The sequence below is a fragment of the Pseudomonas sp. GW456-L13 genome, assembly GCF_017350115.1.
Classification (GTDB): domain Bacteria; phylum Pseudomonadota; class Gammaproteobacteria; order Pseudomonadales; family Pseudomonadaceae; genus Aquipseudomonas; species Aquipseudomonas jessenii.
Genome location: NZ_JACNAS010000001.1, coordinates 1810001 through 2037493 on the forward strand (window position 1 = coordinate 1810001; position 227493 = coordinate 2037493).

The following is a 227493-nucleotide window of genomic DNA, read 5'->3' on the forward strand; positions in this document are numbered from 1 at the left end:
TCAAATGCCCCAGTTCACCGCCTACCCGCTGCTTGAGAAAGTACGGGTAATGACCGCGAGCCAGCATGTCACGACAGTGATTGGACTCGATCATCAACGCATCGAGATCCCGATAGCCGTCCAGCACCTTGTCACAATACGAGCCCAGGTCGGTCAACAGGCCGAAGCGCCGTAAACCGTCACTGAAAACATATTGCGTCGGTTCTTGTGCATCGTGGGCCACGGCAATGACACCGATGCTCAAGTCGCCGATTTGCAGTTGATCGCCGCCGGCCAGAAAGCCTGCGGGCTCAATAGGTTTGCGCATCCCGCGCAAGGTCCCGCGACTGAGGTAGACAGGCAGATTGTAGCGCCGAGACAGCAAACCCACGCCATGCACGTGGTCGGCATGTTCGTGGGTCACGAGTATCGCGCTCAGCTGCGCAGGGTTCACACCCAGGCGCAGCAGGCGTTTTTCGGTTTCCCGCAGGGAAAAACCACAATCCACCAATACGTACGTATCAGCGCTGGCTATCAGCGTGCCGTTCCCTTGACTACCGCTGCCGAGAACGGCAAAACGCATAGGATCAGCCCAGGTTGTCCTGAATCTTGCTCAACACTTTACGCGCCACATCGGCCGGCGCCACGGTGTTGATGTTTTTCTCTACGGTGACCTGGACGTTCTCGCCAACCTTGCTCAGGCGAACCTGATAACGCTCGGCGCGGGCCTCAAGCTCTTCCTTGCTCGGCGCGCTGCCGAACAGGCTGCTGAAGAAGCCTGGCTTGTCGTCTTTGCTCTCGGCTTTTTCGGCCAGGTTGATGTAGTACAGGCCCAGGCTGCGGTTGATGTCTTCAACACGCCATTCGCCTTGTTCCAGCGCACGACCGACGCTCGACCAGGCACGATCCAGGTCGGTACCGACGTTCAGCACAGGGTTACCGCTGCCGTCTTCACTCAGGCTGACACGACTTGGCGCGTCGAAATCACGCGAAGCCAGCATGGAAACCGAACCGCCCTTCTCGGAGATACGGCTCATGCTCGCGAGCATGTCGTCGACCAGTGCCGCGTCCAGGCCAGTATTGACCGAACGGTTGGTGAAGGCCACGTCGGCGGTGCTGCCGGCGGGACGCTCGGCGCTGACCACATAGACTTCACTGGTATTGCGCTGCACGCCCGGCTCGATGCGCACCCGCACGCGGGTTTCGCTGTCCGTGCTGACGCCGGCCGCGCTCAGGCGCTTGGCCATGGCCGCAGACAGTTCATCGGAATGCTGCCAGGTCGTGGTGAATTCACCGGTTTGCGGACGCTGTTCATCCAGACGGAAACCGTTGTCCTGGAAGAACTGAACGGCCACGGGCCAGACTTCAGCCGGCGGATTCTGCGCCAGGATGGAGCTGGAGCCGCCGCTCTTCTGCAGGGAGTAGGCACCGGCGTCAGCACCCGCGGTCAGCGGCTGCGGCCGAGGAACGATGTATTCGCCCTTGGCGGTGTCATCGGCCACGTTGCGGGGGATCGGCAACAGCGGATCCAGACGCTTGGCGGTACGGACATCCGGTGGCATTTGCATCGGTGCAGTCTGTTGCGCTTCCAGGTAATCGCTACCACGGTCACGGAAATAACCTTCCGGGCCCCAGATCCATCCACAGCCACTGGTGCTGGAGATAATCAAGGCAAGTGCGGAAAGTCCGGCCATTCGCTTCATGCGTTGTACTTCCTCAATTAAACCAGGACGCCGCACTGGCGCAGGGCCGTGCGCAGCGTTTCGTGACAAGGTGCGCTCAGCCAGGTCAACGGCAGGCGAATGCCTTCGTGCATCAGGCCCATTTCAACCAAAGCCCACTTCACCGGAATCGGGTTGGCTTCGATGAACAGGTCCTTGTGCAGCGGCATCAGTTTTTCGTTGATTGCCCGTGCAGTCTCGGCATCCCCCTTGAGGGCGGCCTCGCACAGATCGGCCATTTCACGCGGTGCGACGTTGGCGGTAACGGAGATGTTGCCCTTGCCGCCCATCAGGATCAGCTCGACCGCGGTCGGATCATCGCCGGAAAGGACGATGAAGTCCTTGCTTACGCCGTCGAGAATGGCCTTGGCGCGCTTGAGGTCGCCGGTCGCTTCCTTGATACCGATGATGTTCGGCACGGTGGACAGGCGGATCACGGTTTCGGCCTGCATGTCGCAGGAGGTGCGGCCGGGAACGTTATAGAGAATCTGCGGGATGTCGACCGATTCGGCGATGTGCTTGAAGTGCAGGTACAGGCCTTCCTGGGTCGGCTTGTTGTAGTACGGCACTACCAGCAGGCAGGCATCGGCGCCGGCTTCCTTGGCATTACGGGTCAATTCGACGGCTTCGCGGGTCGAATTGGCGCCGGTACCGGCAATCACCGGAATACGGCCGTTGACCTGCTTGACCACGGCACGGATGACTTCGATGTGCTCGTTGACGTCGAGGGTTGCCGACTCGCCGGTGGTGCCGACGGCGACAATGGCATGGGTGCCGTTTTCAAGGTGGAAGTCCACGAGTTTGCTGAGGCTGTCCCAGTCAAGACGCCCCTGTGCATCCATGGGTGTGACCAGTGCCACCATACTGCCCGCAATCATGAAACCGCTCCTGCCGGAAAAAGAGAGCCGTAATGGTACTGGCGCCAAGATGCTTGCACAAGCGAAGTACTGTGCTGCCGCCATTCCCCTTGGCGCCGGTTTTCGCTACCCTTCAGACTTTGATCGGTACAGACAAGCTCGCGCGCCGGGTTTCAGCCTCCATTTACGGCATCACAAGCCCTGATCCAGCGTTGCCGCCTCTCGCTCCCGCCCTGCCGGAGCACGTCGCGACCTGCCGCTTGGGGGTTTCTGAATTCGCATCCGCAGGCTCGCCCCGGCAAAACGCCCTCTGGACGTACCGACCGCTCATCGCTTTAGGAATGCTGCATGTCCACCCCCACAGTTCGCGAACAATTCCTTGTTATCAGTGCCCTCGGCGCCAACCCCATGGAGCTGACCAACGTCCTGTGCCGCGCCAGCCATGAAAACCGCTGCGCCGTTGTCACCTCTCGCCTGACCCGCCATGGCGAATGCAGTGCCCTGGTGCTGGAAATCTCCGGTAGCTGGGATGCCCTGGCACGCCTGGAAGGCAGCCTGCCAGTATTGGCCAAGCGGCATGCGTTCACGGTCAACGTGGTGCGCAGCGCGGCCTTGGAAAACCGCCCTCAGGCCCTGCCGTACGTCGCTTATGTCAGCTCGGCCTACCGCTCGGACATCATCAACGAGCTGTGCCAGTTCTTCATGGACCACAATGTCGAGCTGGAAAACCTGACCTGCGACACTTATCAGGCTCCGCAGACCGGCGGCACCATGCTCAACGCCACGTTTACCGTGACCTTGCCGGCCGGCGTGCAAATCAGCTGGCTGCGCGATCAGTTCCTGGATTTTGCCGACGCGCTGAACCTCGATGCCCTGATCGAACCCTGGCGCCCACAGAACCCAATGTAAGGAAGCTTTCATGGCCGTTGCCATCGACCAACCGGTTGCCGATTTCCAAGCCCCCGCCACCAGCGGGCAAACCGTCAGCCTCGCCGGCCTGAAAGGCAAGCAGGTAGTGATCTACTTCTACCCCAAGGACAGCACACCGGGCTGCACGACCGAGGGGCAGGGCTTTCGTGATCAATACGCTGCGTTCAAGGCCGCCAATACCGAAGTGTTCGGCGTGTCTCGCGACAGCCTCAAATCCCACGAGAACTTCAAGTGCAAACAGGAATTCCCCTTTGAGCTGATCAGCGACAAGGACGAAGCCATCTGCCAACTGTTCGACGTGATCAAGCTGAAAAAGCTCTACGGCAAGGAATACATGGGCGTGGATCGCAGCACGTTCCTGATCGACGCCAACGGCGTGCTGCGCCAGGAATGGCGCGGCGTGAAGGTGCCGGGGCATGTTGATGCGGTATTGGCCGCGGCTCAGGCTCTGAACAAGGCCTGATTCTATCGACGCCTGTGAAGGCGCTTTCGCGAGCAAGCCCGCTCCCACATTAGACGGTGTTTTTCTAAACAACTCGGTCAACAGTGGGAGCGGCGGTGCGACTTGCCCGCGAAGAGGCCATGAGCCTCACTGAAAAAATCAAACCTGCCCCTTAAAGCAGCGGCGCCACCTCCGGCTCCTTGCGCGGCCAGGCATCCAGCACGGCCTTGAACAGCGTCGCCAGGGGAATCGCGAAGAACACCCCCCAGAACCCCCACAACCCGCCAAACAACAGCACTGCGCAGATGATTGCCACCGGGTGCAGGTTGACCGCCTCCGAGAACAACAATGGCACCAGCACGTTGCCATCCAGCGTCTGAATGATCCCGTAGACCGCCATCAAGTATATGAACTGATCGCTCCAGCCCCACTGGAACAGCGCAATCAGAAACACGGGCACGGTCACAACCACGGCGCCGACATAAGGCACCACCACCGAAATCCCCACCAGCAGTGCCAGCAGCGCCGCGTAATTGAGTTCCAGGACAACAAAGGCGATGTAGGTCACGCCACCGCAAATGAAGATTTCGATGACCTTGCCGCGAATGTAATTGGCGATCTGCCGGTTCATTTCATGGGCGACCCGGGTGATCAATGCCCGCTCACGGGGCAGGTAACCGCGCACCCACTGGCCGATCATGGCCCGATCCTTGAGGAAGAAAAACACCAGGATCGGCACCAGCACCAGGTAGATCATGATGTTCACCAGCAATGGCAGGCTCGACAGCGAGAACGTCAGTGCCCACTGACCAAACTTGCCGATTTCGCCCCGTGCCGCTTCGATGGCCTGCAGTACTTGCTCATCGGACACCAGATGCGGATAGCGTTCGGGCAGCAGCAGCAACAGCGACTGCCACTTGGCGAGCATGCCGGGCAACTCGTTGAACAACGTGATCAGTTGATGCCACAGCAACGGCACGACCACCACGATAAACACCAGCAACAGCCCCATGAACAATGCAAAGACCAACCCCACCGCAACCCCGCCCGGCACCCGCAGGCGCTCGAGGGTCACCACCAGCCCCTGCATCAGGTACGCCAGCACCATCCCGGCGAGCACCGGCGCCAGCATACCGCCCAGGGTCAGTACGGCGGTGAACGCCAGAAACAGCAGGACAGCCAGCACCACCGCTTCTTCATCGGAGAAATAGCGCTGAATCCAGTCGCGCAACACTTTGAACATCAATAATCCTTAGGAGTAAACGCAGCCGATTTCAGGCTTTTTTCAACCAGTAGCGGTAAACACCCGCCTCGTCTTCTTCACGAAGCAGGGTATGACCGGCCAATCGGGCAAAGGTGCGAAAGTCGCGTTGCGAACCCGCATCGGTGGCGATGACCTTGAGCACCGCGCCACTGGCCAGCCGGTTGAGCTCCATCTTGGCCTTGAGCAACGGCAACGGGCAATTCAGGCCGCTGGCGTCCAGTTCAACGTCATGCTCTACAGCGTCGGTCATTGCATCACTCCGGGTCAGGTGGTTGTGTTGCCTAGAATATCTGGTCGCAACGCCGGTGTCCGGCTACAGTAAGGTCTTTGTCGACTAAGGCTTTGTGCATGACTTTTTTGCGCCCCACCCTGCTGACGCTCGCTTGCCTGCTCGCCTCACCGGGCTTTGCCGACGACCTGCCGTCACTCGGCGACGCCAGTTCTGCCATTGTCTCGCCGCAACAGGAATACCAGCTCGGCCGCGCCTGGCTGGCAATGTTGCGCAGTCAGGTTTCACAGCTCAACGATCCGCAGCTCAAGAATTACGTGGAATCCAGCGTTTACCGACTGGTCGAGACCAGCCAGGTCACTGACCGACGCCTGGAATTCATCCTGATCAACAGCCCGCAGCTCAACGCCTTTGCAGCGCCGGGCGGGATCGTCGGGGTGAACGGAGGTTTGTTCCTCAACGCCCAGACCGAGGGCGAATACGCTTCGGTACTGGCGCACGAATTGGCTCACTTGTCGCAGCGCCACTTTGCCCGGGGCGTCGAAGCGCAGCAACGCATGCAAGTACCGATGATGGCTGCATTGCTGGCGGGTATCGTGCTGGCAGCCGCCGGTGGCGGTGACGCCGGGATCGCGGCCATTGCCGGCACACAGGCCGCAGCCATCCAGGAACAGCGGCGATTCTCCCGCCAGAACGAGCAGGAAGCCGACCGTATCGGCATCCTCAATCTGGAAAAGGCCGGTTACGATCCCCGCTCGATGCCAACCATGTTCGAACGACTGGGGCGTCAGTACCGCTACGATGCCAAGCCACCGGAATTTCTGCTGACCCACCCGGTCACCGAATCGCGTATCGCCGACACCCGCAACCGCGCCGAACAGTTTCCAAAGGGCGGTATCGAAGACAGCATGCGCTACCAACTGATCCGCGCACGCGTACAGCTGATCTATGAAGAAACCCCGGGGCTTGGCGCCAAGCGCTTCCGCGCCCAGCTCGACGAGAACCCGAAAAACGACGTGGCACGCTACGGCCTGGCGATCGCCCAGATCAAGGGCGGCCAATTGAACGAAGCACGGGAAAACCTCAAGCAGTTGCTGGCCAAGTCACCCAACGAAATCATCTACAACCTGGCTCAGGTCGATCTGGATATCACCAATAATCGCCTGGCGGATGCCCAGTCCCGGGTTGACCGCTTGATGGGCCAATACTCTGGCAACTACCCGCTGAACCAGATTCGCGTCGACCTGCTGCTCAAGCAAAACCGTACTGCGGATGCGGAGAAAGCCCTCGAAAGCCTGCTCAAGTCCCGCCCGGATGATCCGGACGTGTGGTATCAGGTTGCCGAGACGCGCGGCCTGTCGGGCAATATCATCGGCCTGCATCAGGCTCGCGCCGAATACTTTGCGCTGGTCGGGGACTACAAACAGGCCATTCAGCAACTGGACTTCGCCAAACGCAGGGCTGGCAGCAACTTCCCGCTGTCTTCGCGGATCGACGCGCGGCAACGCGAGCTGATGGAACAAGAGCGCATGATCAAGGACATGATGGGCTGACGCCCCGGCGACAAAAGGCCCGGACACAAAAAAACCGCCTCTTTCGAGGCGGTTTTTTATGCAACCAACAACCGGGTTATTCAGCCAGCTTGAAGGTGATGAAGCTCGCACGCCCCTGACGCAGTACCCGCATCGACACCGAACGGTTCTTTGGCAGCGCCTTGGCGATGTCCGCGAACTCCTTGGTGGAACCGATGGCCTGGTTGTTCAGATGGGTGATCACATCACCCGGCTGCAAGCCGATCATGGCAGCAGGGCCGTCCTGTACTTCCTTGATCAGCACACCACCCTTGAGGTCGTAGGTTTTCTTCTGCTCGTCAGTCAGCTCGACCACGGAAACACCCAGGCGATTGCTGCTGCGCTCGATGCTGGATTTTGGCAGCGAGTCCAGTTCCTTGCCTTCTTCCGGAATCGCGCCGACCGTCAACTCGACATTCTTGCGCTTGCCGTCACGAATCACTTCCAGATCGGCCTTGTTGCCAGCCTTCAACGCGCCAACCAGATGCGGCAGATCGGCCGACATGACGATTGGCTGACCGTTCATGCTCAGGATCACGTCGCCAACTTGCAGGCCGCCCTTGGCAGCCGGACCATCGTCCTGGATCTGGGCAACCAGCGCACCGGCCGGCTTCTCCAGGCCGAACGACTCGGCCAGGTCCTTGCTCACTTCCTGAATCACGACGCCCAGCCAGCCACGGCTGACCTTGCCACCGGATTTCAGCTGATTGGAAACATCCATGGCCACGTCGATCGGGATTGCAAACGACACGCCCATGAAGCCACCGGAGCGGGTATAGATCTGCGAGTTGATCCCGACCACCTCACCGTTGAGGTTGAACAGCGGACCACCGGAGTTACCCGGGTTGATCGGCACGTCAGTCTGGATGAACGGCACATAGTTTTCGTTCGGCAGGCTGCGACCGACGGCGCTGACGATGCCTTGGGTCACCGTGTGGTCAAAGCCGAATGGCGAACCAATCGCGACAACCCATTGGCCAGCCTTCAGGTCCTGGGATTTACCAAGCTTGAGCACTGGCAGATCCTTGCCTTCGATTTTCAGCAGCGCCACGTCGGAACGTGGATCGGTACCGATCAGCTTGGCTTTCATTTCGCTGCGATCGGCCAGGCGGACGAGGATTTCGTCAGCATCGGCGATCACGTGATTATTGGTCAGGATATAGCCATCGGAAGAGATGATGAAACCCGAACCCAGGGAGGTTGCCTCGCGTTGACGGTCACGAGGTGAGCGCGATTGTGGCGGCATGCCCCGTTCGAAGAATTCGCGCAGCATCGGTGGCAAGCCTTCGAGGTCGGGCATCTGCTGGTTGACTTTGCGATCCGGCAGCTTTTGCGTGGTACTGATGTTTACGACCGCAGGCGAGGCCTGTTCGACCAGTTGCGTAAAATCAGGCAATTCGACCGCTTGGGCGGTGACCGCCTGACCGAGCACCAGCACGGTGGCAATAATGGAAAGGTAGGACTTCAAGCGTGGTATCGACATACGGCTCCCGTTACGACGAGCATGGTTAAGCGATATGGAGCAAGGAACACCGGGAACAATACGCCGGTATTTTTGTTCCGGGAACAACAAACAAGGCCAGAGCCGAGGGGCTCTGACCTATAAAAAATTTACGGGATTTTTGCAAACTGAAATGCTCACGAAACATTTCAAATTCAGCTCACTGCTTGGTTGCAGCGGCGTCGGTGCGCATTGAAAGCGCTATCCGTTCAGCAGTACCGACCGGTATCTCGCCAACGACAGTCACCATCATGTCGCCCTGTGCCGTGGCCAGGCGCCGGGAAACCGCAACGGTCGGCCCCAACTGAGTACGGGTGTCGGTGACTGTTGCGCCATTCAACGGCTCAAGGAATACCGAAAAACGCGTCAGGCCATCGTCATACATCAGGCTATTGACCTGGGTCTTGGTCTGCGGATCCTTGCGAGCGGTGCTGCTGGTCAGCTCGAAGCCGGGCGGCAACCAGTCGGAACGCCAGACTTGGGCAGCCTTGACGGCAGAGGCCTTGTCACTTTCGAGATTGACTGGCTTGCAATCATTACTGGCCTGCAGGTCTTGTTCGGAAGGGACGTCAGCGGTATCCATTTGCGTGAACTGGAAGCGCTCCAACAACCGCCCCTTGTCGTCCAGTAGCAAGGACTTCAGAGGCAGGCCGGTTTCCTTGTCCAGATGCAGTTCAAAACCATAGCGGTGCTGATCACGGGGTGTCAGCGATACGATCACCGCCGAACGCCCGGCGACACGCGACTTGCCGATGACGGCCAGGTCATACCAATTCTTGAGCTTTTGAGGATCGAGTGCACGGGCGGCGGAGTTCGGGGAGTCCCCAAGCCCTGCTATCAGTGTGCCGCTGACGCATTGGGTTTGCCCATCAATGCGAACGACTTCCTGAGCGGAACCGTCGAGCTGGATCAAACGCTCGCGGACCTTTCCATCCTGGACGCGGTGCCAGATGTTATGGGTAGAAAAACTACCGTTACGCTCGTAGACGAAAGTACCCTGAAAGCTTTGCTGTTGCTCTGCCTGGCCCAGGCGGGTCAACCAGTCCTGGGCTTCACCGGCTTGGGCTGGAACGATGAACCAGCCGCTGAGCAGAAGCGAAAGTAGAGGTATGGCGCGCATGATCCTCCTTAACGGTTTTCCAGACTTGCGGCACGAGCGTAAGGCAGAGCGCTCTCAGTGCCTTTCAATGCAGCCTGTTGTGCGTGTTGGCGCAAGTAACCTGGCAGACGCTGATCGTGCCAGCCTGGCTGACCTTGCAGTACGCCGTTGGCCATTGGGCCAGTAGCATCCGAACTCTCATTGTAGCCTGCCAAAACGGCTGGGCCTTTTACTTGAGGAGCAGCCAGTCCGGGTTGAGCGGATTGCTGGGCCAGTTCGACACCGGCGATCTCATCCTGGTTGTACAGACGCACACCGGCCAGCACCGCCAGGGTCACCGAGGCAGCGACCGCCAGACGACCCAGGCTGCGCCATGGACCACGGGAAGCTTTTGCCGGTACGGCTTCGTCAGCCAGGGCAGCAGAAACAGCCGCGGCGATGTCCAGGCGTGGAAGCAGCAGATCCTTGTGCATCACTGCCCGAGCGATCTGATAACGAGCCCAGGTTTCACGGGTTTCAACATCGTCACAGGCATTCAATACCCGACGCAATTCCAATTCGTCCGCTTCGTTATCCATCACTGCGGACAGCGATTCCTGCAGGGCTTCACGACTCATGGCGTTCCTCTCTTGGCTGTCGCCGCTGTCTTTAGTTTTCCTGCAACAACGGCTGCAGGGCTTTGTCGATGGCCTCCCGGGCGCGGAAAATCCGGGAGCGCACGGTGCCTACCGGACATTGCATGACACTCGCAATGTCCTCGTAACTCAGACCATCAAACTCACGTAAAGTTAAAGCCGTACGCAAATCTTCCGGCAGTTGCTGAATGGTTCGATGGACGGTGCCTTCGATCTCATCCCGCAGCAAAGCCCGTTCTGGCGACTCGAGATCCTTGAGGCCATGATCGCCATCGTAGAACTCTGCATCCTCGGAACTGACATCGCTATCCGGCGGCCGACGGCCGCGTGAAACCAGATAGTTTTTCGCCGTGTTGATGGCGATGCGGTAAAGCCACGTATAAAACGCGCTGTCTCCGCGAAAATTTCCAAGTGCACGGTATGCCTTGATAAAGGCTTCTTGTGCCACATCCTGGGCTTCATGGGTGTCGTGCACGAAACGCACGATCAACCCGAGAATTTTGTGCTGGTATTTCAGCACTAGCAGATCGAAAGCACGCTTGTCGCCGCGCTGAACGCGTTCGACCAGTTGCTGATCCTCTTCCTGGGTTAGCATGAACACTCCTCGATGAGCTCGGAGGAGGCTTGCAGAAGTAAACCACCAGACTTGCAAACATAGACTCGGGCTTTTCGCAAAAGTTCTCCCCCTCCAGGCAAGTTTCCTGCGGGCTCTGATTTGGCACGCACGAAAAGCGCAGCACGAGTTGACCCGGCTGCGCGGATAATCTTGTCATCGGATTCTTCAGCAAGGATCGAACTGCAATCCGGCACTGAAGCCGACACTGTCCCTTGTTTCAGGCAACCGTCTATTGATCTTGGCCCTTTGGCAAAAGTTCCAATTATTTATAGCCGTACCAACCCGACATTGTGCAACCGTGAAGGGAAAAAGACTGTTAAATCGGCGATACAGTCATTCTCGCGCCCAACGGGCAGAAAAACATCCGACGAAGCGACCGATGTTTTGCGTCACGGTAGTTTCACAATGCCATGCTAGCTCGGGTATTGTGCCGCTCCCCCCCTCTATATACTAGTGGGCAGTGCGGCTGCATTGACTCGAAAGTCCAGCTGCACCACCCCCGACCCGGGTCGCTTTGAGCGGAATCCTGAAATGAGCCAACAGTTTCAACACGATGTTCTGGTAATTGGCAGCGGTGCTGCCGGCTTGAGCCTTGCGCTGACCTTGCCCGGTCATTTGCGCATTGCCGTTCTGAGCAAGGGCAACCTCGCCAATGGCTCGACTTTCTGGGCCCAGGGCGGCGTTGCGGCCGTTCTCGATGACACCGACACCGTTGAGTCCCATGTCGATGACACCCTCAATGCCGGCGGCGGCTTGTGTCATGAGGACGCCGTGCGCTTTACCGTCGAGCACAGCAGGGAAGCGATTCAATGGCTGATCGACCAGGGCGTGCCCTTTACCCGCGATGAACAATCGAGTAACGAAGACGGCGGGTTCGAGTTCCACCTCACCCGCGAGGGCGGTCACAGCCATCGGCGCATCATCCACGCCGCCGATGCCACCGGCGCTGCCATTTTCACCACCCTGCTCGACCAGGCCCGGAAACGACCGAACATCGAACTGCTGGAGCAGCGGGTTGCGGTTGACCTTATTACCGAGAAACGCCTGGGACTCGAAGGTGATCGCTGCCTCGGCGCCTATGTGCTCAATCGCGGCACCGGCGAAGTCGACACCTACGGCGCCCGCTTTGTGATCCTCGCCTCCGGTGGTGCGGCCAAGGTTTACCTCTACACCAGTAACCCTGACGGCGCCTGCGGCGATGGCATCGCCATGGCCTGGCGCTCGGGCTGCCGGGTGGCGAATCTGGAATTCAACCAGTTCCACCCTACTTGCCTGTATCACCCGCAAGCCAAGAGCTTCCTGGTCACCGAAGCCCTGCGAGGCGAAGGTGCCCACCTGAAGCTGCCCAACGGCGAGCGCTTCATGCAGCGCTTCGATCCACGGGCCGAGTTGGCCCCACGAGACATCGTCGCCCGGGCCATCGACCATGAAATGAAGCGCCTGGGCATCGACTGCGTCTATCTGGACATCAGCCACAAACCCGAAGCCTTCATCAAGACGCACTTCCCGACGGTGTACGAACGCTGCCTGGAATTTTCCATCGACATCACCAAACAACCGATCCCGGTGGTCCCGGCGGCGCACTACACCTGCGGCGGCGTGATGGTCGATCAACAGGGTCGCACCGATGTGCCGGGGCTGTATGCCATCGGCGAAACCAGTTTCACCGGCCTGCACGGCGCCAACCGCATGGCCAGCAACTCGCTGCTGGAATGTTTCGTCTATGCCCGCTCGGCGGCCGCGGACATTCTCGAACAGTTGCCCCGGGTTCCGATGCCAACGCCCCTTCCCGCCTGGGATGCGAGCCAGGTCACCGATTCCGATGAAGACGTGATCATTGCGCACAACTGGGATGAGCTGCGGCGATTCATGTGGGACTACGTTGGCATCGTGCGCACCAACAAGCGTCTGCAACGGGCGCAACATCGCGTGCAGCTGTTGCTGGATGAAATCGACGAGTTCTACAGCAACTACAAGGTCAGCCGGGACTTGATCGAGCTGCGCAACCTGGCCCAGGTTGCCGAGCTGATGATTCTGTCAGCCATGGAACGCAAGGAAAGCCGTGGCCTGCATTACACTCTCGACTACCCGGACATGTTGCCGGTCGCGCTGGACACTATTCTGGTGCCGCCCACCTACGTCGGCTGAACTTGAGCCGCACCCGCAGGCGTCGGTGCACATCCGCCGTCTGCGCATCCCGGGGCACGCAAATGGCCCTGACCCGGCGCTCGCCCCGTAGTCGAAAACGCAGTACCACCACCAACGGCAGCGCCAGGCTGTCCGGCCTCAGTTGCACGGGCTGCCAGCCCTTGGCACGACTCCACAACTGCCAGCCATCGGCATCGCGCCGCAAGCCGCAAAAGGCCTGCGGGTGGGTCAGCAGGATTTGGCGGGGCAACAGCCAGACTCCGTGAACCACGCACAGCACGGCGCCGAGCGAGCTGGCCCAGACCGGAATCGACAGTAAAAACAACGAACCCAACGCGAACAGCTGGGCCAGAAGATATGCCGCCAGCAACTGCCGTGAGGCATGCCAGCGGCATTCGAACCCATTACTTGGGCTGGACACGATCCAGGATCATGCGAACCATGCGTTGCAGCTCAGGATCTTCCGATTCGCTGCGTTCCATGAACCAGCCGAACATGTCCTGATCTTCGCATTCGAGCAACCTGACATAGCAGGCGCGATCAACCTCGTTGAGGTGCCGATAAACCTCTTTCACAAACGGCACCAGCAACACATCAAGCTCAAGCATGCCGCGGCGGCTGTGCCAATAGAGGCGGTTCAGTTCAACATCTTCGACCATGGAGCGCTCCTCAAATAGGCCGCAAGTATACAGGCCCGCGCCCCGTCGAACAGTCGGCTTTGGTCGGCCACCGTCGAGCCTTTGTTAACTACCCATTTCGAAGGCGGCCCCTTATGATGTCCATCAGACTTTTTACCCTGCGATGACCCATGGCCGATTCTGCTTTTTTCTGCACCCTTTCTCATGAAGGTGTTCTCGCGGTCCGCGGCGCGGACGCCAGCAAATTCCTGCAAGGCCAACTGACCTGCAACCTCAACTACCTGAGCGATTCCCGGGCCAGCCTCGGTGCCCGTTGCACGCAAAAAGGCCGGATGCAATCGAGTTTCCGCATCCTGCTCGAGGGTGACGGCGTGGTCCTGGCCATGGCCACCGAATTGCTCGAACCGCAACTGGCGGACTTGAAAAAATACGCGGTATTTTCCAAGTCGAAACTGACCGACGAAAGTGCCGCCTGGGTCCGCTTCGGTATCGACCATGGCGACGCCGCACTGGTCAGCCTCGGCCTGGACCTGCCGGCAGAAACCGACAGCGTCGTGCGCAACGATGGACTGATCGCCATCCGCGTCTCGCCTGAACGTGCCGAACTGTGGGTTGCCGCCGGTCAAGCCGATGCGGTCAAAGGCAAGCTTTCGGCTGTGCTGAGCGAAGGCGATCTGAATCAATGGCTGCTGGGCCAGGTCCGCGCCGGGATCGGCCAGGTCATGCCCGGCACCCGCGAGTTGTTCATCCCCCAGATGCTCAACCTGCAAGCGGTCGGTGGCGTGAGTTTCAAGAAAGGTTGCTACACCGGGCAGGAAATCGTCGCGCGGATGCAGTACCTGGGCAAACTCAAGCGCCGCCTGTATCGCCTGCAACTGGCTGCCGGCGAACTGCCTGAACCGGGTACCCCGCTGTTTTCCCCGACCCACGGCAGCGCCATCGGCGAAGTGGTGCTGGCGGCCCGCGCCGGACAGAACATTGAACTCCTGGCTGTGTTGCAAGCCGAAGCAGCAGAAAGTGGAGACATCCACCTGGGCGCGCTCGAAGGGCCGTCCTTGCAGCTGCTCGACCTGCCTTATGAACTGGACCGCGACCGCGAAATCCAGCAATAACGGCAGCACTTGGCGCGACACCTAGAGAGACTAAATGAGCAAGCTGGCGGAAAAGGTCCAACAGGATTTGGTTGAGGCCATCAATAACGATGACCTGGTTCTGCCAACGTTACCGGAAGTGGCCCTGCAGATTCGCAAGGCCGCGGAAAACCCGGAAGTCAGCGTCAGTACCCTGAGCAAAGTGATCGGCCGTGATACCGCGCTGTCGGCACGCCTGATCAAAGTGGTCAACAGCCCACTGTTGCGCGCGACCCAGGAAGTGACCGATCTGCATACCGCGATCACCCGCCTGGGCATCAACTACAGCTGTAACCTGGCGATCGGCCTGGTCATGGAGCAGATTTTCCATGCCCGCTCCGACGTGGTGGAACAGAAGATGCGCGATGTCTGGCGTAAAAGCCTGGAAATCGCCGGCGTCAGCTACGCCTTGTGCCGCAGTTGCACCCGACTAAAGCCCGATCAGGCGGCCCTTGGCGGCCTGGTGCACCAGATCGGCGTGCTGCCGATCCTGACCTACGCCGAAGATCACTACGAGCTGCTGTCCGACCCGGTCAGCCTCAACCATGTGATCGACCGGATTCATCCGCTAATCGGCGAAAAACTGCTCAGGGTCTGGGAATTTCCCGACATGCTGGTACAAGTGCCGCGGCTATACCTGAACTTCAAGCGCCAGTCTGCGCAGGTCGACTATGTGGATCTGGTGCAGGTGGCCAGCCTGTATTGCCTGCAGGACACCGATCACCCGCTCGCCAGTACCGATGCGTTGAACGTACCGGCCTACAAGGCACTTGGAATTGATTTTGACGACAAGGCGATGTGCGCCGACCTGGAAGAAACGCGCACGATGTTTTACTGATCCTTGTGGCGAGGGGGCTTGCCCCCGTTGGGCTGCGAAGCGGCCCCAAAACCTGCGGCCGTGTAAGCCAGGCACACCGCATAGTCAGGATTTACGACTGCTGCGCAGCCGAACGGGGTGGTGCGGCATTCCGACAAGCCCCCTCGCCACAGATGTTGTGTTACTCCCCGGAGATAAAACTCACCCGCACCTTCAACCCTGCCCGCTCGCCATCGTGCAGGCTGATCTGGGCCAGATGCGCGCGGCAGATCTCACCGACAATCGCCAACCCCAATCCGGAACCGGCCACTTGCTGATTGCGGCGATAAAAGCGCTCGAATACCCGATCGCGTTCTTCAAGAGGTATGCCGGGGCCATCATCTTCGACTTCCAGCACGGCAGGCGCCGAGACCCGCAGAATCACGTTGCCACCCGGCGGCGTGTGGGCCAGTGCGTTATCCACCAGATTGCTCAGCAGCTCGTTCAATAACGTCGGCTCGCCCCGCAGCCAGACCGGTTCATCCGCCTCCAGCGCCAGCGCGATACCACGCTTGTGGGCCAACGGCGCCATGGCCATGCCCAGCTCCCGTGCCAACTGACTCAGGTCGAGTAACTGCGCGCCGCCCTCGGCAATCGCCCGTGCGCCATTTTCGACCCGCGCCAGGGAAAGCAACTGATTGGCCAGATGAGTCAATCGATCAGTGCTCTGGGCGGCATTCTCCAGCGTGCTGCGCCAGACATCGGGCTCAGCCGAGCGCTGGCCCAGCTCCAGGCGCGCCTTGAGTGCCGCCAGCGGCGTGCGCAGTTCGTGGGCGGCGTCGGCGATGAATTGTGCCTGCTTCTCGAACTGGCCACGCAAGCGCTCGGTAAAGTGATTGAGTGCGCGCACCAGCGGCCACAATTCGCGCTGCACTTCCACCAAAGGCAAGGGGCGCAGATCGTCCGGCTGGCGCTCTTCCACCGCCGTGCGCAAGCGCTCCAGCGGGCGCAACGCAGCACTCACCGCGAACCACACCAGCATCAACGCACCGATTGCCAGCATGCCCAGGCGCAGCAAAGTATCCGCCGCCAGACTGCGGGCCATGCTGACGCGCGCCTCATCGGTTTCCGCCACGCGAATTTCCGCCATACCATTCATGTTCGGCTCGCTCACGGGCTTGAGCAGGCTCACCACGCGCACGTTCTGCCCGCGGTACTGGGCGTTGTAGAAACGTGCAAGCGCCGGATAGTCATCGGTGCGCGGCGTTCCCGGCGGTGGCGCGGGCAGGTTTTCGTAACCGGAAATCAGCTTCTGATTGATATCGTTGACCAGGTAGAAAATTCGCCCGGCACTGTCGTAGGCAAAGGTATCGAGGGCCACGTAGGGCACGTCGGCACTCAGGGTGCCGTCGCGCTGGGAGACGCCGGCAGCGATGGTTCGCGCCGACGCCAGCAGGGTCCGGTCATAGGCCGTATCGGCAGCTTCGCGTCCGTTCCAGTAGGCGCTCAAACCACTGGCCAGCATCAACACCACCAGCAGCAGCGCCAGGTTCCACAGCAACCTCCAGCGCAGGCTGCTGGGCTTATGCATCGCGGCTTTCCAGCAAGTAACCGAGGCCGCGGAAGGTCACGATGGCGACCGGCTGGCCGTCGAGTTTCTTGCGCAGCCGGTGCACGTAGATTTCGATCGCATCGGGGCTGGCCTCTTCGTCGAGACCGAACACTTGCGACGCCAGTTGCTCCTTGCTCATCACCCGACCGGGGCGCGCGATCAGGGCTTCGAGTACGGCCTGTTCGCGGGAGGTCAGGGTCAGCAATTCTTCACCGAGGGTGAAACGCCGGGTTTCCAGGTCATAGGCCAGCACACCACAACGCTGAATGCGTTCACCGCCCAGCACACTGCGGCGCAACAAGGCTTTGACCCGGGCTTCAAGCTCGGTCAGCTCGAACGGCTTGGCCAGGTAGTCGTCGGCGCCGAGGTTCAGGCCGTGGACCCTATCCTTGACGTCGCTGCGGGCGGTCAGCATCAACACCGGCAGGTTCTTGCCCCGCGCCCGCAAACGCGCCAGCACTTCGAAACCATCCATGCGCGGCAAGCCGACATCGAGGATCGCCATGGCGTATTCCTCGCTGCCCAGCGCCAGGTCGGCCGCCACGCCATCGTGCAGAACGTCCACGGTCAGCCCGGTGCTCTTGAGCGCCTGGGCGACACTTTCGGCGAGCTGCAAATGGTCTTCGACGAGCAGAACACGCATGGATCTTTACCTCATTCCGGGATGGTCGACGCCATTCTCTGGCGCGAAGTTTACAGCCGCAACCGCCGCTGTGAAGCCCGAAAACCGTGAAAGTCAGCTGAAAGGTTAGCGAAAGGTTAGCCCGTTACAGTCCAGCCACGGACAGTTTCGACTGCCGTCGCTGCAGCCACACAGCGATACGAAAAACGCCTCGAAGCGTTTTCGACAAATAAGAACAATAAACGGAGTAAGTCATCCATGCAGTCCCTGCAGACCCAGGCTATCGCGCCTGCCCGCCTCTCCCGTTTCAGCCACACTGCGCTTGCCAGCGCTGCCGCCCTTGCCGGCTTTTCGCCGTTGAGCCAGGCCGCATTCTTCGAAGACAGCTCGGCCACTTTCGAAACCCGCAACATGTACTTCAATCGCGACTTTCGCGACGGCACCAGCGCCCAACAGTCCAAGCGTGACGAGTGGGCCCAGGGGTTCATGCTCAATCTGAAATCAGGCTACACCGACGGCACCGTGGGGTTCGGTGTCGATGCGCTGGGCATGATGGGGGTCAAGCTCGATTCGAGCCCGGACCGTACCGGTACCGGCCTGCTGCCGACCGACGATGGGCGCGCCGTCGACGAATACTCCAAGCTCGGCCTGACCGGCAAAATGAAAATCTCCGCCAGCGAGCTGAAAATCGGCACCCTGATCCCGGAATTGCCGATCCTCAAGCCCAATGACGGGCGCATCCTGCCGCAGACCTTCGAGGGCGGCATGCTGACCTCCAAAGAGCTCAAGAACCTGACCTTCACCGGCGGGCGTCTGGATAAAGCCAAGGACCGCGACAGCACCGATTTCGAGGACATAGCCCTCAACAACAAGAACGGCCGTTTCGCTGGCACCGTGGCCGGCAAGCACTTTGATTTTGGCGGCCTGGACTACAAGCTCACCGACAAGATCACCGGCAGCTACCACTTCGCGCAACTCGATGAAGTCTACAACCAGCATTTCCTCGGCTTGATCGCTTCGCAGCCATTCGGCCCCGGCACCTTTGCCACCGACCTGCGGTTTGCCATCAGTGATGACCAGGGCGAGGCACGTGGCGGCAAGATCGACAACAAGTCCCTCAACGGCCTGGTGAGTTACGCCTTGAGTGGCCACAAGTTCAGCGCGGGCTACCAGCACATGTCCGGCGACAGTGCATTCCCGTATGTGGATGGCGCCGACCCGTACCTGGTGAACTTCGTGCAGATCAACGACTTTGCCGGCGCCGAAGAACGCTCCTGGCAAGCGCGTTATGACTTCGACTTCGTCACCCTCGGCGTCCCCGGTCTGACCTTCATGAGCCGTTACGTGAGCGGTGACAACATCAAGCTCAAGAACGGTGACGAAGGCAAAGAGTGGGAACGCAACTCCGAGATTAAATATGTTGTACAAAGCGGCGCGCTCAAGGATGTCGCCGTGCGCCTGCGCAATGCCACCTACCGCTCCAACTACTCTGCTCGCGATGCCGATGAAGTGCGTCTGCTGGTGAGCTATAGCGTTGCCCTTTGGTAATTCAGTGCGTCCATAACAACAACTCCCAAGGAGACTTGAATGAACCTGTCAATGCGTAAAATTGCCCTCGCGGCCAGCGTACTGCTGTTTACCGGCCATGCGCTTGCCGAACCCAAACGCCCGGAATGCATCGCCCCGGCCTCGCCCGGCGGTGGTTTCGACCTGACCTGCAAACTGGCGCAAAGCGCGCTGGTCAACGAAAAACTGCTGACCAAACCGATGCGCGTGACCTACATGCCCGGCGGCGTTGGCGCAGTGGCCTACAACGCAGTGGTCGCCCAACGTCCGGCCGATGCTGGCACCCTGGTGGCCTGGTCCAGTGGTTCGCTGCTGAACCTGGCCCAGGGCAAGTTCGGTCGTTTCGATGAAAGCCACGTGCGCTGGCTGGCCGCCGTTGGCACCAGCTATGGCGCCATCGCGGTGAAAAGCGATTCGCCCTACAAGACCCTCGACGATCTGGTCCAGGCACTGAAGAAAGATCCGAGCAAAGTGGTGATCGGCTCCGGCGGCACCGTCGGCAGCCAGGACTGGATGCAAACCGCGCTGATCGCCAAGGCCGCCGGGATCAACCCCCGTGACCTGCGTTACGTTGCCCTCGAAGGAGGCGGCGAGATTGCTACCGCCCTGCTCGGCGGTCACATCCAGGTCGGCAGCACCGACATCTCCGACTCCATGCCGCACATCCAGAGTGGCGACATGCGCCTGCTGGCGGTGTTCTCCGACAAGCGCCTGGACGAGCCGGAAATGAAGGACATTCCGACAGCCCGCGAGCAAGGCTACGACATCGTCTGGCCGGTGGTTCGCGGCTTCTACCTCGGGCCAAAAGTCAGCGATGAAGACTATGCCTGGTGGAAGGATTCCTTCGACAAGCTGCTGGCCTCCCCCGAGTTCGCCAAGCTGCGCGACCAGCGTGAACTGTTCCCGTTCGCCATGACCGGCCCGGAACTGGACACCTACGTGAAGAAGCAGGTTGCGGACTACAAAGTGCTGGCCAAAGAGTTCGGCCTGATCCAGTGATCGCCTCTGTCTAGCGGCCGCGGCTCCGTTTGGCGGAGTCGCGGCACAGGAGTTCCCCATGCTCTTACAACGCATTTTTGCTTCGGTGCTGTTGCTGGCCTGCCTCAGCCTGGTGGCGATGGCCTGGCCCTACCAGGCACCTTTTTCCTACGAACCGATCGGCCCGCGAGCCTTCCCCCTGCTGATGCTGGGACTGATGGGCCTGGCGCTGGTGTACATGGTGTATCGCCCTTCGCCCATCAAGCACACCGATGAAGAGCCACCGCTGGATCGCGAAACCCTGACCAAAATAGGTGTTTGCGTACTGTTGCTGCTGGTCTTCGCCGGGCTGTTCGAACCGCTGGGCTTCATTCTCAGCAGCATGCTGGTTGGCATACCGATGGCTCGCCTGTACGGCGGACGCTGGCTGCCGGGCGCGATAATCATCAGCCTGATGAGCGTCGGTCTGTACCTGCTGTTCGACAAAGTCATGGACGTGCCACTGCCTCTGGGCCTGCTCGACGTTCTGGAGAACTGATATGGATACGCTTGGTTATTTGAGTCACGGCTTCGGCGTCGCACTAACCCCTTACAACCTGGTGACCGCCCTCAGCGGCACGCTGATCGGCACCGTCGTCGGCCTGCTGCCGGGGCTGGGGCCGATCAACGGCGTGGCATTGCTGATCCCGATTGCGTTCGCACTGGGCCTGCCGCCGGAGTCGGCATTGATCCTGCTGGCGGCGGTGTATCTGGGTTGCGAATACGGCGGCCGGATCAGTTCGATCCTGCTGAACATTCCCGGCGAAGCCTCCACCGTGATGACGACCCTCGACGGCTACCCGATGGCCCGTCAAGGCCTGGCCGGTGTTGCCCTGTCGCTGTCGGCCTGGAGTTCGTTCATCGGCGCTTTCATTGCCACCTGCGGGATGGTGGTATTCGCGCCGATACTGGCGAAATGGGCGATTGCCTTCGGCCCGGCGGAATACTTCGTGCTGATGGTGTTTGCGATTGTCTGTCTCGGCGGCATGGCCGGCGACCGCCCGCTCAAGACCTTCATCGCCGCGCTGATCGGGCTGTTTCTGTCGACGGTCGGCATTGATGCCAACAGCGGCGTGTACCGCTTCACCGGCGATAACATCCACCTCACCGACGGCATTCAATTCGTAGTGCTGGTGCTGGGCCTGTTCTCCATCAGCGAAATCCTGTTGCTGCTGGAAAAAACCCACCGTGGCCAGGAAGCCTTCCAGGCGACCGGGCGCATGCTGTTCAACTTCAAGGAAGCCGCTTCGGTGTTCTGGGTGAACATGCGTTGTGGCGTGCTCGGTTTCATCATGGGCGTACTGCCGGGTGCCGGAGCGACGCTGGCCAGTGCGGTGGCCTACATGACCGAGAAACGCATTGCCGGCCCAAGCGGCAAATTCGGCCAGGGCGACAAACGCGGTCTTGCGGCCCCGGAAACCGCCATCGGTGCCGAAGCCTGCGGCGCGTTGGTGCCGATGCTGACCCTCGGTGTTCCCGGCTCGGGCACCACGGCGGTGATGATCGGTGCGCTGTCGCTGTACAACATCACGCCCGGCCCCCTGCTGTTCCAACAGCAACCGGACATCGTCTGGGGCCTGATTGCGTCATTGTTTATCGCCAACATCATGCTGGTGATCCTCAATATCCCGATGATCCGCATCTTCACCAAAATCCTCGCCGTGCCGAACTGGGCGCTGGTGCCGATGATTGCGATCATCACCGCTATCGGCGTGTACGCGGTGCATGCCACCACCTTCGACCTGTTCCTGATGATCGGTATCGGCATCTTCGGCTACATCCTGCGCAAGCTCGACTTCCCGCTGTCGCCGGTGCTACTGGGTTTCATCCTTGGCGGCTTGATGGAGCAGAACCTGCGTCGGGCGCTGTCGATCTCCAACGGTTCGCTGGACATCCTCTGGTCGAGCGGCATCACCGTCGGTGTCTGGGGGTTGATCGTGGTCATGTTGCTGGTGCCGATTGTGCGCATCTGGCGTAAACGTTCAGTGGCGCAACGCGTTGTCGCCGATGTCTGATCGGTCCCCCTTCAAACTCTGGTGGGGAACCCCGCTGGTCGGCCTGCTGGGCGGTTATCTCGCCAGCCAGGTCGGCTGGCCTTTGCCGTGGATGGTCGGCTCGTTGCTGGCGATCATCCTCGTGCGCTGCCTGACACCCTGGCAATTGGCCGAAATCCCTGGCGGGCGCAAGTGCGGCCAGTGGATCGTCGGTATCGGCATCGGCCTGCACTTCACCCCGGTGATGATGGAGCAGGTGCTGAGTCATTTCGGTTTGATTTTCTTTGGTGCGTTGGTCACCAGCCTGTCCGCCGTGGTCGGCGTGTGGCTGATGCGCCGTACCGGAGAAGATCGCGCCACGGCGTTCTTTTCCAGCATGCCCGGCGGTTCCGGGGAGATGGTCAACCTCGGCGCCCGCAATGGTGCGGTACTCAGCCGTGTGGCGGCGGGGCAGAGTTTGCGCGTGTTGGTCGTGGTGCTGTGCGTGCCGGCAGCCTTCAAGTATTTGTTGGGGGACGGTGCGTCGACTTTCCACGCTGGCAGCATCGATTGGCGCTGGCTGGCGGTGTTGTTTCCCGCTGGCGCGTTGGCGGCCTGGATCTGGGAGCGCCTGCGTCAACCCAACCCCTGGCTGTTCGGGCCGTTGCTGGTCAGTGCGGCCGTCAGCATCGGCTGGGACCTGCACATCGGCTTGCCCGACGGCGGTAGCCAGATTGGCCAATGGTTGATCGGCAGCGGTCTGGGCTGTCACTTCAACCGGCAGTTTTTCCGGCGTGCGCCGTCGTTCATGGGGCGCACCCTGATCGGCACGGTGTTGACCATGCTGATCGCCACGGCGGCGGCATTGGGTTTGAGTGCGCTGACCCATCTGGATCTGCGTTCACTGACCTTGGGCATGATGCCCGGCGGGATTGCCGAGATGAGCCTGACAGCGGAAACCCTGCAACTGTCGGTGCCGCTGGTGACGGCGATGCAGGTGATGCGGCTGTTGTTTGTGTTGTTTCTGGCGGAGCCGTTGTTCAAGTACTGGAACCGGGGTCCGGATTCAGTCTGATAGACCGAGTTGCCTTCATCGCGAGCAAGCTCGCTCCCACAGGGTTCGCGTGATCCTTGTGGGAGCGAGCTTGCTCGCGATGGGGCCCTCTTGCTCAGCCCATCAAACCGGCGGCAACCGCCACTCGATCGGCGTCTCGCCATTCTGTTCCAGAAATTTATTGGTCCGGCTGAAGTGCCCGCAACCGAGAAAGCCGCGATAGGCCGACAGCGGTGACGGATGCACCGAGGTCAACACCAGATGCTTAGTCGCATCGATCAGCTTCTGCTTGCTCTGGGCATGGGCGCCCCACAGCATGAACACCAGGTGCGGTTGCTGCTGGCTGACCACTTCAATGACCCGATCGGTGAAAAACTGCCAGCCCTTGTCCTTGTGCGCATTGGCGTTGGCACGCTCGACGGTCATGGTGGTGTTGAGCATCAGCACGCCCTGATCGGCCCAGCTTTGCAAGTAGCCATGGTTGGGAATGTCGATGTTCAGGTCGCGTTTGAGCTCTTTGTAAATGTTCACCAGCGACGGCGGCGCCGGCACGCCCGGTTGCACCGAGAAGCACAAGCCATGGGCCTGGCCCGGGCCGTGATAAGGGTCCTGCCCGAGGATCACTACCTTGACCTTGTCCAGCGGCGTGGAATTGAGCGCGTTGAAAATCATCGGCCCCGGCGGATAGATCTCCTTACCGGCCGCCCGCTCCTGTTGCAGGAAGTTTCGCAACTCTGCCATGTAGGGCTGGTCGAATTCGGCACGCAGTGCCTCCTTCCAGCCCGGTTCGAGTTTGATACGGTCGTCAGCAGTCATGGTTACATCCGGAAAAAACAATGGGGCGAACCCTAGGAAAGCGCATCACGCTTGTCAATTGATCTGACGCAGATCCGGCACTTTCCCACACAGCGATCATACTTAACCCTCAAATTCCCGATCGAGGTCACGATGAATCTGCACTTCGAAGAACTCACCGGCACCGACGGCGCGCGCATCGGCATCGCCAGCCTGGATGCCGAAAAGTCCCTGAACGCCCTGTCCCTGCCGATGATCAACGCCCTGCGCGACCGAATGGGGGCCTGGGCCAAGGACCCGCAGATCGTCTGCGTTCTGTTGCGCGGCAATGGTGCCAAGGCCTTTTGCGCCGGCGGCGAAGTGCGCAGCCTGGTGGAAGCCTGTCGCGTCCATCCGGGCGAAGTACCGCCACTGGCCGCGCAGTTCTTTGCTGCGGAATATCGCCTGGACTTCAAACTTCATACCTACCCGAAACCGCTGATCTGCTGGGGCCACGGCTATGTGCTCGGCGGTGGCATGGGACTGTTGCAAGGGGCAGGCATTCGCATCGTCACGCCGAGCAGCCGCTTGGCCATGCCGGAGATCAGCATCGGCCTGTACCCGGACGTTGGCGCCAGTTGGTTTCTGTCGCGCCTGCCCGGCAAGCTCGGGTTGTTCCTGGGCCTGACCGGTGCGCACATGAACGGCCGCGATGCCATTGACCTGGACCTGGCCGATCGTTTCCTGCTCGATGAGCAGCAGCCGGAATTGATCGAAGGCCTGTTGCAATTGAACTGGCAGGAACAGACACCCATGCAGCTCAACAGCCTGCTCAAGGCCTTGCAGCAGGAAGCCGTGGCGCAGATGCCCGAAGCCCAGTGGCTGCCGCGCCGACAGCAGATCGACGAACTGCTGGATGTCAGCGACGTGCGTTGCGCCTGGAAGGCCATCAGCGCCTTGCGCGATCACACCGACCTGTTGCTGAGCCGCGCCGCCAGGACCCTGAGCGAAGGCGCTCCGCTGACCGCTCGTCTGGTGTGGGAGCAGATCATTCGAGCCCGACACCTGTCATTGGCCGAAGTCTTCCAGATGGAATACACCCTGAGCCTCAACTGCTGTCGGCATCCGGAATTCAGCGAAGGCGTACGTGCCCGGCTGATCGACAAGGACCAGAAGCCGCACTGGCACTGGCCGGACATCAACAACGTGCCGGACGCGGTGGTAGAGGCGCATTTTCACAAGGCTTGGGAAGGTCGGCATCCGCTGGCGGATTTGTCCGAATACTGAAAACTGCACACAACACTGTGGGAGCGGCGGTGCGACGATTCGACTTGCTCGCGAAAGCGTCATCTCAGCAACATTGATGTTGACTGACACTCCGCCTTCGCGAGTAAGTCGAATCGTCGCACCGCCGCTCCCACATTCAGAGTTGTGTTTTGTACAAAGCTATCGGTGGCCGCCCCGCCCGCTGCGATAGCCTCGACCGTTACCGCGATAGTCGTTGTTCCAGTTCCCGCGGTTACGGCCGTCCCAGCCATGGTTCTGATGCGTGCGGTAGTCGCCACGCGACGGCTGATAGTAACGAGGGGCCGACTGGTAATGGCGCGATGGTTGATACATCCGCGGCTGCGAGTAATAGCGCGACGGTTGATAGATCCGTGGCTGTGAGTAATAGCGCGGTGTCGGCTGGTAATACCGCGCTGGCGGCACGTAGTACCGGGGCGGCGGTGTGTAGTAACCGCCACCATTGGAGTAGTAGGAACTCCCCCCGGCGTAATAGGTTGGCGATGGCGAGGTATAGACCTCGGAACTGTAGTAACTGCCTCCTTCATCGTAATAAGGCACGCACCCACCAAGGGACAATCCCAACACAGCTAACAGAAGAATTCGACAGAGCATGGCGGCCTCCTGGACCGCGGGTAAGCCACACCAGCGACGCTGGCAGGCGACAGACAAATGTTCGGTGACTGTCGAAAGATCAGACACCGAATTCGGAATCTGGTGCGCCCTTGAAACAAGTGGAAACATCTGGCCGATGAAAGGTTTTTCATCCATTCGCGCCCTGATTAACGGTGGCCACCTCGATGTCCACCGCCATGATGTCCGTGTCCGCCGCCGTGGCCACGGTAGTAACCATGCCCACCGTAGTAATAGGCGCGATAACCACCGTAATAACGCGGACCGTAGTAACCGTAGTAATAGGGCGAGTAGTAGCCGGGGTAGTAATAAGGTCCCCCGTAGACGTCGGCAGGACCGGCGTAGTAGTAGCAGCCAGACAATCCAAGACCCAGTACTGCACCTAACAATAATCGACGCAACATGGCGGCCTCCGTAAAGACCTGTAACAGCAGTCGGCACGCTCCGACTTACACCTGTTTTGACTGGCAATCCCCTGCCAAGTGCGACGTTGCACCCACCGTCTGATCAGCGGCGGACAGGTTCCAATGCGGTGCACACGAGCACCATCAAAGTGCCGCCTCATTCACGCTGGCGGCGGGCGTAACCCTTCGTGGAATGTGGGGACGACCATTCGCGGCACACATGGAGCAGTATTTCCCCGCAGTGCCATTAGAATGCAACCATCGGATGACTGCCAATGGAACTGCCATGCCGCTTCGCTCGCCGCTGTACTCTCAACGTTCGTTGGTGCTCACGCTGGTCGCGTTGCTGGGCGCAGGTTTCCTCGCCACCTCCTTCCTCAGTTACTACGCCTCCCGGGCCTCGATCCGCGACAACATCGTCAACACCGAACTGCCGCTGACGTCGGACACGGTCTACTCGGAAATCCAGAAAGACCTCGTCAGGCCGATCCTGATTTCCTCGATGATGGCCCGCGACACCTTCATGCGCGACTGGGTGGTCAATGGTGAAAAGGATTCCGACCAGATGACCCGTTACCTCAACGAGGTCATGACCCACTACGGCGCCTACACCGCGTTTTTCGTCTCCAACACCAGCCTGACCTACTACCACGCCAAGGGTGTGCTCAAGCAGGTCAAGGCCACCGAGCCCCGCGACGCCTGGTACTTTCGCGTGCGGGACATGAAGGATCCGTACGAGATCAACGTCGACCCGGATCTCGCCAACAAAGACAACCTGACCTTCTTCATCAACTACAAGGTCTACGACTACAACAGCCGATTCATCGGCGCGGCCGGGGTTGGCCTGACCGTCGATGCCGTGATCAAGCTGATCGACAAGTACCAGCAGCGCTATCAACGCAGTGTGTATTTCGTCGACAACTTCGGGCGCCTGGTGCTCACCGGCGCCGAAGGGGGTCCGCAGGGTGCGCACATCGGGCAGAAACTCAGCGAACTCGACAGCATGAAAGACCTGGTCAGCCGGCTGCCCAAACCCCACAGCGGCAGCTATGAATACTCCGTGCAGGGCCAGGGGCATTTCCTCAACGTGCGGTTTATCCCGGAGCTGAACTGGTACCTGTTCGTCGACAAACGCGAAGACAGTGCCCTAGGTGAAATCCGCCAGTCGCTGTACCTCAACCTGCTGATCTGCCTGCTGGTCACCTTGATCGTGCTGGCCCTGCTCAGCCGGGTGATCAAACGCTATCAGGACAAGATCCAGGCCCAGGCCATCCTCGACAGCCTGACCGAACTGCCCAACCGTCGCGGCTTCGACCTGCTGGCCGCGCAGGCCATGCACGAAGCCCGGCGCGAGCCCAAGCCGCTGACCGCTTTGCTGCTGGACCTGGACCACTTCAAGGCGCTGAACGACACCTACGGCCACCTGGCCGGCGACCAGGTACTGATCGGTTTCGCCCGGGATCTGGAAAGTTGCCTGCGGCACTCCGACATCGTCTGCCGCTGGGGTGGTGAAGAGTTCATCGTGCTGCTCAAGGACACCGACGGTAAGACCGGCCTGATGATTGCCGAGAAAATTCGCCAGCACGTGGAACAACAGCGCTATGCCTACAACAGTCAGGCCTTGCATGTGACCGTCAGCATCGGCATCACCACCCAGCAGCCCGATGATACCTTGCACAGCCTGCTGTCACGGGCGGATCATGCGATGTATCGGGCCAAGCAAACTGGCCGTAACCGAACCTGCGTGGAAAAACCTCACTTCAGCTATGAACCAGCCTGACCTCTGCCCGGCCTGCGGTGCATCCAACGACTGCGCCCTGGCCGACCCGCGAACCGCCGACCGCGCCTGCTGGTGCTACGGCGTCAGCATCGACCCGGCGGTGCTCCAGGCGCTGCCGGCGGAACTGCGCGACGCCTCGTGCCTGTGCCCGCGCTGCGCTGAGGTCGAGGCGCAGTTGCAAGCAGCGTCCGGGTCGATCAAGTAAGATGCGCGCCCCTGTCCTTTCCGATCCTTAAGTCATGCGTGTCGACCGTTTCCTCAGCAACCTGCCGTGCTTCAACCGTAAGCAGGTGCGCCTGTTGCTGGTGGAAAAACGCGTCAGGGTTGACGGAAAAGTCGTCAGCGACCCGCACAGCGAAGTCCGCGAATTCAGCCGCGTCGAAGTCGACAACGAGGTGCTGCAAGTCGGTAAACCCCTGCGCCATTTCATGTTGCACAAGCCCGCCGGATGCGTCAGCGCCACCCGGGATCAGCAGCACCCGACCGTGCTCGATCTGATCCATGAACCGGACAAGGACGAACTGCACATCGCCGGACGCCTGGACTTCAACACCACCGGCCTGATGCTGATCACCAACGATGGCAGTTGGTCGCGGCGCCTGACCCAACCGCAGACCAAACTGCCCAAGGTCTATTACGTCGAAACCGAGCAGGACATCGGCCCCGAATACGCGATCAAATTCAACGAAGGGCTGTACTTCGCCTTCGAAGACCTCACCACGCAACCCGCCGGGCTAGAGCTGCTCGGGCCAAAATGCGCACGCCTGAGCATCGTCGAGGGCCGCTATCACCAGGTCAAGCGCATGTTCGGCCACTTCGACAACAAGGTGATGCGCCTGCATCGCGAACGCATGGGGTCGCTGGTGCTCGACGACGCCTTGAAACCGGGCGAATACCGCCCGCTGACCGACGAAGAGATCGGATCGATCTAAGCGCGCGACCGCTCAGCAGAAAGTTGTCGAACAATTTACCAACGGCACTTGCGCAATGATGTGACCCCTGCTTGAATCAGGACGTCGGCCGAAATGTGACCGACGAGTCACCCCATACTTCTAAGAAACTTTTTGCCGGTAGGAACCCTAGGGTTCCGGCCTCATCCGGCAGACTGCCCGCCAATAACAATACCCGTCGACCGGACTGCAATGGATCGACATGGGCCTCTCAAATTCCAGGCGTATGCCTACCTGTCACAAAGCTCGTGCAATCTCATTTGCGCGCATACCCGCTTGCCAGGAGTCTTATGACATGAGGCCAGAAATCGCTGTGCTGGATATACAGGGTCAGTATCGGGTTTACACGGAGTTCTATCGCGCAGACGCCGCAGAGAAGACCATTATCTTGGTCAACGGCTCGATGGCTACGACTGCGTCGTTTGCACAAACCGTGAAAAACCTCCATCCGCAGTTCAACGTCGTCTGCTACGACCAGCCCTACGCGGGCCGGTCAAAAGCCCACAACCTACATGAAAAAATGCTCACCAAGGAAATCGAAGGACAGATCCTGCTTGAGCTGATCGACCACTTCGCCGCCGAGCACGTGCTGTCGTTTTCCTGGGGCGGTGCCGCGACCATGATGGCATTGTCGCAACGGCCACGGCGCATCGAAAAAGCCGTGATCAGCTCGTTCTCCCCGGTGATCAACGCGCACATGCTCGACTACCTCGAGCGCGGCGTCGAACACCTCGGCAACCTGGACCGCGACCGGGTCGGGCACCTGGTGAACGACACCATCGGCAAACACCTGCCGTCGTTGTTCAAGCGCTTCAACTATCGCCACGTCAGCTCTCTGGCCGAACATGAGTACGGGCAGATGCACTTCCACATCAGCGACGTGCTGCACAGCGACCGCCAGTGCTACCTGCACGCGGCGAAGAAAATCGACGTGCCGGTGCTGTTCCTCAACGGCGAATGGGACGAATACACCGCCGCCGACGATGCCCGGTTGTTCGCCGGCCACGTGCAACACAGCACGTTCAGCACCATTCAGGCCACCGGTCACTTTCTCGACATGGAGCACAAAGCCGCCTGCCGAGACAGCCGCAACGCACTGATGGGCTTCCTGAAACCAGCGCAACTCGAAAGCCGACCGCGTTACCACAACGCCCAGGAACACCATGCATTGGCAGGCTGAAGTAGCGTCATCGCGAGCAAGCCCCGCCCTGCTGCGTTAAACGTATTCTGCAGGCGCGAGGCTTGCCCGCGATCGACCGTCATGCGGTCCGGGCTTTTTTGTCACATCTGCGTTAAACCCGCTCCACGTAAAGAAAAACTTCAAATCCGCAGCCGTATCTGGTACAAAGTCAGCGCTCTGAGCGGGTGTCGTATAATGGCATTACTCCAGCTTCCCAAGCTGATAACGAGGGTTCGATTCCCTTCACCCGCTCCAATTGAATTTTGATCTCACGTCAGGGTTGTTTTGACGGGGGATGCAGAGACAGAAAAAACCGGCCTTGATGGCCGGTTTTTTTATGGGCGTAATTTGATGGCGTCGGATTTATGGATAGCTTGGTCGGTCACTTTTCTGTGATCAATCGGTGAGTACATTCTTTCTTTCGCGGCTGTGTCGGCTACTCTGAAAGCTATTAGCGTTTTTCTCCAAAAATACGAATTCAGTATCAAATTTCATCCAGCATTAGTATTTTTCCACCCACGAAATTATCGTTTCGCCATAATACGGAAGTTTCGTTAGCGTTTTTCCTGTCTCCGTAAAGGATTTCGTCAATGCAAGTCGGTTTCCAGACCCTCGCGAACCGTTACAACATCGCATTGGCGCAGCCTCTGCGCGTACAGTCGATGATTGGCACCGTACGTGTCAGCCGTGAAAGCGCTGGAAGCGTGGAGAACAGGTATCCGCCACGCTACCGCCCTGCAGACGATTTCGCAGGGCATTTCGAGTTCGGTCTCAAATACGAAGAGATTCATCTCGAGTTCTTTGCTCGCCTGTTTGCGGCCATAGGCCCGCAGCCTGTTGAAGACTGGTGTCGACGGGAGCCTTTTGGCCAGTATGCCCGTCGCACAGGATTCCTCTACGAATGGCTGACAGGGGAACGTCTGGAGGTGCCTGATGTGACCAATGGCGCCTATGTTGATGTACTTTCACCACAAAATTACCTGACTCGTCGTGAGTCGTTGCGAACGCGGCGCTGGCGAATCAATAACAATCTGCCAGGGACACCCGACTTCTGCCCCTTGGTTCGTCGTACCGAGCCAGTGCGGGAGGCCTTGCAATTCGATCTGCGTGCGGCTTTGGATGAGTTGGATCAAGCCTTTGGTTCCGACATCCTGATGCGAACGGCCAGCTGGCTGACGTTCAAGGAATCGCGCGCGAGTTTCCTCATCGAAAAGGAAGCCGACCAGGCCGATCGCATCCAGCGGTTTGCGCATGTCATTGCCCAGCACTGCGGCCATATAGATGCCCCATTGAGCAACGACACCCTTCGATCCCTGCAAGCCGGCATTCTGGGCCACGATGCCATCGGACTAGGCTTGCGGCGCTCCCCTGTCTTCGTGGGACAAGCGACAATGCGCGAAGACATCGTGCATTACATTGCCCCGCACTTTGAAGATCTTGCCCCCCTCCTGGAAGGCCTCAACGAGTTCGAGGTCGCAACGCGTGGTGCCGAGTCAGTGGCGCGCGCCGCGGTGCTTGCATTCGGATTCGTGTACATCCATCCAATGCGTGACGGCAACGGCCGGATCCATCGCTTTCTAATCAATGACACCTTGATCCGGGATAAGGCAGTGCCCGACGGAGTGATTCTGCCCGTGTCAGCCACGATCACCAGCTCTATCGATTTCAGGGCCGGCTACGATCGTACGCTTGAAGTATTCTCACGACAGTTCATGCGCCGTTACGCGGCAGCCTATCGGTTTGGCGAACTCGTGACCTACGAGGACGAAACGCTTAGCAATTTCAACTTCGATGAATACGTAGACGCAAGCTTTGCCTGGCGGTACCCAGACCTGACCGAGCACGTTCTCTACACCGCACGCGTTGTCGAACATACGATTCGTACGGAGATGGCAGATGAGGCCAGAGTACTGGTGATCTTTCAGCGAGCGCAGGAACAACTCAAAGAAGTGATCGAAATGCCGGATCAGGATGCCAATCGCATCATCCGCTCGATCAAGGAAAATGCTTGGAAGGTCTCCGGTAAGCTGAAAAAAGGGTACCCAATACTTGAAGATGAGCGCATGGCGCAACGTGTTGTGGATGCAGTGCGTTCGGCGTTTGAGGATCGATTGATGGGGGCCAGTGAAGAGTGATCTCCGGTAGAACTGGATAGCGTACATCTGCAGCTCAGGAGAAAGCCGGTCCGGGTGACCGGTTTTTTTGTGCGCGGGATCTGGTGATGCGCCTGCCAACGCTAGCGTTAATGCCCTACTTTTAAGGGCCCAGCAGGGGTCAACGTTAGAAAAAGCAACGTCCTACACGACACTGGGAAATGTCCGTAGACTTGCGCATTGCTGTGCCTTTGTCATGAGACCTATAGTTCGACCGCGTCCAAATGGCGTATCGGGTTTGGCGACTCGATGGCAAAGCATAGGAACCTCCGAGCAATCTCGGAGCGTTTCTGAACGCACTTGGCTACCTGTTTATGGTGGCTGTGCGTGGGAGACCTTTGGGTCTACCGGTTTGCCTTGTCCCGGTTCGCCAACCTGCGTACAGCTACCACCTTTTGTTTGGCGACACTGAGTGGTAGTTCACTTCAATTCAAGGAATCACTCATGAATGAATATATGGCTTTAACCAGCAACGCCGACGACCTCCCCTCCCTCTACGTCAACACCACCCAACCCCTGCATTCCCTGCTCAGCACCGCCAGCTACAGAATTCGCGCCGTGACGCAGCTTCTTGAAAACCTCGCAATGCGCGGCGACCTGACCTCCGACACAGTTGTACTCAGCGACTTCGCATTGCTCTGCTGCGTGCCATTGCGCGATGGATGCGATGTGCTGGATGTAATCGCTCGACGCATGGATGCAGAACCGTCCTGACAGTCCACCCGGCGCCTTTCGGGGGCGCCCTTTGGGGTTCATAACCTCACCCGCTGTGTTCACGGAGGACCATGAACATGTTTTACCCGATTGCGATTTTCATGGACGACGACGAACATGCGTGGGGTGTTGAAGTCCCGGATGTGCCAGGTTGTTTTAGCGCCGGTGAAGATCTGGAAGATGCAATAGCCATGGTTCAACAAGCCATTGAGGGGTATTTCGAGATGCTCGCCGAGAACGGTGCCCCCTTCCCCTCAGCCAGCAGCGTTACCCTGCACACATCTAATCCAAAGTACGCTGGCTGTACGTGGGCACTGGTGGAAATCGACGTGATCGAGTAACTGATTGGAGCCCCTGATATGACTCAAAACAGTGGGTTGGTGTTCAGCGCTGAATGTGACCCTGCCACCTAGACGCTCATATCTTTTGCGTATAGATCACCGCAAGCGAGTAAAGAAGCCGTAGAGCTGCGTTGAGCCCAGCAACAGTTCCCTTATTCTCCCGGCTCATCCTTCGCCTCGAGATCAACATGCACAATTCAGAGTTGGGAATCATGATCATTTCATTGATCGGGTTGTTCGGCTTTGCCTCCTTTGCTTTTGAGTACTTGAGTGCCCGGCGCTCAAAAAAGAACAAGCCACAGTGATTTTTCAAAATCGAAAAAAGGGGCAGATGACGCTCATCAACTGTCCCTGTTTTGCTTCAGCGGGTCGCGACGATAAACAGTCGCGGAAATGGTAACAGCACCGAACCATCGGCCAGGGCCGGATACGCCCGCTCGATAGCAGTCTGATATTGCTTCAGATACTGCGCCCGTTCCGCCTCGTCCAGCGGATCGAGAAACGGCCGCAAGCCACTCCCCTTGAACCACTCCACCACGCCAGACGCACCGCCCGCGAGCGGATGATGGTAAGTGGTGCGCCATACATCGACACGGGTGCAACAGGCTTTGAGTATCGAGTAATAACCGCTGGCATCGGCCATTTCGGTCCTCTGCCCGGCGGCACCTGCCAGTTTGCCGACCCATGGGCCATCAGCGGCGACTTCACGCATCAAACGGTGCGAGTGTTCATTCAGGTTGTCAGGCATCTGGACGGCCAGGCTGCCACCCGGCGCCAGTTTGCTCACCAGCGACGGTAGCAACGTGGCGTGATCAGGCACCCACTGCAACACCGCGTTGGCGAAAATCACATCGAACGGGCCACTGTCATTCCAGGTGTCGATGTCGGCGATGTCGAATTGCACCTGCGGCAAGCGCTTACGCGCGGCGTCGATCATGTCGCTGGAACTGTCCAGCCCACGCACCGTGGCATCGGCAAAGCGCTCCACCAGCAACTCGGTGGAGTTGCCGGGCCCGCAACCGATATCGATGGCCAAGCGCACGTCCCCGGCGGGGACGGCCGCCAGCAGGTCACGGGCGGGACGGGTGCGTTCATCTTCAAAAGCGACGTACTGTTTGGCGGACCAACTCATTGCGTTCTCCTGTCGGTGCGTTGTCCTCGGGACGCTACGATACCGCGGCGAGCACCGCTAAAGGTTTCAGAAAATAACCTTTTCGATCACGTCGAGTGTTTGACCTCAATGGCCTGAACCCAACGCATAATCCCAAGCCGAATCTGGACCAGTGCTGAACAGAAAAACGGCGCGTGACTGAAGCCCCGCGCCGTTTGTGTTCAAACCTTCAGGTCAACGACTGGCTTGCAACGCCTTGGCCATTTCCAGGTGATTTTGCAGTTTAGGCAGGGTTTCTTCGGCGAACGCCTTGATTTGCGGCACGTCGGTGGTCTGCGCCTCCTGCTGCAGCTGTTCGATGGCTTCCTGGGTGGTCTTCACCTGACTGGCGGTATAGGCCTCATCGTAGGTCGCCCCATCCATGACTTGTGGCATCAGGGCTTTGGCCTTTTCGACAATTTCTTCCCGGGGGGCGACCGGTATATCCAGTTGTTTGGCGATTTTAGCCAGGTGCTGGTTCGCCGTGGTGCGGTCGTTGATGACGATAATGGTGTAGTCCTTGACCTCTTTGGACTCGGCTTTCTGGTGCGCCAGGCGACTAGCTTCAATATCGGCAATACCTTTTGCCGAGGCCTCGTCGATGAACTCGGCAGTCGACTGGGCAAAGACGCCACTGGCAAACAGGCCCAGTAACGCGGCAAGACTGGTATTACATAATCGGGTGGCCATCCGGTTCATGGTCGCGCCCTCCTCTTCAAATTCAAACGGGAGCTTTCGCCCCCGCTTCTCAATCAAAACCACCATCATCCATTACTTGGATTTCTGTCCGGGCTTGCGGCCCATGTCGGGTTTCGCAGGCTCTTTGTCGACAGTCGTCGTGGTGGTTTTCCCACCCTTGCGACCGGCTTCAGAGGCCTTCGTTCGATCATTGGCGAAGTTCCCCGAGTTCGAGTTTCTTGAATTAGGCATGATTCTCTTCCTCTTGGTGGTAGTCGCGGCGAGCTGTAGCCCGCATAGAATCTGAATTTGCGCGCCCCAAAAGGTTTAGAAAATTACGTGGATGCCACGACGAACGGTGCGCGGTTTTTCAGACCAGTCGCAGGTGATGCTCGCGTTTGGCGCAGTACATCGCCTCGTCGGCATGCCGGAACAATTGCTTCTCTTCGGTGCCGTGATCGGGGTATCGGGCGACGCCGATGCTGGGCTGGATATTCAGGCTGTGCCCGTCCAGGCGCAGGGGCTGACCCAGGACCTGACGGACTTTCTCGACCACAAGGTCGGTATCGTCCGCCGCGTGAATGCTGTGCAGCAACACCACGAACTCATCGCCGCCGATGCGGGCCACGGTGTCGATTTCCCGCACGCAGCCCTTGAGCCTGTTGGCCACCGCTTGCAACAGCATGTCGCCGACCGCGTGCCCATGGGTGTCGTTGACTTGCTTGAAGCGGTCAAGGTCGACGTACAGCAGCGCCATGCGCCCGCCGCCCTCCCGGGCCACTTGCAGTGACGCCTTGAGCCGTTCGCGCAGCAGCTCGCGGTTGGGTAACTGGGTCAGTTGGTCGTACTGGGCCATGTGTTGCAGGCGGGCGTGCAATTGCTTGCGCTCGATGGCAGTGGCCACCTGGGCGCAGACGTATTGCAGCAGCTCCTTGTCTTGCTCGGTGTAGCGTTCGCCGCCCGGAATGCTTTTGACGACCAGCGCGCCGATGGTGCCGTTTTGCGAACTCAGCGGCACACCCAGCCAACAGGGTGCGTTCTGTTCGGTCTGCAGCATTTCGAAGCCGGCAAGAGGTGGGCACTGGCCCGGAGTCAACAGGATCGGCTGCCCCGTGCAGATCACCTCGACACACAGGCGCCCGGTCATGGTTCCAGGCTGTTCGGGCTGTGGCTCGTGGTCATCGACGTGATAGGGAAAGTTCAGCTGTGCGCAGTGCTGGTCGTACAGCGCCACGGAAAAACTCAATGCCGGCAGCCATTCGCCGATGATCATGTGGATGCGTTTGAACAACGCCAGCAGATCCTCTGCCGCATGGGCCGCTTCGGAAATCGCATACAACGCTGCCTGCCGGGACTCGGCCTGCTTACGCTCGGTGATGTCACGAGCAACGGCGATGCGCAGTTGATCGTCCTCGGACCAGCGTGCCGACCAGAGGATGTGCACCACACTGCCATCCTTGCGCAGGTAGCGGTTTTCGAAGTTGAGCTTGGGCTCACCGCCCATGATCTCCCGGGCGGCGTCGAGGGTGCGCTGGCGATCGCCCGGGTGCACCATGTCGATCATCGCCTCGCCGATCATCTCATCGGCGCTGTAGCCAAAAATGCGCTCGCATGCCGCGCTGACAAAGACGAAGCGGCCCTGCTTATCCACCGCACAGACGGCGTCCAGCAACAGATCGATATAACTCGCCAGCGGCGCGGAATTCCGGTTTTCCATGGTTCAGCGTGGGTGCCCCGATAATGCAGCGCTCTTCAATCATCCCTGCCCCGTCAGCCTTGCATCCCTGTGATTACATTCAAGCCTTTTCCGGCATCAGCCCCGGCAACGCATGGACCAGCGCATTAATGGCGAAACCGATGAACATTACCCCGCACAACCGGGTGATTGCCAGTTCATGACGCTGGTACAAGGTGCGCACACGCCGTGCACCGACGATGCCGATGAGAATAGCGTAGGCGAGCAACCCGCCGACGAAACTCAGGGCGATCAGCGCCGGCAGCATTGACCAGTTGAGCAGTTCCGCGCGACTCGACAGCAATGCCGTGAACGTCGCCACCGCCACTGGATAGGCCTTGGGATTGGTCAGGCCAAACAGGATGCCGTGCCAGAACGGCTGCCGCGCCGGGCCCTGCGGCGCATCACCGCTGCTACGCCGGGCGCGCACAGCACGCCAGCCGAGCCAGAACAGGTACAGGCCGCTGAGCACACCGAGCACGTCAAACGCCGTACTGCCGATCTCCCGCGCACCGACAATCGCGATCAGCGCCGTGCTGCACCAGACCACATCACCGAGCAAATGCCCGCACAGAAACCCCGCCCCGGCCCGTCGCCCATGGGCCGCGCCAATGCCGAACACCGCCAGCACACCCGGCCCCGGGGTGATGCCGTAGATAAAACCCGAGGCAAGCACGGCCATTAGCAACGATGGGGTCATGGGGAGTCCTTTTGAACGGCTTGGTGAATGATGGCCAGTCTATATCAGGACCTCAACTGCCGACTGCCTGATCGCGACAGAAATCAGTCAACGGTGGGTCCCTTGGACGATCCGCTCATTCAACCAGTTCAACGCCTGATCCCCACCCCGCCGTTTATGCCACGCCAACACAAAGGTGAACGACGGAATGTGAAACGGCGGTGGCACGACAACCAATGAAGACTGATCAATATCGCGCAAGCCGCGCGACGCGACGGTGAGGATCAGGTCGGTGCCACTGATGAGCTGCGGGGCGACGCTCCAGTGTGGCAGGCTGACAGCCACACGCCGGCGTTCGCGCAATGCAGTCAATGCACGTTCGATTTCCGGGGTGCCGCTGCCGCGCATTTCCAACAGGACGTGAGGCCGAACCAGGTAAGTGGGCAGGTCGAGGCCACCATCGGCGGGCAGGCTGTTGCGGTCCACCAGGCAGGCATAGTGCTCTTCGAACAGGGGCGCGCTGCGCAACTCATGGGGCATTTCCGGGAATACACCGGCGGCGACATCAATGTCACCGTTGAGCACCCCTTCGAGCATGCTTTCGCGGCTTCCATGGCTGATTTGCAGGTCGATGCCCGGCGCTTCGCGGCGCAACGTTCGGATCAGTCCCGGCAAGACAATGGCGGCGCCGTAGTCGGACATCGCCAGACGGAAGGTGCGCTGGGTGGTCGCGGGATCGAAGGCGTTCGGCGCCAGCAGCGCTTGCACCTGGGCCAGGGCTGCGGCCAGCGGTACCACGAGTTCCAGCGCTCGCGGAGTCGGCACAAGACCGGCACCGGCGCGCACCAGCAGCGGATCGCCGAGCAGGTCACGCAAGCGCGCCAGCGCATGGCTGACCGCTGGCTGGCTCAAGTGCAGACGCTCGGCCGCCCGGGTCACGTGTTGCTCGCTGAGCAAGGCGTCGAGGATCACCAGCAAGTTGAGGTCGATACGGCGAAGATTATTCATCTGCTGCATGTTCTGGATAACAAAACGGAATTTAAATCTGCGCGACGAATACCCTAGAGTCCAGCAAAACCTGTTGGAGATCGATCATGAGTACGTTGCATTGGGCCGGTCTGATTGGACTGGCGATGATCGCCGGGGCGGTGGTGCCGTTTCAGAGCGCGATCAACGTCAATCTCGGGCGCGGGTTGGGCCATCCGCTGTGGGCGACACTCGCCTCGTTGCTGGTGAGCGTTGTGGTGCTGTTGCCGATCATCGTTGCGATGCGCTTGCCGTTGCCATCACTGGCATTCATCAGCAAGGCGCCGCTCTGGATGTGGGCCGGTGGCGCTTTTGGGGTGATATTCATTTCCCTGGCATTGGTGCTGCTGCCCAAGCTGGGTGCCGCGGGGTTCATGGCATTGGCGCTGGCGGGGCAGGTGGTGGGGTCGTTGTTGCTGGATCACTTCGGCTGGTTTGGGTTGGTGGAGCGGCCACTCAGCTTGCCCAAGGTGTTTGGGGTGGTGCTGTTGATGGCCGGGGTGGTGCTGATTCAGTTTAGTGACGCTGCGGAAAAAGCGATGACAGCGACTTCTTGAAGATCAAAAGATCGCAGCCTCCGGCAGCGCCTACCGGGATGCGTGGTCCGAGCAGGCGCTGCCGAAGGCTGCGATCTTTTAAAACTTATCGAGTGTGCGCAACTTCTGCGGCAACCCCCACAACAACAGCGCCACGGCGATCAGCGCACACACACCAATGACATACAGCGCCGGCGTGGTGCTGCCGGTCAGGTCCTTGATTCGGCCGACCATCACCGGGCTGACGATGCCGCCGAACTGGCCCAGGGTGTTGATCACCGCAATCCCGCCGGCCGCGCCCGCGCCGGCACCGGCCAGCAGTTTCGGCGGCAGGGTCCAGAAGCTCGGGATGGAGGCGATGATCCCGGCACCGAGCAGGCCCAACGCGACAATCAGGAAGGTCGTGTGACTGGCGAAGATCCCCGCACAGAAGAACCCGACCGCACCGACCGCCACCAGACCGGCGACAAACTTGCGCCGCTCGCCAGAAGCATCGGACAGCCGTCCGATCACCACCATGCTGATGGCGCCGCAGATATAAGGGATAGCGGTCAGCAAGCCGATCATCACCGGACTCTCGGTACCTGCGCTGCGGATCAGTTGCGGCGCCCAGAAATTCAAGCCGTAGGACGCCACCTGAATCAGGAAATAGATCAGCCCCAAAGTCAGGAAGCCCGGAATCCGCAGCGCGGCGAGCAGCGAACCACCGCTCTTGTGCGGCTCATGCTGAGCGATACGGCTGGCCAGCAAAGTCTTCTCCGAAGGCGTCAGCCAATGGGCGTCTTCGATGCGGTCCTTGAGCAGGGTCAGCACCAGCAAACCGAGGCCGATACACGGAACGCCACCGAGCAGGAACAGCCAGTGCCAGCCACGCATTTGCAGCACACCGTCAAGGTGTTGCAGCACCAGGCCGGAGAACGGCGCGCCCACCAGACCAGCGAACGCCGACGCCAGGAACAGCATCGAGGTGATGCGCCCGCGATAGTGCTGCGGGAACCACAGGGTCAGGTAATACAGCACGCCCGGAGCGAAACCCGCCTCCATCGCGCCGATCACGAAGCGCAGCACGTAGAACTGCCATTCGCTGTTGACGAACACCATGGCCGCCGTGGCCAGGCCCCAGGACATCATGATCCGGGCGATCCAGCGCCGGGCGCCGACCTTGTACAGCATCATGTTGCTGGGCACTTCGAAAATCACATAACCGACCACGAACAACCCGGCGCCGAGGCCGTAAGCGGTGTCGCTCAGACTCAGGTCGGCCTGCAGCTGAAACTTGGCGAAGCTGATGTTGATGCGGTCGAAAAAGGCGAACAGGTAGCAGACCATGATCAGCGGCATCAGGCGCCAGGCGACTTTGCTGACCAGGGCTTTTTCTTCGTCGTGGCTAACGGCCGGGCTCGCGCCGGCCTCCAGTGCATTAAGGCTCATTGCGTTTCTCCAGGCGGACTTCCCGTGGGTGTCCGATTGTTTTTGTTGTCTGGTTGAGGTGCTTTTTTATTGTGGGAGCGAGCTTGCTCGCGATTGCGTCGGGTCAGCCAACATTGAGGTTGACTGTGACTCAGTCATCGCGAGCAAGCTCGCTCCCACAGGTGTTCTGCGGTGTCAGGCAGGGATCGGGTGCAGGTCGCAATTGCGCCCGGCCTTGGCCAGTTGACCGGGCACTTCATGGCCGAGCAGCGCCGGCAGTCCCCGGGACAGTTTCAGCAGCAGCGGCAAATCGATGCCGGTGTGAATGCCGACTTCATCGCACAGGTTCACCAGATCCTCGGTGCAGATGTTTCCCGATGCCCCCGGTGCGAACGGGCAGCCGCCGAGGCCGCCGAGGGCTGCGTCGAAACGCCGGGCACCAGCTTCGTAAGCGGCCAACACGTTGCACAGGCCAAGACCGCGAGTGTTGTGAAAATGCAGGGTCAGGTCTGATGGGGAGACCCGTTGCAGCACCCGACGCACCAGCCGGTCGACCTGACGCGGGTTGGCCATGCCCGTGGTATCGGCCAGGGTGATGCCCTGGATGCCGAGCTCCTGATAGGCGTCGACGATTTGCAGTACCCGGTCCTCATCGATCTTGCCTTCAAACGGGCAGCCGAAGGTGGTGGCGATGCTGGCGTTGAGTCGCACCGGGCTGTCGCCGACGAACTGCACAATCTCGCCGAACGCGGCCAACGAATCTTCACAGCGCATGCGCATGTTCGCCAGGTTGTGGGTCTGGCTCGCGGACATCACCAGGTTCAGCTCATCGACACTGCACGCCAATGCCCGTTGCGCGCCTTTGAGGTTGGGGATCAGCGCGACATAGATCACCCCCGGTTGCCGGGTAATGCCCTTGAACACCAGTTCACCATCGCGCAGCGCAGGAATGGCCTTGGGCGACACGAACGAACCGGCTTCGATGCGGCTGAACCCGGCCAGCGACAGTTGATCGATCAGAGCGATCTTGTCGTGGGTTTCAACCCAGGTCGGCTCGATTTGCAAACCGTCGCGCGGGGACACTTCCTGCACGATCAGGCTGTTGGAATAATCGGTGATCATTGCACCACTCCTTCGACTTTCAGGCGTTCAATGTCCATCGCGGTCAGACCCAGTTGCGCGAGGATGCCGTCGGTGTGCTGACCCAGCCCGGGGCCGGACCAGTTCACGCCGCCGGGCGTCTCGGAGAGTTTCGGTACGATGCCTGGCATCTTCACCGTGGCGCCACCGGGCAACTCGGCATTGAGCAGCATGTCCCGCGCCTGATAGTGCGGATCGGCGACGATGTCGGCCACCGAGTAGATGCGTCCGGCCGGGACTTCGGCGGCTTCCAGCGCGGCCAGCACCTCGTCGATGGGCAAACTGCTGGTCCAGTGGGTGATGGCGGCGTCGAGCAGGTTGCTCTTGGCTGCACGCCCGTCGTTGTGGGCGAACTCCGGGGCCTCGGCCAGATCGGCGCGGCCGATGGTTTGCATCAGGCGTTTGTAGATCGGATCGCTGTTGCCGGCAATCACCACGTAGGCGCCGTCGGCCGTCAGGTAGGTGTTGGACGGCGCGATACCCGGTAAGGCACCGCCGCTGCGTTCGCGCACATGGCCAAGCATGTCGTATTCCGGCACCAGGCTTTCCATGACGTTGAACACGCTTTCGGCCAGGGACACATCAACGATTTGCCCGCCGCCCTGCCCGGTCTTGACCCTTAGCAGCGACATCAGCGCACCGATCACCGCATGCAGCGAAGCCAGGGAATCGCCAAGGCTCACGCCGACCCGCGCCGGCGGCGAACCGGGTGTGCCGGTGGTGTAGCGAATCCCGCCCATGGCTTCGCCTATGGCACCGAAACCCGGACGATCACGGTACGGGCCGGTCTGGCCGTAACCGGAAATCCGCACCAGCGTCAGGTTGGGGTTGAGTGCATGCAACACGTCCCAACCCAGGCCGAGTTTCTCCAGGGCGCCGGGACGCAGGTTTTCGATCAGTACATCGGCGCTGGTCGCCAGTTGCTTGACCAGTTCGATGCCTTCAGGGGATTTGAGGTTCAGCGCCAGGGACTTCTTGTTGCGTGATTGCAGGTACCACCACAACGAGGTGCCTTCGTGCAGCTTGCGCCATTTGCGCAGGGGATCGCCCTGGCCCATGGCTTCGATCTTGATCACCTCGGCGCCGAACTCGGCCAGCATGCGCGCCGCAAACGGCGCGGCGATCAGCGTGCCGATCTCGATCACTTTGATCGCACTCAAAGGGGCAGTCATCGCGGGGTACCTCTTGTTCTTGGAATATGTGCCAAGGCTAGAGGACAGGTAGCTCGGGAATCCAACCTTCAGTTGGCAACGGGCGTTCGCGAAATGCGAACGCTTTGGGAAATTGTCGTGGCCTCAGGTCAGTCATCGCGAGCAAGCTCGCTCCCACAGGGATCCTCAGTGCGGCGCCGACCCAGTGTGGGAGCGAGCTTGCTCGCGATGAGGCCCGCCCATTCAGCCGAGAACTATTAGGCTGTACCCCGCAAATGCTCAAACAACATCCGGCTCACCGGCGACAACAAAGCTTCATCGCGCACCACCAGAATCAACGCCCGGTCCGACCATTCGTCCGTCAGCGGCACCGCGTGCAAACCCAGGGCCCGGCCAAACAATTCATAAGCCTTGTGCGGCAAAATGCCGATGCCCATATTGGCCTGGATCATCCGACACATCGCATCAAACCCCGGCACATGAATACGAACCCGCAGTACCTTGCCGGCCTGGCGCGCCGCCGCGTGGGTACGCATGTTGATCGAACTGGCGGCATGCAACCCAACGTAATCACTGTCCAGCGTATCGGCGAACGCCACGCTGGACCGACTCGCCAATGGATGGTGCGGCGGCATCAACACCACCAGTTTGTCCTGACGATACAGCACGCTGTGCAGGCCCTTGATGTCACTGTCGATGGAACAGATCCCGAGGTCGGCCACGCCGTCGAGCACGCCCTGAATCACCCCGGCGCTGGGGCGTTCTTCGAGGTCGGTCTTGACCTGTGGGTGACGCTCGGAAAAATCCCGCAGGTCCTCAGGCAAAAACTGAATGATCGCCGACAGGTTGGCGAGCATCCGCACGTAGCCGCGCACACCGTGGCTGTGCTCGCCCAGTTCAAGTCCCATTTTCTCGACGTTGAACAACATCTGCCGGGCATGGTGCAGCAGGGTTTCACCGGCCGGCGTCAGGGACATGCCCTTGGCCTGGCGCACGAACAGGCTGATGCCCAACGCCTCCTCCAGCTCCATCAAACGCTTGCTCGCCGCCGAGACGGCAATCGCTTCGCGCGCCGCTGCACGGGTCAGCGTGCCCTCTTCGTGCACGGCGACGAACAGTTGCAGGGTGATCAGGTCGAGACGGCGGATCAGGCTTTTTTGCAGCATCGGGTACTCGGCGAAGTCGGCTCAGGCGAAGTCGCAGCATAGCGTTCTTCGCCCACGTCGTGCCGTGGTCCAGGCACCGGTCGTGATAAAGTCGCGGCCCACAGACCTTTTGCCGTGAGACGAAGACCGCAATGACCGATTTCCAGGATGTCGATGCTCAACTTGAAGACTGGAACGCCTTGCGCAGCACCACTTCGTTCAGTGGCTTGCTGGTGGGCAACGGTGCCAGTCGCGCGGTGTGGGACGATTTCGGCTACGAGTCGCTGTTCGAAAACGCCCGCACCGTTAAAGAAAAACCCCTGAGCCCGTCCGAGTTGAGCGTGTTCGATGCGATGCAGACCCGCAGTTTCGAGCAGGTACTGAGCGCCTTGAAAACCACCAGCCGGGTCAACAAGGCCCTGGCTGTCAGCTCCGCCGCCCCGCGCAATCGCTACTACGCGATCAAGGAAGCGCTGATCAACACCGTGCACGCGGTGCATATCCCGTGGCGGCTGGTAGTGCCTTCGACGCTGGCGACGATCAATCAGGAGCTGGCCAGCTACCGCACGGTGTTCACCACCAATTACGACCTGCTCAACTACTGGGCAATGCAACACCAGCCTGAGGCGATCAGCGATCTGTTCCAGGGTGCCGAACCCGGTTTCGACCTGAGCGACACGGCCACCGATAAAACCCGTTTGCTGTACCTGCACGGCGGTCTGCATCTGGTGCGCAACCAGGACGGTACGGCGCGCAAGCTGATGTCGACAGAGGGCACGTTGCTGGGCAATTTCGCCATCAACAACACGATCAAGACCCTCGACGACGTGCCGCTGTTCGTCAATGAAAGCCCGAGTGCGGACAAGCTCAAGACCATTCGCAGTTCGGATTACCTGTCGTTCTGCTACGAGCAATTACTCGGTCACGGCCAGGCACTGTGCATCTTCGGCCATGCGTTGGGGGAGCAGGACAGCCACATCATCCATGCCTTGCGCCTGGCGAAACCGCAGGTGGTGGCAATCTCGATTTACCCGCGCAGCAAAGCGTTCATCCAGCACCAGAAGCGGCATTACGCGAAGGTGTTTGAGGGGACTGGGGTTGAGTTGCGGTTCTTTGATTCCAAGAGCCATGCGTTGGGTGGCACGAAGTTATCGGTTCCAGTCGAAGTTTAGTACTGGCCGACCTGACGCTTTCGCGAGCAAGCCCGCTCCCACAGGTGACCGGGTTTCTACAGGAGAAATGCAGTCAAATGTGGGAGCGGGCTTGCTCGCGAAGCTTTTGCAGTCAACTCATTCTTCAGTGCTGTGCACCACCACCAGCAACTGCGCCTGCACCTCGCCCACCGAACGAATCCGGTGCGGCTTTTGCGCATTGAAGTGCAACGCATCGCCACGATCGAGCAGCACGCGCTCGTTCATGAAGTCCACCTCCACCCGCCCTTCGTGGACGAACAAAAACTCCTCGCCCAAATGCTCCTTGAAGGTCTTGTCGGTGAACTCGGCCGGCGGGTAGATGATGAACGGCAACAAGCTGCGTTCGCTGACCTGATGGGCCAGCACCGCGTAGCCCGAATTGTTGTCACTGACGCCCAAGGGTTGCCGTTCGTGGCTGCGCACCAGGCTGTAGCTGTCGAGGCTGACGTTGTCTTCAGAGAACAGTTCCTCGACCTTCACATTCAGCGCCCTGGCCAGTTTCAGGGCCGCAGCAATCGACGGCGTGTTCAACCCGCGCTCGACTTTCGACAGGTAACTCTTGGTCATGCCGGATTGTTCGGCCAGGGTTTCCAACGTCACGCCAAGTTTTTTTCTGAGTAATTTCAAACGGATAGACATGTAGAGCGATTTATCCATCAAGGAGGCAACGATTTGTCCTTGCCAATGACACAATGTGTCATATAGGCTCTTTAGTGTCATTTGCACTCACCGACGACTTTGCGAGGAACCGGTGAATGGCAAACCCGACGTCCATTGAATCACCCAAAGGACACCGATATGGCCAAGACATTAGCGCTGCCCAAAGAGCAGCTGGTCAAGCACGCGCTGAGCCAAATGCAAAATACCCTGGCGGATAATACGTGGACCGCCCGGCAAAAGCTGGCCCTGACCTGCCGCATCCTGTTCGAGCATGGTCACGATTCCGGCCTTGCCGGACAAATCACCGCCCGTGGTCCGCAACCCGGCACTTACTACACTCAACAACTGGGCCTGGGTTTCGACGAAATCACTGCGGGCAACCTGCTGCTGGTCAACGAGGACCTGGAGGTGCTCGAAGGCCACGGCATGCCCAACCCGGCCAATCGTTTTCACAGTTGGGTGTACCGCGCCCGAGCGGATGTGAACTGCATCATTCACACCCATCCGACCCACGTTGCAGCCTTGTCGATGCTGGAAGTGCCGTTGCAGATTTCCCACATGGACCTCTGCCCGCTCTATGACGACTGCGCGTTTCTCGAAGGCTGGCCGGGCGTGCCGGTGGGCAACGAGGAAGGCGAGCTGATTGCCGGGGCACTGGGCGACAAACGGGCGATCCTGCTTTCGCACCATGGCCAATTGTCCACCGGCGGTACCATCGAGGAAGCCTGTGTCATCGCGCAACTGATCGAACGCGCCGCGAAACTGCAACTGCTGGCGATGAGCGCCGGGACCATCAAGCCGATCATTCCCGAACTGGGCCGTGAAGCCCACGACTGGATTGCCCGGCCCAAGCGGCATGCCGCCGCTTTCAACTACTACGCCCGGCAGATCCTGCGCCAACACGCCGATTGCCTGAACTGAACCCATCGATCGAACGGAGAGACACCATGTCCACCGCAAACATTCACGGCATCATCGGCTACACCATCACCCCTTTCACCCCCCACGGCGAAGGCGTTGACCTGGATGCCCTCGGGCGCTCCATCGACCGACTGATCGAGGGCGGCGTACACGCCATCGCACCGCTGGGCAGCACCGGTGAAGGTGCCTACTTGAGCGACGCAGAGTGGGATCAGGTCAGCGAGTTCAGCATCAGGCACGTGGCCAGGCGCGTGCCGACCGTCGTCAGCGTGTCCGACCTGACCACCGCTAAAGCGGTGCGCCGCGCGCGTTTCGCCGAAGCTCACGGCGCCGATGTGGTGATGGTGCTGCCCACGTCCTACTGGAAGCTCAGCGAAGCGGAGATCCTCGCCCATTACCGCGCCATCGGCGACAGCATCGGCGTGCCGATCATGCTCTACAACAACCCGGCCACCAGCGGCACCGACATGTCGGTGGACCTGATCCTGCGCATCGTCAACGCCGTGGAAAACGTGACCATGGTCAAGGAGAGCACCGGCGACATCCAGCGCATGCATCAACTGCAACGTCTCGGCGAAGGCCAGGTGCCGTTCTACAACGGCTGCAATCCGTTGGCCCTGGAGGCCTTCGCCGCCGGCGCAAAAGGCTGGTGCACCGCTGCGCCGAACCTGATCCCGCAGCTCAACCTGGATTTGTACGAAGCAGTGCTGGCCAACGATTTGCGCAAGGCTCGCGAGCTGTTCTATCGCCAGTTGCCGCTGCTGGATTTCATCCTCAAGGGTGGCTTGCCGGCGACGATCAAGGCGGGTTTGCGGGCGACGGGCCTGGAGGTGGGGGATCCGCGGCTGCCGGTATTCCCGTTGAGTGAGGCAGGTTGTGATCAGCAGGAAGATCTGTTGAAGGCCCTGCGCTGATCTCCAGCTGTACATAAAGCCACTGTGGGAGCGAGCTTGCTCGCGATGAGGCCATTACATTCAACACGGATGTTGACTGTCAGACCGCCATCGCGAGCAAGCTCGCTCCCACAGGGATTTTTGCTGGATTTGAAAGCTGTACTCAAAGCACCGGTAAGGTTTTGTCCTTGACCACCGTGGACGAACCGTTGGCCTTCACGCTGGCGATGCCTTTCTCCATGGCGGCATCGGAGGAATAGGCCTCGCTGCTGCCGATGATCTCGTGGTTGCCCGCCTTCAGGTTGAAATACGGGTGGCCATCCTTGGTGATTTTCTTCTCGTAACGCTCATCCAACGGGCTGTTGGCCTGGACCGAGGCAATGCCTTTGTCGGCGGCGGCGTGGGTGGTGTACAGCTCGCTGGTCAGAATGGTCTCGGCGTTGGCCGCCTTGAGGACAAACCTGAACTGGCCATTGCTGCTTTTGCTCACTTCATACCATCCGGACATGCTCTTTCTCCTTGGCGATTGAAAGGTTGCGCGCTTCACAGTAAAGACCAGCCTCGGGTTTCTGTCGCCTGTTCTGGCCCCTTCGCGAGCAAGCTCGCTCCCACAGTAGATTTGTGTACACCAAACCATTGTGGGAGCGAGCTTGCTCGCGATGGCGTCGACACGATCTTCCTTACTTCGCCGCTGCCCGCACCACCGACAACTCCGGTGCTGACGTCCGCCGCTGGCTCAGATACCGCGTACAACTCACCCGCAGGAACGAAGCGAAATTGACCACCTCGCCGCGGTAGTCCATCACCTCTTCATACAGCTTGGCGATCAACTGATTGGTGGTCATGCCGTCGACGTCGGCGATTTCGCTGAGGATGTCCCAGAACTGATTCTCCAGCCGCAAGGTGGTGACCACCCCGCAGATGCGCAGCGAGCGGGAGCGCGATTCGTAGAGTATCGGGTCGGCTTTGACGTACAGCTCGCACATGGGCATGCCCCTCGTTACAGCGTGATTTTGGTACCCAGCAACCCCAGGAAACCGGCCAGCCAGTTCGGATGCGCAGGCCAGGCCGGAGCCGTGGCCAGATTGCCCTGGACATGGCCGTCCGTCACCGGAATATCGATATACGTACCGCCCGCCAGTCGCACTTCCGGAGCGCAGGCCGGATAAGCGCTGCATTCGCGACCTTCGAGAACACCCGCTGCCGCCAGCAACTGCGCGCCATGGCACACGGCAGCGATCGGCTTGCCAGCCTTGTCGAACGCGCGCACCAGTTCCAGGACTTTTTCGTTCAGGCGCAGGTACTCCGGCGCACGGCCGCCCGGAATCAGCACCGCGTCATAATCGGCGGCGTTGACCTTGGCGAAATCGAAGTTCAGGGCAAACAGGTGACCGGGTTTTTCACTGTAGGTCTGGTCGCCTTCAAAGTCATGGATCGCCGTGCGCACGGTCTGGCCGGCAGCCTTGTCCGGGCAAACGGCGTGCACCGTGTGGCCGACCATCAGCAACGCCTGGAACGGCACCATCACTTCATAGTCTTCGACGTAATCACCGACCAGCATCAGAATTTTTTTCGCAGCCATGGGGAGGACTCCTCTGGAAGTGGGCGTGCAGGAGTATTCAAGGTAGTCCTTATCCGGCGGGTCGGGTAACAACCGGCTACTACCTTGTGGCGAGGGGGCTTACCCCCGTTCGCCTGCGAAGCAGGCGCAAAATAGGACAGTGCGGTTCGTTTGATGAAACCGGATAGGGGCTGCTGCGCAGCCCAACGGGGGCAAGCCCCCTCGCCACATAGGTGTGTTCGCAACTGTACGGATAAGTCTGTGCCTAGCTGTAACAGCGGAAAACCCAAGGTTTATGGCTATATGGAGCCTTACCCCATCACCCCATATTCTGGTTGCCATCATGTCCTCGCGCGAAAACACCGGCATGGCCCTGGGCCTGCTCGGCGTTGTGATCTTCAGCCTCACCCTGCCCTTCACGCGGATCGTCGTGCAGGAGCTCCACCCGCTGCTCAATGGCCTGGGCCGGGCACTGTTTGCAGCGGTTCCGGCGGCGTTGCTGTTGCTGTGGCACCGGGAAAAATGGCCGACCTGGAAGCAGGTCAAAGGCCTGACGCTGGTGATGGCCGGGGTGATCCTCGGTTTCCCGGTATTGTCGGCCTGGGCCATGCAAACCTTGCCGGCGTCCCACGGCGCGCTGGTCAACGGATTACAGCCGCTGTGCGTGGCGCTGTACGCCGCGTGGTTGTCCCATGAGCGACCTTCGAAAGCCTTCTGGGCCTGCGCCGCATTGGGCAGTGCGCTGGTGCTCGGTTATGCACTGATCAGCGGTGCCGGCAGCATTCAGGCCGGTGACTTGCTGATGCTTGGTGCCATTGCAGTGGGTGGGCTGGGGTACGCCGAGGGAGGCCGACTGGCCAGGGAGATGGGCGGCTGGCAGGTGATCTGCTGGGCGCTGGTGCTGTCGACGCCGCTGCTGATCGGCCCGGTGGTGTATCTGGCACTGCAACATCAGGGCGAGATTTCCGCCAAGACCTGGTGGGCCTTCGGATATGTCTCGCTGTTTTCGCAGTTCATCGGTTTCTTTGCCTGGTACGCCGGACTGGCCATGGGTGGCATTGCCCGGGTCAGTCAGATCCAGTTGCTGCAGATCTTCTTCACCATCGCCTTCTCGGCGCTGTTCTTCGGTGAACATGTGGAGCCGATTACCTGGCTGTTTGCTGGCGGGGTGATCGTGACGGTGATGCTCGGGCGCAAGACAGCGATCAAACCCAATCCTGTGGGAGCGAGCTTGCTCGCGAAGGACTTGAAACCGACGCGTTGATTCAGAAAGCACGCGTTATCGTTGACGTCCATCGCGAGCTAGCTCGCTCCTACAACAGGATCAGAGGTAACCGTCGGAGCGCAGCAGGGTTTCCAGGCAATGCTCGCTGATGCGATAGAAATCCTTCAGCTCCTGAATCTTCGCCAGCAACTGAGCCGGGTCCACTGGTTCTGCGCGTTTGACCGCCAGGATCATCTTGTTCTTGTTGGTGTGGTCCAGTGAGATGAACTCGAACACCTTGGTCTCGTAGCCGCAGGCCTCAAGGAACAACGCGCGCAAACTGTCGGTGACCATCTCGGCCTGCTGGCCCAGATGCAAGCCGTATTGCAGCATCGGCTTGAGCAGCGCCGGGCTCTGGATTTGCAGGCGGATCTGTTTGTGGCAGCACGGCGAGCACATGATGATCGCCGCGCCGGAACGGATGCCGGTGTGGATCGCATAGTCGGTGGCGATATCGCAGGCATGCAGGGCGATCATCACGTCCAGCTCGCTCGGCGCCACGCTGCGCACGTCACCGCACTTGAACACCAGGCCGGGGTGTTCAAGCCTGGCGGCGGCGGTGTTGCACAGGGTGACCATGTCTTCACGCAGTTCGACGCCGGTCACCTCGCCTTCGGCCTTCAAGGTGTTGCGCAGGTAATCGTGGATGGCGAAGGTCAAGTAGCCCTTGCCCGATCCGAAGTCCGCCACACGCACCGGCTTGTCCAGAGCCAGGGGGGACGACGTCAGCGCATGGCTGAACACTTCGATGAACTTGTTGATCTGCTTCCACTTGCGCGACATCGCCGGGATCAGCTCGTGCTTGCTGTTGGTCACACCGAGGTCGGCGAGAAACGGCCGGCTCAGGTCAAGAAAACGGTTTTTCTCACGGTTGTGCTCGGCCGATGGCACTTCGCGCAATTGCTGAGGTTGGCTCTTGAACAGCGATGACTTGCCTTTTTTGCTGTATTCGAGCTGGGCTTCGTCGGTCAACGACAACAAATGCGCATTTTTGAACGACGCCGGTAGCAGCCCGGCAATGCTCGCCACACCTTCGACCAGCGGCAGGTTCTTGGTGATATCGCGGGTCTTGTAGCGGTAGACAAAAGACAGGCAAGGCTGCGCCTTGACCGTCACCGGTTTGATGATGATCCGCTGCAGGTCCGTTTCATCACCCACGTATTTGGCCAGCACCAGTTTGATGAATGCGTTGTGCTCGAGGCTCGATTGCAGCAGGTCGATGAACTGGGCGTGATGATCCGGCGCGAGGCTGGCGGGAGTGGCGGTGACGGACATGGAAAAACGGCCTCGGCAATACGAATCTGGGGATGCCGGGTATTTTAGGGGGGACGAGGGTTTTGGGCACGGGGTAATTTTGCGCCAGGTCCCGTTCCCGCCGATCGGGACCTGAAATCAACCGTCGCTACCTCATGGCTCCACCAGTCGAAGTTTGCGATTGGTCGGCGAGTTGATGACGAACTTGACGATCAACCCTACCGGCACCGCCCACGTCAGACCGTTGACCGGATCAGTGACCACGGCGACAGTTTCGGAACTTGCAGCCAGATCCAGACGTCGGCGATCGTTGCTGGATTTGAGTAATCCGTACGCGTGGCTGACCAGCCGCTCCGCCTGGTGCATCGGCATATCCAGACTCTGCAAATGCCTCACCGCACGGCAGAACAGCACTTGATCATCAATCACACCCTCGCCTTCATGACGGGTCAGAAACGCCTGCGCTATGGCCAATAGCTCCTCATTCAAATGGGCCTGTTCATCAACCTCCTTCATGCTCAAGACTCCTGTTGCGCTTGCGCCGCCGGAGCACTCTCGGCGACAGGCCGTGCGGCGCGGCGCAAGTCAGGTCCGGCGCACGGCAGGTGCACGGCCGGATTGGGCATGCCACTGGGGGAAAGCTCATGGGTCATTTCGAACTCGGCCCGTACCGACCAGCCGCAGGCCTCCGACGTACATTGCAGGTATGCCACCCGCAGGAAGATATGCCGCCCTTCGCTGGTACGTATGCGCATCCGGTTCAGGCAGTGCGGGCACACCATCTTGTAAGTACTCATACACGCTTCCCTTGGGCCATCCAGTGGTAATCGAATTGATCAAACGCAATACTGTTTGAAACACAATTGGTGAAAGACAGGTGCTGCAAATAACGTCCGCCAGACAAAAGGAAGTGCAACGGGTGGACACGTAATAGATACGAGCCAAGCTCGTAGGAAATCACCCTGATACCATTAGGAAGTTTCGACATCGTATTCTTCAGATTCATAGTTGACGATTGATTACTTACAAGAAAAAACGTACTCATTACGCATACGTTAAGCACTCAAAAAGCATATGTCAAAAGGAAGAGGCTCAAATTGCGTAGCAAAAAATCACAAGCTGTTTTGGCCCGCCTGAAGCAAATCACGGGTACAAAAACTGACGCTTCCCTGTCTACTGCGCTACAGATCAGCCCCCAGACACTCAGCAGCTGGAAAGGCCGCGACAGCACGCCATACTCATTATGCGTAGATATTGCACAGACTCGCGGCATCTCCCTTGACTGGTTGCTGCTGGGCGAGGGGCCAATGCTGCGGCAGCCCCATGTCAACGCTCCTGCAAATGCTGCGGAAACTGCAACAACGCAGGAAAGCACCATCCTTTCGCTGTGGCGATTACTTGATGAGGATGACCGCTGCGCAATACAAAACGCATTGGAGGAAAAGCGACGCCTGCGGGATCTGGAAACACAACTTTCCGAAATGGCCGCTACCCTGGCCTCACTTGGACACTCAAACAAAACCTGACTTGAAGTCCGACGTTTCAATGCTTGAAGGCATGCCACAAAACAATAATGTTGCCACTACTGCGAACAATCATTACGCATGAAAAAACACTCACCACTGCATGCCATGGGCTCACCGGCAGGAATGTCAGCAATACATCGATGCCGGCAAGGCAGAACACTGCGCCAAGCAAGCTGATCAATATCCTGTCGCACCAGTGGTAACGTTGTTCGTCGCGCTGGTAACACGCCAGCCTCAACGCACTGACCAGGTGAGCCACGCCCGCCACCCACACCAGAGCCGCCATCTCAAAGGTCATTGCCCTCGCCCTCTGAGATGACGAAGGATGTCACCGAGGCCCGCGCCATCGATCCACTGCATGAGCTTGATGCTGATGGGAATGACCAGCAACGCGCACAGAAAGGCCGTCACACCGGCTGTCAGAAAAGGCGCCAGTGGCTGGGCGACCGGGACAAACAGGTAACCGACACCCGCCGACAACAGCCAGGAACCGATGCGTTGCCAAGCCTTGAAGTTGCCGCGAGTGGTCGTGACCAACCACGCGCCAAGCGTCGCGCCGAACAGGGCTTCTCCATCGATAGCCGGCAACGTCGCAATACCCAACCCCACCATGAGCCCGCTGATACTGTTATAGGTCGAATCAGTCAGGCTCATGGGTATCTCGCGACTGCAATGGCTCAACAGTGATGGCTCCCGACTTCAGCGCCTTGAACACGGCAGCGTTGCGAGATCTGACGGCGAACTTGCGGCGGATATTGGAAAAGTGGAAGTTGATGGTGGATTCCGAGCAACTCTGAATCCTGGCGATCTCCCAGGACGTCTTGCCTTTAAGGCACCACTCCAGGGCTTGTGTCTCTTTCGTTGTCAGTTGCACCAGCGGAGTAAGCATTGCGCTACCGGGTGCATCCTCCACCAAGGTCTCCAGCGTTTGTTGCGTTTTCATAAGAACTCCCTCTACACAGAACGCCCATCGCAGGGCGTGCACCATGAGAGAGATGTTGAAGACAAGCTCCCCGCCGGACAACGTTCGGGAACTGTGTCGCGGCGCATTACAAAAGCAGATGAAGCCCTGGCTTAACCCAGCACCACCAGACGATTCGGCAGCTCGTTGCGCACATGGGTCACCGGCACATGTACCTTGAGCAACTCGCCACAGGCCTCGACGCAACTGACAAAGCCCTGCAGCGTCTGCCCCTGTTTCACCTGCTGGGTGAACGTCGCGACGATCGCATCCCAGTTCTTGTTGTCCAGGCGACTGGAAATCCCTTCATCCACCAGGATCTCCACGTAACGCTCGGCCTCGGAAACGAAAATCAGCATGCCGGTGCTGCCCTCGGTGTGGTGCAGGTTCTGCTCCAGGAACTGCCGGCGCGCCAGGTTCGAGGCACGCCAGTGGCGCACCGAGCGCGGGATCAGATGGGTGGTGACTTTCGGCAGGCGGAACACCAGGCACAGCACGATGAAGATGGCCCACTGCACCATCAGCAGGCTGTGCATGGTCAGCCAGCCGGTGAGGTAATGCACGATGCCCGGCACCAGCAGCGCCAGCAGGCTGGCCCACAGTAACGGGATGTACGCATAGTCGTCGGCGCGGGCTGCGAGTACTGTCACCAGTTCTGCGTCTGTCTCGCGCTCGACCCGGGCAATGGCCTCGGCCACCTTGCGTTGTTCGTGTTCCGTCAGTAATGCCATGTCGTGAAGTGCCTGCTCGTTTTTATTATCACCAGCCGCCGGACGAACCGCCCCCGCCGAAACTGCCCCCGCCGCCGCTGAAGCCTCCCCCTCCACCGCCGCCGCCAAATCCACCACCGCCAAAGCCGCCCCCGGATCCACCGGAGCCGCCCCGGCCAGCGGGAAGAATACCGAGCATCTGGCACACAAAAACAGTCAGGATGAATAACATCACAAAAAACACGAACAATCCGGGATGCCGCGCGATGAAATCGTCCCCCGGATCGCCTCTGGATTCATACGCCGTGGAGGGTTCGTCCAGGGGGTTGCCGCCCAGCACCACCAGCATCGCCGCCACGCCGTCACTGATGCCTTTACTGAAATTGCCGGTCTTGAATGACGGGGTGATGACCTGGTTGATGATCACCGAACTCTGGGCATCGGTCAGGCGATCCTCCAGGCCGTATCCGACTTCGATACGCAGCCGGCGCTCGTCCCGGGCGATGATCAGCAAGGCGCCGTTGTTCTTGTCCTTCTGCCCGATGCCCCAGTGGCGGCCGAGTTGGTAACCGAAGTCGGCGATGTCGGTACCTTGCAAGTCCGGCAACGTCACTACCACAAGCTGCTCGCCGGTGGCTTGCTCATGGGCCTGAAGCTGTTGGCTGAGCTGCTGGCGCACCGATGGCTCGATCATCTGCGCAGTGTCGACCACCCGCCCGGTCAGCGCCGGAAAGCTCAGCTCGGCGCGGGCAGCGATCGCCACCACCCACAACAACAGCAACAGGCCTGTTTTCAGGACGCGCATTGGCAACCTCTTGCGTGGTGACGCCGATTAGCGCAGTTCAGAATTTGACCTCGGGGGTCTTTTCCGAACCCGGTGTGGCTTCGAAGGTCTCGCGCACCGGCAGGTCGCTGTACATCACGGTGTGCCACAGGCGACCGGGGAACGTGCGGATCTCGGTGTTGTATTTCTGCACTGCGAGGATGAAATCGCGCCGGGCCACGCTGATGCGGTTCTCGGTGCCTTCAAGCTGCGATTGCAGGGCGAGGAAGTTCTGGTTGGCCTTGAGGTCCGGATAACGTTCGGAGACCACCATCAAGCGACTCAAGGCGCCGCTGAGCTGGTCCTGGGCCTGTTGGTACTGCTTGAGCTTTTCCGGGTTGTCGAGGGTCGAGGCATCCACCTGGATCGACGTGGCCTTGGCCCGGGCTTCGATGACGGCGGTCAGGGTTTCCTTCTCGTGGGCCGCATAGCCCTTGACGGTTTCCACCAGGTTGGGAATGAGGTCGGCGCGCCGCTGATACTGGTTCTGCACCTGGCCCCAGGCGGCCTTGGCCTGTTCATCGAGAGTCGGGATGTTGTTGATGCCGCAGGCGGTCAGCAACGTAGCCAGCATCAGAAGCGTGACGACCTGCAAACGCGAGCGGTAGGTTGGACTTACATTCATCAGGATGATGCTCCCTTGTGCATTTCATGAAAAAACCGACCGTGAAACCTTCTGGGCCGGCTCTTGGGGCATAATCGCCCGCGCCTCTGGATTGCAACGGGCCGATGGGCTAAAAAGAGGCCCTGCGCGAAAACGCATCCGCCATCTGGCTGTGGTTTTTTGGCTCTGGTCTTTTGAGCCGGTACCCGAACAACAATAGACGCTCCCTAAATTTTGGCTGGCCGGCGTGTACATCGCCGTTTGGGCCCTTGAGAAAACTATTCATGAAGAAGCTGTGTTTGCTGGGCCTGTTCGTCAGCCTGGCCAGTCATAACGTATTGGCCGCCACGACGCCCGCACCCCTGGAGAACAAGGAAGCCTTCGTCAGCAACCTGATGAAGCAAATGACCCTCGATGAAAAAATCGGTCAGCTGCGCCTGATCAGCATCGGCCCGGAAATGCCGCGCGAAATGATCCGCAAGGAAATCGCGGCAGGCAACATCGGCGGTACGTTCAACTCGATCACCCGCCCGGAAAACCGGCCGATGCAGGACGCAGCCATGCGCAGCCGCCTGAAGATCCCGATGTTCTTCGCCTACGACGTGATCCACGGCCACCGCACCATTTTCCCGATCCCGCTGGCCCTGGCCTCGAGCTGGGACATGGACGCCATCGGCCTGTCCGGGCGCATTGCCGCCAAGGAAGCCGCGGCTGACAGCCTCGACATCACCTTCGCACCGATGGTCGACATTTCCCGCGACCCACGCTGGGGCCGTACTTCCGAAGGCTTCGGTGAAGACACTTACCTGGTGTCGCGCATTGCCGGCGTGATGGTCAAGGCGTTCCAGGGTACTGGCGCGAATGCAGCCGACAGCATCATGGCCAGCGTCAAGCACTTTGCCTTGTACGGCGCGGTCGAGGGTGGCCGCGACTACAACGTGGTCGATATGAGCCCGGTCAAGATGTACCAGGACTACCTGCCACCGTACCGCGCCGCCATCGATGCCGGCGCCGGCGGGGTCATGGTCGCGCTGAACTCGATCAACGGCGTGCCGGCCACCGCCAACACCTGGCTGATGAACGACCTGCTGCGCAAGGAGTGGGGCTTCAAGGGCCTGGCCGTCAGCGACCACGGGGCGATTTTCGAGCTGATCAAGCACGGTGTTGCCGCCGACGGTCGCGAAGCGGCGAAGCTGGCAATCAAGGCTGGCATCCACATGAGCATGAACGACACCCTGTACGGCAAAGAGCTGCCAGGGCTGCTGAAGTCCGGCGAGATCCAGCAGAGCGACATCGACAACGCCGTGCGTGCGGTACTGGGCGCCAAGTACGACATGGGCCTGTTCAAGGACCCGTACCTGCGCATCGGCAAGGCCGAGGATGATCCGGTCGACACCTACGCCGACAGCCGCCTGCACCGCGCCGAGGCCCGTGATGTGGCACGCCGCAGCCAGGTGCTGCTGAAAAACCGGAATGACACCCTGCCACTGAAGAAGACCGCGAAAATCGCCCTGGTCGGTCCGCTGGCCAAGGCGCCCATCGACATGATGGGCAGCTGGGCCGCCGCCGGTCGCCCTGCTCAATCGGTGACCCTGTTCGATGGCATGACCAACGCCCTGGGAGACAAATCGACACTGATCTACGCCCGTGGTGCCAACATCACCAGCGACCCGAAAATCCTCGGTTACCTGAACTTCCTCAACTTCGATGCCCCGGAAGTGGTGGACGACCCGCGCCCGGCGAACGTGCTGATCGACGAAGCGGTGAAAGCGGCCAAGGATGCTGATGTGGTGGTTGCCGCCGTCGGTGAATCCCGTGGCATGTCCCACGAATCATCGAGCCGCACCGACCTGAACATCCCGGAAAACCAGCGCGAACTGATCCGGGCCCTGAAAGCCACCGGCAAACCGCTGGTACTGGTGTTGATGAATGGCCGTCCACTGACGATCCTCGAAGAGAAGGAACAGGCCGACGCGATCCTGGAAACCTGGTTCAGCGGCACCGAGGGCGGCAACGCCATCGCCGACGTGCTGTTCGGCGACTACAACCCGTCGGGCAAACTGCCGATCAGCATCCCGCGTTCGGTAGGCCAGATTCCGACCTACTACAACCACCTGACCATTGGCCGGCCGTTCACTCCGGGCAAACCGGGCAACTACACCTCGCAGTACTTCGATGACACCACGGGCCCCCTGTACCCGTTCGGCTATGGCCTGAGCTACACCGAGTTCAGCCTGAGCGACATGGCGCTGTCGTCGACCACGCTGAACAAGACCGGCAAGCTCGACGCCAGTGTCACGGTGAAAAACACCGGCAAGCGCGACGGCGAAACCGTGGTGCAGCTGTACATCCAGGACGAGACCGGCTCGATGATCCGCCCGATCAAGGAACTGAAGAACTTCCAGAAAGTGATGATCAAGGCCGGCGAACAGAAAGTCGTGCACTTCACCATCACTGAGGACGACCTGAAGTTCTACAACACCCAGCTCAAGTACGCGGCGGAACCGGGCAAGTTCAACGTGCAGATCGGCCTGGATTCAGAGGACGTGACGCAGCAGAGTTTTGAGTTGCTGTAATTAATCAAACACCGCAAAACCCTGTGGGAGCGAGCTTGCTCGCGATAGCGGACTGACAGTCGACAGAGATGTTGAATGTTAAGCCCTCATCGCGAGCAAGCTCGCTCCCACAGTGGTTTCAGTGTTCAGAAAACTGGGGTCAACCCCGCCGATTCAGCAGGTTCACCACCACCCGATCCACCCATCCCCACACCCGTTGCTTGACCCGCCGCCACAGTGGCCGGCGCTTCCATTCCTCCAGGCTGACTTGCTCACTCAACCCGAAATCCCGTTCGAAACTCGCCGCCACCGACCGGGTCAGTCCGGGGTCCAGGGCTTCCAGGTTGGCTTCCAGGTTGAAGCGCAGATTCCAGTGATCGAAGTTGCACGAACCGATGCTCACCCAGTCGTCGACCAGGACCATTTTCAGGTGCAGGAAACACGGCTGGTACTCGTAGATTTTCACCCCGGCCCTGAGCAGTCGCGGGTAGTAGCGATGCCCGGCATAACGCACGGATGGGTGATCGGTACGGGGGCCGGTCAGCAGCAAGCGCACATCGACGCCCCGGGCAGCCGCCCGGCGCAGGGAGCGGCGGACTTTCCAGGTCGGCAAAAAGTACGGCGTGGCCAGCCAGATCCGTCGCTGACCACTGTTCAGGGCACGCACCAGCGATTGCAGAATGTCCCGGTGTTGACGGGCGTCGGCATAGGCCACCCGGCCCATGCCCTCGCCTATGGACGGCACCCTTGGCAGGCGCGGCAGACCGAAATGCGAAGCCGGTCGCCAGGCACGTCGATGGCGGTTGGCAATCCACTGACGATCGAATAGCAGCTGCCAATCGAGTACCAGCGGGCCGGTGATTTCCACCATCACTTCGTGCCATTCGCTGGCGTCTTCCCCCGGAGTCCAGAATTCATCGGTGACACCGGTGCCGCCGACCACGGCCAGGCTCTGGTCCACCAATAACAGCTTGCGGTGATCGCGGTAGAAGTTGCCGACCCAACGTCGCCAGCTCAGACGATTGTAAAAACGCAGCTCCACGCCAGCGGACATCAGCCGCTGACGCAAGGCCAGGGTGAAAGCGAGGCTGCCGTAATCATCGAACAGACAGCGCACCCGTACACCGCGCTCGGCGGCCTGCACCAATGCCTGGACCATGGCTTCGGCGCAGGCACCCGCCTCCACCAGATACAGTTCCAGCTCAACCTGCTCTTCAGCCCGGGCAATCGCCACCAGCATGCGCGGAAAAAACTGCGGACCGTCGATCAGCAGTTCGAAGTGGTTGCCTTCACGCCACGGAAAAATCGCTCCGGCCATGTCAGCGCGCCGTGAAAATCAGTACCGCACCCACCGGTACGGAAAGACTGATAGCTGATAAACCGGCCAGTTTGCGCAACGTTTCCAGGCCGGGAGCCAAATCGAAATCCTCAGCGTTGATCACCAGCGGTTCGAGGGTCACCACCTGGAAGCGCCGGTCATCGAGTCGGGTCGCCAACAGTTCGGCCTGGTATTCGTGTTGTTTGCCGTGCAGGTCGACCATCAGCGGCAGGCGCAACTCCAACTGCGCGCCGGGAGCGAGGTCGTTGATCGGGCGCAGATCTATTTTCGTGGTGATCAGGGCGTCGGGGAACCGGTCGATCTGGAACAGTTCCTTGCGCATGCGCTCATCGCGCAACGGGATGCCGCTGTTGATCGACTCCAGCTCGACTTCCACCTGCGCCAGCCCCTCGGGGTCGACCTTGCCGTGCAGCACCAGGAAGCGCTGCACTTCGGAAACATTGGCATTCTTGGTGCTGACAAATGACAGGCGCGAAGACTCGCCATCGAGGTACCAGTCGGCGCGGGCCGACAACGCGGCACCGGCCAGCAGCAGGAAAGTGAGGGTTTGGAAGGTGGAGCGCTTGAACATAGAGACTCGTGGGGCAGATAAACCTGTGCTGAACCTTAACTGGCTTGTCACAGGTTGCAAACTTTCTGTTGCTCTTTGAACACATTCCCTGTGGCAAGTGAGATTTTGTGGCGAAGGGGCTTGCCCCCGTTGCGCTGCGAAGCAGTGCTGAAGTCTACAACCAAGTAAGCCTGACGGACCGGGGAGGCTGGCTTTGCGTCTGCTTCGCAGCCGAACGGGGGCAAGCCCCCTCGCCACAAAACCTCACCACCACCCAAAGCACATACCCCGCTCAAGGCTGCAAACGACAACCCTGGCGCTCGCCGATCCACACCGCGCTGTTGCTGCGGCCCATGCCACTGACCGAGACACGCTTGCCGGCCGGGTCATCGGTAAAGCCGCTGGCGGGCAGCCACTGTTTCACATAACCGTGGCAGTACTCGGCATCGTTGTTCATCACGTAGCGGCACGAACAATATTCCTTGGCGGTGTAGGCGCTGATGATGTCGGGGAACGCCCACAGCGCCACCCGCTCGTGCCAGATCCAGCCGAGCAAGGCGATCAGCAGGATCAACAACAGGGAACTGAGCGGTCGACGGCGAATGAAACCGCTCATGGCTGCACCTTCCCGGCAAAGGCCTTGAGCGCGAGCTGGAGCAATTGGTTGTGCCGGTAAGTGCCGTCGCGGTCATCGCCGTAGCGGACGATCACCAGCTGTTCACTGGGGATCACGTACATCGCCTGGCCCCAATGCCCCAGCGCGGCGAAGGTGTCGGCGGGAGCATCGGGCCAGGGTCGTGCCGCGCCCTCAACGGCTCGATTGAGCCACCACTGGCCGCCGGGGACGGCCTCGTCTTGATCGGCGTGATAGTGAGCGAACGGCTCGCGGTTGAACGCCACCCAGTCCCTGGGCAGCAGTTGCCTGTCTGCCCAGCGCCCCTCGCGGGCCATCAACAGACCGACCCGGGCCAGGTCCCGTGCAGTGAGATAGGCATAGGACGAAGCAACGAAAGTGCCCGTGGCATCGGTTTCCCACACGGCTTGGCGGATGCCCAGCGGCTCGAACAGCGCAGTCCACGGATAGTCCGGATAGCGGCCGGGGCCGACGATGGTTTTCAGCGCGGCGGACAACAGGTTGCTGTCACCGCTGGAGTAGCGAAACGCCTGACCCGGCGCCGCGTACTCGGCATGGGCCGCGGTGAACGCAGCCATGTCGTGGTGACCGCGGGTGTAGAGCATGGCCACTACCGAAGACTTCAGCGGTGCATATTCGTAGTCTTCCTGCCAGTCCAGGCCCGAGGCCCAGTGCAGCAGGTCGGCCATGGTCAGGTCGGGGTATTTTTTCAGGGGCGGATAAAACTTCGCCACAGGGTCGCCGAGTTTGAACAAGCCTTCGCCGTAAGCCACACCGAGGACCGCGGCCATCAGGCTCTTGCTGATCGACCAGGTCAGGTGCGGCGTCTCGGCCGTCGTCGGGCCGGCGTAGCGTTCGTAGATCAACTGGCCGTCGCGGATCACCAGCAAGGCATCGGTGCGAATGCCCTGGCGAGTGGTGTCATCGCGGGATGGGAAGGCATAGGCCTCCAGGGCTTGAAGCGCCGGGCCAGCGGGCGTCGGCGCGGTCGGCCATTGCTCGGCGGGCCAGCTTTCAGCCTGGGTCGTGAGGCTGAGCAACAGCAGGAAAATCAGGGACAGGCCTTTGGGCATGACGGGGGCTCGAAGATTGAACCTGCTGAGCCTAGTCGAGGTTGATGACAGTTCAGGAATTCATGCTGCCAATCAGGCCGCCATCGCGAGCAAGCTCGCTCCCACAGGGGAATGCATTCCAAATGTAGGAGCGAGCCTGCTCGCGATGAGGCCCATCAATACGCCGCCAATGCCTTCGCCAACCGCTTGCCCCGCGCCCCTGCCGCCAAATCCATCACCGCCTGATCCCGCTGCCACATCGCCGCCCACTCTTGAGGCCCTCCGGCCAGCGCCTCATTCACCTCGGCCTTGAGCCCTTCGAACTGCGCAAACAACCCGCCAAGCAACACATGCCCGGCCGGATGGGTGGGTGGCTGGCGGCTGGTTTCCGCGCACCCCGCCAGCAACCCCAGCAATCGCAATTGCAAGCCTTGCGGCCAATCGCATTCCTGGCCGACGCCATACAACCACGCTGTCATGGCGCTCAGCACATAGATGTCTTCCAACGTTCGGAACGGTTTGACGTAAGCGTCCCAACCATCCCCTGCGAGCAACTCGCACAGCGCGTTATCCAGAAACAACCGGCCATGGCTGATGTCCGGCATCAACGGGAGCGGCGCCAGCTTTTCCACCCGCACACCCGGCTCATCGCGATAGATCACCGCCAGGCTCAAGCGTGGATCGGCGCCGGGCTCCTCGCTGCGCGCCGCCACCAGCAGCCAGTCGGCGGCATTGCCGGCGGTGACGAAATCCTTGCGTCCGCTCAGGCGCAAATCGCTCAGTCGGGTTTGCATATCGGCCGGGCGCAGGCTGCGCTGCTCGGTGGCGCACAACGCGCCCAGGCTCAGTGGCGCGCTCGGCCAGAGCATGCGCAAGGCCGCCTGATACCCCACCAGAAACGCTTGCCCCGGTGTCGCCATCAACCGCCCGCCAAGCACCGCCAATTCAAATGGAGTGACCGTTCCCAACTGCTGCAACAAGGTCGCGAAACCTTCCGCCAGATCCGGGTTGGCGGGCAAGCGATCACGGCGGTTCAACAGGGTTTGCCAGGGCATAAGAGTCTCCTCGAAGGCTGTCATATAAGCATCACCAAAGCTTAATGGCGATGACACCGGGGCTACATAGCCTGACTTTGCACAACACGGCTAGACAAAGAAAGTCGATTCGCTGTAGCCCAAAGACGGGTGAGCAGCCCGCACGGAGATTCGCCATGACTCAGATCGCCCGCATCAGCGACACCGGCAACGAACGCCGCCTGCAAGCCGAACGCCTGCTGGGCGCCGAGGCGTTGCAGGAAGCCCAGGCCTTGCGCTTCAATGTGTTCAGCGGCGAATTCAACGCCAAACTCAAGGGCGCTGAACTGGGTCTGGACATGGATGACTACGACGTTCACTGCGCCCACATCGGCGTGCGTGACTTGAATACCGGTCGCCTGGTGGCAACCACCCGTTTACTCGACCACACGGCTGCCAGCAGCCTGGGCAAATTCTACAGCGAAGAAGAATTCAGCCTCCACGGTCTGGTGCACCTGCAAGGCCCGATCCTGGAAATCGGTCGCACCTGTGTCGACCCGGCCTACCGCAATGGCGGCACCATCGCCGTGCTCTGGGGCGAGCTGGCCGAAGTCCTGAACCAGGGCGGCTACAGCTACCTGATGGGTTGTGCGAGCATTCCGATGCAGGATGGCGGCGTGCAGGCCCACGCGATCATGCAACGTCTGCGCGAACGCTACCTGTGCACCGAACATCTGCGCGCCGAGCCGAAAAACCCGCTGCCGAGCCTCGACATCCCGTCGAACGTGATCGCCGAAATGCCACCGCTGCTCAAGGCCTACATGCGCCTGGGCGCGAAGATCTGCGGCGAGCCATGCTGGGACGAAGACTTCCAGGTCGCCGACGTGTTCATCCTGCTCAAGCGCGACGAACTCTGCCCGCGTTACGCCAAACACTTCAAGGCGGCTGTGTAATGGGCCGGTTGCGGGTGTACGCGCGAATCGCGCGAGTGCTGATGGTGGTGACGCTGGGCTTGGGCATGGCCAGTGTGTTCGGGCTGTTCGAGCGCTTGGGCATGGCCCATTCGATGGCGCGCCGGCAACGCTGGTCGCGGTTTTTCATGGCCCGCCTGAGCAATGCCCTGCCCTTCGACGTGACCGTCCACGGCGAGCTGCCGAAGGCACCGATGCTCTGGGTCAGCAACCACGTGTCCTGGACCGACATCCCGCTGCTGGGCATGCTCACGCCGCTGTCGTTCCTGTCCAAGGCCGAAGTGCGCACCTGGCCGGTAGCCGGCTGGCTGGCGGCCAAAGCCGGCAGCCTGTTTATCCGCCGTGGCTCGGGTGACAGCCAGTTGATCCGCAAGCAGATGACCCGTCACCTGGAACAGGCACACCCGCTGCTGATGTTCCCCGAAGGCACCACTACCGATGGCCGTTCGCTACGTACTTTTCACGGCCGCCTGCTGTCCGCCGCCATCGATTCAGAAGTGGCAATGCAGCCGGTGGCGATTCGTTATGTGCGTGACGGCGAGACTTGCGCGCTGGCGCCGTTCATTGGCGACGATGACTTGCTGTCGCATCTGATGCGGTTGTTCGCCAATGACCGTGGCGGGGTGGAGATTCATCTGCTCAAGCCAATCGCTTGCGAAGGCCGGGAACGCGCGGCACTGGCGTTCGAGGCGCAGCAGGCGGTGCAGAAGGTGTTGTTTGGTGAAATTGTCGAACCGCAACGAGCACCGATGCGCCCTGCCATTGCGGCGTGACGCGATCTTTTATTCACCGAAGTACCCTGTGGGAGCGAGCTTGCTCGCGATAGCGGTGGGTCATTCAGCATCATCGTTGAATGTTAATCCGCAATCGCGAGCAAGCTCGCTCCCACAGGGGGTTTATGGTGTTGGATAGTTCCGGGCAAAATCCTGAAGCTGCGGATAGAACAACCTGAAGTCCTCGCTCAACGGTTCATACAACCGCCGCAATTCCTGCATCGCCGCCGCCAGTTCTTCCGGCCGGGTCAGGCGTCGCGAGATCCCGCGCAACACCTGCTCCAGCACTTCGAATTCCTGATACGAACCCAGCCAGTCATTGGCCACCATGTGCGGCGCAATCTTCGCCAGCCGCTCCGGCAATTGCCGTTCGCTGGACAGCACCCGATAAACGTCCGAAGTGAACAACGCCAGGGGCCGGTCGGCATACAGCGTCCAGTCCCGGGCCAGGCAATGGTCGAAAAACACATCGAGCACGATACCCGCGTAGCGACGACGGGTCAGGGAGAAACGCGACAACGCGACGTCCACCAGCGGATGGCGGTCGGTGAACACATCGATGCTGCGGTGCAACTGGATAGCCCCCTCGATGTCCGGAGCGAACTGCCCTTGCAGGCGTCCCTTGACGAAATCGCCATACAGACTGCCGAGCAATTGGCCGGGACGCTGGCCACCGAGGTGAAGATGTGCGAGATAGTTCATGGGCGCAGCTTAGCACTGCCCCCTTGTCTTGTTACACTCAACATATCGTTATAACTCGATATACCGAAATGTGAGTTGGTCAGAGCCAAATCATATTTGTATATCGCGAAATACCGATTTAAAGTTCGCCTCATCGCGATATAGCGTTTTAAACATCACGAGCCCACATCATGACCATCAATCTCGACGAAATAATAAAAGCCCTGGCACACCCAGTACGGCGAGACATCCTGCACTGGCTCAAGGACCCGACCGTCGAATTTCCCGACCAGTCCCACAGTAACGAGCACGGCGTTTGCGCCGGGCAGATCGATCAACGTTGCGGCCTGTCGCAGTCCACGGTGTCCGCACACCTGGCGACCCTGCAACGCGCCGGCCTGATCAGCAGCCGCAAAGTCGGCCAGTGGCATTTTTTCAAACGCAACGAGGAAACCATCCAGGAATTCCTCAAAACCTTCAGTAAAGAGCTCTGACCCTTAACGTCAGTCGGCCGACAAGGAATTAAACATGCCCCTCTCGCTACTCATCCTGGCCTTGAGCGCCTTCGCCATCGGCACCACCGAGTTCGTCATCATGGGCCTGCTGCCCAACGTGGCGGCTGACCTCGGTGTCTCGATTCCCGGTGCCGGCTGGCTGGTGACCGGTTACGCCCTGGGCGTGGCCATCGGCGCGCCGTTCATGGCGCTGGCCACCGCCAGACTGCCGCGCAAGGCAGCCCTGGTGGCGTTGATGGGCATCTTCATTGTCGGCAACCTGCTTTGCGCAGTGGCCGGCGACTACAACGTGCTGATGTTCGCCCGTGTGGTCACCGCTCTGTGCCATGGCGCCTTCTTTGGTATCGGTTCAGTGGTAGCCGCCGGCCTGGTGCCTGCGAACAAACGCGCTTCGGCCGTGGCCCTGATGTTCACCGGCCTGACCCTGGCCAACGTCCTCGGCGTACCGCTGGGCACCGCACTCGGTCAGGAAGCCGGCTGGCGTTCGACCTTCTGGGCCGTGACCGTGATCGGTGTGATCGCGCTGATCGGCTTGATCCGCTTCCTGCCGGCCAAGCGTGATGAAGAGAAACTCGACATGCGCGCCGAACTGGCCGCACTCAAGGGCGGTGGCATCTGGCTGTCCCTGAGCATGACCGCGCTGTTCGCCGCCTCGGTGTTCACCCTGTTCACCTACGTCGCCCCGCTGCTCGGCGAAGTCACCGGCGTTTCGCCCCGTGGCGTGACCTGGACCCTGATGCTCATCGGCCTGGGCCTGACGGTCGGCAACATCATCGGCGGCAAGCTGGCCGACAAAGGCATGGCCGCGACGTTGATCGGTGTGTTCGTCACCATGGCCGTGGTGTCCACCGTGCTGACCTGGACCAGCGTCGCGCTGATCCCTACCGAAATCACCCTGTTCCTCTGGGCCACCGCGTGCTTCGCCGCCGTACCGGCGCTGCAAGTGAACGTGGTGACCTTCGGCAAGGCCGCACCGAACCTGGTGTCGACCCTGAACATCGGCGCTTTCAACATCGGCAATGCCTTGGGTGCCTGGGTCGGCGGCAGTGTGATCGCCCACGGTTTCGGCCTGACCAGCGTCCCCCTCGCCGCAGCGGCCCTGGCGGTACTCGCCCTGCTGGTGACCCTGATTACTTTCCGTCAGGGCGGCAATCCCGACCTGGCCCCAGCTACTTCTAACTGATCTCCAAAAGAGAGCCACTAAATGACGACTATTTTCGATCCGATCAAACTGGGCGACCTCGAGTTGGCCAACCGCATCATCATGGCGCCACTGACCCGCTGCCGCGCCGACGAAGGCCGCGTGCCCAACGCGCTGATGGCCGAGTACTACGTGCAACGCGCCACCGCCGGCCTGATCCTCAGCGAGGCCACTTCGGTGACCCCAATGGGCGTCGGCTACCCGGACACCCCGGGCATCTGGTCCAACGATCAGGTGCGTGGCTGGTCCAACGTGACCAAGGCTATCCATGGCGCGGGCGGCAAGATCTTCCTGCAACTGTGGCATGTGGGTCGCATATCCCACGGTTTGTACCTGAACGATGAAGCCCCGGTCGCCCCGAGTGCCATCCAGCCCAAGGGCCACGTCAGCCTGGTTCGTCCGCTGGCCGACTTCCCTGTACCGCGTGCCCTGGAAACCGCTGAAATCGCCGACATCGTCGACGCTTACCGCGTCGGTGCCGAGAACGCCAAGGCCGCCGGCTTCGACGGTGTGGAAATCCATGCCGCCAACGGTTACCTGCTCGACCAGTTCCTGCAAAGCAGCACCAACCAGCGCACCGATAACTACGGCGGCTCCCTGGAAAACCGTGCCCGCCTGCTGCTGGAAGTGACCGACGCCGCCATCGAAACCTGGGGCGCCGGCCGCGTGGGTGTGCACCTGTCGCCACGCGCCGACCTGCATGACATGGGCGACGACAACCTGGCTGAAACGTTCACCTATGTCGCTCGCGAACTGGGCAAGCGTGGCATTGCCTTCATCTGCTCGCGGGAGAAAGAAGGTGCCGACAGCCTTGGCGCACAACTCAAGGAAGCCTTCGGCGGCCCATACATTGCCAACGAGCGTTTCACCAAGGACAGCGCCAACGCGTTGCTCGCCAGTGGCCAGGCCGATGCAGTCGCCTTCGGTGTACCTTTCATTGCCAACCCTGACCTGCCGGCACGCTTGCAGGCTGACGCACCGTTGAACGAAGCGCGTCCGGAACTGTTCTACGCCAAGGGCCCGGTCGGTTACATCGACTATCCAACCTTGTAGGCCTGCGAAAAACTCGAATAGCCCGGCGTTTTGGACGTCGGGTTTTTTTTGCTTTAAACAAGCCAAAACCCGCTTGTCATACTTAAATCTCTGACAACTTACCTGCCATCTAAATTTGCATCACACCTGCACGTACCCCAATACAAAATTACAATTAAAACCCAGACAAACCCAACAGAACAATCTAATACTTCACAACGCTTCGCTACAACATTTCGAGCGCCACGGAAAGCCTTTTCAATAACTTTAAAGGATTAACAGCATGAACAACAATGGCCCGATAAACGTGCCTCGCATCATTGCACGCACAGAATATGAACCTGATGATTCCAGCATTTTTTCTGCTTCAGCCAGTAAATTCCCCAATCAATACACCATAATGACCATTAACATTTCCAACAACACCGATGGCCCGATCCGGCTCTTGAAAGCAGGCTGGGATTTGACCGGAACCTCGCTATCAGCTTTCGAAATCGAAGCGAACGATGAGCAAACCCTCGATCTTCCTTACCTTCGGGACTTCTCAAGTAATGGAATGTATTACAACAAAAGAAAGTTCGCCCCGATCCTGCAACAGTTCTCGTACATTACCGAAGATGGATTAATATTCACGCTAGCTATTCAGCTGACAGTTTCAGTGGTTTTCGGCGTCCTGCATCCGAACCTGAAACCAAATTGGTCAAAAACAATAACGCGATCCGGCAACAGCAACAGCTCATATAAGGTCACTGCCGACATCACGAAAAAGAATAAAGAGGCGCCCTTCAGTTTTAGCGTCGACTTGATAGTCGGTTGATACTGATCAGATAGAAAAGACGCCGGTGAAAAAACGTATCAAATCAGCTTGCTGATGCATTTTCTTCGCCACATTCCAGGCCCCGGCTCGCAAAACCGGGGTTCTTTTTAGCAGTAGTGGAATCCGCACGAGGTTCACTCCCCATGCAAGCTCGACACAAAATTCCTACAAATTATGTAGCCTGGTAGCTGTCAACCTGGCACATGTCCGTATATAAAAGCCCCCATTGCAAAAAAGGCACGCGAAGTAAAATGATCCTCGGTGACTTCAACGGTTGACTTGCAGGGAGCCAATTTATCATTTTGTTTCATTTGCACAGGCTGGGGCTAAAGCGCAACAGATCCAGCCCGGTATCGACCCAACGCTCGGCTTCGGCGTGCAATTCAAAGCTGTCGGGGGCCAGCAGCCACTGGTACAGGATGCCATCAATATAAGCATGCAAGCTGATCGCCGCGCGGGCGGTGTCGAGGTTTTCCGGCAACTGACCGCGATTCACTGCATTACTCAGGGCCAGGCCGATCCGCACATTGCATTCGAGGCTGGCTGACACCCGTTGTTGGCGCAGGTCGCACATTTCATCGGTGAATTCGCACTTATGAAAAAGAATCTCATTGATGCGTCGGGTTTTCGGGTCCAGCGCAATTTGATGAAACAAATGAATCAGCAACTTTCGCATGCAGCCCAGAGGATCGAGTTCGTCTTCGCTTTCGCTGGCCTTGGCCATTTCTTCCAGCGGCTCATGCAGAGTGTCGAGCATGGCCTGCACCAGATCGGCCTTGTTGCTGAAATGCCAGTAGATGGCCCCTCGAGTGACGCCGGCCAGGGTCGCGATGTCCGCCAGGGTCGTGCGTGCCACGCCTCGCTCGAAAAAGGCCTTTTCGGCCGCCACGAGAATTTGCGCGCGGGTTTCCTGAGCTTCCTCTTTGGTACGACGGACCATGGCAGTACAACCTCAATCAGGGTGCTTCAGCGATGCCTGAACATCAGCTGAATAAAAGTGGGGGCGAACGTTCTGGGGGTTCGTCCCCGGCCTACAATTCCAACCTTTCAACGGCTTGTGTAGCGGCTTGTGTAACGGCGTTGATACGCAGCCTGGGTATTTACAAACAGCCATGTACGTAAGTATATTCCTTAGCAAGCTACTTATCCACTCGGCAAACATTTTTCAACCTTCCACCTTTCTAGTGCGCACCTTGCGTGCCTGACCCGAGGATTTTCATGCAATTCAAGCCAGCTGTTACCGCTCTGGTCGCCGCCGTCGCCCTGGCATCGCTGCTCAGCGGATGCAAAAAGGAAGAGGCAGCACCGGCCGCCCCACCGCCTCAGGTCGGCGTCGTGACTCTGCAACCTCAAGCTTTCACCCTGACGTCCGATCTGCCAGGCCGTACCAGTGCATTCCGCATTGCCGAAGTCCGTCCTCAGGTCAACGGCATCATTCTCAAGCGCCTGTTCAAGGAAGGCAGTGACGTCAAGGCCGGCCAGCAGCTGTACCAGATCGATCCGTCGGTCTATGAAGCGACGCTGAAAAGCGCTGAAGCCAACCTGCGCTCGACCAAGTCGATTTCCGACCGCTACCAGCAACTGGTCAACGAACAAGCCGTAAGCCGTCAGGAATACGACACCGCCGTGGCCAACCGCCTGCAATCGGAAGCCGCGCTGCAAACCGCGCAGATCAACGTGCGCTACACCAAGGTCTATGCCCCGCTGACCGGCCGCATCGGCCGCTCCTCGGTGACCGAAGGCGCGCTGGTGAGCAATGCCCAGGCCGATGCGATGGCGGTGATTCAGCAAATCGACCCGATCTACGTCGACGTGACGCAGTCCTCGGTCGAGCTGCTGCAACTGCGCCGTGAGCTGGAAAGCGGTCGCCTGCAGAAAGCCGGCGACAACACGGCTTCGGTCAAGCTGACCCTCGAAGACGGCAGCGACTACAAGCTGGACGGCAAGCTGGAGTTCTCCGAAATCTCGGTTGACCAGACCACCGGTTCCGTCACCCTGCGCGCCATTTTCCCGAACCCTGACCACACCCTTCTGCCAGGCATGTTCGTGCACGCCAAGTTGCTGGCCGGTGTGAACAGCGCGGCGATCCTGGCCCCGCAGCAAGGCGTGACCCGCGACCTCAAAGGTACGCCGACCGCACTGGTTGTCGGCCCGGACAACAAGGTCGAACTGCGTCAACTCAAGGCCAACCGCACCGTCGGTAACCAATGGCTGATCGAAGACGGCCTGAAGGCCGGCGATCGCCTGATCACCGAAGGTCTGCAATTCGTCAAACCTGGCATCGAAGTCAAGGCCAGTGAAGCGACCAACGTAGCCGTAAAGAACCCGGCCCCCGCCCAGGTAGCTGATAAAGCCTCTGGCGGCAAAGGGGAGTAAACCATGTCGAAATTTTTTATCGACCGTCCGATTTTCGCCTGGGTAATTGCCCTGGTGATCATGCTGGTCGGGGCACTATCGATCCTCAGACTGCCAATCAACCAGTACCCGAGCATTGCGCCTCCAGCGATCGCCATCTCCGTGGCCTACCCGGGTGCTTCGGCACAAACGGTTCAGGACACCGTGGTTCAGGTGATCGAGCAACAGCTCAACGGTATCGACAACCTGCGTTATGTCTCGTCGGAAAGTAACTCCGACGGCACCATGACCATTACCGCGACCTTCGAGCAAGGCACCAACTCCGACACCGCGCAGGTCCAGGTCCAGAACAAGCTGAACCTGGCCACCCCGCTGTTGCCGCAAGAAGTGCAACAGCAAGGTATCCGCGTCACCAAGGCGGTGAAGAACTTCCTGTTGGTGATCGGCGTGGTGTCGCGTGACGGCAGCATGACCAAGGACGACCTGTCCAACTACATCGTGTCGAACATGCAGGACCCGATCTCGCGGACCGCCGGTGTCGGCGACTTCCAGGTGTTCGGTTCCCAGTACGCCATGCGAATCTGGCTCGACCCGGCCAAGTTGAACAACTTCAACCTGACCCCGATCGACGTCAAGACCGCTATCGCCGCGCAAAACGTCCAGGTGTCGTCCGGCCAGCTCGGCGGCCTGCCTGCCCTGCCCGGCACCCAGTTGAACGCGACCATCATCGGCAAGACCCGCCTGCAGACCGCGGAAGAGTTCGAAAAGATCCTGCTCAAGGTCAACAAGGACGGTTCCCAGGTTCGCTTGAGGGATGTTGCCGAAGTCGGCCTGGGGGGTGAGAACTACAGCATCAACGCCCAGTTCAACGGTGCCCCGGCTTCCGGCCTGGCCGTGAAACTGGCCACCGGTGCCAACGCGCTCGATACCGCCAAGGCCCTGCGCGCGACCATCGACAGCCTCAAGCCGTTCTTCCCGCAAGGGATGGAAGTGGTGTTTCCGTATGACACCACTCCGGTCGTAACCGAATCGATCAAGGGCGTGGTTCACACCCTGGTCGAAGCGGTCGCCCTGGTGTTCCTGGTGATGTTCCTGTTCCTGCAGAACTTCCGCGCCACCATCATCACCACGATGACCGTGCCGGTGGTATTGCTCGGTACATTCGGCATCCTCGCGGCCGCCGGTTTCAGCATCAACACCCTGACCATGTTCGGCATGGTGCTGGCCATCGGCTTGCTGGTGGACGACGCCATCGTCGTGGTGGAAAACGTCGAACGGGTGATGAGCGAAGAAGGTCTGTCACCCAAGGAAGCCACCAAGAAGTCCATGGGCCAGATCCAGGGTGCACTGGTCGGTATCGCCCTGGTGTTGTCGGCGGTTCTGCTGCCGATGGCGTTCTTCAGCGGTTCCACCGGTGTGATCTACAAGCAGTTCTCGATCACCATCGTCTCGGCCATGGCCCTGTCGGTACTGGTCGCGCTGATCTTCACCCCGGCGCTTTGCGCCACCATGCTCAAGCCGATTCCCAAAGGCGAGCACGGCGTACCCAAGCGTGGTTTCTTTGGCTGGTTCAACCGCAATTTCGACCGTGGCGTTCGCAGCTACGAGCGCGGTGTCGGCAATATCCTGCAGCGCAAGATCCCGTATCTGCTGGCGTACCTGCTGATCGTGGTTGGCATGATCTGGCTGTTCACCCGCATTCCAACGGCGTTCCTGCCGGAAGAAGACCAGGGTGTACTGTTCGCCCAGGTGCAGACCCCGGCCGGTTCGACGTCCCAGCGCACCCAGGTGGTCGTGGACGAAATGCGTGAATTCCTGTTGCGACCTGGCAAGGATGGCGGCGAAGGCGATGCGGTGAACTCGGTGTTTACCGTGACCGGCTTCAACTTCGCCGGCCGTGGCCAGAGTTCGGGTATGGCGTTCATCATGCTCAGACCGTGGGACGAACGTAACGCCGACAACAATGTGTTCAAGGTGGCGGCCCGTGCCCAGCAGCACTTCTTCACCTTCCGCGATGCCATGGTGTTCGCCTTCGCGCCACCGGCGGTACTGGAACTGGGTAACGCCACCGGTTTCGACGTGTTCCTGCAGGACCGTGCCGGTATCGGCCACGAAAAACTGATGGAAGCGCGCAACCAGTTCCTCGGCATGGCCGCACAAAGCAAGATTCTGTCTCAGGTGCGTCCGAACGGCCTGAACGACGAACCGCAATACCAGCTGGAAATCGATGACGAGAAGGCCAGTGCCCTGGGCATTACCATCGCCGACATCAACAACACCCTGTCGATTGCCCTGGGCAGTAGCTACGTCAACGACTTCATCGACCGTGGTCGGGTGAAGAAGGTGTACGTGCAAGGCCAGCCAGGCGCTCGAATGGGCCCTGAAGACCTGCAGAAGTGGTACGTGCGCAACAGTACCGGCAACATGGTTCCGTTCTCGGCGTTCGCCAAGGGCGAGTGGATTTACGGTTCGCCGAAACTGGCCCGATACAACGGCGTGGAAGCGATGGAAATCCTCGGTGCCCCGGCGCCAGGCTATTCCACCGGTGAAGCCATGCTCGAAGTCGAGGCCATTGCCAAGAAACTGCCGGCGGGTGTCGGTATTTCCTGGACCGGCCTGTCGTACGAAGAGCGTCTGTCCGGTTCGCAAGCACCAGCGCTGTACGCCCTGTCGCTGCTGATGGTGTTCCTGTGTCTGGCGGCGTTGTATGAAAGCTGGTCGATTCCGATCGCGGTGATGTTGGTTGTACCGCTGGGGATCATCGGTGCGCTGATGGCCACCAGCCTGCGTGGTTTGTCCAACGACGTGTACTTCCAGGTAGGTTTGTTGACGACTATCGGTCTGGCGGCGAAAAACGCCATTCTGATTGTCGAATTTGCAAAGGAATTGCACGAACAAGGGCGTAGCCTGCGCGATGCAGCGATCGAAGCCTGCCGCATGCGTCTGCGACCGATCATCATGACCTCGCTCGCCTTCGTCCTCGGTGTGGTACCACTGGCGATATCCACCGGTGCGGGCTCCGGTAGCCAGCATGCAATCGGTACCGGCGTAATCGGCGGTATGATCACGGCCACTGTGCTGGCGATCTTCTGGGTCCCGCTGTTCTTCGTCACCGTGTCGTCCATTGGCCAGCGTAAAATCGCCGACCAGGATGACGCTATTGAAACTTCTAAAGAGGCTGGCTAATGAGCAAGTCGCTACTCTCCCTGGCAGTCGCCGCCTTCGTACTCGGTGGCTGCTCGCTGATACCTGACTATCAGCAGCCCGAAGCACCGGTGGCGGGCCAGTACCCGCAGGGCCCGGCGTACTCGCCGGCCCAGGCACCCGCGCAAGCGGCTGCCGAGCAGGGCTGGAAGCAGTTTTTCCATGACCCGGCGCTGCAACAGCTGATCCAGGTTGCCCTGGAAAACAACCGTGACCTGCGGGTCGCGGCCCTGAACATCGACGCGTTCGCGGCTCAATACCGCATCTCCCGTGCCGATCTGTTCCCGGCCGTCTCGGCCAATGGCAGCGGCAGCCGTCAGCGGCTTCCGGCTGATGCTTCCCAGACCGGCGAAGCCGGCATCAGCAGTTCCTACTCGGCAACTGTTGGCGTCAGCGCCTATGAACTCGACCTGTTCGGCCGGGTTCGCAGCCTGAACGAAGAAGCGTTGCAGAAGTACTTCGCCACTGAAGAGGGCCGCCGCAGCACGCAGATCAGCCTGGTGGCCAGCGTCGCCAATGCCTACCTGACCTGGCAGGCCGACAAGGAACTGTACAAGCTGACCCAGGACACCCTCGCCGCCTTCGAGGAGAGCTACAAGCTCACCGCCCGCAGCAACGAAGTGGGCGTCGCCTCGGCCCTGGACCTGGCACAGTCGCGCACCTCGGTGGAAAACGCCCGTGCGCAACTGGCCAAGTACACCCGTCAGGTCGCCCAGGACGAGAACAGCCTGGTGCTGCTGCTCGGCACCGGTGTCCCGGCCAACCTGCAAGCGGCCAAACCACTTGACGACGACCTGCTGAGCGACGTTCCACCCGGCCTGCCGTCGGACCTGCTGCATCGTCGTCCGGACATCCTTCAGGCCGAGTACAACCTGAAGGCCGCCAATGCCAACATCGGCGCGGCACGGGCTGCGTTCTTCCCGAGCATCAGCCTCACGGCCAATGCCGGCACCCTGAGCCCGGACCTGTCCGGTCTGTTCAAGGGTGGTTCGGGCACCTGGTTGTTCCAACCGCAGATCAACCTGCCGATCTTCAACGCCGGCGCCCTGAGCGCCAGCCTGGATTACTCGAAAATCCAGAAAGACATCGGTGTGGCGAACTACGAGAAGTCCATTCAAACGGCCTTCCAGGAAGTCGCCGACGGCCTGGCTGCCCGCCAGACCTACGTCCAGCAGTTGCAGGCACAGAAAGATTTCGTCAGTGCCAACCAGGACTACTACCGCCTGGCCGAGCGTCGCTACCGCATTGGTGTCGACAGCAACCTGACCTTCCTCGATGCCCAGCGTCAACTGTTCAGCGCGCAACAGGTACTGATCACCGACCGACTGGCGCAGCTGGTCAGCCAGGTGAACCTGTACAAGGCCCTGGGTGGTGGCTGGAACGAACAGACGGCGAAGAACGAGCCGTTGAAAGAAGAAGCGCCGAAGATGAAGTATTTCTGATAGCGCTGTAAAAACGAGAAGCCCACCGATTGGTGGGCTTTTTGTTGGCTGCGGGAAAAGGTGTGTTCTCAGTGATGGCCCCATCGCGAGCAAGCTCGCTCCCACAGGAGGCTGGGTTTGGCAAAAATCTTATGCACGCTGTAAGTCCACTGTGGGAGCGAGCTTGCTCGCGATGAGGCCCGCACAGGCCACACAAAATCCAGCGACATGTTGCGTTCGATAATCGCCCAAAACCTGCTTTTAACAATTGAACCATCCAGTACATTCCACGCACCATCCGAACCACAAAACCAATAACAACAGGTTCGACACCATGCCCCCGCGCCCTGCCCTCTCCGGCTGATCCGCTTCGTTCGTGCTGATTTCGAATATTCGTCTGCAACCCAGGGTTGCGGCATCACCCCGCTTCATCCCAAAGAATTAGAGAGACCCGAGCCCATGACGCCTTCTCCCGCGCAGTACTTCGTTCCCAGCCTGATTGCCATGGCCCTGGCCAGCGCGGCCCTGCCCGCCTGCGCCGAAGAGTCGGGTTTTGTCGAAGGGGCCAAGGTCAACCTGAACCTGCGCAACTTCTACATAAATCGCAACTTCACCAACCCGACCAAGGCCCAAGGCAAGGCTGAAGAATGGACGCAGAGTTTCATCCTCGACGCCAAGTCCGGGTTCACCCAGGGCACCGTCGGATTCGGCATGGATGTGCTCGGTTTGTATTCGGTGAAGCTCGACGGCGGTAAAGGCACAGGCGGTACGCAACTGCTGCCGCTGGATCATGACGGTCGCCCGGCGGATAACTTCGGGCGCACCAATGTCGCGTTCAAGGCCAAGCTGTCGCAGACCGAAGTGAAAGTCGGCGAGTGGATGCCGGTGTTGCCAATCCTGCGTTCGGACGACGGTCGTTCGTTGCCGCAAACCTTCCGGGGCGGCCAGATCACGTCGAAGGAGATCAATGGCCTGACGCTCTACGGCGGCCAGTTCCGGCAGAACAGCCCCCGCGATGACAGCAGCATGGACGACATGTCGATGACCGGCAAAGCAGCGTTCACCTCCGACCGTTTCAACTTTCAGGGCGGCGAATACCTGTTCAACGAAAAGCGCACCCAGATCGGCCTGTGGAACGCCGAACTCAAGGACATCTATAGCCAGCAGTTCATCAACCTGACCCACAGCCAGCCATTGGGTGACTGGACCCTGGGCGCCAACCTGGGTTTCTTCTACGGCAAGGATGACGGCAGCGCCCGTGCTGGCGAGCTGGACAACAAAACAATGTACGGCTTGTTTTCGGCCAAATACGGCGGCAACACCTTCTACGTCGGCCTGCAAAAACTCACCGGCGACAACGCCTGGATGCGGGTCAACGGCACCAGCGGCGGTACCCTGGCCAACGACAGCTACAACTCCAGTTACGACAATGCCCAGGAGAAATCCTGGCAAGTACGCCACGACTACAACTTCGCCGCCCTGGGCGTTCCGGGCCTGACCCTGATGAACCGCTACATCAGCGGTGACAATGTGCACACCGGCACCATCACCGACGGCAAGGAATGGGGACGCGAAAGTGAACTGGGCTACACCGTGCAAAGCGGTGCACTGAAGGACCTGAACCTGAAATGGCGCAACTCGACCATGCGCCGCGATTACAGCAATAACGAGTTCGATGAGAACCGCCTGATCATCAGCTACCCGATCAGCCTGTTGTAAACACAAAACAAATGTGGGAGCGGGCTTGCTCGCGATGGCGGTGTATCAGGCGACATCAATAGTGAATGTGCCGACGCCATCGCGAGCAAGCTCGCTCCCACAGGTTGTTCACCGTTACCGCTTACTCCCGCGATTCAACCCCCAACTCATCCCACACCGACTCGGCCAAGTGGAACGTCGCATTGGCTGCCGGAATCCCGCAATAGATCGCGCTCTGCATGATCACTTCCTTGATCTCGCCACGGCTCACGCCATTGTTGGCGGCGGCGCGCAGGTGCAGTTTGAGTTCGCCCTCGCGGTTCATGCCGATCAGCATGGCGATGGTGATCAGGCTGCGGGTATGGCGTGGCAGACCCTCGCGGGTCCAGATGTCGCCCCAGGCGTGGCGGGTGATCATTTCCTGGAACTCCGAGTTGAACTCGGTCAGGGTGGTCAGGCTGCGGTCGACGTGAGCATCGCCCAGTACCGCGCGACGGACTTTCATGCCTTCGTCGTAACGTTGTTTCTCGTCCACGGAATATCCCTCAACGAGCCTTCAGAAAGGCCAGAACACATTCGCTGAAATCAGCGCCAGCCTGCACGTTGGACAAGTGCGCAGCGTAGAACTCGGCGTACTCGGCGCCCGGCACATGTTCCTGAATGAAGTGCCCACCCGACGGCGGCGTGACCGCATCCTCAGTGCCGGCGATCACCAGCAGCGGCGCCTTGATCGAGGACAACTGATCGCGAAAATCGGCATCGCGCACAGCTGCGCAATTGGCCGCGTAACCTTCTGGCGAAGTCGCCGCCAGCATGTCGGTAATCTGCTTGGCCGCCGCCGGGTTGGCTTCGGAGAAATCCGGGGTGAACCAGCGGGCAATCGACGCATCGCGCAGGGCAACCATGGCCGCCTGACCATCGCGCAGCACCATTTCAATGCGCGGGTTCCACACCGACGGATCGCCGATTTTCGCTGCGGTGTTGCACACGATCAGCTGGTTCAGTCGATCGCCGGCGTTGATCCCCAGCCACTGGCCAATCAGCCCGCCCATGGACAAACCGCAGAAATGCGCGCGTTCGATGTGCAAGGCATCCAGCAATGCGAGCACGTCGCGGCCCAGTTGCTCGATGCTGTAAGGCCCCGGTGTCACCAATGACTGGCCATGGCCGCGGGTGTCGAAACGCAGCACGCGAAAATGCTTGGAGAACGCCGGGATCTGCGCGTCCCACATGTGCAGGTCCGTGCCCAGGGAGTTGGACAGCACCAGCACCGGCGCATCGACCGGTCCATCGAGTTGGTAATGCAGTTCGCCCTCGGCGAGTTGTACAAAAGCCACAGCAAGTCTCCTTCAGGCAGTCAATGCAGAATGTTCAGCCACCGCCCTCTCGACCCAGGTTTTGGCCTGGCCGAGGTAATGGGCAGAGTCCAGCAGATGATCGAGCTCAGCCGCCGACAGTTCGGCGGTCACTTGTGGTTCGTCGCCGAGGACCGCACGCAGGTGACGTTGTTCAGCCACGGCGCGTTTGCAGCATTGCTCCAACAGATGATGCGCGGTATTGCGCCCAACCCGCTGCGCGAGGACGATGCTCACCGCTTCGGCGAGCACCAGGCCCTGGGTCAAATCGAGATTGCGCGCCATGCGCTCGGCGTCCACTTCCAGCCCTTGGACGATCAACAATGCTTGATGCAGGCTGCCCGACACCAGGCAGCAGATTTCCGGCAGGGTTTCCCACTCGGCATGCCACAGACCGAGGCTGCGCTCGTGCTCCTGGGGCATGGCGCTGAACAGCGTCGAAAGCAAACCGGGTACGCGAGTCGCCGCGCCGATCAACACCGCCGCGCCCACCGGATTGCGTTTGTGCGGCATGGTCGAGGAACCGCCCTTGCCCGGCGCCGAAGGCTCGAACACTTCGGCGGCCTCGGTTTGCATCAACAAGCTGATATCACGCCCGAGTTTGCCGAGACTGCCGGCGATCAGGCCGAGCGCAGCGCCGAACTCCACCACGCGATCGCGCTGGGTGTGCCACGGCTGATCGGGCAAGGTCAGTTGCAGTTCTTCGGCCAGCGCTTGGGCAATCGGCATGGCCTGTTCGCCAAGGGCCGCAAGGGTTCCGGACGCACCGCCGAATTGCAGCACCAGCAGACGCGGCTTGAGTTCGGCCAAGCGTTGGCGACTGCGGGTCACCGCCCCCAGCCAGCCGGCGATCTTCATGCCGAGGGTGACCGGTGTCGCATGCTGCAGCCAGGTGCGTCCGGCCAATGGCGTGGTCGCGTAGCGCTGGGCCTGGGACGCGAGTGTCTGCCCCAGTTGTGCCAGGTCGCTCTCGATCAGTTCCAGCGCCCGGCGCAGTTGCAGCACCAGGCCGCTGTCCATCACGTCCTGGCTGGTCGCGCCCAGATGCACATAGCGCTCGGCTTCGGCATCGGTGGCCGCGATCTGCTTGCCCAGCGCCTTGACCAACGGAATCGCCGAGTTACCCGCCGTGGCAATGGCCTCGCCCAACATCGCAAAATCATAAAGCCCGGCACGGCAAGCTGCTTCAATCGGCGCGACAGCACTCGACGGAATCATCCCGACCCGTGCTTCGGCCCGGGCCAATGCCGCTTCGAAATCGAGCATGGCCTGGACCCGCCCCTGATCGCAGAACACCTCACGCATGTCGCGGGCCGTGAAATAGGCATCGAACAATTGATTGCCCGGTCGCTGGTTCATAAACAATTCCTGGAGGCGCGGGCCTGCGGTCCGCGCGTGAAGATCAAAGGTCGTGATGCAGATACTTCGCCTGTTTCGGCAGACGCAGGCTGAACAGGAACGCTATCGCCATCATCACCGTCACGTACCAGTAGAACGAGTTTTCCATGCCCACGGCCTTGAGGCTCAAGGCCACATACTCCGCCGAACCACCGAAAATCGCATTCGCCACCGCATACGCCAGGCCGACACCCAATGCACGCACCTCGGGCGGGAACATCTCGGCTTTCACCAGGCCACTGATGGAGGTGTAGAAACTGACGATTGCCAGCGCCAGGGTAATCAACACGAAGGCCAGAAACGGACTTGTCACGCTTTTCAGGCTCAACAGGATCGGCACGGTGCACAGCGTGCCGAGGGCGCCGAACCAGAGCATCGAGTTACGCCGGCCGATCTTGTCGGCGAGCATGCCGAAAATCGGCTGCATGCACATATAGAGGAACAGCGCGCCGGTCATGATGTAGCTGGCAGTCTTGGCCGGCATGCCGGCGGTGTTCACCAGGTACTTCTGCATGTACGTGGTGAAGGTGTAGAAGATCAGCGAACCACCGGCGGTGTAACCGAGTACGGTGATGAACGCGGTTTTATGGTCGCGAAACAGGGCGCTGATGCTGCCGGCGTCCTTGTTTTCGCGCATTGCCTTGCTGGTGGTTTCTTTGAGCGAACGACGCAGATACAGCGAAACCAGCGCCGCCATGGCACCCACCACGAAGGGTATCCGCCAGCCGTAGGCACGCAGGTCATCTTCGGTGAGGAACTGTTGCAGGACCACCACCAGCGACACCGCGAGCAATTGGCCGCCAATCAGGGTCACGTACTGGAACGAGGCGAAGAAACCGCGCTGGCCCTTGAGCGCCACTTCACTCATGTAGGTTGCGGTAGTGCCGTACTCACCGCCCACCGACAAGCCTTGCAGCAAACGGGCGAACAGCAACAGGATCGGCGCCCAGACCCCAATGCTGCTGTAGGTCGGCAGGCAGGCGATAAGCAGCGAGCCGAAGCACATCATCAGAATCGAGATCAACATCGAATTCTTGCGCCCGTGCTTGTCCGCCAAGCGCCCGAAAATCCAGCCACCAATCGGCCGAATCAGGAACCCGGCGGCGAACACGCCAGCGGTATTGACCAACTGCACGGTGGGGTTATCGGACGGGAAAAAGGCCGGTGCGAAATAGATCGCACAGAAGGCGTAGACGTAAAAGTCGAACCATTCAACCAGGTTGCCGGACGAGGCACCGACAATGGCGAAGATCCGCTTGCTGCGTTCTTCGCCCGTATAAAGAGCTATAGGCGCTGTGGGTGTTGTCATTGTTTTTTCACTCAATGGGGAAAGTGAGAGTCTAGACACACTTTGCAACACTCCCGTTCCGCAGATAAATCAGCAACACAGATCCCCTGTAGGAGCGAGCTTGCTCGCGATAGCGTCAGGTCAGTCACCATTTATGCTGGATGTGACTCAGTCATCGCGAGCAAGCTCGCTCCCACAGGTTTTGCAGTGTTCACTTAATAGTCGAAGAACACCGTCTCGGCATCGGTACCCTGCAGAATCACATTCCACTGATAAACACCCGACGCATCCTTCTTGGCCAGCAAGGTGCTGCGGCGCTCGGCCGGCACGCACTCCAGCAACGGATCGTTGACGTTGGCCGCCTCGCCATCAAAGTAGATCCGCGTCAGCAGGTGTTTCACCAAACCACGGGCAAACACCAGAACGACAAGGTGCGGTGCCTGGGTCGTGCCTTTGAGGCCCTCGACCGTACCGGGCTTGATGGTGGTAAAGCGAAAGCGTCCTTCGGCATCTACCGGCACCCGGCCAAAGCCTTCGAAGTTCGGGTCCAGGGGTTTGTCCTGGTCGTCTTCCGGGTGGTCATACTTGCCGGCGGCGTTGGCCTGCCAGACTTCCAGCATCGCGTCGTTGACGATGTCGCCATTGCCGTCGACCACTTGCCCGGTGATCGCTACGCGCTCGCCCAGGGTTTGTTCGACGGTCAGGTTTTCGCGGTTCAGCCAGGTCAGGCCGATGTGGTAGTACGGCCCGACGGTGTGGGACGTGGTCGCAGTCAGCGTCATCTTATTTCTCCATCGGCGTGGCGTCGCGGCCGCGCAATACGATGTCCCAGCGATAACCGAGGGCATAGGAAGGGATGGTTTTTTCCAGATCGAACGTGGCGATCAAACGCTCTTTGGCGCTGGTATCGGGCACGCAGTTGTAGATCGGGTCGTACGCCAGCAGCGGGTCGCCCGGGAAATACATCTGCGTCACCAGGCGCGTCAGGATGCTCGGCCCGAACAGCGAGAAATGGATGTGCGCCGGGCGCCAGGCGTTGTGGTGGTTACCCCATGGATAGGCGCCGGGCTTGATGGTCTGGAACTGGTACCAGCCATCGGCGTCGGTCACGGTGCGGCCGGTGCCGGTGAAGTTCGGGTCCAGCGGTGCGTCATGCAGGTCGCGGGCATGGGCGTAGCGACCGGCGGCGTTGGCCTGCCAGATCTCCACCAGAATCCCCGGCACCGGCAGACCGTTTTCATCCAGCACACGGCCGTGGATGATGATGCGCTCACCCTGAGGCTGCCCCTCGTGCTGGGCGGTCAGGTCGTTATCCTTCTCGTTGATGCGCTCTGCACCGACGGTAGGACCGGTGATTTCCGACAGCGAATGCGGCAGGAACACCAACGGCTTGGACGGCGAGCGCAGGTTGGTGGATTGATAGGTCGGGTGCAGGTACTCCGGCTGGGTGCCTTCCTGCGGGCGACGGTAACCAGGCTTGTCAGTCATGAAACATTCCTCAGTTCTTATAAGTCTTCAGAGCGCGTCAGACGCGCTCGATCGCCAGGGCCAGACCCTGACCGACACCGACGCACATGGTGGCCAGACCTTTCTTGCCACCGGTTTTTTCCAGCTGATGCAATGCGGTCAACACCAGCCGCGCGCCACTCATGCCCAACGGGTGACCCAAGGCAATCGCACCACCGTTCGGGTTGACCTGGGCCGCGTCGTCCGCGATCCCCAGTTCACGCAGCACCGCCAGGCCTTGGCTGGCGAAGGCTTCGTTGAGCTCGATCACGTCGAAATCGCTGACCGCCACACCGAGGCGCTCGATCAGTTTACGCACCGCCGGCACCGGGCCAATGCCCATCACCCGCGGGGCAACACCGGCGCTGGCCATGCCCAGCACTTTGGCACGGGCAGTCAGGCCGTGTTTCTTCACCGCTTCGGCCGAAGCCAGGATCAACGCGGCGGCGCCGTCGTTTACACCCGAGGCATTGCCGGCGGTGACGGTCTTGTCGGGGCCGTTGACCGGTTTGAGTTTGGTCAGAGCTTCCAGGGTGGTGTCGGCGCGAGGATGCTCGTCCTGGCTGACCACGGTTTCACCCTTCTTGTGGGCTATGCGCACTTCAACGATTTCTTCGGCGAAGAACCCGGCGGCTTGTGCGGCGGCCGTGCGTTGTTGACTGCGCAGGGCGAACGCGTCCTGATCGGCGCGGGACACCTTGTAATCGTCGGCCACGTTGTCAGCGGTCTGCGGCATCGCATCCACGCCGTACTGGGCCTTCATCAACGGGTTGATGAAGCGCCAGCCGATGGTGGTGTCTTCGAGCTTCATGTTGCGCGAAAAAGCGGCATCGGCCTTGCCCATCACGAACGGCGCACGGGACATCGACTCGACACCACCGGCAATCGCCAGCTCCATCTCGCCGCTGGCGATGGCGCGGAACGCGGTGCCGATGGCATCCATGCCCGAAGCGCAAAGGCGGTTGAGGGTCACGCCGGGAATGGTTTCCGGCAGGCCGGCCAGCAACAGTGCCATACGCGCAACGTTGCGGTTGTCTTCACCGGCCTGGTTGGCGCAGCCGAGGAACACCTCGTCCACCGCGTTCCAGTCCACCGACGGGTTGCGCTCCATCAAGGCCTTGATTGGCACGGCAGCCAGGTCGTCGGCACGCACCGTCGACAGGCCACCGCCGAAACGGCCGATGGGGGTACGAATCGCGTCGCAGATATAAACGTCACGCATCACGCTTCTCCGGGGGCTTGGCCGTGTGCGGCAGCGGTACGGGCTTCGAGGTCGCGCAGCGCGGTCAGTTCGACTTCAGTCGGCTCGGCGGTTTGCTCAACCTGGTCGGCAAAGCGAATCGCCCAACCGGTGGCATCAACCACTTGCTCGCGGGTCACACCCGGATGCAGTGCAGTGACCACGAACTCATGGGTACCGGCTTCCGGCTCCATGATGCACAGATCGGTGATGATCCCCACCGGTCCGGCGCCTGGCAGACCGAGACGCTTGCGCGAATCGCCGCCCTCGCCGTGGCCGACCGAGGTAATGAAATCGAGTTTGTCGACAAAGGAGCGCGACGACTGCTTGAGGATGATCAACACGCTCTTGGCGGAACCGGCAATCTCCGGCGCGCCACCTGCACCCGGCAGACGGACTTTCGGCGCGTGGTAATCACCCACGACGGTGGTGTTGATGTTGCCGAAACGGTCGACCTGCGCCGCGCCGAGGAAACCGACGTCAATGCGCCCGCCCTGCAGCCAGTAACGGAAAATCTCACCGGTCGGGACTACGGTGTCAGCGGTTTCCGCCAGTTCACCGTCACCGATCGACAGTGGCAGTACACTTGGCTTGGCACCGATCGGGCCCGATTCGTAGATCAGCACCACATCAGGCGAGGAAGTCAGGCGCGCCAGGTTGGCCGCTTTCGACGGCAGGCCGATGCCGACGAAGCACACCGAGCCGTTCTTCAGGCGACGGGCAGCGGCAACGGTCATCATTTCATTGGTGGTGTAAGTCATTACTTCGCCTCCGAAGCGGCGGCCAGTTTGGCCTGGAACTCGCTGAAGTCAGCGCTGCCGTGGATGTATTCGTTGATCCACGCGGTGAAGGTTTCACGGTCGCGGGCAATCGGGTCCCAGGCCTGGTAGAAGCGGTTGTCGCGTTCGTTGTAGCCGTGGGCATAGGACGGATGCGCGCCGCCAGGTACGTGGCAAACCGCGCTCAAGGCCCAGGTTGGCAATACACAGGAGTTCATCGGTGCATTGAGGTCGTCGACGATTTCCTCAACGGTGACGATGCAGCGCTTGGCCGCCAGCGCAGCTTCTTTCTGCACGCCGAGGATGCCCCACAGCAGCACGTTGCCCTTGCGGTCGGCTTTCTGCGCATGAATCACGGTAATGTCCGGGCGCACCGAAGGCACTGCTGCCAACACTTCGCCGGTGAACGGGCAGGTCACGGATTTGATCAGCGGGTTAACCTTCGGCAAATCGGAACCGGCGTAGGCACGCAGCACCGCGAACGGCAGGCCGGATGCCCCGGCGACGTAGGCGTTGGCCAGGTCGGCGTGGCTGTGTTCTTCGATTTCCAGCGCGTGGGGCCACTGTTTCTCTACTGCGTCACGCAGGCGATGCAGTGAGCCGACACCCGGGTTGCCGCCCCAGGAGAAAATCAGTTTGCGGGCACAACCGGCACCGATCAACTGGTCGTAGATCAAGTCAGGGGTCATCCGCACCAGGGTCAGGTCTTTCTTGCCCTGGCGAATGATTTCGTGACCGGCGGCCGTCGGGATCAGGTGAGTAAAGCCTTCGAGCGCGACCGTATCGCCGTCGTTTACGAATTGCTTCACCGCGTCGTGCAGCGAAAGGATTTCAGCCATTGGGGCAGGCTCCCGTTTATTGTTAACCGACAGTGGAAGAAGGCGCCGATGCGCAGCGCCGGAATGACTGAAGGTTAAGCTTCTGAAAAAGGCCAAACAATCCGATAATCGACTGAGCGTTCGATTATCGAACACATTGTTGTCTGGCTACCTATCCCCAAATGCATCGCGAGCAGGGCTCGCTCCCACAGAGGATTGCAATCAACTGTGGGAGCGAGCCCTGCTCGCGAAGAGGCCATCTACATCACGCGAGATTCCGGATCAGGCTGTCAGGTCGCATCCGCATGACTGACCATGCCCTTGATCACCACCGCCGTCGTCGCCAGCGCCGCCGGAATCACCAGCGCCGTCAGCACTTGCTCGAAGTTCCAGCCCAGGCCCAGCAGCGTCGCGCCCATCCACGCCCCGAGGATGGCGCCGAAGCGGCCGATCCCGAGCATCCACGACACGCCGGTGGCCCGCCCCTGAGTCGGATAAAACCGCGCAGCCAGTGACGGCATTGCCGATTGCGCACCGTTGACACACATCCCGGCCACCAGCACCAGCGTCGCCAACAGCGCGATGTTGCCCAGGCTCTGCCCTACCGCGTAGGCAAACACCCCGGCCAGCAGGTAGAAAGTGCCGATGACCTTGTGCGGATTGAACCGGTCCATTGCCCAGCCCACGCCCACAGCACTCAGCACGCCACCAAACTGGAATAGTGCGCCGATGAAGGCGGCCTGCTCCATGCTCGCGCCACTGTCACGCATCAGCGTCGGCAGCCAACTGGTCAGCAGGTAAACGATCACCAGGCCCATGAAGTAGGTCAGCCACAAGAGCAAGGTGCCGGTGCTGTAGGTGCCGGAGAAGATCACCGCGAACACGTTGCGCGCCTTCACGGTTTTCTGTTCCGGCACACTGAAACTGGACGCCTGGGCCACCACCGTCGGGTCAATCGGCGCCAGTGCCTTGCGTACTTTGTCCGTACCGCGGTTGCGCACCACCAGGTAACGCGCCGACTCCGGCAGCCAGAACAGCAAAACGACGGCGAGGATCAGCGGCAGCACTCCACCGATCAGCAGCAGGCTGTGCCAGCCAAAGGCCGGAATGAGCTTGGCCGAGATAAATCCGCCGCCAGCCATGCCGAGGTTGAAGCCGCAGAACATGCTGGTCACCAGCAGGGACTTTTTGCGCTCAGGGGTGTATTCCGACAGCAGCGTGGTGGCGTTCGGCATGCCGGCGCCCAGACCCAGGCCGGTCAGGAAGCGCAACACCAACAGCTGATCGACATTGGTGCTGTAGGCCGAGGCCAGGCTGAAGGCACCGAACAACAGCACCGCGCCGACCAGTACGACTTTTCGCCCGAAGCGGTCAGCCAGAGGGCCGGAGCCCAGTGCGCCGAAGACCATGCCGATCAACGCTGCACTCATCACCGGGCCGAGACTGGCTCGGTCGATCCCCCAGTCCTGGGACAGGGCCGGGGCGATGAAGCCCATTGCCGCGGTGTCGAGGCCATCGAGGAAGACAATCAGGAAACACAGGATCACCACGCGCCACTGGTAGCGCGAAATGGGTTGGGCATTGATGAAGGACTGCACGTCGAGGCAGTTACCTACAGCAGACTGAGGCTGGTTCATTATTTTTATCCCACGGATCGCGGTCGAACGATGTCAGCAGATGCCGACGAAGCCGCGACAGTAATGACCCGGAGGAAACAGCGTCAATTCGATAAACGCGACTCTGTGCGTTTATCGAACGGCTTAGGCAAACAACTGGGCGCTGAGGTCGCGGCTGGCGCTCAACAAACCGGGCAGGAACCGCTGTTCCAGTTCATTGCGGCTGACTCGCCCGGCGTGAGTGCTGACATTGAGGGCCGCAACCACCTGCCCGGAAGCGTCGTACACCGGGACGGCAATCGAACGCAGTCCTTGCTCGAGTTCCTGGTCGACGATGCACCAGCCTTGCTGTCGCACCTCTTGCAGGCATTCGAGCAACGCCTCGGGGGTGTGGATCGTGCGGCTGGTCTTGGCTTGCAATTCGGCGTGGTCGAGGTATTCGCCCAGCGAGGTGTCATCCAGCGCGGCCAGCAGGATCCTCCCCATCGAGGTGCAATAGGCCGGCAAGCGCCCGCCCACCGACAGGTCCACCGAAATCAGCCGCTGGGTGGTCGCGGAGCGTGCGATGTACAGAATGTCATCCCCCTCCAGCGTGGCCATGTTGCAGGCCTCGTGCAGTTGCTCGCTCATGCGGTCCAGGTAAGGCTGGGCGGAAACCGCCAGCGGCGTAGATGACACATAGGCATGGCCGAGGGTCAGCACTTTGGGCAGCAGCGAATAGGTGCGGCCGTCGGTGGTGGCGTAGCCGAGTTTGATCAGGGTGTGCAGGCAACGGCGCACGGCGGCGCGGGGAATTTCCGTGCGGTGACTGATCTGGGCGATGGTCAGGTGTCGTTTGCGCTCCTGGAACGCTTGCACCACGGCCAGGCCACGGGCCAGGGACGTCATGAAATCCGGGTCGCCGGTCAGTGCCTGGATCCGTTTGGCAGGTGAGGCAACGATGGGAGGAGCCACTGAAGCGAAGGAATTGCGCATTTGATCGTTCATACAAGGTCCTTTTACCCATTCGGATCAGCGACTATTACAAAGGGCGAGCCTGGCGCTCAAGCCCGGCCCGCCAACTCCGTGCGATTATCGAACGCTCGACCGATAATCGCAATCCGTCGTGTAAATCACATGCGCTGATGCCCGGTTTTCGCTGACTTGCGCCCCCATGTTTACGCCGACTCGACACAGGACTTAATGGGGCAATCCAATTACCGTAACTTGCCTGATTTAATGGCGTCAGAAAGGCATCGCAGCAATGCGGTATCCGTCGACGTTCTAGTTAATCGCAAAGTTTCGAGCAACAAAACGGTCACACACCAAGATTCACTTTTAACTCTTTGGAGATAGTGTTCTTCAAATCGGCCGCTATAATACAATTCAGTAGCGCTTCGGTTTTTTACTTGCCGAACCCGCTGCCCGGCCAGGCGATGTTCCATCGCCGTTGCCCGTTGCAAGCGCCAGATCCGCATTGCACAGCCTTGCCATCGCGTTTGCCGAAACAGGAAACTGAAGCTACGTCAGCTATTTATCTCTGGTGTCGTGGCCGCCTGTGACATGGAAGTATTGATCACGTTGTTGCCAAAAACGATGCCTTGACGGGCATTGCCCACTCGACGAACGTGATCAAACGATTTGATGCAGCGCGTTTTCACCAGAATTTATCCCAACTCAATCAGGTAGCACTGTGACGAAAGACGAACTGCGCGCGGAACTAGAGCGCCAGGAACAACGTTACAAGGAAGTTTACGGCGGAGAAGTCACCACTTACGCCGCTCAACCCGAACCGGAACGCAAACCCTGGCGTAAACGCGCCACCGTTCAGGATCAGGTTTTCCAGCAAGAACTTCAAAAAATGGAAAAGGAACTCAAAGCCGAAGAGCCGTGACTGCTTCGGCCTGATCCTTACAAGAACCTGCCTCTGCACCCGTTAAAAGCGGGATGTATTGATGTTGCCTTTCGCGCCCGCTACGAGCGGGCAGCGGCCATCACCGTCGTCGAATCAGGCAGATTTCCGGTATCTGACCTATTTCTCAGATTTTTCTCACAACCGTTCAAGCCCCTCCTGCCGGGCGGTGAAGGTTTTGTGACAGTCTATTTTTTCAATAAAATCAATGACTTAAAAAACACAGCAAAACCGTGGGTTTTCAGGTCCTGCGGCAAAAAAATTCGTTGAAGAATGTTACCGATGAGCAGCTAGTGCATTGATTAGCAGTCTTTTCTGGCATAATCGCGCCCCCTTATGACCGGGTCAGAAAACCTTCATGATCGATTTATTCAGCGGACTGGATGCTTGGGTGCTTGTGAGCCTCTTGCTCGCCCTGGCCTTTGTCCTCGCCTTCGAGTTCATCAACGGCTTTCATGACACCGCTAACGCGGTGGCGACCGTTATCTACACCAAAGCCATGCCGCCTCACCTGGCGGTGTTCTTCTCCGGTGTGTTCAACTTCCTCGGCGTGCTGCTGGGCGGGGTCGGCGTGGCGTATGCCATCGTCCACCTGCTGCCGGTAGAACTGCTGATCAATGTGAACACCGGTCACGGGCTGGCCATGGTGTTCTCGTTGCTCGCCGCAGCCATCACCTGGAACCTGGGCACCTGGTACTTCGGTATCCCCGCCTCCAGTTCCCACACGCTGATCGGCTCGATCCTCGGCGTGGGCCTGGCCAACGCCCTGATCAACGAAATTCCGTTGGCCGACGGGGTGAACTGGCAAAAGGCGATCGATATCGGCATGTCGCTGGTGTTCTCGCCTATGGCAGGCTTCCTGATCGCCGCGCTGATCCTGATCGGTCTTAAATGGTGGCGTCCGCTGTCGAAGATGCACAAGACGCCGGAACAGCGCCGCAAGATCGACGACAAGAAACACCCGCCGTTCTGGAATCGCCTGGTACTTGTGATCTCGGCCATGGCCGTGAGTTTCGTTCACGGTTCCAACGATGGCCAGAAAGGTATCGGCCTGATCATGCTGGTCCTGATCGGTATCGTGCCGGCCCAGTTCGTCCTCGACCTGAACAGCACGACCTACCAGATCGAACGGACTCGCGACGCTACGTTGCACCTGAGCCAGTTCTACCAGCGCAATTCCGAAACCCTGGGCGAGTTCCTGGCCCTGGGCAAGAGCTTGAACGGCGACTTGCCGGAGAAATTCCGTTGCAACCCGCAACAGACCGAACCGACCATCACCGCCCTGCTCGGCACCCTCAAGGGTGTAGCCGACTACCATTCGCTGTCGGCGGAAAGCCGCATCGAAGTACGTCGTTACCTGCTCTGCCTGGATGACACCGCGAAGAAAGTCAGCAAGTTGCCAACGCTCGGGGCCCGTGAAAAGGCTGACCTGGACAAGTTGCGCAAAGACCTGACCACCACCACTGAATACGCCCCGTTCTGGGTGATTCTGGCGGTAGCACTGGCCCTGGGCCTGGGCACCATGGTCGGCTGGAAACGCGTGGTACTGACCATTGGCGAGAAGATCGGCAAGCAAGGCATGACTTACTCCCAAGGCATGTCGGCGCAGATCACCACCGCCAGCCTGATCGGCATGGCCAACATCTTCAGCCTGCCGGTTTCCACCACCCACGTGCTGTCCTCGGGCGTGGCGGGCACCATGGTCGCCAACAAGAGCGGCCTGCAAGGCGGCACCGTCAGAACCATCCTGCTGGCCTGGGTATTGACCCTGCCAGCCACCGTGGCCCTGTCGGCCGGGTTGTTCTGGCTGGCCTCGAAGGCGCTGGGTAGCTGATACAGCGGCATCGAAAAAGGCGCGCTCCGCAAGGACCGCGCCTTTTTTATTGCCGCCAATCGCAAAAAATCACTGTAGGAGCGAGCTCTGCTCCGGGCGGCGTTCCGACGATGACCGCAAGGACAACGCGTACATTCAGGCAGCCCGCGTCATCGCTGGCGTCCATCGCGAGCAGAGCTCGCTCCTACAGGGTTACGTGTTTACCGATAGTTTTTTACAGGCAAAAAAAAGGGCAACCGAAGTTGCCCAAAATGCCTTGCGTGCTCATTACATCCAGAAAGAACTACGGTTATTTCCGCTTGTGCGAATCCTTCCAGATAAAAAGTCCGAACCCTGCAAAAAATACAAACATGAGGCTGACAGTCAGCACTCCGGCGATCACCACGTTGTCGAAAAACATGACGCGTCTCCTGTACCTGCCCTGTTGCGATAGGGCTAAGTTAACCAAACGGGCAGGAGAGAATATTGACCGGGATCAATGTCGCCCGAGACTGGGCAAGAGGAAGGGAGAAGTTTGACCCGCATCAATGAATGCGGGGGATTTCAGCGCTTTTTCGGTTTGTTTTTCGGCTTTTTTTTGGCCTTGCCCAATGGCATGGCCTGCTCGAACGCCTGGCGAACTTCATTGAGCCGCTTGTCATTGAGGTCATGAACACGCTTGGCGCGCTCGGCATTGAGGTCAATCAGTTTGTCGTCTTGGCTCATGGCAGTCAGTGCATCGCTTGAAATGAGTTTAAGCCGCTGTAGCGTTCGGCAACCCTGCGCCAATAATGCGGCCTGACGGCCGTGCTGACCAGCCTGCGCTCAAATCTCGATATCGACCCACAACCCTTGCCGCGGCTGATCTTCCATCAGCGGCGCCACCGGCACGGTGTTGTCGGCATTGAGCTCATCCCCGGGAATCGCCAGGTGAGCCTGCGGGTCATTATCAGCTTCGTGGCGACGTCGTTCCTGCTCCTGCCTGCGGCGCTGTTCCTCGCGCAGCACCAGTCCATCCTCCTCAGGGTTGCGCTTTTGCAGGTCGATCGTGCTTTCACTGGAGCTTTCCTGAACCGGCACCACCGGAGGAATATCCGGACGCTGACGGATCGGGTCGGTCTGTGAAGTGATCGGCACGGCACTCAAGGGGAGCATCGGTGGCAGCATGGTTTTCAGTCTCCTGTCAGCAGGCTGTCGGCTGCGGGGATGGCGACTTGAGCCATCGGTCGCAAACTGTGACTCATTTGGCACTCATTAGTGCACCGGGCGGCGCGTCATGCACAGGTGGGCTAACGTATGACTGTGAGTTTTTCTGAGAGTCCTTTGGCCCTGAAGCCCTCATTCCGTTAAGATAGCCCGCTTTTTCAGGTGGGAGTCAGGCAGCATGGCGCAGCAGTATCAACCGGGGCAACGCTGGATCAGTGACAGCGAAGCCGAGCTGGGTTTAGGCACCGTTCTGGCACAGGACGGCCGCTTGTTGACCGTGCTCTATCCGGCCACTGGCGACACTCGCCAGTACGCGCTAAGGAATGCGCCCCTCACCCGTGTGCGGTTTTCGCCCGGTGACTCCATCACTCACTTCGAAGGCTGGAAGCTGACCGTTCGCGAAGTCGACGACGTCGATGGCCTGCTGGTTTACCACGGCCTCAACGGGCAGAACGAAGTGGTCACCCTGCCGGAAACCCAACTGTCGAACTTCATCCAGTTCCGCCTGGCCAGCGACCGTCTGTTCGCCGGCCAGATCGACCCGCTGGCCTGGTTCTCCCTGCGTTACCACACACTGGAACACACCAGTCGCCAGTTGCAGTCCTCCCTTTGGGGTCTGGGCGGCGTGCGTGCGCAACCGATCGCGCACCAGTTGCACATTGCCCGCGAAGTCGCCGACCGTATCGCGCCACGGGTTCTGCTGGCCGACGAAGTGGGCCTGGGCAAAACCATCGAAGCCGGCTTGGTGATCCATCGCCAATTGCTCTCGGGCCGCGCCAACCGCGTGCTGATCCTGGTTCCGGAAAACCTGCAGCACCAGTGGCTGGTCGAGATGCGTCGCCGCTTTAACCTGCAGGTCGCGCTGTTCGACGAAGAACGCTTCATCGAAAGCGATGCCAGCAACCCCTTCGAAGACACCCAGCTCGCACTGGTCGCGCTTGAGTGGTTGGTGGACGACGAGAAAGCCCAGGACGCGCTGTTCGCGGCGGGCTGGGACTTGCTGGTGGTCGACGAGGCTCACCACCTGGTGTGGCACGAAGATCAGGTCAGCCCTGAGTATTCCCTGGTCGAGCAACTCGCCGAGACCATTCCCGGCGTGCTGCTGTTGACTGCCACCCCAGAACAACTGGGCCAGGACAGCCACTTCGCTCGTCTGCGTCTGCTCGACCCGAACCGTTTCCACGACCTGCAAGCCTTCCGCGCCGAGAGCGAAAACTATCGCCCGGTGGCTGAAGCCGTTCAGGAGTTGCTGGACAAGGGACGCCTGTCGCCGCAAGCCCACAAGACCATCCACGGTTTCCTCGGCAACGAAGGCGAAGCCCTGCTGGCCGCCGTCAACGATGGCGACACCGAAGCCAGCGCGCGTCTGGTGCGTGAATTGCTCGACCGCCACGGCACCGGCCGCGTGCTGTTCCGCAACACCCGCGCTGCCGTGCAGGGTTTCCCGGAGCGCAAGCTGCACCCGTACCCGCTGCCGTGCCCGGACGAATACCTTGAACTGCCATTGGGCGATCACGCCGAGCTGTACCCGGAAGTCAGCTTCCAGGCCCAACCGGACGCCAGCGAAGAAGAACGCTGGTGGAAATTCGACCCGCGCGTCGAATGGCTGATCGATCAACTGAAGATGCTCAAGCGCACCAAAGTGCTGGTGATCTGCGCCCACGCCGAAACCGCCATGGACCTGGAAGACGCCCTGCGCGTGCGCTCCGGCATCCCGGCCACGGTGTTCCACGAGGGCATGAACATCCTCGAGCGTGACCGCGCCGCCGCCTACTTCGCCGACGAAGAATTTGGCGCACAGGTGCTGATCTGCTCGGAAATCGGCAGTGAAGGTCGCAACTTCCAGTTCTCCCATCACCTGGTGCTGTTCGATCTGCCGTCCCACCCGGACCTGCTGGAACAACGTATCGGTCGACTGGACCGGATCGGCCAGAAGCACATCATCGAACTGCACGTGCCGTACCTGGAAACCAGCCCGCAAGAGCGCCTGTTCCAGTGGTACCACGAAGCGCTGAATGCGTTCCTCAACACCTGCCCGACCGGCAACGCCTTGCAGCACCAGTTCGGCCCGCGCCTGCTGCCGCTGCTCGAAGAAGCCGACGATGGCGAGTGGCAAGCGCTGATCGACGAAGCCCGCACCGAGCGTGAGCGCCTTGAAGCCGAGCTGCACACCGGCCGCGACCGTTTGCTGGAGCTCAACTCCGGTGGCGCTGGCGAAGGTGATGCGCTGGTTGAAGACATCCTCGAGCAAGACGATCAGTTCGCCCTGCCGATCTACATGGAAACCCTGTTCGACGCCTTCGGCATCGACAGCGAAGACCATTCGGAAAACGCGCTGATCCTCAAGCCGAGCGAAAAAATGCTCGACGCCAGCTTCCCGCTGGGCGACGACGAAGGCGTGACCATCACCTACGACCGTAACCAGGCGCTGTCTCGCGAAGACATGCAGTTCATCACCTGGGAGCACCCGATGGTTCAGGGCGGCATGGACCTGGTGCTGTCCGGTTCCATGGGCAACACCGCCGTGGCACTGATCAAGAACAAGGCGCTGAAACCTGGCACCGTGTTGCTGGAACTGCTCTATGTCAGCGAAGTGGTTGCCCCGCGCTCGCTGCAACTGGGCCGTTACCTGCCACCGGCCGCCCTGCGTTGCCTGCTCGATACCAACGGCAACGACCTGTCGGCCCGCGTGTCGTTCGAAACCTTGAACGATCAGCTCGAAAGCGTGCCGCGTGCCAGCGCCAACAAGTTCATCCAGGCCCAGCGTGACCAACTGACGCCACGGATCAACGCCGGTGAAGCGAAGATCCTGCCGCGCCACACTGAACGTGTCGCCGAGGCGCAGCGTCGCCTGGCCGCCGATACCGACGAAGAACTGGCGCGCCTGACCGCCCTGCAAGCGGTCAACCCGACCGTGCGCGACAGCGAACTGGTGGCCCTGCGCAAACAACGCGAGCAAGGCCTGGCCATGCTCGACAAGGCTGCGCTGCGACTGGAAGCGATTCGGGTGCTGGTGGCGGGTTAACAACCCTCCTCCACCGCTATGAAAAGAAGGCCCGCAGCGATGCGGGCCTTTTTTGTTTACTTCAAATTCAGTAGTGCTGCTGATGACCTCATCGCGAGCAAGCTCGCTCCCACATTGGATCTTCAGTGCCTATGAGATACCTGTGGGAGCGAGCTTGCTCGCGATAGCGGTTAAGCAGTCACCGCAGAACTGTCAGGCTCAACCACCGCCACCAACCCGTCCTTCATCCGCTTGGCGTCCCTCACAAAACACCGCGAAGCCAGGAACAGAAACACCACGGTGAGCAACAACGCCACCGGTATCAGGTACATCGCGTCATGCAGGCCGACCGCTTTAAACGCCTCAGTCATTTGCTCCGCGCCCGCCGCAAGCATCGCCGTGTGGGCGAAGTGATCCGACAATGCCCCGACCACCACCGGCCCCAGGCCACCGCCCAACAGGTACAGCCCGGCAAAGAACAGCGCCATCGCCGTTGCCCGCAACCGAGGCTCGACCACATCCTGAATCGCCGTGTACACGCAGGTATAAAAGTTGTAGGCGAACAGCCAGCCCATACTGAATACCGCGACAAACACACCGATCTCGATTCGCCCGGAATGCAGCGCCCACGCGGTGCAGACCGTCGAAATCACCAGGCTGAAGGCGGCAAACAAAAGCCGTCCGTTGGCGATGCGCTGGTGAATCTTGTCCGCGATCCAGCCACCGAGGGTCAGGCCGACCAGCCCGGTCACACCGACAATAACCCCGGTCGCCACTGCGGCATCCTGCAACGGCATGAGGAAGTAGCGTTGCAGCATCGGCACCAGAAACGAGTTACAAGCATAGGTGGCGAAGTTGAAACACAGGCCGGCCATCACCAGCCACAGGAAGGTTGGCACTGCCAATACCCGACGGATCGGCCGATCGATTTTTTCCTGCGAAACCTGAACGCTCTCGGCAGCGCCGCGCTTCGGTTCCTTGATGAAAAACATGAAGATCGCCAGGATCAGCCCGGGCACCGCCGCGATAAAGAACGGTGCGCGCCAGCTATCGAAGGCCTTGACCATCGCGCCAATGGTGAAGAACGCCAGCAACAGCCCCAAGGGCAGCCCCAGCATGAAGATCCCCATGGCCCGCGCCCGACGGTGCGCCGGAAACAAGTCGCCGATCAGCGAGTTGGCGGCTGGCGCGTAACTGGCCTCGCCGATGCCGATGCCCATGCGCACGATCAGGAAGCTCCAGAAACTGCCCACCATGCCGTTGACGGCGGTCAACCCGCTCCATACCGCCAGCCCCCAACCCATCAGCTTGCTGCGCGATCCGGTATCGGCCATGCGCCCCAGCGGCAAGCCGGCAATGGCGTAGACGATGGTGAATGCCGTCCCGATGATCCCCAACTGGAAATCACTGAGGTGCCATTCCATGCGAATGGGCTCGATGATGATGGCCGGGATGGTGCGGTCGAAAAAATTGAACAGATTGGCCAGGAACAACAGGAACAGAATGCGCCAGGCATTGGCCGCTTGGGTCGAGTTCTGCATGGGTCCGTCTCTTTTATTGTTTTTGGGGCGTCACTGCCCCCGGACTTTGCAATCTAGACAGGCCGGCCGCGCCTGTCTTTCATTATTCGCCAGGCTGATACCAACCCATGGGACGCAATCTGTAGGAGCTTTCGCGGGACGGGTATTTCGCAGTCCGTCCGACCGATGAAAAATACCTTTCAGCCCCCCTTCCCAAGCCGTTGGCGAAGCCTAGAATAGCGGCCTTGTTTCCCCCCCTGTGTCTCCACTCCTCCTTAGATAATCGCCCATGTCCGAAGCCAGTCCGTGTCTGAATTGCGGTGCCTGCTGTTCTCATTTTCGCGTGTCATTTTTCTGGGGTGAATGCGCCTCGTCCGGGGGGACGGTACCCGATGAGCTTGTCGAGCAGATCAGCCCCAGTCGGGTCGCGATGCTCGGAACCGACTGCAAACCCGTGCGCTGCACCAGCCTGGTCGGAGACGTGGGCAGTACGGTGCAGTGCTCCATTTACGAAAAACGCTCCAGCACCTGTCGGGAGTTCGACGCTTCGTGGGTCGACGGCCTGGCAAATCCCGATTGCGACGCGGCCCGTGCCGCTTTCGGCTTGCCGGCCCTGCAACCCGCGTTCGAGACGCCTCAGAAGCAAATCGCCTGAGTCATAGCACTAATCGCTATTAGGCTAATATCAAAAAAATTGGCATCAATGTGCCACTACCGCTTGCGCTCCACCCACGCCCTCTATACTCCACGACATTCGCCGACGCTCCTTGCGCCGACCTGAAGCTTAACGATGGGGCATGCTATGGAGTGGCTTGGTTTGCATTTCATTACCGAGCTACCAGAGACTGGGCAGGTCATACTTAATTGCACACATGACCCGTTTCTGGTGCTGCTGGCTTATCTGGTCGCCTGTGTCGGCGGTTTCGCGACACTGGACATGGCCGAACGGGTTGCTCACGCTGAAAAATCCGCGTCCCAAACGCTCTGGCGCTGGGTGGGCAGCGGATGCCTGGCCGGCGGCATCTGGGCCATGCATTTCGTCGGGATGCTGGCATTCCAGGCACCTATCGATCTTCACTACCAACTGCCTGTCACGGTGTTCTCGCTAACCATCGCGCTGTTCGCCGCATGGCTGGCGATGCGTACCCTCAGCCTTCCTGAGCTGAGTTTTCGACAGTGCCTCACGTCATCGGTCGGGATCGGCCTGGGTATCGCGACCATGCATTACGTGGGCATGACGGCCATGCACTCCAATGCCTCGGTCTATTACCATCCGGGCCTGTTCGCCCTTTCCATCGCGATCGCGATCGGTGCCGCGCTGGCCGCCTTGTTGCTGGCATGGTATCTGCGCGACGGTGCAGGCATGCTGCATCAGCTTTTCAAATTCGGCGCCAGCCTGGTGCTCGGGGCGGGCATCCTCGGTATGCACCTCACTGCCATGGCCGCCTTCAACATGGTGATGCCCAGCGACAGCCTGCCAGCGCAAACCGGCGAACATCGCCATCTGCAACTGGCGCTGACCGTGACGGTCATCACCCTGCTGATCATCGGCAGCAGCATCAGCGCGGCACTGGCGGACAAGAAGCTGCAACACAAGGACCACGACCTGCAACGGGTCAACTCCCTGCTAAGCCAGCTTGACCAGGCGCGCATGTCGCTGCAACAGCTGGCGAACTACGATGCGCTGACCAACCTGATCAACCGCCGCGGGTTCAACCAGGTCTTCGCTGAAAAACTCATCGAGAAAACCAACAAAGGCGGGATGCTGGCGGTCATGTTCCTGGACATCGACCATTTCAAGCGGATCAACGACAGCCTTGGCCACGATGCCGGTGACGAACTGCTCAAAGTGCTTGCCGGGCACATCAAGAGCTCTGTTCGCAGTCATGAGGATGTGGTCGCTCGCTTCGGCGGCGACGAGTTCTGCCTGCTCATCGACCTGCGTGATCGTGACGAAGCGCGGCAGATGGCCCAACGCATCATGCTGAAAATGAAGGAGCCCATCGAGTTGGCCGGCAGGCGCATGGTCATGACCACCAGCATCGGCATCAGCCTGTTTCCGGAAGACGGCAAGACCTGCGAGGAACTGTTGAAAAACGCCGATCTGGCGCTGTATCAATCCAAGGGTGGCGGCCGGAACGGGCTGAGTTTTTTCAGTGCAGACCTGAAAACCCGCGCCACACTCGAGCTGCAACTGGAAGAAGAGTTGCGCCACGCCCTGCGTGAAGACACCGGCCTGATGCTCTATTACCAGCCCATCTATGACCTCAAGACCGGTCAGGTGAGCAAGCTCGAAGCCTTGATCCGCTGGCAACACCCGGTCCACGGTTTCCTCGTACCGGATCGTTTTATCGCCATCGCCGAAGCCAATGGCCTGATCGCCGAGCTGGACAACTGGGTGCTGCGCAAGGCCTGCGAGGATCTGGGCGAGTTGTCGCGCCAAGGCTGTGATGACCTGAAGATCGCCGTGAACTGCTCGCCCCTGAACCTGGCGCGCGAAGAACTGGCCGATGAAATCGAGTACGCATTGCGGGCCTCCGGTGTGGAGCCCCACCGTCTGGAACTGGAGGTCACCGAAAACGCCTTGATGGGCAATATCGCCGACACCCTGGTGCTGCTGCGCCAGATACGCGCCCTCGGCGTTTCGCTGTCGATCGATGACTTCGGCACCGGCTATTCATCCTTGGCCTACCTCAAGCGCTTGCCGCTCAACACGCTGAAAATCGACCGCTCGTTCATCCAGGACATTCCCAAGGCGACCCAGGATATGGAAATCGTCCAGGCGATTATCGTCATGGCCCATACCCTGCACCTGCAAGTGGTCACCGAAGGGGTCGAAACCTTCGAGCAGTACCAGTTCCTGGAAGACCATGGCTGTGACTTCGTTCAGGGCTATCTGCTGAGTCGGCCGGTGCCGCTGGCCGAACTGCATCCGGTGCTGAACGAAATCAACCAGCGCAAGCACGCCTACACCGTCACGACGCTGAGCCTGGTTCACGGTACATCTGTACTAATGTAGACGGGTCCTTTTCAAGAAACCCCTGACTCCCATGCAGGCGCATCAACTGCGCGGCCAGACCGCTGATCGGTGTCGCCGAGCCTTGTTCACGGGAAAACTTCACTGCTGTATCCAGATCCTTGAGTAACGTCCGTACGTGCCATTTGACCGGCTCGAAACGGTTTTGCGCCATCTGTGGGGCCAGGATCTGCAAGGGTTTCGAATCGGCAAAGCCGCCGGCCAGCGCTTCGGCGATCAGGCTGGCATCAACCCCCGAACGCTCCGCCAACGCGACCACTTCGGCAATCACCAATGCATTGCAGGCGACGATCATCTGATTGCACGCCTTGGTCACCTGCCCCGCGCCGACGCCGCCCATATGCGTCACACGCTGCCCCAGGCTCAACAGGACAGGCCGGACCCGCTCCAGATCCTGTAGCTCACCGCCGACCATGATCGCCAGGCTTCCAGCCTCGGCACCGACCACGCCACCGGACACCGGCGTATCGAGCCAGCCCATGCCGGTTTTAGCGGCAAGTTCTGCAGCCATTTCCCGCGTAGCGTTGGGCTCCAGGCTGGAGAAATCCACCAGCAGCTGGCCTTTTTTGGCGCCCTCCACAACACCTGCCGGACCAAACACCACCTCGCGTACGACCGAGGTATCGGCCAGGCACAGCATCACCACGTCAGCGTACTGGCACAGTTCAGCCGGGCTGGCGACCTGGCGCGCGCCGGCCTCCACCAGCGGCTTGCACTTGTCCGGATTGCGATTCCATACCGCCAGCGGATAACCCGCGGCCAGCAGGCGCCGGCACATCGGCAGCCCCATCAGGCCGATCCCGGCAAACCCTAGCGAAGGTAGCGTTGACATCATTTTGCCTCTTCTTGATTAAAGATCACCGAATATTGGCCGATTCATCATGACTCAGGAAAGGATTCACTCCGAGCAATGCTCAGGCTAAAGACCAAGGCATGGTCCAAGTACGCGCTGAAAAAAGACGCGATTGTATTCCGTGACGGTTCGACGACAGTGAGTCGGCCAACCAATCAGCCCAGGTAGATGGCGAACTATGACTTCTAAAAACAACCCGGCCACTGCGGTAACCGATCTGACGTTGAGCCCCGCGGCCAACAGCCCGTCATCACCTAAGCCATTGATTCAATCGCGCCCGTTGGCGACCCAGCAATACCTGTACTTCACCGAAACCAACACCGACCGCATCCTCGACAACCTCGACGGCCTGCGCGACATGGTGTTCCCGCGCGCACCGCACCTGGAGGGCGACAGCGAACAGCACAGCGATCAGGAATTCCCGTCGGTATGCCTGATCGGCCTGGGCCGCTGTGGCTCGAACATTGCGCTGGACGTGGCGGAACTGGTGTACAACGCCCGCAAGTTCTACCTCAATGAATTCAATAACGAAGATCGCCTGTCGCCGGACAAGCGCTTTGCCGAAAAGGGTTACAGCCCGGCCCAGTGGATCCGCAACAACCTGCGCCTGGGCCAGAACAAAAACACCAAGCCGGTGTTTCTGGTCGAGCCGCTGGTGATGCTCGGCGACCTGGACAAGGACATCGCCGGGCGCATCCGTTTCTCGCGCAAGGGCGAAAAAAGCGGCTTTCTGCGCGACTACAGCAAGATGAAGATCATGGACCTGTCGGAAGTCCACGCCGGTGGCGCCGGTAACGCGCCGATCCTCGGCCAGTACCTGGCCAAGATCATCCTGAACAAGGACACCCAACGCTTCTCCAGCCCCGACTGGAAAATGATTCACTCGTACCTGATCGACAGCTGCGGCATCAAGGCCAACCAGTCGCGCCTGTATTTCTCGATCTTCAGTGCCGGTGGCGGTACCGGTTCGGGCATGGCCTCGGAGTTCGGCCTGGCCCAGCAGCACTCGTACATGAACAAGACGTTCGACACCAAGCCGATGGACGAGCACGACAGCAAGAGCGGTCACTCCTTCGTCTTCGAGCCGATCTTCACCAGTGGCATCTGTGTACTGCCGAACATTTCAGATCACCGCAGTGAAATGTCCGAGGCGCTGCACATCAACGCCGGTCGCCTGTTGTGCAAATACCTGTCGGAAGAGTGGGACTTCTCCTACAACTTCGCCAACGAAGACAGCAGCGAAGCCAGCGTCATGGGCCGCATCCGCCCATGGAACGCGATGATGCTGATCTCCAACGACATCATGCGTTACGCCGAAGAGAACGATGACGGCAATATCCAGAACATTGATGTCAATGCCATGGAAAAGCATGCCAACCAATACATCTCGCAGCAGATCTTCAACATTCTGACGGCCCAGGCGGTGACCACCGACTACGACCAGAACTATTTCCGTCGCGCCGGCATCGACATCGGCGAAACCATCCGCCTGGACGCCAACGACCTGTTCATGAGCCTGGCCGGTCCGGTGGCGATTGCCTACGCCGAGTCCGTGGTGCCGGAAACCCCGGCGCCGAGCAGCGACAAATTCAAGGTGTTCGAGAAAGAGCCGCAACGCCTGAACATCGACGACCTGTTCTTCCGCTCGATCGACCTGCCGCACTTCAACAAGGTCACCCAGGCCATCGAGGGCATCAGCCTGTTGCCGATCGAGTCCAAGCGCTATCGCGCGTCGCTGGAGCAGTACAAGAACTCGGGTTACGACGCGGCGGCCCTGCATGACCTGCACTTCTTCAAGAATTGCTCGTCGGTGGTGTCGATCGTTTCGTTGCCGAAGGACTACAAGCTGTCCTACATGGATTTGAACCGGTTGAAGACTCATCTCAACAGCCTGTTCCCCAACACCACGCTCAAGCGCTACGCGCTGGTGATCGGTGCTTCGGCCAACCTGTCGCTGACCACCCTGATCGCCAAGAGCCCGTGCCTGTCGGACGATTTCCTGACGCTGATCGTGGCCTTCATCAAGCGCTGCTTCGCGAAAAACCCGTACCGCTTCGACGAGACCCTGGACAACTCGATCCTGGACTTCATCATCAACGAACAGTTCGATGAAGACCGGATTGACGAACTACTCAACGAATTCGAGAACCCGGCGAAGATCCTCGATACCAACTGGTACGCGATCAAGCCGATGTACGAGAAGAAGTACCGTGAGCTGATCAACGACAAGGACAAGTTCGTCTCGATCAACGACATCCGCCTGTCCCGGGATTGCGTGAAGAAATCGATCAAGTACCTGCGCGAGATCTACCGTCACCGCATCGGCAAGACCAAGGTTATTTCGTTGAATAACCATACGGGCAAAACGGCTTAACAAGACCCGAAAACCCACCGCCCCTATCGCGAGCAAGCTCGCTCCCACAGTTGACCGCGTTCTGTTTGAAAGAATGCGATCCCTGTGGGAGCGAGCTTGCTCGCGATGGCGGCCTTGAATTACTGCAAATCAACATTCAGAAACAATTGAGCAGACGTTCAGTTGCCCTCCCAACTGTTCCCGTTACGTTTACGTCACCGTGAGGCTGTGGCCTTTCTCTACGGCAACATGCCATCACGCTACTCGGCTACACACTTTTCCTTCAGAAATGAACGCACCAATCAGGTGCAAGCTTTTAAGCCTGCGCCCTTTCCTGGATCAGAATCCACGGCGAAACAACCACGGCCCACAGCTGTGGATCACGTTCAAAAAGATCCAGCGCCCGCGTTTCAGAGAGCTTGCCGAGCTTGTCGGCGGCCAGCCAGGCAGCCACTTTCTCCCCTTCATCCTGGGCAACGGCCTCGGCGGCGGCGATCAGATCCAGGCCAGGATCGACCCACAATAGGGCACCCTTGGCGAAGAACGGCTCCAGCTCTTTCCAGGTAATAGATGCGGTTTCACCAAGCAGCTTGGCATAGAGGGTGCTAGGTTCTTGATTCATGGGACTGTCCGGAAAAGAAATCGACGCGAATGATAACGTCGGTGGACTGGCAGAAAAACCCGGATGCAATTGAGTGACCGAAATGAAAAGCGCAGGAAAGCCAGGGAATGCACTGAATACGGCTATAAGCCCCTCAACACCCCGCCGCAATTCTGTCTTTTACTTTCAATAAAGCGACACTTGCAGGTTTTGTCCCCCGGCGCTGCCTTCCCAGGCTGACAATCGGCGCTCTACACTGTACCGGTACAGTTGCCGAGGGACTTTTCCGGGGAATGTCGCAGATATCCGACCCGGTTCTGCTGCTTTCGGCGCCAGGACTATAAAAACTACAACAGTAAGAGTGGAGCACTATGACTAAGGCTACTAAGCAGATTTCCAAACTGTTTGCCGCTATGGTTCTGGCCGGGGTTGCCAGCCATTCGTTCGCAGCTGACACCATCAAGATCGGCATCGCCGGCCCTAAGACCGGCCCTGTAGCCCAATACGGCGACATGCAGTTCAGTGGCGCCAAAATGGCCATCGAGCAAATCAACGCCAAGGGCGGCGTGGACGGCAAGAAACTCGAAGCCGTTGAATACGATGACGCCTGTGATCCGAAACAAGCTGTGGCAGTCGCGAACAAGGTCGTCAACGACGGCGTCAAGTTCGTAGTCGGTCACCTGTGCTCCAGCTCCACTCAACCGGCTTCGGACATCTACGAAGACGAAGGCGTGATCATGATCACCCCGGCTGCCACCAGCCCGGACATCACCGCCCGTGGTTACAAAATGGTGTTCCGCACCATCGGTCTGGACAGCGCCCAGGGCCCTGCCGCCGGTAACTACATTGCCGACTTCGTAAAACCGAAGATCGTTGCTGTTCTGCACGACAAACAGCAATACGGTGAAGGCATCGCCTCTGCCGTGAAGAAAACCCTGGAAGGCAAAGGCGTCAAGGTTGCCGTGTTCGAAGGCGTCAACGCCGGCGACAAAGACTTCTCCTCGATGATCGCCAAGCTCAAGCAAGCCAACGTCGATTTCGTCTACTACGGCGGCTACCACCCGGAGCTGGGCCTGATCCTGCGTCAGTCTGCGGAAAAAGGCCTGAAAGCCAAGTTCATGGGTCCGGAAGGCGTGGGTAACGACTCCATTTCGCAGATCGCCAAGGACGCTTCCGAAGGCCTGCTGGTGACCCTGCCGAAATCCTTCGACCAGGATCCGGCCAACGTTGCCCTGGCTGATGCGTTCAAAGCCAAGAAAGAAGATCCAAGCGGTCCGTTCGTGTTCCCGGCCTACTCGGCTGTGACCGTGATCGCCGACGGCATCAAGGCTGCCAAGTCCGAAGACTCCGCCAAAGTGGCTGAAGCCATCCACGCCGGCACCTTCAAGACGCCTACCGGCGACCTGAGCTTCGACGAGAAAGGCGACCTGAAAGACTTCAAATTCGTGGTTTACGAGTGGCACTTCGGCAAACCAAAAACTGAAGCCAAGCCTCAGTAAGGCGTTGCCAGACTGACTGCCAATAAAGCCCACGGCGTGCCGTGGGCTTTGTTTTACGAACGTATCTGGGCCGCGCTGGCGTGATCCGCCAGTCTCCCCACCTGAAAATCTCAAAACCGTCATCAGCGGTTCGCTGGCAAACCCCGAATTCGAAGTGGATGCAGATCCACGGGGCTCGGGCGGGAAAATGACTCCACCAGTGAAATGCGTATCAGGTTTTTAGGAGCGCTGTAATGCCTGACATCTATCACTTCTTCCAACAGCTGGTTAATGGCCTGACCATTGGCAGCACGTATGCCCTGATCGCCATCGGCTATACGATGGTCTACGGCATCATTGGAATGATCAACTTCGCCCACGGCGAGGTGTACATGATTGGCTCCTACGTGGCGTTCATCGCCATCGCCGGGCTGGCCATGCTGGGACTCGACAGCGTGCCGCTGTTGATGACCGCCGCTTTTCTCGCAACCATCGTTGTAACCAGTGCCTACGGCTACAGCATCGAACGGATCGCCTACCGCCCTTTGCGCGGCAGCAACCGTCTGATCCCGCTGATCTCCGCCATCGGCATGTCGATCTTCCTGCAGAACACGGTTCTGCTGGCGCAAGACTCCAAGGACAAATCCATCCCCAACCTGATTCCGGGCAACTTTGCCTTTGGGCCAGGTGGCGCACATGAAGTGCTGATTTCCTACATGCAAATCGTGGTGTTCGTGGTGACTCTCGTCGCCATGCTCGGCCTGACCCTGTTCATCTCCCGCTCTCGCCTGGGCCGCGCCTGCCGTGCCTGTGCCGAAGACATCAAGATGGCCAACCTGCTGGGTATCAACACCAACAACATCATCGCCCTGACCTTCGTCATCGGTGCGGCTCTGGCAGCCATCGCCGCCGTGCTGCTGAGCATGCAATACGGCGTGATCAACCCGAACGCCGGTTTCCTCGTCGGCCTCAAGGCCTTCACCGCCGCGGTACTGGGCGGTATCGGCAGTATTCCGGGCGCCATGCTCGGCGGGCTGGTACTGGGTGTGGCGGAAGCCTTTGGTGCCGATATCTTCGGCGACCAGTACAAGGACGTCGTGGCGTTCGGCCTGCTGGTTCTGGTGCTGTTGTTCCGGCCAACCGGCCTGCTGGGCCGTCCGGAGGTTGAGAAGGTATGACTAGGAATCTTAAACAGGCGCTGTTCAGCGCTTTGCTGGTGTGGGCCGTGGCCTACCCGGTACTCGGTCTGAAGCTGACCATCGTCGGCATCAACCTCGAAGTTCATGGCACCAGCGACGCCACCCTGATCACCATCGCGGTGTGCTCGGTGCTGATGTTCCTGCGTGTGCTGTTCGACCAGCAGATCAGCTCGGCCTGGCGCTCTTCGCCGAGCATGCCGCTGATCCCGGCCAAGGCCAGCAACTTCCTGACCCTGCCGACCACTCAGCGCTGGATCATCATCGCGCTGATCGCCGGTGCCCTGGTCTGGCCGTTCTTCGGCTCTCGCGGTGCGGTCGATATCGCTACGCTGGTGCTGATCTACGTGATGCTCGGCCTCGGCCTGAACATCGTGGTCGGCCTGGCCGGTCTGCTCGACCTCGGTTACGTCGGTTTCTATGCCGTCGGCGCCTACAGCTACGCGCTGCTGTCGCACTACTACGGCCTGAGCTTCTGGATCTGCCTGCCGATCGCCGGCCTGATGGCGGCCACCTTCGGCTTCCTGCTCGGTTTCCCGGTGCTGCGTTTGCGTGGTGACTACCTGGCGATCGTGACCTTGGGCTTCGGTGAAATCATTCGTCTGTTCCTGCGTAACTTGACCGGCCTCACTGGCGGTCCGAACGGTATCAGCAACATCGAGAAGCCAACGTTCTTCGGCCTGACCTTCGAACGAAAAGCCGCGGAAGGCCTGCAAACCTTCCATGAGTATTTCGGCCTGGAATACAACTCGATCAACAAGGTGATCTTCCTCTACCTGGTTGCGCTGTTGCTTGCCCTGGGTGCGCTGTTCGTCATCAACCGTTTGCTGCGCATGCCCTTGGGCCGCGCCTGGGAAGCGTTGCGTGAAGACGAAATCGCCTGCCGTGCCCTGGGCCTGAACCCGACCGTCATCAAACTGTCGGCCTTCACCCTGGGTGCGAGCTTCGCCGGTTTCGCCGGTAGCTTCTTCGCTGCCCGTCAGGGTCTGGTGACGCCGGAGTCCTTCACCTTCATCGAGTCGGCGATCATCCTCGCCATCGTGGTGCTGGGTGGCATGGGCTCGCAGCTGGGCGTGATCCTCGCTGCCGTGGTGATGATCCTGCTGCCGGAAATGATGCGTGAGTTCAGTGAGTACCGCATGTTGATGTTCGGTGCCTTGATGGTACTGATGATGATCTGGCGCCCTCAGGGTCTGCTGCCCATGCAACGTCCTCACATGGAGCTGCGCAAATGAGCCGCGAGATCCTTAAAGTAGAAAACCTGAGCATGCGCTTCGGCGGCTTGCTGGCGGTCAACGGCGTAGCCTTGAGCGTGAAAGAGAAACAAGTGGTTGCGCTGATCGGCCCCAACGGCGCCGGCAAGACCACCGTGTTCAACTGCCTGACCGGCTTCTACAAGCCGAGCGGCGGCAGCATCCTGCTCGACGGCGAAGCGATCGAAGGCCTGCCGGGCCACAAGATTGCCCTCAAAGGCGTGGTGCGCACCTTCCAGAACGTGCGGTTGTTCAAGGACATGACGGCGGTCGAGAACCTCTTGATCGCCCAGCATCGTCACCTGAACACCAACTTCCTGTCCGGCCTGTTCAAGACCCCGTCGTTCCGCAAAAGCGAGCGCGAGGCCATGGATTTCGCCGAATTCTGGCTGGAAAAGGTCAATCTCAAGGAGTTCGCCAACCGTCCGGCCGGCACCCTGGCCTACGGTCAGCAACGTCGTCTGGAAATCGCCCGTTGCATGATGACCCGCCCGCGGATCCTCATGCTCGACGAACCGGCTGCCGGCCTGAACCCGAAGGAAACCGAGGACCTCAAGGCGCTGATCAGCATGCTGCGTGAAGAGCACAACGTCACCGTGCTGCTGATCGAACACGACATGAAGCTGGTCATGAGCATTTCCGACCACATTGTCGTGATCAACCAGGGCACGCCCCTGGCCAACGGTACGCCGGAACAGATCCGCGACAATCCTGAAGTGATCAAAGCCTACCTGGGGGAAGCGTAAATGCTGCAGTTCGAAAACGTTTCCACCTTCTATGGCAAGATCCAGGCCCTGCACAGCGTCAACGTCGAAGTCCGCCAGGGCGAGATCGTGACCCTGATCGGTGCCAACGGTGCCGGCAAGTCCACGTTGCTGATGACGCTTTGCGGTTCGCCGCGCGCCCACAGCGGCAGCATCCGCTACATGGGTGAGGAACTGGTCGGCCAGGACTCTTCGCAGATCATGCGCAAGAGCATCGCCGTGGTGCCGGAAGGTCGTCGGGTGTTTTCCCGACTGACCGTTGAAGAAAACCTGTCCATGGGTGGTTTCTTCACCGCCAAGGGCGACTATCAGGAACAGATGGACAAGGTTCTCGGACTTTTCCCACGCCTGAAAGAACGCTTCAACCAGCGCGGCGGCACCATGTCCGGCGGCGAACAGCAAATGCTCGCCATCGGCCGTGCGCTGATGAGCAAGCCCAAGCTGTTGCTGCTCGACGAGCCATCGCTGGGCCTGGCACCGATCATCATCCAGCAGATCTTCGACATCATCGAACAGCTGCGCAAGGACGGTGTGACAGTGTTCCTGGTCGAGCAGAACGCCAACCAGGCGCTGAAGATCGCTGACCGAGCCTACGTTCTGGAGAACGGCCGGGTGGTGATGACAGGCACCGGTGAAGCGCTGCTGACCGACCCGAAAGTGCGTGATGCGTACCTCGGTGGCTAATCCTTTGCGGTAAATGAAAAACGGCCTTCGCGGGCCGTTTTTTTATGCCCCCCCCCTATAGCCACACAGACCCTCTTCTGTAGGAGCGAGCTTGCTCGCGAAAAACTGGAGGGCGCCACGTTCATTCAGACAGCCCTCGTCATCGTTAACGTCCATCGCGAGCCGGCTCGCTCCCACAGGACATTTACAGCCGATCCAGCACCTCCCCACTGCGCTTGAACCACCCGATCAGATAATCCGCCAGTACCTGCGTGCGCTTGGGCAAACCGCCCTGATACGGATGCACCAGGTACATCGGCATGCTGCGGGTCTGATAATCGCGCAGCAGCCATCGCAAGCGCCCGTCCGCAAGCTCTGTTGGCAAACAGTAGGATGGCAGGCGCGCAATACCGGCGCCGACCAGTGCGGCTTTCTTCAACAGGTTGTAGTGGTTGCTGGCGAACGGCCCCGACACTCGCACCCGCAACAACTCGTGCTGCTGGTGATACAGCCACTCTTCGCGGCCGCTGTAATGACTGTTGAGCAGGCAGCGATGCTCGGCCAGCGCCTGGGGGGTTTGCGGTTCACCGTATTGCTCCAGATAAGCCGGGCTGGCACAGGTCAGTTCTTGCCACGCCAGCAGTGGACGCGCCACCAGTCGCTGGTCAATGGCCACGTCGGAACGAATCGCCAGATCGAAGCCGTCGCGAGACAGTTCGCGGTAGCTGTTGTTGAGCTCCAGCTCGATCTGCACCTGGGGATACCTGGCCGAGAACTCCAGCAACAGGCCATCGAAGAAGGTTTCCCCGAGCGACACCGGTACCGTCATCCGCACCGGGCCAGCCATGTCGTCCTTCAGGCGCGCCAGGGCCTGGCGGGCTCGCTCGACTTGCACTACCAGCGCCTGGGCCTGGGGCAACAACGCAGCACCGGCGGCGGTCAGGCTCAAGCGGCGGGTGGTACGTTGCAACAACACCACGGAAAACTGCGCTTCCAACTGGCTGATGCGCTTGGACAGCTGACCTTTGCTGCAACCAAGCTGCTGCGCCGCCAGGGTAAAACTCCCCGCCTCGATCAACACCGCGAACGCCGCCAGGTCATCCATCTCGCTCATGGATTGTTTCCATTTGAAAACCAAAGGTTGCCTATTAGTGCGCTTATCCGGAGAAAAAACCACCCTAAACTGAAACCTCGTTCAACCCATACGAGGATCAGCTCCCATGAAAATTCTTTTGATCGGCGCAGGCGGCACCATCGGTTCGGCAGTCGACAAGGAACTGTCGCAACGCCACGAAATCATCCGCATCGGTCGCACCAGCGGCGACTTTCAAGTGGACATCAGTGACAGCGCCTCGATTCGCAAGCTGTTCGAGCAGACCGGCAAATTCGACGCACTGGTGTGTGCCGCCGGCAACGTGACCTTCGCACCGCTCAACGAAATGACCGAAGAGAGCTTTGCCCTAGGCCTGAAAGACAAGCTGATGGGCCAGGTCAATTTGCTGCTGATCGGCCGCGACTTCGCCAATGACGGCGCTTCGTTCACCTTCACCACCGGCGTGCTCAGCCACGACCCGATTCGCAGTGGCGCTTCGGCAGCGCTGGTCAACGGTGCACTGGACAGCTTCGTCCGCGCCGCCGCCATCGAGCTACCGCGCGGCCTGCGGGTGAACTCGATCAGCCCGAACGTCCTGGTTGAAGCCATGGGCAAATACGCGCCGTACTTCCGTGGCTTCAAGCCGGTTCCTGCGGCGGATGTGGCCTTGGCCTACGCCAAGAGTGTGGAAGGCCTGCAAACGGGTCAGACCTTTCACATCTGAAGATGGAAAAACGCAACCTGCGTCCGCGCCAATACAAAGTGGAGACGATAACCGGTTGTGATGAACGATCAGCCTGAGTAACGTGGCGACACTTGTCAGGAGACCCCAAGATGCGTGTTGCCCGTTCCTTAGTCCTCGTTGCCCTGCTTCCGCTGTTCGCCGCTTGCCAGTTGTTCGAGGGTGAGCGGCAGAACGCCTCCCATGTCGGCCAGACACGCATGCAAGGCCAGTTGACCGCGGCGGACGGCAAACTGCTGTTCCAGCCGTGCAACCAGACAAACCGCTACGTGGTCAACGACACGGGCGGCACCAGCGTCCTGCAGCAGGCCGCAAACCTGGCGGACAAACAGGGCAAGCTGTTTGCCGACGTGCGCGGGCGGGTTGTGGCCGGCAGCGGTGGTGACGGCCAGTTCGATCTGGAGCAGTTGTACCGCATCGAGCGCTCGGGCACCGCGTGCGACGATCCGAATTTCAAGCTGCTGATCCTGCGCGCCGCCGGCCACCCCCCGGAGTGGAGCGTGAAAGTCAGCGGCAAAGGCATGGTCCTCGACCGGGCCGGCCAGCCGCCGTTGGCCGTGCCTTACGTCGAGGAGCAACTGGGCGATGGCCGTTTCAACCTCAGCACCGAAGCCAACAACCAGCACATCGAACTGTGGGTTGCACCGCAACGTTGCGTCGACAGCAGCACCGGCAGCATCCAGCACATGAGCGCCGAGCTGCGCATCGACGGTCAGGTACAGCGCGGCTGCGGGTATTTCGGCGGATCGCGCGACGACTGATCGTTTAAGCCTCACGGGCCTGCGCCTTTGAGGCTTATAATCGCGGGCTTCAAACGCCCTGGCGCAGTTGTGCGCCCCGCGAACCGGATCCCGCCATGTTACGAATCACCGAACTCAAGTTGCCGATCGACCATCCCGAAGAAGACCTGCGCCCTGCCATCGTGCAGCGCTTAGGGCTTGCCAGCGATGACCTGCTCGATTTCACCTTGTTCAAGCGCAGCTACGATGCGCGCAAAAAGTCCTCCGAACTGTGCTTCATCTACACCATCGACCTTGAAGTTCGCGATGAGGCGGCGGTACTGCACAAGTTTGCCGATGACCGTAACGTCAACGTGGCACCGGATGTCAGCTACAAGGAAGTCGGCCAGGCGCCAGCCGATCTGAGCGTGCGGCCGATCGTCGTCGGCTTCGGCCCGTGCGGGATTTTCGCCGGGCTGCTGCTGGCGCAAATGGGCTTCAAGCCGATCATCCTCGAGCGCGGCACCGAAGTACGCCAGCGCACCAAGGACACCTGGGGCCTGTGGCGCAAAAGCGTGCTCAACCCGGAATCCAACGTGCAATTCGGTGAAGGCGGCGCGGGGACGTTCTCCGACGGCAAGCTCTACAGCCAGATCAAGGACCCGAAATTCCTCGGCCGTAAAGTCCTGCACGAATTCGTCAAGGCCGGTGCTCCGGAAGAAATCCTCTACGTCAGCAAACCGCACATCGGTACGTTCCGTCTGACCGGCGTGGTGGAAAACATGCGTGAGCAGATTCGCGCCCTGGGCGGTGAAGTGCGCTTCCAGCAGCGCGTCACCGACGTGTTGATCGAAGGCGGCCAACTGGTCGGCGTCGAACTCAATGGCGGCGAACAGATCCACTCGAAACACGTGATCCTGGCCCTCGGCCACAGCGCCCGCGACACCTTCCGCATGCTTCACGGCCGTGGCGTGTTCATGGAAGCCAAGCCGTTCTCGGTGGGTTTCCGCATCGAGCACCCGCAGTCGCTGATCGACCGTGCGCGCCTGGGCAAGTACGCCGGCCACCCGAAACTGGGCGCCGCCGACTACAAGCTGGTGCACCACGCCAAGAACGGCCGTTCGGTCTACAGCTTCTGCATGTGCCCGGGCGGCACCGTGGTGGCGGCGACTTCCGAGCCAAACCGCGTGGTCACCAATGGCATGAGCCAGTACTCGCGTAACGAGCGCAATGCCAACTCCGGCATCGTCGTCGGCATCACGCCGGAAGTCGATTATCCGGGCGGCCCGCTGGCCGGTATCGAGCTGCAGGAACGCCTGGAGTCCCACGCATTCGTGCTGGGCGGCAGCAACTACGAAGCCCCGGCGCAACTGGTCGGCGATTTTATCGCGGGCAAACCGTCTACCGAACTGGGCAGCGTCGAGCCATCCTACAAGCCGGGCGTTGCCCTGGGTGATCTGGCGCTGGCACTACCGGCATTCGCCATCGAAGCAATTCGCGAAGCCTTGCCGGCATTCGAGAAGCAGATTCGTGGTTACTCGCTGCACGACGCAGTGCTGACCGGGATCGAGACCCGCACTTCGTCGCCGCTGCGCATTACCCGTAACGAGTCGTTGCAGAGCCTGAACGTGAAGGGCTTGTTCCCGGCCGGTGAAGGGGCCGGTTATGCGGGCGGGATTCTGTCGGCGGGTGTTGACGGGATTCGCATTGCCGAGGCTGTGGCTCGGGATATCCTTGGCCTGGAAGCCTGATACGCGATCCCGAAACAATGCAAAACCCTGTGGGAGCGAGCTTGCTCGCGATAGCGGTAAATCAGTCAACATAGGTGTTGAATGTTATGCCGCCATCGCGAGCAAGCTCGCTCCCACAGGGGTATTCAATGTCTGAAAGATCTCAGATATTGGCGCGCAAAACCGAGTCCGGCAACGGCTCACCCCGCTCCACCGTCGCTGCCACCGCAGCCATCAAACCACTCAGCTCATACCCCTGAGCCTTGAGCCAGCCCTGATCGTAATAGGTCGTGGCATAGCGCTCGCCGCCGTCACACAGAATCGCCACCATCGACCCCGTCTCCCCTGCCGACTTCATGTGCTGGGCGGCCATCAGTGCGCCGATCAGGTTGGTCCCGCTCGACCCGCCCACATGCCGTCCCAGACGCTCCGCCAGGTAGTGCATGGCTGCCAGCGACAACGCATCCGGTACCTTGACCATCGCGTCGATCACCTTGGGCAGAAACGACGCTTCCACGCGTGGCCGGCCGATGCCTTCGATGCGCGAGCCGTGGTCCAGTCGCAGGCTGGCATCGCCGGTCTGGTAGTAATCGAAGAACACCGAACGCTCGGCATCGGCACACAGCACGCGGGTGCCATGCTGGCGATAACGCACGTATCGGCCCAGGGTGGCCGTGGTGCCGCCGGTACCGGGGCTGGAAATCAGCCAGCTCGGTTCGGGATGCTGCTCGAAACGCATCTGCTGAAAGATCGACTCGGCAATGTTGTTGTTCGCTCGCCAGTCGGTGGCGCGTTCGGCATAGGTGAACTGGTCGATGAAGTGCCCGTCGTGTTCACGGGCCAGGCGCTCGGACTCGGCGTAGATCTGGGTCGGATCGTCCACCAGGTGGCTTTGGCCACCGTAGAAGGCGATCTGCGCAATCTTCTCCTTGGACGTGGTCGCCGGCATCACCGCAATGAACGGCAAGCCCAGCATGCGCGCGAAGTACGCTTCGGAAATCGCCGTCGAACCGCTGGATGCCTCAATCACCGGCGCACCGGGCTTGAGCCAGCCGTTACACAGCGCATACAGGAACAGCGAACGGGCCAGGCGGTGCTTGAGGCTGCCCGTGGGGTGGCTGGACTCGTCCTTGAAGTACAACTCGATGCCTGGAAAACCCGGCAGCGGCAAGGGGATCAAGTGGGTGTCGGCGCTGCGCTGGAAATCGGCTTCGATGATCCGGATCGCTTCGCGGGACCACTGTCGGTTGTCGCTCATGATGGTTTTCTCGTTGTATCGGGCAGGAGTCGGCCTTTTGACAAGGCTCATCCAACAAGCTTAGGAAAAATCCTGCATCCAGCACAGGTACAGATGAAATCCAATACGCCCGGCAACTGCTAGGCTCAGGTCGGTGCCGAGGGATCACTCTGTAACGGCATATAACAAAAAAGAATATAACTTTTGTTTTAACAACTAACGGTACTTGTTAGGGTGTAACACCTTTTGAATTCATGGATGGAGAGCGACCTTGCCTCTGCGTAGCACTTTCACGCGTTTCTTTCAGTTGGAAGCTGCCAGCGGTCTGTTATTGATCGCCGCTGCCGTTCTGGCTCTGATCATCAACAACTCGCCGCTGTCGTGGCTGTACAACGGCCTGCTGGACACCCCCGTGGTGGCCCAGATCGGCGCACTGAAAATCGCCAAGCCCTTGCTGCTGTGGATCAACGACGGCCTGATGGCGCTGTTCTTCCTGCTGATCGGCCTGGAAGTGAAGCGCGAAGTCCTCGACGGCCAGTTGTCCAAACCGTCGCAAATCGTCCTTCCCGGTGCCGCCGCCATTGGTGGCATGGTGGTGCCGGCGTTGATCTACTGGTACCTCAATCGCGACACGCCAGCCGCCCTGAACGGCTGGGCAATCCCGACCGCCACCGACATCGCCTTCGCCCTTGGCGTACTGGCGCTGCTGGGCAAACGGGTTCCGGTATCGCTGAAACTGTTCCTGATGACCCTGGCGATCATCGACGACCTTGGCGCGATCATCATCATTGCGATCTTCTATTCCGGCGCGCTGTCGACCCTGTCTCTGGCGCTGGCCGCGACCTGTATTGCGGCGCTGATCGGGATGAACCGGCTTGGCGTGGTCAAGCTCGGGCCGTACATGATCATTGGACTGATCCTCTGGGTCTGCGTGCTCAAGAGCGGTGTCCACGCCACCCTGGCCGGCGTGACCCTGGCATTCTGCATTCCGTTGCGCACGAAAAATGCCGAACCTTCGCCACTGCTTGCCCTGGAGCATGCCCTGCACCCGTGGGTCGCCTACGGCATCCTGCCACTGTTCGCCTTTGCCAATGCCGGCCTGTCCCTGAGCGGTGTCACCGTCGAGAGCTTCACTCACCACGTCCCCATGGGCATCGCCATCGGGCTGCTGCTGGGCAAGACCGTCGGTGTCTTCGGCCTGACCTGGCTGGCCGTGAAAACCGGTATCGCCGCCCTGCCCCAAGGTGCCAATTGGGGCCAGATACTGGGCGTGGCGATTCTCTGTGGCATCGGTTTCACGATGAGCCTGTTTGTCGGCTCGCTGGCCTTCGAGCCAGGCGTGAGTGATTTCGCCGGGATGGACCGCATGGGGATCTTGACCGGTTCGATTCTGGCTGCGCTGATCGGTTATGTGGTGACGGCGATGGCGAGCCGCAAGAACAGCGCGCTGGCTTCCTGATAAACCGCCATAACGGCCGGCATCAATCAGGACTCACCTGCTGAAAAACAAAAAACCCGATCAGTCACCTGATCGGGTTTTTTGTTTTTCAGCAGGTGTTTGCGCTTAGTGCGAAACGCGGCTAGTGCCATTCACACTTGCGATGCGCACACGTTCGCCAACACGGAACACTTCGTTCGGCTGAACTTCCTGAACGTAGGCGCGCATGCTGCCATCGTCTTCGCGCACGGTGATTTCCACACCCTGGGTGCGGGTCAGGCCTTCTTCAGCGGCTGAACCGAGCAGGCCACCGGCCACGGCACCAATAACCGCTGCAACGACGCTGCCTTTGCCGCCACCGATGGCACTGCCGCCAACGCCGCCGACCACTGCACCTGCAGCGCCGCCGATCGGGGTTTTGGTGCCTTCGATTTTCACCGGGCGCAATGCTTCGATGGTGCCCATGCGAACGGTCTGCACGCGACGCGCCTCGTCACGGGAGTAGGAGTCACCGGTCAGGCTCGATTGGCAACCAGTGAGCAACATCGCCATCGTGGAAAAGGAAGCAACCAGCAGAACAGACTTACGCATAGCATCAACTCCAAAAAAACAGTTGTTCATTAAACTCCGCTGCTTGACGCCTGTCACGGCATCGCCCGGGTAAAATTGGTTTGATTCAGGCTCCGTTAAGGCGCTTCCACGAACTCACACAGTAGCGGCAAATTCGCAAAGCCGCCCCACTGGCCAAGGATTTCCATGGATTACTTTATCATCGTCGTCACGACTGTTGCCGGTTTGTACTTCCATTGGTGGCTGTACGCGCGGATCAAACGCTGGATGGACCGCGACCTGGCGCTAGCGCTGGCGGGCAAGGACGAGCAGAAAAAAGCCTTCATGCTCGAACGATTGGCGAGTGCTCAGGCGCAGAAGATCAAGCGTCGAGACCTGCCGAAGTGGCTGGAGGCCACTGCGGCAGGCTATCCCGATCGGTAGACTGCTCAGGGTGCCAGACGTTCAAGAATCCAGTCGGCGCCCTGCTGGCGGTAATTGAGGCGGTCGTGCAGGCGGCTTGGGCGACCCTGCCAGAATTCGATGCGTTCCGGCAGCAGGCGATAACCACCCCAGTGTTCCGGGCAATGGGGCTGGGTGTCGCTGAAACGTTGCTCGGTGTCCTTGAGCAGCGCTTCGAGCTCGCTACGATCGGCGATTACCTGGCTCTGCGGCGACGCCCAGGCTCCCAGGCGACTGCCCAGTGGACGAACCTGATAGTAGGCGTCGGACTCTTCAGGCGTCACCTTCACCACCCGCCCTTCGATGCGCACCTGACGCTCGAGCGCCGGCCAGAAAAACGTCATGGCCGCGAACGGATTCGCGGCCAGATGCTGGCCCTTGGCGCTTTCGTAGTTGGTGAAAAAGGTGAAGCCCAGTTCGTCCAGGCCCTTGAGCAACAGAATGCGACAGTGCGGTCGACCGTCCTGGTCAACGGTGGCCAGGGTCATGGCGTTGGCTTCCACCGGGACCTGTTCGGTTTTCACCGCGTCGGCGAACCATTGGTGGAACAACGCAAACGGCTCGGCCGGGGCTTGTGCCTCGGTCAAGCCATCACGGGTGTAGTCACGACGCATATCAGCCAGGCCCTGGGTCATGGCGCATTCCTTTTGGTTAACGAATCACTGCTTTGCAGTATCAGTGGCGGCGACTTTCTTGTCAGCCGTCGAGGCTTTGGCTGGCGTGGTCTTTTTTGCCGGTGTTGCGGTTTTCGCAGGTGTTTTCTTGGCCGGGGCTTTCTTCGCCGAAGCTTTTTTCACCGCTGGAACCGCAGCCTTTTTAGTCGCAGGGGCCGGTGTCACAGGTTTGGCGACCGGCTTGGCGTCCGCGGCAGCAACCATGCTTACCGGGGCGGGAGCCGGCATGTTGTACTTGCTCAGCAGCGCGACCATGGTGTTTTGAGGGGTCACCAGCAATTCCACGCGACGGTTCAACGCACGACCTTGCACGCTGTCGTTGGCGGCACGCGGCGCATCACCGCCCAGGCCACGCAGCATCAAGCGATCACGCTGCAAACCACTGAGACGGAAAATCGCCGCAACGGACTGGGCACGCTCCTGGCTCAGTTTGACGTTGGCAGGCACAGCGCCGGACGTATCGCTGTGGCCGAGGATCAACACAGCAGTCTTTGGATCGGCTTCAAGGATCTTGGCAACGCGGGTGAACGGACCGAGCGTGACCGGCAACAGCATGGCCGGACGATCAGGGTTGAACGAACCTTCGACCGGCGCAGTCACCACCAGCACGTTTTCGCGGCGCTCGAGTTGCATGTTGCTGCCCTTGACCGCCTCCCGCAGACGCGGTTCATAGTCGTCAAGCCAGGCCTGGGTGACTTTCGGGTCGGGCATCGGCACAGCCTTGGCGGCGCTCTGCTCGCTACCGCCGAACGGCCAGTACCACTTGCTGCCGCTATCGGTTCCGGCCTTGGCCACCGCAACCGGTTTGACTTCAGGTTTCACCTCCGGCTTGACCACAGGCTTGCCGGCACTGTCGTCGGAACTGAACGGCCAGTACCAGTGGCTGCCGCTTTCAGTCTTGGCGACAGGTGCCGTCACGTCTTTCTGTGGAGTCTGTGCGCAACCGGTAATAGCGAAGCACAGGGCCAAGGCGAGGGTTTTATTGGATGACATTGGATATCCACAAGAATGAAGTCAAAAAAATCAGGCCGCATTGGCCGGTATAAACAAACACTTTGAAACTGAAAAGGTTATCGGGTTCCAGCCCTGGAACCCGATAGCCGTTTTTACAGACAAGTGGCCAGAGCCCGCACCAGCTTTTGCGCACGCGGGTCCATCAAGACGTACGGCCCCAGGGTATTTGTCACAAATCCGAAAGCCACGTCGTGCTCCGGGTCGGCAAAACCGATGGAGCCGCCGGCACCCGGATGACCGAACGCCCGCGGGCCAAGGCCGAAGGTGGCATTGGCAACGTCCGGTTGATCGAGCATGCAGCCCAGACCGAAACGGGTCCGGGTCAGTAAAGTCTTGTCCTCGCCGAGGCTGTGCTCGCGGGTCAGTTCATCGAGCATTTCGCTTTCCAGCAGGCTGCCGTCGAGCAGGCCGGCATAGAACCCGGCCAGGCTGCGGGCATTGCCATGGCCATTGGCGGCCGGCTGTTGCATGCGTCGCCACTCGGGCTTGTTGGTGCTGGTCATAATCGACGGAGGGTTGGTGAACGCCCGGGTCGTCATGGCCGCTGGCTCACGCATGGTCACTTGCAGCAGGCGCTGGGCGGCGGCATCGCCGACATTGCCCTTGCCCCGCGCAATGTGGGCCACGCGATGGAACTCTTCGTCGGCCAAGCCCACATGGAAGTCCAGCCCCAACGGTTTGGCGACCCGCGCGACGATGGATTCACCCGGCCCACGACCGTCGGCACGGCGCAGCAATTCGCCGATCAGCCAGCCATAGGTGATCGCCGCGTAACCGTGGCCTTCGCCCGGCGTCCACCACGGCGTTTCGGCGGCCAGGGCGTCGACCATGGTTTGCCAGTCGTAAAGGGCTTCGGGGGCCAGTAACTCGCGCAATGCCGGAAGGCCGGCCTGATGGCAGAGCAGTTGACGCAAGGTGACGGACTCTTTGCCGGCAGCGGCAAATTCGGGCCAGTAGCGCGCGACCGGGGCATCCAGTTGCAGCTTGCCTTCGGCCACCAATTGCAGCGCGGTGACAGCGGTAAAGGTCTTGGTGCAGGAGAACAGATTGGCGATAGTGTCGCTGTGCCAGGCCTCGGTCCCGTCCTTGTCGGCAGTGCCGGCCCACAGATCGAGGACGGTTTCGCCGCCGACCTGAATGCACAACGCTGCGCCACGTTCCTGGGGATCGTCGAACAGCGCCGCGAACGCCTCTCGCACCGCTTCGAACTTAAGCTCGTAATGACCCTGAATCTGCACCCGCAACTCCCCCGGATTAACGCTCTACAAAGTGGCGGGCATTGTTCCAGCCCTTGAGGGTTTTGGGAACAGGATTGGGCCGGGCGGTTGTGGCGAGGGGGCTTGCCCCCGTTGGAGTGCGTAGTGCTCCCAAATTTTTCGGCCGTTGCCGAGATTTTGGGGTTGCTACGCAACCCAACGGGGGTAAGCCCCCTCGCCACAGGGTTTCAGCTTTTAATGGCCTTTCCCGGAGTGCCCACCAGCGCCCTTCCCCGGCCCCTTGCCGGCCTCGGCCTTGCGGCCGCCCTCAGCGTCGTGGCTGGCTTTGTCGGCGGCGGCCGCAGCCTTCTCGGCCTCTTTGCCCAATCGCTCGACTGTCGCCAGGTTGCTTTTGCGCACGCTGTCGACAAAACCCTGGAACGGCAGATCAGTGATGCCCACCAACCCGAAGTGACCATTTTCGCCGTCAAGCAGGCGCCCGGTGACCGGTTGATCGAGGTACTGGAACCAATGCACGCCAACAATCGACGGCTCGCTCAATGCCTGCTTGAGGAAGTTGGCGTACGCCGGACCGCGGTCTTCCTCCTTCACCAAAGGCGTAACACCACCCCAGAACGGGCCACGATCAGCCGAGCCGAAATTGAACTCGGTGATCAGTACCGGTTTGTCGAGACTGCGCAGCCTGGCGAAGTCGTAACCATCCTGGGGTTGCAAGGTGTACATGTTGAAGCTCAACACGTCGCAATACTGGGCGCAGGACTCCACGGCCTCCGGCGTGCTGATGGCGAAACGGCCGCCGAGCAATAGCTGGTTCGGTGCGTGCCACTTGAGCGAGTCGGAGATGGTCTTGAAGTAAGTGTCGGCAAAGACCTTCTGGAAGTATTTGAAGTCGGCTTCGATTTCCGGGTGCTCGGCGCTTGGCAACGGCGGCACGAATCCCGGATCTTCCATCAGTTCCCAGGCCGCCAGATCGATGCCCCAGGCTTTCGACAAGCCAGCCTGATTGCGGTACTTGTCACGCAGCTGCTTGAGGAATGCGCGCTTGGCCGGCACGTCGGTGGTCATTTTCAAGGTGCCGTAGGCCAAGGCATACCGGGCTTTCGGGTCATCCCCGGGACCGGCCCAGGCCAGTTCGTTGTCGGCGTAGTAACCGATCAACCACGGATCGTCACGATGATCGCGGGCGGCAATGGCCACGGCACGTTCGGTGGCCATGGCGAAACGCGGGTCGAAGGGGTCGGGCATGCCGCCCCACCAGTCGGTACCGGTGCTGATGCTGGCGTAGTCGCCGACGATCGACAGCGGCAAGGTGTAGGGCACGCGATCAGCGTCGCCCAATACGGGTGCGCTCCAGTTGCCAATGGTGTTGAAGCCCCAGGCCTGCAAGCGATCAAGGGTATGAATGGCCCAACGCTGCTCGTCGAACAGCGGCTTGCACGGTTCGACGGTTTTTTGCTCGGCGGCTTTCGCTACCGTCGCTTCAGTCCTGGCCGCTTCGGCGACACCAGACTCGGCAGTTGCAGGCACTACAGGTTGCTCCGCCGCCTTGGCCGCGGTCGCCTCAACTGCATCCGCCTTGGCCGCCGCGGCGACGCCCGCTTTGGTATCGCTGCCCTTCACACACGGGTCGCCATACAGGCGCTGCAGGTTGGCACCGTAGAAGTCGTACCAGCGACCGGCATTGTAGCCACGCCCTTGATCGGCACCGTTGCCGCCACGGTTGTCGCCTTCGCCGTAGTGGCTGGCGAGTGCGTCATCTGTTTTGGGCAGGGATTCGAACATCCACTCACGACCGGCAACGTAGGTCGGGTTGACGTCTGCAGCGACGGTGTTAACCCCGAGCGAATAAAACGGATGGCCTTGCGGCGTCACCAGATACCAGCGTCCATCGCGTTTCTCGGTGCGGAAAAAGCCACTGGCCTTGAAGGACGGGCCTTTGGTCAAACCACCGAACTTGTCCAGGGAGGACTTCTCGCGCTCGGCCAGCCAGGTTTTCAGTTGCTGCTGCTCCTTGCTGGCGGCGCTTTTCAGTTGTTCGTCACTGCTGATTTTTTCCGGCCATTTGTTTCGGGTCGACTGGCCGTAGGCATCCACCAACCCGCCATACACGGCTTGGGTTATCGACTCACCGTCCTGCACACCAAAGCGCTCCAGCAGGATGCTTTGCGCGGCTTTGGGCTGGTCCATCGACAGGCTCACCGACACCACCCGGCTGCGATCCAGCTCACCGGCGCTGCTGGCCAGCAACACTCGCTGCCCCTCAACGGTCATCGGCATCGGCGGACCAGCCTTCATGCCCTGGCTCAGCGGTGATGTCGCCTGCAAAGGCACCAACAGGGTTTGCGCAGGCCCCGCCGGCAGATCGACGCGGCTGACCAGTGTCTTGCCGTCGTTGCTCTGGATGGTCACGTACAGGGTCAAGGCCCAGTTCATGGCGCTCTGGATCCGCAAGCTCATGACGCCCGACTGCGACCAGTCCCAGGCGCCGGTTTGCGGAGTCAGGCGCAACGTCGGCCGGGCGACCGGGTTGAACGTCACCCGGCGCAGCACTTCGCCCTCGGGGGTTTGCTCGGCGTTGGATTGCGGCAGGCTGGCGTCCTGAGTCGCCACCTGGACCACGTCGGCGGGGCGCACAAAGTTGAACAGCGTCTGCTGGCTGGCCGGGGCGGCCAACAGCGGTGTTGCGAACAGCATGGCAAAAACAGCAGGCAACGAACGGCAAATCATGAGAACGAAATTCTCCCTAACGACCTTCAATGGGCCAGTGGAAAAGCGATGGCAGAGAGATAGACAACGCGGCGGGCAAAACTGCCCACCGGTGATTCAGGAAATTTCTCGACGGAACGGCGGCAACGCATTGAGGATGGCTTTGCCATAGCGCTGGGTCACCAGGCGCCGGTCGAGCAAGGTGATGGTGCCGCGGTCTTCTTCGGTGCGCAGCAAGCGACCGCAGGCCTGGACCAGTTTCAGCGAGGCGTCCGGCACGGAGATTTCCATGAACGGATTACCGCCCCTGGCTTCGATCCATTCGGCCAGCGCCGCTTCGACCGGATCATCGGGTACCGAGAAAGGAATCTTGGCAATGACCACGTGCTCGCAATAGGCGCCGGGCAAGTCGACCCCTTCGGCGAAGCTCGCCAGGCCGAACAACACGCTGGAATCGCCGCCATCCACCCGCGCCTTGTGCTTGTTCAGGGTTTCCTGTTTCGACAGGTTGCCCTGGATGAACACTTGCTTGCGCCAGTCGCGGTCCAGGCCGTCGAACACGTCCTGCATCTGTTTGCGCGAGGAAAACAGCACCAGCGTACCCCGCGAACCTTCGACCAGCTCAGGCAAGTCACGAATGATCGCGGCGGTATGCGCCGCTGCATCACGGGGATCGGCGTTCAGGTTCGGCACCCGCAACACACCGGCGTCGGCATGATGAAAGGGGCTTGGGACCACGGCGGTCACGGCTTTTTTCGGCAGGCCAGCGCGCATGCGAAAGCGATCGAAGGTGCCGAGGGCCGTCAAGGTCGCCGACGTCACCAGGCAGCCATACGCCACGTTCCACAGGTTGCGCCGGAGCATTTCCGCCGCGAGGATGGGGCTTGCATTGACCTCGATATCGAACAGCGAGCCGCTTTCGGCCAGGGTCAGCCAGCGCGCCATGGGCGGGTTGTCTTCCGGGTCTTCGACGGTGAAGGCGGTCCACAGCTCCCAGTTGCCGGAAGAACGCGACAACAGGCTGCCGAACAGCGGATACCACTCCTCGGCCTGGTTGCTGGCGATGCCGATGTTGACCTCGCCGTCCATGCCCTCCTTGAGCAACTCGGTCAGGCGGGTGAACAGATCGGTCAGCCGTGCGAAGCCTTTCTTCAGCTCGATGCCCATTTCACGCATGTGCTCGGGAATCACCCCGCCGACGAATCGGTGACGCGGGCGCTCGCGGCCTTCGACGTCTTCGCCGGGCTTGAAATCGGCAATCTGCTCGCACGCGGTGAACATGAACTGTTGCTGGGTCTTGATCTCCCGCGCCAGTTCCGGCACCTGCTCGATCAACTTGCCCAGGTCCCCCGGCAATGGGTGCTGGGCCAGAAGTTTGGTGAGGTTCTTGGCAGTGGTTTCCAGCCAGTCGGCGGTGGAGCGCAGGCGCGTGTAATGGGCGAAGTGGCCGATGGCCTTGTCAGGCAGGTGATGGCCTTCGTCGAACACGTAGATGGTGTCGCGCGGGTCCGGCAGCACGGCGCCGCCGCCCAGGGCCAGGTCGGCCAGGACCATGTCGTGGTTAGTGACGATCACGTCGACCTTGCCCATGCCTTCGCGGGCCTTGTAGAAGGCGCACTGGCCGAAGTTCGGGCAATGACGGTTGGTGCACTGGCTGTGGTCGGTGGTCAGGCGCGCCCAGTCGGCGTCTTCCAGGGCGGTGGACCAACTGTCGCGGTCGCCATCCCACTTATTGCCGGCGAGTTTTTCGATCATGCTGGTGAAGAGCTTCTGACTGGCCTCGTCGACCTCGATCTTGAAACCTTCTTCTTCGAACAACTGAGCGGTGGCGGTCTGCGCGTGGCCTTCCTGGAGCAACATGTCGAGCTTGGACAGGCACATGTAGCGCCCGCGGCCCTTGGCCAGGGCGAAGCTGAAATTCAGCCCGCTGTTGCGCATCAGGTCAGGCAAGTCCTTGTAGACGATCTGCTCTTGCAGGGCCACGGTGGCCGTGGCGATCACCAGGCGCTTGCCGGCGGCCTTCGCCGTGGGAATCGCCGCCAGGCTGTAGGCCACGGTCTTGCCGGTACCGGTGCCGGCTTCCACCGCGACAATCGCGGGGTCGCCACTGCGCCGGCCTTCGTCGTCGGTGTCGATGTCACCCAGGACCTTGGCGACTTCGGCGATCATCAGGCGTTGGCCGTAGCGCGGCTTGAGGCTCTTGGCTTCGAGAAAACGCGAGTAGGCGCCCTGGATCGTGGTTTTGAGTTCAGTGCTGATCATGGATTGTCGGGCGCAAAAAACGCTGGATAAATTTTCAGTAGTTCGGTTCGGTCGCTATCATACCCCGCTAATGAATCCCGCGCAGAACGGAGTAACCCAATGACACCTTTTAGCCTCATTTATAGCCTGCACGTACTGGCGGCCCTGGTCTGGGTCGGCGGCATGTTTTTCGCCTGGATGGTCCTGCGCCCCGCCGCGATCAAGGCACTTGAAGGCCCTGCCCGGCTGAAGCTGTGGGTTGAAGTGTTTCAAGGCTTTTTCCGCTGGGTCTGGGTGGCGGTGGTGCTATTGCCAGTCAGCGGCGTGGGCATGCTGCACATGCAATTCAACGGTTTTGAAGCCGCGCCGCGTTATGTGCAGGTGATGATGGGCTTGTATGTGGTAATGACCGCGCTGTTCATCCGCATTCAGGCGCTGATGCTGCCGGAACTGCGCACCGCGGTGGCCGAGCAGGATTGGCCAGCCGGTGCAGCGGTGCTGGGACGGATCCGCAAGTTGGTGGGGATCAATCTGCTGGTAGGGTTGGCTTTGGTGGTGATTGCCGCGGCCCGGCCGATGTTTTGATTCTGCCGAACTTTTGTGGCGAGGGGGCTCGCCCCCGTTCGGCTGCGAAGCAGTCGTAAACCAGACACCACTAACCTTCGCGATTGCCGGAAATGGGGCCGCTTCGCGGCCCAACGGGGGCAAGCCCCCTCGCCACAGGGCTTTCGGCGCTTCTTACAACCGCTGCACAGTCACCGAACCAACGGCACCTTCAGGCCCAGGCTGACCATCAGCCCCGGGTTTACCGCTCTTGCCACCATCGGCCTTGTAAATCAGGCAGCCCTTGGCCTTGCCACCCGCGCCCGGTTTGCCGCCCGGGCCGGCCAGGCCACCGGCGCCGCCAGCCACCTGAACCTTGATCCGGTCTGCCGGGAAGTCGTGCGGCACTGCCAGTTTGACCAGCGCCCCCGGTGCTCCCGGCTGACCGTTGCTGCCATCGCTGCCATCGGCACCGCGACCGGCCTGACCCCATGTGCAGCCCGGTTCCTGGCCGTTACCCCCATCAAGACCAACGAACCCCGGTGCACCCGCACCACCGCGAGCATCAACGGTCAATTGCGCTGCGTTCAGTGTCTTGATCTGCAAATCAAGGCTGCGTCCGGATCGAGCGGCCTTCTGGTAGGTCCCGGGTGAGCCACGGGAGGTGATCTGGCTGCCTTCGGACAAATCAGCGCGACGGACCTTCAGCGCCAGCGCCTGTTCCCCCGGCACGATGGCAATGCGCGCTTCACGCCCCAGATGCAATTCACCCACGGTGACTTCGGTGACGTTCGAAGGAATCAGCAAGGTGCCGTAATCGGCCACTTCCAGGCGTTCCAGTTGCAGGGCGCTGGCGGTGTTGGGCAAGCGCATCAGCGAGTTGGGTTCGACACTCACCACCTGTGCGCAGGCCAATGGGCTGATGAGTGCGGCGAGCAGACAGAGTTTACGCATGGGAAGCCTTCGAAGCGGTGGGGGCTGGAATGGTTTGCAGGTGGAATACGCCGAAAATGACGATCTTCAGGCGGTCAAGCCAGGGATGGGCGCGACCTCGAAGGCTGCGATAGCACAGCAACGCTTCCAGAAGATGGATGAACCCCAACAGGCCGCCGGCCAGGTTGACCAACGGGTGCAGCGGAAAGACAAACGGTGTGAGCAGATTGACCAGCACTACCGCCCAGAACAGCAAGGTCAGTAATCGCCCCAGTCCCCATATGAATTTCATACGCGCCCCCGATGAGAATTATTGTTTGCGCGCACAGTAACGGCTTCCACGCGGGATAAGCCAGAGGGCAACGGAAAATTCTTCATGGAGGCCGCCGAACGGCCGTCGCAGCGATCACACCAGTCGCTCGACGGCTCTATCTCTTGGCTCAGCGGTTTATATGCAGTTCCACGCGACGGTTTTTCGCACGGCCTTCTTCTGTTTCGTTGTCGGCAATCGGTTGGCTCTCGCCCTTGCCTTCACTGGTGATTTTGTTCGGCGCCACACCCTGGCTCAACAGGTATTCCGCCACGCTGCTGGCACGCCGCTCCGACAAGGCCTGGTTATAGGCATCCGAACCGACACTGTCGGTGTGGCCGACCACCTTGATGCTGACCACATCGGCATCCTCGAACTTGCTCATCAACGCATCCAGTTGACTCTTCGCCGTCGGGGTCAGCTCGGATTGATTGAAGACAAACAGTACATCGCTCAGAGTAATGACTTCGGATTGCGCAGGCTCGACCTGGACGCTGTCCGGGTACTGCGGCACCACGCAACCGCGATGGTCGACCGGGGTATTGGCAGGGGTATCAGCGCAACGGTCGCGTCGGTCGAAAACGCCGTCGCCATCTTCGTCGCCATCCTGGGCATAGCAGATCAAGCCGCCGGACAAGATACCCAGCGCCGCTCCACCCGCGGCCCAGGCACTACTCTCGATTGCGCCCAGACCACCACCGACCAGACCGCCAATGAGGCTGCAAATTGGCCAGGTGCGTTGATTGAGGGGGGCGGTGCCATCGCTGTGGGTCGCGCAGCCGGTCAAGAGGCTGCCAAGTAGCAGAACCGGCAAGACGGTCCTTGTGAGAACGATCATGTTGAAAGCTCCTGTGTCCCCGGCCAATACCGGTTACACAGGAGTAAAGACCCGCATCCGCGACTGCACAAGGCGCGGATGCGAGGGGGGCCTAACGCTGGATTTTGATTTCGGTACGACGGTTCTGTGCACGACCGTCAGCGGTTTTGTTGTCTGCAACCGGCTGGCTTTCACCGGCACCGACAACCGACACGAAGTTGCTGCGAGGTACGCCTTGATCGATGAGGTATTCAACCACCGAGTGGGCGCGTTTATCCGACAGTTTCTGGTTGTAGGCGTCGCTACCCACGCTGTCGGTATGGCCGGTTACGGTCAGTTGAGCAGTCGGGGCTTCGGCTTTCAGGCGAGTGGCAATCTTGTCGAGTACCAGTTTGTCGGACGAGGTAAGCGTGGCTTTATCAAACTGGAAGTGGACATCGCGAATGACGATGGTTTCTTCCTGGACCACAACCGCTTCTTCGACCACAGGCGCAGGTGGTGGGCAACCGTTGGCATCGACTTGAACGCCTTTAGGCGTGCCTGGGCACTTGTCGCGACTATCCGGCACACCGTCGCCGTCTTCGTCGCCATCACCGTGCACCCAGCAATAAGCCGCTGCCGTACCGCCGACGAGCAGAGCACCATACCCTGCCCATGCCGAGCTTTCGGTCGCTCCGAGGCCCGCACCCACGACACCACCAACAGCCGCACAGGTCGGCCAGTCGGTTTTCTGCAAACCTGCGCAACCAGTCAAGACACTGGTTAGCAGAACCAAGGGTAATGCTGTCCGAACTATGCTCATCTAGTTTTCTCCTGAAGGATCGGCTTAGAACCGATTCAGGTAGTAAAGACCCGAGTTTTAAACTCCGCCAGCAATAGGCCATGCTGTTTATTCGCGTATTAACGGCAGCTTGGCGCTTTTGTCGCCAAGGCGCTCTAGGCCCGAACGTAAGGGCAGGCTAGTCTTGGCAGATCTGATTGAGGATCTTCGATGACTGCAGGTATTTCTTCACGCACGCCACAACAGGCACTGGCCGCGTTACTCGACCGATATGCCCCCACACGTCTGTTGTTGATCGGCGCCAGCGAGTTCCCGGCACTGGAGGCTTTCAAACTCGCTCACCCGGACAGCTGCGTCGCTTTCGCCGCCCCCGGGCCGTTGCCCGACGAGTTGGCGGCCCGCCGTTTCGACCTGGCCCTGGTGGTCGATTGCCTGGAGCATCTGCCCAAGCGCGACGGCCTGAACCTGCTGGGTGGCATCCGCAACCTCAACGCCAGCCGCATCGCGGTGCTGGCGGATCTGCCGGCCTGTGGCTGGCAGGAAACCGACTTTTTCTCCCTGGCCCTGCAAGCCAGTGAACGCTTCCAACGGGACGAACAGGTCCTGACCCTGTTTACCTACGATCTGCTTGAATACAAACAAGTCCCCGACTGGCTCAATTCGCGCTTCTGGGCCAATCCGGAAAACTTCGGGAAATACTGGTGGTAATGCAATGAGTACATCCATTTGCCCTTGCGGCAGCGGCACCCTGCTCGACGCCTGCTGCGGTCACTACCATGCCGGACACCCGGCGCCGTGCGCGCAAACCTTGATGCGCTCACGCTACAGCGCCTATGTGCTGGGGTTGGTCGACTATCTGGTGGCCACCACCCTGCCCGCCCAACAGGCCGGCCTGGACCGTCAATCGATCAGCGACTGGAGCGCGCAAAGTACGTGGCTGGGCCTTGAGGTGGAAAGCTCCGAAGTGCTGGGCGGCCAGCCTGAACACGCTTTCGTGACCTTCACCGCGCGCTGGCACGACAGCAATGGCGAGCACAGTCATCGAGAGCGCTCATCCTTCGTACAGAACGCCGGGCGCTGGTATTTCATCGACCCGACCGTACAACTCAAACTCGGGCGCAATGACCCTTGCCCGTGCGCGAGTGGGCAGAAGTTCAAGAAGTGTTGTGCGGGGTACTTCAGCAGCTAGTACATGGAATGACTGACCACCACGCAGGAGCTGTCGAAGGCTGCGATCCTTTGGGTCTAGACTGGAGCTCAAGGGAGAAACACCACGATGATCATCCGCCGCTGCGCACTCTGTCTGCTCACCTTGTTCCTGACACTGGGACTCGGCGGCTGTGCCTCGTGGTTCGACGACGACTTGCCGGACCCCGAGGTCCATCTGGTGAAGATCGAGGTGGTCAACGCCAAACTGCTGGAACAGAAACTCCTCCTGCATTTTCGCATCGACAACCCCAACGACAGCGACCTGACCGTGCGCGGTCTGGAGTACCGCGTTCACTTGGGCGACATGCTGCTGGCCGACGGCGAGTACGAACACTGGTTCACCATCAGCCCCAGGCACAGCGCTTACTTCAAGGTACCGATCCGCACCAACCTGTGGTCCAAGGTCCGTGATTTGGCCAAACTGCTGAAAAAATCCGATCAACCCATTCCCTATCGTCTGGAAGGTGAACTGGAAACCGGTATATTCATCACCCACTACGTGCACCTGACGCGCAATGGCGTGATAATCGCCGCCGATTTAATTCCGGAGCAACACCGATGACCCAGCAACCCCATGTCCACGGCCCTGACTGCAATCACGATCATGATCATGACCATCACCACCATGATCACGACCACGGCCATGTCCACGGTCCGAACTGCGGCCACGCTCACCAGGAACCGGTGCGCAATGCCCTGAAAGACGTCGGCCGCAACGATCCGTGCCCATGCGGCAACGGCAAGAAATTCAAGAAGTGCCACGGCGCTTGATGCTTCGGGCGAAGACTTGCTTCGCCTGTTGAATCGTCTTCGCGAGCAGATCTGTGCTGTGAATTCAATTCCCTTGCAGGAGCCAGCTTGCTCGCGATGGACTGTCAGTCGACATCTGTGTAGCTGACACACCATCGCGAGCAAGCTCGCTCCTACTGGTTTTTCAGTCAGCCGTTAATACACATGCGGTGCTGACCACCGTCGCATACTCACCGTGCAAATTCCCCAGCGACATCGCATGCACCACTTCGGCGCTATGGGCTTGGCCAAAGAAATCAGCCTTGTCGAAGGTAAAGCACGCATCCTCGGCCACCCACGTATCAAACCCCAGGTTGCCCGCGGTACGCGCCGTGGACTCCACCGAGTTGTGGGTCGCGACACCGACGATGATCAACTGCCCGATCCCCGCCTCGCGCAACTGCGCCTCCAGCCCCGTCGAACAAAACGCATCCGGCACCTGCTTCTGGATCAAGCGTTCACCGGCCATTGGCTCAAACCGTTCCTGAAACTCCACCCCCGACTGCTGCGGCCAGAACACCGAGTCCTCCGAGCGGGACAGGTGTTGCACATGGATCACCGGCCGGGCGGTACGTCGCCAATGGCCAAGCAAGTCCAGCATGCGCGCTTCGGCCTCTGGATTATTCCTGCGGCCGAGCCTGGGATGCAGGATGCCCTTTTGTTGATCGATGATGATCAGTGCCGCGTTTGCCTTGAGCTCCATGCCGACTGTTCTCCTGGAATGTTGAGTGTTTCGCACTTCAACATCCCCCATTGCGACTGACAAGACTGCGATCTCTCCGGTTTATCAGACAAATCCTGAAATAACCTTGTACCCCGCTTGCGCGGCCACCTCCCGCTCACTAACGTAGCGCCTTTATTGCGCGCCGCCGCCTCTACCCCCGCAGGAGCTTTGCCATGGCCTCGCCAGCCCTTACTCATTTTCTACCCCGGTTCGGCGTTGCCGCAGCAGTGGCCGGTGTGTTGAGCCTGACCGGTTGTCAGAACTTCAACGCCCAGGACACCCTCCCGCCGACCTCCGGCGTACAACCACTCAAGGGCCTGGCGCAGAGCGTTTCGGTGCGCCGCAATGCCATGGGCATGCCGCTGATCGAAAGCAACAGCTTCCACGACGCGCTGTTCACCCTCGGTTACGTGCATGCCAGCGACCGCATCACCCAGATGGTCACCCTGCGCCTGCTGGCCCAGGGCCGTTTGGCCGAGATGCACGGTGCGGACCTGCTGGATGCCGACCGTTACATGCGGGCGGTCAACCTGAAGAAAAGTGCTGGCGAGCTGTACAAGGCCTCTTCACCGCGCCTCAAGCGTTTCTTCGAAGTCTATGCGCGCGGGGTCAACGCCTACCTGTTCCGCTACCGCGACAAACTGCCGGCGGATCTGGCAGCCACCGGCTACAAGCCTGAGTACTGGCAGCCGGAGGATTCGGCGCTGATTTTCTGCCTGCTGAACTTCAGCCAGTCGACCAACCTGCCGGAAGAAATTTCCTCGCTGGTACTGGCACAGACCGTCACCACCGACAAACTTGCATGGCTGACGCCGTCGGCTCCCGACGAAAAACTGCCGGTCGCCGAAAGCGAAAAACTGCAAGGCCTCAAGCTCAACGGGCAAGTACCGGGGCTGGCCGAACTCAGCAAAGCCACGGGCCAACTGTCGGACCTGAACCTGCTGGGCGCCACTTCGTCGAACAACTGGGCCATCGCCCCACAACGCAGCCGCAGCGGCAAGAGCCTGCTGGCCAGTGACAGTCATGGCCCGCTGGGCGTGCCTTCATTGTTCAGTTACGTGCAGATTCGCACGCCGAAGTATCAGGCATCCGGCGTGACCATCGCGGGTCTGCCGATGGTGCTTGGAGGTTTCAACGGCAAGGTGGCGTGGAGCATGACGTCCGTGATGGGCGACAATCAGGACCTGTTCCTGGAGAAGATCAAGCGCCAGAGCAACGGGCTTACCTACGAAAACGCCGGGAAGTGGCAGCCGGCGATCGTGCGCAACGAAACCTATTTCGTCAAAGGCCAGCGGCCGATTCGCGAAGCGGTGTACGAAACCCGCCATGGCCCGCTGCTCAACAGCGCCCAGGGCACCACGCTGGCCAATGGTTTCGGCCTGGCCTTGCAGACGCCGAACTTCACCGACGACAAGACCCTGGACGCGCTCTTCGACCTGTCCCGCGCCCAGAGTGTCGAGAAAGCCTCGGATGCCAGCCGCGAAATCCGCGCCATTGCGATGAACCTGGTGTTCGCCGACGCGAATCACATCGGCTGGCAAGTCACCGGTCGTTACCCGAATCGCCGCGAAGGCGAAGGCTTGCTGCCCTCGCCGGGCTGGGAAGGTCGATACGATTGGGACGGTTACGCTGACCCAATGCTGCACCCGTACGATCAGGACCCGGCTCAGGGCTGGCTCGGCACCGCCAACCAGCGAGTCATTCCCCATGGCTACGGCATGCAGCTGTCCAATTCCTGGGCCGCTCCGGAGCGCGGCGAGCGCCTGGCCGAACTGGCCGGCGCAGGCAAACACGACAGCCGCAGCCTGATCGCCATGCAATACGACCAGACCACCACCTTCGCTGCCAAGCTGAAGAAAATGTTCGAAGCGCCGGGTATGGCCCAGCCACTCAAACAAGCCATGGACGCCTTGCCGGCGGCCGATCGCGCCAAGGCACACGAAGCCTACAGCCGCTTGATGGCGTTCGACGGCAAGCTCGGCCCGACCTCCACCGATGCGGCCATCTACGAACTGTTCCTGCAGGAAAGCACGCGGCAGATCTTCCTCGATGAACTGGGCCCGGAAAGCAGCCCGACGTGGAAAGCTTTTGTCGCCGACGGCAAGTTGTCCTACGCGGCCCAGGCCGATCACTTGCTCGGGCGTGAGGACAGCCCGTTCTGGGATGACGTGCGCACCGCACAGAAAGAAGACAAACCGGCCATCCTCGCTCGCAGCCTCGCCGCCGCGATCAGCGCCGGCGACAGCCAGTTGGGCGGCGATCACAAAGCCTGGCAATGGGGCAAACTGCATCGCCATGAATGGAAAAACAGCAGCGGCCAGACCGTACGCGGACCGCTGCCGGCCGGTGGCGATCACACCACTCTCAACACCGCCGCCTTCGCCTGGGGCCAGGACTTCAACACCACGCTGGTGCCAGCCATGCGCTTTATCGTCGACTTCGGCCAGTCCGAACCGCTGATGGCGCAGAACGGCACCGGCCAGTCCGGCAACCCGGCCAGCCCGAACTACCTCAACAGCATCGAGCCGTGGTTCAAGGGCCAGTACATGAGCCTGCCGATGCAGCCGCAGAACTTCGACAACGCCTATGGCAAGGCGCGGTTGACGCTGACACCCGGTAAATAACCCAGCCCTTTACTTGCCCGCGATAGCGGTCTGACATTCAAAATAGAGGTTGAATGTTGAATCGTAATCGCGGTTGCGCTGACTCAAGGACAAGTCGTGTCACGAGGTGGAGTGCCCGGCCCTGCGAAACCTGCTCAGTCAATCCGTTCTTTTGTGGCGAGTTGATTTGGTGCACCCATTTCCCTGCGCCCGTTTTCGTGCATAAATCTGTCTCCGGCCATTTCCAAGTACCTAAATAAAACGCTTGTTCGGCACTCTGGTTCGGAAATTGCTACTTTCAACAGGTCTTACGCTTTCCAGTAACAATAATTCTGCGCCACAAGCGCTCATATTGGTTTTTAGGGATTGAATAATGAAAAAAGCATTGCTGACCCTTTCTGCACTGGCGTTGTGCATGGCGGCTGGTTCCGCCATGGCGAAGGAGTACAAAGAACTGCGTTTCGGCGTTGACCCTTCCTACGCACCGTTCGAATCGAAAGCGGCCGATGGCAGCCTGGTAGGCTTTGACATCGATCTGGGGAACGCGATCTGCGCCGAACTGAAGGTCAAGTGCAAGTGGGTCGAGAGTGACTTCGATGGCATGATTCCGGGCCTGAAAGCCAATAAATTCGACGGCGTGATCTCGTCGATGACCGTTACCCCGGCCCGTGAAAAAGTCATCGACTTCTCCAGCGAGTTGTTCTCCGGCCCAACCGCCTACGTGTTCAAGAAAGGCTCCGGCCTGACCGAAGACGTCGCTTCGCTGAAGGGCAAAACCGTAGGCTACGAGCAAGGCACCATCCAGGAAGCCTACGCCAAAGCCGTTCTCGACAAGGCCGGCGTGAAAACCCAAGCCTATCAGAATCAGGATCAGGTGTATTCCGACCTGACTTCCGGCCGTCTCGACGCAGCGATCCAGGACATGCTGCAAGCCGAACTGGGCTTCTTGAAGTCACCAAAAGGTGAAGGCTACGAAGTCAGCAAGCCAGTCGACAGCGAACTGCTGCCTGCCAAAACCGCGGTCGGTATTAAGAAAGGTAACACCGAGCTGAAAGCACTTTTGGATAAAGGTATCAAAGCGTTACACGATGATGGCACATACGCCACCATTCAGAAGAAACACTTTGGCGATCTGAATCTGTACAGCGGCAAATAATGCCCGGCGCCCATCTCTCGATGGGCGCTTTTTTCATCCGATCAGGTTGCTGATTTATGTTCGAAACCTTATTAGAAAATCTGGGGCTCTCTGCCTTCAGCCTCAAGGGCTTCGGTCCGCTGCTGATGCAAGGTACCTGGATGACGATCAAGCTGTCGGCGTTGTCGCTGTTGCTGGCCGTGCTGCTCGGGCTGCTCGGCGCCAGTGCCAAGCTGTCAAAAGTCAAACTGATGCGCGTGCCTGCCCAGCTCTACACCACACTCATTCGCGGCGTTCCGGACCTGGTCCTGATGCTGCTGATCTTCTACAGCCTGCAAACCTGGCTGACCTCGTTTACCGATTACATGGAATGGGAATACATCGAGATCAACCCGTTCAGCGCCGGGGTCATCACCCTGGGCTTCATCTATGGTGCGTATTTCACTGAAACCTTCCGTGGCGCGATTCTCGCCGTCCCACGGGGTCAGGTCGAAGCGGCCACCGCCTATGGCCTCAAGCGCGGCCAGCGTTTCTGGATCGTGGTGTTCCCGCAGATGATGCGTTATGCCCTGCCGGGTATCGGCAACAACTGGATGGTGATGCTCAAGGCCACGGCCCTGGTGTCGATCATCGGCCTCGCCGACCTGGTCAAGGCTGCCCAGGACGCCGGTAAAAGTACCTATCAGCTGTTTTATTTCCTGGTGCTTGCCGCGCTGATCTACCTGGTGATCACCAGCGCGTCCAACGTCATCCTGCGCTGGCTCGAACGTCGTTACTCCGCCGGGACCCGGGAGGCCGTACGATGATCGAACTCCTGCAGGAATACTGGAAACCCTTCCTCTATAGCGACGGCAACAACATCACCGGCCTGGCCATGACGATGTGGCTGCTCAGCGCTTCGATCTTCATCGGTTTTATCGTGTCGATCCCGCTGTCCATCGCCCGTGTATCGCCGCACTTCTACATCCGTTGGCCGGTGCAGTTCTATACCTACCTGTTCCGTGGCACGCCGCTCTATATCCAGCTATTGATCTGTTACACGGGGATCTACAGCCTGGCCGCCATTCGGGCCCAGCCCGTACTGGACGCGTTCTTTCGCGATGCGATGAACTGCACGATCCTGGCCTTCGCCCTGAACACCTGCGCCTACACCACGGAGATCTTCGCCGGGGCCATCCGCAGCATGAACCACGGCGAAGTCGAAGCGGCCAAGGCTTACGGCCTGACCGGCTGGAAACTGTATGCCTACGTGATCATGCCATCGGCCTTGCGTCGCTCGTTGCCGTACTACAGCAACGAAGTGATCCTGATGCTGCACTCGACCACCGTGGCCTTCACCGCGACCATCCCGGACGTGCTCAAAGTTGCTCGGGACGCCAACTCGGCGACCTTCCTGACCTTCCAGTCGTTCGGCATCGCCGCGCTGATCTACCTGACCGTCACTTTTGCGCTGGTCGGCCTGTTCCGCCTTGCCGAACGCCGATGGCTGGCCTTCCTCGGGCCGACCCACTAGGTCTCAACCTGCTTCAGGAACAACAGATGCGCCACCAGAAACATGACCTGCTGGCCCCGCTGCCGGGGACCGCGAGACAGATCCACAGCTTTCACTTCGGCCCTCAATCGGCCAACGGCAAGATCTACATCCAGGCCTCCCTGCACGCCGACGAAATGCCCGGCATGCTGGTGGCCTGGCACCTCAAGCAACGCCTGGCAGAGCTGGAAGCCGCCGGGCGCCTGCGCAGCGAAATCGTGCTGGTGCCCATCGCCAACCCCGTGGGCCTGGAACAGGTGCTGATGGATGTGCCGCTGGGTCGCTACGAGCTGGAAAGCGGCCAGAACTTCAACCGCTGGTTCGTCGACCTCAGCGAGGAAGTCGGCAACGCGATCGAAGGCAAGCTCGGTGACGATCCGCAGCACAACCTGCAATTGATCCGCAGCAACCTGCGCGACGCGCTGGCCCGGCAGACCGCCGACACCCAATTGCAATCCCAGCGCCTGACCCTGCAGCGACTGGCCTGCGACGCCGACATGGTGCTCGACCTGCATTGCGATTTCGAAGCGGTCGCGCACCTCTACACCACACCTGAAGCCTGGCCGCAGGTCGAGCCGCTGGCCCGTTACATCGGCGCCCAAGCCAGCCTGCTGGCAACCGATTCCGGTGGCCAGTCGTTCGACGAATGCTTCACCCTGCTCTGGTGGCAATTGAAGGATCGCTTCGGCGAGGAGTTCGACATTCCGCCGGGCAGTTTTTCGGTGACCGTCGAACTGCGCGGTCAAGGCGACGTCAATCACCCGCTGGCCAGCCTCGATTGCCAGGCACTGATCGATTACCTGATCCATTTCGGCGCGATCGCCGGCGAACCCGCGCCCCTGCCCGACCTGCCCTATCCGGCGACACCGCTGGCCGGTGTTGAGCCGGTGGCCACGCCCGTCGGCGGCCTGCTGGTATTCACCGCGCGGCCGGGACAGTACCTGGAAGCCGGCCAACTGATCGCCGAGATCATTGATCCGGTCAACGATCTGGTCACTCCCGTTCATTGCGCCACAGCCGGGCTGATGTACGCCCGCTCGCTGCGCCGCATGGCCACTGCCGGCATGGTGATCGCCCACGTCGCGGGCACCGAAGCCTATCGCAGCGGCTATCTACTTTCGCCTTGAGGATGCACGCCCCATGTACAAATTGACCATCGAAGGCCTGCATAAAAGCTACGGCGACCATGAAGTCCTCAAAGGTGTTTCGCTCAAGGCCAAAACCGGCGACGTCATCAGTCTGATCGGCGCCAGCGGCTCGGGTAAAAGTACCTTTCTGCGCTGCATCAACTTCCTGGAACAACCCAACGATGGCGCCATGAGCCTCGACGGGCAGAACATCCGCATGATCAAGGATCGTCACGGCATGCACGTGGCCGACGCCAATGAACTGCAGCGGATTCGCACCCGTCTGGCCATGGTGTTCCAGCATTTCAACCTGTGGAGCCACATGACGGTGCTGGAAAACATCACCATGGCGCCACGCCGGGTGCTGGGCTGTGACAGGAAAGAAGCCGAGGATCGCGCCCGGCGCTACCTCGACAAGGTGGGGCTGGCCCCCCGTGTGGCTGACCAATACCCGGCATTCCTGTCCGGCGGTCAGCAACAACGGGTAGCGATTGCCCGCGCACTGGCCATGGAGCCGGAAGTCATGCTGTTCGACGAACCGACCTCGGCGCTGGACCCGGAACTGGTGGGTGAAGTGCTCAAGGTGATCCAGGGCCTGGCCGAAGAAGGCCGGACCATGATCATGGTGACCCACGAAATGAGCTTTGCCCGCAAAGTGTCGAGCCAGGTGTTGTTTCTGCACCAGGGCCTGGTGGAGGAAGAAGGCGCACCGGAAGAGGTGCTGGGCAATCCGAAAAGCGAGCGGTTGAAGCAGTTCCTCAGCGGCAACCTGAAATAGCCGCCGGGAGTAGAAGTGGAAGCCGGCTTGTCCGGCTTCCAACATCAATCACCGTTATGCCCCCGCTTCGTTTTCCAGCCTGAAACTGCCATTTGTCACCTGTAGACCATTAGCGTCCGTCCCACTGAAGCGCCCGGTAAACTGCGCGTCACCTCCCACCGTTAACTCAAGCGTTCCCGGATAAAGCTCTGCCTCCGAGTTGCCGATCACATGGATGACCATGGGAGCTGCCTCGTTGAGCCTGAGGCTGTAGCTACCACTCTGGATGTCCACCGGCAAGTACACGTAAAACGCAGTCCCCTGACCGTTATCCGCCTCAATGCAATGGATGTCTGAGCGCTGATAAAAATCGACCCCATCCGTTACGCGAAACTGCATGGAGCCGCCCGTCGTGATTAGATCGGCACTCAAATACCCCGATCGATTTGCACTCATCTGAATGTTCCTTTTCATATTCGAAGTTAACTGCCTGAGGCCCTTTGCTTCCGGCCCAAGGGCACGCAGCTCCTGAATGGAACCACAGCCGTGCCCGTCGATTGGTTTCCACGACAGACACAGTTACTTCCGAATATTTTCAGGCTGATTCAGACGCCACGGTCGTCCACAGCAACAACAGGCACAGGCCTGCTTGCTGAAGACGACAGCGGCAGTTCACCGGCCATGAGTAGCGGAAATCGAAAGTCAGACAACAGGCGCAGGCGGCGGCTCATCCGGCAGCGTAGGCTCGCCCGGTTCATTAGGCTGCTCGTTCGGGGTATCAGGATCAGGCTGGCCGGGAATACCCCCTGCCATGCTGACGGGCGGGTGTGCCAACAAGGACCAGGCCAGAACGCCAACCTGATTGGGTTCAAGCCTTGCCAGTTCGGCACTGATTCGCGGATCGATCTTCATTCGGCACTCCTGAGCGATGACCCGACCCACCTTGCGCGGATCGGAACAGTACACCCCATAGAGTGTACGCCCGCTCAGGAATTCCCGGCATTTGCCAGACGGTTGACTCAGGTGCGAGGCAGGGTCACGCCACGCTGGCCCTGATACTTGCCGCCACGGTCCTTGTAGGACACTTCACACTCTTCGTCAGACTCAAGGAACAGCATCTGTGCCACGCCTTCGTTCGCGTAGATTTTCGCCGGCAGATTGGTGGTGTTGGAGAACTCGAGGGTCACGTGACCTTCCCACTCAGGCTCGAGCGGTGTGACGTTGACGATGATGCCGCAACGCGCATAGGTGCTTTTACCCAGGCAAATGGTCAAAACGTTACGCGGAATGCGGAAATATTCGACGGTGCTGGCCAGGGCGAAGGAGTTCGGCGGAATGATGCACACGTCGCTGTGGATGTCGACGAAGCTGCCGGCATCGAAGTTCTTCGGGTCGACGATGGCCGAATTGATGTTGGTGAACACCTTGAAATGATTGGTGCAACGCACATCGTAGCCGTAGCTCGACACGCCGTAGGAGATCACACGGCTATCGTCGCTGCCGCGCATCTGGCGCTCGACGAATGGCTCGATCATGCCGTGTTCCTGCGCCATGCGGCGAATCCACTTGTCCGATTTGATGCTCATGGCGGGTGTCCTGAATAGCGAGGTCGAAAAATTCTGTCCGGCATCTTACCGGGCGCGCCGCCGGGTTCAAAGTCCGCGGTGCAATTCTCGCCGAACAGGCGGGAATTACCTGCGCTGGCGACGAACCGTCACACCGCCGATCCTTAAAACAGAGAAACCTGTGCAAGAAGCATTGGCACGTTCCGGAAAAAGGGTTAAGGTGGCGTCACTGTGCTGCTTGTGTCACTGAGAATCTCTACACGATATGTTGAATTTCGATCCAACCATCTACAAGAATTTTTCCTGCTCTTTGCACTCAGTCTCGGCCAGGGTTCTTCCTGAGTCGCAGTTATCTTTGTTCAAGGAGTTACACCATGTCTAATCGCCAAACCGGTACCGTTAAGTGGTTCAACGATGAAAAAGGCTTCGGCTTCATCACTCCACAATCCGGTGACGACCTGTTCGTTCACTTCAAAGCTATCCAGTCCGACGGCTTCAAAAGCCTGAAAGAAGGCCAACAGGTTTCTTTCATCGCTACCCGCGGTCAGAAAGGCATGCAAGCTGAAGAAGTACAAGTTATCTAACTTGTACTTGCTTTAGTAAAAAGCCCCGCCCTCAACAGCGGGGCTTTTTTGTGGGTGGGTGTTTTGTCCACACAAAAAAGATCGCCACCTTCGACAGCTCCCGGGTTGACCCTGCAGGCGCTGTCGAAGGCGGCGATCTTTTGATGCTCTTACCAGGTCACGCCAAACCCTGCGGTGTAGCGTGTCTTGTCCAGATCCGCATCGTCGGCGCCGCTGATGATATCGCGTTCCGCCTTCAGGTTCAGCGAAGCCCAGTCAGTCACCTTGTAGCGCAACCCCATCTCGGCATCGAGCGCGTAGTCGGCCACGCCCGACAGCGGCTTGCCGACCTCACCATTGGTGAAGAACTCAACACGTTTGCCGATCAGGTAGCGGTTGTAGTCCCACTTCATGGCCAAGGCGTAGAAATTTTCCTCGCTGCCATCGGAGAATTCATAGTCCGTGCGGTTGACCAGCGAGCCCAGGGAGAACGCCCCGAGTTCGTTATCCCAGAACTGATAGCCGGGACCGGTACCGACGGTGCGTTGACGGGAAAGGTCTTCGACCTTGTCGCGTTTGTAGACCAAGCGCCCCTGCCAGAACCATTGCTCGGTCAGGAATCGGTCGATGGAGTACTCCGCCCGCCAGTTGTCCGTGGTCACCACGTCGTCCTGGAACTCACGGTTGTACTCACCTTCAGCGGTGTGCCGCCAGCGCCCGTGTCGCGCACTGGTCTTGAAGTCGATGTCGTAGTCATCGGTGTCGTTTTCCGCCCGCTGATAATCCAGCGCGACATCGACGTTGCCTTTCCACACCAGATCCTCGACCACCGGTTTTGGCTTGAGAATCTGCTGGATGCTCGCCAGTTCGACCATCTTCGGTCCCTCGCCGTTGGCCAGCGTGACCTTGCCGTCGTCCGCCGCTTTCAACGATTTGGCTTTCTCACCACTGTAGGCATCCTGCTTGACCAGCAACTCCTGATCGCTGTCCAGGGTCTTGACCTGTTTCCAGTCGATCGTCACCGCACCGGCGTACTCGGTCTGGATCAGCAGCTTTCCGCCATCGAACAGCGTGATCTTGCCGCTCAGCTTGTCACCGTTCTTCAACCACACGGTATCGGCCAGCAAGGGAGAGGATGCGCCAAGGACGGCGAGACACAGCAGGGATCTGGACAACATAAACAAAATACAGGCTCAGGCTTGCGAGAAAAGTCGGCATTATCCGTAGGAACAATGCCCTGACAAGGACTGACCCGACTATTTCTGTTGAGTTCATTTCTCAACTTCCTGCGCAGGAATTACTCTACAGATGGTAAGGCAAACTTCTTCAGGACTGACGGACGTGACCGATCCAACCGAAGACCCCGAGAGTGCAGCGCAAATCCGACGCACGGCGCTGTATTTGACACTGGCACAAGTACCCGAGGGCAAAGTCGTCAGCTACGGCCAGTTGGCCGAGCTCGCAGGACTGGGTCGCGCCGCCCGCTGGGTCGGGCGCACCCTCAGTCAACTGCCCGGCGACAGCAAGTTGCCCTGGCACCGTGTTCTGGGCGCAAACGGGCGTATCAGCCTGCCGGTCGGCAGCCCTTCGGGTGATGAGCAGCGCGCACGATTACGCATGGAGGGCATCAGTGTCCTGAATAATCGTGTTGATATTCAGCGCCATGGCTGGCGTCCGGTAGAGCACAGCGGTTAGAGTGCGCGCTTTGTTTCCGTATTTCTTGAGGCAGACTCCAGCCCATGCCCCGTAAAACCTGGCGCGCCGCGCTCGCCGCTTATGCCAGCCCCTCGACACTCGTGCTGTTGCTGCTTGGTTTCGCCGCCGGCCTGCCCTACATGCTGGTGTTTTCGACGCTTTCAGTCTGGCTGCGTGAAGCCGGCGTGGCGCGTGAAACCATTGGCTATGCAAGCCTGATCGGCCTGGCGTATGCCTTCAAATGGGTCTGGTCACCCCTGCTCGACCAATGGCGACTGCCATTGCTCGGCAAACTCGGTCGACGAAGGTCCTGGCTCGTGCTGTCCCAGGCACTGGTTATCCTTGGCCTGATCGGGATGGGTTTCTGCGACCCGCAAAAGCATTTGTCCTGGCTGATCGCCATTGCCGTCGTCGTCGCTTTCGCATCAGCGACGCAGGACATCGCGGTCGATGCCTACCGTCTGGAAATCGCCGAAGACAACCGCCAGGCCGCACTGGCCGCCAGTTACATGTCCGGTTACCGGGTCGCCGCGCTGCTGGCTACCGCAGGCGCGCTGTACTTCGCCGAAGGTTTTGGCTCCACCGGCTTCAACTACAAGCATTCGGCCTGGGCCGGCACTTACATCCTGTTCGGTGCCCTGATGGTCCCGGCACTGCTGACATCCCTGTTCATGCGCGAGCCGCCAGTACCATTGCGCACGCAACTGCAGGCCGGGCGCTACAGCTTCGTGCATCAACTGGCCTCGGTGTTCGTGCTGATCGTATTGCTGGTGTCCGTGCCGGCCATGTTCACCCAGCTCTATAACACCGACTTCGCCAGCGTACTGTTCGAAGGCGAGAGCCTGCTCGACCTGCTGCTGGAGGACCGCGCCTTCCTGCGCGCGATTCTCTATACCACCCTCACCGCCCTGTGCCTCTCGGCCATGGGCCGCCGCGGCCTGGCGCCAGTGCTGACACCCGTCAACGACTTCATCCTGCGATACCGCTGGCAAGCGCTGCTGCTGCTCGGCTTGATCGCCACCTATCGGATGTCCGATACGGTCATGGGCGTGATGGCCAATGTGTTCTACATCGACCAGGGCTTCACCAAGGACCAGATCGCCAGCGTCAGCAAAATCTTCGGCCTGATCATGACCCTGGTCGGCGCCGGCATGGGCGGCCTGCTGATCGTGCGTTTCGGCATCCTGCCGATCCTGTTCATCGGCGGTGTCGCCTCCGCGGCGACCAACATCCTGTTCCTGATGCTCGCCGACATGGGCCCCAACCTGAACATGCTGGTGCTGACCATCTCCCTGGACAACTTCAGCTCGGGCCTGGCGACCTCGGCGTTCGTCGCCTACCTGTCGAGCCTGACCAACCTCAAATTCTCCGCCACCCAATACGCCCTGCTCAGCTCGATCATGCTGCTACTGCCACGCCTGATCGGCGGCTATTCAGGGGTCATGGTGGAGAAGTTCGGTTATCACGACTTCTTCCTGATTACCGCCCTGCTGGGCGTCCCGACCCTGCTGTTGATCGCCTTGCACTGGTTCCAGGAGAACCGCCGTGAAGGTCCGACACCTACACCGGAACCGGTGCACACCCCGGTCGCCGAAGAATCGTAGGTTCTTTACGCAGGAAGAATCATGGAGGGCCGAGTGAATCGCGCCCTCCTGCCACACCACCGACCGCACGCCTGTACGCCAGCGGATCTCGCCCGTACAATGCTCCGTCATATCTCGTCATCAGCAATCGATAACGGCCAACCATGCGCACCAGTCAATTTTTGCTCGCCACACAAAAAGAAACGCCTTCCGACGCGGTCGTGATCAGCCACCAGCTGATGCTGCGCGCCGGCATGATCCGCAAACTCGCCTCAGGCCTGTACACCTGGCTGCCGATGGGCTTGCGGGTAATGCGCAAGGTCGAAGCCGTCGTTCGTGAAGAAATGAACGCTGCCGGCTCTCTCGAAGTGTTGATGCCAAGCACGCAACCGGCTGAGCTGTGGCAGGAATCCGGGCGCTGGGAAGAGTACGGCCCTGAATTGCTGCGCTTCAAGGATCGCCACGGTCGCGACTTCTGCGCCGGCCCGACCCACGAAGAAGTCATCACCGATCTGATGCGCAACGAATTGAGCAGCTACAAGCAGCTGCCGATCAACCTGTACCAGATCCAGACCAAATTCCGTGACGAAATCCGCCCACGCTTCGGCTTGATGCGCGGCCGCGAATTCATCATGAAGGACGCCTACTCCTTCCACGCCGACCAGCCTTCGTTGCAGGTCACCTACGACCGCATGCACCAGGCCTACTGCAACGTGTTCACCCGTCTGGGCCTGAAGTTCCGCCCTGTAGAAGCCGACAACGGCTCCATCGGCGGTGCCGGCTCCCACGAGTTCCACGTACTGGCCGAGTCCGGTGAAGACGACATCGTGTTCAGCAACGGCTCCGACTACGCCGCCAACATCGAAAAAGCCGAAGCCGTGCCTCGCGAAACCTCGCGTGCCGCTGCGACCGAAGAGCTGCGCCTGGTCGACACGCCGAACGCCAAGACCATTGCGCAACTGGTCGAAGGCTTCAACCTGCCGATCGAGAAAACCATCAAGACCCTCGTGGTGCATGCTGAAGAGAAAGGCAAGCTGATTGCCCTGATCATCCGTGGCGACCATGAGCTGAACGAAATCAAGGCCGCCAACCAGCCAGGTGTTGCCAGCCCGCTGGTCATGGCCTCGGAAGGCGAACTGCGCGAGGCCATTGGCGCCGGTGCCGGTTCCCTCGGCCCGTTGAACCTGCCGCTGCCGATCATCATCGACCGTTCGGTCGAGCTGATGAGCGACTTCGGCATCGGTGCCAACATCGATGACAAACACTACTTCGGCGTGAACTGGGAGCGCGACCTGCCTGTTCCGACCGTTGCCGACCTGCGCAACGTCGTGGCCGGCGACCCGAGCCCGGACGGCAAGGGCACCCTGGAGATCAAGCGCGGCATCGAAGTCGGGCACATCTTCCAGCTGGGCAACAAGTACAGCAAAGCGATGAAATGCGAAGTGCTGGGCGAGAACGGCAAGCCGGTCACCCTGGAAATGGGCTGCTACGGCATCGGTGTGTCTCGCGTGGTGGCGGCTGCCATCGAGCAGAACAACGACGAAAACGGGATCATCTGGAGCGACACCCTCGCGCCGTTCCAGATTGCCCTGGTGCCGCTGCGCTACGAAACCGAGCAGGTTCGCGAAGCCACCGACAAGCTGTACGCGCAACTTACCGCTGCCGGCTTCGAAGTGCTGCTGGATGACCGTGACAAGAAAACCAGCCCGGGCATCAAGTTCGCGGACATGGAGCTGATCGGCATTCCACACCGGATCGTGGTCAGCGACCGCGGCCTGGCCGAAGGCAACCTGGAATACAAGAGCCGTACCGAGGCCGACGCACAAGCGCTGCCGGTCGCCGACGTGCTGTCCTTCCTTCAGGCCCGCATCCGCCGCTGATAGCAGATATAGGGACGTCATGTTCAAGCGAAACACCTTAGGCCTCGGTGGTGCCGCCTTGTGCGGCGCCCTGCTGGTCAGCGGCTGTGCCAATCAAATGTCACAACGCAGCGAGCACGAGGAACGTGTCGAGCGCAAATTGCTCGATCACAGCCTGCAGATCGATGTCGGTGAGCCCAAGGTGCTTGAGCTTCCGCAACGGCGGGTGAAAATCCACGAGCAGAAGACTTTCGAAGTCACCGAATACGAAGTCACGCGTCACTACGACCGCTATACGCCGTACCAACCCTGGCGGGAGATTTACGAAATCCCGCTGGGCGCGGTGGCCGTGGTCGCGGGTGTCGGTGCCAACGTGGTCAATGTGTTCGCCCTCGGCAATTTGCCGGACAGCGTGACCAAGGACTGGCTGAGCTACGGTTTCGCCGGGCTCAACCCGTTCATGAACGTGCAGTCCCACGGTCGCGCGCAGCAGAACCTGGCCGGTATTGATGAAGTCCAGCGCGACAAGCGCACGGAGTACTCAAGCCTGCCCTGGAGCGAGCGCCCGGTCGAGGTCAAGGCTGGCAAGGAAACCTTCGAACTGACCACCGACAAAAACGGCGTGTTGCGCCTGAATCTGTTGGACAACCCGTTCGCCGAACATGACATCAATCACCTGAGCCGATTGCTGATTCGTGTCGAGGATGCCAAGGACGACGTACACACCGACTCCTCGCTAGCCGTCAGCAGCACCTTGCGCAGCAAGCTCTATGAGGCCCACGGGCTGATTTATGACGATCTCGAGGGCGACGAAGTCAATCAGTGGGTCCACCGGGTCAAGCGCCTGTCGGAGCTGGGTCTTGAAGAGGAAGCCAGTGAACTGGAACAGAGCCTGATCGAACTGACACGCAATGATCCCGAATTGCAGACTGAGTTCCTGAAGTCACTGGCCCGCAATGGCGAGCGACTGGTAGCGAATCCGGGGCTGAACTAAACGCGAGCAGGCTCGCTCCCACATAGGATTTCAGGTGTTCACAAATCCAATGTGGGAGCGGGCTTGCTCGCGAAGGGGCCCGCACATTCACCACAAAACTACCGCTCAAACAACTCCATCTGCTCGAACCCGCCCCGCAAGTCCTCCAGCCGCACCCCGACACCCAACAACCGCACCGGCTTACCGCCGCGATTGAAGGCCTGGGTCAGCATCAACTGATAACTGCCCAGATCCCGCCCTGCCCCGGCCTGCTCCAATGTAGTCTGGGTGAAGTCGTGGAACTTCACTTTGACGAACGGCTTGCCCGGACGATAGCTGCTGTCGATCCGCGCCATGCGACCGGCCAGGGTCTCCAGCAGCTCGGGCAACTTGTCCAGGCAGCTCTTCAGGTCCGGAAGGTCAACGTCGTAGGTATTTTCAACGCTGATCGACTGACGACGACTGTCGTTGTGCACCACACGGTCGTCGATCCCACGGGCCAGGCTCCAGAGTCGCTCGCCAAAGCTGCCGAACTCACGCACCAGCGCCAACTTGTCCCACTCGCGCAATTGCAGGCAATCGGTGATACCCAGCTTGCCGAGCTTGTCGGCGGTGACTTTGCCGACCCCGTGCAATTTGCTCACCGGCAAACCACTGACAAAGTCCTCGACCTGGTCCGGTGTGATGACAAACAGGCCGTTGGGCTTTTTCCAGTCACTGGCAATCTTGGCCAGAAACTTGTTCGGCGCCACACCCGCCGACACGGTGATGTGCAACTGGTTGGAGACCCGGCGCCGGATGTCCTGGGCGATTCGCGTTGCACTGCCTGCGAAATGCGCGCTGTCCGACACATCGAGGTACGCCTCATCGAGCGAGAGCGGCTCGATGATCTCGGTGTAATCGCGAAAGATCGCATGAATTTCCCTGGACGCTTCTCTATAGGCATCCATGCGTGGCTTGACGATGGTCAGGTCCGGGCACAGCTTCAAGGCATGCCCGGAGGACATCGCCGAACGCACCCCGTACGCTCGCGCCTCATAATTGCAGGTGGCGATCACCCCGCGCCGGTCCGCCGACCCACCTACCGCCAGTGGTTTACCGGCCAGGCGTGGGTCGTCGCGCATCTCGATGGCTGCATAGAAGCAGTCACAATCGACGTGGATGATCTTGCGTTGGGTCATAGCAAAGCTGTGTTCATGGCAAGGAAAAGGCGTCATGGCGTGCCGGACAAACAGTATCTCACTGGCACCTGTATATAGCACCAGTAGTCTGAATGTTCTTTTCCAATTGTAGGAAGAGTCGATTGTGAATTTATTTTTTCAATCGAAAAAATACTTTCAATAGACTCGCAGGCCTTGTCCTGCCTGCCTCACAGACCGGCCGACCTCCCCTTTTGAACGCTAAGCGATTGAACGGGAAGAGGTTTTATCGGAATTGGAGGTTGACACCCGAGCGCATCTCTATAGAATGAGCCACACAGACGCGGGATGGAGCAGTCTGGTAGCTCGTCGGGCTCATAACCCGAAGGTCGTCGGTTCAAATCCGGCTCCCGCAACCAAACATCAAAAAAGGTTACTCGAAAGAGTGGCCTTTTTTGTGCGCGCTCGTTTTGTAGCACCGAACGCCGAAACAAGGCCTGGACGCTCAACGAAACCGAAACCGGAAATCGTTCTGATTCCGAAACTTAGGCCATCCCTGCGACCGTTTGCCGCGATTCAACATTTATTTGACCTGCTTCAGGATTAACGGTTGACACCCCGGCGCATCTCTATAGAATGCCGCCACACAGACGCGGGATGGAGCAGTCTGGTAGCTCGTCGGGCTCATAACCCGAAGGTCGTCGGTTCAAATCCGGCTCCCGCAACCAAACATCAAAAAAGGCTACTCGAAAGAGTGGCCTTTTTTGTATCTGTTGAAAAAGTCCTTTCGCAACAATGACCTGTCACTGTGTAGCAAGCCGCTTGGGGGTCACCCATGCGCCGGGTTCAGACTATGCTCTATCACAGGCTGAAGCCTCCGCGACTGATACCGCGCCATCCCTGTTGCCGGGTGATAGGCGTTAAAATTTGTGATTATTTTTTTCTACAGGGATTGGTAACTTGGCTGGATACCTCCATCCTGTCGCGCACGATCCAAGAGGTGATTGATGCGCGCCAACTCGTCTGATTCACAAGACACTGTCACAGCGACACAACCGATCAATGCCGAGCGCCTGCGCCTACTTGATCGTTTGAGCAAATACCGTCAACCCATTGGCCTGGCGGTCACCCTGCTGCTGTTCGCGATCGCGCTGATTGCCTGTCGCCACCTGTTGAGCGAACTCGACCTTAACGCCCTGCACGACTCGATCCTCGACGTTCCGAAACCTGCCTTGATGGGCGCACTGGCTACAACTGTGGTGGGCTTCATCATTCTGCTCGGCTACGAATGGTCAGCCAGCCGCTATGCCGGGGCGAGCCTGGCACCGCGCACGCTGGCCCTGGGCGGTTTCACGGCCTTTGCCATCGGCAACGCCATCGGTCTTTCAATGTTGTCGGGAGGCTCGGTTCGCTATCGCCTCTATGCCCGTCATGGCCTGGGAGCGGCAGAAGTCGCCCGCATGACTTTGTTCGCCAGCCTCTCGCTGGGTTGCGCCCTGCCACCGCTGGCTGCCCTGGCGACGCTCAGCGACCTGCCAGCGGCGTCCTCCGCCCTGGGACTCTCCGAGACGTTGCTGGGCGTGGTGGCGACTGCCGTGCTCGTGCTGTTTTCAGTGCTGGCCATCGGTATCTACCGTCGACGGCTGCCGGAACAGCCTTACCCGGACAACCTGCTGGTCAGGATCGGGCGCCGCACCTTGCGTCTGCCCGGGCGTCGCCTGACCTTCCTGCAATTGGTCATCACCGCCCTGGACGTAGCCGCCGCCGCGACCGTGCTCTATCTGCTGCTGCCGGAAACACCACCCTTCGGTGCGTTCCTTCTGGTTTACCTGCTGGCGCTGGCTGCCGGCGTGCTCAGCCATGTGCCGGGCGGTGTCGGGGTGTTCGAAGCCATTTTGCTGGCGGCGTTTTCCGACACCCTGGGTGCTGCGCCACTGGCGGCCGCCCTGCTGCTCTATCGCTTGATCTACGTGGTCCTGCCCTTGCTGGTGGCCTGCCTGTTGCTGCTGATCAACGAAGGCCAGCGCCTGTTCCAGACGCGCCAGACATTGCGTGCGGCCTCGGGTCTGGCGGCTCCGATACTGGCGGTGCTGGTGTTCCTGTCCGGTGTTGTCCTGCTGTTCTCCGGCGTCACCCCGGAAATTGATACGCGCCTGGAACACATCGGTTTTCTGATCCCCCATCGACTGGTCGATGCTTCGCACTTTGGCGCCAGCCTGGTCGGCGTGCTTTGCCTGTTGCTGGCCCAGGGGCTGCGCCGCCGGCTGTCGGCCGCGTGGATGCTGACCACCATTCTGTTACTGGTCGGCGCCCTGCTCTCGCTGCTCAAAGGCTTCGACTGGGAAGAAGCCAGCCTGATGGTGCTGACGGCGAGCCTGCTCGGGGTATTCCGCCGCTCGTTCTATCGCCCCAGCCGACTGACCGAAGTACCGTTCTCGCCGCTGTACCTGGTGGCCAGCCTGTGCGTGCTCGGCGCCTCGATCTGGTTGCTGTTGTTCGCCTACCAGGACGTTCCATACAGTCACCAACTCTGGTGGCAGTTCACTCTGGACGCCGATGCCCCTCGCGGCCTGCGCTCGCTGCTCGGGGCTGCCGTGCTGCTGGTGGTGGTGTCGCTGACCTGGCTGCTGCGCACCGCGCGCCCGGTCATTCACCTGCCCACCCCCGACGAACTGGAGCGCGCCAGCAAGATCCTCATGGCATCGGCCCAACCGGATGGCGGCCTGGCCCTGACCGGCGACAAGGCGCTGCTGTTCCACCCCAATGACGAAGCGTTCCTGATGTACGCCCGCCGTGGCCGCAGCCTGGTGGCGTTGTATGACCCGATCGGCCCGGGCCAGCAACGGGCGGAAATGATCTGGCAGTTCCGCGACCTTTGCGACATCCACCACGCCCGCCCCGTGTTCTATCAAGTGCGTGCAGAGAACCTGCCGTACTACATGGACATCGGCCTGACCGCGATCAAGCTCGGCGAAGAAGCCCGGGTCGACCTCAAGCGTTTTGATCTCGAAGCCAAGGGCAAAGAGATGAAGGACCTGCGCTACACCTGGAACCGTGGCACCCGCGACGGCCTGTCCCTGGAAATCCATGAACCCGGCCAGGCGCCGATGGATGAGCTCAAGGTAATTTCCGATGCCTGGCTGACCGGCAAGAACGTCCGGGAGAAAGGTTTTTCACTGGGCCGCTTCAGCGATGACTACCTCAAGCATTTTCGCATCGCGGTGATTCGTTTCGAAGGACGCCCGGTGGCGTTCGCAAACTTGCTCGAGACCTACGGCCATGACCTGGCCAGCCTCGACCTGATGCGCGCGCACCCGGATGCACCGAAGCTGACCATGGAGTTCATGATGGTCGGCCTGATTCAACATTATAAAAATCATGGATACGCGCGTTTCAGCCTGGGCATGGTGCCGTTGTCGGGGTTGCAACCCCGTCGCGGCGCACCCTTGACCCAGCGCCTTGGCTCGATGGTATTCCGCCGTGGTGAGCAGCTGTACAACTTCCAAGGCTTGCGCCGCTTCAAAGACAAGTTCCAGCCTGATTGGGAACCCCGTTATATGGCCGTGCCCGCCGGACTCGATCCGCTGGTTGCGCTGGCCGACACCGCTGCCCTGATCGCGGGTGGCTTGACCGGATTGGTGAAACGCTGATGATTCAACGCTCCTTGCGGTATGTATTGGGCACACTGGTGATAGTGGCCCTGATTCTCGGTGGCGGTTTCTGGTACCTGAAACGCCCGGCACCGGAGCCGACCCTCGAATTGCTGACCCCGGCCGATGGTGCGGCGATGACCCGTGTCATCCCAGGCACAACGCCACGCGCCCAGGTGCTGGTGGCGGTCAACGAAGACCAGAAACTCAGCGACAAGCAATTGATGACCCTGAGCCGCAGTGGTTCGGCGCAAATTGTCCAGGTGATCCTGCCCAAGGATTGCCTGCTGCAAAGCCGCGCCCTGCAATCGGGCCTGCGAGAGCTCAAAGGCCCGGCGACCCTGGTCAGCGGCATCGGCCCTGGTGCCGTGCTGGCCTGGCGCTGGTTGTCCGAGCAAAAGGACGACAAGGCCCAGGCCGTCTCGGTCGACCTGGCCCTGGAAAAGGGCGGCTGCACTCACCTGCTGCCCAAAAGCGCGGCCCACGGTCACTGGCTGGTCGCGTGGAACGACAACCCGGACGACACCAGTGCCGGCTTCGTGCGTGATCAACCGAACGCCGAAACCAGCATCAGCGACTACGACATCAACCTGCCGCAAGTGCTGAACAACGAACTGCGCAAGATCCTCGTCGGTGGCGACAAAGCCGCTGGCGGCCTGCAGATCCCGGTGGTCGAAGTGCCAGCGGGCCAGGCCAGTGACACCGTGACCCTGTTCCTGTCCGGCGACGGCGGCTGGCGCGACCTCGACCGCGACGTGGCGGGCGAGATGGCCAAGATCGGCTACCCGGTGGTCGGCATCGACACCCTGCGCTACTACTGGCAGCACAAGAGCCCGGAGCAAAGCGCGCTGGACCTGACTGAACTGATGCAACACTACCGGCAGAAATGGGGCACCAAGCGCTTCATCCTGACCGGCTATTCGTTCGGCGCCGACGTACTGCCGGCGATCTACAACCGCCTGGCCGAATCGGAACAGCAACGCGTCGACGCGATCATCCTGCTGGCCTTCGCCCGTACCGGCAGCTTCGAGATCGAAGTCGAAGGCTGGCTCGGCAACGCCGGCAAGGAAGCCGCTACCGGCCCGGAAATGGCCAAGTTGCCAGCCGCCAAAGTGGTGTGCATCTACGGCGAAGAAGAAACCGACGAGAGTGGCTGCACCGACAAGACGGCAGTAGGCGAAGCCATCAAGCTGCCTGGCGGCCACCACTTCGACGAGAACTATCCGGCGCTGGCCAAGCGCCTGGTGGATGTGATCGAGAAGCGTCAAGCCAAAGAAGCAGAAGCTCAAGAGTGATCTGAGCCCCACAAAAAAGCCCCCGCTGCCGCAAGGTAACGGGGGCTTTTTCATTCAACACCACAACACACTGTAGGAGCGAGCTTGCTCGCGATGGACGTCAACGATGACGCGGAAATCCTGAATAAACGCGGTGCATTTGAGACCATCGCGAGCAAGCTCGCTCCTACAGGATAAGGTTTACATTTCGACCTGCGTCCCCAATTCAATCACCCGGTTCAGCGGCAGATTAAAGAAACGCAGGTTGCCGTTGGCGTTCTGCAACATGAACGCAAACAGCGCCTCGCGCCAGCGCGACATGCCTTCGAGCTTGGAGGCGATGACCGTTTCGCGGCTGAGGAAGTACGTGGTGCGCATGGGGCTGAAATCCAGCTCATCGAGATGACACAGCTTCAGCGCCTGCGGTACGTCCGGCTCATCGGTGAAGCCGAAATGCAGGATGACCCGGAAGAACCCTTCGCCATAGGAGTCGACCTCGAAGCGCCGATTCGGCGGCACCCGCGGGATGTCTTCGTACACTACCGTCAGCAGCACCACTTGCTCGTGCAGTACCTGGTTATGCAGCAGGTTGTGCAACAGCGCGTGGGGTACAGCATCCGGCCGTGCCGTCAGGAACACGGCGGTGCCCTGAACACGATGGGGTGGTTGTACGGCAATGCTGCTGATGAAGATCGGCAGCGGCAATCCACCCTCATCGATACGCTCGACCAGCAACTGCTTACCGCGCTTCCAGGTGGTCATCAGCACAAACAGCGCGAAACCCGCGATCACCGGGAATGCACCGCCCTGAACGATTTTCGGCACGTTGGCGGCGAAGTACAGACCATCGACCAACATGAAGCCGAACAATATCGGAACCGCGAAGATTGGCGGCCACTTCCACAGCAGCAGCATCACCGCCGACACCAGGATGGTGGTCATCAGCATGGTGCCCGTCACTGCCACGCCATAGGCCGAGGCCAGGGCACCGGAGGATTCGAAACCGATCACCAGCAGGATCACGCCGACCATCAACGCCCAGTTCACCGCACCGATGTAGATCTGGCCCTGTTCGGCACTGGAAGTGTGTCGGATGTGCATGCGCGGAATGTAACCGAGCTGGATCGCCTGGCGGGTCAGGGAGAACGCACCGGAAATCACCGCTTGCGAGGCAATCACCGTGGCCAGGGTCGACAGGCCGACCAGCGGGATCAACGCCCAGCTCGGCGCCAGCAGGTAGAAGGGGTTACGGGCCGCTTCCGGATCACCTAGCAGCAGCGCGCCCTGGCCGAAGTAGTTCAGCACCAACGCCGGCAGTACAAGGATGAACCACGCACGTGCGATCGGCTTGCGGCCGAAGTGGCCCATGTCCGCGTACAGCGCTTCGGCACCGGTCAATGCCAGCACCACGGCGCCGAGAATCGTCACGCCCATGCCCGGATGGACCATGAAGAAACGTACGCCCCACATCGGGTTCATCGCTTCCAGGACTTCCGGATGCTGGCTGATGCCATAGACGCCCAATGCACCCAGCACGAGGAACCAGGTGACCATGATCGGCCCGAACAGAATGCCGATGCGCGCCGTGCCGTGACGCTGGATCAGAAACAGCGCGACCAGCACCACCAGCGACAGCGGCACGACCCAATGGTCGATACCTTCGAACGCCAGCCCCAGGCCTTCAATCGCCGACAGTACGGAGATCGCCGGGGTGATCATGCTGTCGCCATAGAACAATGCCGCGCCGATCAGTCCGCAGACCACCAGCAACATGCGCAATTTGGCATGCCCCGCCGCCGCCCGCCGGGCCAGTGCGGTCAAGGCCATGATCCCGCCTTCGCCCTGGTTGTCGGCGCGCAGCACGAACATCATGTACTTGATCGACACAACCCAGATCAGCGACCAGAAAATGAGCGCAAGAATCCCCAGCACCCCGTCATGGTTGACCGGCACGCCATAGCCTCCGGAAAACACTTCTTTGAGGGTGTACAACGGACTGGTGCCGATATCGCCATAAACCACCCCGACTGCCGCGACCAGCATGCCGATCGGCTTCACCGCCGAATGCTCGGCATCGGTAGCCTGACTACTTGCCTGACCCATCCACCACTCCTACTTCTCAGACCCGGGCTTCTTTGAAAGAAGCACTATGCTTTGTCGTGCAGCATGCGCTGTTTTACTTCACGTTACAGACGTTTTGTTGACAGTAAAAAATCTGTAAGGCGTAACGGCGCGAAGCATAGCGCAGCACTCGTCGTATTTCCCCGCATAAAGCTGGTCAAGTGAACGACTCATCGCTAGAATTGCGCACTTTTTGATCAGAGGCGCAGTTCAAGCGCCCGTCCGTCGGTTTTGCCCTGCCCGGCAAACGGCGTCACAAAATACCGAGGTTAGACATGTCCACCACTCCTGCGCCGGCCAATCCAAAGGTTGGCTTCGTATCCCTGGGTTGCCCCAAAGCACTGGTCGACTCCGAGCGCATCCTTACCCAGCTGCGCATGGAAGGCTATGACGTGGTGTCCACCTACCAGGACGCCGATGTCGTGGTAGTCAACACTTGCGGCTTCATCGATTCGGCCAAGGCCGAGTCCCTGGAAGTGATTGGCGAAGCCATCAAGGAAAACGGCAAGGTCATCGTGACCGGCTGCATGGGCGTCGAAGAAGGCAACATTCGCAACGTACACCCGAGCGTGCTGGCGGTGACCGGCCCGCAGCAGTACGAGCAAGTGGTCAATGCCGTGCACGAAGTCGTGCCGCCGCGCCAGGACCACAACCCGCTGATCGACCTGGTGCCGCCACAAGGCATCAAGCTGACCCCGCGCCACTACGCCTACCTGAAGATTTCCGAAGGCTGCAACCACAGCTGCAGCTTCTGCATCATCCCGTCGATGCGCGGCAAACTGGTCAGCCGCCCGGTGGGTGATGTGCTCGACGAGGCCCAGCGTCTGGTCAAGTCCGGCGTCAAAGAGCTGTTGGTAATCTCCCAGGACACCAGCGCCTACGGCGTCGACGTGAAATACCGCACCGGTTTCTGGAACGGCGCGCCGGTGAAAACCCGCATGACCGAACTCTGCGAAGCCCTGAGCACCCTCGGCGTCTGGGTTCGCCTGCACTACGTTTACCCGTACCCGCACGTTGACGAGCTGATCCCGCTGATGGCCGCCGGCAAGATCCTGCCGTACCTGGACATCCCGTTCCAGCACGCCAGCCCGAAAGTGCTCAAGTCGATGAAACGCCCGGCCTTCGAAGACAAGACCCTGGCGCGGATCAAGAACTGGCGCGAAATCTGCCCGGACCTGATCATCCGTTCGACCTTCATCGTCGGCTTCCCGGGCGAGACCGAAGAAGACTTCCAGTACCTGCTGAACTGGCTGACCGAAGCCCAGCTCGACCGCGTCGGCTGCTTCCAGTACTCGCCGGTTGAAGGCGCACCGGCCAATGACCTGGACCTGGAAGTCGTCCCGGACGACATCAAGCAGGACCGCTGGGAGCGCTTCATGGCGCACCAGCAGGCCATCAGCTCGGCGCGTCTGCAAATGCGCATCGGCCGTGAGATCGAAGTGCTGGTCGATGAAGTCGACGAGCAAGGCGCGGTCGGCCGCTGCTTCTTCGATGCCCCGGAGATCGACGGCAACGTGTTCATCGACAACGGCAGCAACCTCAAGCCGGGCGACAAGGTCTGGTGCAAAGTGACCGACGCCGACGAATACGATCTGTGGGCTGAACAGATCTAAACGCAAAAAATACGCAAAGCCCCGCTCTCTTGACGAGATGCGGGGCTTTTTTACGGCTATCGTTTGCACATGGAAGGATTCCTATCAACCACTGCATAAGAGGCAGACGGGCATGCGTCAGCATTCGGTCATCCACACGCCGAAACTCGGCGACTACGAAGAATTGACCCGGGTCTGGGAGGCCTCGGTACGCGCCACCCACGACTTTCTGCCGGACAGCTACATCGAACTGCTGAAGAACCTGGTGCTGACCCGCTACCTCGACGCGGTGATGCTGATCTGCACCAAGGATTCGAACCAGCGCATCACCGGGTTCGCCGGCGTCGCGGCCGGCAAGATCGAAATGCTCTTCATCGACCCCGACCATCGCGGCCAGGGCCTGGGCAAGAAATTGTTGCACTATGCCCTGGAACACCTGAACGCCGACGAACTGGACGTCAACGAACAGAACCCGCAAGCCCTCGGCTTTTACTTCAAGCAAGGCTTCGAGGTCATCGGTCGTTCGGAGGTCGATGGCATGGGCCAGCCGTATCCGTTGTTGCACATGCGTTTGCGCCGGGCCCAGAAACACTCCCAACATGGCTGATACAACACAGACATCTGTAGGAGCTGGCTTGTCGGGTCGCCGCATCGCAGCGATGGTGGGGACGATAACGCGCTATTTCAGAAGAACGCAGTGCTCTTGAATCCATCGCTGGCAAGCCAGCTCCTACAAAAAGCACTGCGCGTAAATGGAACCGGGATTAACCGGCGCCAGGCAGGTACAATGCCCACCCCCTTTTTGTTACGGCCCTGACATGACTGACCCGATTCGTCTCTCCAAACGCCTCATCGAACTCGTCGGCTGTTCCCGTCGGGAGGCTGAGCTGTTCATCGAGGGCGGCTGGGTCACCGTCGACGGTGTGGTCATCGACGAGCCGCAATTCAAGGTCGACACTCAGAAAGTCGAGCTTGATCCAGAAGCCAAGGCCACCGCACCGGAACCGGTGACCCTGCTGCTCAATGTGCCCGCAGGCATGGACGCAGACACCGCCTTGGCCACCCTCGGCGCCGAGACCCTGAGCGAAGAGCACCGCTACGGCAAGCGCCCGTTGCGCGGGCACTTCCTGCGCCTGACCGCCAGCACCGACCTGCAGGCCAACGCCAGCGGGCTGCTGGTGTTCACCCAGGACTGGAAAATCCTGCGCAAACTCACCGCCGACTCCAGCAAGATCGAGCAAGAGTATGTGGTCGAGGTTGAAGGCGAGATGGTGGCCCACGGCCTGAACCGCCTGAACCACGGTCTGACCTACAAGGGCAAGGAGTTGCCGGCGGTCAAGGCCAGCTGGCAGAACGAGAACCGTCTGCGCTTTGCCATGAAGAACCCGCAGCCGGGCATCATCGCCCTGCTCTGCCAGGCGGTCGGCCTCAAGGTCGTCGGTATCCGCCGTATTCGCATCGGTGGCGTGTCCATCGGCAAAGTGCCGGTGGGGCAATGGCGCTATCTGTCCGGCAAAGAGAAGTTCTAAGGCTTTTCTCGCCGCCATCCATTTCGGCGCCGCGCCTGGCCGCGACGCCCACAGCTGAATATCAGGACTGCACACATGATTCATAACGACGTACTGCGCAGCGTGCGCTACATGCTCGACATCAGCGACAAGAAAGTCATCGAGATCATCAAGCTCGGCGGCCTGGACGTGACCCTGCCGGACCTGTTGACCTACCTCGACAAGAAAGAGGAAGACGAGGAAGGTTTCGTACGCTGCCCGGACGAAGTCATGGCGCACTTCCTCGACGGCCTGGTGATCTTCAAGCGCGGCAAGGACGAAAGCCGCCCACCGCAGCCGATCGAAGTGCCGGTGACCAATAACATCATCCTGAAAAAGCTGCGGGTGGCGTTCGAGCTCAAAGAAGACGACATGCACGCAATCCTCAAGGCTGCCGAGTTCCCGGTGTCCAAGCCTGAGCTGAGCGCACTGTTCCGCAAGTTCGGTCACACCAACTATCGCCCGTGCGGCGACCAGCTGCTGCGCAATTTCCTCAAGGGCCTGACCCTGCGAGTGCGCCCGCAGTAAGCTCAAGACACATCTGTTTTCTGTAGGAGCTGGCTTGCCAGCGATGGTCGCAAACGATAACGCGTGCTGACTGGATGAACGCGGCGGTCTCTCATCCTTCGCTGGCAAGCCAGCTCCTACAGGACCGAATGGCCCCTCATTCCGCGCAAAAATAGTGGCTCCGCTTCTGGCGGCTGACGACTAGGGTGTAAGGACCTCAGTTCTCAGGATTCGCCATGCATCCCTACTTTTCCCTGCAAGGCCGCACCGCCCTGGTGACCGGCGGCACCCGTGGTATCGGCAAGATGATCGCCAAGGCCTACGTCGAGGCGGGCGCCACCGTATACGTCTGCGCCCGCGACGTCGAAGCCTGCCAGCAAACCGCTGACGAACTCGGTGCACTTGGCCGCTGCCGCGCCATCGCGGCGAACCTCGCCACAGAAGAGGGCGTCCTGCAACTGGCCACGCGCCTGGGCGAGCAGATCACTCATCTGGACATCCTGGTTAACAATGCCGGCACCACCTGGGGCGCGCCATTGGAGAGCTACCCGATCAAGGGCTGGGAAAAAGTCATGCAGCTCAACGTGACGTCGGTGTTCAACTGCATCCAGCAGTTCCTGCCCCTGCTGCGCAAGGCCGGTTCCGAAGCGAATCCGGCGCGGATCATCAACATAGGATCGGTGGCAGGGATTTCCTCCTTCGGCGAGCAGGCGTATGCCTACGGGCCGAGCAAGGCTGCGTTGCACCAACTGTCGAGGATTCTGGCGCGCGAACTGGTGAGCCAGCACATCAACGTCAACGTGATCGCCCCGGGGCGGTTTCCGAGCAAGATGACCCAGCACATCGGCAATGATGAACAGGCGCTGGCGCAGGATACGGCATTGATCCCGATGAAGCGTTGGGGCCGCGAGGAAGAGATGGCGGCGCTGGCGATCAGCCTGGCGAGTACTGCCGGGGCTTATATGACCGGGAATATCATTCCGCTGGATGGTGGGTTCAGCCTGTAGATCGGCGGTGCGGCCATCGCGGGCAAGCCACGCTCCCACAGGTTTTGAGACGGACACAAATCTTGTGTGCGCTCGAGAACCCTGTAGGAGCGTGGCTTGCCCGCGATGACGGACTGATAGGCGCCACCGGGCCAAAGGCCGTGTGGGTTATCATGCCTGCCTTAAATTCCACCTCGACCCCAAACCATGACCTACAGCGTTTCCCCCATCGGCTTCGTGCGCTCCTGCTTCAAGGAGAAATTCGCCATTCCGCGCCAACCGCAACTGGCCCCGGCTGCCCGTGGCGTGCTGGAACTGGTGGCTCCGTTCGATCAAGGGGACGCGGTACAAGGCCTGGAGCAGGTCAGCCACGTGTGGCTGCTGTTCCTGTTCCACCAGGCCCTGGAAGAAAAACCTCGCTTGAAGGTCCGCCCACCGCGCCTCGGCGGCAACAAGTCCATGGGCGTGTTCGCCACCCGCGCCACCCACCGCCCCAATGGCATCGGTCAATCCGTGGTCAAGCTGGACAAGATCGAAGCCAATCGCCTGTGGATATCCGGTATTGACTTGCTGGACGGCACGCCGATTCTCGACATAAAACCCTACGTGCCTTACGCCGACATCATCGATACAGCCACCAACAGCATCGCCAGCGCTGCGCCGCTGTTGATTCCCGTGCAGTGGACGGACGCAGCGCTGCAACAGGCTCACGAGCACGCTCAGCGTCTTGAGGAGCCTTTGGTTGAGTTGATCGAGCAATGCCTGGCGCAGGATCCACGCCCGGCCTATCAAATGCCTGCACCCGAGCGGGAATACGGCGCGCAGTTCTGGGATCTGGATGTGCGTTGGCATTACCCGACACCGGAGCTGATCCGCGTCCTGGAAGTCATTCCCGCGCGGGTCTGAACTCCGGAAACGAAAAAGCCCGCATGACCTTCTCAGGTCATGCGGGCTTTTTAGATGCGCTGCAAATCTTCTGTAGGAGCGAGCATGCTCGCGAAAAACCTGAGGACGCCGCGGGGTATCAAGCTTCCCGCGTTATCGTTAACGACCATCGCGAGCCAGCTCGCTCCTACAGGTGACCTGCGGTCACTTCTCGACGAACGCTCGTTCGATCAGGTAATCACCCGGCTCGCGCATCCGCGGCGAAACCTTCAGGCCGAAGCTGTTCAGCACTTCACTGGTCTCGTCGAGCATGCTCGGGCTGCCGCACAGCATGGCGCGGTCGTCCTGCGGGTTGATCGGTGGCAGACCGATGTCGCTGAACAGCTTGCCGCTGCGCATCAGGTCGGTCAGGCGACCTTCGTTCTCGAACGGCTCACGGGTCACGGTCGGGTAGTAGATCAACTTGTCACGCAGCGCGTCACCGAAGAACTCGTTCTGCGGCAGGTGCTCGGTGATGAACTCGCGGTAAGCGACTTCGTTGACGTAACGAACGCCGTGGCACAGGATCACTTTTTCGAAGCGCTCGTAGGTTTCCGGGTCCTGGATGACGCTCATGAACGGCGCCAGACCGGTGCCGGTGCTGAGCAGGTACAAATGTTTGCCAGGCTTGAGGTCATCCAGTACCAGCGTGCCGGTAGGCTTCTTGCTGATGATGATCTCATCGCCTTCCTTCAGATGCTGTAACTGCGAAGTCAGCGGACCATCAGGCACCTTGATGCTGAAGAACTCGAGATGCTCTTCCCAGTTCGGGCTGGCAATCGAGTAAGCGCGCATAAGCGGGCGGCCGTTGGGCTGTTGCAGGCCGATCATCACGAACTGACCGTTCTCGAAGCGCAGGCCCGGATCACGGGTGCACTTGAAGCTGAACAGAGTGTCGTTCCAGTGGTGAACACTGAGGACACGCTCGTGGTTCATGTTGCTCATGTACGTGGGACTCCTGGAGATTTGTCTGCGCGTGTTCGACGCCTGCTCTGCAAAAAAGCCAGCTCTGCGCAATTGCATCGCATTCTAAAGGCAGAGACAATATCTGTTAAATGGATTATTAAGATAAGGGTTATCGGTTATATCGATATGCGATTTACTCTCCGTCAACTTCAAGTATTCGTCGCCGTCGCCCAACAGGAAAGTGTGTCCCGTGCCGCGGGCCTGCTCAACCTCTCGCAATCGGCGGCGAGCACCTCGATCACCGAACTGGAGCGCCAGTGCAGCTGCCAGTTGTTCGACCGTGCCGGCAAACGGTTGAGCCTGAACGCCCTGGGCAAACAGCTGTTGCCACAAGCGGTGGCGCTGCTGGACCAGGCCAAGGAAATCGAGGACCTGCTCAATGGCAAATCCGGTTTCGGCTCGCTGGCCGTGGGTGCGACCCTGACCATCGGCAATTACCTGGCCACATTGTTGATCGGCAGCTTCATGCAGCGCCACCCGGAAAGCCAAGTGAAGCTGCATGTACAGAACACTGCCAATATCGTGCAGCAAGTGGCCCACTATGAAATTGATCTGGGTCTAATCGAAGGCGACTGCAGTCATCCGGACATCGAAGTGCAAAGCTGGGTCGAGGACGAACTGGTGGTGTTTTGCGCCCCCCAGCATCCGTTGGCCAAGCGTGGCACGGCCACCATGGAGGAGTTGAGCCACGAAGCCTGGATCCTGCGCGAACAGGGCTCGGGCACGCGGTTGACCTTCGATCAAGCCATGCGCCATCACCGCACTTCGTTAAACATCCGGCTCGAGCTTGAGCACACCGAAGCGATCAAACGCGCGGTGGAGTCTGGTTTGGGGATTGGCTGCATTTCCAGGCTGGCTTTGCGCGACGCATTTCGCCGCGGCAGCCTGGTGCCTGTCGAGACGCCGGATCTGGATCTGGCGCGACAGTTTTATTTCATCTGGCATAAACAGAAATATCAGACCTCGGCGATGCGCGAGTTCCTCGATCTGTGCCGCGCCTTCACCGCCGGGGTTCAGCGCAGCGACGAGATCGTGCTGCCGACGATCGCCTAGAGCAGAATCACCGCCCACACCAGGGCAATCATGCTCAATGCCACGGCTTGGGCGGCACTGCCCATGTCCTTGGCATTCTTGGACAGCGGGTGCCGCTCAAGGGAAATGCGGTCGATGGCCGCTTCCACGGCCGAGTTGAGCAACTCGACGATCAACGCCAACAGGCATACCGCGATCAACAACGCCTGTTCGACCCGGCTGACATTCAGGAAGAACGACAAAGGAATCAGGATGACGTTGAGCAATACCAATTGCCGAAAGGCAGCTTCACCGGTGAAGGCTGCGCGCAGGCCGTCCAGCGAATAACCGGAAGCATTGAGAATACGTTTCAGGCCGGTCTGGCCTTTGAAAGGTGACATAGAGTGGGCAACTGGCAAAAAAGAAGTGGGAAAGCTAGTTCAACCAAAGTCAAAAAAGCGTGAATTTGCCAGCCTTTAATGGCTGGAAATTGACTCAAGTTGTTGCAAGAGCAGCGCGGCCTGGGTCCGGGTCCGCACATTCAGTTTACGGAAAATCGCGGTCACGTGCGCCTTGATAGTCGCCTCGGAAACACTCAGCTCGTAGGCGATCTGCTTGTTCAGCAAGCCTTCGCAGACCATGGTCAGTACCCGGAATTGTTGCGGGGTGAGGCTGGCAAGCCCTTCGCTGGCCGCCTTGGCTTCATCCGAGACGCTGACCGCTTCGAACGCCTGTGGCGGCCAGAACACGTCGCCGTCGAGGACCGCCCGCACGGCTTTCTGGATCACACTCAAGTCGCTGGATTTGGGAATGAAGCCACTGGCGCCGAATTCACGAGACTTGACCATGATGGTCGCCTCTTCCTGGGCTGAGACCATGACCACCGGAATCTGCGGGTACTGCCCCCGCAGCAGGACCAGCCCGGAAAAACCGTAGGCCCCCGGCATGTTCAGGTCCAGCAGCACCAGATCCCAGTCGGACTTTTCCGTCAGGCGGGCTTCCAGTTCGGCGATGCTCGCCACTTCCACCAGACGGACATCCGGGCCAAGGCCCAGGGTCAGCGCTTGATGCAAGGCACTACGAAAAAGTGGGTGGTCATCGGCAATCAGGATTTCGTATGTGGCCATTTTTCAAATGATCCTGTTTTTCATGGGACGCCCGATGCATTCGGACCTCGCCAAAGCACCTCAAGGCACAGCCACGCAGCTGCACTGACAAGGCACGCTCAGCGCAAAAAAACGGCGCCGAAAACTCCGGCCGCACCCTAATCGGCGCCAAGCATGCCCAGCGAAGCCGGGGTGGTCAAGCAGCATGGCCGGTACACTTTATTGCAGTATGCGCGACAATCAGTCCATCAATTGGGCGGCCACCTGAACATAGGGCATCAATTCGGCGTGCGCAGGGGTCGAAACGTTCATGTCCAACTGATGTTTGGCATCGAGGTAATGCTGGCTGAACACATCGAAGTAGGCATCCAGCGCCGATGCCGCCGCGACATCACCTGCAAGGTCAAGGCATAGCGCCGCCACTTCCGCAGTGCACAGATGCTCGCTGCGGGTCGAGCGGCGCAATCGGTAGCGGGAGAGTTTCTCCGGCAACAGGCTGAGGATCGGCAGTCGATCGAAATAGGGGCTCTTGCGAAAGATCTTTCGCGCTTCAGTCCAGGTCGCATCCAACAGAATGAAAAGCGGGCGCTTCGTGCCATCGACGTCCACGGTGTTTGTCACGCGCTCAGGTTCGACGTACTCACCCGGAAACACCAGGTAAGGCTGCCATTGCGGGTCGGACAACAGCGCCAGCAACTTCGGATCAACCTCGGTACGGGACCAGATGAAGGCATGGTTGTCAGGCACCACGTCGGCAATCAGCCAACCGGTGTTGCTCGGTTTGAACACCTCCTTGTTGGTCATGATCAGGCACACGCCGGAGCGGGTAGCGACCTGCGGACGCCATGCACACAGACAGTGACTCTCGATCACCCGGCAGTCACGGCAGCGCGGCGCACGCCAGCCGCGGGCCTGAATCGGCTTGATGCCCTCCTCTTCGCGCTGATCGCGCAAGCGGGCTACGGCATTCAAGGCAAAGCGCGCGGGGGTATGACTCATCGCGGGCAACGCCCACAGAGAAGGGAAATCGACACGAAAAACACTCGACAGGGTAAAAAGTGCCAGCAGTTTACCAGACCGCCCGGCGCAAGCCTGTACCGTCCAGCTAGCCTCCCCTATAATTCGCCGCCACTGAACGCACAGTCACGTGACGGGTCAAACCCCGCATCACTGAACCAGGAGAGTTTCATGCTGCGCCTTATCGTTCCTACCGCGGCCATTTTGCTGGCGTCGTCCTTCAACGCCCAGGCTGCGTCCTTGAAAGACACGGAACTGAACAAAATGCTGCAAAACGTCGCCACCCAAAGCAGCGTCGGCACTCCTCGAGCGATCAACGAAGACATTCTCGATCAAGGCTACACCGTTGACGGCAAACAGCTGATCAACCATCTGAGCGTGCAGAGCAGCCACGCCGACAAGATGCGCGCAGATCCAAAAGCGGTTTACTTCCAGTTGGGAGCCTCAGTCTGCCGAAACGAAGGGTTTCGCAAGCTGATGGCCAAGGGCGCGATCATGCGTTACGACTTCACTGAGGTGAAGACCAACCGCCCGGTCGGTTCCGCAAGCTTCCAGGAATCGGACTGCCTGCAACCTGCCAAGAAGAAAAAGTAATCACCTGGAGTTGGCGCGCCGTTGTTCATCTTCGGCGCGCAGTTCCGCCAGCAGCGCCTGCAAGTAATGCGAACGACGCTCGCCACCGCGCAAACGTCGGCAGCACTCCTCTTCGAGACTCAAATGATGGGTCTCGGCCGATGACTTCAGCAATCGATACAGTTGCGTATCGATCTCCAGAACGACTCTGGCCATGGTTTCCCGCCTCCTTGCACTTCACTCATGTTTGAGCAAAAAATCCTTGAACCACTTGTATTGCGCGCCTTGCCGTTGACGCAAAGTTGTCGTGTCGCACCTGTAACTTAGTAAATCAGAGTGCAGCACACGCGACGTGCGTTCAGACGAGCGGTGAAAGCACCTTGCAAATCGTCAATAAGCGGTTGCCAGGAAAGACTTTGAGGCGCAATGATCAAGGCAGCGCAAATCACTGTGAAGGTCTAGATTTCAGGTTATCCACGTTCATTTTTCAGGGCTGGAAAGGGGCTGCCCGTCGCTTGTCGTATTGTGCGAATGTTTCTTTCATCCAAGGGAAAAACAGAACCTGTTTGGATGATCCGGTGTTTTTCGGGTCAAGTAGATCGCCCAGGCATGGGCCGGGGCAGACAGCGACACACGAAGTGTCGTGGCACCGACGTACGTTGTCGGGCCGAGGGTTCTGTGCAGAAGGAGAAGTTGAATGCCTTACCAACCGAATGACCTCCTGAGCCGTCATTTTGAAGAAAGCGGCCACGACCTCATCAGCAAGGTCGAAGAACAGCTCAAGCTGATTTCACCCAACAGCCCGAACATCCCGATCTACCGCGATATGATCCTGACCGTGCTACGCATGGCCCAGGAAGACCACAACCGCTGGAATGCCAAAATCACCCTGCAGGCCCTGCGCGAACTGGAACAGGCTTTTCGCGTGCTCGAACAATTCAAGGGGCGGCGCAAGGTCACTGTTTTCGGCTCGGCCCGTACCCCCATGGAACACCCGCTCTACAGCATGGCCCGGGAACTCGGTGCCGCGCTGGCGCGCTCGGACATGATGGTCATCACTGGCGCCGGTGGCGGCATCATGGCCGCCGCCCATGAGGGCGCCGGACTGGCAAACAGCCTGGGGTTCAACATTACCCTGCCCTTCGAACAGCATGCCAACCCCACTGTCGACGGCACGACCAGCCTGCTGCCCTTCCACTTCTTCTTCACCCGCAAGCTGTTCTTCGTCAAGGAAGCCGATGCCCTCGTGCTGTGCCCGGGTGGCTTCGGTACCCTGGATGAAGCGCTGGAAGTACTGACACTGATCCAGACCGGCAAAAGCCCATTGGTACCAGTGGTGCTGCTCGACACGCCGGACGGCAAATTCTGGCAAGGCGCACTGGACTTCATTCACCAGCAACTGGAGGAAAACCACTACATCCTGCCCACTGACATGAAGCTGATGAAACTGGTCTACAACGTCGAAGAAGCGGTAGAGCACATCAACCAGTTCTACAGCAACTTCCACTCCAGTCGCTGGCTCAAGCATCAGTTCCTGATTCGCATGAATCACACACTCAGCGACCACGCACTCGAACACATGCAGGAGGCGTTCGCCGACCTGTGCCTGAGCGATCATTTCCATCAGCACGCTTACAGCGGTGAAGAACACAACGAAGCCGAATTCAGCCATCTGGCGCGGCTGGTCTTCAACTTCAATGCCCGCAATCATGGCCGCCTGCGCGAGCTTGTGGACTACATCAACCTGCCGGAAAACTGGGCACAATCAAAACCCCAGGTACAACAACGCACGCGGGAGCCGTCAAAGGTTTCGTGAGGCATAAAAAAACGGCCCGCTATCTAAATAGCGGGCCGTTTCAGTTCAATCGTCCATCCCTCGACCGCTGAACAGGCGGTTGATCATTTCCATGGAGTATCCCCGATACGCCAGGAACCTGCCTTGTTTGGCTCGCTCCCTGGCGTCTGCCGGCAATTGCCCGGAGAACTTGCGTCGCCAGGTATCGATCAATTGCTCCTGCCAATCGATACCGCTCTCACGCAGGGCGAGTTCAATATCGGTGCGCTGCAGGCCACGCTGGCCCAACTCTTCACGAATGCGTAAAGGGCCATAACCGGAGCGGGCGCGGTAGGAAACGAAACTTTCCAGGTAACGGGTTTCGGACAACAGCCCCTCTTCCGTCAACCGGTCGAGTGCTGTTTCGATCATTTCAGGGAGGGCGCCGCGCTGACGCAGTTTACGCGTCAGCTCGACACGACCGTGCTCGCGTCGTGCGAGCAGGTCCATTGCGGTTCGCCGCACCGCGACGAGTGTATCGAGTACGGCGGTCATCGCTTCGATCAGATATCAGCGTCAGCCAGGTCGTCTTCGGTCTCTTTGACCGCAGAAGCTTTGGCGTCCGCAACCGATGCAGGCGACAGCAGCTTGTCACGCAGTTGCTTCTCCAGCTTTGCCGCGACTTCCGGATTGTCTGCCAGGAACTTGGCCGAGTTGGCCTTGCCCTGACCGATCTTGGTGCCTTCATAGGCATACCAGGCACCGGACTTCTCGACGAAACCGTGCAGAACACCCAGGTCGATCATCTCACCGTTGAGGTAGATGCCCTTGCCGTAAAGAATCTGGAACTCGGCCTGACGGAACGGCGAAGCCACCTTGTTCTTCACAACCTTGACGCGGGTTTCGCTACCGACGACCTCATCACCTTCTTTCACCGCCCCCGTACGACGGATGTCCAGACGAACCGATGCGTAGAACTTCAGTGCGTTACCACCGGTGGTGGTTTCCGGGCTACCGAACATCACGCCGATTTTCATACGGATCTGGTTGATGAAGATCACCAGGCAGTTGGCGTTCTTGATGTTACCGGTGATTTTACGCAGTGCCTGGGACATCAGACGGGCTTGCAGGCCCACGTGCATGTCACCCATTTCGCCTTCGATTTCAGCCTTTGGCACCAGGGCGGCCACGGAGTCGACGATGATCACGTCAACCGCGTTGGAACGCACCAGCATGTCGGTGATTTCCAGGGCCTGCTCGCCGGTATCCGGCTGGGAAACCAGCAGGTCGTCGACGTTGACGCCCAGCTTGCCGGCGTACTCAGGGTCGAGGGCGTGTTCGGCGTCGACGAATGCGCAGGTCGCGCCGGCTTTTTGAGCCTGGGCGATCACGGACAAGGTCAGCGTGGTTTTACCGGAAGATTCAGGACCGTAGATTTCAACAATACGGCCTTTTGGCAGACCGCCGATGCCGAGAGCGATGTCCAGCCCCAGAGAGCCAGTGGAAATGGCCGGGATCGCCTGACGGTCCTGATCGCCCATACGCATTACGGCACCCTTGCCGAATTGACGTTCGATCTGACCCAGGGCCGCAGCCAAGGCTTTCTTCTTGTTGTCGTCCATTAAAGTCCTCACGTAATCAATAAGGCCTGACGGCCAACACCTGTATAAGTAGCCAGTATTATTCCACAGCGTTTCCGGATCGCCTACCCCTGATTTGAGATTTCTGCCGCGGCATAGCGCAGCAGCCCCTCTAGCGCGGCCTTCACCGTTTGTCGGCGGACGTCATCGCGATTACCCGGGAAGTGCTGCCGCTCGCAGAACACCTGATCTCCGACGCCCCAGGCCAGCCACACCGTGCCAACCGGCTTGTTCGCCGTTCCACCATCCGGCCCGGCGATGCCACTGACCGCCACGGAGAAATACGCGCTATTTTTCTCCTGCGCCCCCCGGACCATCGCCTCGACCACCTCGCGGCTGACCGCGCCCACGGTGGTGAACAACTCCACCGGGACATTCAGTTGCAGGGTTTTCTGTCGGTTGGAGTAAGTGACATAACCGGCCTCGAACCAGGCCGAACTCCCGGGGATACGGGTGATTGCCTCGGCGATGCCTCCGCCGGTGCAGGACTCCGCCGTGGTGACGTGGGCATTGAGAACCTGCAGGCGTCTGCCGAGTTCGGCGGCGAGCTGGGTGATTTCGTTCACGGTCATCTCCTGATCGGGCGGGATGAGGTTAACCGTACACGAGCAGACCGCACTTGCAAGCGACAGGAACGATCAAAATGTAAAGAACCGGAGGCTCTGGAAAAGGCCTGTCGGAGAATCAATCTTCCACGTCACCGGAGGGGGTATGGCCAATACCCATGCGCTTGGCCAGCCAACGCTCATACAACCCCAGAACGACGTCTGTCCCGGCCATCGCCGCTAAACAACCACCCGCACAAGCAGCCCAGATGGACACATTGGCAGCGTGCAGCAGCATGATGACCGAAGCGCCGCAGATCATGCTGGATCCAGACCGCAGGCTCAGGCGTCGGACAAGGGACCAGCCACGAACGCCCTCTTTTTCGGCACGCCACATTTCACCGGCAACGCCACCAAGGATTGGCAGGCTGATGACCAGCCACAGAGGCATGTCCAGCAACGCATATTGCTCAGCGGTCATTTCATGCCTCCTTGAGTAGTGATCACAGCGCATTCTTTAATAGTCAGGCAGCAACATTATGCACTTATGCATACTCAGTCAATGCACAAACGCATTAATAAAAGTATGCCCAATGCTTTCAGCACACGAAAAAAACCCGCTCGGGAAGCGGGTTTTATCTAAACGGATGAGTGTTAGCGGGCGTACATACCCCACCAAAAGACATGTCCGAGGATTACAATCGGCTCCTCCTGGATCTCCTGAAAGGTGTAATCTTCGTCCGGATGCTCGTCACGGTTGAAGCTGCGCAAGCGAATGCCGGTCGGCAGGCGATAGAGTTGCTTCACCCGCAATTGGCCGTTGTGATTGATTGCATAAAGGTCGCCGTCAACGATATCGCCAATGCCGCACTTGCCGGCATTGACCCCGACCGTGGCGCCGTCGCGTAGCACCGGCAACATGCTGTTGCCCCGCACTGTCACGCATTTGGCCTGGTCGAACTGCACGCCGTTATGGCGCAGGCTTCGCTTGCCGAAGCGCAGGCTAGAGCGCTCGCTCTCCTCGATAACGAATCTTCCCGATCCCGCAGCCAATTCAACCTCGCGAAGAAAGGGGACCGACACCTCGTCGTCATCGACCGGGGTATCGTCGTCCCACAGACTTATATCCTTGAGTTCCGAATGCACAGGAGCACGCCCGGCATTGGCGGCAGACGAGACGTCCGCGCGGCCACGCAACTGGTCGGTGCTCAAGGCGAAATACTCGGCAATCTTCGAAACATGTTTATCCGAAGGATCGACGATCTTCCCGCTGAGAATGCGCGAGAGCGTGGATTGAGGCACGCCGGTGCGACGGTGAAGCTCCGTGGGGGAGATCCCGTGCTGATCGAGCAATGCCCTTAATACAGTAGATACGTTGCGCTTTTGCATAACACGCATAGTGCTTGCACTTTTCGAAGAAGACAATGCCGATTTGCATAATCGATGCATAACATGATTTTTGCATCGTAAAGGATGTCACCCGGCCGTGGCGCCTGCGTCGGGCGGACCGCCCATGGTAACCTTGCGCCCATCGCGGAAAAGCCCGGCCGTTGCCCTGCTTTTGCCCCACCTCTTTCAACGAGCTTCCTGACAATCCGATGAATAAAGCCGTCTCCGACCTGTCCTCCCACACCCCGATGATGCAGCAGTACTGGCGCCTGAAAAACCAGCACCCGGACCAGCTGATGTTCTACCGCATGGGCGACTTCTACGAGATCTTCTATGAAGACGCGAAGAAGGCCGCCAAGTTGCTGGACATCACCCTGACGGCCCGCGGGCAGTCGGCTGGCCAGGCGATTCCGATGTGCGGGATTCCTTACCACGCCGCCGAGGGTTACCTGGCAAAACTGGTGAAGCTTGGCGAATCGGTGGTGATCTGCGAGCAGGTCGGCGACCCGGCCACCAGCAAAGGGCCGGTGGAGCGGCAGGTGGTACGCATCATCACGCCGGGGACGGTGAGTGACGAGGCGCTGCTCGACGAGCGCAGGGACAACCTGATCGCCGCCGTCCTGGGCGATGAGCGCCTGTTCGGCCTGGCGGTACTGGACATCACCAGCGGCAACTTCAGCGTGCTGGAAATCAAGGGCTGGGAAAACCTGCTGGCGGAACTGGAGCGGGTCAACCCGGTGGAATTACTGATCCCGGATGACTGGCCCAAGGACTTGCCGGCGGAAAAACGCCGCGGCGTGCGTCGCCGTGCGCCGTGGGATTTCGAGCGCGATTCGGCGCTCAAAAGCCTGTGCCAGCAATTCTCGACCCAGGATCTCAAGGGCTTTGGCTGCGAAAACCTGACCCTGGCGATCGGTGCCGCCGGTTGCCTGCTGGCCTACGCCAAAGAAACCCAGCGCACCGCCCTGCCCCACTTGCGCAGTTTGCGTCATGAACGCCTGGACGACACCGTGGTGCTCGATGGCGCCAGCCGTCGCAACCTGGAGCTCGACACCAACCTGGCCGGGGGCCGCGACAACACCCTGCAATCGGTGGTGGACCGTTGCCAGACCGCCATGGGCAGCCGCCTGCTGACCCGCTGGCTGAATCGCCCATTGCGCGACTTGACGGTGCTGTTGGCACGCCAAAGCTCGATCACTTGCCTGCTCGACGGTTATCGCTTCGAAAGACTGCAACCGCAGCTCAAGGAAATCGGCGACATCGAGCGGATTCTTGCGCGGATCGGCCTGCGTAATGCCCGCCCCCGCGACCTCGCCCGGTTGCGTGACGCCCTCGGCGCACTGCCCGAACTGCAAGTGGCAATGACGGAGCTCGAAGCCCCACACCTCCAGCAACTCGCCACCATCACCAGCACCTACCCGGAACTGGCGGCACTGCTGGAAAAAGCCATCATCGACAACCCGCCCGCGGTCATTCGTGATGGGGGCGTGCTAAAAACCGGCTACGACAGCGAACTCGACGAATTGCAGTCGCTGAGCGAAAACGCCGGACAGTTCCTGATCGACCTCGAGGCACGGGAAAAGGCCCGCACCGGCCTGTCGCATCTGAAGGTTGGTTACAACCGCATCCACGGTTACTTCATCGAGCTGCCAAGCAAGCAGGCGGAATCGGCACCGGCCGACTACATTCGCCGCCAGACGCTCAAAGGCGCCGAGCGTTTCATTACGCCGGAACTCAAGGCGTTCGAAGACAAGGCACTGTCAGCCAAGAGCCGCGCCCTGGCCCGCGAGAAGATGCTGTACGAAGCGTTGCTCGAAGATCTGATCAGCCAGCTGCCACCTTTGCAGGACACCGCCGGCGCCCTGGCCGAGCTGGACGTCTTGAGCAACCTGGCCGAACGTGCACTGAACCTCGATCTGAACTGCCCACGCTTCGTCAGCGAGCCGTGCATGCGCATCAGCCAGGGTCGTCACCCGGTGGTCGAACAAGTGCTGACCACGCCGTTCGTGGCCAACGACCTGAGCCTGGACGACAACACCCGCATGCTGGTGATCACCGGACCGAACATGGGCGGTAAATCCACCTACATGCGTCAGACCGCATTGATTGTGCTCCTGGCGCACATCGGCAGCTTCGTGCCAGCGGCCAGTTGCGAATTGTCGCTGGTCGACCGCATCTTCACCCGGATCGGCTCCAGCGATGACCTGGCCGGCGGGCGTTCGACCTTCATGGTGGAAATGAGCGAAACCGCGAACATCCTGCACAACGCCACCGAGCGCAGCCTGGTGCTGATGGACGAAGTCGGGCGCGGCACCAGCACCTTCGACGGTCTGTCCCTGGCATGGGCGGCGGCCGAGCGCCTGGCGCATCTGCGTGCCTACACGCTGTTCGCCACCCACTACTTTGAACTGACCGTCCTGCCGGAAGCCCAGCCGCTGGTGGCCAACGTGCACCTCAATGCCACCGAGCACAACGAGCGCATCGTGTTCCTGCACCACGTGCTGCCCGGGCCGGCCAGCCAGAGTTATGGCCTGGCCGTTGCGCAGCTGGCCGGCGTACCGAGCGAGGTCATCACCCGTGCTCGCGAGCATCTGAGTCGCCTGGAAGACACCGCCTTGCCCCACGAAACACCGGCACCGGCCAAAGGCAAACCGGCCGCGCCGCAGCAAAGCGACCTGTTCGCCAGCCTGCCGCACCCGGTGCTGGATGACCTGGCCAAGCTCGACCTGGACGACATGACGCCACGTCGTGCTCTCGAAATGCTCTATACACTAAAGACACGGATCTAACGCAGCGGCTTGCAAGCTGTTAGAATCTCGCGCGGTTTGGGATGCTGCTGGCTAATAGCCTGGCCAGCAGACTATCGCTCCCGAACCTGGCGACCCCTACGAGAAGGGGCGCAGCAAGCCGCGCCTGAGGAGAAAATTAGAAATGACCTTCGTCGTCACCGACAACTGCATCAAGTGCAAGTACACCGACTGCGTAGAAGTCTGTCCGGTGGACTGCTTTTACGAAGGCCCGAATTTCCTGGTGATCCACCCGGATGAGTGCATCGATTGCGCGCTGTGCGAACCTGAATGCCCTGCCGTGGCTATCTTCTCTGAAGATGAAGTTCCGGCCGGCATGGAAAACTTCATTGAGCTGAACGCTGAGTTGGCCGATATCTGGCCAAACATCACCGAACGCAAAGATCCAATGCCCGATTCCGCAGAATGGGACGGCAAGCCAGGCAAGATCGCAGACCTCGAACGCTGATTACCCCCGCGTTCGCGAAAAAGGCCCCACAAGGGCCTTTTTGCTTTTCTGCGGGCAAAAAAAAGGGGCGGTTTGACCCGCCCACATTTTTTCCCTATTCCCTGTGTTCCTTTTCATCGTCCTGATGAATCGCGTCCTGCGATATCCATATCCCTCATCCATGAAGGACGTGTCTGTCCGTCGACACAACCTCAATACTAGAGTGTTCCCCTCCGGGATCAATCGGCCCCTGGCGCGAGATTCTGGTGTCACACATCATTAATACTAAAAAATATTAATATAAATCAAACATATATAGGCAGTCAGCGCTCCGAATGGACGACTGCCGGGGTGTAAAAATAACGAACACTTACGCAAGAGTAAGCCTAGGCTTACAGCACGAAACCAAAATCCCGAGGGGACTCGGTCTCCTGGTCAGGCAATAAAAAACCCCGAGCCAGTCGGGGTTTTTCATGCCATCGCAGTGAGTGCCTTATTGGAACAGCGACTCGCTCGACAGACCATTTTTTTCCAGGATCTCGCGTAGCCGCTTCAAGCCTTCCACCTGAATCTGTCTGACCCGCTCCCGGGTCAGGCCGATTTCCAGGCCGACGTCTTCAAGGGTGCTGCTTTCATGGCCGCGCAGGCCGAAGCGGCGTACAACCACTTCGCGTTGCTTGTCGGTCAGTTCCGAGAGCCATTGATCGATGCTCTGGGACAGGTCGTCGTCCTGCAACAATTCGCATGGATCGGTTGGACGGTCGTCAGTCAGGGTGTCCAGCAGGGTTTTATCCGAATCCGGACCCAGCGAGACGTCGACCGAAGAAACCCGTTCGTTAAGGCCGAGCATACGCTTGACCTCTCCCACCGGTTTTTCCAGCAGGTTGGCGATTTCTTCGGGTGAGGGTTCATGGTCGAGTTTTTGCGTCAGCTCCCGCGCGGCCCGCAGGTACACGTTCAGCTCCTTGACCACATGGATCGGCAACCGGATGGTCCGGGTCTGATTCATGATTGCGCGTTCGATGGTCTGGCGAATCCACCAGGTCGCGTAGGTCGAGAAGCGGAAACCGCGTTCCGGATCGAACTTCTCCACCGCCCGGATCAAGCCGAGGTTGCCCTCTTCGATCAGGTCCAGCAGCGACAGCCCACGATTGACGTAGCGTCGGGCGATTTTCACCACCAGTCGCAGGTTGCTTTCAATCATGCGTTTGCGCCCGGCCGGATCGCCACTTTGCGACAGGCGCGCAAAATGAACTTCTTCTTCGGGTGATAGCAGGGGAGAGAAACCAATTTCATTGAGATACAACTGCGTGGCATCAAGTGCCCGCGTGTAGTCAATGTACTTGTGCTGTTTCAAGGATGCGGAGTGTTTGGATTTGGCACGAACGGAAGGTGGAGCCGCCCCTTCATCATTCGACATCGAATCCGTATCGATGCTGCTCTCCATCAGGAGAACCTCATCGTCGATGTCAAACTCCGGCACTTCTTTACTGAGAGCCATTGTTATAGTCCTTTGGTGAGTTCGACCTCAAGCTCAAGCGGCGCCTTTCTCCCTGGCAACGCTGGAGCCTGTCCCCTCTACGCGACGGAACAGGCTGGTAGCGATCAACGGCGTGGCAGGAATTGCAGCGGATCTACAGGTTTACCTTGGCGGCGAATCTCAAAATGCAGTTTCACCCGGTCTGTACCCGTTGACCCCATTTCGGCAATTGTCTGTCCGACCTTGACCTGCTGCCCCTCCCGAACCAACAGCCTGCGGTTATGTCCGTAGGCACTGACGTAGGTTTCACTGTGCTTGATGATCACTAATTCGCCGTAGCCCCTTAAGCCACTCCCGGCGTATACCACCGTCCCATCAGACGCAGCTAAAACAGGCTGTCCCAAATCTCCGGCGATATCAATTCCTTTATTCAAACTACCGTTTGAAGAGAATTTTCCAATCAGAATGCCATTAGATGGCCATCCCCAGCCGGTCGGGGCTGGCCCGGGAGGTGGCAAAGGAGCAGGGGCTGGCTTGCTCGCGACGGACGGTACAACCGTCGTTGTGCTGGTGGTCGTACCGTTTGCCGAACGACGGATGACCGTGGTTTTACTCGACGACGAAGGTGTTGAACTGGACGAGCTGACCACCGCCGTCGACGTTGATTTTGTACGACCATCAAAGCGAATCGTCTGACCCGGACGGATGGTGTAAGGCGCAGGAATGTTGTTGCGTGCCGCCAGGGCCTTGTAGTCCCAGCCGTAACGGAAGGCGATGGAGAACAGGGTGTCCTTGGGCCGAACAATGTATTGCCCGGTGGTCACGGCTGGACGCTGAGCCGCGGCATTGTTACGGTCCACGACACGAACATCGCTGGACTTGTTGCTGGAACAACCGACCAGCAAAGTGCTCAAGACAAGGCCAGTCACCAGGCGCTGAAAGCTCGTTTTACTCATACGCTGCGCAATGACTGTGAGACTCACCCGCCGCTCCCTCTGTGGTGGCTGAAAATGTGAAATGCCGGAGTCCGGCATGAACTGTCGCAAGTATAACGGGCCGTGCACGCTTTACCTTTAATGTGGCGAATCGGTGCCGCGCACACGTTTGCTGCCTGACGATGAATCCCGTTTAACACAACGATGCCGCTGTAAGACAAAGGCAATCGAAGAGAATTCAGCGTGCCGAAACAAATGCTCAGGCCAGTGGCCCATTGAGCAATGGCACGAAGCGCACAGCCCCCAGGACATGCCTGGAAAAACCTTGTTCCTCGCGGATGATCAGCATCAATTGCTGGACTTCGCCGGACCCGACCGGGATCACCATTCGGCCTCCCGGTGCCAACTGGTCAAGCAATGCCTGGGGTACGTCGGTTGCCACTGCGGTGACGATAATCCCATTGTATGGCGCCAGTGCCGGCCAGCCCTCCCAGCCATCGCCCCAGCGGAACACCACGTTGCGCAGGTTCAGTTCGACCAGGCGTTCCTTTGCCCGATCCTGCAGAACCTTGATGCGCTCGACCGAGAACACACGCTCGACCAGTTGCGACAGCACCGCCGTCTGATAACCCGACCCGGTACCGATCTCCAGCACCTTGTCGAGGGGACCGGCCTCCAGCAGCAGCTCGCTCATGCGCGCCACCATATAAGGCTGGGAGATGGTCTGGTTGTTGCCAATCGGCAGCGCGGTGTCTTCATAGGCACGGTGCGCCAGCGCTTCGTCGACGAACAGGTGGCGCGGGGTCCGGCGAATGACCTCCAGTACCCTGGCGTTGGAGATGCCTTCTTCGTACAGGCGCTGGATCAGCCGCTCCCGGGTTCGCTGGGAAGTCATGCCGATGCCGCGACGCAGCATATCGTCTTGTTCGCGACCCATCAGCGCAGCCCCTCCAGCCAGCCGTCCAGACTTCTGAAGGCATCATTGAAGGTGCGATCCAGTTGCAGCGGCGTGATCGAAACATAACCCTGCATCACTGCATGGAAATCGGTACCCGGGCCGCCATCTTCGGCATCCCCGGCCGCCGCGATCCAGTAACCGGACTTGCCCCGCGGATCCACCACTTTCATCGGTGCCGCGGCTCGGGCGCGATGGCCCAGGCGGGTCAGCTGGATACCGCGGATGCGGTCCAGCGGCAAATTGGGAATGTTCACGTTCAGTACCGTACGCGGTGGCAGATCCAGGTCAGCATGGGCTTCAACCAGTTTGCGCGCGAAATGGGCAGCTGTGGGAAGGTTCTCTACCTGGCGTGAGACCAGCGAAAAGGCAAACGAGGGGTGATTCAGGAAACGCCCCTCCAGGGCCGCCGCCACCGTGCCGGAATACAGGACATCGTCCCCCAGGTTCGCACCCAGGTTTATTCCGGAAACCACCATGTCCGCTTCGCGCTCCAGCAGGCCGTTGAGGCCCAGGTGCACACAATCGGTTGGCGTGCCGTTGAGGCTGATAAAGCCGTTGGCCAGGGTTTGCGGGTGCAACGGACGGTCGAGCGTCAGCGAACTGCTGGCGCCGCTCTTGTCCTGGTCCGGGGCGATAACCACGCACTCGGTGTAATCCGCCAGCGCAGCATAAAGCGCGGCGAGACCGGGTGCGGTTACCCCATCGTCGTTAGAAATCAGAATACGCATGGGCTGTCCGTCTGCCCCACCGGCACCAGATCAACAAGCTCGCGCACCAATACGGTGGCGAAGCATCCGGCCGGCAGGACGAATTCCAGTTGCAGAATGTCAGGCTCGGGATAATGCCACGTCAACCCGCCAATGGGCAGCCGCAGGATGCGACGTTCGTGGCTCATACCGGCGTTAATCAACCAATCGCGAAGGTCTGCTTCGCGCGCGGCGATTGCCTGCTCCAGTTCATGGACAACGCCCGTGGCCGGCGAGTCACCTTCGCCCCACTGCGGGCCGGTCGGGTGCAGATCGAGAATCGCCAGGCGCGGGTCGCTGCACTCGGCTTCGCCCGCCGGGAAAAAGCTGCGGCTGTCGGTGAACGCCAGCAGATCGCCCACCTGGGCACGCTGCCAGGTGCCATCGGCAACTCGTGCGGCCAGCACCTGATTGAATAGAAAACTGCGCGCCGTGGAGAGCAGACGCGAGCGCACGTTGCGCTGCTCCGGCAAGGCCTTGCGCGCGGCCCAGGCGCGAGCATCGACGACGTTGCCGCCGTCATGGCCGAAGCGCTGTGCGCCGAAATAGTTAGGGATGCCGTGTTTAACGATCAGTTGCAGGCGTTCTTCGATAGCAGCCTTGTCGCCAGCGAACTGGGTGAGGCGCAAAGTGAAGCCGTTGGCCGAGTGGGCACCGCGTTGCAGTTTGCGCTTGTGGCGGGCGGTCTTGAGGATCTTCAGCGTATCGTTTTCCGCGGCCGACAGATCAGGGTCGGCCTTGCCCGGCAGTTGCACGCTGAACCACTGGCGAGTCAACGCCTGACGGTCCTTGAGCCCGGCATAACTGACGGTGCGCAATGGCACGCCGGCAGCCTTGGCAATCCGTCGCGCCGCTTCTTCAGTATTCAGACCACGCTTTTCCACCCAGATCCACAGGTGTTCGCCTTCGCCACTGAGGGGAATGTCGAGGACTTCGTCGACCTGGAAATCTTCGGCGATCGCTTTCAGGACCGCCGTGCCGAGGGCCTCACCGTAAGCCCGCGGGCCGAGCAATTGCAGTTCGTTCATGCGCGCAGCAACAAGGCAACGGAGTGCACGGCAATGCCTTCTTCGCGACCGACAAAGCCGAGCTTTTCGGTGGTGGTAGCTTTCACGTTCACTTGATCCAACTCTACTTGAAGATCCGCGGCAATCAGCGCGCGCATCGATTCGATATGCGGGGCCATTTTCGGCGCCTGGGCGACGATGGTGTTATCGACGTTGCCGACTTTCCAGCCTTTGGCATGGACCAGTGCGACGACGTGACGCAACAGCGCACGGCTGTCGGCGCCCTTGAATTGCGGGTCGGTATCCGGGAAATGCTTGCCGATGTCGCCCAGCGCCGCGGCGCCGAGCAAGGCATCGCTCAAGGCGTGCAAGAGGACGTCACCGTCAGAGTGGGCGAGCAGCCCGAAGCTGTGTGCAATGCGCACACCGCCCAGAGTGATGAAATCGCCTTCAGCGAAACGGTGCACATCATAGCCGTGGCCAATACGCATAAAAAAACGCCCCGATTTTTGTCAGGGCGTGATTCTACCTGCATTAGCCAACCAGAGCATGCGCGTGATGCCGCAAGTGCTCATCGATGAAACTGGCAATGAAGAAATAGCTGTGGTCATAGCCCGGTTGCAGGCGCAACGTCAGCGGGTGACCGGCCAGTTTGGCCGCCTGCTGCAAGGCTTCCGGCTTGAGCTGGTTGGCGAGGAAGTCGTCGCGATCACCTTGGTCGACCAACAGCGGCAGCTTTTCATCGACCTCGGCAATCAACGCGCAGGCATCCCATTCGCGCCATTTCGAACGGTCCTCTCCCAGATAGCGGGAAAAGGCTTTCTGCCCCCACGGGCAATCCATCGGGTTGTTGATTGGCGAGAACGCCGACACCGACAGATAGCGCCCCGGATTGCGCAAGGCGCAGACCAGCGCACCGTGGCCGCCCATGGAATGGCCACTGATACCGCGCCTGTCCGACGCCGGGAAATGGGCTTCGACCAATGTCGGCAATTCCTGCACGACATAGTCATGCATCCGATAGTGCCGCGACCACGGTTCCTGAGTGGCATTCAGGTAAAACCCGGCGCCGAGGCCAAAGTCCCAGGCGCCATCCGGATCGCCCGGCACTTCAGGACCGCGAGGGCTGGTGTCCGGTGCGACGATGATCAGACCGAGCTCCGCGGCCATGCGCATGGCGCCGGCCTTCTGCATGAAGTTCTCGTCGGTGCAGGTCAGGCCGGACAACCAGTACAACACCGGCAGCTTGCCGCCCTGCTCCGCTTGCGGTGGCAGGTAGACGGCGAACACCATATCGCAGCCGAGCACTTCCGAGCGATGGCGATAGCGTTTGTGCCAGCCGCCGAAGCTTTTCTGGCAGGAGATGTTTTCCAGACTCATGGCGGACCTCAGAAATGGATGACGGAGCGAATGCTTTTCCCTTCGTGCATCAGGTCAAACGCCTTGTTGATATCTTCCAGGCCCATGGTGTGGGTGATGAAGGTATCCAGCGGAATCTCGCCGGTTTCGGCCATTTCCACATAGCTTGGCAACTCGGTACGGCCGCGCACGCCGCCGAATGCCGAACCGCGCCAGACGCGGCCGGTGACCAGCTGGAACGGACGGGTCGAGATTTCCTGGCCGGCACCGGCAACGCCGATGATGACCGACTCGCCCCAACCCTTGTGGCAGCACTCCAGTGCGGCGCGCATCAGTTGCACGTTACCGATGCACTCGAAGGAAAAATCCACGCCGCCATCGGTCATGTCGACGATGACTTCCTGGATCGGGCGATCGAAGTCTTTCGGGTTCACGCAATCGGTTGCACCCAACTGCTTGGCGATCTCGAATTTGGCCGGGTTGATGTCGATGGCGATGATGCGGGCAGCCTTGGCTTTTACGGCGCCGATAACAGCCGACAGACCGATGCCGCCAAGACCGAAAATGGCGACCGTATCACCCGGTTTCACCTTGGCGGTGTTGAGCACTGCACCGATACCGGTAGTGACACCGCAGCCCAGCAGGCAGACTTTTTCCAGTGGCGCTTCCTTGGCGATTTTCGCAACGGAAATCTCCGGAAGCACGGTGTACTCGGAGAACGTGGAAGTGCCCATGTAGTGGAAAATCGTTTCGCCCTTGTAGGAAAAACGCGAAGTACCGTCGGGCATCAAGCCTTTGCCCTGGGTCGCGCGAATCGCCTGGCAGAGGTTGGTTTTACCCGACAGGCAGAATTTGCACTGGCGGCATTCCGGGGTGTACAGCGGGATCACATGATCACCGACTGCAACGGAGGTCACGCCCTCGCCGATCGCTTCCACGATCGCACCACCTTCATGGCCGAGGATCGACGGGAAGATGCCTTCCGGATCAGCGCCGGACAGTGTGTAGGCATCGGTATGGCAAACACCGGAGGCCACCACGCGCAGCAAGACTTCGCCGGCCTTGGGCATGGCGACATCGACTTCAACGATTTCGAGGGGCTTCTTGGCCTCGAAGGCAACGGCGGCGCGCGACTTGATCATGGTGATTCTCCAGTGAATTAAAACGAGACAACGAGTGTAATACATGGCTCAACGATGAATAATCGATGCAAATGCAAAATATTATTGCCACACAGGGATAATCATTGATGTCCGAAAATCGCTGGGAAGGGATCGACGAGTTTGTCGCCGTTGCCGAATGCAGCCAGTTCACCGCTGCCGCGCAACGCCTGGGGGTTTCTTCCTCCCATATCAGTCGACAAATCGTACGCCTCGAAGAGCGCCTGCAAACCCGCCTGCTCTACCGCAGCACCCGCCGGGTCACGCTGACCGAGGCCGGGCAAACCTTCCTGCAACATTGTCAGCGCTTGCAGGATGGCCGCGAAGAGGCGTTGCGCGCGGTGGGCGATTTGACCAGCGAACCCAAGGGCATGCTGCGCATGACCTGCGCCGTGGCTTACGGCGAGCGCTTCATCGTGCCGCTGGTGACCCGCTTCATGGGGCTGTATCCGCAACTGCGGATCGACATCGAACTGAGCAATCGCCAGCTTGACCTGGTGCACGAAGGCCTCGACCTGGCGATTCGCCTCGGGCGCTTGCAGGACTCACGGCTGGTCGCCACCCGCCTCGCGCCGCGACGCATGTTTCTCTGTGCATCACCCTCCTACATTGAACGCTACGGTCGCCCGCACAGCCTGTCGGAGCTGAGTCGCCACAACTGTCTCATCGGCAGCTCGGACCTCTGGCAACTGGAACAGAACGGGCGGGAATATTCGCAACGAGTGCAGGGAAACTGGCGCTGCAACAGTGGGCAAGCGGTGTTGGACGCGGCGCTACAAGGCGTGGGGCTGTGTCAGTTACCGGACTATTACGTGCTGGAGCATCTGAAGAGCGGTGCGCTGATTTCGCTGCTGGAGGCGCATCAACCACCGAACACGGCGGTTTGGGCGCTGTATCCGCAGCAGCGGCATCTGTCGCCGAAGGTGCGCAAGTTGGTGGATTATTTGAAGGAAGGGTTGGCGCAAAGGCCGGAATACCGAAACTGATGTCAATCAGTGCCGGATTTGTTGTTTGAACTACCGCTATCGCGAGCAAGCTCGCTCCCACAGTGGATGGGGTCGAACGCAAATCTTGCAAACGCCAGCAATCCCTGTGGGAGCGAGCTTGCTCGCGATTGGGGACAACACTGAACCCAAATCAATCAGTGACGATTGGCCCAACGTTGTCTCAACCATTCAAGGTCTTCTGGACGCGTAACCTTGAGGTTATCGGACCGCCCTTCGACCAGTCGCGGTGCCGAACCGGCCCACTCCATCGCCGAAGCTTCGTCAGTAACAACGGCATCGGCCACCAGGCTGTCAGCCAGTGCGCGATGCAGCGCCCCAAGGCGGAACATCTGCGGCGTGTAGGCCTGCCAGATCACACTGCGATCCACGGTTTCGACCACACGACCATGCTTGTCGACCCGCTTGAGCGTATCCCGCGCCGGAACCGCCAGCAGCCCGCCGACAGGATCATCAGCCAGCTCAGCCAGCAATTTGTCCAGATCGTCACGGCTGAGGTTCGGCCGTGCGGCATCGTGAACCAGTACCCAATCCTCATCATCAGCGCCCTGCGCATGCAAGTGCAGCAAGGCGTTGAGCACCGACCCGGAACGTTCGGCGCCGCCCTCGACCCGGGCAATACGCGGATCACTGGCACACGCCAGGTTCGGCCAATAAGGATCGTCCACAGCAACACTGACCACCAGACCTTTGAGGCATGGATGATCAAGGAAACAGCCAAGGCTGTGTTCGAGAATAGTGCGCCCGCCCAGTTGCAGATACTGCTTGGGACGGTCCGCGGCCATACGGGCACCGACGCCCGCGGCAGGAATCACGGCCCAGAAGGCCGGTAACGAATTAATCATTGGGCCAACTGGTAAAGGGTTTCACCGTCCTTGACCATACCCAACTCATGACGAGCCCGTTCTTCGACGGTCTCCATGCCCTTTTTCAACTCACTGACTTCGGCGTCCATCACCCGGTTGCGTTCCAGCAATGCCTGGTTCTCAGCCTGCTGATCCGCAATCTGCTGAGTCAACTCGGCCACTTGCGCCAGACTGCCATTTCCCACCCACAGGCGGTACTGCAGGCCAGCCAGCAACAAAAGCAGGATGAGGAACAACCAATTGGGACTGCGCATCGAATATCAGGTATCCAGTGAAAAAAGACAGCCATGCCAAACGTGAAGCTTCTGATAGCACGAAGCCTGGAAGAACCAGGCTTGTGCATATAAGGCATCAGATTAGTGGCAAAAACGTCGCTGTTGCGATTTTTCCGACACAATCCGGTGTCTTTTTACCAGTTACCGCTTAACCGCGGAACTCGCCGCGACCGTTGTACTTGGCTTTGCCGTTCAACTGCTCTTCGATACGCAGCAGTTGGTTGTACTTGGAAACGCGGTCGGAACGGCACAGGGAGCCGGTCTTGATCTGGCCGGCCGAGGTGCCCACCGCCAGGTCGGCAATGGTCGAATCTTCGGTTTCGCCGGAGCGGTGCGAGATCACGGCAGTGTAACCGGCGGCCTTGGCCATCTGGATGGCTTCCAGGGTTTCGGTCAGGGTGCCGATCTGGTTGAATTTGATCAGGATCGAGTTGGCGATCTTCTTGTCGATGCCTTCTTTCAGGATCTTGGTGTTGGTGACGAACAGGTCGTCGCCTACCAGCTGAGTCTTCTCGCCGATCTTGTCGGTGAGGATCTTCCAGCCAGCCCAGTCGGACTCGTCCAGGCCATCTTCGATGGAGATGATCGGGTAACGCTCGGTCAGGCCTTTGAGGTAGTCAGCGAAACCTTCGGCGGTGAACACCTGGCCTTCGCCGGACAGGTTGTACTTGCCGTCTTCGTAGAATTCGCTGGCTGCGCAGTCCAGGGCCAGGGTCACGTCGGTGCCCAGCTTGTAACCGGCGTTGGCCACGGCTTCGGAGATCACTTTCAAAGCGTCTTCGTTGGAGGCCAGGTTCGGCGCGAAACCACCTTCGTCACCGACGGCAGTGCTCAGGCCACGGGCCTTCAGCACGGCTTTGAGGTGGTGGAAAATCTCGGTGCCCATGCGCAGACCTTCCGAGAAAGACTTGGCGCCAACCGGCTGAACCATGAATTCCTGGATGTCGACGTTGTTATCGGCGTGCTCGCCGCCGTTGATGATGTTCATCATCGGAACCGGCATCGAGTAGACACCCGGGGTGCCGTTCAGGTTGGCGATGTGAGCGTACAGCGGCAGGTCCTGGTCCTGTGCTGCTGCCTTGGCCGCGGCCAGGGAAACGGCGAGGATCGCGTTGGCGCCCAGGGAACCTTTGTTTTCAGTACCGTCGAGCTTGATCATTGCCAGATCGAGCGCTTTCTGGTCGCTTGGGTCCATGCCTTTCAACAGGTCACGGATCGGACCGTTGATGTTGGCTACGGCCTTCAGAACGCCCTTGCCCAGGTAACGGCTCTTGTCGCCATCGCGCAGCTCGAGCGCCTCACGCGAGCCAGTGGAAGCACCGGACGGCGCGCAGGCACTGCCGATGATGCCGTTGTCGAGAAGCACGTCCGCTTCCACGGTGGGATTGCCACGGGAGTCGAGAACTTCACGACCTTTGATGTCGACGATTTTAGCCATTGTTGTAAACACTCCAAAGTTGACGAAAACGACGCAGCTGTAGGAAATCTTTGATCGTCGGCAAGTGAGGTGCAGCGGGCAGTCTTGCAGACGACAAGGCTCAGGCCCGAGGGCCTGAGCGTTAAATCGTGCGGTACTTTACCGGAGAATTGAGGATTACGCGGTTTCTACCGTCGGAAAACTCTTCACCAGTTCGTCCAAAGCTTTGAGCTGGGCCAGGAATGGCTCCAGTTTGTCCAGGCGCAAGGCGCAAGGACCGTCGCACTTGGCGTTGTCCGGATCCGGGTGGGCTTCCAGGAACAGGCCGGCCAGCGACTGGCTCATACCGGCTTTTGCCAGGTCGGTGACCTGGGCGCGACGACCGCCGGCGGAATCGGAGCGACCACCAGGCATTTGCAGCGCGTGGGTCACATCGAAGAACACCGGGTATTCGAACTGCTTCATGATGCCGAAGCCGAGCATGTCGACGACGAGGTTGTTGTAGCCGAAGCTCGAACCACGCTCGCAGAGGATCAACTGATCGTTACCCGCTTCCACGCACTTGTTCAGGATGTGCTTCATTTCCTGGGGGGCGAGGAACTGGGCTTTCTTGATGTTGATCACGGCGCCCGTTTTGGCCATCGCGACCACGAGGTCGGTCTGGCGCGACAGGAATGCCGGCAACTGGATGATGTCGCAGACTTCAGCGACGACCGCGGCCTGGTCAGGCTCGTGGACGTCGGTGATGATCGGCACGCCGAAGGCTTGCTTGATGTCCTGGAAGATGCGCATGCCTTCTTCCAGGCCAGGACCACGATAGGAGGTCACAGAAGACCGGTTGGCCTTGTCGAAACTGGCCTTGAACACGTAAGGGATACCGAGCTTTTCGGTGACCTTCACATACTCTTCGCAAACCTGCATGGCCATGTCACGGCTTTCCAGCACGTTCATGCCGCCGAACAGCACCATGGGCTTGTCGTTGGCAATCTCGATGTCGCCGACGCGGATGATCTTCTGTGCCATCGGGGTTACGCCTTCTTCTGGTGTTGAGCCAACGCGGCCTTGACGAAGCCGCTGAACAGCGGGTGACCGTCTCGTGGCGTCGAGGTGAACTCAGGGTGGAACTGGCAAGCGACGAACCATGGGTGATCCGGAGCTTCAACCACTTCAACCAGTGCGCCATCACCGGAACGACCGGAGATTTTCAAACCGGCTTCCATGATTTGCGGCAGCAGGTTGTTGTTCACTTCGTAGCGATGACGATGACGTTCGACAATCACGTCCTTGCCGTAGCAACCGTGGACCAGGGAACCCGGCTCCAGCAGGCAATCCTGCGCGCCCAGGCGCATGGTGCCGCCCAGATCGGAGGTTTCGGTACGGGTTTCGACGGCGCCGGTGGCATCTTCCCACTCGGTGATCAGGCCCACGACCGGGTGGCCGCTTGCACGATCGAACTCGGTGGAGTTGGCGTCTTTCCAGCCCATCACGTTACGTGCGAACTCGATAACGGCCACTTGCATGCCCAGGCAGATACCCAGGTACGGAACCTTGTTTTCGCGAGCGTATTGAACGGCAGTGATCTTGCCTTCAACGCCACGCAGACCGAAGCCGCCCGGTACCAGGATGGCATCGACGCCTTCGAGCAGCGCGGTGCCCTGGTTCTCGATGTCTTCGGAATCGATGTAGCGCAGGTTGACCTTGGTACGGTTGCTGATGCCCGCGTGACTCATCGCTTCGATCAGCGACTTGTAGGCGTCCAGCAGCTCCATGTACTTGCCGACCATGGCGATGGTGACTTCGTGCTCAGGGTTGAGCTTGGCGTCGACCACGGCTTCCCACTCGGACAGATCGGCACCGCCGCATTGCAGGCCGAAACGCTCGACGACGAAATCGTCCAGGCCCTGGGAGTGCAGGATACCCGGGATCTTGTAGATGGTATCGGCGTCTTCCAGCGCGATCACCGCACGTTCTTCAACGTTGGTGAACTGCGCGATCTTGCGACGCGACGACACATCGATCGGGTGGTCGGAACGGCAGACCAGCACGTCTGGTTGCAGGCCGATGGAACGCAGTTCCTTCACCGAGTGCTGGGTAGGCTTGGTCTTGGTTTCGCCGGCAGTGGCGATGTACGGCACCAGTGTCAGGTGCATCAGCATCGCGCGCTTGGCGCCGACTTCGAAGCGCAGTTGGCGGATCGCCTCGAGGAACGGTTGCGACTCGATGTCACCCACGGTGCCACCGATTTCGACCATTGCCACGTCAGCGTCGCCGGCACCCTTGATGATGCGGCGCTTGATTTCGTCGGTGATGTGCGGGATCACCTGGATGGTTGCACCCAGGTAGTCACCACGGCGCTCCTTGCGCAGGACGTGTTCGTAGACACGGCCCGTGGTGAAGTTGTTGTTCTGGGTCATGGTCGTGCGGATGAACCGCTCGTAGTGACCCAGGTCCAGGTCGGTCTCGGCGCCGTCGTGAGTGACGAACACTTCACCGTGCTGGAACGGGCTCATCGTGCCCGGGTCGACGTTGATGTACGGGTCCAGCTTCAGCATGGTGACCTTAAGTCCCCGCGCCTCCAGGATGGCCGCCAATGATGCCGATGCAATGCCTTTCCCCAATGAAGAAACAACACCGCCCGTGACGAATATGTAGCGCGTCATGAAAAACCCTAGAAGTCTGCGTTAAAGCGGTCCGAGCCGCCGGGGAAAGCGAAGGAAGGCCGAAGCCCCCGATCACCTGCATTAATCACAGTGCACCTTTCGAAAAAACCGCCGCGTTGGGACAGACCGGAAAATGAAACACCGGTTCGTTGCTCGCTACACATTTTTTGGAATCGCCCAGCAAAGACTGCTTGGTAATCGGCAACTCCTGCAATTCAGGCGAATCCACAGAAGTTGTATCAAGAAGGGAGCGTAGTCTACCGGAAAGCCCCTTTCAGCTCAAACCTTGATCTTCGTTCAGTGGCTGCCAATGCAAATGCCAGTCGCCGAGTGCACCACCATCGAGCCCCTTGAGGTTCGCTACCGCCAGCAGTTGCCCGTCTTTGTAGAGCAGCGGCAATCTGCCGCGTACGAAGGACGGTACAGCGCTTTCATTGAGCAAACGTTTCAGGTCCCTATGGCCGCGGCCTGGCAATGCCATGACCTCTCCCCCTTCACGATAGCGGATATGCAGCGGGCCATCGGGGATTTGCCCGGTCAGCGAAAGCACGCCGTTGCCCGGGATAACCAGCGGTGAAGCCGGGTCCAGCCACACCCCGGCGCCGGACAGAGGCCTCAGCCAGTGGCCGGACAGCCACCAGATCCGTCCGCCCGCCCGATGCAGTTCGCCATCGGCCAGCCGCCACACCGGGCAGGCATCGCCGGTGGCATCGCGCAAATCCTCCCAACCCGACCAATGGTCAGTGTCCGGCAAGCGGGTCAGCGGTTCGAGCCAATGACTCAAGGCATTGCGCTGCCGGGCATCAGACAAATGCGCAAGCGGCGCCAGCTCAAGCGACCGCAAGCCCAGCCAGGCAAACTCACTGGCAGAGCTGGCCTCACGCAAATCCATGTCCGCCAGTTCTTCGAGCAGTCCTTGCGCCTCATTCAAATGCGTCGCGCTGCGGGCCATGGTCGCCACCGCTTGCGGCCAGCGCTGGATCAGCACCGGCAAGACTTGATGCCTAAGGTAATTGCGCGAGTACTGCCGATCCTGGTTCGAGGGATCTTCGATCCAGCTCAAGCCATGCGCACTGGCATAAGCCTCCAACTCAGCCCGCGTGACATCAAGCATTGGCCGCAGCAAATGCCCCTTGCCCAAAGGGCGCTGACGCGGCATCCCGGACAATCCGCGCACGCCCGCTCCGCGCAACAAGCGAAACAGCAGCGTTTCCGCCTGATCGTCGCGGTGCTGGGCCGTCAGCAGCACTTCGTTGGCCTGAAGGGCTTCAGTGAAGGCGTGATACCGCGCATCCCGGGCTGCACGTTCAAGACTGGCACCCGGTTGCACCTGCACGCGAACCACTTGCAGCGGCACGCCCAGCGCAGCGCACACGGCACGACAATGTTCCGGCCACGTATCGGCTACGGCTTGAAGGCCGTGATGAACATGGATGGCGTTGAGCGCCGGCAGGGATTCGGTTTTGGAGAGTGTTGCCAGAAGGTGCAGCAGGACAGTGGAGTCGAGGCCGCCGGAGAAGGCGATGCGCCAGGTCGCAGCATTGCGCCACGAGGCAAGATTCAACAAGAGTCTGGCGGGCAGATCAATATTGGACCGACTCATATCCATCACCTTGCATAAATCAAATGTGGGAGCGAGCTTGCTCGCGATAGTGGCCTGACATTCAACAGATTCGTCGACTGTCATACCCTCATCGCGAGCAAGCTCGCTCCCACATGGGCACTGCGTGTACGGCTTAGAGACCGTAGCTCATCAGTCGATCGTAGCGGCGCTTGAGCAGCGCGTCGTTATCGAACTTCTTCAGCATCGCCAGTTGCGAGCTCAGCTCGGCGCGGATCGATGCGGCTGCGGCGGCCGGGTCGCGGTGCGCGCCGCCCAGTGGCTCGCCAATCACCTTGTCCACGATGCCCAGGCCTTTGAGGCGCTCGGCGGTGATGCCCATCGCTTCTGCGGCATCCGGTGCCTTCTCGGAGGTTTTCCACAGAATCGAAGCGCAACCTTCCGGCGAAATCACCGCATAGGTGGAGTATTGCAGCATGTTCAACTGGTCGCAGACGCCAATCGCCAGTGCACCACCGGAACCACCCTCACCGATCACGGTGGCGATGATTGGGGTTTTCAGGCGGGCCATCACTCGCAGGTTCCAGGCAATCGCTTCGCTCTGGTTGCGCTCTTCAGCGTCAATGCCAGGGTAAGCGCCCGGAGTGTCGATGAAGGTCAGGATCGGCATTTTGAAACGTTCGGCCATTTCCATCAGGCGGCAAGCCTTGCGGTAGCCTTCCGGACGCGGCATGCCGAAATTGCGGCGAACTTTCTCGCGCACTTCACGGCCTTTCTGGTGACCGATGATCATCACCGGCTTGTCGTCCAGACGGGCAATACCGCCAACGATGGCAGCGTCGTCCGAGAAGTGACGGTCACCGTGCAGTTCGTCGAACTCGGTGAAGATGTGTTCGATGTAGTCCAGGGTATACGGACGTTTCGGGTGACGCGCCAGACGTGCGATCTGCCAGCTGGTCAGCTTGCCGAAGATGTCTTCGGTCAGCGTTTTGCTCTTGTCCTGCAGGCGGGAGATCTCATCGCCGATATTCAGCGAATTGTCATTACCGACCAAGCGCAACTCTTCGATCTTGGCTTGCAGGTCGGCGATCGGCTGTTCGAAATCTAGAAAATTCGGGTTCATAGGCGTCCGTCTTGGGTCGAGTCCCAAGGGTTCTTGGGCCGGCCGGTTGTCTATTCGCGCCCTACCTTAAGGGACAGGCGCGTTGAGGTCGAGATTAAAAATTCAGGTCAAGGTCAGGGCAATCTGATAGCACTGACCGTCAACGGTATTGGAGGAAGACGTTGTCTCGCCCGAACTGGTCACGCAGGGCTTGAATCAACGCATCCGCCGGATCGATTCGCCAGCCTTCGCCGAACTGCAACAAGGCCTTCGCATCGGGGCTGGTGTAGTCCAAGGTGATCGGGCACGCGCCGCGGTGACGCTTCAACAGTTCACCCAGCCAGCGTAGTTGATCGCCCTTGAGGTCCTTGGTATGCAACTTCAGGCGCAGGCTTTCGGCCAGATTGGTGCGCGCATCCTCCATGCTCATCACCCGCTTGACCCGCAATTTCAGGCCACCGGAGAAGTCGTCGTTGCTGACCTCGCCTTCGACCACCACCATCGCGTCGGTCTGCAACAGCGATTGCGCGGAATGGAACGCCTCGGAAAACAGCGAGGCCTCGATCCGTCCGGAGCGGTCGTCGAGGGTGATGAACCCCATCTTGTCGCCCTTTTTGTTCTTCATCACCCGCAAGGCGATGATCATCCCGGCAACGGTCTGGGTATCACGCGCCGGTTTCAGGTCGATGATGCGCTGGCGGGCGAAGCGACGGATTTCACCTTCGTACTCGTCGATCGGGTGACCGGTCAGGTACAGGCCGAGGGTATCTTTCTCCCCCTTCAGGCGCTCCTTGAGGGTCAGTTCCTTGGCCTTGCGGTGATTGGCGTAGACGTCGGCGTCTTCTTCGACAAACAGACCGCCAAACAGGTCGGAGTGACCGCTGTCCTGGGTGCGCGCGGTCTGTTCGGCCGCCTTGATCGCCTCTTCCATGGCGGTCAGCAGCACCGCGCGATTGCGGTCGATGTTGGCCTGGTAGGCTTTCTGCTCGTCGTGGAAATACGGCCCGAGGCGATCCAGGGCGCCGCTGCGGATCAAACCGTCGAGGGTGCGCTTGTTGATGCGCTTGAGGTCGACCCGTGCGCAGAAATCGAACAGATCCTTGAACGGACCGGCCAGACGCGCTTCGGTGATCGCCTCGACCGGACCTTCACCCACGCCCTTGATGGCGCCCAGGCCGTAAATGATCCGGCCTTCGTCGTTCACCGTGAACTTGAATTCGGACGTGTTCACGTCCGGCGCGTCGAGACGCAGCTTCATCGTCCGCACTTCTTCGATCAAGGTCACGACCTTGTCGGTGTTGTGCATATCCGCAGAGAGTACCGCGGCCATGAACGGCGCCGGGTAGTGCGCCTTCAGCCATGCGGTCTGGTACGACACCAGGCCATAGGCGGCGGAGTGGGATTTGTTGAAGCCGTAACCGGCGAATTTTTCCACCAGGTCGAAAATGTTACCGGCAAGGTCCGCGTCGATGTTGTTGGTGGCGCAACCTTCAATGAAGCCACCGCGCTGCTTGGCCATTTCCTCGGGTTTTTTCTTACCCATGGCTCGACGCAGCATGTCCGCACCACCGAGGGTGTAACCGGCCATGACCTGGGCAATCTGCATCACCTGTTCCTGGTACAGGATGATGCCGTAAGTCGGTGCCAGTACCGGCTTGAGGCCTTCGTACTGGTAGTCCGAGTGCGGGTACGCCAGCTCGGCACGACCGTGCTTACGGTTGATGAAGTCGTCCACCATGCCCGATTGCAGCGGGCCCGGACGGAACAGTGCCACCAGTGCGATCAAGTCTTCCAGGCAGTCGGGCTTGAGCTTTTTGATCAGCTCCTTCATGCCCCGGGATTCAAGCTGGAACACCGCCGTGGTTTCGGCTTTTTGCAGCAAGGTGTAGGTCGGTTTGTCATCCAGCGGGATGAACGCGATATCCAGCGGCGGTTCGTTGACCTTGGCACGGTCGCGGTTGATGGTTTTCAGCGCCCAGTCGATGATCGTCAGGGTCCGCAGGCCGAGGAAGTCGAACTTCACAAGGCCGGCCGCCTCGACGTCATCCTTGTCGAACTGGGTTACCAGGCCATCACCGGCTTCGTCGCAATAGATCGGCGAGAAGTCGGTCAGCTTGGTCGGGGCGATTACCACACCACCGGCGTGCTTGCCGACGTTACGCACAACGCCTTCGAGCTTGCGGGCCATCTCCCAGATTTCCGCGGCCTCTTCATCGACCTTGATGAAATCGCGCAGGATCTCTTCCTGCTCATAGGCCTTTTCCAGGGTCATGCCGACTTCGAACGGAATCATCTTCGACAGACGATCCGCCAGGCCATAGGACTTGCCCTGCACCCGCGCCACGTCGCGGACCACGGCCTTTGCCGCCATGGAACCGAAGGTGATGATCTGGCTCACGGCGTTGCGGCCGTACTTCTCGGCTACGTAGTCGATTACCCGGTCGCGACCGTCCATGCAGAAGTCGACGTCGAAGTCGGGCATCGACACCCGTTCCGGGTTGAGGAATCGTTCGAACAGCAGGTCATATTCCAGCGGGTCGAGGTCGGTGATCTTCTGCACATAGGCCACCAGCGACCCGGCACCCGATCCACGGCCAGGACCCACCGGTACGCCGTTGTTCTTGGCCCACTGGATAAAGTCCATCACAATCAGGAAGTAACCGGGGAACCCCATCTGGATGATGATATCCAGCTCGAAATTCAGCCGGTCGACATAGACCTGGCGCTTGGCCTCGTAGTCTTCGGTGGTGTCCTTGGGCAGCAGAACGGCAAGGCGCTCTTCCAGGCCGTCGAAGGACACCTTGCGGAAGTATTCGTCGATGGTCATGCCATCAGGGATCGGGAAGTTGGGCAGGAAGTGCGTGCCCAGCTTCACTTCAATGTTGCAGCGCTTGGCGATCTCGACGGTGTTTTCCAGCGCTTCGGGAATGTCGCTAAACAGCTCGGCCATTTCCTCGGCGCTTTTGAGATACTGCTGATCGCTGTAATTCTTCGAACGCCGCGGATCATCGAGGGCGCGGCCCTCACCGATGCAGACGCGGGTTTCATGGGCAGCGAAGTCTTCCTGCTTGATGAAACGCACGTCGTTGGTCGCCACCAGCGGCGCACCGAGCTTCTCGGCCAGGGCCACGGCGCCGTGCAGTTGTTCTTCATCGTTGGGGCGGTTGGTGCGCTGGATTTCCAGATAGAAACGATCCGGAAACACGTCCATCCATTCGCGGGCCAGGGTTTCGGCCTCGGCGGGGTTGCCGCTGAGCATGGCCTGGCCGATCTCGCCTTCTTTGGCCGCCGACAGCATGATCAAGCCCGAATTGGCTTCAGCAACCCATTCGCGCTCGATGATGATCGCACCGTTGCGCTGACCATCGATAAAGCCGCGGGAAATCAGTTCGGTGAGGTTGCGATAGCCTTCGGCGTTCATCACCAGCAGGCTGATCCGGCTCAGGGGGTTGTCCGGATCCTTGTTCGACAGCCACAGGTCGGCGCCGCAGATCGGCTTGATCCCGGCACCCATGGCGTTTTTATAGAATTTGACCAGGGAACACATGTTGTTCTGGTCGGTGACCGCCACGGCAGGCATGTTCATGCCCACCAGGGTCTTGACCAGCGGTTTGATCCGCACCAGACCGTCGACCAGGGAGTATTCAGTGTGCAGGCGTAGGTGAACGAATGAAGCCGGCATAGTGATCCTGCGTTAAGTCATGAAAACAACAAGGCCCGGATTGTACCGGGCCTTGAGTAAAACATCAGCCTCGCGACTAACTCTCGATGAGACCTTCCCGTGCCTCATACGCCAGCCGCACCGGGGCAAACGATCGCCGGTGAATCGGGGTCGGGCCAAGACGGGTGAGCGCTTCCAGATGAACGGGGGTCGGGTAGCCTTTGTGCCCGCCGATGCCGTAACCCGGGTAGATCAATTCGAACGCGGCCATTTCACGATCACGGCTGACCTTGGCCAGAATCGATGCGGCGGCGATGGCTGGAACCTTGCTATCGCCCTTGACCACGGCTTCGGAGCGCATCGGCAGTTTCGGGCAACGATTGCCGTCGATCATCGCCAGCTTCGGCTGAACGTGCAGCCCGGCGACCGCGCGCTGCATGGCCAACATGGTGGCGTGCAGGATATTCAGTTCGTCGATTTCTTCGACTTCGGCGCGAGCGATGCACCAGCTCAGGGCTTTTTCGCAGATTTCGTCGTAGAGCTTTTCGCGGCGGGCTTCGGTGAGTTTCTTCGAGTCATTCAGGCCGAGGATCGGACGGTTCGGATCGAGGATCACCGCCGCTGTCACCACCGCACCACAGAGCGGACCGCGACCCACCTCATCGACACCGGCAACCAACTCTTCGATTTCAGCGACCAAGGTGAAATCCAGCCCCATCTGCATATTCGTTTTACTCATTTTACTTGGCCGATCAGGTTCAGCACTGCGTCCGCAGCCTGGTTGGAGGCATCCAGACGCAGGGTCCGGTGAATCTCGTCAAAACCGCGGGTCTGCTCTTCCCCATCCTCGATCAGTGGCGACAAGGTCTGGGCCAGCGCTTCGACCGTGGCATCGTCCTGCAACAACTCGGGCACCAACAGACGTTGGGCCAACAGGTTCGGCAACGAAATGTAGGGGCTTTTCACCATGCGCTTGAGAATCCAGAACGTCAGCGGCGCCAGGCGATAGGCGACCACCATCGGTCGCTTGTACAGCAACGCTTCTAGCGTCGCGGTACCGGAGGCGATCAACACCGCATCACACGCTGCCAGGGCCAGATGAGATTGCCCGTCGAGCAGGGTCAGCGGCAGATCGCGACCGGCCAACAGTTCTTCGAGCTGTGCGCGACGTTGCGCACTGGCGCACGGCATGACAAACCGCACCCCCGGGCGCAACGCCCGCAGGCGTTGCGCCGTATCGAGAAACAATGAACCGAGCCGGCCAACTTCACCGCCACGGCTGCCTGGCATCAACGCCACCAGCGGCCCGTCAGGCAAACCGAGTTCGGCCCGCGCAGCAGCGCGATCGGCCTGCAGTGGAATGGCATCGGCCAGGGTATGGCCGACGAAACGCACCGGCACGCCTTTCTCTTCGTAGAATCTGGCTTCGAACGGGAACAGCGTGAGCATCAGGTCGCAGCCTTCGCGAATCTTCAGCACGCGTTTCTGCCGCCAGGCCCAGACCGACGGGCTGACGTAGTGCACGGTCTTGATCCCGGCCTGGCGCAGTTTGAGTTCGATATTGAGGTTGAAGTCCGGCGCGTCGATACCGATGAATACATCGGGTTTCGCGTCGATCAGGTCGGCGACCAGCTTCTTGCGCCGAGCCAGCAACTCGCGCAACCGCCCCAGCACTTCCACCAGGCCCATGACGGACAGACGCTCCATCGGGAAATACGAGGCCAGGCCTTCAGCCTGCATCAACGGACCACCGACACCGATGAACTCGACCGCCGGGTGGCGAGCCTTGAGCGCGCGCATGAGACCCGCACCCAGAATGTCACCGGAAGCCTCACCCGCTACCAGCGCAATACGCAGATTGGCCATGGTTAGCGGGTGATGCCGCGGGTCGAAGACTGGATGGAGTCACGGAACACCGCTACTTCCGGGAACTGCGCAGAAGGCTCCGCCAGTTCGGCGAGCGCCTGCTCCACGGTCAGGCCCTGGCGGTACACCACCTTGTAGGCACGACGCAGCGCGTGGATCGCATCTTCGCTGAAGCCCCGACGGCGCATGCCCTCGAAGTTCATGCTCCGGGCTTCGGCAGGGTTGCCGAACACCGTGACATACGCAGGAACATCCTTGCCGATCGCTGTACCCATACCTGAAAAGCTGTGGGCGCCAATGTGGCAATACTGGTGAACCAGGGTAAAACCGGAAAGGATCGCCCAGTCTTCCACATGCACATGGCCCGCCAGTGCGGTGTTGTTCACCAGGATGCAATGGTTGCCGATAACGCTGTCGTGGCCTATGTGGGCATAGGCCATGATCAGATTGTGGTCGCCCAGGGTCGTTTCCGAGCGGTCCTGGATGGTGCCACGGTGAATCGTCACGCCTTCACGGATGACGTTATGGTCACCGATCACCAGGCGGGTTTCCTCGCCCTTGTATTTCAGGTCGGGTGTGTCTTCGCCCACCGAGGAAAACTGGTAGATGCGATTGTGCTTACCGATTCGGGTCGGGCCCTTGAGAATCACGTGTGGCCCGATGACTGTCCCCTCGCCGATTTCCACACCTGCGCCGACGATCGACCACGGGCCGACCTCGACGCCGTCAGCCAGAACGGCTGTCGGATCGATGATTGCACGAGGGTCAATCAAACTCATAGCTTGCGTTCCGCACAGATGATTTCAGCCGAGCAGACAGGCTTGCCATCGACCGAAGCCTGGCACTCGAACTTCCAGATCTGACGCTTGCAGCTGATGAACTTGGCCTCAAGGATCAGCTGATCGCCCGGCAAAACCGGCTGGCGGAAGCGCAGCTTGTCGGACCCGACGAAGTAATAGAGCGTGCCGTCAGCCGGTTTCACGTCGAGCATTTTGAAACCAAGGATCCCGGCAGCCTGAGCCATTGCCTCGATGATCAATACGCCCGGCATGATTGGATGCGCAGGGAAGTGACCATTGAAGAACGGTTCGTTGATGCTGACATTCTTGTAGGCGCGAATGCGCTTGCCTTCAACATCCAGCTCCACTACCCGGTCCACCAGCAGGAACGGGTAACGGTGAGGCAGGTATTCGCGAATCTCGTTGATGTCCATCATTTCGGGGGGAAGCCTATGTAAAGATTGGGAGCGCGCGACTGACACACGCCCCTCTAGCAAATCAAGCAGGCCGTCTAACGGCTGTGCACACTTGATATGGAAATGGTATCAGCCATCTGATGAAGCATTACCGTCAGGGGTCACTTCCCCTACACGCTTTTCCAGCTGTCGCAGGCGCCGCGCGATGTCATCGAGCTGACGGATGCGAGCCGCGCTTTTGCGCCATTCAGCTGCTGGCTGCATTGCCGTTCCGGAAGAATAGGAACCCTTTTCGGTAATCGAGTGGGTCACCATGGTCATCCCGGTGATGAAAACGTTGTCGCAAATTTCGATATGCCCCACCAGCCCTACACCGCCAGCGAGCATGCAATGCTTGCCGATTTTGGTGCTGCCGGAGATCCCGACGCAGGCGGCCATGGCGGTGTGATCACCGACCTGAACGTTGTGGGCGATCTGGATCTGGTTGTCGAGCTTCACACCATTACCGAGAACGGTATCGGCCAATGCGCCGCGGTCGATAGCGGTATTCACGCCAATCTCCACATCGTCACCGACCAACACACCACCGATCTGGGCAATTTTCTGCCAGACACCTTTCTCATTGGCAAAACCGAAACCTTCACCGCCGAGCACGGCACCTGACTGAATGACCACACGCTTGCCGATGCGCACGTCGTGATACAACGTGACCCGCGGGGCCAGCCAGCCGCCTTCGCCAATTTCGCAACGGGCACCGATGAAGCAATGCGCACCGATGGTCACACCCGCAGCAATACGTGCCGCGCTTTCGATCACCGCAAAGGCACCAATACTCGCAGCCGGGTCAACCACCGCGTCCTCGGCCACAACGGCTGTCGGGTGAATGCCGGCAGCCGCTTTCGGCTTTGGATCGAACAGGTGGGAAACGCGCGCGTAGGCCAGATACGGATCAGGCACCATCAGCGCATTACCGGCAAAACCTTCAGCATCAGCAGCCTTCAGTAACAGAGCTGCGGCCCGGCTATCTGCCAGGTACTTACGGTATTGAGGGTTTGCGAGAAAGCTCAACTGAGCTGGGCCAGCCTCTTGCAAAGTGGCTAGCCCAGTAATTTCTTTCTCCGGGTCGCCACGTAGCGTGGCGCCGAGGAACTCGGCCAATTGGCCGAGCTTTATAGTCGCTGTCATAGTTACTTCAGCTGATTCATGCGCTCGATAACCTGGCGAGTGATGTCGTACTGAGGCTTGACATCAATCACTGCGCCACGCTCGAAGACCAGGTCAAAAGCACCTTTCTTGATGACTTCTTCCACAGCGCTGTCCAGTTTCGGCTTGAGCTGCTTCAGCATTTCACGGTCGGCAACGGCTTTGGCTTCATTCAGTTCCTTGGACTGGAACTGGAAGTCACGGGCCTTTTGTTTGAATTCAAGCTCCAGACGCTCGCGCTCGCCCTGCTGCATTTTGTCGCCACCGGCCATCAGGCGGTCCTGAATGCCCTTGGCGCTGCTTTCCAGCGTCTTGAGTTTGGTCAGCTGAGGACCGAACTTCTTCTCGGCATCCACGGCGTATTTCTTGGCCGCATCGGACTCCAGCAGAGCCATCTGATAGTTCAGAACAGCAATTTTCATGTCGGCGAACGCCGGACCAGCGACCAGTACGCTGGCCAGGAGAACCAATTGAGTCAACTTACGCACGATGCACCCCTACAAAATTCATTGTCGTTATCTTGGGTCAGACGCTTAGAACGTCTGGCCGAGAGAGAATTGGAACACTTGAGTTTCAGCGTCATCCGGTTTCTTGACTGGCATGGCCAGGGCGAAACTCAGAGGACCCAGTGCGGTGACCCAGGTCACACCCACACCGACGGAACTGGCCATGTTGCTCAGACTGATATCGTTGCACTTGGTGTTGGACTTCGAGCCATCCGCGTTTGTGGTATCCGAGCAAGATGAATCGAATACGTTACCCACATCCCAGAATACCGAAGTCCGCAGGGAGCGTTGATCCTTGATGAACGGCAGCGGGAACAGAACCTCCACACCACCCTGGATCAGGACGTTACCACCGAACGGCAGCGGATCCTGGTCCGGGTCGACCGCTGTACCAGGGTTCTTGCCTGTACTTGGTGTACTGCGAGGCCCCAGGGTGCTGTCCTTGAAGCCACGAACCGAGTTGAAACCACCAGCATAGTAGTTTTCGTAGAATGGCAAGCCATCCGTCGACCCGTAGCCATCGCCATAACCCAGCTCGGTGTGCAGGCGCATGGTGTAGTTCTCGCTCAATGGCTGGAACAACTGGCCACGGTAGTCGAGCTTGAAGAACGACAGGTCGCTGCCTGGAATTGTGGATTCCAGCACCAGGCTCTGGGAATGACCACGGGTAGCGAGCACACCCTTGTTCAGGGTGGACTCGGACCAACCGGCCGAAGCCTTGAAGTTCAGGTACTTGTCGCCTTCCTTGTTAACGAAGTCGAAGATCTCGTCAACGGTGTACACACCTGTCTTGATCTCGTCCTGCTGAGCCGTCAGGCCAAAGGTCAGACGCGAAGTCTCGCTGATCGGGTAGCCAACGCTCACGCCTGCACCCAGGCTGTCTACGGCGTAGCTGGCGATGTCAGTATCGAGCTCGTCATAGTCAGTCGTGCGGTAGAACGCGTTGTAACCCAGGCTCACGCCATCGGCGGTCCAGTAGGGGTCGACAAAGCCGAAGTTATAGCGGGTCTGGTACTCGCTTTTGGTCAAGCCGACGCTGACCTTGTTACCGGTACCCAGGAAGTTGTTCTGGGTGATCGAACCACCGAGGATCAGACCGGCGCTCTGGGCGAAACCGACGCTGGCGGTAATCGAACCGGAGGCTTGTTCTTCAACGCTGTAGTTGACGTCCACCTGGTCATCGACACCCGGCACGGCCGGAGTCTCAACGTTGACTTCCTTGAAGAAGCCCAGACGTTCAAGACGGGTCTTGGATTGGTCGATCAGGTAAGTGGAAGCCCAGCCGCCTTCCATCTGACGCATTTCACGACGCAGCACTTCGTCTTCGGACTTGGTGTTGCCACGGAAGTTGATGCGGTTCACGTAGGCACGCTTGCCCGGATCGACCGCGAACAGGATGTCTACGGTGTGATCTTCGTCGTGCGGTTGAGGCACACCGTTGACGTTGGCGAAGGTGTAACCCTCGTTACCCAGGCGACGGGTGATCAGTTCGGAGGTGGTGGTCATCAGCTTGCGCGAGAACACCTGGCCTTTTTGCACCAGCAACAGGGACTTGATCTGGTCTTCAGGGACTTTCAGGTCACCGCTGAGCTTGACGTCACGAACGGTGTACTTCTCGCCTTCGTTGACGTTGACGGTGATGTAGACGTGTTTCTTGTCTGGCGTAATGGAGACCTGAGTCGAAGCGATATCCATGTTGATGTAGCCACGGTCCAGATAGTAGGAACGCAGGCGCTCCAGGTCACCGGACAGCTTTTCACGGGCGTACTTGTCGTCGTTCTTGAAGAACGACAACCAGTTGGTGGTCTTGAGTTCGAACAGGTCGATCAGGTCTTCGTCAGGGAAGACCGTGTTGCCCACCACGTTGATGTGCTGGATAGCCGCAACGGTGCCTTCGTTGATGTTGACCTTCAGGCCGACGCGGTTACGCGGCTGCGGCACCACTTCGGTGTCGACGGTAGCCGAGTAGCGACCCTGGGCGACGTACTGACGTTGCAGCTCGTTACGCACACCTTCGAGGGTGGCACGCTGGAAGATCTCGCCTTCGGCCAGACCGGATTGCTTGAGGCCTTTCATCAGGTCTTCGGTAGAGATCGCCTTGTTGCCTTCGATCTCGATACTGGCGACCGACGGGCGCTCGACTACCGTGATGACCAGGACGTTGCCATCGCGGCCCAGCTGGATATCTTGAAAGAAACCGGTTTTGAACAACGCACGAGTGGATTCCACCAGGCGACGATCATCCGCCTGTTCACCGACGTTCAACGGCAAAGCACCAAAGACGCTACCCGCGGAGACCCGCTGGAGGCCATTGACGCGAATATCAGAGATAGTGAAGGACTCGGCGTGAACTTCGGCGATCATCAATACGGTGAGAACCGCAGTTAGCAGCAGACGTTTCATGAAGTCCTTTCTTATTCCAACTGGCAATAAACAAACTGCCGCAAAATGCGGCAGATTCGCAATTCAGCGAAGCGTTACAGTCGACCCAGATCATTAACCAGAGCAAGCAACATCACCCCGATCACCAAACTGATACCGATCTGTATCCCCCAACCTTGCACCCGATCTGACAAGGGACGACCACGCACCCACTCGATCAGATAAAACAACAAATGCCCCCCATCCAGTACCGGAATGGGCAACAAATTCAGAACGCCCAAGCTAATACTCAGATAAGCAAGGAAATTCAGGAAATCAGCAACACCCGACTGGGCCGAAGCGCCCGCCACTTTAGCAATGGTTATCGGTCCACTCAAGTTTTTTACCGAGAGCTCGCCGAACAACATTTTCTTCAGTGAATCGAGGGTCAGCACGCTCATGGTCCAGGTGCGTCGAGCCCCCTCGCCAATTGCTGCCAATGGCCCGTAGCTGACCTCGCGGATCATCTCCGGCGGCCAGTCGATCGCTTTCACCCCTGCCCCCAAATAACCGCTGGGTGACTTGCTCTCGCCGCGAGCGGCAAGTGTTACCGGGACGTCGATCTGAGCACCGTCGCGCTCAACCCGCAGCATGATTTTGGTATCAGGATGCATACGGACGGTATCGACAACCTGCTGCCAGTCATCGAGCGTACGACCATCGAGCGCGAGCAACCGGTCACCGGTCTTCAGGCCGGCAGCCTTGGCCGGCCCCTTTGGATCGAGCTCGGCCAGGACAGGCGGCAATGCCGGACGCCACGGACGAATCCCCAACGAATGAATAGGGTCGGGCTCGTCAGCCCCTTTGAGCCACTTGTCCAGCGCAAGTTCACGAGGAGAGTCGGCCGTGGAACCCTGTTCGCGCACCACTACCTGCAACGAACCGCTTTCGCCCAGGCGACGCACCAGCTGCAGGTTCACCGCCGCCCAGCCGGAAGTCGCCTCACCATCAATGGCCACGATTTCCTGGCCAGGGCTCAAACCTGCCTTGGCCGCGATACTCCCGGACTCGACAGCGCCGATGACCGGACGCACCTGCTCGCTGCCGAGCATTGCCAATACCCAGAAGAACGTAAATGCCAGCAGGAAGTTGGCAATCGGCCCCGCCGCTACGATGGCAATGCGCTGACGAACGGATTTACGATTGAAGGATTGATCAAGCTGATCGAGCGGTACTTCACCTTCGCGCTCGTCGAGCATTTTGACGTAGCCGCCCAACGGGATGGCGGCGACGACAAATTCGGTGCCCTGCTTGTCGTGCCACCGCAGCAAAGGCATGCCGAAGCCTACGGAGAAACGCAGCACTTTGACCCCACAGCGACGCGCGACCCAAAAATGGCCGAACTCGTGGAAGGTAACCAGCACACCCAGAGCGACCAGGGTGCCGACAATCATATAGAGCGCGCTCATCTACTTTCTCCGCATTCCTATCCGCTGCTGCCTGGGCCAACTATCCGCAGCATTTACCGCCCGTGACGGCTCAACCATTGTCCGGCCAGCAATCGGGCCTTCGCGTCTGCCGTGAACACTGCATCGAGATCATCCACCGCCACTACGGGCTCCAGATTCAGTACTTCCTCGATGATACTCGCGATTTCCGGGTAACGAACCCGTTCGTCGAGAAATGCCGCTACCGCCACTTCGTTCGCCGCATTGAGCATGGCTGGCGCGCTGTTACCCGCTTCAGCCGCCTGACGAGCCAGACGCAGGCACGGAAAACGTTCTTCATCGGGCGCCTGGAAGTCCAGCCGCGCAATGGCAAACAGGTCCAGCGGCGCAACACCCGAGTCAATCCGCTCCGGCCAGGCCAGGGCATTGGCGATGGGCGTGCGCATGTCCGGATTACCCAGCTGTGCCAGAACAGAACCATCGACGTAGTCGACCAGCGAATGGATCACACTTTGCGGGTGAATCACCACCTCCACCTGCGAAGGCTTGGCATCGAACAGCCAGCAGGCTTCGATCAACTCAAGCCCCTTGTTCATCATGCTGGCCGAGTCGACGGAGATTTTTCGCCCCATGGACCAGTTCGGATGAGCACACGCCTGATCGGGAGAAACATTCGCCAGCTCCGCCATGGGCGTCTGTCGAAACGGACCGCCGGAAGCCGTCAGCAGAATCCGACGTACGCCAACCACCTCAAGGCCACGGGCATAATCGAGCGGCATGCACTGGAAAATGGCGTTGTGCTCGCTATCGATCGGCAGCAACACCGAACCGCTCTTGCGCACGGCCTGCATGAACAGCGCGCCGGACATGACCAGCGCCTCTTTATTGGCCAGCAGAATCTTCTTGCCGGTCTCCACCGCCGCCAGTGTCGGGCGCAAACCCGCCGCACCGACGATGGCCGCCATGACCGTATCGACTTCCGGATCGGAAGCGACCTGACACAAACCTTCCTCACCCACCAGAACACGGGTCGAGAGACCCGCCGCGCGCAAATCATCTTGCAGGGTGCGGGCAGCTGCGATCTCAGGCACCACGGCAAATCGCGGGACATGGCGTACGCAGAGCGCCAGCAATTCACTCAAGCGGGTGAAGCCAGTCAAGGCAAAGACCTGATATCGATCAGGGTGACGAGCGATGACGTCGAGCGTGCTCAGGCCAATCGAGCCGGTCGCCCCCAGAACGGTAATCTGTTGTGGGCGGCTCATGGTGCAGCCATCCACAGCAGCACCGCAAACACCGGAATCGCTGCCGTCAGGCTGTCGATACGATCCAGCACGCCGCCGTGACCCGGAAGGAGATTACTGCTGTCCTTTATCCCGGACTGACGCTTGAACATGCTTTCAGTGAGATCACCCACCACCGAAATGAACACGATCAGCGCGGCACCGATCAACCCTTTGAGCAGCTCGGCCACCGTCCAGTCGCGTACCAGACCAACGATTGTGGTAATCACCAGGCTCAGCGCGAGACCACCGTACACGCCCTCCCAGCTTTTGCCCGGACTGACCTGTGGTGCGAGCTTGCGTTTGCCGAAAGCGCGACCGGAGAAGTAGGCGCCAATATCGGCCCCCCACACCAACACCATCACCGCCATGATCAGCCAGTTACCCAGCGGGTATTGCTTGATCTGCACCAGACCTTGCCAGGCCGGCAGAAGAATCAACAGGCCGATCACCAACTTCGTCGCCGCACTGGACCATTGCTCGCTCGAGCGCGGATAGGTCAGCACCAGATACGTCGCCACTGCCCACCACAGCACTGAAGCGCCCAATACCCAAGGCGCGAGGCCGGGCAGGATGTACATGAGGAACAGCACCAGAGCGACCACAGCGGCATAGCCAACGCGGTACGCTTGAGCGGCAAAACCCGCCAGACGCGCCCATTCCCAGGCACCAAGGGTCACGACCAGCCCGATGAACAGTGCAAAACCGGAACCTTCAAGCAGAAAGAATCCGCACAAGGCAATCGGCAGCAGGATCAGTGCGGTGATGATTCGTTGTTTAAGCATTAAACCCGGGCTCCAGCCTCGACCTGCTCGCTCGTTTTACCGAAGCGGCGCTGGCGGGAAGCGAAATCGGCCAGCGCATTGCGCATGGCATCGTGTTTGAAGTCCGGCCAGAACAGGTCGGAGAAATACAACTCGGCATAGGCCAGTTGCCAGAGCAGGAAGTTGCTGATGCGGTGCTCGCCACCGGTGCGGATGCACAGGTCCGGCAACGGCAGATCGCCCGTGACCAGGCAGGTCTGCAGCAGATCAGGCGTGATGTCTTCCGGACGCAAGTGCCCGGCCTGAACTTCTCGCGCCAGTCGTTGCGCAGCTTGCGCGATATCCCACTGACCGCCGTAATTGGCGGCGATCTGCAGGACAAAACGATTGGCACCAACCGTCATGGCCTCGGCTTCACGCATGGCAGCCTGCAGCTCTGGATGAAAACGCGAGCGGTCACCAATGATGCGCAGGCTGATGTTGTTGTCGTTGAGGCGCTTGGCCTCACGACGCAGCGCCTTGAAGAACAGATCCATCAAAGCGCTGACCTCATCGGCCGGACGTTGCCAGTTCTCACTGGAGAAGGCGAACAGGGTCAGCACTTCGACCTTGGCCTCGGCGCAGACTTCAATGACTGCACGTACCGCATCCACGCCCGCTTTATGCCCGGCGACACCTGGCATAAAGCGTTTTTTCGCCCAGCGATTGTTACCATCCATGATGATCGCGACATGGCGCGGCACCGCGGACGGTGCAGTCTGCTTAGTCTTTTCCATGAAAACGCGACCCTTATACGGCCATCAGGTCTTTTTCTTTCTGCGCCAGATCCGCGTCGATTTTAGCCACGAACTTCTTGGTCAGATCGTCGATCTCGCCAGTCGCACGACGCTCTTCGTCTTCGCTGATCTCTTTTTCCTTGACCAGATCCTTGAGCTGGCTGTTGGCATCACGACGGATGTTGCGCACGGCAACACGGGCATCTTCAGCGACGTCACGAGCCTGCTTGGTGAAGCCCTTGCGGGTTTCTTCGGTCAGGGCAGGCATGGAGATCAACAGCAACTCGCCAAGGTTGGTCGGGTTCAGGTTCAAACCTGCGCTACCGATCGCCTTGTCGACGGCACCCAGCATGTTGCGCTCGAAAGCAACGACTTGCAGGGTACGGGCGTCCTTGACGGTGATGTTGGCCACTTGCTTGATCGGGGTGTCGGAGCCGTAGTACGGCACCATCACACCTTCCAGGATGCTCGGGTGCGCCTGGCCGGTACGAATACGGCCGAAGTTGTGCGCGAGCGACTCCACGGACTTCTGCATGCGCTCTTGAGCGTCTTTCTTGATTTCGTTGATCATTGTGCGCCTTCCTCGATCAGGGTCCCTTCAGCGCCGCCGTGTACGATATTCAGCAGGGCGCCGGGCTTGTTCATGTTAAATACGCGTAGTGGCATCTTGTGGTCGCGGCACAGGCAAATGGCCGTCAGATCCATCACACCCAGCTTGCGATCCAGCACTTCATCATAAGTCAGATGATCGAACTTCTCGGCATGCGGGTCTTTGAACGGGTCAGCGGTGTAGACACCATCGACCTTGGTCGCCTTGAGCACGACATCGGCATCGATTTCGATTGCACGCAGACAGGCTGCCGAATCCGTCGTAAAGAACGGGTTGCCGGTACCGGCCGCGAAAATCACCACGTCCTTGGAATTCAGGTGACGCATGGCCTTGCGACGATCGTAGTGATCGGTCACGCCAACCATGGAAATAGCGGACATCACGATGGCCGAGATGTTGGCGCGCTCAAGGGCGTCGCGCATCGCCAGGGCGTTCATCACAGTGGCCAGCATGCCCATGTGGTCGCCGGTGACCCGGTCCATGCCAGCCTTGCTCAGCGCTTCACCGCGGAACAGGTTGCCACCACCGATAACCAGACCAACCTGAACGCCGATGCCGACCAGCTGGCCAACTTCCAATGCCATGCGATCCAGAACTTTCGGATCGATCCCGAACTCTTCCGAGCCCATCAGGGCCTCGCCGCTAAGCTTGAGTAGAATGCGTTTATAGCGAGCCTGATAACCACTGCCCTGCTGAGCCATTGCGAATCTCTCCTGCGGCGTATTGTAAAAAAAAATTCTTTGCGAGCTGTTTTACAGCTGACGCTCACTCTAGCTTGGCACTGCTTCAGCGCCATCGGAACATGGCTTTGTAAGCCAGTTCCAAAGGGAAACCAAATAAAAATTGATACCCCATCTGAAAAGAGGCTGCGCGCGTGAGCGGGCAGCCTCTTCTGGGCGACAGTTAAAAAACCGTCTTATTGCTTGGCGGCAGCCAGCTGGGCAGCAACTTCTTCTGCGAAGTTGTCCACTGGCTTCTCGATGCCTTCGCCTACTTTGAAGTAAGTGAAGGAAACGATTTCAGCGCCGGCTTTCTTGGCCAGGGCACCAACGGTGACTTCCGGGTTCATCACGAAAGCTTGCTCTACCAGGCTGGCTTCAGCCAGGAACTTGGTGATACGGCCGGCGATCATCTTCTCGACGATTTCAGCTGGCTTGCCTTTCATCTTGTCTTCGTTCAGGGTCAGGAAAACGCCCTTCTCGCGCTCGATGGCTTCTGGCGAAACCTGCGATGGCAGCAGGAACTCAGGGTTGCTTGCCGCCACGTGCATGGCGATCTCTTTGGCCAGCTGAACATCGCCGCCCTTGAGAACAACAGCAACACCGATCTTGTTACCGTGCAGGTAGGTGCCGACAACGTCGCCCTCTACGCGTACCAGGCGACGAATGTTGACGTTCTCGCCTACTTTGGCGACCAGAGCTTCACGAGCCGATTCCTGAGCGGCGATCAGCGGAGCTGCGTCGGTCAGTTTTTCGTCGAAGGCTTTTTCTACGCAGGCAGCAACGAAGTTCTTGAAGTCGTCTTGCAGGGCCAGGAAGTCGGTCTGCGAGTTAACTTCCAGCAGCACGGCTGCCTTGTCGTCAGCCTTGATGGCGATAGCGCCTTCAGCGGCAACGTTGCCGGCTTTCTTGGCAGCCTTGATGGCGCCCGAAGCACGCATGTCATCAATGGCTTTCTCGATGTCGCCGCCAGCCTTGGTCAAGGCCTTTTTGCAGTCCATCATGCCTTCGCCAGTACGCTCGCGCAGTTCTTTGACCAACGCTGCAGTAATCTCTGCCATTTCAAAATCCTCTTGGATAGGTTTTCAACCATTCCACCCGATCGAACGGGCGATCAATTCTTCCCGAACCACCCTTGTTAGCTGCCGCACGTTACAGATAGAGCAGTGGGCGCCGACAAATGGTTTTCGAGGTGGCAAAAAGGGGGCCAAGCCCCCTTTTTGCTTACTGAGTCAACGCCAAGGCGTCAATTACTCAGCTGCTGCTACCGGAGCTTCTTCAACGAAAACTTCGGTGCCGCCGGCAACATTGTTGCGACCGCGGATGACAGCGTCAGCCATCGAACCCATGTACAGCTGGATAGCGCGGATTGCGTCATCGTTGCCTGGGATGATGTAGTCAACGCCTTCCGGGCTGCTGTTGGTATCGACTACGCCGATAACCGGGATGCCCAGCTTGTTGGCTTCGGTGATCGCGATGCGCTCGTGATCAACGTCGATAACGAACAGAGCGTCTGGCAGACCGCCCATGTCCTTGATACCACCCAGGGAACGATCCAGCTTTTCCAGGTCACGAGTGCGCATCAGCGCTTCTTTCTTGGTCAGCTTGGCGAAAGTACCGTCTTCGGCTTGTACTTCAAGGTCACGCAGACGCTTGATGGAAGCACGGATGGTCTTGAAGTTGGTCAGCATGCCGCCCAACCAGCGGTGATCGACGTACGGCGAACCGCAACGTGCTGCTTCTTCAGCAACGATCTTGCCAGCGGAACGCTTGGTGCCGACGAACAGAATCTTGTTTTTGCCCTGGGCCAGACGCTCTACGAAAGTCAGAGCTTCGTTGAACATTGGCAGGGTTTTTTCAAGGTTGATGATGTGGATCTTGTTACGCGCACCGAAAATGTACTTGCCCATTTTCGGGTTCCAGTAACGGGTCTGGTGACCGAAGTGCACACCGGCCTTCAGCATATCGCGCATGTTGACTTGGGACATGATAGTTCCTTAATAAGTCGGGTTTGGCCTCCACGTATCCCAATGACCAACCAGCAGCATCAGCTGAAGGCACCCAGGTCATCGTGTCGACACGTGTGTGGATTTAGGCTTCCCGGGACATCCCCGGAAAGCGGCGCATTTTATATCACAAGACAGGGCAAAACGGAACCCGGATTCTGAAATCCTGGCGAGCGTTTTGTTCCACCCCTTGGAATCCGCCAAGAATGCACCATTCTATAGAGAGAAGCGATGCACACAGCCGCAGATTTGCGCTGATCGTCTGGTAGAATCGTATTTTTCAGGGCCGCGAAGTTCGATCGCGCATTGCCCCTTCCGTTTAGAAAGCGCCGCCTGGCGCAGAGAGAGCCTGTATGACCGTCACCCTCAAAACCCCCGAGGATATCGCCAAAATGCGTATCGCCGGCAAACTGGCCGCCGATGTGCTGGAAATGATTGCCGAATACGTCAAGCCGGGCGTTACCACCGATCAACTGAACCAGATCTGCCACGACTACATCGTCAATGAGCAGAAAGCCATCCCTGCCCCGCTCAATTACAAGGGCTATCCAAAGTCGATCTGCACGTCGATCAACCATGTGGTCTGCCATGGCATTCCAAACGACAAGCCGCTCAAAGATGGCGACACCCTGAACATCGACGTCACCGTCATCAAGGACGGTTTCCACGGTGACACCAGCCGGATGTTCCACGTCGGCAACGTACCGGTCTGGGCCGAGCGCCTGTCCCAGGTGACCCAGGAATGCATGTACAAGGCGATCGAGATCGTCAAACCCGGCTGCCGCCTGGGCGACATCGGCGAAATCATCCAGAAGCACGCGGAAAAGAACGGCTTCTCGGTGGTTCGCGAATTCTGCGGCCATGGTATCGGCAAGGTGTTCCACGAGGAGCCGCAGATCCTGCATTACGGCCGCGCTGGCACCGGCATGGAACTCAAGGCTGGCATGACCTTCACCATCGAGCCGATGATCAACCAGGGCCGCGCCGACACCAAGGTACTGGGCGACGGCTGGACCGCGATCACCAAGGACCGCAAGCTCTCGGCACAGTGGGAACACACCCTGCTGGTGACCGAAACCGGTTACGAGATCTTCACCTTGCGCAGCGATGACACCATCCCTCGCGTTTCGGCCTGATCCCGCTACCGTACATCGCCTATAGAAAGGAAAGCCAATCGATGCCGCAGGTGGATCCCGAACTCTTCGACCGCGGCCAGTTCCAGGCTGAACTGGCCCTGAAGGCAAGCCCGATCGCGGCCTTCAAGAAGGCGATCCGTCAGGCCCGCGAAGTGCTCGACACGCGTTTTCGCAATGGCCGGGACATTCGCCGGCTGATCGAGGATCGCGCCTGGTTCGTCGATAACATCCTGCAAAAGGCCTGGGAGCAGTTCAGCTGGAGCGAGGACGCCGACATCGCGCTGGTCGCGGTCGGCGGCTACGGCCGTGGCGAATTACACCCTTATTCCGATATCGACTTGCTGATCCTTCTGGACAGCGCCGACCACGAGGTTTTCCGCGATTCCATCGAGCGTTTTCTGACGCTGTTGTGGGACATCGGCCTGGAGGTCGGCCAGAGCGTTCGCTCGGTCGACGAATGCGCCGTCGAGGCCCGCGCCGACCTGACGGTCGTCACCAACCTGATGGAAAGCCGCACCATCGCCGGCCCCGAGCGTTTGCGCCAGCGCATGCTGGACGTCACCAGCACCGGGCACATGTGGCCGAGCAAGGACTTCTTCCTGGCCAAGCATGCCGAACAAAAGGCTCGCCACCACAAGTACAACGACACCGAATACAACCTGGAACCCAACGTCAAAGGCTCACCCGGCGGCCTGCGGGATATCCAGACGATTCTGTGGGTGGCCCGTCGCGAGTACGGCACCCTGAACCTGCGGGCACTGGCAGGCGAAGGATTCCTGGTAGAGAGCGAAAACGCCCTGCTCGCCTCCTCCCAGGAGTTCCTGTGGAAGGTTCGCTATGCCCTGCACATGCTGGCCGGCCGCGCCGAAGACCGCCTGCTGTTCGATCACCAGCGCACCATTGCCGGGTTGCTGGGCTTCAAAGGCGACGACGCCAAGCAAGCCATCGAAAACTTCATGCAACAGTATTATCGGGTGGTCATGAGCATCGCCCAACTCAGCGACCTGATCATCCAGCACTTCGAGGAAGTCATCCTCGCACCGGAAGACGAAGCGCCACCGCAGCCGATCAACTCGCGTTTCCAGTTGCATGACGGCTACATCGAGGCACGCAACGACAACGTCTTTCGCCGCACGCCGTTCGCCATGCTCGAAATCTTCGTGCTGATGGCCCAGCAGCCCGAAATCAAGGGTGTGCGCGCCGACACCATTCGCCTGCTGCGGGAACACCGCCACCTGATCGACGACGACTTCCGCAACGATATTCGCAACACCAGCCTGTTTATCGAATTGTTCAAATGCAAGATCGGCATCCACCGCAACCTGCGGCGAATGAACCGTTACGGCATCCTTGGGCGTTATCTGCCCGAATTCGGCTTTATCGTCGGGCAGATGCAACACGACCTGTTCCACATCTATACGGTCGATGCCCACACCCTGAACCTGATCAAACACCTGCGTAAGTTGCAGTACACCCAGGTGTCGGAAAAATTCCCGCTTGCCAGCAAAGTCATGGGCAAGCTGCCCAAGCCCGAGCTGATCTACATGGCCGGCCTGTACCACGACATCGGCAAAGGCCGGCATGGCGATCACTCGGACATCGGTGCCGTGGATGCCGAGGCCTTTTGCCAGCGTCATCAACTGCCCACGTGGGACAGTCGCCTGATCGTGTGGCTGGTGCAAAACCACCTGGTGATGTCGACCACCGCCCAGCGCAAGGACTTGTCCGACCCGCAGGTGATCCACGATTTCGCCCAGATCGTTGGCGACGAAACCCGCCTCGACTACCTGTATGTGCTGACTGTCGCAGACATCAACGCCACCAACCCGACCCTGTGGAACTCCTGGCGCGCCAGCCTGCTGCGCCAGCTCTACACCGAGACCAAGCGCGCCTTGCGCCGTGGCCTGGAGAACCCGGTGGATCGCGAAGAGCAGATCCGCCAGACCCAGAGCGCCGCCCTGGATATCCTGGTGCGCGGCGGCACCGACCCGGACGATGTCGAGCAATTGTGGGCGCAGTTGGGTGATGACTATTTCCTGCGCCACACCGCCGGCGACGTGGCCTGGCACAGCGACGCGATACTCCAGCAACCGGCCGACGGCGGACCACTGGTGCTGATCAAGGAAACCACCCAGCGCGAGTTCGAAGGTGGCACGCAGATCTTCATCTATGCCCCGGACCAGCACGACTTCTTTGCCGTGACCGTGGCAACGATGGACCAGCTCAACCTGAACATTCACGACGCCCGGGTCATCACCTCCAGCAGCCAGTTCACCCTCGACACCTATATCGTGCTCGACACCGACGGCGACTCGATTGGCGATAATCCGGCGCGGGTCAAACAGATCCGCGAGGGTCTGACCGAAGCCCTGCGTAACCCGGACAACTACCCGACCATCATCCAGCGCCGGGTGCCACGTCAGCTCAAGCATTTCGCCTTTGCACCACAAGTGACGATCCATAACGACGCCCAACGCCCGGTGACGGTGCTGGAACTCACCGCACCCGACCGCCCGGGCCTGCTGGCGCGGATCGGCACGATCTTCCTGGAGTTCGATCTGTCGTTGCAGAACGCCAAGATCGCCACCCTCGGCGAACGCGTGGAAGACGTGTTCTTCATCACCGACGCCAACAATCAGCCGTTGTCCGACCCGTTGCTGTGCAGCCGCCTGCAGGATGCGATCGTCGAACAACTGAGCGTCAACCAGGAACCTGATATCAAACTGTCGCGCATCAGCATCTGACTTAACAAATTTCCCCCTGTGGCAACGGACTTCCTGTGGCGAGGGGGCTTGCCCCCGTTGGGTCGCGGAGCGGCCCCAAAACCTGCAAACGCGGCGTATCAGGTACACCGCACACCATGGTTTTACGACTGCTACGCAGCCGAACGGGGGGCAAGCCCCCTCGCCACACAAGCCTGCTCCCACATTGAACGAGGCCACCATGAACAACGCTCTGTCCCAGCTCCAGCCCTACCCGTTTGAGAAACTCCGCGCTCTGCTCGGCAGCGTGACGCCCAATCCGGACAAGCGTCCGATCGCGCTGTCCATCGGCGAGCCGAAACACCGTTCGCCAAGCTTTGTCGCCGAGGCCCTGGCCGGCAATCTGGAAAAAATGGCCGTGTACCCGACCACACTCGGTATCCCGGAGCTGCGTGAAGCCATCGCGGCATGGTGCGAGCGTCGCTTCGATGTGCCCAAGGGCTGGATCGACCCGGCGCGCAACGTGCTGCCGGTCAACGGTACCCGCGAAGCGCTGTTCGCCTTCACCCAGACCGTGGTCAACCGTGGCGATGACGCGCTGGTGGTCAGCCCGAACCCCTTCTACCAGATCTACGAAGGCGCGGCGTTCCTCGCCGGGGCCAAGCCGCATTACCTGCCATGCCTGGACGAAAACGGCTTCAACCCGGATTTCGACGCCGTATCGCCGGACATCTGGAAACGCTGCCAGATCCTGTTCCTGTGCTCGCCTGGCAATCCGACCGGCGCCCTGATCCCGGTCGAGACCCTGAAAAAGCTGATTGCCCTGGCCGACGAATACGACTTCGTGATTGCCGCCGATGAGTGCTACAGCGAGCTGTACTTCGACGAACAAACGCCGCCGCCAGGCCTGCTCAGCGCTTGCGCGGAACTGGGTCGCAAGGACTTCAAGCGTTGCGTGGTGTTCCACAGCCTGTCCAAGCGTTCGAACCTGCCAGGCCTGCGCTCGGGCTTTGTGGCCGGTGATGCCGACGTCCTCAAGGGCTTCCTGCTCTATCGCACCTACCATGGCTGTGCGATGCCGGTTCAAACCCAACTGGCCAGCGTTGCCGCGTGGAATGACGAAGTGCACGTGCGCGCCAACCGGGCGCTGTATCGCGAGAAGTTCGATGCGGTGCTGGAAATCCTCAGCCCGGTGCTGGACGTACAGCGTCCGGATGGCAGTTTCTACCTGTGGCCGAATGTCGCCGGTGACGACGCCGCGTTCTGCCGAGACCTGTTCGAGCAGGAGCACGTGACCGTGGTGCCGGGCTCTTACCTGTCGCGGGACGTCGATGGCGTCAATCCGGGGGCCGGGCGTGTGCGCATGGCGCTGGTTGCGCCGCTGGCAGAGTGTGTTGAAGCAGCCGAGCGGATTCGCGATTTCATCCAGCGCCGCAAATAACCCCCCACGGGGGGCAGGTGTTACTTCACCTGACCGAGTTTGGCCTCGCTCAGATCCAGTTCCCCCAACACCTCACGCAACACGTCATCACCAATCTGGTGATGACGACTGAGGCTGTACAACTCCAGGCGCTGCGCCCGTAGCGCCTTCAAGCGCAAACGCCGCTCCAGCAAGTCCATCTGAAACGCCAGGGCTTGCGCCTCAGCGGAGTCGTTGAACACCTCCAACTGATGTCGGTACTCGGACATGATCCGCGCCTTGAGTTCGACGGCCAGTGCGGACTGGGCGGCGTCCTGTGGATTGACCTCTTCTGTCTCAAGCGCATGAATGGCCGCCTCGGCGGTCTTGCGCCAGGCGTCGCGCACTTCGTTGCGCCGCTTGTCGTCCGGACTGGCTTCGATGCCACGCAACAACAGTGGCAGCGCGATGCAGGCCGCAATCAACGACAGCAGAATCACCCCGGCGGCGATGAAAATCAGCAGATCGCGCTCGGGAAATGCGCTCCCGCCCATGAGCATCGGCACCGACATCACACCCGCCAGCGTCACGGCCCCGCGCACGCCGCCCACGGTCAGCAACCAACAGGATCGCGCCGTCGGCACCCGGGTCACTTCACCCTTGCCACGCAAGCGCCGCAGCAGTACCGACAATCGCCAGATGCTTTGCACCCAGACGAACCGCAAAGCCAGCAGCACCAGGAAAATCGCCACCACGTCGAGCCCGCGATACAACAACGTCGGCCATAGCGAAGTTTCGTGACTGGCCACCGCCTTGATGATGTCCGGCAACTGCAAACCCAACAGCAGGAAGATCAAACCGTTGAACGCGAACTCCAGCAGCGACCAGACACTTCGGTTGAGCAAGCGCGTGTTGGTCTGGCGCGGCAACAGGTCGAGCCAGCTCTGCATCATTCCCGCCGCCACCGCCGAGAGGATGCCCGACACTTCCATGCGCTCGGCCAGCACGTAGGCCGCAAACGGCAGCAGCAACATGAACACCACATGCGTCGCCGGATCATCCCAGCCCCGCTCGATCATCCACGCCCGCAGACGGCCGACCAGCCAACTCAAGGCCACCCCGACCGCCAGGCCACCGACAGCGACCAGCACGAACGTCAGGCTGGCATTGGCCAGCGAGAACACACCGGTCACCGCCGCCACCAGGGCAAACTTGAATGTCACCAGGCCCGAGGCGTCGTTCATCAGCGCCTCGCCCTGCAAGATGTGCATCAAGGGCGTCGGCAGTCTATTGCGGGAAATGGCCGACACCGCCACCGCATCCGTCGGTGACAGCACCGCTGCCAGGGCGAACGCCACCGGCAACGGCACACCGGGCAGCAACCAGTGAATGAAATACCCGGCGCCGACCACGGTGAACAGCACCAGCCCCACGGCCAGCGTCAGGATCGGGCCGCGCAAGTGCCAGAATTCGCGCTTGGGCATGCGCCAGCCGTCGGAGAACAACAGCGGCGGCAGGAACAGAAACAGGAACAGTTCGGGGTCGAGGGCCACGTGCAGGCCCAGGGTCGGCCAGGCGAGCAAAGCCCCAGCGGCAATCTGCACCAACGGCAACGGCAGCGGAACCACCCGTCCGATCAGGCGCGAAACGCCAACCAGCATCAACAGTATCAGGACGGTATAAGCGGTTTGCATAAAGCGTGGTTCCCGGACGATCAACAGCATTGAAGTGCCATATTAGCCGCTTAGACTGTCTACTGACCCTTGCACCAATGTCGCACGCCAGAACTACAACCCCCTGTAGGAGCGAGCTCGCTCGCGATGGTCGTTAACGATCACGCTGTATACCTGACACCCCGCGGCGTTCTCAGGTTCATCGCGAGCGAGCTCGCTCCTACAAAGGTTTTATGCCATGACTCAGAGACAAACCCGACCACAGCCGCCGCGAAACCGTCCGGCCATGGCATAATCCGTCACCTTTTATTTACGGCACCTGCAAAGGGGGCAATTCCTTGACCGTTTCAAGCAAAACGTTGCACCTTTTCGGCATCAAAGCCTGCGACACCATGAAAAAGGCGCGCACCTGGCTCGATGAACACGCTGTCAGTTATGACTTTCATGATTACAAGGCGGTCGGTATCGACCGTGAACACCTGACCCAATGGTGCAACGAGCACGGCTGGGAAGTGGTGTTGAACCGTGCAGGCACGACCTTTCGCAAGCTCGACGACGAACGCAAAGCCGATCTCGACCAGACGAAAGCCATCGAACTGATGCTCGCACAACCCTCGATGATCAAGCGCCCGGTGCTTGATCTCGGTGACCGAACCCTGATTGGCTTCAAGCCAGATATCTACGCGGCCGCGCTCACGTAAGCAGCCCGTTTCAATTTGCTAGAGGTATCAACATGTCTACTACCCTGTTCAGCCTGGCCTTTGGTGTCGGCACTCAAAACCGTCAAGGCGCATGGCTGGAAGTGTTCTACGCCCAGCCACTGCTCAACCCGTCCGCCGAACTGGTCGCCGCCATTGCGCCGATCCTCGGTTACAGCGAAGGCAACCAGGCCATCACCTTCACCACCGCGCAGGCCGCGCAACTGGCTGAAGCCGTGAAAGGCATCGACGCGGTACAAGGCAAACTGCTGACCCGCCTGGCCGAGAGCCACAAGCCGCTGGTTGCCACCTTGCTGGCCGAAGACGCCCAGTTGTCGTCCACCCCTGAGGCCTACCTCAAGCTGCACCTGCTGAGCCATCGCCTGGTCAAGCCACACGGCCTGAACCTGGCCGGGATCTTCCCGCTGCTGCCGAACGTGGCCTGGACCAGCCAGGGCGCTGTCGACCTGAGCGAACTGGCCGAACTGCAACTCGAAGCCCGCCTGCGCGGCGAGCTGCTGGAAGTGTTCTCGGTGGACAAGTTCCCGAAAATGACCGACTACGTGGTTCCGGCCGGCGTGCGTATCGCTGACGCTGCGCGCCTGCGTCTGGGTGCCTACGTGGGCGAAGGCACCACCGTGATGCACGAAGGTTTCATCAACTTCAACGCCGGCACCGAAGGCCCGGGCATGATCGAAGGCCGCGTATCCGCTGGCGTATTCGTCGGCAAGGGTTCGGACCTGGGCGGCGGCTGCTCGACCATGGGCACCCTGTCGGGCGGCGGCAACATCGTGATCAAGGTCGGCGAAGGCTGCCTGATCGGCGCCAACGCCGGTATCGGTATCCCGTTGGGCGACCGCAACACCGTCGAGTCGGGCCTGTACGTGACCGCTGGTACCAAAGTCGCGCTGCTGGACGAGAACAATCAACTGGTCAAAGTGGTCAAGGCCCGTGAACTGGCCGGCCAGCCGGACCTGCTGTTCCGTCGCAATTCGGAGACCGGTGCCGTGGAATGCAAAACCCACAAATCGGCCATCGAGCTGAACGAAGCGCTGCACGCTCACAACTAAGCCACACGACCACCCGCACCGCTGTAGGAGCGAGCTTGCTCGCGAAGGACGATTAGGCGACACGTGCTGTCTGGTGCACCGCGTTATCGTTGACGTCCATCGCGAGCAAGCTCGCTCCTACAGGGGGCAGGCGTACAGGCGAACAACATGATGATTCTCTCCCCCTGGCGTGCCGATTTTCCGGCCATCGCCGCCCTGCAACGGCAAGACCAGACCTATCTGGACAACGCCGCCACTACGCAAAAACCTCAAGCCCTGCTCGATGCCCTGGCGCACTACTACGCCAACGGCGCGGCCAACGTGCATCGGGCGCAGCATTTGCCCGGCGCCCACGCCACCCAGGCGTTCGAGGACAGCCGCCGCAAAGTCGCGCAATGGCTCAATACTGGCGATTGCGGGCAGATCATCTTTACCCACGGCGCGACGTCCGCGCTGAATCTCCTGGCCTATGGCCTGGAACATCTTTTCAATCCGGGCGACGAAATTGTCATCAGCGCCCTGGAGCATCACGCCAACCTGCTGCCCTGGCAGCAACTGGCGCACCGTCGCGACCTGAAACTGGTGATCCTGCCGCTGGATACCAACGGCGTGATCGACCTTGAAGCCGCCGCCGGTTTGATCGGTCCACGCACGCGTCTGTTGGCGGTCAGCCAGTTGTCCAACGTGATTGGCGCATGGCAGCCGCTGTCTGAATTGCTGGCACTGGCCAAGGCGCACAACGCCCTGACCGTGATCGACGGCGCCCAGGGCGTGGTCCATGGTCGCCACGACGTGCAGGCGCTGGGCTGTGATTTCTATGTGTTCTCCAGCCACAAGCTCTACGGCCCCGATGGCCTGGGTGTGCTGTTCGGGCGCAACACAGCACTGCAACAACTGCGTCCCTGGCAGTTCGGTGGTGAAATGGTGCTCGATGCCAATTATCACGACGCACGCTTTCGCCCGGCACCGCTGGGTTTCGAGGCCGGGACGCCGCCGATTGCCAGCGTGATCGGCCTGGGAGCGACCCTGGACTACCTCGCCGGGCTCGATCAGGACGCCGTGTCTGCCCATGAAGCCGCGTTGCATGCCTGTCTGCTCAAGGGCCTGGAGGCGCGCAACGGCATTCGCCTGCTGGGCAAGCCGCAAGTGGCGCTGGCCAGTTTCACCGTCGAGGGTGTGCATAACTCCGATCTCGCGCATTTGCTGACCGAACAAGGGATCGCGGTGCGTGCCGGCCACCACTGCGCGATGCCGCTGCTCAAACGCTTCGAACTGGCCGGAGCGATTCGGGTGTCGTTGGCGCTGTACAACGATTCCGAAGACCTGGAGCGGTTCTTTGAAGCCCTGGATCAGGCGCTGGAGCTATTGCGATGAACCTGCCTGCCGATGCCGTGACGGCACTCGATATCTTTCAGAAAGCGGCAGGCTGGGAACAACGCGCACGCCTGCTGATGCAATGGGGCGAGCGCCTGCCCGCGTTGAGCGACACGCAAATGTGCGACGCCAATCGGGTACACGGCTGTGAAAGCCAGGTGTGGCTGGTGGGCGAGTTGCGCGACGGTCATTGGCAGTTCAGCGCCAACAGTGATGCACGGTTGATTCGCGGGTTGGTGGCATTGCTGCTGGCGCGGGTCAACGGCTTGTCCGCGGCCGAGTTGCAGCAGGTGGATTTGCCGGACTGGTTCAATCAGCTGGGGTTGGGACGGCAGTTGTCTGAATCCCGCAGCAATGGCTTGAATGCGGTGCTTCAGCGGATGCGGGAGTTGGCTCAATAAGAGGGCTGCTTCGCAGCCCATCGCGGGCAAGCCCGCTCCCACAGGAGGAACGCATTCCAATGTGGGAGCGAGCTTGCTCGCGATGAGGCCTTCAGCCACACCGACTAAACCTGCGGTTTGACCCGCTCCGCCGGCCGCCGCACACCCGCGACAATCTTGTCCACAGCCTTGGTCGCCGCGACCATGCCAAACGTCGCCGTCACCATCATCACTGCGCCAAACCCGCCAGCACAGTCGAGCTTCACGCCATCACCGACAAAACTCTTCTGCAGGCAAATGCTGCCGTCCGGTTTCGGGTAGCGCAGTTGCTCGGTGGAAAACACGCACGGCACGCTGTAGTGACGGGTCACGGTGCGTGAGAAGCCGTAGTCGCGGCGCAGCGTGGAGCGCACCTTCGACGCCAATGGATCATTGAACGTGCGATTGAGGTCGCAGACCTGGATCAACGTCGGGTCAATCTGCCCGCCCGCGCCGCCGGTGGTGATGATCTGGATCTTGCGCCGCTTGCACCAGGCGATCAGCGCGGCCTTGGCATTGACGCTGTCGATGCAGTCGATCACGCAGTCGATGTTCGGCGTGATGTACTCGGCCATGGTGTCGCGGGTCACGAAGTCAGGCACCGCATGCACCGTGCAGTCCGGGTTGATCCCGCGCAGACGCTCGGCCATCACCTCAACCTTGGGCTTGCCCACCGTGCTGTCCAGCGCGTGCAACTGGCGGTTGGCGTTGCTAACGCAGACGTCATCGAGGTCGAACAGCGAAATTTCGCCAACACCACAACGGGCCATGGCTTCCGCCGCCCAGGAACCGACGCCACCGACGCCCACGATCGCCACATGGGCCGCTTTCAGGCGCTCAAGGCCTTCAATGCCATACAAGCGGGCGATGCCAGCAAACCGCGGATCTTCTGTACTCATGACCATTACCCCAAAAACCGGCGCGCATTATAGGGCCGTCGGCGCCCAAGAGCATCATTGCGCTATGAACGGGCAACATCCACGAAAAATACATCGAACAAAGATTCGTCCTACACGCTCTAAAGAAAGAACTTAAACCGACTTGGATTGCCCAATGTCCGGCAATTCCCTGTCCGCTGTACGACCAGAGAATGCCCGGTGTAGGATGCGCGCCCCTTGGCGACCGCCAACCGTTCCTTCGTTCCACAGTCTTTGGAACCCGAAATAACTATGTCATCGCGTAAATTTGGACTCAACCTGGTCGTGGTGCTCGCCATCGCAGCCTTGTTTACCGGCTTCTGGGCGCTGATCAACCGCCCGGTCACCGCCCCCAACTGGCCTGAACAGATCTCCGGCTTCTCGTACTCGCCATTCCAGCAGGGCCAGTTCCCGCAGAAAGACCAGTACCCGACCGACGATCAAATGCGTCGCGACCTGGAGATCATGAGCAAGCTGACGGACAACATCCGCATCTACTCGGTCGACGGCACGCTGCAGAACATCCCGAAACTGGCGGAAGAGTTCGGCCTGCGGGTGACCCTGGGGATCTGGATCAGCCCGGACCTGGAACGCAACGAACGGGAAATCACCCGTGCCATTGAAATCGCCAACTCCTCGCGCAGCGTGGTTCGTGTGGTGGTCGGCAACGAGGCCATTTACCGCAAGGAAATCACCGCCCAGGAACTCAGCGTCATGCTCGATCGCGTGCGTGCCGCCGTGAAAGTGCCGGTGACCACGTCCGAACAGTGGCACGTGTGGGAAGAACACCCGGAACTGGCCAAGCACGTCGACCTGATTGCCGCGCACGTCCTGCCTTACTGGGAATTCGTCCCGATGGACAAGGCCGGGCAGTTCGTCCTCGACCGCGCCCGCGACCTGAAAAAGATGTTCCCGAAAAAACCACTGCTGCTGTCCGAGGTGGGCTGGCCGAGCAACGGCCGCATGCGTGGTGGCGCCGACGCCTCTCCGGCGGACCAGGCGATTTATCTGCGAACCCTGGTCAACAAGCTCAATCGCCAGGGCTTCAACTACTTCGTGATCGAAGCGTTTGACCAGCCGTGGAAAGCCAGCGACGAAGGTTCCGTCGGCGCCTACTGGGGCGTGTTCAACGCCGCGCGCCAGCAGAAGTTCAACTTCGAAGGCCCGGTGGTGGCGATTCCGCAATGGCGCGTGTTGGCCATTGGTTCGGTGGTATTGGCGCTGTTGTCGCTGACCCTGCTGATGATCGACGGCTCGGCCCTGCGCCAGCGTGGCCGTACCTTCCTGACCTTCATTGCGTTCCTGTGTGGTTCGGTGCTGGTGTGGATCGGTTACGACTACAGCCAGCAATACAGCACCTGGTTCAGCCTGACGGTGGGCTTCTTGCTCGCCCTCGGTGCGCTCGGGGTGTTTATCGTGCTGCTGACCGAAGCCCATGAACTGGCCGAAGCGGTGTGGGTGCACAAGCGCCGGCGCGAGTTCCTGCCGGTGGAAGGCGACTCCAGCTACCGCCCGAAAGTGTCGATTCACGTGCCCTGCTACAACGAGCCGCCGGAGATGGTCAAACAGACCCTCAACGCCCTGGCCAACCTCGACTATCCGGACTTCGAAGTCCTGATCATCGACAACAACACCAAGGACCCGGCGGTCTGGGAACCGGTGCGCGATTATTGCGAAACCCTCGGCCCGCGCTTCAAGTTCTTCCACGTGGCACCACTGGCCGGCTTCAAGGGCGGCGCGCTGAACTACCTGATCCCGCACACCGCCAAGGACGCCGAAGTGATCGCGGTGATCGACTCCGATTACTGCGTGCACCCGAACTGGCTCAAGCACATGGTGCCGCACTTCGCCGACCCGAAAATCGCCGTGGTGCAGTCGCCGCAGGATTACCGCGACCAGAACGAAAGCACCTTCAAGAAGCTCTGCTACGCGGAATACAAAGGCTTCTTCCACATCGGCATGGTCACCCGCAACGACCGCGACGCGATCATCCAGCACGGCACCATGACCATGACCCGTCGCTCGGTGCTCGAAGAGCTGGGCTGGGCCGACTGGTGCATCTGTGAAGACGCCGAACTGGGCCTGCGTGTATTCGAAAAAGGCCTGTCGGCAGCGTATTACCACACCAGCTACGGCAAGGGCCTGATGCCCGATACCTTCATCGACTTCAAGAAACAGCGTTTCCGCTGGGCCTACGGAGCGATCCAGATCATCAAGCGCCACACCGCCAGCCTGCTGCGCGGCAAGGACACCGAGCTGACCCGTGGCCAGCGCTACCACTTCCTGGCGGGCTGGTTGCCGTGGGTGGCGGACGGCATGAACATCTTCTTCACCGTCGGCGCGCTGTTGTGGTCGGCGGCGATGATCATCGTGCCGCAACGGGTCGATCCGCCGCTGCTGATCTTCGCAATCCCGCCATTGGCGTTGTTCGTGTTCAAGGTCGCCAAGATCATCTTCCTCTACCGTCGTGCGGTCGGGGTGAATCTGAAGGACGCCTTCTGCGCGGCGCTGGCCGGTCTGGCGTTGTCCCACACCATCGCCAAAGCGGTGCTGTACGGCTTCTTCACCAGCAGCATTCCGTTCTTCCGTACGCCGAAGAATGCCGACAACCACGGCTTCTGGGTGGCGATTTCCGAAGCCCGGGAAGAGATGTTCATCATGCTGCTGTTGTGGAGCGCGGCCCTGGGGATCTACCTGGTGAACGGCATGCCGAGCAACGACATGCGCTTCTGGGTCACCATGCTGCTGGTGCAGTCGCTGCCGTACGTCGCGGCGCTGATCATGGCGTTCCTGTCGTCGCTGCCGAAACCGGCCGCCGAGCCTGAAACGGCACCTGTCGTCTAAATCTGCGCGGATGCACTAAACGGCGGCCAATGGTCGCCGTTTTGCTTTAAGATAAGCGCCATTTTGCGGGGCCTGGCGTGTCGGGGTTTACAGAACGAACCCGATACCTGTGGGAGCGAGCTTGCTCGCGATTGCGATGTAACAATCAAAGTTTATGTTGACTGACACAACGCCATCGCGAGCAAGCTCGCTCCCACATTTAGCCCGCGCCCACATTCATGATTTTCGGAGTTTTCCATGACGGCCCACGCCGACCTTTCGCCGACCCTCCAACTCGCCATCGACCTGATCCGCCGTCCGTCCGTGACGCCGATCGACGCCGATTGCCAGAAGCAGATGATGCAGCGCCTGGGCGATGCCGGTTTCACCCTGGAACCGATGCGCATCGAAGATGTGGATAACTTCTGGGCCACCCACGGCCAGGACGACGGTCCGGTGCTGTGCTTCGCCGGCCACACCGACGTGGTCCCGACCGGCCCGGTGGCGGCCTGGCAGATCGAACCGTTCAACGCGCTGATCGACGAACACGGCATGCTCTGCGGCCGTGGCGCCGCCGACATGAAAGGCAGCCTCGCCGCCATGACCGTCGCCTCCGAGCGTTTTGTCACCGACTACCCGAATCACAAAGGCAAAGTCGCGTTCCTGATCACCAGCGACGAAGAAGGCCCGGCGCACCACGGCACCAAGGCCGTGGTCGAACGCCTCGCCGCACGCAAGGAACGTCTGGACTGGTGCATCGTCGGCGAACCGTCGAGCACCACCCTGGTAGGTGACGTGGTCAAGAACGGTCGTCGCGGCTCCCTCGGCGCCAAGCTGACCGTGCGCGGTGTGCAAGGCCACGTGGCCTACCCGCACCTGGCCAAGAACCCGATCCACCTCGCTGCCCCGGCTCTGGCGGAACTTGCTGCCGAGCACTGGGACCACGGTAACGATTTCTTCCCGCCGACCAGTTTCCAGATCTCCAACGTCAACTCCGGCACCGGTGCGACCAACGTGATCCCGGGTGACCTGGTGGCGGTGTTCAACTTCCGTTTCTCCACCGAATCGACGGTCGAAGGCCTGCAAAAGCGTGTCGCCGACATCCTCGACAAGCATGGTCTGGACTGGCACATCGACTGGGCACTGTCCGGCCTGCCGTTCCTCACCGAACCTGGCGCGCTGCTCGACGCGGTATCGGCGAGCATCAAGGACATCACCGGTCGTGAAACCAAGGCGTCCACCAGCGGTGGTACCTCCGATGGCCGTTTCATCGCGACCATGGGTACCCAGGTGGTTGAGCTGGGCCCGGTCAACGCGACCATCCACCAGGTCAACGAACGCGTGCTGGCAGCCGATCTCGACGTGCTGACCGAAATCTACTACCAGACCCTGATCAAGTTGCTCGCCTGATGCTTGCGTGCCCGATCTGCAGTGAGCCGCTCAATGCGGTGGACAACGGCGTGGCCTGCCCCGCCGGGCATCGTTTCGACCGTGCGCGCCAGGGTTACCTGAACCTGTTGCCGGTGCAGCACAAGAACAGCCGTGACCCTGGGGATAACCAGGCGATGGTCGAAGCCCGTCGCGACTTCCTGAATGCCGGGCACTACGCCCCGGTGGCCAAGCGTCTGGCGGAGCTGGCTGCCAGTTATGCACCACAGCACTGGCTGGACATCGGTTGTGGCGAGGGTTACTACACCGCGCAAATCGCCGAGGCACTGCCAGATGCCGAAGGTTATGCCCTGGACATCTCCCGCGAAGCGGTCAAACGCGCCTGCAAACGCAACCCGCAGCTGACCTGGTTGATCGCCAGCATGGCGCGGGTGCCGTTGGCTTCCGGCAGTTGCCAGTTCCTGGCCAGCGTCTTCAGCCCGCTGGATTGGGAAGAAGCCAAGCGCCTGCTCAGTGTTGGCGGCGGCCTGATGAAAGTCGGGCCGACCAGCGGCCACCTGATGGAACTGCGTGAGCGGCTGTACGACGAAGTCCGTGAATACACTGACGACAAGCACCTGGCCCTGGTGCCGGAAGGCATGGCGCTGGCCCACAGCGAAACCCTGGAATTCAAACTGACGCTGGAAAGCGGTCAGGACCGGGCGAACCTGCTGGCCATGACGCCCCACGGCTGGCGCGCCAGTGCCGAGCGCCGTGCTGCCGTTATCGAGCAGGCCGAGCCGTTCGAGGTCACCGTGTCGATGCGCTACGATTATTTCGTACTTCAATAATCTTAATTTTTGGTCTCGGGCAAATGCTCAAGACCGGCTAAATCCGCGAATGGATTTTTCAGACCCGCAGTGAGGACATCCATGCGCCAACCCGATATCGAGATTTACCTGAAAGACGCCGACGTCGACCACAAAGCCATTGCCGCCTGGCTCGGTGCGGCATTGGGTCCGTGCACCGATTGGGTCCAGAAGGGCCAGACCTACAAGTGCAAGGCTGGCAACGTGCCAGTGACCTGGCTGCCAAAAGCCGTCGGCAAATGGAACAGCCTGTATCTGGAAAGCGACCAGACCCCATGGGACGACGACATCGCCTGCGCCCGCGCCGCGTTTGCCGCGCTCAACGTGGAAGTGCGTTGTGCACCGGGCACCTGGGTCGAGGAAGAAGGTGAAGAGACGGCGGACCGCTGGATTCGCATCAGCGCCGATGGTGAAGAAGAAATCACCTGGAAAACCGCGTAAAAACCTACACACCAAACCTGTGGGAGCGAGCTTGCTCGCGATGAGGCCCTTTCAGTCAACATCCATGTTGAATGTCAGACCGCTATCGCGAGCAAGCTCGCTCCCACAGTGTTTTTGGGCGTTCTGAAGATTCTGGTTACAGACCTACAACATCCTCAGCCTGCAACCCTTTCTGCCCTTCCACCACCGCATATTCAACCTGCTGGCCTTCGGTCAGCGAACGGTGGCCTTCACCGCGAATCGCGCGGTAATGCACGAACACGTCCACCCCGTCCTCGCGCTGAATGAAGCCGTAGCCCTTGGCGTCGTTGAACCACTTCACGTTGCCGGTTTCGCGTGTTGCCATTTGTTCATACTCCCTTTTTATTATTGGTCGGGCTTTTCGCAGGAAAGCCTCGGGAACGTCAGCCTGCGCATACCGGTCCCATGAGGGCAACGGCGACAGAGCGCCGAGTATATGACAGACGTTAAAACTCTCAACAGGAGTTTACTTCCACGCTTTTTTGCCGATTTTCGACGAATCCGGCACACTATCGACCGCCCGAGCAAACGCTTGGTTTTTTCCACTCACGCAGAAGCCGTATGACCCGCTCCCCGTTCCGCCGTCTTGTGTTTGGCACCCTGCGCCGACTGTTGTACCTCTGGGTTCGCTCCGAGACGATCAACCAGTCGTCGTTCACCCTTGACCTCGACCGTAGTCGTCCGGTGTTCTACGTCCTGCAAAACCCTTCGCTGACCGACCTTGCCGTGGTCGACACCGAATGCAGCAAGGCCGGTCTGCCGCGTCCGGTGCTGCCGGTATCGGTGGGCAACCTGCTGGAACCTGCCGCGTTCTTCTACCTGACGCCGGACCCGGACTGGCTCGGCCGCCAGGACAAGCGCGGAGCGCCGCCGACACTGACCCGCCTGGTCAGCGCCCTGAGCCAGAACGCCGCCGAAGATGCGCAGATCATCCCGGTCAGCGTGTTCTGGGGGCAGTCGCCGGACAGCGAAAACAGCCCATGGAAACTCCTGTTCGCCGACAGCTGGGCCGTTACCGGGCGTCTGCGTCGGTTACTGAGCGTCATCGTCCTGGGACGCAAGACCCGCGTGCAGTTCTCCGCGCCGATCCACCTGCGCGAACTGATCGAGCACGACAAGGGCCACGAACGCACCGTGCGCATGGCCCAGCGCATCCTGCGGGTTCACTTTCGCAACCTGAAGGCTGCGGTAATCGGCCCGGACATTTCCCACCGCCGCAACCTGGTCAAAGGCCTGCTGAACCAGCCACAGGTCAAACAAGCGATCCTCGACGAAGCCGAGCGCGA

Annotated in this window: 219 protein-coding genes, 3 tRNA genes and 1 pseudogene (2 of these 223 only partly in view); 97 read left to right on the plus strand and 126 right to left on the minus strand. The window is 60.0% G+C overall.

Translation table 11 applies throughout. The features are described 5' to 3' along the window. The 3 genes in view from J4D25_RS08210 to dapA are tightly spaced (at most 17 nt apart) and all read right to left on the minus strand, a layout consistent with a single transcriptional unit that may run on beyond the window. Positions 1–562: the 5' portion of an MBL fold metallo-hydrolase gene (locus J4D25_RS08210; protein ID WP_057716015.1), read on the minus strand. The gene continues 197 nt to the left of window position 1, outside the view; the window shows 562 of its 759 coding nt (coding positions 1–562); its start codon is at positions 560–562; its stop codon lies beyond the left edge, outside the window. 4 nt (positions 563–566) lie between these two features. Further along, positions 567–1682 (minus strand): outer membrane protein assembly factor BamC, encoded by a 1116-nt coding sequence (gene bamC / locus J4D25_RS08215; protein WP_057716016.1) that lies wholly within the window; start codon positions 1680–1682, stop codon positions 567–569. A gap of 17 nt (positions 1683–1699) precedes the next feature. Beyond that, the gene (gene dapA, locus J4D25_RS08220) at positions 1700–2578 is read right to left on the minus strand and encodes a 4-hydroxy-tetrahydrodipicolinate synthase (RefSeq protein WP_057716017.1); all 879 of its coding nucleotides are present in this window, start codon (positions 2576–2578) and stop codon (positions 1700–1702) included. 327 nt (positions 2579–2905) lie between these two features. On the opposite strand from dapA, the gene J4D25_RS08225 reads away from it, so the two are divergent. Continuing rightward, positions 2906–3466: a glycine cleavage system protein R gene (locus J4D25_RS08225; RefSeq protein ID WP_007979776.1), complete on the plus strand. Its 561-nt coding sequence runs from the start codon at positions 2906–2908 to the stop codon at positions 3464–3466. Between the two features lie 10 nt (positions 3467–3476). Beyond that, positions 3477–3950, plus strand: coding sequence for a peroxiredoxin (locus J4D25_RS08230; protein ID WP_057716018.1), 474 nt, complete (start codon positions 3477–3479; stop codon positions 3948–3950). Positions 3951–4101: 151 nt separating this feature from the next. Here J4D25_RS08230 and J4D25_RS08235 read toward each other — a convergent pair whose 3' ends face one another. After that, positions 4102–5172 carry an AI-2E family transporter gene (locus J4D25_RS08235; RefSeq protein WP_057716019.1) on the minus strand — a complete coding sequence of 357 codons (1071 nt, stop codon included), beginning with the start codon at positions 5170–5172 and terminating at the stop codon, positions 4102–4104. Between the two features lie 31 nt (positions 5173–5203). Continuing rightward, the gene (locus tag J4D25_RS08240; RefSeq protein ID WP_007979782.1) at positions 5204–5443 is read right to left on the minus strand and encodes a sulfurtransferase TusA family protein; all 240 of its coding nucleotides are present in this window, start codon (positions 5441–5443) and stop codon (positions 5204–5206) included. Between the two features lie 98 nt (positions 5444–5541). Here J4D25_RS08240 and J4D25_RS08245 point away from each other — a divergent pair, with 98 nt between their 5' ends. Then, positions 5542–6975 carry a M48 family metalloprotease gene (locus J4D25_RS08245; RefSeq protein ID WP_057716020.1) on the plus strand — a complete coding sequence of 478 codons (1434 nt, stop codon included), beginning with the start codon at positions 5542–5544 and terminating at the stop codon, positions 6973–6975. Positions 6976–7051: 76 nt separating this feature from the next. Here the strand turns inward: J4D25_RS08245 and J4D25_RS08250 are convergent, their stop codons facing one another. The 4 genes from J4D25_RS08250 to rpoE form a co-directional block, all read right to left on the minus strand. Continuing rightward, entirely contained in the window at positions 7052–8476 is a 1425-nt protein-coding gene (locus tag J4D25_RS08250; protein WP_057716021.1) for a DegQ family serine endoprotease, read from the minus strand. Positions 8477–8654: 178 nt separating this feature from the next. Next, positions 8655–9614, minus strand: coding sequence for a MucB/RseB C-terminal domain-containing protein (locus J4D25_RS08255; RefSeq protein WP_057716022.1), 960 nt, complete (start codon positions 9612–9614; stop codon positions 8655–8657). An 8-nt stretch (positions 9615–9622) separates the two neighbouring features. Then, positions 9623–10210 (minus strand): sigma-E factor negative regulatory protein, encoded by a 588-nt coding sequence (locus J4D25_RS08260; protein ID WP_057716023.1) that lies wholly within the window; start codon positions 10208–10210, stop codon positions 9623–9625. 31 nt (positions 10211–10241) lie between these two features. Continuing rightward, positions 10242–10823, minus strand: coding sequence for an RNA polymerase sigma factor RpoE (gene rpoE, locus J4D25_RS08265; RefSeq protein ID WP_003172477.1), 582 nt, complete (start codon positions 10821–10823; stop codon positions 10242–10244). A gap of 552 nt (positions 10824–11375) precedes the next feature. Here rpoE and nadB point away from each other — a divergent pair. Further along, positions 11376–12992, plus strand: coding sequence for an L-aspartate oxidase (nadB, locus tag J4D25_RS08270; protein ID WP_057716024.1), 1617 nt, complete (start codon positions 11376–11378; stop codon positions 12990–12992). On the opposite strand, the gene J4D25_RS08275 is transcribed toward nadB, so the two are convergent. Both J4D25_RS08275 and J4D25_RS08280 read right to left on the minus strand, forming a co-directional pair. Next, the gene (locus tag J4D25_RS08275; protein WP_057716025.1) at positions 12961–13413 is read right to left on the minus strand and encodes a protein YgfX; all 453 of its coding nucleotides are present in this window, start codon (positions 13411–13413) and stop codon (positions 12961–12963) included. The genes nadB and J4D25_RS08275 overlap by 32 nt on opposite strands. Further along, entirely contained in the window at positions 13397–13651 is a 255-nt protein-coding gene (locus J4D25_RS08280; RefSeq protein WP_057716026.1) for a succinate dehydrogenase assembly factor 2, read from the minus strand. Before J4D25_RS08280 ends, J4D25_RS08275 begins: the two co-directional genes overlap by 17 nt. A gap of 149 nt (positions 13652–13800) precedes the next feature. Here J4D25_RS08280 and J4D25_RS08285 point away from each other — a divergent pair, with 149 nt between their 5' ends. Both J4D25_RS08285 and J4D25_RS08290 read left to right on the plus strand, forming a co-directional pair. After that, positions 13801–14742 carry a folate-binding protein YgfZ gene (locus tag J4D25_RS08285; protein ID WP_057716027.1) on the plus strand — a complete coding sequence of 314 codons (942 nt, stop codon included), beginning with the start codon at positions 13801–13803 and terminating at the stop codon, positions 14740–14742. 34 nt (positions 14743–14776) lie between these two features. Then, positions 14777–15598, plus strand: a complete 822-nt coding sequence (locus J4D25_RS08290; protein WP_057716028.1) for an HDOD domain-containing protein — start codon at positions 14777–14779, stop codon at positions 15596–15598. 160 nt (positions 15599–15758) lie between these two features. Here J4D25_RS08290 and J4D25_RS08295 read toward each other — a convergent pair whose 3' ends face one another. Continuing rightward, a complete protein-coding gene (locus J4D25_RS08295; RefSeq protein WP_057716029.1) occupies positions 15759–17147 on the minus strand; it encodes a sensor histidine kinase in 1389 nt (462 codons plus the stop codon). After that, complete coding sequence (locus J4D25_RS08300) at positions 17140–17811, minus strand: response regulator (protein ID WP_007979804.1); 672 nt, start codon at positions 17809–17811, stop codon at positions 17140–17142. The genes J4D25_RS08295 and J4D25_RS08300 overlap by 8 nt, the downstream gene beginning before the upstream one ends. 237 nt (positions 17812–18048) lie before the next feature. Between J4D25_RS08300 and J4D25_RS08305 the strand changes: the two genes are divergently transcribed. From J4D25_RS08305 to J4D25_RS08325, 5 genes are read left to right on the plus strand one after another with little or no spacing between them, the layout of a single operon-like run. Next, positions 18049–19338 carry an OprD family porin gene (locus J4D25_RS08305; RefSeq protein WP_057716030.1) on the plus strand — a complete coding sequence of 430 codons (1290 nt, stop codon included), beginning with the start codon at positions 18049–18051 and terminating at the stop codon, positions 19336–19338. 39 nt (positions 19339–19377) lie between these two features. Beyond that, positions 19378–20355 carry a tripartite tricarboxylate transporter substrate binding protein gene (locus J4D25_RS08310; RefSeq protein ID WP_057716031.1) on the plus strand — a complete coding sequence of 326 codons (978 nt, stop codon included), beginning with the start codon at positions 19378–19380 and terminating at the stop codon, positions 20353–20355. Positions 20356–20413: 58 nt separating this feature from the next. Then, the gene (locus tag J4D25_RS08315) at positions 20414–20872 is read left to right on the plus strand and encodes a tripartite tricarboxylate transporter TctB family protein (protein WP_057716032.1); all 459 of its coding nucleotides are present in this window, start codon (positions 20414–20416) and stop codon (positions 20870–20872) included. Between the two features lies 1 nt (position 20873). Next, positions 20874–22388 carry a tripartite tricarboxylate transporter permease gene (locus J4D25_RS08320; protein WP_057716033.1) on the plus strand — a complete coding sequence of 505 codons (1515 nt, stop codon included), beginning with the start codon at positions 20874–20876 and terminating at the stop codon, positions 22386–22388. Then, entirely contained in the window at positions 22381–23421 is a 1041-nt protein-coding gene (locus J4D25_RS08325; protein WP_057716034.1) for an AbrB family transcriptional regulator, read from the plus strand. The genes J4D25_RS08320 and J4D25_RS08325 overlap by 8 nt, the downstream gene beginning before the upstream one ends. A 102-nt stretch (positions 23422–23523) precedes the next feature. Here J4D25_RS08325 and ung read toward each other — a convergent pair whose 3' ends face one another. After that, complete coding sequence (ung, locus tag J4D25_RS08330; RefSeq protein ID WP_008050720.1) at positions 23524–24216, minus strand: uracil-DNA glycosylase; 693 nt, start codon at positions 24214–24216, stop codon at positions 23524–23526. 132 nt (positions 24217–24348) lie between these two features. Here ung and J4D25_RS08335 point away from each other — a divergent pair, with 132 nt between their 5' ends. Beyond that, entirely contained in the window at positions 24349–25461 is a 1113-nt protein-coding gene (locus J4D25_RS08335) for an enoyl-CoA hydratase/isomerase family protein (protein WP_057716035.1), read from the plus strand. Between the two features lie 159 nt (positions 25462–25620). On the opposite strand, the gene J4D25_RS08340 is transcribed toward J4D25_RS08335, so the two are convergent. Continuing rightward, positions 25621–26073 (minus strand): hypothetical protein, encoded by a 453-nt coding sequence (locus J4D25_RS08340; protein WP_079246795.1) that lies wholly within the window; start codon positions 26071–26073, stop codon positions 25621–25623. A gap of 167 nt (positions 26074–26240) precedes the next feature. Further along, the gene (locus tag J4D25_RS08345) at positions 26241–26495 is read right to left on the minus strand and encodes a hypothetical protein (RefSeq protein WP_079246796.1); all 255 of its coding nucleotides are present in this window, start codon (positions 26493–26495) and stop codon (positions 26241–26243) included. A 286-nt stretch (positions 26496–26781) separates the two neighbouring features. Between J4D25_RS08345 and J4D25_RS08350 the strand changes: the two genes are divergently transcribed. The 8 genes and pseudogenes from J4D25_RS08350 to J4D25_RS08385 all read left to right on the plus strand — a co-directional run. Continuing rightward, entirely contained in the window at positions 26782–28275 is a 1494-nt protein-coding gene (locus J4D25_RS08350) for a sensor domain-containing diguanylate cyclase (protein ID WP_057716037.1), read from the plus strand. After that, complete coding sequence (locus J4D25_RS08355) at positions 28262–28480, plus strand: cysteine-rich CWC family protein (RefSeq protein ID WP_057716038.1); 219 nt, start codon at positions 28262–28264, stop codon at positions 28478–28480. Before J4D25_RS08350 ends, J4D25_RS08355 begins: the two co-directional genes overlap by 14 nt. A 34-nt stretch (positions 28481–28514) precedes the next feature. Then, on the plus strand, positions 28515–29207 hold the full coding sequence (locus J4D25_RS08360; protein WP_057716039.1) for a pseudouridine synthase: 693 nt from the start codon (positions 28515–28517) through the stop codon (positions 29205–29207). A gap of 313 nt (positions 29208–29520) precedes the next feature. Next, positions 29521–30405, plus strand: a complete 885-nt coding sequence (locus tag J4D25_RS08365; protein ID WP_057716040.1) for an alpha/beta fold hydrolase — start codon at positions 29521–29523, stop codon at positions 30403–30405. A 181-nt stretch (positions 30406–30586) separates the two neighbouring features. Further along, a tRNA-Gly gene (locus tag J4D25_RS08370) sits at positions 30587–30660 on the plus strand. A 335-nt stretch (positions 30661–30995) separates the two neighbouring features. Beyond that, positions 30996–32540: a Fic family protein gene (locus J4D25_RS08375; RefSeq protein WP_057716041.1), complete on the plus strand. Its 1545-nt coding sequence runs from the start codon at positions 30996–30998 to the stop codon at positions 32538–32540. Between the two features lie 462 nt (positions 32541–33002). Further along, positions 33003–33272, plus strand: a complete 270-nt coding sequence (locus J4D25_RS08380; protein WP_057716042.1) for a hypothetical protein — start codon at positions 33003–33005, stop codon at positions 33270–33272. A gap of 77 nt (positions 33273–33349) precedes the next feature. Next, positions 33350–33604: pseudogene (locus tag J4D25_RS08385) on the plus strand (type II toxin-antitoxin system HicB family antitoxin); the annotation flags it as partial. 370 nt (positions 33605–33974) lie between these two features. On the opposite strand, the gene tam reads toward J4D25_RS08385, so the two are convergent. The 6 genes from tam to J4D25_RS08415 form a co-directional block, all read right to left on the minus strand. Next, complete coding sequence (tam, locus tag J4D25_RS08390) at positions 33975–34745, minus strand: trans-aconitate 2-methyltransferase (protein WP_057716043.1); 771 nt, start codon at positions 34743–34745, stop codon at positions 33975–33977. Between the two features lie 213 nt (positions 34746–34958). After that, entirely contained in the window at positions 34959–35462 is a 504-nt protein-coding gene (locus J4D25_RS08395; protein WP_057716657.1) for a DUF4142 domain-containing protein, read from the minus strand. Between the two features lie 72 nt (positions 35463–35534). Then, entirely contained in the window at positions 35535–35693 is a 159-nt protein-coding gene (locus tag J4D25_RS08400; protein ID WP_007976786.1) for a KGG domain-containing protein, read from the minus strand. A gap of 118 nt (positions 35694–35811) precedes the next feature. Further along, positions 35812–37158 carry a bifunctional diguanylate cyclase/phosphodiesterase gene (locus J4D25_RS08405; protein ID WP_057716044.1) on the minus strand — a complete coding sequence of 449 codons (1347 nt, stop codon included), beginning with the start codon at positions 37156–37158 and terminating at the stop codon, positions 35812–35814. A 79-nt stretch (positions 37159–37237) separates the two neighbouring features. Then, positions 37238–37876, minus strand: coding sequence for a LysE family translocator (locus J4D25_RS08410; RefSeq protein ID WP_057716045.1), 639 nt, complete (start codon positions 37874–37876; stop codon positions 37238–37240). An 87-nt stretch (positions 37877–37963) separates the two neighbouring features. Next, positions 37964–38872, minus strand: coding sequence for a LysR family transcriptional regulator (locus J4D25_RS08415; RefSeq protein ID WP_057716046.1), 909 nt, complete (start codon positions 38870–38872; stop codon positions 37964–37966). 77 nt (positions 38873–38949) lie between these two features. Here J4D25_RS08415 and J4D25_RS08420 point away from each other — a divergent pair, with 77 nt between their 5' ends. Next, complete coding sequence (locus J4D25_RS08420) at positions 38950–39438, plus strand: DMT family transporter (RefSeq protein ID WP_057716047.1); 489 nt, start codon at positions 38950–38952, stop codon at positions 39436–39438. Positions 39439–39516: 78 nt separating this feature from the next. Here the strand turns inward: J4D25_RS08420 and J4D25_RS08425 are convergent, their stop codons facing one another. From J4D25_RS08425 to J4D25_RS08440, 4 genes are all read right to left on the minus strand, one after another. Beyond that, a complete protein-coding gene (locus J4D25_RS08425; protein ID WP_057716048.1) occupies positions 39517–40848 on the minus strand; it encodes an MFS transporter in 1332 nt (443 codons plus the stop codon). A 174-nt stretch (positions 40849–41022) separates the two neighbouring features. Continuing rightward, entirely contained in the window at positions 41023–41949 is a 927-nt protein-coding gene (locus J4D25_RS08430) for a hydroxymethylglutaryl-CoA lyase (protein WP_057716049.1), read from the minus strand. Then, positions 41946–43139, minus strand: a complete 1194-nt coding sequence (locus J4D25_RS08435; RefSeq protein ID WP_057716050.1) for a CaiB/BaiF CoA-transferase family protein — start codon at positions 43137–43139, stop codon at positions 41946–41948. Before J4D25_RS08435 ends, J4D25_RS08430 begins: the two co-directional genes overlap by 4 nt. A 236-nt stretch (positions 43140–43375) precedes the next feature. Then, positions 43376–44284 carry a LysR family transcriptional regulator gene (locus tag J4D25_RS08440; RefSeq protein ID WP_057716051.1) on the minus strand — a complete coding sequence of 303 codons (909 nt, stop codon included), beginning with the start codon at positions 44282–44284 and terminating at the stop codon, positions 43376–43378. Between the two features lie 131 nt (positions 44285–44415). Between J4D25_RS08440 and J4D25_RS08445 the strand changes: the two genes are divergently transcribed. Continuing rightward, complete coding sequence (locus J4D25_RS08445) at positions 44416–45435, plus strand: DUF4917 family protein (protein WP_057716052.1); 1020 nt, start codon at positions 44416–44418, stop codon at positions 45433–45435. Between the two features lie 117 nt (positions 45436–45552). Here J4D25_RS08445 and J4D25_RS08450 read toward each other — a convergent pair whose 3' ends face one another. Next, complete coding sequence (locus J4D25_RS08450) at positions 45553–46095, minus strand: helix-turn-helix domain-containing protein (RefSeq protein WP_057716658.1); 543 nt, start codon at positions 46093–46095, stop codon at positions 45553–45555. Positions 46096–46254: 159 nt separating this feature from the next. On the opposite strand from J4D25_RS08450, the gene J4D25_RS08455 reads away from it, so the two are divergent. Then, positions 46255–47037 carry an aldolase gene (locus J4D25_RS08455; protein WP_057716053.1) on the plus strand — a complete coding sequence of 261 codons (783 nt, stop codon included), beginning with the start codon at positions 46255–46257 and terminating at the stop codon, positions 47035–47037. Between the two features lie 26 nt (positions 47038–47063). Further along, positions 47064–47951, plus strand: a complete 888-nt coding sequence (locus tag J4D25_RS08460) for a dihydrodipicolinate synthase family protein (protein ID WP_057716054.1) — start codon at positions 47064–47066, stop codon at positions 47949–47951. Positions 47952–48093: 142 nt separating this feature from the next. Here the strand turns inward: J4D25_RS08460 and J4D25_RS08465 are convergent, their stop codons facing one another. The 3 genes from J4D25_RS08465 to J4D25_RS08475 form a co-directional block, all read right to left on the minus strand. Beyond that, complete coding sequence (locus tag J4D25_RS08465; protein ID WP_057716055.1) at positions 48094–48438, minus strand: YegP family protein; 345 nt, start codon at positions 48436–48438, stop codon at positions 48094–48096. 172 nt (positions 48439–48610) lie between these two features. After that, entirely contained in the window at positions 48611–48916 is a 306-nt protein-coding gene (locus J4D25_RS08470) for a ribbon-helix-helix domain-containing protein (RefSeq protein WP_057716056.1), read from the minus strand. A gap of 14 nt (positions 48917–48930) precedes the next feature. Then, positions 48931–49512: a DJ-1/PfpI family protein gene (locus tag J4D25_RS08475; protein WP_008051822.1), complete on the minus strand. Its 582-nt coding sequence runs from the start codon at positions 49510–49512 to the stop codon at positions 48931–48933. Positions 49513–49834: 322 nt separating this feature from the next. Here J4D25_RS08475 and J4D25_RS08480 point away from each other — a divergent pair, with 322 nt between their 5' ends. Then, positions 49835–50755 carry a DMT family transporter gene (locus J4D25_RS08480; protein WP_057716057.1) on the plus strand — a complete coding sequence of 307 codons (921 nt, stop codon included), beginning with the start codon at positions 49835–49837 and terminating at the stop codon, positions 50753–50755. Positions 50756–50815: 60 nt separating this feature from the next. Here J4D25_RS08480 and J4D25_RS08485 read toward each other — a convergent pair whose 3' ends face one another. From J4D25_RS08485 to J4D25_RS08495, 3 genes are all read right to left on the minus strand, one after another. Next, positions 50816–52030, minus strand: a complete 1215-nt coding sequence (locus J4D25_RS08485; protein ID WP_057716058.1) for an SAM-dependent methyltransferase — start codon at positions 52028–52030, stop codon at positions 50816–50818. Positions 52031–52162: 132 nt separating this feature from the next. Then, positions 52163–52525 carry a hypothetical protein gene (locus tag J4D25_RS08490; protein WP_057716059.1) on the minus strand — a complete coding sequence of 121 codons (363 nt, stop codon included), beginning with the start codon at positions 52523–52525 and terminating at the stop codon, positions 52163–52165. A 2-nt stretch (positions 52526–52527) separates the two neighbouring features. After that, positions 52528–52806, minus strand: a complete 279-nt coding sequence (locus J4D25_RS08495; protein ID WP_057716060.1) for an ogr/Delta-like zinc finger family protein — start codon at positions 52804–52806, stop codon at positions 52528–52530. Positions 52807–53106: 300 nt separating this feature from the next. Here J4D25_RS08495 and J4D25_RS08500 point away from each other — a divergent pair, with 300 nt between their 5' ends. Continuing rightward, positions 53107–53535 (plus strand): helix-turn-helix domain-containing protein, encoded by a 429-nt coding sequence (locus J4D25_RS08500; RefSeq protein ID WP_057716061.1) that lies wholly within the window; start codon positions 53107–53109, stop codon positions 53533–53535. A gap of 16 nt (positions 53536–53551) precedes the next feature. Here the strand turns inward: J4D25_RS08500 and J4D25_RS08505 are convergent, their stop codons facing one another. The 6 genes from J4D25_RS08505 to J4D25_RS08530 all read right to left on the minus strand — a co-directional run bounded on the left by J4D25_RS08505 (position 53552) and on the right by J4D25_RS08530 (position 56654). Beyond that, positions 53552–53833 carry a phage holin family protein gene (locus J4D25_RS08505; protein ID WP_057716062.1) on the minus strand — a complete coding sequence of 94 codons (282 nt, stop codon included), beginning with the start codon at positions 53831–53833 and terminating at the stop codon, positions 53552–53554. Further along, the gene (locus J4D25_RS08510) at positions 53830–54189 is read right to left on the minus strand and encodes a putative holin (RefSeq protein WP_057716063.1); all 360 of its coding nucleotides are present in this window, start codon (positions 54187–54189) and stop codon (positions 53830–53832) included. Before J4D25_RS08510 ends, J4D25_RS08505 begins: the two co-directional genes overlap by 4 nt. Then, positions 54176–54478: a helix-turn-helix domain-containing protein gene (locus J4D25_RS08515; protein WP_057716064.1), complete on the minus strand. Its 303-nt coding sequence runs from the start codon at positions 54476–54478 to the stop codon at positions 54176–54178. The genes J4D25_RS08510 and J4D25_RS08515 overlap by 14 nt, the downstream gene beginning before the upstream one ends. A gap of 131 nt (positions 54479–54609) precedes the next feature. Next, positions 54610–55227, minus strand: coding sequence for a TPM domain-containing protein (locus tag J4D25_RS08520; protein WP_057716065.1), 618 nt, complete (start codon positions 55225–55227; stop codon positions 54610–54612). A gap of 28 nt (positions 55228–55255) precedes the next feature. Then, a complete protein-coding gene (locus J4D25_RS08525; RefSeq protein ID WP_057716066.1) occupies positions 55256–56011 on the minus strand; it encodes a YgcG family protein in 756 nt (251 codons plus the stop codon). Between the two features lie 37 nt (positions 56012–56048). Next, positions 56049–56654, minus strand: a complete 606-nt coding sequence (locus J4D25_RS08530; protein ID WP_057716067.1) for a LemA family protein — start codon at positions 56652–56654, stop codon at positions 56049–56051. Between the two features lie 263 nt (positions 56655–56917). On the opposite strand from J4D25_RS08530, the gene bglX reads away from it, so the two are divergent. After that, positions 56918–59209 (plus strand): beta-glucosidase BglX, encoded by a 2292-nt coding sequence (gene bglX, locus J4D25_RS08535; RefSeq protein WP_057716068.1) that lies wholly within the window; start codon positions 56918–56920, stop codon positions 59207–59209. Positions 59210–59348: 139 nt separating this feature from the next. Here bglX and J4D25_RS08540 read toward each other — a convergent pair whose 3' ends face one another. From J4D25_RS08540 to J4D25_RS08560, 5 genes are all read right to left on the minus strand, one after another. After that, positions 59349–60506, minus strand: a complete 1158-nt coding sequence (locus J4D25_RS08540; protein ID WP_057716069.1) for a phosphatidylserine/phosphatidylglycerophosphate/cardiolipin synthase family protein — start codon at positions 60504–60506, stop codon at positions 59349–59351. A 1-nt stretch (position 60507) separates the two neighbouring features. Continuing rightward, entirely contained in the window at positions 60508–61098 is a 591-nt protein-coding gene (locus J4D25_RS08545) for a YceI family protein (RefSeq protein WP_057716070.1), read from the minus strand. A gap of 271 nt (positions 61099–61369) precedes the next feature. Then, the gene (locus J4D25_RS08550; protein ID WP_057716071.1) at positions 61370–61693 is read right to left on the minus strand and encodes a hypothetical protein; all 324 of its coding nucleotides are present in this window, start codon (positions 61691–61693) and stop codon (positions 61370–61372) included. Continuing rightward, the gene (locus J4D25_RS08555; protein ID WP_057716072.1) at positions 61690–62784 is read right to left on the minus strand and encodes a serine hydrolase; all 1095 of its coding nucleotides are present in this window, start codon (positions 62782–62784) and stop codon (positions 61690–61692) included. The genes J4D25_RS08550 and J4D25_RS08555 overlap by 4 nt, the downstream gene beginning before the upstream one ends. A gap of 155 nt (positions 62785–62939) precedes the next feature. Next, entirely contained in the window at positions 62940–63818 is an 879-nt protein-coding gene (locus J4D25_RS08560) for an acyl-CoA dehydrogenase family protein (protein ID WP_057716073.1), read from the minus strand. A 155-nt stretch (positions 63819–63973) separates the two neighbouring features. On the opposite strand from J4D25_RS08560, the gene olsB reads away from it, so the two are divergent. Both olsB and J4D25_RS08570 read left to right on the plus strand, forming a co-directional pair. Further along, a complete protein-coding gene (gene olsB / locus J4D25_RS08565; protein ID WP_057716074.1) occupies positions 63974–64729 on the plus strand; it encodes an L-ornithine N(alpha)-acyltransferase in 756 nt (251 codons plus the stop codon). Next, on the plus strand, positions 64729–65520 hold the full coding sequence (locus tag J4D25_RS08570; RefSeq protein WP_057716075.1) for a 1-acyl-sn-glycerol-3-phosphate acyltransferase: 792 nt from the start codon (positions 64729–64731) through the stop codon (positions 65518–65520). The genes olsB and J4D25_RS08570 overlap by 1 nt, the downstream gene beginning before the upstream one ends. Positions 65521–65643: 123 nt before the next feature. Here the strand turns inward: J4D25_RS08570 and J4D25_RS08575 are convergent, their stop codons facing one another. Beyond that, entirely contained in the window at positions 65644–66222 is a 579-nt protein-coding gene (locus tag J4D25_RS08575) for an ACP phosphodiesterase (protein WP_057716076.1), read from the minus strand. Between the two features lie 170 nt (positions 66223–66392). Between J4D25_RS08575 and J4D25_RS08580 the strand changes: the two genes are divergently transcribed. From J4D25_RS08580 to J4D25_RS08595, 4 genes are all read left to right on the plus strand, one after another. Next, on the plus strand, positions 66393–66695 hold the full coding sequence (locus J4D25_RS08580; RefSeq protein ID WP_008019443.1) for a helix-turn-helix transcriptional regulator: 303 nt from the start codon (positions 66393–66395) through the stop codon (positions 66693–66695). A gap of 34 nt (positions 66696–66729) precedes the next feature. Next, complete coding sequence (locus J4D25_RS08585) at positions 66730–67899, plus strand: MFS transporter (protein WP_057716077.1); 1170 nt, start codon at positions 66730–66732, stop codon at positions 67897–67899. Positions 67900–67920: 21 nt separating this feature from the next. Continuing rightward, positions 67921–68970: an alkene reductase gene (locus J4D25_RS08590; RefSeq protein ID WP_057716078.1), complete on the plus strand. Its 1050-nt coding sequence runs from the start codon at positions 67921–67923 to the stop codon at positions 68968–68970. Between the two features lie 262 nt (positions 68971–69232). Then, positions 69233–69766 (plus strand): hypothetical protein, encoded by a 534-nt coding sequence (locus J4D25_RS08595; protein WP_057716079.1) that lies wholly within the window; start codon positions 69233–69235, stop codon positions 69764–69766. Between the two features lie 307 nt (positions 69767–70073). Here J4D25_RS08595 and emhR read toward each other — a convergent pair whose 3' ends face one another. Further along, entirely contained in the window at positions 70074–70706 is a 633-nt protein-coding gene (gene emhR, locus J4D25_RS08600) for an efflux system transcriptional repressor EmhR (protein WP_057716080.1), read from the minus strand. A 278-nt stretch (positions 70707–70984) separates the two neighbouring features. Between emhR and emhA the strand changes: the two genes are divergently transcribed. The 4 genes from emhA (at position 70985) to J4D25_RS08620 (ending at position 78465) form a co-directional block, all read left to right on the plus strand. After that, on the plus strand, positions 70985–72142 hold the full coding sequence (gene emhA / locus J4D25_RS08605) for an efflux RND transporter periplasmic adaptor subunit EmhA (RefSeq protein ID WP_057716081.1): 1158 nt from the start codon (positions 70985–70987) through the stop codon (positions 72140–72142). 3 nt (positions 72143–72145) lie between these two features. Then, entirely contained in the window at positions 72146–75307 is a 3162-nt protein-coding gene (gene emhB / locus J4D25_RS08610) for an efflux RND transporter permease subunit EmhB (RefSeq protein ID WP_057716082.1), read from the plus strand. Then, positions 75307–76767, plus strand: coding sequence for an efflux RND transporter outer membrane subunit EmhC (emhC, locus tag J4D25_RS08615; RefSeq protein WP_057716083.1), 1461 nt, complete (start codon positions 75307–75309; stop codon positions 76765–76767). The genes emhB and emhC overlap by 1 nt, the downstream gene beginning before the upstream one ends. Positions 76768–77205: 438 nt before the next feature. Then, positions 77206–78465: an OprD family porin gene (locus tag J4D25_RS08620; RefSeq protein ID WP_057716084.1), complete on the plus strand. Its 1260-nt coding sequence runs from the start codon at positions 77206–77208 to the stop codon at positions 78463–78465. A gap of 121 nt (positions 78466–78586) precedes the next feature. On the opposite strand, the gene pcaC is transcribed toward J4D25_RS08620, so the two are convergent. From pcaC to pcaR, 11 genes are all read right to left on the minus strand, one after another. Next, positions 78587–78979, minus strand: coding sequence for a 4-carboxymuconolactone decarboxylase (gene pcaC, locus J4D25_RS08625; RefSeq protein WP_008016493.1), 393 nt, complete (start codon positions 78977–78979; stop codon positions 78587–78589). Between the two features lie 10 nt (positions 78980–78989). After that, positions 78990–79781 (minus strand): 3-oxoadipate enol-lactonase, encoded by a 792-nt coding sequence (gene pcaD, locus J4D25_RS08630; protein ID WP_057716085.1) that lies wholly within the window; start codon positions 79779–79781, stop codon positions 78990–78992. A gap of 12 nt (positions 79782–79793) precedes the next feature. Then, entirely contained in the window at positions 79794–81158 is a 1365-nt protein-coding gene (locus J4D25_RS08635; RefSeq protein ID WP_057716086.1) for a 3-carboxy-cis,cis-muconate cycloisomerase, read from the minus strand. 43 nt (positions 81159–81201) lie between these two features. Next, entirely contained in the window at positions 81202–82506 is a 1305-nt protein-coding gene (locus tag J4D25_RS08640; RefSeq protein WP_057716087.1) for an MFS family transporter, read from the minus strand. A 194-nt stretch (positions 82507–82700) separates the two neighbouring features. Beyond that, complete coding sequence (gene pcaG / locus J4D25_RS08645) at positions 82701–83267, minus strand: protocatechuate 3,4-dioxygenase subunit alpha (protein ID WP_057716088.1); 567 nt, start codon at positions 83265–83267, stop codon at positions 82701–82703. Between the two features lies 1 nt (position 83268). Continuing rightward, positions 83269–83973 (minus strand): protocatechuate 3,4-dioxygenase subunit beta, encoded by a 705-nt coding sequence (gene pcaH / locus J4D25_RS08650; protein ID WP_057716089.1) that lies wholly within the window; start codon positions 83971–83973, stop codon positions 83269–83271. Positions 83974–84010: 37 nt separating this feature from the next. Then, complete coding sequence (pcaF, locus tag J4D25_RS08655; protein WP_174245503.1) at positions 84011–85216, minus strand: 3-oxoadipyl-CoA thiolase; 1206 nt, start codon at positions 85214–85216, stop codon at positions 84011–84013. Further along, positions 85213–85992 (minus strand): CoA-transferase subunit beta, encoded by a 780-nt coding sequence (locus tag J4D25_RS08660; RefSeq protein WP_057716091.1) that lies wholly within the window; start codon positions 85990–85992, stop codon positions 85213–85215. The genes pcaF and J4D25_RS08660 overlap by 4 nt, the downstream gene beginning before the upstream one ends. Beyond that, on the minus strand, positions 85992–86849 hold the full coding sequence (locus tag J4D25_RS08665) for a CoA transferase subunit A (protein WP_008054173.1): 858 nt from the start codon (positions 86847–86849) through the stop codon (positions 85992–85994). Before J4D25_RS08665 ends, J4D25_RS08660 begins: the two co-directional genes overlap by 1 nt. 269 nt (positions 86850–87118) lie before the next feature. Then, positions 87119–88465, minus strand: a complete 1347-nt coding sequence (locus J4D25_RS08670) for an MFS transporter (protein ID WP_057716092.1) — start codon at positions 88463–88465, stop codon at positions 87119–87121. Positions 88466–88588: 123 nt separating this feature from the next. Further along, positions 88589–89431, minus strand: coding sequence for a pca regulon transcriptional regulator PcaR (gene pcaR / locus J4D25_RS08675; protein WP_057716093.1), 843 nt, complete (start codon positions 89429–89431; stop codon positions 88589–88591). Positions 89432–90116: 685 nt separating this feature from the next. Between pcaR and J4D25_RS08680 the strand changes: the two genes are divergently transcribed. Both J4D25_RS08680 and J4D25_RS08685 read left to right on the plus strand, forming a co-directional pair. After that, a complete protein-coding gene (locus J4D25_RS08680) occupies positions 90117–90317 on the plus strand; it encodes a hypothetical protein (RefSeq protein ID WP_007986337.1) in 201 nt (66 codons plus the stop codon). A gap of 376 nt (positions 90318–90693) precedes the next feature. Beyond that, complete coding sequence (locus J4D25_RS08685; RefSeq protein ID WP_057716094.1) at positions 90694–92169, plus strand: inorganic phosphate transporter; 1476 nt, start codon at positions 90694–90696, stop codon at positions 92167–92169. A gap of 289 nt (positions 92170–92458) precedes the next feature. Here J4D25_RS08685 and ccoM read toward each other — a convergent pair whose 3' ends face one another. From ccoM to J4D25_RS08695, 3 genes are all read right to left on the minus strand, one after another. Then, a complete protein-coding gene (gene ccoM, locus J4D25_RS27155; protein WP_007976669.1) occupies positions 92459–92569 on the minus strand; it encodes a cytochrome c oxidase subunit CcoM in 111 nt (36 codons plus the stop codon). A 143-nt stretch (positions 92570–92712) separates the two neighbouring features. Further along, positions 92713–92874 (minus strand): hypothetical protein, encoded by a 162-nt coding sequence (locus J4D25_RS08690; RefSeq protein WP_008016476.1) that lies wholly within the window; start codon positions 92872–92874, stop codon positions 92713–92715. Between the two features lie 99 nt (positions 92875–92973). Further along, entirely contained in the window at positions 92974–93315 is a 342-nt protein-coding gene (locus J4D25_RS08695; RefSeq protein ID WP_057716095.1) for a hypothetical protein, read from the minus strand. Positions 93316–93532: 217 nt separating this feature from the next. Here J4D25_RS08695 and rapA point away from each other — a divergent pair, with 217 nt between their 5' ends. After that, positions 93533–96379 (plus strand): RNA polymerase-associated protein RapA, encoded by a 2847-nt coding sequence (gene rapA, locus J4D25_RS08700; RefSeq protein ID WP_057716096.1) that lies wholly within the window; start codon positions 93533–93535, stop codon positions 96377–96379. 170 nt (positions 96380–96549) lie between these two features. Here the strand turns inward: rapA and J4D25_RS08705 are convergent, their stop codons facing one another. Next, positions 96550–97899: an MFS transporter gene (locus J4D25_RS08705; protein WP_057716097.1), complete on the minus strand. Its 1350-nt coding sequence runs from the start codon at positions 97897–97899 to the stop codon at positions 96550–96552. Positions 97900–98167: 268 nt separating this feature from the next. Here J4D25_RS08705 and J4D25_RS08710 point away from each other — a divergent pair, with 268 nt between their 5' ends. Next, positions 98168–98533 (plus strand): YkgJ family cysteine cluster protein, encoded by a 366-nt coding sequence (locus J4D25_RS08710; protein ID WP_057716098.1) that lies wholly within the window; start codon positions 98168–98170, stop codon positions 98531–98533. Between the two features lie 147 nt (positions 98534–98680). Next, complete coding sequence (locus J4D25_RS08715; RefSeq protein WP_371319452.1) at positions 98681–100897, plus strand: putative bifunctional diguanylate cyclase/phosphodiesterase; 2217 nt, start codon at positions 98681–98683, stop codon at positions 100895–100897. On the opposite strand, the gene J4D25_RS08720 is transcribed toward J4D25_RS08715, so the two are convergent. Next, positions 100854–101750, minus strand: a complete 897-nt coding sequence (locus J4D25_RS08720) for an NAD(P)-dependent oxidoreductase (protein WP_057716100.1) — start codon at positions 101748–101750, stop codon at positions 100854–100856. The two genes, J4D25_RS08715 and J4D25_RS08720, sit on opposite strands and share 44 nt — an antisense overlap. Positions 101751–101946: 196 nt before the next feature. On the opposite strand from J4D25_RS08720, the gene J4D25_RS08725 reads away from it, so the two are divergent. Then, the gene (locus J4D25_RS08725; protein WP_057716101.1) at positions 101947–104142 is read left to right on the plus strand and encodes a hypothetical protein; all 2196 of its coding nucleotides are present in this window, start codon (positions 101947–101949) and stop codon (positions 104140–104142) included. Positions 104143–104437: 295 nt separating this feature from the next. Here the strand turns inward: J4D25_RS08725 and J4D25_RS08730 are convergent, their stop codons facing one another. Further along, on the minus strand, positions 104438–104743 hold the full coding sequence (locus tag J4D25_RS08730; protein WP_008052913.1) for a DUF2288 domain-containing protein: 306 nt from the start codon (positions 104741–104743) through the stop codon (positions 104438–104440). Between the two features lie 350 nt (positions 104744–105093). Here J4D25_RS08730 and J4D25_RS08735 point away from each other — a divergent pair, with 350 nt between their 5' ends. From J4D25_RS08735 to J4D25_RS08755, 5 genes are all read left to right on the plus strand, one after another. Further along, the gene (locus J4D25_RS08735) at positions 105094–106221 is read left to right on the plus strand and encodes a branched-chain amino acid ABC transporter substrate-binding protein (protein ID WP_046816661.1); all 1128 of its coding nucleotides are present in this window, start codon (positions 105094–105096) and stop codon (positions 106219–106221) included. Between the two features lie 233 nt (positions 106222–106454). After that, the gene (gene livH / locus J4D25_RS08740; protein ID WP_007947264.1) at positions 106455–107378 is read left to right on the plus strand and encodes a high-affinity branched-chain amino acid ABC transporter permease LivH; all 924 of its coding nucleotides are present in this window, start codon (positions 106455–106457) and stop codon (positions 107376–107378) included. Continuing rightward, positions 107375–108631, plus strand: a complete 1257-nt coding sequence (locus J4D25_RS08745; RefSeq protein ID WP_057716102.1) for a high-affinity branched-chain amino acid ABC transporter permease LivM — start codon at positions 107375–107377, stop codon at positions 108629–108631. The genes livH and J4D25_RS08745 overlap by 4 nt, the downstream gene beginning before the upstream one ends. Then, entirely contained in the window at positions 108628–109395 is a 768-nt protein-coding gene (gene livG / locus J4D25_RS08750) for a high-affinity branched-chain amino acid ABC transporter ATP-binding protein LivG (protein WP_057716103.1), read from the plus strand. Before J4D25_RS08745 ends, livG begins: the two co-directional genes overlap by 4 nt. Further along, positions 109396–110097 (plus strand): ABC transporter ATP-binding protein, encoded by a 702-nt coding sequence (locus tag J4D25_RS08755; protein WP_057716104.1) that lies wholly within the window; start codon positions 109396–109398, stop codon positions 110095–110097. Between the two features lie 184 nt (positions 110098–110281). Here the strand turns inward: J4D25_RS08755 and J4D25_RS08760 are convergent, their stop codons facing one another. Next, on the minus strand, positions 110282–111190 hold the full coding sequence (locus tag J4D25_RS08760; protein ID WP_057716105.1) for a LysR family transcriptional regulator: 909 nt from the start codon (positions 111188–111190) through the stop codon (positions 110282–110284). A gap of 106 nt (positions 111191–111296) precedes the next feature. On the opposite strand from J4D25_RS08760, the gene J4D25_RS08765 reads away from it, so the two are divergent. The 3 genes from J4D25_RS08765 (at position 111297) to J4D25_RS08775 (ending at position 114381) form a co-directional block, all read left to right on the plus strand. Further along, positions 111297–111893 (plus strand): short chain dehydrogenase, encoded by a 597-nt coding sequence (locus J4D25_RS08765; protein WP_057716106.1) that lies wholly within the window; start codon positions 111297–111299, stop codon positions 111891–111893. 110 nt (positions 111894–112003) lie between these two features. Continuing rightward, complete coding sequence (locus J4D25_RS08770; RefSeq protein WP_057716107.1) at positions 112004–112672, plus strand: COG3650 family protein; 669 nt, start codon at positions 112004–112006, stop codon at positions 112670–112672. 95 nt (positions 112673–112767) lie between these two features. Then, on the plus strand, positions 112768–114381 hold the full coding sequence (locus J4D25_RS08775; protein WP_057716108.1) for an NAD(P)/FAD-dependent oxidoreductase: 1614 nt from the start codon (positions 112768–112770) through the stop codon (positions 114379–114381). Positions 114382–114523: 142 nt separating this feature from the next. On the opposite strand, the gene J4D25_RS08780 is transcribed toward J4D25_RS08775, so the two are convergent. Then, entirely contained in the window at positions 114524–115621 is a 1098-nt protein-coding gene (locus tag J4D25_RS08780) for a PLP-dependent cysteine synthase family protein (RefSeq protein WP_198530270.1), read from the minus strand. A gap of 247 nt (positions 115622–115868) precedes the next feature. Between J4D25_RS08780 and nhaA the strand changes: the two genes are divergently transcribed. Beyond that, positions 115869–117056 carry a Na+/H+ antiporter NhaA gene (nhaA, locus tag J4D25_RS08785; RefSeq protein ID WP_057716110.1) on the plus strand — a complete coding sequence of 396 codons (1188 nt, stop codon included), beginning with the start codon at positions 115869–115871 and terminating at the stop codon, positions 117054–117056. A 105-nt stretch (positions 117057–117161) separates the two neighbouring features. On the opposite strand, the gene J4D25_RS08790 is transcribed toward nhaA, so the two are convergent. Further along, positions 117162–117626 (minus strand): glycine zipper 2TM domain-containing protein, encoded by a 465-nt coding sequence (locus J4D25_RS08790; RefSeq protein WP_057716111.1) that lies wholly within the window; start codon positions 117624–117626, stop codon positions 117162–117164. Positions 117627–117791: 165 nt separating this feature from the next. On the opposite strand from J4D25_RS08790, the gene J4D25_RS08795 reads away from it, so the two are divergent. Beyond that, positions 117792–118028, plus strand: coding sequence for a hypothetical protein (locus tag J4D25_RS08795; protein ID WP_057716112.1), 237 nt, complete (start codon positions 117792–117794; stop codon positions 118026–118028). Between the two features lie 5 nt (positions 118029–118033). On the opposite strand, the gene pdxH is transcribed toward J4D25_RS08795, so the two are convergent. The 5 genes from pdxH to dinG form a co-directional block, all read right to left on the minus strand. Then, on the minus strand, positions 118034–118681 hold the full coding sequence (gene pdxH, locus J4D25_RS08800; RefSeq protein WP_057716113.1) for a pyridoxamine 5'-phosphate oxidase: 648 nt from the start codon (positions 118679–118681) through the stop codon (positions 118034–118036). Positions 118682–118705: 24 nt separating this feature from the next. After that, positions 118706–119713 carry an OmpA family protein gene (locus J4D25_RS08805; protein ID WP_057716114.1) on the minus strand — a complete coding sequence of 336 codons (1008 nt, stop codon included), beginning with the start codon at positions 119711–119713 and terminating at the stop codon, positions 118706–118708. A gap of 113 nt (positions 119714–119826) precedes the next feature. Next, positions 119827–120972: a serine hydrolase domain-containing protein gene (locus tag J4D25_RS08810; protein WP_057716115.1), complete on the minus strand. Its 1146-nt coding sequence runs from the start codon at positions 120970–120972 to the stop codon at positions 119827–119829. A gap of 213 nt (positions 120973–121185) precedes the next feature. Further along, on the minus strand, positions 121186–123678 hold the full coding sequence (locus J4D25_RS08815; protein WP_057716116.1) for a beta-galactosidase: 2493 nt from the start codon (positions 123676–123678) through the stop codon (positions 121186–121188). 96 nt (positions 123679–123774) lie between these two features. Continuing rightward, entirely contained in the window at positions 123775–125919 is a 2145-nt protein-coding gene (gene dinG / locus J4D25_RS08820) for an ATP-dependent DNA helicase DinG (protein WP_007992389.1), read from the minus strand. A 99-nt stretch (positions 125920–126018) separates the two neighbouring features. Between dinG and J4D25_RS08825 the strand changes: the two genes are divergently transcribed. Continuing rightward, positions 126019–126483, plus strand: coding sequence for a CopD family protein (locus J4D25_RS08825; protein WP_057716117.1), 465 nt, complete (start codon positions 126019–126021; stop codon positions 126481–126483). Between the two features lie 153 nt (positions 126484–126636). On the opposite strand, the gene J4D25_RS08830 is transcribed toward J4D25_RS08825, so the two are convergent. From J4D25_RS08830 to J4D25_RS08845, 4 genes are all read right to left on the minus strand, one after another. Next, positions 126637–127395, minus strand: a complete 759-nt coding sequence (locus J4D25_RS08830) for a hypothetical protein (protein ID WP_057716118.1) — start codon at positions 127393–127395, stop codon at positions 126637–126639. Beyond that, on the minus strand, positions 127388–127666 hold the full coding sequence (locus J4D25_RS08835) for a DUF1145 domain-containing protein (RefSeq protein WP_057716119.1): 279 nt from the start codon (positions 127664–127666) through the stop codon (positions 127388–127390). The genes J4D25_RS08830 and J4D25_RS08835 overlap by 8 nt, the downstream gene beginning before the upstream one ends. 148 nt (positions 127667–127814) lie before the next feature. Then, entirely contained in the window at positions 127815–128522 is a 708-nt protein-coding gene (locus J4D25_RS08840) for an OmpA family protein (RefSeq protein ID WP_057716120.1), read from the minus strand. A gap of 91 nt (positions 128523–128613) precedes the next feature. Next, positions 128614–129303: an OmpA family protein gene (locus tag J4D25_RS08845; protein WP_057716121.1), complete on the minus strand. Its 690-nt coding sequence runs from the start codon at positions 129301–129303 to the stop codon at positions 128614–128616. Between the two features lie 189 nt (positions 129304–129492). On the opposite strand from J4D25_RS08845, the gene J4D25_RS08850 reads away from it, so the two are divergent. The 4 genes from J4D25_RS08850 (at position 129493) to J4D25_RS08865 (ending at position 131262) form a co-directional block, all read left to right on the plus strand. Next, positions 129493–129990 carry a DUF6231 family protein gene (locus J4D25_RS08850; protein ID WP_057716122.1) on the plus strand — a complete coding sequence of 166 codons (498 nt, stop codon included), beginning with the start codon at positions 129493–129495 and terminating at the stop codon, positions 129988–129990. Between the two features lie 4 nt (positions 129991–129994). Continuing rightward, positions 129995–130471 (plus strand): YchJ family protein, encoded by a 477-nt coding sequence (locus tag J4D25_RS08855; protein WP_057716123.1) that lies wholly within the window; start codon positions 129995–129997, stop codon positions 130469–130471. Between the two features lie 87 nt (positions 130472–130558). After that, positions 130559–131053 carry an LEA type 2 family protein gene (locus tag J4D25_RS08860; RefSeq protein WP_057716124.1) on the plus strand — a complete coding sequence of 165 codons (495 nt, stop codon included), beginning with the start codon at positions 130559–130561 and terminating at the stop codon, positions 131051–131053. Further along, positions 131050–131262: an SEC-C metal-binding domain-containing protein gene (locus J4D25_RS08865; RefSeq protein WP_015093814.1), complete on the plus strand. Its 213-nt coding sequence runs from the start codon at positions 131050–131052 to the stop codon at positions 131260–131262. Before J4D25_RS08860 ends, J4D25_RS08865 begins: the two co-directional genes overlap by 4 nt. 163 nt (positions 131263–131425) lie before the next feature. On the opposite strand, the gene J4D25_RS08870 is transcribed toward J4D25_RS08865, so the two are convergent. Further along, complete coding sequence (locus J4D25_RS08870; RefSeq protein WP_057716125.1) at positions 131426–131983, minus strand: cysteine hydrolase family protein; 558 nt, start codon at positions 131981–131983, stop codon at positions 131426–131428. Positions 131984–132177: 194 nt separating this feature from the next. Between J4D25_RS08870 and J4D25_RS08875 the strand changes: the two genes are divergently transcribed. The 6 genes from J4D25_RS08875 (at position 132178) to J4D25_RS08900 (ending at position 139178) form a co-directional block, all read left to right on the plus strand. Further along, a complete protein-coding gene (locus tag J4D25_RS08875; protein WP_057716126.1) occupies positions 132178–134628 on the plus strand; it encodes a penicillin acylase family protein in 2451 nt (816 codons plus the stop codon). A gap of 352 nt (positions 134629–134980) precedes the next feature. Continuing rightward, on the plus strand, positions 134981–135763 hold the full coding sequence (locus J4D25_RS08880; protein WP_057716127.1) for a transporter substrate-binding domain-containing protein: 783 nt from the start codon (positions 134981–134983) through the stop codon (positions 135761–135763). A gap of 56 nt (positions 135764–135819) precedes the next feature. Beyond that, positions 135820–136548, plus strand: a complete 729-nt coding sequence (locus J4D25_RS08885) for an ABC transporter permease (RefSeq protein ID WP_057716128.1) — start codon at positions 135820–135822, stop codon at positions 136546–136548. Beyond that, complete coding sequence (locus J4D25_RS08890; protein WP_057716129.1) at positions 136545–137255, plus strand: ABC transporter permease; 711 nt, start codon at positions 136545–136547, stop codon at positions 137253–137255. Before J4D25_RS08885 ends, J4D25_RS08890 begins: the two co-directional genes overlap by 4 nt. Positions 137256–137281: 26 nt before the next feature. Beyond that, positions 137282–138400: a succinylglutamate desuccinylase/aspartoacylase family protein gene (locus J4D25_RS08895; RefSeq protein WP_057716130.1), complete on the plus strand. Its 1119-nt coding sequence runs from the start codon at positions 137282–137284 to the stop codon at positions 138398–138400. A 13-nt stretch (positions 138401–138413) separates the two neighbouring features. Next, entirely contained in the window at positions 138414–139178 is a 765-nt protein-coding gene (locus J4D25_RS08900) for an ABC transporter ATP-binding protein (protein WP_057716131.1), read from the plus strand. A 54-nt stretch (positions 139179–139232) separates the two neighbouring features. On the opposite strand, the gene J4D25_RS08905 is transcribed toward J4D25_RS08900, so the two are convergent. The 3 genes from J4D25_RS08905 to dcd form a co-directional block, all read right to left on the minus strand. Beyond that, positions 139233–139613: a hypothetical protein gene (locus J4D25_RS08905; RefSeq protein ID WP_241781144.1), complete on the minus strand. Its 381-nt coding sequence runs from the start codon at positions 139611–139613 to the stop codon at positions 139233–139235. Positions 139614–139859: 246 nt separating this feature from the next. Beyond that, positions 139860–140069 carry a hypothetical protein gene (locus tag J4D25_RS08910; protein ID WP_008052149.1) on the minus strand — a complete coding sequence of 70 codons (210 nt, stop codon included), beginning with the start codon at positions 140067–140069 and terminating at the stop codon, positions 139860–139862. A 107-nt stretch (positions 140070–140176) separates the two neighbouring features. Then, on the minus strand, positions 140177–140743 hold the full coding sequence (dcd, locus tag J4D25_RS08915) for a dCTP deaminase (RefSeq protein ID WP_007940589.1): 567 nt from the start codon (positions 140741–140743) through the stop codon (positions 140177–140179). Between the two features lie 353 nt (positions 140744–141096). On the opposite strand from dcd, the gene J4D25_RS08920 reads away from it, so the two are divergent. Continuing rightward, complete coding sequence (locus tag J4D25_RS08920) at positions 141097–141306, plus strand: cold-shock protein (protein WP_002554837.1); 210 nt, start codon at positions 141097–141099, stop codon at positions 141304–141306. Between the two features lie 149 nt (positions 141307–141455). On the opposite strand, the gene J4D25_RS08925 is transcribed toward J4D25_RS08920, so the two are convergent. Next, complete coding sequence (locus J4D25_RS08925) at positions 141456–142463, minus strand: DUF481 domain-containing protein (RefSeq protein ID WP_057716133.1); 1008 nt, start codon at positions 142461–142463, stop codon at positions 141456–141458. A 130-nt stretch (positions 142464–142593) separates the two neighbouring features. Between J4D25_RS08925 and J4D25_RS08930 the strand changes: the two genes are divergently transcribed. From J4D25_RS08930 to J4D25_RS08945, 4 genes are all read left to right on the plus strand, one after another. Next, complete coding sequence (locus tag J4D25_RS08930) at positions 142594–142980, plus strand: MGMT family protein (protein WP_219733057.1); 387 nt, start codon at positions 142594–142596, stop codon at positions 142978–142980. Between the two features lie 44 nt (positions 142981–143024). Further along, positions 143025–144584, plus strand: a complete 1560-nt coding sequence (locus J4D25_RS08935; RefSeq protein ID WP_057716135.1) for an AmpG family muropeptide MFS transporter — start codon at positions 143025–143027, stop codon at positions 144582–144584. Positions 144585–144727: 143 nt separating this feature from the next. Continuing rightward, positions 144728–146443: a proline--tRNA ligase gene (locus J4D25_RS08940; protein WP_057716136.1), complete on the plus strand. Its 1716-nt coding sequence runs from the start codon at positions 144728–144730 to the stop codon at positions 146441–146443. A gap of 19 nt (positions 146444–146462) precedes the next feature. Further along, positions 146463–147416 carry a hypothetical protein gene (locus tag J4D25_RS08945; protein ID WP_057716137.1) on the plus strand — a complete coding sequence of 318 codons (954 nt, stop codon included), beginning with the start codon at positions 146463–146465 and terminating at the stop codon, positions 147414–147416. Between the two features lie 98 nt (positions 147417–147514). Here J4D25_RS08945 and dinB read toward each other — a convergent pair whose 3' ends face one another. Continuing rightward, positions 147515–148576, minus strand: coding sequence for a DNA polymerase IV (dinB, locus tag J4D25_RS08950; RefSeq protein WP_057716138.1), 1062 nt, complete (start codon positions 148574–148576; stop codon positions 147515–147517). 300 nt (positions 148577–148876) lie between these two features. Between dinB and J4D25_RS08955 the strand changes: the two genes are divergently transcribed. The 4 genes from J4D25_RS08955 to J4D25_RS08970 all read left to right on the plus strand — a co-directional run bounded on the left by J4D25_RS08955 (position 148877) and on the right by J4D25_RS08970 (position 153479). Further along, positions 148877–148953, plus strand: a tRNA-Met gene (locus J4D25_RS08955). Between the two features lie 232 nt (positions 148954–149185). Then, positions 149186–149262, plus strand: a tRNA-Met gene (locus J4D25_RS08960). A gap of 279 nt (positions 149263–149541) precedes the next feature. Continuing rightward, positions 149542–152184 (plus strand): bifunctional lysylphosphatidylglycerol flippase/synthetase MprF, encoded by a 2643-nt coding sequence (gene mprF, locus J4D25_RS08965; protein WP_057716139.1) that lies wholly within the window; start codon positions 149542–149544, stop codon positions 152182–152184. Then, entirely contained in the window at positions 152184–153479 is a 1296-nt protein-coding gene (locus tag J4D25_RS08970) for a virulence factor family protein (protein WP_057716140.1), read from the plus strand. Before mprF ends, J4D25_RS08970 begins: the two co-directional genes overlap by 1 nt. A 180-nt stretch (positions 153480–153659) precedes the next feature. Here the strand turns inward: J4D25_RS08970 and J4D25_RS08975 are convergent, their stop codons facing one another. Continuing rightward, entirely contained in the window at positions 153660–155561 is a 1902-nt protein-coding gene (locus J4D25_RS08975; RefSeq protein ID WP_057716141.1) for a potassium transporter Kup, read from the minus strand. Between the two features lie 293 nt (positions 155562–155854). Between J4D25_RS08975 and rimO the strand changes: the two genes are divergently transcribed. From rimO to tsaA, 6 genes are all read left to right on the plus strand, one after another. Continuing rightward, positions 155855–157192, plus strand: coding sequence for a 30S ribosomal protein S12 methylthiotransferase RimO (rimO, locus tag J4D25_RS08980; RefSeq protein ID WP_057716142.1), 1338 nt, complete (start codon positions 155855–155857; stop codon positions 157190–157192). Between the two features lie 112 nt (positions 157193–157304). Then, positions 157305–157778, plus strand: coding sequence for a GNAT family N-acetyltransferase (locus J4D25_RS08985; RefSeq protein WP_057716143.1), 474 nt, complete (start codon positions 157305–157307; stop codon positions 157776–157778). A gap of 211 nt (positions 157779–157989) precedes the next feature. Next, entirely contained in the window at positions 157990–158700 is a 711-nt protein-coding gene (locus J4D25_RS08990) for an rRNA pseudouridine synthase (protein ID WP_057716144.1), read from the plus strand. A gap of 75 nt (positions 158701–158775) precedes the next feature. Then, complete coding sequence (locus J4D25_RS08995) at positions 158776–159246, plus strand: DUF1456 family protein (RefSeq protein WP_046041186.1); 471 nt, start codon at positions 158776–158778, stop codon at positions 159244–159246. A 215-nt stretch (positions 159247–159461) separates the two neighbouring features. After that, positions 159462–160232 (plus strand): SDR family oxidoreductase, encoded by a 771-nt coding sequence (locus J4D25_RS09000; RefSeq protein ID WP_057716145.1) that lies wholly within the window; start codon positions 159462–159464, stop codon positions 160230–160232. A 186-nt stretch (positions 160233–160418) separates the two neighbouring features. Further along, positions 160419–161117: a tRNA (N6-threonylcarbamoyladenosine(37)-N6)-methyltransferase TrmO gene (gene tsaA / locus J4D25_RS09005; protein WP_057716146.1), complete on the plus strand. Its 699-nt coding sequence runs from the start codon at positions 160419–160421 to the stop codon at positions 161115–161117. A gap of 183 nt (positions 161118–161300) precedes the next feature. On the opposite strand, the gene fpr is transcribed toward tsaA, so the two are convergent. Beyond that, the gene (fpr, locus tag J4D25_RS09010; RefSeq protein ID WP_008054100.1) at positions 161301–162080 is read right to left on the minus strand and encodes a ferredoxin-NADP reductase; all 780 of its coding nucleotides are present in this window, start codon (positions 162078–162080) and stop codon (positions 161301–161303) included. Positions 162081–162227: 147 nt separating this feature from the next. Between fpr and J4D25_RS09015 the strand changes: the two genes are divergently transcribed. Continuing rightward, entirely contained in the window at positions 162228–163154 is a 927-nt protein-coding gene (locus tag J4D25_RS09015) for a LysR family transcriptional regulator (RefSeq protein WP_043302480.1), read from the plus strand. On the opposite strand, the gene J4D25_RS09020 is transcribed toward J4D25_RS09015, so the two are convergent. The 3 genes from J4D25_RS09020 to J4D25_RS09030 form a co-directional block, all read right to left on the minus strand. Beyond that, entirely contained in the window at positions 163151–163513 is a 363-nt protein-coding gene (locus J4D25_RS09020; RefSeq protein WP_057716147.1) for a diacylglycerol kinase, read from the minus strand. The genes J4D25_RS09015 and J4D25_RS09020 overlap by 4 nt on opposite strands. A gap of 75 nt (positions 163514–163588) precedes the next feature. Then, complete coding sequence (erdR, locus tag J4D25_RS09025) at positions 163589–164239, minus strand: response regulator transcription factor ErdR (RefSeq protein ID WP_057716148.1); 651 nt, start codon at positions 164237–164239, stop codon at positions 163589–163591. Positions 164240–164458: 219 nt separating this feature from the next. Continuing rightward, positions 164459–165217, minus strand: a complete 759-nt coding sequence (locus J4D25_RS09030) for a tRNA-uridine aminocarboxypropyltransferase (protein WP_057716149.1) — start codon at positions 165215–165217, stop codon at positions 164459–164461. 189 nt (positions 165218–165406) lie between these two features. Here J4D25_RS09030 and J4D25_RS09035 point away from each other — a divergent pair, with 189 nt between their 5' ends. Continuing rightward, positions 165407–165829: a PA3611 family quorum-sensing-regulated virulence factor gene (locus J4D25_RS09035; protein ID WP_057716150.1), complete on the plus strand. Its 423-nt coding sequence runs from the start codon at positions 165407–165409 to the stop codon at positions 165827–165829. Here J4D25_RS09035 and J4D25_RS09040 read toward each other — a convergent pair whose 3' ends face one another. Beyond that, positions 165830–166024, minus strand: coding sequence for a hypothetical protein (locus tag J4D25_RS09040; RefSeq protein ID WP_057716151.1), 195 nt, complete (start codon positions 166022–166024; stop codon positions 165830–165832). A gap of 481 nt (positions 166025–166505) precedes the next feature. Here J4D25_RS09040 and J4D25_RS09045 point away from each other — a divergent pair, with 481 nt between their 5' ends. Continuing rightward, positions 166506–167624 carry a TIGR00730 family Rossman fold protein gene (locus J4D25_RS09045; RefSeq protein ID WP_057716152.1) on the plus strand — a complete coding sequence of 373 codons (1119 nt, stop codon included), beginning with the start codon at positions 166506–166508 and terminating at the stop codon, positions 167622–167624. A gap of 45 nt (positions 167625–167669) precedes the next feature. Here the strand turns inward: J4D25_RS09045 and recX are convergent, their stop codons facing one another. The 5 genes from recX to J4D25_RS09070 all read right to left on the minus strand — a co-directional run bounded on the left by recX (position 167670) and on the right by J4D25_RS09070 (position 171156). Beyond that, positions 167670–168137, minus strand: coding sequence for a recombination regulator RecX (gene recX, locus J4D25_RS09050; protein ID WP_056720921.1), 468 nt, complete (start codon positions 168135–168137; stop codon positions 167670–167672). Between the two features lie 8 nt (positions 168138–168145). Beyond that, positions 168146–169204, minus strand: a complete 1059-nt coding sequence (gene recA, locus J4D25_RS09055; protein ID WP_007996915.1) for a recombinase RecA — start codon at positions 169202–169204, stop codon at positions 168146–168148. A gap of 83 nt (positions 169205–169287) precedes the next feature. After that, the gene (locus J4D25_RS09060) at positions 169288–169788 is read right to left on the minus strand and encodes a CinA family protein (RefSeq protein WP_057716659.1); all 501 of its coding nucleotides are present in this window, start codon (positions 169786–169788) and stop codon (positions 169288–169290) included. Positions 169789–169906: 118 nt separating this feature from the next. Then, the gene (locus J4D25_RS09065; RefSeq protein WP_057716153.1) at positions 169907–170248 is read right to left on the minus strand and encodes a phage holin family protein; all 342 of its coding nucleotides are present in this window, start codon (positions 170246–170248) and stop codon (positions 169907–169909) included. Between the two features lie 173 nt (positions 170249–170421). After that, on the minus strand, positions 170422–171156 hold the full coding sequence (locus J4D25_RS09070) for an XRE family transcriptional regulator (protein WP_057716660.1): 735 nt from the start codon (positions 171154–171156) through the stop codon (positions 170422–170424). 209 nt (positions 171157–171365) lie between these two features. Here J4D25_RS09070 and mutS point away from each other — a divergent pair, with 209 nt between their 5' ends. Continuing rightward, positions 171366–173945: a DNA mismatch repair protein MutS gene (gene mutS, locus J4D25_RS09075; RefSeq protein ID WP_057716154.1), complete on the plus strand. Its 2580-nt coding sequence runs from the start codon at positions 171366–171368 to the stop codon at positions 173943–173945. A gap of 142 nt (positions 173946–174087) precedes the next feature. Then, on the plus strand, positions 174088–174411 hold the full coding sequence (gene fdxA, locus J4D25_RS09080) for a ferredoxin FdxA (RefSeq protein WP_007970729.1): 324 nt from the start codon (positions 174088–174090) through the stop codon (positions 174409–174411). Positions 174412–174883: 472 nt separating this feature from the next. On the opposite strand, the gene rpoS is transcribed toward fdxA, so the two are convergent. The 8 genes from rpoS to J4D25_RS09120 all read right to left on the minus strand — a co-directional run bounded on the left by rpoS (position 174884) and on the right by J4D25_RS09120 (position 182017). Beyond that, positions 174884–175891 (minus strand): RNA polymerase sigma factor RpoS, encoded by a 1008-nt coding sequence (gene rpoS, locus J4D25_RS09085; RefSeq protein ID WP_007990225.1) that lies wholly within the window; start codon positions 175889–175891, stop codon positions 174884–174886. Positions 175892–175995: 104 nt separating this feature from the next. Continuing rightward, positions 175996–176853 carry a peptidoglycan DD-metalloendopeptidase family protein gene (locus J4D25_RS09090; protein WP_079246797.1) on the minus strand — a complete coding sequence of 286 codons (858 nt, stop codon included), beginning with the start codon at positions 176851–176853 and terminating at the stop codon, positions 175996–175998. A 211-nt stretch (positions 176854–177064) separates the two neighbouring features. Continuing rightward, positions 177065–177700: a protein-L-isoaspartate(D-aspartate) O-methyltransferase gene (locus J4D25_RS09095; RefSeq protein ID WP_177323574.1), complete on the minus strand. Its 636-nt coding sequence runs from the start codon at positions 177698–177700 to the stop codon at positions 177065–177067. Positions 177701–177741: 41 nt separating this feature from the next. Continuing rightward, a complete protein-coding gene (gene surE / locus J4D25_RS09100) occupies positions 177742–178491 on the minus strand; it encodes a 5'/3'-nucleotidase SurE (RefSeq protein ID WP_057716156.1) in 750 nt (249 codons plus the stop codon). After that, positions 178479–179537, minus strand: coding sequence for a tRNA pseudouridine(13) synthase TruD (gene truD, locus J4D25_RS09105; protein ID WP_057716157.1), 1059 nt, complete (start codon positions 179535–179537; stop codon positions 178479–178481). Before truD ends, surE begins: the two co-directional genes overlap by 13 nt. Next, positions 179534–180007: a 2-C-methyl-D-erythritol 2,4-cyclodiphosphate synthase gene (ispF, locus tag J4D25_RS09110; RefSeq protein ID WP_007970721.1), complete on the minus strand. Its 474-nt coding sequence runs from the start codon at positions 180005–180007 to the stop codon at positions 179534–179536. Before ispF ends, truD begins: the two co-directional genes overlap by 4 nt. A gap of 43 nt (positions 180008–180050) precedes the next feature. Beyond that, positions 180051–180896, minus strand: coding sequence for an S-formylglutathione hydrolase (gene fghA, locus J4D25_RS09115; RefSeq protein WP_057716158.1), 846 nt, complete (start codon positions 180894–180896; stop codon positions 180051–180053). An 8-nt stretch (positions 180897–180904) separates the two neighbouring features. Next, entirely contained in the window at positions 180905–182017 is a 1113-nt protein-coding gene (locus J4D25_RS09120) for an S-(hydroxymethyl)glutathione dehydrogenase/class III alcohol dehydrogenase (RefSeq protein ID WP_015093777.1), read from the minus strand. A 107-nt stretch (positions 182018–182124) separates the two neighbouring features. On the opposite strand from J4D25_RS09120, the gene J4D25_RS09125 reads away from it, so the two are divergent. Further along, positions 182125–183021: a LysR substrate-binding domain-containing protein gene (locus J4D25_RS09125; RefSeq protein ID WP_057716159.1), complete on the plus strand. Its 897-nt coding sequence runs from the start codon at positions 182125–182127 to the stop codon at positions 183019–183021. Between the two features lie 155 nt (positions 183022–183176). On the opposite strand, the gene ispD is transcribed toward J4D25_RS09125, so the two are convergent. The 23 genes from ispD to rpsB all read right to left on the minus strand — a co-directional run bounded on the left by ispD (position 183177) and on the right by rpsB (position 209300). Then, positions 183177–183884, minus strand: coding sequence for a 2-C-methyl-D-erythritol 4-phosphate cytidylyltransferase (ispD, locus tag J4D25_RS09130; RefSeq protein WP_057716160.1), 708 nt, complete (start codon positions 183882–183884; stop codon positions 183177–183179). Further along, positions 183881–184159 (minus strand): cell division protein FtsB, encoded by a 279-nt coding sequence (ftsB, locus tag J4D25_RS09135; RefSeq protein WP_007970710.1) that lies wholly within the window; start codon positions 184157–184159, stop codon positions 183881–183883. Before ftsB ends, ispD begins: the two co-directional genes overlap by 4 nt. Before the next feature lie 169 nt (positions 184160–184328). Further along, on the minus strand, positions 184329–185618 hold the full coding sequence (eno, locus tag J4D25_RS09140; RefSeq protein WP_008019783.1) for a phosphopyruvate hydratase: 1290 nt from the start codon (positions 185616–185618) through the stop codon (positions 184329–184331). Between the two features lie 156 nt (positions 185619–185774). Then, positions 185775–186620, minus strand: a complete 846-nt coding sequence (kdsA, locus tag J4D25_RS09145; protein ID WP_015093773.1) for a 3-deoxy-8-phosphooctulonate synthase — start codon at positions 186618–186620, stop codon at positions 185775–185777. A 5-nt stretch (positions 186621–186625) separates the two neighbouring features. Further along, the gene (locus J4D25_RS09150) at positions 186626–188257 is read right to left on the minus strand and encodes a CTP synthase (RefSeq protein WP_057716161.1); all 1632 of its coding nucleotides are present in this window, start codon (positions 188255–188257) and stop codon (positions 186626–186628) included. Positions 188258–188531: 274 nt separating this feature from the next. Further along, the gene (gene tilS / locus J4D25_RS09155; RefSeq protein WP_057716162.1) at positions 188532–189860 is read right to left on the minus strand and encodes a tRNA lysidine(34) synthetase TilS; all 1329 of its coding nucleotides are present in this window, start codon (positions 189858–189860) and stop codon (positions 188532–188534) included. Between the two features lie 133 nt (positions 189861–189993). After that, the gene (locus J4D25_RS09160; RefSeq protein ID WP_057716163.1) at positions 189994–190941 is read right to left on the minus strand and encodes an acetyl-CoA carboxylase carboxyltransferase subunit alpha; all 948 of its coding nucleotides are present in this window, start codon (positions 190939–190941) and stop codon (positions 189994–189996) included. 139 nt (positions 190942–191080) lie between these two features. Beyond that, positions 191081–194602 (minus strand): DNA polymerase III subunit alpha, encoded by a 3522-nt coding sequence (dnaE, locus tag J4D25_RS09165; protein ID WP_057716164.1) that lies wholly within the window; start codon positions 194600–194602, stop codon positions 191081–191083. A 76-nt stretch (positions 194603–194678) separates the two neighbouring features. After that, positions 194679–195305 (minus strand): ribonuclease HII, encoded by a 627-nt coding sequence (rnhB, locus tag J4D25_RS09170; protein WP_057716165.1) that lies wholly within the window; start codon positions 195303–195305, stop codon positions 194679–194681. Between the two features lie 11 nt (positions 195306–195316). Continuing rightward, complete coding sequence (lpxB, locus tag J4D25_RS09175) at positions 195317–196447, minus strand: lipid-A-disaccharide synthase (protein WP_057716166.1); 1131 nt, start codon at positions 196445–196447, stop codon at positions 195317–195319. Positions 196448–196449: 2 nt separating this feature from the next. Then, a complete protein-coding gene (lpxA, locus tag J4D25_RS09180; protein ID WP_057716167.1) occupies positions 196450–197226 on the minus strand; it encodes an acyl-ACP--UDP-N-acetylglucosamine O-acyltransferase in 777 nt (258 codons plus the stop codon). Then, positions 197223–197663 carry a 3-hydroxyacyl-ACP dehydratase FabZ gene (gene fabZ, locus J4D25_RS09185; protein WP_007978374.1) on the minus strand — a complete coding sequence of 147 codons (441 nt, stop codon included), beginning with the start codon at positions 197661–197663 and terminating at the stop codon, positions 197223–197225. The genes lpxA and fabZ overlap by 4 nt, the downstream gene beginning before the upstream one ends. 108 nt (positions 197664–197771) lie before the next feature. After that, entirely contained in the window at positions 197772–198827 is a 1056-nt protein-coding gene (gene lpxD / locus J4D25_RS09190) for a UDP-3-O-(3-hydroxymyristoyl)glucosamine N-acyltransferase (protein ID WP_057716168.1), read from the minus strand. A gap of 2 nt (positions 198828–198829) precedes the next feature. Continuing rightward, complete coding sequence (locus tag J4D25_RS09195) at positions 198830–199333, minus strand: OmpH family outer membrane protein (protein ID WP_007990260.1); 504 nt, start codon at positions 199331–199333, stop codon at positions 198830–198832. A gap of 45 nt (positions 199334–199378) precedes the next feature. Beyond that, positions 199379–201754 (minus strand): outer membrane protein assembly factor BamA, encoded by a 2376-nt coding sequence (gene bamA / locus J4D25_RS09200; RefSeq protein WP_057716169.1) that lies wholly within the window; start codon positions 201752–201754, stop codon positions 199379–199381. 74 nt (positions 201755–201828) lie between these two features. Further along, a complete protein-coding gene (rseP, locus tag J4D25_RS09205) occupies positions 201829–203181 on the minus strand; it encodes a sigma E protease regulator RseP (RefSeq protein WP_057716170.1) in 1353 nt (450 codons plus the stop codon). A 53-nt stretch (positions 203182–203234) separates the two neighbouring features. Continuing rightward, positions 203235–204425, minus strand: a complete 1191-nt coding sequence (gene ispC / locus J4D25_RS09210) for a 1-deoxy-D-xylulose-5-phosphate reductoisomerase (protein ID WP_057716171.1) — start codon at positions 204423–204425, stop codon at positions 203235–203237. Further along, on the minus strand, positions 204422–205228 hold the full coding sequence (locus J4D25_RS09215) for a phosphatidate cytidylyltransferase (RefSeq protein ID WP_057716172.1): 807 nt from the start codon (positions 205226–205228) through the stop codon (positions 204422–204424). Before J4D25_RS09215 ends, ispC begins: the two co-directional genes overlap by 4 nt. Beyond that, entirely contained in the window at positions 205228–205983 is a 756-nt protein-coding gene (gene uppS, locus J4D25_RS09220; protein ID WP_057716173.1) for a polyprenyl diphosphate synthase, read from the minus strand. Before uppS ends, J4D25_RS09215 begins: the two co-directional genes overlap by 1 nt. 13 nt (positions 205984–205996) lie before the next feature. Beyond that, a complete protein-coding gene (gene frr, locus J4D25_RS09225; protein WP_008000041.1) occupies positions 205997–206554 on the minus strand; it encodes a ribosome recycling factor in 558 nt (185 codons plus the stop codon). Further along, positions 206551–207294, minus strand: coding sequence for a UMP kinase (gene pyrH, locus J4D25_RS09230; protein ID WP_056720982.1), 744 nt, complete (start codon positions 207292–207294; stop codon positions 206551–206553). The genes frr and pyrH overlap by 4 nt, the downstream gene beginning before the upstream one ends. A 215-nt stretch (positions 207295–207509) precedes the next feature. Then, positions 207510–208373 (minus strand): translation elongation factor Ts, encoded by an 864-nt coding sequence (gene tsf / locus J4D25_RS09235; protein ID WP_008052779.1) that lies wholly within the window; start codon positions 208371–208373, stop codon positions 207510–207512. A gap of 189 nt (positions 208374–208562) precedes the next feature. Then, on the minus strand, positions 208563–209300 hold the full coding sequence (rpsB, locus tag J4D25_RS09240; protein ID WP_007978390.1) for a 30S ribosomal protein S2: 738 nt from the start codon (positions 209298–209300) through the stop codon (positions 208563–208565). 371 nt (positions 209301–209671) lie between these two features. Between rpsB and map the strand changes: the two genes are divergently transcribed. From map to dapC, 3 genes are all read left to right on the plus strand, one after another. Further along, on the plus strand, positions 209672–210454 hold the full coding sequence (map, locus tag J4D25_RS09245) for a type I methionyl aminopeptidase (RefSeq protein ID WP_057716174.1): 783 nt from the start codon (positions 209672–209674) through the stop codon (positions 210452–210454). 41 nt (positions 210455–210495) lie between these two features. Further along, positions 210496–213198: a [protein-PII] uridylyltransferase gene (locus J4D25_RS09250; protein ID WP_057716175.1), complete on the plus strand. Its 2703-nt coding sequence runs from the start codon at positions 210496–210498 to the stop codon at positions 213196–213198. A gap of 199 nt (positions 213199–213397) precedes the next feature. Further along, positions 213398–214597, plus strand: coding sequence for a succinyldiaminopimelate transaminase (gene dapC, locus J4D25_RS09255; protein WP_057716176.1), 1200 nt, complete (start codon positions 213398–213400; stop codon positions 214595–214597). A gap of 20 nt (positions 214598–214617) precedes the next feature. Here the strand turns inward: dapC and J4D25_RS09260 are convergent, their stop codons facing one another. Beyond that, complete coding sequence (locus J4D25_RS09260) at positions 214618–216249, minus strand: Na+/H+ antiporter (protein WP_057716661.1); 1632 nt, start codon at positions 216247–216249, stop codon at positions 214618–214620. Positions 216250–216566: 317 nt separating this feature from the next. Between J4D25_RS09260 and J4D25_RS09265 the strand changes: the two genes are divergently transcribed. The 4 genes from J4D25_RS09265 to J4D25_RS09280 all read left to right on the plus strand — a co-directional run bounded on the left by J4D25_RS09265 (position 216567) and on the right by J4D25_RS09280 (position 219750). Beyond that, positions 216567–216929, plus strand: a complete 363-nt coding sequence (locus J4D25_RS09265) for an ArsC family reductase (protein ID WP_057716177.1) — start codon at positions 216567–216569, stop codon at positions 216927–216929. Positions 216930–216961: 32 nt separating this feature from the next. Then, positions 216962–217996 carry a 2,3,4,5-tetrahydropyridine-2,6-dicarboxylate N-succinyltransferase gene (gene dapD / locus J4D25_RS09270; RefSeq protein ID WP_008019559.1) on the plus strand — a complete coding sequence of 345 codons (1035 nt, stop codon included), beginning with the start codon at positions 216962–216964 and terminating at the stop codon, positions 217994–217996. A 147-nt stretch (positions 217997–218143) separates the two neighbouring features. Beyond that, positions 218144–219349, plus strand: a complete 1206-nt coding sequence (locus tag J4D25_RS09275) for an aminotransferase class V-fold PLP-dependent enzyme (protein WP_057716178.1) — start codon at positions 218144–218146, stop codon at positions 219347–219349. Next, the gene (locus J4D25_RS09280; RefSeq protein WP_057716179.1) at positions 219346–219750 is read left to right on the plus strand and encodes a SufE family protein; all 405 of its coding nucleotides are present in this window, start codon (positions 219346–219348) and stop codon (positions 219748–219750) included. The genes J4D25_RS09275 and J4D25_RS09280 overlap by 4 nt, the downstream gene beginning before the upstream one ends. A 104-nt stretch (positions 219751–219854) precedes the next feature. Here the strand turns inward: J4D25_RS09280 and tcdA are convergent, their stop codons facing one another. Next, entirely contained in the window at positions 219855–220673 is an 819-nt protein-coding gene (gene tcdA / locus J4D25_RS09285; protein ID WP_046041104.1) for a tRNA cyclic N6-threonylcarbamoyladenosine(37) synthase TcdA, read from the minus strand. Positions 220674–220937: 264 nt separating this feature from the next. Here tcdA and J4D25_RS09290 point away from each other — a divergent pair, with 264 nt between their 5' ends. The 4 genes from J4D25_RS09290 (at position 220938) to J4D25_RS09305 (ending at position 226186) form a co-directional block, all read left to right on the plus strand. Next, positions 220938–223529 carry a glycosyltransferase gene (locus J4D25_RS09290; protein ID WP_057716180.1) on the plus strand — a complete coding sequence of 864 codons (2592 nt, stop codon included), beginning with the start codon at positions 220938–220940 and terminating at the stop codon, positions 223527–223529. Between the two features lie 237 nt (positions 223530–223766). Next, positions 223767–224918, plus strand: coding sequence for a succinyl-diaminopimelate desuccinylase (gene dapE / locus J4D25_RS09295; RefSeq protein WP_057716181.1), 1152 nt, complete (start codon positions 223767–223769; stop codon positions 224916–224918). Further along, positions 224918–225727, plus strand: a complete 810-nt coding sequence (locus tag J4D25_RS09300; protein WP_057716182.1) for a putative RNA methyltransferase — start codon at positions 224918–224920, stop codon at positions 225725–225727. Before dapE ends, J4D25_RS09300 begins: the two co-directional genes overlap by 1 nt. 81 nt (positions 225728–225808) lie before the next feature. Beyond that, positions 225809–226186, plus strand: a complete 378-nt coding sequence (locus tag J4D25_RS09305; RefSeq protein WP_057716183.1) for a hypothetical protein — start codon at positions 225809–225811, stop codon at positions 226184–226186. Between the two features lie 136 nt (positions 226187–226322). On the opposite strand, the gene J4D25_RS09310 is transcribed toward J4D25_RS09305, so the two are convergent. Next, the gene (locus J4D25_RS09310; protein WP_007954750.1) at positions 226323–226532 is read right to left on the minus strand and encodes a cold shock domain-containing protein; all 210 of its coding nucleotides are present in this window, start codon (positions 226530–226532) and stop codon (positions 226323–226325) included. Positions 226533–226768: 236 nt separating this feature from the next. On the opposite strand from J4D25_RS09310, the gene plsB reads away from it, so the two are divergent. Further along, on the plus strand, positions 226769–227493 hold the 5' portion of the coding sequence (gene plsB / locus J4D25_RS09315; RefSeq protein ID WP_057716184.1) for a glycerol-3-phosphate 1-O-acyltransferase PlsB. The gene runs 1768 nt beyond the window's last position; only the first 725 of its 2493 coding nucleotides appear in the window; it begins with the start codon at positions 226769–226771; its stop codon lies off the right edge, out of view.

Excerpts from the sequence above, each read along its gene's own strand:
- J4D25_RS08730 (WP_008052913.1), bottom strand. The coding sequence starts at position 104,743 with ATGAATCAAGAACCTAGCACCCTCTATGCCAAGCTGCTTGGTGAAACC.
- J4D25_RS08430 (WP_057716049.1), bottom strand. The coding sequence starts at position 41,949 with ATGATCACCGATTATTCCAACAGCCTGATCGTGCAGGAAGTGTCCCCG.
- pcaH (WP_057716089.1), bottom strand. The coding sequence starts at position 83,973 with ATGACTGACAAGCCTGGTTACCGTCGCCCGCAGGAAGGCACCCAGCCG.
- J4D25_RS08720 (WP_057716100.1), bottom strand. The coding sequence starts at position 101,750 with ATGATGTCAACGCTACCTTCGCTAGGGTTTGCCGGGATCGGCCTGATG.
- J4D25_RS08970 (WP_057716140.1), top strand. The coding sequence starts at position 152,184 with ATGATTCAACGCTCCTTGCGGTATGTATTGGGCACACTGGTGATAGTG.
- rseP (WP_057716170.1), bottom strand. The coding sequence starts at position 203,181 with ATGAGCGCGCTCTATATGATTGTCGGCACCCTGGTCGCTCTGGGTGTG.
- J4D25_RS08480 (WP_057716057.1), top strand. The coding sequence starts at position 49,835 with ATGTCCTCGCGCGAAAACACCGGCATGGCCCTGGGCCTGCTCGGCGTT.
- pyrH (WP_056720982.1), bottom strand. The coding sequence starts at position 207,294 with ATGGCTCAGCAGGGCAGTGGTTATCAGGCTCGCTATAAACGCATTCTA.
- J4D25_RS08505 (WP_057716062.1), bottom strand. The coding sequence starts at position 53,833 with ATGACCTTTGAGATGGCGGCTCTGGTGTGGGTGGCGGGCGTGGCTCAC.
- J4D25_RS08990 (WP_057716144.1), top strand. The coding sequence starts at position 157,990 with ATGACTGACCCGATTCGTCTCTCCAAACGCCTCATCGAACTCGTCGGC.
- rapA (WP_057716096.1), top strand. The coding sequence starts at position 93,533 with ATGGCGCAGCAGTATCAACCGGGGCAACGCTGGATCAGTGACAGCGAA.
- rpoS (WP_007990225.1), bottom strand. The coding sequence starts at position 175,891 with ATGGCTCTCAGTAAAGAAGTGCCGGAGTTTGACATCGACGATGAGGTT.
- J4D25_RS08345 (WP_079246796.1), bottom strand. The coding sequence starts at position 26,495 with ATGTTGCGTCGATTATTGTTAGGTGCAGTACTGGGTCTTGGATTGTCT.
- J4D25_RS08705 (WP_057716097.1), bottom strand. The coding sequence starts at position 97,899 with ATGCAGAACTCGACCCAAGCGGCCAATGCCTGGCGCATTCTGTTCCTG.
- J4D25_RS08585 (WP_057716077.1), top strand. The coding sequence starts at position 66,730 with ATGCCCCTCTCGCTACTCATCCTGGCCTTGAGCGCCTTCGCCATCGGC.
- J4D25_RS09150 (WP_057716161.1), bottom strand. The coding sequence starts at position 188,257 with ATGACGCGCTACATATTCGTCACGGGCGGTGTTGTTTCTTCATTGGGG.
- J4D25_RS09015 (WP_043302480.1), top strand. The coding sequence starts at position 162,228 with ATGCGATTTACTCTCCGTCAACTTCAAGTATTCGTCGCCGTCGCCCAA.
- J4D25_RS08300 (WP_007979804.1), bottom strand. The coding sequence starts at position 17,811 with ATGCGTGTTCTGCTCGTCGAAGACCATTTGCAGCTCGCCGAAAGTGTC.
- J4D25_RS08365 (WP_057716040.1), top strand. The coding sequence starts at position 29,521 with ATGAGGCCAGAAATCGCTGTGCTGGATATACAGGGTCAGTATCGGGTT.
- tilS (WP_057716162.1), bottom strand. The coding sequence starts at position 189,860 with ATGAGTCGGTCCAATATTGATCTGCCCGCCAGACTCTTGTTGAATCTT.
- J4D25_RS09290 (WP_057716180.1), top strand. The coding sequence starts at position 220,938 with ATGTCATCGCGTAAATTTGGACTCAACCTGGTCGTGGTGCTCGCCATC.
- J4D25_RS08760 (WP_057716105.1), bottom strand. The coding sequence starts at position 111,190 with ATGAGCGAGATGGATGACCTGGCGGCGTTCGCGGTGTTGATCGAGGCG.
- J4D25_RS08860 (WP_057716124.1), top strand. The coding sequence starts at position 130,559 with ATGATCATCCGCCGCTGCGCACTCTGTCTGCTCACCTTGTTCCTGACA.
- J4D25_RS09260 (WP_057716661.1), bottom strand. The coding sequence starts at position 216,249 with ATGCAAACCGCTTATACCGTCCTGATACTGTTGATGCTGGTTGGCGTT.
- ftsB (WP_007970710.1), bottom strand. The coding sequence starts at position 184,159 with ATGCGCAGTCCCAATTGGTTGTTCCTCATCCTGCTTTTGTTGCTGGCT.
- J4D25_RS08320 (WP_057716033.1), top strand. The coding sequence starts at position 20,874 with ATGGATACGCTTGGTTATTTGAGTCACGGCTTCGGCGTCGCACTAACC.
- dcd (WP_007940589.1), bottom strand. The coding sequence starts at position 140,743 with ATGAGCATCAAATCGGACAAGTGGATTCGCCGCATGGCGCAGGAACAC.
- J4D25_RS08305 (WP_057716030.1), top strand. The coding sequence starts at position 18,049 with ATGCAGTCCCTGCAGACCCAGGCTATCGCGCCTGCCCGCCTCTCCCGT.
- J4D25_RS08840 (WP_057716120.1), bottom strand. The coding sequence starts at position 128,522 with ATGATCGTTCTCACAAGGACCGTCTTGCCGGTTCTGCTACTTGGCAGC.
- J4D25_RS08225 (WP_007979776.1), top strand. The coding sequence starts at position 2,906 with ATGTCCACCCCCACAGTTCGCGAACAATTCCTTGTTATCAGTGCCCTC.
- fabZ (WP_007978374.1), bottom strand. The coding sequence starts at position 197,663 with ATGATGGACATCAACGAGATTCGCGAATACCTGCCTCACCGTTACCCG.
- livG (WP_057716103.1), top strand. The coding sequence starts at position 108,628 with ATGAGCCGCGAGATCCTTAAAGTAGAAAACCTGAGCATGCGCTTCGGC.
- dapE (WP_057716181.1), top strand. The coding sequence starts at position 223,767 with ATGACGGCCCACGCCGACCTTTCGCCGACCCTCCAACTCGCCATCGAC.
- J4D25_RS08880 (WP_057716127.1), top strand. The coding sequence starts at position 134,981 with ATGAAAAAAGCATTGCTGACCCTTTCTGCACTGGCGTTGTGCATGGCG.
- J4D25_RS08245 (WP_057716020.1), top strand. The coding sequence starts at position 5,542 with ATGACTTTTTTGCGCCCCACCCTGCTGACGCTCGCTTGCCTGCTCGCC.
- J4D25_RS08575 (WP_057716076.1), bottom strand. The coding sequence starts at position 66,222 with ATGAACTATCTCGCACATCTTCACCTCGGTGGCCAGCGTCCCGGCCAA.
- J4D25_RS08410 (WP_057716045.1), bottom strand. The coding sequence starts at position 37,876 with ATGACCCCATCGTTGCTAATGGCCGTGCTTGCCTCGGGTTTTATCTAC.
- J4D25_RS09095 (WP_177323574.1), bottom strand. The coding sequence starts at position 177,700 with ATGACTTCCCAGCGAACCCGGGAGCGGCTGATCCAGCGCCTGTACGAA.
- J4D25_RS08640 (WP_057716087.1), bottom strand. The coding sequence starts at position 82,506 with ATGACAACACCCACAGCGCCTATAGCTCTTTATACGGGCGAAGAACGC.
- dapD (WP_008019559.1), top strand. The coding sequence starts at position 216,962 with ATGTCTACTACCCTGTTCAGCCTGGCCTTTGGTGTCGGCACTCAAAAC.
- J4D25_RS08850 (WP_057716122.1), top strand. The coding sequence starts at position 129,493 with ATGACTGCAGGTATTTCTTCACGCACGCCACAACAGGCACTGGCCGCG.
- J4D25_RS09000 (WP_057716145.1), top strand. The coding sequence starts at position 159,462 with ATGCATCCCTACTTTTCCCTGCAAGGCCGCACCGCCCTGGTGACCGGC.
- J4D25_RS08310 (WP_057716031.1), top strand. The coding sequence starts at position 19,378 with ATGAACCTGTCAATGCGTAAAATTGCCCTCGCGGCCAGCGTACTGCTG.
- tam (WP_057716043.1), bottom strand. The coding sequence starts at position 34,745 with ATGAGTTGGTCCGCCAAACAGTACGTCGCTTTTGAAGATGAACGCACC.
- J4D25_RS08490 (WP_057716059.1), bottom strand. The coding sequence starts at position 52,525 with ATGAAGGAGGTTGATGAACAGGCCCATTTGAATGAGGAGCTATTGGCC.
- J4D25_RS08295 (WP_057716029.1), bottom strand. The coding sequence starts at position 17,147 with ATGCATAAGCCCAGCAGCCTGCGCTGGAGGTTGCTGTGGAACCTGGCG.
- J4D25_RS08400 (WP_007976786.1), bottom strand. The coding sequence starts at position 35,693 with ATGCCTAATTCAAGAAACTCGAACTCGGGGAACTTCGCCAATGATCGA.
- J4D25_RS08875 (WP_057716126.1), top strand. The coding sequence starts at position 132,178 with ATGGCCTCGCCAGCCCTTACTCATTTTCTACCCCGGTTCGGCGTTGCC.
- J4D25_RS08770 (WP_057716107.1), top strand. The coding sequence starts at position 112,004 with ATGCGTGTTGCCCGTTCCTTAGTCCTCGTTGCCCTGCTTCCGCTGTTC.
- J4D25_RS08545 (WP_057716070.1), bottom strand. The coding sequence starts at position 61,098 with ATGTTCAAGCGCTCCACCTTCCAAACCCTCACTTTCCTGCTGCTGGCC.
- J4D25_RS09280 (WP_057716179.1), top strand. The coding sequence starts at position 219,346 with ATGAACCTGCCTGCCGATGCCGTGACGGCACTCGATATCTTTCAGAAA.
- pcaG (WP_057716088.1), bottom strand. The coding sequence starts at position 83,267 with ATGACGCTGACTGCGACCACGTCCCACACCGTCGGGCCGTACTACCAC.
- J4D25_RS08290 (WP_057716028.1), top strand. The coding sequence starts at position 14,777 with ATGAGCAAGCTGGCGGAAAAGGTCCAACAGGATTTGGTTGAGGCCATC.
- fdxA (WP_007970729.1), top strand. The coding sequence starts at position 174,088 with ATGACCTTCGTCGTCACCGACAACTGCATCAAGTGCAAGTACACCGAC.
- J4D25_RS08620 (WP_057716084.1), top strand. The coding sequence starts at position 77,206 with ATGACGCCTTCTCCCGCGCAGTACTTCGTTCCCAGCCTGATTGCCATG.
- J4D25_RS08510 (WP_057716063.1), bottom strand. The coding sequence starts at position 54,189 with ATGAGCCTGACTGATTCGACCTATAACAGTATCAGCGGGCTCATGGTG.
- J4D25_RS09300 (WP_057716182.1), top strand. The coding sequence starts at position 224,918 with ATGCTTGCGTGCCCGATCTGCAGTGAGCCGCTCAATGCGGTGGACAAC.
- dapC (WP_057716176.1), top strand. The coding sequence starts at position 213,398 with ATGAACAACGCTCTGTCCCAGCTCCAGCCCTACCCGTTTGAGAAACTC.
- J4D25_RS08440 (WP_057716051.1), bottom strand. The coding sequence starts at position 44,284 with ATGCTGCAAAAAAGCCTGATCCGCCGTCTCGACCTGATCACCCTGCAA.
- J4D25_RS09045 (WP_057716152.1), top strand. The coding sequence starts at position 166,506 with ATGCCTTACCAACCGAATGACCTCCTGAGCCGTCATTTTGAAGAAAGC.
- J4D25_RS08890 (WP_057716129.1), top strand. The coding sequence starts at position 136,545 with ATGATCGAACTCCTGCAGGAATACTGGAAACCCTTCCTCTATAGCGAC.
- J4D25_RS09070 (WP_057716660.1), bottom strand. The coding sequence starts at position 171,156 with ATGCAAAAGCGCAACGTATCTACTGTATTAAGGGCATTGCTCGATCAG.
- nadB (WP_057716024.1), top strand. The coding sequence starts at position 11,376 with ATGAGCCAACAGTTTCAACACGATGTTCTGGTAATTGGCAGCGGTGCT.
- J4D25_RS09020 (WP_057716147.1), bottom strand. The coding sequence starts at position 163,513 with ATGTCACCTTTCAAAGGCCAGACCGGCCTGAAACGTATTCTCAATGCT.
- surE (WP_057716156.1), bottom strand. The coding sequence starts at position 178,491 with ATGCGTATTCTGATTTCTAACGACGATGGGGTAACCGCACCCGGTCTC.
- olsB (WP_057716074.1), top strand. The coding sequence starts at position 63,974 with ATGACTCAGATCGCCCGCATCAGCGACACCGGCAACGAACGCCGCCTG.
- J4D25_RS09275 (WP_057716178.1), top strand. The coding sequence starts at position 218,144 with ATGATGATTCTCTCCCCCTGGCGTGCCGATTTTCCGGCCATCGCCGCC.
- J4D25_RS08465 (WP_057716055.1), bottom strand. The coding sequence starts at position 48,438 with ATGTCCGGATGGTATGAAGTGAGCAAAAGCAGCAATGGCCAGTTCAGG.
- J4D25_RS09215 (WP_057716172.1), bottom strand. The coding sequence starts at position 205,228 with ATGCTTAAACAACGAATCATCACCGCACTGATCCTGCTGCCGATTGCC.
- J4D25_RS08595 (WP_057716079.1), top strand. The coding sequence starts at position 69,233 with ATGAACAACAATGGCCCGATAAACGTGCCTCGCATCATTGCACGCACA.
- J4D25_RS09250 (WP_057716175.1), top strand. The coding sequence starts at position 210,496 with ATGCCGCAGGTGGATCCCGAACTCTTCGACCGCGGCCAGTTCCAGGCT.
- recX (WP_056720921.1), bottom strand. The coding sequence starts at position 168,137 with ATGACCGCCGTACTCGATACACTCGTCGCGGTGCGGCGAACCGCAATG.
- bamA (WP_057716169.1), bottom strand. The coding sequence starts at position 201,754 with ATGAAACGTCTGCTGCTAACTGCGGTTCTCACCGTATTGATGATCGCC.
- livH (WP_007947264.1), top strand. The coding sequence starts at position 106,455 with ATGCCTGACATCTATCACTTCTTCCAACAGCTGGTTAATGGCCTGACC.
- J4D25_RS08635 (WP_057716086.1), bottom strand. The coding sequence starts at position 81,158 with ATGAACCAGCGACCGGGCAATCAATTGTTCGATGCCTATTTCACGGCC.
- rpsB (WP_007978390.1), bottom strand. The coding sequence starts at position 209,300 with ATGTCCCAAGTCAACATGCGCGATATGCTGAAGGCCGGTGTGCACTTC.
- J4D25_RS08995 (WP_046041186.1), top strand. The coding sequence starts at position 158,776 with ATGATTCATAACGACGTACTGCGCAGCGTGCGCTACATGCTCGACATC.
- J4D25_RS08985 (WP_057716143.1), top strand. The coding sequence starts at position 157,305 with ATGCGTCAGCATTCGGTCATCCACACGCCGAAACTCGGCGACTACGAA.
- J4D25_RS08355 (WP_057716038.1), top strand. The coding sequence starts at position 28,262 with ATGAACCAGCCTGACCTCTGCCCGGCCTGCGGTGCATCCAACGACTGC.
- J4D25_RS09305 (WP_057716183.1), top strand. The coding sequence starts at position 225,809 with ATGCGCCAACCCGATATCGAGATTTACCTGAAAGACGCCGACGTCGAC.
- rpoE (WP_003172477.1), bottom strand. The coding sequence starts at position 10,823 with ATGCTAACCCAGGAAGAGGATCAGCAACTGGTCGAACGCGTTCAGCGC.
- J4D25_RS08455 (WP_057716053.1), top strand. The coding sequence starts at position 46,255 with ATGGCCAAGACATTAGCGCTGCCCAAAGAGCAGCTGGTCAAGCACGCG.
- tcdA (WP_046041104.1), bottom strand. The coding sequence starts at position 220,673 with ATGGTCATGAGTACAGAAGATCCGCGGTTTGCTGGCATCGCCCGCTTG.
- J4D25_RS08940 (WP_057716136.1), top strand. The coding sequence starts at position 144,728 with ATGCGCACCAGTCAATTTTTGCTCGCCACACAAAAAGAAACGCCTTCC.
- J4D25_RS08445 (WP_057716052.1), top strand. The coding sequence starts at position 44,416 with ATGACCGATTTCCAGGATGTCGATGCTCAACTTGAAGACTGGAACGCC.
- J4D25_RS08485 (WP_057716058.1), bottom strand. The coding sequence starts at position 52,030 with ATGTCCGTCACCGCCACTCCCGCCAGCCTCGCGCCGGATCATCACGCC.
- map (WP_057716174.1), top strand. The coding sequence starts at position 209,672 with ATGACCGTCACCCTCAAAACCCCCGAGGATATCGCCAAAATGCGTATC.
- J4D25_RS08475 (WP_008051822.1), bottom strand. The coding sequence starts at position 49,512 with ATGGCTGCGAAAAAAATTCTGATGCTGGTCGGTGATTACGTCGAAGAC.
- J4D25_RS08530 (WP_057716067.1), bottom strand. The coding sequence starts at position 56,654 with ATGAATGTAAGTCCAACCTACCGCTCGCGTTTGCAGGTCGTCACGCTT.
- J4D25_RS08905 (WP_241781144.1), bottom strand. The coding sequence starts at position 139,613 with ATGAGTGCAAATCGATCGGGGTATTTGAGTGCCGATCTAATCACGACG.
- lpxA (WP_057716167.1), bottom strand. The coding sequence starts at position 197,226 with ATGAGTTTGATTGACCCTCGTGCAATCATCGATCCGACAGCCGTTCTG.
- J4D25_RS08405 (WP_057716044.1), bottom strand. The coding sequence starts at position 37,158 with ATGGAAAACCGGAATTCCGCGCCGCTGGCGAGTTATATCGATCTGTTG.
- J4D25_RS08745 (WP_057716102.1), top strand. The coding sequence starts at position 107,375 with ATGACTAGGAATCTTAAACAGGCGCTGTTCAGCGCTTTGCTGGTGTGG.
- J4D25_RS08230 (WP_057716018.1), top strand. The coding sequence starts at position 3,477 with ATGGCCGTTGCCATCGACCAACCGGTTGCCGATTTCCAAGCCCCCGCC.
- ispF (WP_007970721.1), bottom strand. The coding sequence starts at position 180,007 with ATGCGTATTGGCCACGGCTATGATGTGCACCGTTTCGCTGAAGGCGAT.
- J4D25_RS08515 (WP_057716064.1), bottom strand. The coding sequence starts at position 54,478 with ATGAAAACGCAACAAACGCTGGAGACCTTGGTGGAGGATGCACCCGGT.
- J4D25_RS08870 (WP_057716125.1), bottom strand. The coding sequence starts at position 131,983 with ATGGAGCTCAAGGCAAACGCGGCACTGATCATCATCGATCAACAAAAG.
- J4D25_RS08590 (WP_057716078.1), top strand. The coding sequence starts at position 67,921 with ATGACGACTATTTTCGATCCGATCAAACTGGGCGACCTCGAGTTGGCC.
- J4D25_RS08495 (WP_057716060.1), bottom strand. The coding sequence starts at position 52,806 with ATGAGTACTTACAAGATGGTGTGCCCGCACTGCCTGAACCGGATGCGC.
- J4D25_RS08665 (WP_008054173.1), bottom strand. The coding sequence starts at position 86,849 with ATGGCTGAAATCCTTTCGCTGCACGACGCGGTGAAGCAATTCGTAAAC.
- mutS (WP_057716154.1), top strand. The coding sequence starts at position 171,366 with ATGAATAAAGCCGTCTCCGACCTGTCCTCCCACACCCCGATGATGCAG.
- J4D25_RS08335 (WP_057716035.1), top strand. The coding sequence starts at position 24,349 with ATGAATCTGCACTTCGAAGAACTCACCGGCACCGACGGCGCGCGCATC.
- J4D25_RS08435 (WP_057716050.1), bottom strand. The coding sequence starts at position 43,139 with ATGACTGCCCCTTTGAGTGCGATCAAAGTGATCGAGATCGGCACGCTG.
- bglX (WP_057716068.1), top strand. The coding sequence starts at position 56,918 with ATGAAGAAGCTGTGTTTGCTGGGCCTGTTCGTCAGCCTGGCCAGTCAT.
- rnhB (WP_057716165.1), bottom strand. The coding sequence starts at position 195,305 with ATGCAGATGGGGCTGGATTTCACCTTGGTCGCTGAAATCGAAGAGTTG.
- J4D25_RS08380 (WP_057716042.1), top strand. The coding sequence starts at position 33,003 with ATGAATGAATATATGGCTTTAACCAGCAACGCCGACGACCTCCCCTCC.
- J4D25_RS08895 (WP_057716130.1), top strand. The coding sequence starts at position 137,282 with ATGCGCCACCAGAAACATGACCTGCTGGCCCCGCTGCCGGGGACCGCG.
- J4D25_RS08725 (WP_057716101.1), top strand. The coding sequence starts at position 101,947 with ATGACTTCTAAAAACAACCCGGCCACTGCGGTAACCGATCTGACGTTG.
- J4D25_RS08900 (WP_057716131.1), top strand. The coding sequence starts at position 138,414 with ATGTACAAATTGACCATCGAAGGCCTGCATAAAAGCTACGGCGACCAT.
- rimO (WP_057716142.1), top strand. The coding sequence starts at position 155,855 with ATGTCCACCACTCCTGCGCCGGCCAATCCAAAGGTTGGCTTCGTATCC.
- emhB (WP_057716082.1), top strand. The coding sequence starts at position 72,146 with ATGTCGAAATTTTTTATCGACCGTCCGATTTTCGCCTGGGTAATTGCC.
- emhC (WP_057716083.1), top strand. The coding sequence starts at position 75,307 with ATGAGCAAGTCGCTACTCTCCCTGGCAGTCGCCGCCTTCGTACTCGGT.
- J4D25_RS08420 (WP_057716047.1), top strand. The coding sequence starts at position 38,950 with ATGAGTACGTTGCATTGGGCCGGTCTGATTGGACTGGCGATGATCGCC.
- J4D25_RS08790 (WP_057716111.1), bottom strand. The coding sequence starts at position 117,626 with ATGCGTAAGTCTGTTCTGCTGGTTGCTTCCTTTTCCACGATGGCGATG.
- pcaR (WP_057716093.1), bottom strand. The coding sequence starts at position 89,431 with ATGAACGATCAAATGCGCAATTCCTTCGCTTCAGTGGCTCCTCCCATC.
- ung (WP_008050720.1), bottom strand. The coding sequence starts at position 24,216 with ATGACTGCTGACGACCGTATCAAACTCGAACCGGGCTGGAAGGAGGCA.
- J4D25_RS08325 (WP_057716034.1), top strand. The coding sequence starts at position 22,381 with ATGTCTGATCGGTCCCCCTTCAAACTCTGGTGGGGAACCCCGCTGGTC.
- tsf (WP_008052779.1), bottom strand. The coding sequence starts at position 208,373 with ATGGCAGAGATTACTGCAGCGTTGGTCAAAGAACTGCGCGAGCGTACT.
- J4D25_RS08975 (WP_057716141.1), bottom strand. The coding sequence starts at position 155,561 with ATGGGTCAGGCAAGTAGTCAGGCTACCGATGCCGAGCATTCGGCGGTG.
- J4D25_RS08930 (WP_219733057.1), top strand. The coding sequence starts at position 142,594 with ATGGTAAGGCAAACTTCTTCAGGACTGACGGACGTGACCGATCCAACC.
- J4D25_RS08795 (WP_057716112.1), top strand. The coding sequence starts at position 117,792 with ATGGATTACTTTATCATCGTCGTCACGACTGTTGCCGGTTTGTACTTC.
- J4D25_RS08885 (WP_057716128.1), top strand. The coding sequence starts at position 135,820 with ATGTTCGAAACCTTATTAGAAAATCTGGGGCTCTCTGCCTTCAGCCTC.
- frr (WP_008000041.1), bottom strand. The coding sequence starts at position 206,554 with ATGATCAACGAAATCAAGAAAGACGCTCAAGAGCGCATGCAGAAGTCC.
- J4D25_RS08830 (WP_057716118.1), bottom strand. The coding sequence starts at position 127,395 with ATGCGTAAACTCTGTCTGCTCGCCGCACTCATCAGCCCATTGGCCTGC.
- J4D25_RS09310 (WP_007954750.1), bottom strand. The coding sequence starts at position 226,532 with ATGGCAACACGCGAAACCGGCAACGTGAAGTGGTTCAACGACGCCAAG.
- J4D25_RS08255 (WP_057716022.1), bottom strand. The coding sequence starts at position 9,614 with ATGCGCGCCATACCTCTACTTTCGCTTCTGCTCAGCGGCTGGTTCATC.
- emhR (WP_057716080.1), bottom strand. The coding sequence starts at position 70,706 with ATGGTCCGTCGTACCAAAGAGGAAGCTCAGGAAACCCGCGCGCAAATT.
- J4D25_RS08250 (WP_057716021.1), bottom strand. The coding sequence starts at position 8,476 with ATGTCGATACCACGCTTGAAGTCCTACCTTTCCATTATTGCCACCGTG.
- mprF (WP_057716139.1), top strand. The coding sequence starts at position 149,542 with ATGCGCGCCAACTCGTCTGATTCACAAGACACTGTCACAGCGACACAA.
- J4D25_RS08765 (WP_057716106.1), top strand. The coding sequence starts at position 111,297 with ATGAAAATTCTTTTGATCGGCGCAGGCGGCACCATCGGTTCGGCAGTC.
- J4D25_RS08280 (WP_057716026.1), bottom strand. The coding sequence starts at position 13,651 with ATGGTCGAAGATGTTGAACTGAACCGCCTCTATTGGCACAGCCGCCGC.
- J4D25_RS08735 (WP_046816661.1), top strand. The coding sequence starts at position 105,094 with ATGACTAAGGCTACTAAGCAGATTTCCAAACTGTTTGCCGCTATGGTT.
- erdR (WP_057716148.1), bottom strand. The coding sequence starts at position 164,239 with ATGGCCACATACGAAATCCTGATTGCCGATGACCACCCACTTTTTCGT.
- J4D25_RS08815 (WP_057716116.1), bottom strand. The coding sequence starts at position 123,678 with ATGATTTGCCGTTCGTTGCCTGCTGTTTTTGCCATGCTGTTCGCAACA.
- J4D25_RS08540 (WP_057716069.1), bottom strand. The coding sequence starts at position 60,506 with ATGGCCGGAGCGATTTTTCCGTGGCGTGAAGGCAACCACTTCGAACTG.
- J4D25_RS08580 (WP_008019443.1), top strand. The coding sequence starts at position 66,393 with ATGACCATCAATCTCGACGAAATAATAAAAGCCCTGGCACACCCAGTA.
- J4D25_RS08845 (WP_057716121.1), bottom strand. The coding sequence starts at position 129,303 with ATGAGCATAGTTCGGACAGCATTACCCTTGGTTCTGCTAACCAGTGTC.
- J4D25_RS08805 (WP_057716114.1), bottom strand. The coding sequence starts at position 119,713 with ATGTCATCCAATAAAACCCTCGCCTTGGCCCTGTGCTTCGCTATTACC.
- J4D25_RS08925 (WP_057716133.1), bottom strand. The coding sequence starts at position 142,463 with ATGTTGTCCAGATCCCTGCTGTGTCTCGCCGTCCTTGGCGCATCCTCT.
- J4D25_RS08685 (WP_057716094.1), top strand. The coding sequence starts at position 90,694 with ATGATCGATTTATTCAGCGGACTGGATGCTTGGGTGCTTGTGAGCCTC.
- J4D25_RS09030 (WP_057716149.1), bottom strand. The coding sequence starts at position 165,217 with ATGAGTCATACCCCCGCGCGCTTTGCCTTGAATGCCGTAGCCCGCTTG.
- ispD (WP_057716160.1), bottom strand. The coding sequence starts at position 183,884 with ATGATTAATTCGTTACCGGCCTTCTGGGCCGTGATTCCTGCCGCGGGC.
- dinG (WP_007992389.1), bottom strand. The coding sequence starts at position 125,919 with ATGATCAGCACTGAACTCAAAACCACGATCCAGGGCGCCTACTCGCGT.
- lpxD (WP_057716168.1), bottom strand. The coding sequence starts at position 198,827 with ATGACAGCGACTATAAAGCTCGGCCAATTGGCCGAGTTCCTCGGCGCC.
- pdxH (WP_057716113.1), bottom strand. The coding sequence starts at position 118,681 with ATGACCCAGGGCCTGGCTGATATGCGTCGTGACTACACCCGTGATGGC.
- J4D25_RS08395 (WP_057716657.1), bottom strand. The coding sequence starts at position 35,462 with ATGAACCGGATGGCCACCCGATTATGTAATACCAGTCTTGCCGCGTTA.
- J4D25_RS08920 (WP_002554837.1), top strand. The coding sequence starts at position 141,097 with ATGTCTAATCGCCAAACCGGTACCGTTAAGTGGTTCAACGATGAAAAA.
- J4D25_RS08315 (WP_057716032.1), top strand. The coding sequence starts at position 20,414 with ATGCTCTTACAACGCATTTTTGCTTCGGTGCTGTTGCTGGCCTGCCTC.
- J4D25_RS09035 (WP_057716150.1), top strand. The coding sequence starts at position 165,407 with ATGCTGCGCCTTATCGTTCCTACCGCGGCCATTTTGCTGGCGTCGTCC.
- J4D25_RS08715 (WP_371319452.1), top strand. The coding sequence starts at position 98,681 with ATGGAGTGGCTTGGTTTGCATTTCATTACCGAGCTACCAGAGACTGGG.
- J4D25_RS08520 (WP_057716065.1), bottom strand. The coding sequence starts at position 55,227 with ATGGCATTACTGACGGAACACGAACAACGCAAGGTGGCCGAGGCCATT.
- dinB (WP_057716138.1), bottom strand. The coding sequence starts at position 148,576 with ATGACCCAACGCAAGATCATCCACGTCGATTGTGACTGCTTCTATGCA.
- J4D25_RS08425 (WP_057716048.1), bottom strand. The coding sequence starts at position 40,848 with ATGAGCCTTAATGCACTGGAGGCCGGCGCGAGCCCGGCCGTTAGCCAC.
- J4D25_RS08935 (WP_057716135.1), top strand. The coding sequence starts at position 143,025 with ATGCCCCGTAAAACCTGGCGCGCCGCGCTCGCCGCTTATGCCAGCCCC.
- J4D25_RS08460 (WP_057716054.1), top strand. The coding sequence starts at position 47,064 with ATGTCCACCGCAAACATTCACGGCATCATCGGCTACACCATCACCCCT.
- dnaE (WP_057716164.1), bottom strand. The coding sequence starts at position 194,602 with ATGCCGGCTTCATTCGTTCACCTACGCCTGCACACTGAATACTCCCTG.
- ispC (WP_057716171.1), bottom strand. The coding sequence starts at position 204,425 with ATGAGCCGCCCACAACAGATTACCGTTCTGGGGGCGACCGGCTCGATT.
- J4D25_RS08450 (WP_057716658.1), bottom strand. The coding sequence starts at position 46,095 with ATGTCTATCCGTTTGAAATTACTCAGAAAAAAACTTGGCGTGACGTTG.
- truD (WP_057716157.1), bottom strand. The coding sequence starts at position 179,537 with ATGAACGAACTGCAATTGCTCGGCCCGCGGGCTTACGGTGAGGCCCTC.
- J4D25_RS08470 (WP_057716056.1), bottom strand. The coding sequence starts at position 48,916 with ATGTGCGAGCTGTACGTCAAAGCCGACCCGATACTCTACGAATCGCGC.
- J4D25_RS08755 (WP_057716104.1), top strand. The coding sequence starts at position 109,396 with ATGCTGCAGTTCGAAAACGTTTCCACCTTCTATGGCAAGATCCAGGCC.
- J4D25_RS08340 (WP_079246795.1), bottom strand. The coding sequence starts at position 26,073 with ATGCTCTGTCGAATTCTTCTGTTAGCTGTGTTGGGATTGTCCCTTGGT.
- J4D25_RS09065 (WP_057716153.1), bottom strand. The coding sequence starts at position 170,248 with ATGACCGCTGAGCAATATGCGTTGCTGGACATGCCTCTGTGGCTGGTC.
- J4D25_RS08695 (WP_057716095.1), bottom strand. The coding sequence starts at position 93,315 with ATGCTGCCACCGATGCTCCCCTTGAGTGCCGTGCCGATCACTTCACAG.
- ccoM (WP_007976669.1), bottom strand. The coding sequence starts at position 92,569 with ATGTTTTTCGACAACGTGGTGATCGCCGGAGTGCTGACTGTCAGCCTC.
- J4D25_RS08865 (WP_015093814.1), top strand. The coding sequence starts at position 131,050 with ATGACCCAGCAACCCCATGTCCACGGCCCTGACTGCAATCACGATCAT.
- kdsA (WP_015093773.1), bottom strand. The coding sequence starts at position 186,620 with ATGGCACAGAAGATCATCCGCGTCGGCGACATCGAGATTGCCAACGAC.
- recA (WP_007996915.1), bottom strand. The coding sequence starts at position 169,204 with ATGGACGACAACAAGAAGAAAGCCTTGGCTGCGGCCCTGGGTCAGATC.
- J4D25_RS08945 (WP_057716137.1), top strand. The coding sequence starts at position 146,463 with ATGTTCAAGCGAAACACCTTAGGCCTCGGTGGTGCCGCCTTGTGCGGC.
- J4D25_RS08835 (WP_057716119.1), bottom strand. The coding sequence starts at position 127,666 with ATGAAATTCATATGGGGACTGGGGCGATTACTGACCTTGCTGTTCTGG.
- J4D25_RS08710 (WP_057716098.1), top strand. The coding sequence starts at position 98,168 with ATGTCCGAAGCCAGTCCGTGTCTGAATTGCGGTGCCTGCTGTTCTCAT.
- J4D25_RS08560 (WP_057716073.1), bottom strand. The coding sequence starts at position 63,818 with ATGCCCTGGCAAACCCTGTTGAACCGCCGTGATCGCTTGCCCGCCAAC.
- emhA (WP_057716081.1), top strand. The coding sequence starts at position 70,985 with ATGCAATTCAAGCCAGCTGTTACCGCTCTGGTCGCCGCCGTCGCCCTG.
- J4D25_RS08240 (WP_007979782.1), bottom strand. The coding sequence starts at position 5,443 with ATGACCGACGCTGTAGAGCATGACGTTGAACTGGACGCCAGCGGCCTG.
- fpr (WP_008054100.1), bottom strand. The coding sequence starts at position 162,080 with ATGAGCAACATGAACCACGAGCGTGTCCTCAGTGTTCACCACTGGAAC.
- eno (WP_008019783.1), bottom strand. The coding sequence starts at position 185,618 with ATGGCTAAAATCGTCGACATCAAAGGTCGTGAAGTTCTCGACTCCCGT.
- J4D25_RS08360 (WP_057716039.1), top strand. The coding sequence starts at position 28,515 with ATGCGTGTCGACCGTTTCCTCAGCAACCTGCCGTGCTTCAACCGTAAG.
- J4D25_RS08825 (WP_057716117.1), top strand. The coding sequence starts at position 126,019 with ATGACACCTTTTAGCCTCATTTATAGCCTGCACGTACTGGCGGCCCTG.
- J4D25_RS08235 (WP_057716019.1), bottom strand. The coding sequence starts at position 5,172 with ATGTTCAAAGTGTTGCGCGACTGGATTCAGCGCTATTTCTCCGATGAA.
- J4D25_RS08525 (WP_057716066.1), bottom strand. The coding sequence starts at position 56,011 with ATGCGCGTCCTGAAAACAGGCCTGTTGCTGTTGTTGTGGGTGGTGGCG.
- J4D25_RS08415 (WP_057716046.1), bottom strand. The coding sequence starts at position 38,872 with ATGCAGCAGATGAATAATCTTCGCCGTATCGACCTCAACTTGCTGGTG.
- J4D25_RS09040 (WP_057716151.1), bottom strand. The coding sequence starts at position 166,024 with ATGGCCAGAGTCGTTCTGGAGATCGATACGCAACTGTATCGATTGCTG.
- J4D25_RS08285 (WP_057716027.1), top strand. The coding sequence starts at position 13,801 with ATGGCCGATTCTGCTTTTTTCTGCACCCTTTCTCATGAAGGTGTTCTC.
- uppS (WP_057716173.1), bottom strand. The coding sequence starts at position 205,983 with ATGGAAAAGACTAAGCAGACTGCACCGTCCGCGGTGCCGCGCCATGTC.
- J4D25_RS08775 (WP_057716108.1), top strand. The coding sequence starts at position 112,768 with ATGTTACGAATCACCGAACTCAAGTTGCCGATCGACCATCCCGAAGAA.
- tsaA (WP_057716146.1), top strand. The coding sequence starts at position 160,419 with ATGACCTACAGCGTTTCCCCCATCGGCTTCGTGCGCTCCTGCTTCAAG.
- J4D25_RS08690 (WP_008016476.1), bottom strand. The coding sequence starts at position 92,874 with ATGAGCCAAGACGACAAACTGATTGACCTCAATGCCGAGCGCGCCAAG.
- J4D25_RS09125 (WP_057716159.1), top strand. The coding sequence starts at position 182,125 with ATGTCCGAAAATCGCTGGGAAGGGATCGACGAGTTTGTCGCCGTTGCC.
- fghA (WP_057716158.1), bottom strand. The coding sequence starts at position 180,896 with ATGAGTCTGGAAAACATCTCCTGCCAGAAAAGCTTCGGCGGCTGGCAC.
- J4D25_RS08855 (WP_057716123.1), top strand. The coding sequence starts at position 129,995 with ATGAGTACATCCATTTGCCCTTGCGGCAGCGGCACCCTGCTCGACGCC.
- dapA (WP_057716017.1), bottom strand. The coding sequence starts at position 2,578 with ATGATTGCGGGCAGTATGGTGGCACTGGTCACACCCATGGATGCACAG.
- J4D25_RS08375 (WP_057716041.1), top strand. The coding sequence starts at position 30,996 with ATGCAAGTCGGTTTCCAGACCCTCGCGAACCGTTACAACATCGCATTG.
- J4D25_RS09120 (WP_015093777.1), bottom strand. The coding sequence starts at position 182,017 with ATGATCAAGTCGCGCGCCGCCGTTGCCTTCGAGGCCAAGAAGCCCCTC.
- J4D25_RS09160 (WP_057716163.1), bottom strand. The coding sequence starts at position 190,941 with ATGAACCCGAATTTTCTAGATTTCGAACAGCCGATCGCCGACCTGCAA.
- J4D25_RS08555 (WP_057716072.1), bottom strand. The coding sequence starts at position 62,784 with ATGCCCAAAGGCCTGTCCCTGATTTTCCTGCTGTTGCTCAGCCTCACG.
- J4D25_RS08260 (WP_057716023.1), bottom strand. The coding sequence starts at position 10,210 with ATGAGTCGTGAAGCCCTGCAGGAATCGCTGTCCGCAGTGATGGATAAC.
- J4D25_RS08570 (WP_057716075.1), top strand. The coding sequence starts at position 64,729 with ATGGGCCGGTTGCGGGTGTACGCGCGAATCGCGCGAGTGCTGATGGTG.
- J4D25_RS08350 (WP_057716037.1), top strand. The coding sequence starts at position 26,782 with ATGCCGCTTCGCTCGCCGCTGTACTCTCAACGTTCGTTGGTGCTCACG.
- bamC (WP_057716016.1), bottom strand. The coding sequence starts at position 1,682 with ATGAAGCGAATGGCCGGACTTTCCGCACTTGCCTTGATTATCTCCAGC.
- J4D25_RS08660 (WP_057716091.1), bottom strand. The coding sequence starts at position 85,992 with ATGACTTACACCACCAATGAAATGATGACCGTTGCCGCTGCCCGTCGC.
- J4D25_RS08670 (WP_057716092.1), bottom strand. The coding sequence starts at position 88,465 with ATGAACCAGCCTCAGTCTGCTGTAGGTAACTGCCTCGACGTGCAGTCC.
- J4D25_RS08550 (WP_057716071.1), bottom strand. The coding sequence starts at position 61,693 with ATGAGCGGTTTCATTCGCCGTCGACCGCTCAGTTCCCTGTTGTTGATC.
- J4D25_RS08910 (WP_008052149.1), bottom strand. The coding sequence starts at position 140,069 with ATGAAGATCGATCCGCGAATCAGTGCCGAACTGGCAAGGCTTGAACCC.
- lpxB (WP_057716166.1), bottom strand. The coding sequence starts at position 196,447 with ATGGCCAATCTGCGTATTGCGCTGGTAGCGGGTGAGGCTTCCGGTGAC.